This window comes from Bradyrhizobium sp. LTSP849 (assembly GCF_000938255.1).
In the GTDB taxonomy this organism is placed as follows: Bacteria; Pseudomonadota; Alphaproteobacteria; order Rhizobiales; family Xanthobacteraceae; genus Bradyrhizobium.
Window position 1 is genome coordinate 135001 of sequence record NZ_JYMR01000018.1, and the last position, 226158, is coordinate 361158.

Sequence of the window (226158 nt, forward strand, 5' to 3'; positions counted from 1 at the left end):
TCCAGCAAGCCGCGGCCGCCGTGGCGAGAGTCCCGTAGGGTGGGCAAAGCGACTTATCCGCCGTAGCTCGAAGAGCGAAGGCGGAAGCGTGCCCACCACTTCTGTCCCAGCCAACGAGATGGTGGGCACGGCGCTTCTCGCGCCTCTGCCCACCCTACGATAGCCGCGCTTGCCTTTCGTATCCGCATCACAAACAAAAATCCCCGGAGACACCTCCGGGGCTTTCGTCGTCTCCCGTCTTGCGAGCCGTTCACCGCCTCACGTCTTGGTCCGCATCCGCGCCATGAAGCCGTCGAAGCTCAGCTCGGCCACCTGGGTCCAGGGCAGCGAGTCATTGCGATACGCCATCATGCTCGCATGCATCTTGCCGAAATGCGGGTTGGTCTTGGAGAGATCGGCGTAGATCTCGTTGGCCGTGGCGTAGCAGGCTTCCAGCACTTCCTGCGGAAAGCCCCTGAGAATCGCACCGTTGACGATCAACCGCTTGAGTGCCGGAGCGTTCACCGCATCGTATTTTCCGGTGATCCAGGTGAAGGTGTCACGTGACGCCGCATCGACCGCCGCCTGATAATGCTTGGGCAGCGCGTTCCACTTCTCGATGTTGATGATGTTATGGCCCTGGCTCGTGCCTTCCCACCAGCCGGGATAGTAATAGTACTTCGCGACCTTGGCGAAGCCGAGCTTCTCGTCGTCATAGGGGCCGACCCACTCGGCCGCATCGATGGTGCCTTTTTCCAGCGCCGGATAGATGTCGCCCCCGGCCAGTTGCTGCGGGACACAACCGAGCTTGGCGAGGATCGTGCCGGCAAAACCGCCGATGCGCATTTTCAGGCCCTTGAGATCATCGACGGACTTGATCTCCTTCCTGAACCAGCCGCCCATCTGTGCGCCGGTCGATCCGGTCGGGATGCCGTAGACGTTGTGCTCCTTCAACAGGTCGTTGACGAGATCCTGGCCGCCGCCCCACAGCAGCCATGAAATCTGCTGGCGCGTGTTCAGTCCGAATGGCAGCGCGGTCGCGAACGTAAAGGCGGGGTTCTTGCCCCAATAGTAATAAAGCGCGGTGTTGCCGATCTCGACGGTGCCGTTCGACACGGCGTCGAGAACCTGAAGGCCAGGAACGATCTCGCCCGCTGCGAAGGGCTGGATCTGGAATTTGTTGTCGGTGATATCGGCGACCTTCTTGCAGAAATATTCGCAGCCGCCGTAGAGCGTATCGAGCGCCTTGGGCCAGCTCGTGGCGTACCGCCATCTGACCTCGGGCGCCGACTGCGCGATCGCAGGCGCTGCGACGGCGGTGCTTGCAGCCAGGCTGCCGCCTGTCACTTTCAGGAAATCACGACGTTTCATGCGTACCCTCCGTGATGCCGATGTCTCGACCAGGGAACGATCTTGGTGTCGTCTTTCGTCGTCGATGATCGACGTTGTTGTCTGAGACTTGTGAGCGTTTCCGAAAAGGCCCTGATGGGCTCTTGTTGTTGGAATTCCGATCATTGCGGTTCCGAGAGCGAGGATGACCGGGCGTTGTGCGATAATCAAGCCTGCTGCCGTCCTCGCAGGTGCGAACGCTGGACAGACGCAAGTCGGACAACCCGCGATTTGCTATTCGATTGGGCAACAACAAGGGAGGCAACAAATGGCCGCCAGGAAAATCGTGGTCGCCGGCGCAACAGGTCTCGTCGGCAATGCCGCCTTGCGACACTTCGGCGCAGTGGGCGGTTGCGATGTTATCGCCCTGTCGCGGCGGAAGCCGCGCGATCTCTATGGCGCCCGCTACGTTCCGATCGACCTGACGAATGAAGCGGATTGCCGCCGCGCCGCGGCGGAGCTGCGGGACGCAACGCATCTGGTCTACGCCGCGCTTTACGAAGCGCCGCAGTTGGTCGATGGCTGGCGCGACCCGCAGCAGATCAGGACCAACGATCTGATGCTGCGCAACCTGATGGGCGCGCTCGAGCCCATGGCGCCCGACCTCAAGCATGTGGCGCTGCTGCAGGGCACCAAGGCTTATGGCGTTCACGTTCGCCCCTTGACGGTGCCGGCACGCGAGGGGCGCTCGGAAATGTACGAGCAGCCCAACTTCTATTGGGCGCAGGAGAACTTCCTGCGCGAGCTGCAGAGAGGCAAGGGCTGGCATTGGAGCATCCTGCGGCCCGTGCTGATCGTAGGTCTCGCCATGGGCGGCGCCATGGATTTGATCCCGCCGCTCGGCGTCTACGCCGCGATGCTGCGCGAGCAGGGCAGGCCGCTCGACTTTCCCGGTGGCGCCGCGCGGGTATCGCAGGCCGTCGATGTCGACCTGCTGGCTCGCGCGATCGCGTGGTCCGGCGAGGCCAGGACGGCACAGAACGAGGCGTTCAACGTCACCAATGGCGACGTCTTCACCTGGGAGAACATCTGGCCCGCGGTGGCGGACGCGCTCGAGATGAAGCCCGGCAAGCCGGTGCCGCTGTCGCTTGCCACGGAGTTTCCCAACTGGGTCGGTCCCTGGGATGCGTTGCGCCGTAAGCATGGACTCGTGTCGCCGGGCTTGGCCGAATTCGTCGGGCTGTCGTTCCAATACGCCGATTACAGCATGCGCTACGGCCAGACCGATTCCGGTCCGCCCTCGATCGTTTCCACGGTGAAGATCAACCGCGCTGGCTTCACCGAGATGATGGACACCGAGGACATGTTCCGGAAGTGGTTCAGGCAGGCCAAGGCAGAGCGGCTGCTTCCCTAAGGCAGACCCAGGTCGGGCATGTCCGGGACCGTTGGCTAGGTCAGCTTGTGCCCCCAAAGCGGAAGCTGCTCCAAGCCGCGTATGGGGGCATTCGCTTCGCTGTCACTCAACGGGAAAATTGAGCAGAGAGGAAACTCTGCGTCTCCTCGACTGCCTTCCTGGCCGCTTCCGCATCGTACTTGAGCCAGTGCCCGTACATTTCCCTGCCGTCGGCGAAAGCCGGAACGCTAAAGGCGTGATAGGCACCGGGATAGACGACCAGCTTAACAGGTGCGCCCCTGTCGGCCCGCCTCTTCATCCAAAGTTCGCAGTCCTTCGCAGGCAACCAGTCGTCGAGTTCGCCGATCAGGATTAATGTGGGAACGATGAGTTCCTCGGAAGCAACGCCGCACCCCGGAAAATAGGCCACCGCGGCCTTGAACTTCAGATCCCGAGGAGCGTCGAATGTTTCCACGTGGTGGGTCGACGCTAATTGCAGCGCAACCGTTGCACCCATCGATCCTCCAAGGACAGCGATACGTTGAGGATCGACAAAAGGAAGTTTGGAAAGATAGGATAGAGCGCCTAAGGCATCACCTTGGCGGGCAAGCATCAGGGCAGGCATCGGTTTGGTGCAGGCGTCCTTGATGCCACGGGTCGCAAAGCTATCGACTGCAAGTGACACATACCCCAAACCGGTCACGGATTGAGCGATGGACTTTCGGTCATCTTTCGAAAGTCCATCGCATCCATGGAGAGACACAATGGCTGCGAATGGGCCGTCGCCCTCAGGTTTCGCGAGGTAGCCCTCGATCGTATCCGCCGCCTTCGGGGCTTCGCCACGCTCGCGCGCCAAGCGCTGTTGGAGCTGGCCAAGGCGGACTGGAGCACTGTCGAACCTGACCAACTCTTGTGCCATGGTGACGGCGTTGGTGCAAACGCACGTAATCAATACTGCTAAACGAAGACATGCTCCGGCTCGTGTGCCCATTTTACCTCGCCCCGTCTTCGTAACAGGGTCAACGTAACAGAGTTATGTCAGTCCATCCAAAGCGTAAATTCAGGACTGCAGACATGCGTCGCTTGAGCCATTGTTAAGCTTGGTACCGCGAAGTCCGTTTTGGCCCTTAGCTGACCTGAGGCGATGTCCGGCTTAAGTCGGCAACGCATCGGATAGCGGACATCGCTCAAGCCGCGCAAATGAATCTCGACTTGCGCGCATGCGGCCTAGCTTTCCTTCGCGAACGCCGCCTCCATCGCTTTTCTTGTCCTGATCGTCTCGTTGTTGGCGTCGAATTCGACGTCGCTCCAGCGCACGATCTCGCCATGGGCGACGTCGTGCTTCAACTTGAGCCGATGCGCCAGCCCGATCGGCAGCGCGTGGGCCTTGAGGCTTGCAGCTGCCGGCACCAGCTTGCCCCACACAGTGTAGCCGCCTTCGCCGTCGAGCATTTCGCCGGCGCGCAGATTGCGCTTTGCCACGGCGGCGACGTCGCCGCGGAAGCCGTAGGGTTGCCCGGTCGGCTCGCCGCGCAGCGCCGCTGACAGCACTGAGATGTTCAGCTCGAGCCCAATCAGATGATAGGGCTTGTACATCGCAGCGAAGCGTCCGCTCGCGTCAGTCTTCAGCCCGTATTGCCGGAAGCAGTCGGCGGCGTAGTCGTTCGGCGCCTCCAGCACGACATAGACGCCCCAGCGCAGATCGCGAAACACCGGCCTTCCGTCGCGCTCGAGGGAGGATACGACTTCCACGACGCCCGATCGCTCCAGCACGCCGCCCTTGTCGCTGGGACGCATGATGTGCGGCAGATCGTCGACGCCGCAGGGTGGAAACAACAATCCGCCTGCGGGCACGTCGAGGCCGCAGGCGTTCGCAATCGCAGCCATCTCGATCGCCGATTTGGTGCCGTCGAGGAAGGAGTTGAACATCTGCGGGTTCATGCCGGCCGACTGCGCTTCGCCGGCGGTGAGGCCGTAATGTTGCCAGACGCCATCCGGCGTCACGTCGTGATAGGCCGGCAGATATTTTGTGCCCTTGCCGGCAGCGACGACGCGAAAGCCGGTGGCGCGGGCCCAGTCGACCATCTCCGCTGTCAACGCCGGCTGGTCGCCATAGGCGAGCGAGTAGACGACGCCAGCCTTGCGCGCTTCTTCGGCGAGCAGGGGGCCGGCCAGCACGTCGGCCTCGACATTGACCATCACGATGTGCTTGCCCGCCGCGATCGCGGCACGCGCATGCCTGATGCCGACGGCCGGATTGCCGGTCGCCTCCACCACCACATCCATCGCGCCGCCGGCAATGGCGCGCGCGCCGTCGTCGGTGAAGACGGTCGCCGCGATCCGTTCGGCGCTCCAGCCGACCGTGCGGCAGGCTTCGCGCGCGCGGTCGCGGTCGATGTCGACGATGATGGGTACCTCCAGCCCCGGCGTGTGCGGCACTTGCGCCAGAAACATCGAGCCGAATTTGCCGGCGCCGATCAGCGCGACGCGGACGGTTTTTCCGGTGGCGGCCCGGGTTTGGAGGAGGCGGAAGAGGTTCATGGGGATGTGTCCGGTGATGATCGTGTCCCGGACGCGGTGCGGCGTGCAACGTTGCTCCGCAGAGCCGGGACCCAGAAAGAAAAACTATCCGTGTGGCGTGGGCCCCGGCTCAGCAGCGCACCGTCGAAGCGACGCTGCGCTGCGTCCGGGGCACGAGAGCATTTTACTCCGCCGCCTGCCGCGGCGCGCGTGCGAGCCGCACCAACGCGTCGTCGTCCACCGTCTTGATCGGCGCAAAATCACGATGCGCGATGTACTCCGGCCGCGTCGGTGTGCGGATGTAGTTCGAGACCGCGTTCAGCGTCAGGTACACGATCTTGCGCGGGTAGGGCGTGATGTTGCCGCTGGAGCCGTGCACGAGATTGCCGTGGAACATCAGCATGCCGCCGGGCTTGCCGGTCGGCGCCACGATGCCGCCCTGCTTGACGAGGCGCGTCACCGTCTCCTCGTCCAGCGTCCACAGCGGATAGGACGTGGTGGCCAGATCATGCGAGGCTTTGAGGTCGCCGGCGTTCTGGCTCTGCGGTACCAGCATCAGGGGGCCGTTGATCGGCATCACCTCGTCGAGGAAGATCGCAATGTTCATCGCGCGCGGCTCCGGCATGCCGTCGTCGCGTTTCCAGGTGCCGTAATCCTGGTGCCACTGCCAGACGTCGCCGGTGAAGGCCGATTTCGCATTGATCTTGAACTGGTGCATGTAGACCTGTTCGCCGAACAGCTGCTCGACCGGATCGATCATGCGCGGATGCGCGCCCAGAATGCCGAACGCCTCGTTGTAGAGATGCGCGGCAAACGCCGTGCGCGGCGCGCCGCTCTTCTCGCGCCAGACTTCCGGCCGATTGGCGTCATAGATGCCGACCGCCTCGCGCGCGAGGAAAGCGACCTCTTCGGGGCTGAACAGCTCGGGCAAAAACAGCCAGCCCTCGCGGTGGAAGAACTCCAATTGTGCCTCGGACAGTTTCATGGTCGTCCTCCTGTTGTTTTGTTTTTGTCATTCCGGGGCGGCGCCTGTGGTTACGCCGCCACCTCGTCCGTCGCCCTCAATCTCTCCTCAGTCATCTGTCCCGCCGTCTGCGCATGCGCGAGCGCCGCGCGTTCTGCGGCCTTCGCATCGCCCGCGAGAATGTGTCCGGCAATATCAGCGTGTTCGGCCCAGGCGCTGCCGCGATAGTCCAGCTCCGACAGCACGGTCGCCATCGAGCGGCGCATATGCGGCCATTGCGGCGTGATGGTTTCCTCGATCACGGGATTGCCGGCGAGCTGATAGATCGCGCGGTGGAAATCGACGTCGAGCGTGATGAGTTCGGTGAGCGTCGTCTTGCGGTCGATGCGGCGGCCGGCACTGAGCGCCGCCTCGAGCCGCGCGCGTCCCGCTGCATCGCTTGCGGCACGCATCGCTGCGAGCCGTGCGGCCAGCGCATCGATCGCGCCGCGCACCTCGTAGAGCTGACGAATGCGGGAAGGATCGAGCTGGGTGACTTCGAAACCGCGCCGGCCGCTCTCGGCCACGAGTCCCTGCCGGTGCAGCAGATGCAGCGCATGCGACACCGGCTGGCGCGACACGCCGAGCTTGTCGGCGAGCTCGTTCTGCCGGATGCGCTGGCCGGGCTGCAACGTGCGATCGGTGATCGCCTCCAGGATCCGTGCATAGACCTGGTCGATCAGGTTCGGGAGCGGGTCGAGAGGGATCACGCCGGCAGCTCCAACAGACCTCGGAAAGGGAATACGGAATTCCGTATTCGAAGCTACGGCGTGAGAGTAGGAGCGTCAAGAACTACCTGAATACCGTGCATGTTGCCGTTTGAGGATCGGCTAAGCTATTGATATTACTTGGGCCGTCTACTGTGCATGGGGTTGTTTTCGAGAAAATGCGTCTCGCCTAGTCCGCCAGAAACGCGCTCACCGCCTCGCCATATTCCAGCGGCGCCTGTTCGAATATCCAGTGCCCGGCATTCGTAATCACCGCCGTCTTGGCGCCGACAACGTGCTCGGCCAGCACGCGCCACATCACCGACAGGCTGCCGGTGGTTGCGCCGCCGCCGATCAGCAGCGTCGGCGTCCTGATCGCCTGCGCGTCAGCGAGCGTGTAGGGCTTTCGCTGCTCGTTGATCTGGCCGAGGAAGGTGATGGCGTTGTCGCGCAACTGCTGCTTTGCGGCGGCCGGCACGCGCCGCCACGAGCCATCGCCCTCAATGCCTTCGTAGAAATTTTGCAGCGCGCCCTCGATGTCGCCGGCGCGGATCATCTCGACCGAGCGCGCGGTGCGCGCGGCCAAGGGTGGATGCGCGGGTGTGCCTGCGGGGATCGGCAGGCTGGCATCGAGATCGCCGCCGGGTTCGGCCAGCACCAGCTTGCGCAACAGATCCGGCCGCGCTTGGGCCACGCGAAACGCGATGTGTCCGCCGCGCGAATGCCCCATCAGGTCGACCGGCCCGGGCCTGACCTGTTCGATGAAGGCGATCACGTCAGCGACGTGTTGCGCCATCTTGTAATCGTCGCCGACGGCGTCCCATTGCTCGGGAAAGAAGTGTCGCAGGCTGACCGAGATCACCCGATGCGCCTTCGACAGCGGGCCGAGCACGGAGTACCAGGTGCGGAAATCGCCGAGCGTGCCGTGCACGCAGACCAGCGGCGGCCCGTCTCCGACTTCGAGATAGGCCATATCGTAACCATTGACGCGAAATGTCTGCATGCTCAGCCCGCCAGAAAATCCAGGACCACTTCAGAGTATTTTTGCGGCGCCTGCTCGAACATCGGATGCGTCGCGTTCGGGATGATCGCCGTCTTGGAATAGGGCACGTGCGCAGCGAGCGCGTGCAACACTTTCGGCAGCAGACCCTTGGTCCGCGCGCCCAGGATGAACAGCGTCGGCATCAGAATCGATTCCGCATCCGCCTTGGAGAAGGGCAGGCGATTGTCGCGGACCTGCCCGATCAGCGTGAAGGCGTTGTCGCGCAAATTCTGCTTCACCATCGCCGGCAGCCGCGGCCAGGTGCCGGGTCCCTCCAGTGTGTCGACGAAGACAGCGAGGCCGCCATCGACATCGCCGGCTGCGATCTTCTCGGCGGACGCCGTGAAGCGCGCCAGCAGCGGCGAGGGGCCGCCAGCATAGTCGGGATCGAGGCTCGCATCGAGCTCGCCGCCGGGCTCGGCCAGGACCAGCCGCCGCAACAGTTCCGGCCGCCGCTGCGCCACACGGAAGCAGATATGCCCACCGCGGGAATGGCCCATCAAATCGACCGGGCCGAGGTCGAGTGTCTCGATGAAGGCGATGACGTCGTCGACGTGCTGCGCAATCGAATAGGTGTCCCCGATGCCGTCCCAGCGCTCCGGGAAGAAGTGGCGCAGGCTGACGCTGATGATCCGATGCCGCTGTGTCAGCGGTCCGAGCACGCAGCCCCAGACGCGGAAGTCGTTGAGCGAGCCGTGCACACAGACCAGCGGCGGGCCGCCCTTGTCCTCGCCCACGTCGAGATAGGGCATGTCGTAACCGTTGACGTGGAGGCTTTGCATTCTGGGCTCGCGAGAAGGGGAGGCGGAACTCCTGTGCAAGATTCCCGGAAACCGGGTGGATCGCAACTATTTCCAAGTCTACATTTGGCCCGAGATCACATTGGGGGCATGCGACGGGGACGCAAAGCCAGGAACCGAGCCATGACCGACCAGCATTTTACCCTGTTCGAGACCAAGATCGGCCTATGCGCCATCGCCTGGGGCCCGCGCGGCATCAACGGCGTGCAGCTGCCGATGGGTGGCGAGCAGAAGATCCGCACCCGCATCACCCAGCGCCATGCCGAGGCCAGCGAGGCGGAGCCCACGGCCGAGGTGCGAGAGGCGATCAACCGCATCGTGAAGATGCTTGCGGGCGAGCCGGATGACCTCATCGACATCCCGCTCGATCTCGATGGAGTGCCCGACTTCAACCGCGGCGTCTACGAGATCGCCCGTACCATCCCGCCCGGCAAGACCATGACCTATGGCGACATCGCCAAACGCCTCGGCGGTGTCCAGCTGTCGCGCGATGTCGGCCAGGCGCTCGGGCACAACCCGTGCCCGATCGTGGTGCCCTGCCACCGCGTGCTGGCGGCGGGCAACAAGCCCGGCGGGTTCTCGGCGAATGGCGGCGTGGTGACGAAGCTGAAGATGCTCGAGATCGAGGGCGCGTTGGTGAACCACACGCCAAGTTTGTTTGATTGAGTCTTGAGCGCTAAATCTTCGCCGCCGTCTTCGGCCAATATTTGTCGCGCAGATGCCGCTTCACCAGCTTGCCGGTCGGCGTGCGCGGCAACTCGGCTTCGAAATCGACCGAACGCGGGCACTTGATGCCGGAGAGGCGGCTCTTGCAGAAGGCGATCAAATCGGCTTCGAGCGCCTTGCCGGCGCGCTTCGGGTCGTGCGGCTGGACCACCGCCTTCACCTCTTCGCCCATTTCCTCGTTCGGCACGCCGAACACGGCGACGTCGGCCACTTCTGGATGGGTGATGAGAACGTCCTCGGTCTCCTGCGGGTAGATGTTCACCCCGCCCGAGATGATCATGTAGGACTTGCGGTCGGTGAGGAAGAGGAAGCCATCCTTGTCGAGATAGCCGACGTCGCCGAGCGTCGACCATCCCTTTGCGTTGTATGCCTTCTTCGTCTTCTCGGGATCGTTGTGATAGGTGAACGCCGGCGCGTCGGCGAAGTACACCGTGCCGATTTCACCTAGCGGCTGTTCCTCGTCGCTCTCGTCCAGAATCTTGATCTTGCCGACCACGGCCCGGCCGACGCTGCCGCGGTGCTCCAGCCATTGCTGTGAGTTGCAGACGGTGACGCCGTTACCCTCTGAGCCCGCGTAATACTCGATCAGGATCGGTCCCCACCATTCGATCATCTTTGCCTTGACGTCGACCGGGCAGGGCGCGGCGGCGTGGATCGCGCCTTTCAGCGTCGAGACGTTGTACTTCGTGCGGACCTCGTCCGGCAGCTTCAGTATGCGCACGAACATCGTCGGTACCAGCTGCGACTGCGTGATCTTATACGTCTCGACCAGCTTCAAGAACTCCTCGGCGTCAAAATGCTCCATGATGATGGAGGTGCCGCCGAGCACGATCGCCATCATATTGAAGCGCAAGGGAGCCGCGTGATAGAGCGGCGCGGGCGAGAGATATGTGCTCTCCGAATTCATGCCGCACATGTCGGCGCAGAGCACGCGGAGGAAGGCGTTTGGCACGTCGATCTTGTTGCCCTCGAACGCCTTCTTGATTCCTTTCGGGCGCCCGGTGGTGCCCGACGAATACAGCATGTCATAGCCGGCGACCTCGTCCGCGACCGGTGTGGTCGGTTGCGCCGCTGCTTCCTTGTCGTAGGAGCGGAAGCCGGGCAGAGGATCGTCGACCATGTAGAAGATCGGTTCGTTCGGCGTGCCTTTGATCAGGCCCTTGATCTGGTCGGCGCATTTCGGCGTGGTGATCACGACCTTGGCGCCGCAATCGGCGATGATGTAGTCGATCTCGTCCTGCTTCAGGTAGCGGCTGATCGCAGTATAATAGAGCCCGCTGCGCTGCGCGGCCCAGCAGATTTCCATGAAAGCGAGGCGGTTCTCCATCAACAGCGCGATGTGGTCGCCGGCCTTCAGGCCGAGCGAGCGGAACAGGTTTGCGCCCTGGTTCGAGAGCTCGTCGAGTTCGCGATAGGTGATGGCCTTGCCGGTGGAGGCCATCTGGTAGGCGATCTTGTCGGGCGTGGTTTTTGCGTAGACGGAGGGGTGAGTCATGGCGGAGCTCTCGTAACAGAACAGGTGTCATCCCGGCGAAGGCCGGGATCCATAACCACAGGCCGTCGTTTGGCGGGAGATCGCGGTTCGGTACTGCGACCGACCACAATCGATGGACCTCGCGGTATGGGTCCCGGCCTTCGCCGGGACGACACCTTTAACGAGGCAACAGCTTACAGCCGCTCGACGATCGTCACGTTCGCCATGCCGCCGCCTTCGCACATGGTCTGAAGGCCATAGCGCTTGCCGCGCTGCTGGAGTGCGTGCACCAGCGTCGTCATCAGCTTGGTGCCGGAGCCGCCAAGGGGATGGCCGAGCGCGATGGCGCCGCCGTTGACATTGAGGCGCTCTGGATCGGCACCGGTGGTCTTGAGCCACGCGGTCGGCACCGAGGCGAAGGCTTCGTTGACCTCGAACAGGTCGATATCGTCGATCGTCATGCCGGCCTTCTCCAGTGCGCGCTTGGTGGCGTGCAGCGGTGCGTCGAGCATGATCACGGGATCGCCGCCCATCATGGTCATGTGATGAATGCGCGCCAAGGGCTTCACGCCGAGCTGCTTCAACCCGCGCTCGTTCACCACCATGACGCCGGAGGCGCCGTCGCAGATCTGGCTGGCGCTGGCCGCGGAGAGCTTGCCGTTCTCCGCGATCAGCTTGACACCCTTGATGCCGTCGAGCGTGGCGTCGAAGCGGATGCCTTCGTCGATGTGGTGGGTGTCCTTGGAGCCGTCAGCGCGGGTGATTCCGAGCGGCACGATCTCCTTCTTGAAGTGACCGGCTTGCGTCGCCGCGATCGCGCGCTGGTGGCTGTTGTAGGAGTATACGTCGAGCTCGTTCTTGGAGAGGCCGTACTTCTCGGCCATCATCTCCGCGCCGGTGAACTGGCTGAACACGATGTTCGGATAGCGGTGCTCGATGCCCGCGCTCTTGTAATTGCCAAAGCCGTTCTTGGCTGGGAGCTGCGATGACAGGCCCATCGGCACGCGCGTCATCGATTCCACGCCGGCGGCAATCACCACGTCCATCGCGCCCGACATCACGGCTTGAGCTGCGAAGTGCAGCGCCTGCTGCGAGGAGCCGCACTGACGATCGATCGACGTGCCCGGCACGCTCTCCGGCAGTTTCGAGGCCATGATCGCGTTGCGCGCGACGTTGTTGGACTGCTCGCCGACCTGCATGACGCAGCCCATGATCACGTCCTCGACCAGGGCAGGATCGACCTTGGTGCGGTCGACCAGCTCGTCCAGCACTTTTGCGGCGAGATCGGCCGGATGCCAGCCGGCGAGGCGGCCCCCCTTGCGCCCGCCGGCGGTACGCGCAGCGGCGACGATGTAAGCCTCGGCCATTTCGGTCTCTCCCTGGATTGTTCTGTATCGAATTGGGTTGTCGGCACGGATTTAAGAGGTGGCCGATCGTTTAGTCAATCGATCAATTAACTCTTGTGGGGAGGCACTGCTTGGGCTTATCTGCGCGCCTCTTGAGGCGCACATCAGGGATCTCCGTGACTACCAGCGTACCGAACAGGCTCCCCAGCGGAAAGAATTCCACGGCAGAGAAATTGCTCGTGGCCGCGAGTGAGCTGATGATCGAACGCTCCTCGATCGAGATCTCGCTGAGCGATATCGCGCAAAAATCCGGCGCCAACGCCGCGCTGGTCAAATATCATTTCGGCAACAAGGACGGCCTGCTGTTGGCGCTGCTCGAGCGCGACGCGGGGACGGAGCTGTCCAATCTCGAATATCTGCTGGCGCAGCCGATCACACCGACCGCGAAGCTGAAGCTGCATATCGGCGGCATCATCCGCGCCTATCACCGGTTTCCCTACATGAACCGGCTGATCCATTATCTCCTGCACGAAAGCGTTGCTGGCTCTGCCGACGAAGTCTCGAAATTCTTCGTGGCGCCGCTCTTGGATTTCCACCGCCGCCTGCTCGCCGAAGGCGTCAGCCGCGGCGAGTTTCGCGCGACAGATCCGGTGCTGTTCTACACCAGCCTGATCGGCGCTTGCGATCACCTCTTCTTCGGCCGGCACGCGATGTCTCGCGCGACCGGCGTCGGCCCGGTCACCGACGAAGTCTGCCGGCAATATATCAAGCATATGGAAACGCTCATCTGCGGCGGCATCCTCACGCAAGTCGAGGAAGCCGCCGCGGCCGGATAATCCGGCCGACGCTCTCAAGTCTAGAGAAGAAACGCCCAAGGAAAGGTAGCTTACGATGCAGTTGAAAGACGTTGCCGTTCTCATCACCGGCGGTGGCTCGGGCCTCGGTGCCGCGACCGCCCGCGCCATGGCCGCCAAGGGCGCCAAGATCGGCGTGATCGACCAGAGCAAGGAAAACGCCGAGAAAGTCGCGGCCGAAGTGAAGGGCGTTGCCCTCCATGCCGACGTCACCGATGAGGACGGCATCAAGGCTGCGATTGCGAAAGCGGAAGCCGCGCACGGCGTCGCACGTGTGCTGATGAACTGCGCCGGCATCGGCGGCTCGCAGCGCATCGTCGGCAAGGACGGTGTCTATCCGCTGGCCAAGTTCGCGCGCATCATCAATGTCAATCTGATCGGCACCTTCAATTGCCTGCGGCTGTTCGCGGAGCGTCTCGTCACGATCGAGCCGATCGGTGAAGAGCGCGGTGTCATCATCAACACGGCGTCGGTCGCTGCCTATGAAGGCCAGATCGGCCAGATCGCCTATGCGGCGTCGAAGGGCGGTGTCGTCGGCCTCACGCTGCCGGCCGCGCGCGATCTCTCCAGCCAGAAAATCCGCGTCAACACCATCGCGCCGGGCCTGTTCCTGACGCCGCTGCTGATGGGCTTGAACGAAGAGGCCCGCAAGAGCCTCGGTGCCCAGGTGCCGCATCCGGCGCGCCTCGGCGACGCCAATGAATATGGTTCGCTCGCGGTGCACATCGTCGAGAATGCGATGCTGAATGGCGAGACCATCCGTCTCGACGGCGCGATCCGTATGGCGCCGCGGTAGGCTCTTCCTTCTCCCCCTGTGGGAGAAGGTGGCGCGCAAAGCGCGCCGGATGAGGGGTTTGCATCCGCGGAGACAGACCCCTCACCCAAGCGGGTATGTAGCTAGCGATGTACATGCCCTCTCCCACAAGGGGAGAGGGCGCAGCAATCGGCGCCGCGACCGCGGCTAGCACGAGGCTCCCATGTCCCAACCGCTGCTGATCGAGCACCACGACGGCGTCGACACCGTGACGCTCAATCGCCCCGAGAGCCTCAACGCGCTTGATCCGGCGCTGATCGATGCGCTGAACGTTTACTTCCAGGGCCTCCAGCGCAACCGCGACACGCGTGTCGTCGTGCTGAAGGGCGCCGGCAAGAATTTCTGCGCAGGGCTCGATCTCAAAGCCGCGATGGCGCGGCGCGCCGGGCAGCAGGAGCCGCCCGGTGTCACCGAGTCCCTGGACTCGCAGCGGCGCATCGCCGACATCGTGATGCTGATGCGGCGCTGTCCGCAGCCGATCCTGGCGCTGGTGCAGGGTGCTGCGGCCGGTGGCGGCTTTGCGCTGGCGCTGGCCTCCGACATCCGCATCGCAACGAAGTCGGCGCGGATGAACTGCGCCTTCATCAAGCTTGGGCTTGGCGGCTGCGACATCGGCACCAGCTATTTTCTGCCACGGCTCGTCGGAGTGTCGGTGGCCTCCGAGCTGATCTTGACGGGACGTTTCATCGGCGCCGAGCGCGCGCTCGCTGTCGGTCTCGTCTCGGAAGTCGTCGATGAGGACAAGCTCGATGCGGCCGCCGAGCCCTATGTCGATGCGATGATCACGGCGTCACCCGTGGGCCTGCGTCTGTCAAAAGAATGTCTCAACATGAGCGTCGATGCCGGATCGCTGGAGGCTGTCATCGCGATGGAAGACCGCAATCAGGTCCTGTGCAGCCGCTCTGAGGAATTCTCAGAAGGCATCAGGGCCTTCCTTGAGAAGCGAAAGCCTGTCTATATCAAGCGCTGAACGACGAAGATCCGCAAAGGACAAGAAATTCCGGGAGACGCAAAATGAGTGGGAACGCGGCGGCGGTGATGACAAAGCCCGCCTTTCGCAAGGTCGAGTGGTTGGCGCGCGACATCGACGTCGAGCGCCGCGCCGACGGCACGGTGGTGCTGAAGTCGCGCATTCCCTTGCAGGCTTACGAGAAGCATCTTCCGGCTTCGCTGGCGAAATGGGCGAAGGAGGCACCCGAGCGCATCTGGCTCGCGCAGCGCGGCGGTCCGAACCGCGAATGGCGCAAGGTCTCCTACGGCGACGCCAAGCGCACCGTCGATGCACTGACGCAGGCGCTGCTGAATCTCAAGCTCGACGGCCGCCCGGTCGCGATCCTCTCCGGCAACTCCATCGAGCATGCGCTGATGACGCAGGCGGCGATGCAGGCGCGTTCGCCGGCCGCCCCCGTGTCGCCGGCCTACTCCTTGATGAGCCACGACCACGTCAAGCTGAGGTACCTGTTCGACCTGATCAAGCCGGCCGTATTGATGGTGCAGGACGGCCCGACCTTCGAGAAAGCATTGAAGGCCCTCGATCTCACCGGCGTCACCGTCGCTCACGTCGTGCGCCCCTGCGACGGCATCACGAGCGTCAGCTTCGGCGAGCTCGCGGCAACGCCGGTGACCGCCGATGTCGAAGCCTCGATCGCGAAGATCACCCCCGATACCGTCGGCAAGCTGCTCTTTACCTCCGGTTCGACCGGCATGCCCAAGGCTGTCATCAACACGCAGGAGATGATGTGCGCCAACGCGGCGCAGATGATGCAGGTGCGGCCGCGCACCGCGGGCGGACCGCTGGCCACCGTGCTCGACTGGATGCCGTGGAATCACACCATGGGCGGCAATGCCGCGTTCCATCCGGTGCTGGTCGATGGCGGCACGCTCTATATCGACGACGGCCGGCCGATGCCGGGCCAGCTCGAAGAGACCATCAAGAACCTTCGCGAGATCTCGCCGACCTATTACGCCAATGTGCCGGCCGGCTATGCCGCGCTTGCGGCGGCGATGGAGAAGGACGATGCGCTGTGCCGCTCCTTCTTCAAGAACCTCTCGATCATGGCCTATGGCGGCGCACGGCTGCCGGACGATCTCTACGACCGCATGCAGGCGCTGGCCGTCAAGACCACCGGTGAACGCATCGTGTTCTACACCGGCTGGGGTTCGACCGAGACCGCGCCGACCTCGACAGGCACCTATTGGGACACCGAGCGTGTCGGCCTGATCGGTCTGCCGTTCCCCGGCGTCGAGTTGAAGATGGTACCGTGCGGTTCGAAATACGAGCTGCGCCTGCGCGGCGTCAACGTCACGCCCGGCTATTTCGGCCAGCCTGACCTGACCAAGAAGATGTTCGACGAGGAAGGTTATTACTGCATCGGCGATGCCGGCATTTTCGTCGACGATGCCGATCCGGTGAAGGGCATCATCTTTGCGGGGCGTGTCGTCGAGGATTTCAAGCTCACCACCGGCACCTTCGTGCATGTCGGCTCGCTGCGCACCGACGCGATCGCGGCTGCGACACCCGTCGTGCATGATGCGCTGGTCGCGGGACAGGATCTTCCCTTTATCGGTCTGCTTGCTTGGCCGAACCTGCATGCCTGCCGCCAGCTCGTCGGTAATCCCGATCTGAGTTTTGAGGATGCGGTGAAGCACCCCGAGGTGATCGTGTGTTTCAAACGCGGGCTGGAAGCTCATAACAAAGCATGCGAAGGCGCCAGCAGCCGCATCATTGTGCGCGCCATGCTGATGGCCGAGCCGCCCTCGATCGACGGCAACGAGCTCACCGACAAGGGCTACATCAATCAGCGCGCCGGCCTCGAACGCCGCGCCGCGCTGGTGGAGCGGCTCTATGCCGATAAGCCGGACCAGGACGTCATCATTCTCAATTAATCGACATCATCAAAACGGACACGCGCCATGAACTTCGATTTCTCCGACGACCAGAAACAGCTCCGTGACCAGGCGCGCAAATTCCTCACCGAAAAATGTTCGCCCAAGGCGGTGCGCGTCGTCCTCGACGGCAAGGCGCTCTATGACAAGGAGTTGTGGAAGGGCCTCGCTGAGATGGGTTTTCTCGGCGTCGCGATCCCCGAGGAGTTCGGCGGCGCTGGCGCCGGTCATCTCGAGCTTTGCGTGATCGCGGAGGAGATGGGCCGGGCGAACGCGCCGGTGCCGTTCTCCTCGACCGTCTATCTTGCCGCCGAAGCACTGCTGCTCGCCGGCAGCGACGCGCAGAAGAAGAAATGGCTGCCGGCGATTGCGTCGGGTGAGGCGATCGGCACGCTGGCGCTGTTCGAGGGCAAGGGCAATCCATCGCCGAAGAACGTCAAGCTTGCGGCGGCTGGCGGTGTACTTAACGGCGTCAAGAAGCCGGTCGCGGATGGCGCGATTGCCAATTTCGCGGTCGTTGCCGCGCGCACTGGATCGGGCGGCCGTGACAGCGACATCTCGCTGTTCCTGGTCGATCTCAGGGCTGGTGGGGTAGAGGTCAAAAACCTCACCAATCTCGATCCGACCCGTGGCCAGGCCGAGATCACGTTCAAGGATTGCAAGGCGGAGCCACTGGGTGCTGCCGGTGAAGGCTGGAGCATCCTGACTCAAGTGCTCGACCGCGCCGCGGTGCTGTGCGCCTTCGAGCAGGTCGGCGGCTCCGATCGCGCCCTGGAGATAGGCCGCGACTACGCGCTCGATCGCATCGCCTTCGGCCGCCAGATCGGCTCGTTCCAGGCGGTGAAGCACATGCTCGCGGACATGTACGTGTCGGCGACGCTGGCGCGCTCCAACAGCTATTACGGCGCCTGGGCGCTCTCGACCAACGCGTCCGAGTTGCCGGAAGCGGCAGCCGCCGCGCGCATCAGCGCGACGCAGGCGTTCCAGCACTGCGCCAAGAACAACATCCAGGTTCACGGCGGCATGGGTTTCACCTGGGAGTTCGACTGCCACATGTACTATCGCCGCGCCAACGCCATGGCGCTCGGGCTCGGCAGCCTGTCCTATTGGGAAGACCAGTTGATCGACCGCATGCGCAAGAAGAACGCGGCGTAAGCGAAGGATCACGTCATGAACTTTGACGACACCCCGCAGGAAGCCGAATTCCGCAGCGTCGCCCGCGCCTGGATTGCGGCGAACGCGCCGAAACAATATGAGGAGGAGCTGCGCAAATCCTCGCTCGGCCGCACCCAGCTCAAGAACGCCAATATCCTCGACGTGGCAAAGGCCTGGCAGAAGAAGAAGGCTGACGCCGGGTGGGCCTGCCTGCATTGGCCCAAGGATTACGGCGGCCGCGGCTCATCGCCGATCGAGCGTGTGATCTGGCAGCAGGAAGAGGGGCCGTTCGGCCAACTGTCGCGCATGTTCATCATCGGCCACGGCATGTGCGGGCCGACCATGATGGCGTTCGCGCGCGAAGAGCATAAGCGGACCTACCTGCCGCCGCTCGCATCAGGCGAAAAGGTCTGGTGCCAGCTGTTCTCCGAGCCGGCCGGCGGCTCCGACGTTGCGGGCCTGCGCACGCGCGCGGAAAAGGACGGCGACGACTGGGTGATCAACGGCCAGAAGATCTGGACGTCGGGTGCGCATTATTCCGACTATGGCATCCTTCTGACCCGCACCGATCCCACCGTGCCCAAGCACAAGGGCCTCACCATGTTCTTCCTGGACATGAAGAGCTCGGGCGTCGAGGTGCGGCCGATCAAGCAGGCGAGCGGCGCCTCCGACTTCAACGAGGTCTATTTCACCAATGTTCGCATCCCCGACCACCAGCGTCTCGGCGAGGTCGGTGACGGCTGGAACGTCTCGCTGACCACGCTGATGAACGAGCGCAGCGCGATCGGCGCTGCCGTCTCGACCGGCTTCCCTGAGCTGTTCGAGTATTGCTCGAGCCTGATGCTCGATGATGGCCCGGCGATCGAAGACCGTGCAGTCCGCTCGAAGCTGGCAAACTGGGCGGTGAAGGCGAGCGGGCTCAAATACACCAGCATGCGCGCGATCTCGTCACTGTCGAAGGGCGAGCGGCCGGGTCCGGAAAACTCCATCGGCAAGCTTGTCGCGGGCTCGATGATCCAGGACGTCGCGACCTACGCGCTGGATTTGCAGGGCGCCGCCGGCGTGATTAGCGGCGAGGATGCCGAGCTCGCCGGCCGTTTCCAGGCGATGCTGCTGCGTGCGCCGGGCACCCGCGTCGAGGGCGGCACCGACGAGATCATGCGCAACATCATTGCCGAGCGAGTCTTGGGCCTGCCCGGCGATATCCGTGTCGACAAGGACGTGCCGTTCAACAAGATCCCGACGAAGGGAAGAGGGTAGAGGTCCGCCATGAATTTCGACGATACGCCGCAGGAAGCCGCATTCCGCGAGACCGCGCGCAAATGGGTTGCCTCCAACGCGCCGAAGGAATTCGAGCAAGAGCTGTCAAAATCTTCGCTGGGTCGGATCCGGCTCGCCAAGCACGACATCGTCGACGTCGGCAAGGCCTGGCAGAAGAAGAAGGCGGAAGGCGGCTGGGCCTGCCTGCACTGGCCGAAGGAATATGGCGGCCGTGGCGCCACGCCAATCGAGCGCGTGATCTGGCAGCAGGAGGAGGGCGTCTACGGCAAGCTGACGCAGCCGTTCCAGATCGGCGAGGGCATGTGCGGCCCGACCGTGATGGCCTGGGGCAGCGAAGACGCCAAGCGTCGTCATTTGCCGAAGCTTGCTTCGGGTGAAGAGATCTGGTGCCAGCTCTTCTCCGAACCGTCCGCCGGCTCTGACGTCGCAGGGCTCCGAACGCGCGCGGAGAAGAAGGGCGACAGCTGGGTCGTCAACGGCCAGAAGATCTGGACCTCGGGCGCGCATTATTCCGACTTCGGCCTCCTGATCGCGCGCACCGATCCGAATGTGCCCAAGCACAAGGGCCTCACCATGTTCTTCCTGGACATGAAGAGTCCGGGCGTCGAGGTGCGGCCGATCAAACAGGCCAACGGCATGCAGGAGTTCAACGAGGTCTATTTCACCGACGTCGTGATCCCCGACAGCCAGCGTCTCGGCGCCGTCGGCGAGGGCTGGAGCGTCTCGCTGACGACGCTGATGAACGAGCGCATGTCGATCGGCTCGCGGCTCGCGACCGGTGTCCCTGAAATGTTCGAGTTCTGCTCCAATTTGATGCTGGAGGACGGGCTCGCGATCGACGATCCGGCCGTGCGCTCGAAGCTTGCGAGCTGGGCGGTGAAGTCGAGCGGGCTGAAATACACCAGCTACCGCGCGATCTCGTCGCTATCCAAGGGCGAGCGGCCGGGTCCGGAAAACTCGATCGGCAAGCTGGTGTCGGGCATGATGCTCCAGGACATCGCGACCTACGCCATGGACCTCCAGGGCGCGGCCGGTGTTCTCACCGGCACGGACGAGGAGACGGCGCAGGGCCAGTTCCAGCAGATGCTGTTGTCCTCGCCCTCGATGCGCATCGCCGGCGGCACCGATGAGATCTTGCGCAACATCATCGCCGAACGCGTGCTGGGTCTGCCCGGCGATATTCGTGTCGACAAGGATGTGCCGTATAACAAGATTCCGACGAAGGGGCGGTGATGCCGCGCCTCGCTGCAGCTTGTAGGGTGGGCAAAGCGAAGCGTGCCCACCACATGCAGATGCTCCGGGGCACGTTTATTGGTGGGCACGGCGCTATGCGCCTTTGCCCACCCTACGAAGAGCGAGCTAGTTCATGGACGCATCAGTGAGTCAGAATAACCGCATCGGCGTGCTCGAAGAACTCCTCAACGAGCGCTACTCCGTACGCGCCTTCCTGCCGCAGCAGGTCGATCGCGCGACCATCGAGCATGTACTGACCACCGCGCAGCGCACAGCGTCATGGTGCAACAGCCAGCCCTGGCAAATCGTCATCGCCAGCGGCGAGGCCAAGGAGCGCTTCCGCAAGCTGATCTACAAGGAGGCCTCTAGCGGGCTCGGCGACGATTATGATTTCACCCCGCCGCGCGAATATCTCGGCGCCTATCTCGAGCGCCGTCGCGAGAGCGGCTTTCAGCTCTACAACACGCTCGGCATCGCTCGCGGCGACAGAAGCGCCTACGCAAAACAGGCGCTGGAGAACTACAATTTCTTCGGCGCCCCGCACGTGGCGATCATTCACACCAACGAGCCGCTCGGCATCTACGGTGCGATCGATTGCGGCGCCTATGTCTCGAATTTCATGCTGGCCGCGCAGGCGCTCGGGCTCGGCACCATTCCGCAGGCAGCACTCGCGCGTCACTCCGGCCTGATCCGCCGCCACTTCAATCTGCCCGACGATCGCCGCGTCGTCTGCGGCATCTCGTTCGGCTATGCCGACAACGCCCACAAGGTCAACAGCTACCGCACCTCGCGCGCGAGCGTCGCCGACACGGTGACGTTCGTCGAGGAGTGAGGTCGGCAAAACGTGCGAAGACGGCCGCGTAAACGGCCGCCTTCACAGCTGTCGTCTGGGTCCGATGACGGCCTGTCGCTATCCGCCGCTGCCGCCGATCACGGCGCGCACGGTCTCGTCGGGCCCGAAATCCTCGGCGCCGTCGACATAGAGCAGCGCGGCGAGCTTGGAGCGGGCGCGATTGACGCGGCTCTTGATGGTGCCGACCGCACAGCCGCAGATCGAGGCCGCGTCCTCATAGGAGAAGCCGGAGGCGCCAACCAGGATCAAGGCTTCGCGCTGGTCCTGCGGAAGCTTCTCGAGCGCGACGCGAAACTCTTCGAACTCGAGATGGGCGTTCTGCGAGGGCTGCGTCTTCAGCGTCTTGGCGTAGTTGCCCTCGGCATCCTCGACCTCGCGCCGCCGCTTGCGATAGTCGGAGCGGAACAGGTTGCGCAGGATCGTGAACAGCCACGCCGGCAGGTTGGAGCCGGGCTGGAACGAGTCGATGTTGGCGAGCGCGCGCAGCAGCGTCTCCTGCACCAGATCGTCGGCACGGTCGGCATTGCCGCTCAGTGAGATGGCGAACGCGCGCAGACTCGGCACGGACGCCAGGATGTCGTCACGCAAGGAGTTCGTGAGAGGCATTAATCCCTCCCATTGTTGTCGTTGGAGCCCCCAGCCCCATTCTCGCTCTGAGATCCGCCTCCCGGCGCATCCAGCTTCTTGATAAGTTCCGCGAACCGGTCTGGAACCCCCTGCCGCACGACATCGTCGTACATGGCGCGGAGCTGATGGCCGATCCGGGATTGGATCTCCGGAGTTAGCCCTCCCTTGCCGGGGGTCGTGCTTTTGCTGGCTTGAGACTTGAGATCTTTCATGACCTGTTCCACGTTTTCCCGAGTTAAGTGACTGCAAAATCGAGAAGTTTTCTCAACCGGGAGCCGTTCCCTGGATGAGTTCAATTCCAGGTTCGACAAAAAGTTCCCGGGTCGGGGGAACTTTTCTTATCCTGACGCGTATTCAGCTCCAGTAGGGGAACCCGGGCCTCCCCTCGCAGTTCCTGATTTTTAAAGTTTGGCCCGAAATGAATGGAGTGGGGATGTCCCGTTCGCAGCTTGTTGCTGAGCACTTGCCGTTGTTGCGCCGGTATGCGCGCGCCCTGACGGGCAACCAGGCCTCCGGTGACGCCTATGTCGCAGCCATGTTGGAAGCGATGCTTGGAGATCCCTCCGTGCTCGATGAGAGCCATGGACCGCGGGCCGGCCTGTTTCGATTGTTCACCCAGATCTGGAATTCGGTCTCCGTCAACGACGATGCCGAAGTGGCGACCTTGCCGATGCCGCCCGAGCGGCGGTTGTCGAACATCACGCCGCTGCCGCGGCAGGCGTTCCTGCTGCTTTCGCTCGAGGGATTTTCGGAAGAGGAAGTCGGCTACATCCTCGGCACCGACGTCGCCGAGACGCGTCGGTTTGCAGACACGGCCGGCCGCGAGATGGCGGCCGAGATCGCCACCGACGTGTTGATCATCGAGGACGAGACCTTCATCGCCATGGACCTCGAAAGCCTGGTGAAGAATCTCGGCCACAACGTCGTCGGCGTCGCGCGCACCCACGCCGATGCGGTGGCGCTCGCCAAGAACAGGCGGCCCGGCCTGATCCTCGCCGACATCCAGCTCGCCGACGGCTCGTCGGGCCTGGACGCCGTCAACGAGCTGCTGCGCACCTTCGAGGTGCCGGTGGTGTTCATCACCGCCTATCCGGAGCGCTTCCTCACCGGCGAACGCCCGGAGCCGGCCTTCCTGATCTCAAAGCCGTTCCAGCCCGCAATGGTGTCGGCGGTGGCGAGCCAGGCGCTGTTCTTCCAGCGTAACTCGCGCAACCGCACCCCCAAAGCACCCGCGGCGTAGCATTTGACTGATGGTGATTTGATCCGGCGTGCTGCAAGGCACGCCGGATTTTTCTTGGCCATTGCCAAGCTTGACGGCCATCGAATTCGCCGCTCATACCTCGTGCATCGCCTCAATTGGAGACATGCCCATGGACCAGCAACTCCTCGACCGTCTCGCCATCCGCGACCTCGTCGAGAACTGGGTGGTCTGGCGCGATGCCGGCGACTGGGAGCGGTTTGCGACCGTCTGGCACGAGGAAGGCTGGATGTCTGCCACCTGGTTTCAGGGGCCGGCGCGGGATTTCATCCGCGTCAGCCAGGAGGGCTTTGCCAAGGGCGTGCGCATCCTGCATTTCCTCGGTGGCACCAGCATCGATCTTTCCGGCGATCGCGCCATCGCCCAGACCAAGATGACCATCTCGCAGCGCGCGCCTGTGCAGGACGTGCTCTGCGACGTCGTCTGCACCGGACGCTTCTACGATTTTCTGGAGAAGCGGCTAGGCGCGTGGGGCATCGTCCGCCGCCAGCCGATCTACGAGAAGGACCGGATCGATCCCGTCGATCCCGCCGCGACACTCCGCCTCGATCAGAAAGCGCTGGCCGCGTTGCCCGAGGGCTACCGGCACCTCGCCTACATCCAGGAATTGATCGGCTACAAGGTCAAGCGCGACATGCCGGGCCTGACCGGGCCTGAGGTCGAGAAGCTCTATGGCGAGGGGCGGGAGTGGCTGGCGAAGTGAACCCCAGACAAAAGTAAGGCGCGACTGGCATCACCACAGTCGCGCCCTACGTCGCCGGCTTATGGGGCAGGGGGGAATAGCCGGCTGTCGGAATGACTCCTGGACGCGGGAGTCGTTCCCGGTGGTTGCAAATTTTTTGCGGGGCATGCGATCTTTTTCGCACACGGTTAAGTGATCTTAACTCTTGAGAACTCCCGGTCCTCTGCATGCGTTGTTCCCGCAATCGCCAATGGGGCGAGGGGTCGACAGTCATGTCACAGATTCACAAAGCATTTTTGGGTGCCGTCGCGGTTGCCGCAACGCTTGGCGCAGTGCAGCTGGCCTTTGGCCATGATCTTTCCGACCGCTGGCAGGCGGTTCCCGACAAGCCTGGCCATGTCGTCAATCGTTCCGGCAAGGCCGATCGGCTCGCCGACTTCAAGCAGGCGGCGGTTCCGACCCGGACCGTGTCGATGCGGCTGAACGATCTCGCCGCGACGTCAGTGCTGCTGCGGGTCCCCGCGGTCATCGAAACTGGCAACGCCAAGCCCCCGATCGCCCTTCAGAACCAGCAGAAGCAGGGTCGCAACAAGCCGACGATTGCCTGCGAGCCGATGGTCAGCTCCCTGACCGAGGTCGCAAAGCTGCTCCAGCCCGGCCGTTGCGTGACCTGATCCGCATTTCGGAGCCAAGTCGGAGCCAAGTGAGACCGCTTCTCCCGCAAGCGGGGAGCAGACGGTGCTTCACATCCTCTTGATCCCCCATCCCATCGCGTTATATCCCGGGTTCCTCCCTTTCGTTTTGACCGGGTAAACGCATGACGACGTCAGATACGGCTGCCCATACGCAGCCCTTCCAGGCCGAAGTTTCCGAACTGCTGCACCTGATGGTGCACTCCGTCTATTCGGAGACCGACATCTTCCTGCGCGAGCTTATCTCCAACGCCTCGGACGCCTGCGACAAATTGCGCTACGAGGCGATCGCCAATCCGGCCCTGCTGGGCGAGGGCGACGCGCTCAAGATCCGCATCATCCCGAACAAGACGGCCACGACGCTCACGATCGCCGACAACGGCATCGGCATGGAGCGGCAGGAGCTGATCGACCATCTCGGCACCATCGCCCGCTCCGGCACCAAGGCGTTTGTGTCGAAGCTGAAGGAGGCCAAGGACGGCCTCGGCCTGATCGGCCAGTTCGGCGTCGGCTTCTATTCCGCCTTCATGGTCGCCGAGAAGATCGTCGTGGTCAGCCGTCGCGCTGGCGAGAGCGACGTCTGGACCTGGAGCTCCCAAGGCGGCTCCGGCTTCGAGATCGCGCGCGCGAGCGATGAGGAAGCGGCGCGCGTGGCCCGCGGCACCGAGATTGTCCTGCACCTGAAGGACGACGCCAAGAAATATCTGGAGACCTACGAGATCGAGCGCGTCGTCGGCGCCTATTCCGACAACATCCTCTTTCCCATCGAGCTCGTGCCGGAAGAGGGCGAGCCGCGCCAGATCAATTCGGCGAGTGCGCTGTGGCAGCGCTCGAAATCCGACCTCACGGCGGAGGACTACAAGAAGGCCTATCAGCAGATTGCGTCCGCCTTCGACGATCCCGCGATGACGCTGCACTACCGTGCCGAGGGCCGCTACTCCTACGCCGTGCTGCTGTTCGCGCCGTCGACAAAACCGTTCGACCTGTTCGAGCCCTCGCGCAAGGGCCGCGTCAAGCTCTATGTCCGGCGCGTCTTCATCACCGATGATGCCGATCTGTTGCCGGGCTATCTGCGCTTCATCCGCGGCGTGGTCGACAGCGAGGATCTCCCGCTCAACATCTCGCGCGAGATGCTCCAGAACAATCCGCAGCTCGCGCAGATCCGCAAAGCCGTGGCAACCCGCGTCGTCAACGAGCTCGAAAGCCTCGCCGAGAAGGACGCGGAGAATTTTGCCAAGATCTGGGATGCCTTCGGCGCAGTGCTGAAGGAAGGTATCTACGAGGATTTCGAGCGCCGCGAAAAGCTGCTCGCTTTGTCGCGCTTCACCACCACGACGGGCGAGAAGCGGTCACTCAAGGACGTCATCGCCGATTTCAAGCCGAACCAGACCGAGATCTATTATCTCGTCGGCGACAGCATCGAGCGGCTGAAGTCCAGTCCGCGGCTGGAGGCCGCCACTGCGCGCGGCATCGAAGTGCTGCTGCTGTCCGATCCCGTCGACGCGTTCTGGACCTCGATGCCGACGGATTTCGAAGGCAAGCCGCTGAAGTCGCTGAGCCAGGGCGATCTCAATCTCGACCTGATCCCGCGCGTCGACGAGACCGACGGCGCGAAGAAGGACGAGCCGGAGGCGGACGAGGCCGCGACGATTGCCGTGATCAAGGCCGCGCTCGGCGAGCGCGTCAGCGACGTCAAGGCGTCGACCCGCCTCACCAGCTCCGCTTCCTGCCTCGTCGCCGACAGCCAGGGCCCGAGCCGCGAGCTCGAGCGCATCCTGGCGCAGCAGAACCGCGGCATGCGCACCAAGCCGATCTTGGAGATCAATTTGCGCCACCCGCTGGTCACCGCGATCACCAAGGCGCAGGCCGGCTCGAAGACGGTCGACGACCTCAGCCTGCTCCTGCTCGAACAGGCGCAGATTCTGGATGGCGAGTTGCCGGAAGATCCGGCTGCCTTTGCGTCAAGGCTGAACCGGCTGGTGCTGGCGGGGCTCGGCGGCTAGCGCCGCGGTGCAATGCACTCACCTTGCCGTCATCCGTCTCCAGGAACAGTCGCCTCCGCCCTGGTGTTATGCCAAAGGAAGCCGTCGGCATCAGAGCCGCCGGCGCCACCGATTCGAGGATGTCTCCATGCGTTTGCCGATCCTGACCCTCACCGCGATTGCCACGCTATTCGTTGCCGCGCCGGCCGGTGCCCAAACCTATGATCCGCGCTATCCGGTGTGCATGCATATCTTCGGGCCCGGCGGCTTCGGCGGTGGCGGCGACTATTTCGATTGCTCCTTCACCTCGCTGCCGCAGTGCCAGGCCTCGGCATCGGGCCGCTCTGCAAGCTGCGACGTTAATCCCTACTACGCCTTCAACGAACCGCCGCCGCCGCGCCGGCACCACAAGAAGGTGCACTAGCGATCCGTGATGTCGCGCGCAGGGATATTTTCATGCGCCACTCATTCGGCCTGATCGTGACCGTCGGTGCATTGCTCGCGGCGGCGCCGTCACATGCGCAGACTTTCGATCCCCGTTATCCCGTCTGCATGCACGTCTATTCCGGCGCGAGCGGCGGCGGTGGCGAGTGGTATGACTGCTCCTTCACATCGCTGCCGCAGTGTCACGCCACGGCCGCAGGCCGCGCCGCGAGCTGCGATCTCAATCCCTATTATCCCGTGAATGCACCGCCGCCGCGCTGGCATCACAAGAGAAGCGGTTAGCCAAGGCCATTTGTGGCCGCGGCGCCAGCAGCGCGCGCGGCGAGGTAGCCCTGCATATGTTGCAAGGACAGCTCCGGCCCGAGATGTGAGAGCTCAGTCGCGACCGCCTCGGCGGCGTGGGTGGCAGGACCCGTCACGCGCACGAACATGTCGCGCTCGTAGCTGCTGACCCCCACGCGCCAGTCGTCGTGCTCGATGAGAAGCCGGCCGAGCTCTGCGCCATCGAGCATCGCCATGTTGACGCCGTCACCACCGAAGGGCGACATGACATGCGCGGCGTCGCCGAGCAGCGTCAGCCCGGTCCGATTTGGCCAATGATGGCCGACCGGCAGCGCATGGATCGAGCGCGCGGCCAGCGAGTCGTTGCTGGCGCGAATGATGTCGAGCAGGTCCGGCGCCCATCCCTCAAACTCGGCGATGAGCCGCGTGCGGACCGCATATGGTGACGTGAAATCGAATGTTCTCGCAGCCCAGTCTGCTGGGACGCGGAATATGGCGTAGCCGCGGAGATGGGCGTTGGCATTCCGCTGCACGATCATGCCGCGCCCGTCGCCCTCCGCTCCGAGCTTGCCGCGCCCGACCAGCGCGGCGAGCGCGGGGTGGTTCGTGTCCGCATCATCGATGCCAAATTCGATGAAAGTGATGCCCGTGTATTGCGGTTCGTAAGCCGACACCAGCGAACGCACGCGCGACCAGGTGCCATCGGCTCCGACCACGAGGTCGAATGGCCCCTCAGTCGTGGTCTCGAACTGGAGTGTGAACGTGCCGTCGCTTGCAGGACGTACCTCGCGCAGAGCGTGACCCCAGCGGACAGCACCGCCCGGCAGGGATGCGAGCAAAATCTCCCTGAGCGCGGTGCGATCGACCTCGGGCCGGTCGGAATCGGTCGCGTCGTCGTCGGCGAACAGCAGCGTGCCATGCTTGTCATAGAGCCGGCTGCCTTGATCCTCGTAGCGGGCGATGCGGCGAAATTCCGCCTCGAGACCGGCGCGCTTCAGCGCGAGCTGGCCATCTTCAGCGTGCAGGTCGAGCGTACCGCCCTGCGGCCGCTCCAGCGCATGCGCCTCCTTTTCGAAGACGGAGGCGGCAATGCCGGCGCAATGGAGGATGCGGGCGAGCGTCAGGCCGCCGGGACCTGCGCCGATGATGGCGATACGGGGACGCGGGACCATGGACGGACTCCTCAGAATCAATTACATAGGTCCCTATATATTAAATATAGGTGCCTATGCAATGGTGGATTTGAAGAAGGGGGCCGCGGCCGCAGTGGCGGCTGACGAGCCGGGCGCCGTACCTGACCATGAATGGGAATTGTTCAACACGCCGGCGCCGCTCATCAACATGGCGTCGCGTGGACTGATGCGCCTCGCCGAGCGCCGCCTGAAGCCATTCGGTGCCAGCGCCGGCCAGCTTCCGGTCTTCTATTTGCTGCGCGACGGCGGTGCGATGTCGCAGCGGGACCTGGCCCGGCTGGCGCGGATCGAGCAGCCCTCGATGGCGCAGACGCTTGCGCGCATGGAGCGCGATGGCCTGATCCGCCGCGTGCCTGATCCCAAGGACGGCCGCAGCAGCCTGATCTCGCTGACAAAGAAAGCGCTGACGAAGGCGCCGGCGTTGCGCGAGGCGCTGCATGCCGGCCGTGCCGAACTGGTCGAGGGTTTCAGCGAAGCGGAAATCGCGACGCTGTGCGATCTCTTGCGGCGTCTTAACCGCAATCTGGACCGCGGGGTTATCAGGGAGATTGCCGAATAGCAGCTGCCATGGCGATGCCCGCCGCTACTCCTTCTTGATCCCCGACAGCTCCACCACCTTGCGCCAGCGATCTGTTTCCGCAGTCAGCATGCCGCCGAATTCGTTGGCATTGCCGTGCAGCGGGATCGCGCCGAGCTCCGCGATGCGGGCCCTGATCTCGGTGTCGGAGAGCCCCGTGTCGATCTCGCGATTGAGCAGGTCGACGATCTCGCGCGGTGTGTCGCGCGGGGCGCCGACGCCGTAGAATGATGAAGTCTCGTAGCCGGTGAGCGTCTCTGCGATCGGCGGTACGTCAGGCAAGATCTCCGACCGCTCGCGCGTGGTGACGCCGAGCGCGCGCAGCTTGCCGGCGCGTACCAGCTCGAAGGACGAGGTGACGTTGTCGAACATGCCCTGGATCTGGCCGCTCATCACATCGGTCAATCCCGGCGCCGAGCCGCGATAGGGTACGTGGGTGAACTGCACGCCGGCCATCGACTTGAACAGCTCGCCGGAGAGATGCAGCGAGGTGCCGATGCCCGAGGAGGCGATCGACATCTTGCCGGGATTGGCCTTGGCGTAGGCGATGAAATCGGCGACGCTCTTCACCGGTAGGTCGTTGTTGACGACCAGCACCAACGGGATGCGCGCGACGCCGGCGACCGGTGCGATGCCCTTGGCGAAATCATAAGGCAGCGCCGGATCGAACGAGGCATTGATGGCATTCGCGGTCGATGTCAGCAGCAGCGTGTAGCCGTCGGGTGCCGATGTGATCACAGCCTGCGTGCCGATATTGCTGCCGGCGCCCGGCTTGTTCTCGACAATGAAGGTCTGGCCGAGCCGGTCGGACAGGCGCTGGCAGATCAGTCGCGACAGCACGTCGGTGGCGCCGCCCGGCGCATAGGGCACCACCCACTTCACGCTGCGCGACGGATAGGACGGGTTGCTCACCGCAAAGGCACGCGGCGCGCCGAGCGCGGCTGCGGCGCAGGCTGTGGTCTGAAGGAAACGTCGCTTGGTGATCATTGTGGCCTCCAGTTCATCTCTCGCGGGGAGAGGGACACGTGAAGCGCGCCCGAATGACTGGATTTGCTATCGCAAGAATCGCGCCAAGCCGCATGCTGTTCCCGTCGGCTTGGTAAAGGATGATCGCAGTTAATCGAGAGCTAACCGAGTTTTACCTTGTCTCTTAACATCTGGGCAGGGCGCGGGGGCTAAGCTTGCGGGAACCAGCAGATACCGCCCGAAAGAATGAACGGCATGACCACCGGCGTCATCGAGCAACCCAGAGCCGCGCGCGCGCCATCGGCTTCAAAGATTTGGCTGAAGGCGATCGAGCTCACGGCGCGGATCGAGACGCTGCCGGGCCGGTTGTTTGCCGACGTCGTCGACGATTGGGCGCGGCGCCAGCCCGACCGCGTCGCGCTGGTCATGGACGACGCAAGTCTCGACTATGACGGTCTGTCGAAGCGCATCAACCGCTATGCGCGCTGGGCGCGCTCGGTCGGCGTTGCCAAGGGCGACACCGTCGGCCTGGTCATGCCGAACGGCATCGATTATGTCGCGGCATGGCTCGGCATCAGCCGCGTCGGCGGCGTGGTCGCGCTGATCAATACGAAACTCGTGGGGCAATCGCTCGCCCATTGTATCGATGTCGCAAAGCCTTCGCATATCATTGTCGCGCATGAGCTGACGGAGATGCTCGAGAGCGCAACGCCGCATCTCGCGACGGAAGCAAAGGTCTGGACCCACGGCGATGCCCGCAGCGAGCGCGCGATTGATGTCGCACTCGCCGCGCTCGACGATGGTCCGCTCTCGCCGGACGAGCATGGCGATGTCACGATCGATGACCGCGCGCTGCTGATCTATACGTCCGGCACCACAGGCCTGCCGAAGGCCGCCAGCATCAGCCACCGCCGCATCCTCAATTGGGGTTTTTGGTTCGCCGGCCTCACCGGCGCTTCGCCGCAGGACCGGCTCTATGACTGCCTGCCGCTGTTCCATTCGGTTGGCGGCATCGTCGCGCCATGCAGCATGCTCGCGGCCGGTGGTTCGGTGGTGATCGCCGAAAAATTCTCGACCTCGAATTTCTGGTCTGACATCGTGCGGCACGACTGCACCCTGTTCCAGTATATCGGCGAGCTCTGCCGCTATTTATTGAAGGCACCGCCGTCGGAATACGAGAACCGCCACCGCCTGCGGCTCGCCTGCGGCAACGGCCTGCGCGGCGACATCTGGGAAGATTTCCAGGGGCGCTTTGCCATTCCCCGCATCCTCGAATTCTATGCCGCGACCGAAGGCAATTTCTCGCTGTTCAATGTCGAGGGCCAGCCGGGTGCGATCGGCCGCATTCCGCCGCTGCTCGCGCATCGCTTCCCTGCAAGTCTCGTGAGCCTCGATCCCGACAGCGGTGCGCCGCTGCGCAATGCGGAAGGCTTTTGCATCGCCTGTGCGCGTGGCGAGGCGGGCGAAGCCATCGGCCGTATCGGCACCGCCGACCAGGGCGGTGGCCGTTTCGAGGGCTACACCGATGCCGGTGAAACCGAGAAGAAAGTCCTGCGCGACGTCTTCGCCAAGGGCGATGCCTGGTTCCGCACCGGCGATCTGATGCGGCTCGACGACAAGGGCTTTTTCCATTTCGTCGATCGCATCGGTGATACTTTTCGCTGGAAGGGCGAGAATGTCGCGACCTCCGAGGTCAACGATGCTGTGCGCGACTTCACCGGCGTGATCGACGCCACCAACTACGGCGTCAGCATCCCCGGCACCGACGGCCGCGCCGGCATGAGCGCGATCGTGGTGAACGAGGGTTTTGATATCGCAGCACTGCCCGCGCATCTGGCACAGCGCCTGCCGGCCTATGCTCGCCCGGTCTTCATCCGTATCTCCCGCGAGCTCGATGCCACCGAGACCTTCAAGCAGAAGAAGGGGGAACTCGCGCGCGAGGGGTTTGATCCGGCCGCGACAAGCGATCCGCTGTTCATGGCTGAGCCGAAGTCCGGCGCCTATGTTGCGCTCGATTCAGAGGCGTATCTGGAGATTATTGACGGCACGATCCGGCTGTAACCGCGGCAAAATCCGGAGATAGGTCCAATTTTATCTGAATTGTCCAAGAAGCCATTTACTTCTGTCCGGTAAACAAGCGGCCATGGGAGGCGGTCATCAAGAGCCGCCGTAACACGAACGATCGATAACAGAAGCGAGCCAGCCATGTCGGTAAGGTCTAAGGTTATTGAAGCGATCCAGCAGATCGCCAAAGAGCAGCACGTCACGCTTCCCGCACTCTCGGACGATCTGTCGCTGCACGAGACGGGCTTCGACTCGCTCGCCTTCGCGATCCTGGTTGCGCGCCTCGAGGACGAGACCGGCGTCGACCCCTTCACCATTTCCGAGGACGCAGCGTTCCCCGCCACCGTGGGCGATTTCGTGCGGGCCTACGAAAATGTCCCCGCGTGAAATCTTTGCGCTTCGTGACCATCTCGGCGCGGAGCTGACGGGCCGCACCCTGTCGGATGCGCACGATGTCATGTCGCTGACCGACATCCTGGCGCAGACGGTCCTGGGTGGCCGCCTGCGCGAGCTGTCCGGCCGCGCCGTATTGCTGAAGCTGTCGGACCAGCTCCGGTCGGGCCTTGCCATGATCGAGCTCGACGGTATTGCCCGCCGCATGCTGCTATGTCCGCCGGATCTCAATCCCGCGCATCTGGACGCGCTGATCGCGGACGCCGGGATCGATGCTGTCGTCACCGACGAGCCCGATCGCTGGGCCGAGACCGGCGTGTCGCTGGTCGTCACCGCACAATTGCCACTGGTCTCAACCGCTCCCGTGCAGACCGAGCGTGCCACCGAATGGCTGATGCTGACCTCGGGCACCTCGGGCGTGCCGAAAATTGCCGGCCATACGCTGGAAGCGCTGACCGGCGCGATCGTCGCCGAAGGCCCCGCGCGCGGGCCCGCGCCGGTATGGGCGACGTTCTATGACATCCGCCGCTATGGCGGCCTCCAGATATTCCTCCGTGCCATTCTCTCGGGCGGTTCGATGGTGCTGTCGGACCCGCATGAAGTGCTCGCCGATCATGTCGCACGGCTGAACGCGCGCGGTGTCTCGCACATCTCCGGCACGCCCTCGCACTGGCGCAAGCTCCTGATGAGCGGTTCGGCGGCGAAATTCGCGCCGGGTTACGTCCGTCTCTCCGGCGAGATCGCTGACCAGGCCGTGCTCGATGGTCTGAAGGCTGCGTTTCCGAACGCCTCCGTCGGTCATGCCTATGCCTCGACCGAGGCGGGCGTCGGATTCGCCGTCAATGACGGGCTGGAAGGCTTTCCGGAAAACTATCTCGGCAATCGCAACGGCGTGGAGATGAAGGTCGTCGACGGTTCGCTCCGCATCCGCTCCAACCGTACCGCGCATGCCTATATCGGCCGCGACGCGACTGCGCTCACCGACGGTGACGGCTTCGTCGACAGCGGCGACATGGTCGAGCTGCGCGGCGACCGCTATCATTTCGTCGGCCGCCGCGGCGGCATCATCAATATCGGCGGGCTGAAGGTTCATCCCGAGGAGATCGAGGCCGCGATCAACCGTCATCCCGACGTGCGGATGTCGCGGGCCAAATCGCGGAAGAGCCCGATCACCGGTGGCATCGTCGTCGCCGACGTGATCCTCGCCGACGGTACCGACCCAGCGCGAGCCAAGGAGATCCGCGATCAGATCCTGGATCAGTGCCGCGCGCAGCTCGCCTCCCACAAGGTGCCGGCGGTGATCCGCTTCGTCGAGGCGCTCGACGTCACCCCGGCCGGAAAACTGGCGCGCACCGATGCATAATGTTCTCGTCACCGGCGGCAGCCGCGGCATTGGGCTCGCGATCGGCAAGCGCCTGGTTGGCGCCGGCTACAACGTGATCGCCGCCGCGCGCCGCGAGAGCGAAGAGCTCCGCGCTGCGATCGGTGAGTCCGAAGGCCGCCTGCATTTCCGCGCCTGCGACCTCGCCGTGATCGACGCGATCCCAGCCTACGCAAAACTCGTGCGCGACGAATTCGGTGCGATCTACGGCCTCGTTAATAATGCCGGCCTCGGCACCGAAGGCCTGCTCGCCACCATGCACAATTCCGAGATCGAGGCGCTGGTGCAGCTCAACGTGCTGTCGCCGATCATTCTCACCAAATATGTCGCGCGTCAGATGATGGCGGATGGTGCCGGTCGCATCATCAACATCTCCTCGATCATCGCGACGACGGGCTATAACGGCCTGTCCGTCTACGGCGCGACCAAGGCCGCCGCCACCGGCTTCACGCGCTCGCTCGCGCGCGAGGTCGGCAAGCTCGGCATCACCGTGAATGCGATCGCGCCTGGTTTCATCGACACCGAGCTCACGCACAATCTGTCCGACGAGGCTCGCAAGCGCATCGCCGGCCGCAGCGCGTTGCGCCGACTGCCGGAGACCGACGACGTCGCGCGCATGGTGGAATATCTGCTCGGCGAGGGCGGGCGCAATGTGACCGGCACGGTGTTCACGATCGACGCGGGCAACACGGCGTAAGGCGGAACCCCTCCGCCACAATTGAGTTGATCCGGCTCAATGACATCGCGCCCGATTTGGTCGTAAGATACGCCGCAATCGATTGTGTTACGTCAATCGATCTGCCCTAATAGAGAGGGAGCAGTCCATGGCCGCGTCGAACATGACCGCTTCGAGCCAAGGCCGGGCATCTACCGAGCAATCCCGCGCGAAGCCGGCCGACGTCCGCTGTCCGCCGATGTCGCATCAGAATTCCGGCGACCACGGCCACGAAATGTATCCGCAGCAATTTGTGCGACTGGTGGGCTGTCACAACGTGCCCGCGGACACATCGCGCAAGCGCGAGGACGAGAAGCTGCACTAGCGCACGCTCCCGGACATTGCTGGCGAAAAATGCTGGGTCGGCTGGCCCTCGCCGGCATCTTGTTGTCATCCCCCATTTCGGCCAATGATACGCCGTTGTTCGGGTGAGCCGGCAGGCGAACCCAGATCGATCCCGCCCCGTATCTGATCTCGTGCAAGAGCTGACCGGATCCTGCGATGACAGCCGCATCCTTTTATGGCGCCATCCCCGTCTTCCGCGGCTTTACCAGCCTGATGGAGCCCGCGCTTTACTCGCCGCTGCCGGACGACTGGAGCATCGGTGTCGCCGACATCGTCGATTCCACCAAGGCGATCGCGGCGCAGCGCTACAAGGCGGTCAACATGGCGGGTGCGGCCGTGATCGCGGCGGTCACCAATGCGCTGGACGGGCGGGAATTCCCCTTCGTGTTCGGCGGTGACGGCGCGAGTTTTGCGGTCGCGCCTGATGATCTCGAACGCGCCCGCGAAGCGTTGGCTGCGACCGCGACCTGGGTGCGCGAGGATCTCGATCTGAGGATGCGCGTCGCGCTGGTGCCGGTGAGCGCCATCCGCGCGCAGGGTTTTGACGTACGCGTTGCGCGCTTCGGTCCGTCGGCGAACCTGTCCTATGCGATGTTCTCCGGCGGTGGGCTGAACTGGGCCGACGCCGCGATGAAGCGCGGCGAGTTCGCCATCACTGAAGCGCCCGCCGGCACGCAGCCGGATCTCTCGGGCCTGTCCTGCCGGTTCGAGGTGATCCCGGCCTCGCGCGGACTGATCCTGTCGGTGTTGGTGATGCCGGCGCGCGGCACTGATCCGCCGGCGTTCCGAAAGGTGATCGAGGACATTATCCAACTGGTCGAGCGCAGCCCGGACGGCGGCCGCCCGGTGCCGCCGCAGGGGCCGCCGCTGAAATGGCCGCCGCAGGGACTGGATTACGAGGCGCGGGCAACGCGCGGAGGATCATTGTTCAAGCGTCGCGCCGGCGTGCTCGCCTACACGTTTTTTGCTTATCTCCTCATGCGCTTCGACATCAAGGTCGGAGGCTTCGTGCCGAAGGTCTACAAGCGGCAGGTGGTGGAGAATTCCGACTTCCGCAAATATGACGACGGCCTGCGGATGATCCTCGACTGTACGCCGGAGCTCGCGCGTGACCTGAGCGATCGTCTGGCGGCTGCCGCACGCGACGGCATCGTGCGCTACGGCCTCTACCAGCAGGATGCGGCGATGATGACCTGCTTCACGCCTTCGGCGCTGCGCAGCGATCACGTGCACTTCATCGACGGTGCGCGGGGCGGCTATGCCTCGGCGGCGACGGCGCTGAAGGCGATGCCGGCTGACGCGAATTAGCGTCCGGCCCGCGTCCAGGTCTCGCCGCCGCAGAGCGCGCCGACGCAGCCTTCGACCCGCAACGTTTCCGCGCCGGTGACCGTGACGCTGCTCGCATAATTGCTGCCGTCATCCGCATTGTAGATCTGGCCCGACCATTTGTTGGGTGCTGCGGGCTGCATGCCGCTGAACAGCGGCAAGCCGATCATCGCGCGCTTGGCGAGCGCGGGATTGGGATTCTTGCTGTCGGTTGCGGGCTGGCCGGTCGCGGTGTCGTAGGGCTCCCGCAGCCAGACGATGACGCCGCAGATGCCGCCGCCGCATTTGCTGATCTTGACGCGCGCATCGCCCGCCTGGGTCAGCCATGTCCCACTTGCATCGGCGCTTTGCGCATGCGCGGCAGTCGCGCCAAGCAGCGCAGCCAGGAGCACGGTGAGAGTGGCAAGTCTGAATGTCATGGGAAGAGCCTTGGAATGGAGGCGCCTCCATAGCAGCAAATCAGGATAGTTCAACGCCTGATGGAATCACATTCCTGCGCTCATTTGCCTCAGCGGAAATGATGGGCCTCACCAGGGCAGGCCGCATAGGTCGATGGTGCCGAGCGTCGGCGCGCGGACGATGTCGAACACGTAGGGCGCCATATGGGTGAAGTGCACGCGGCCCTCCGGCTGCTCGCAATAGACCTCGCCGGTGAAGGCGCGCCATTTGCGGGCCTCGTAGAACGCGACATTGTGCGGCTCGCAGAACAGGAGCGCAAAGCGAACCGCCTCGTTGGCGCGCATCGTATGCACCGCCGCGTCGATCGCCATGGTCGCATAGCCGCGATTGCGGCGATCCTCGCGCGTGCAAACGCCGCCGATGCCGCCGGCATGGACCTTCTGTCCATTCCAGGTGATGGTGCGGAAGTAGATGCCGACGTGGCAGACCAGGCCGTCCTCGGGCGTCTCGATCAGCACGCGGAGATCGGCATTGGCCCATTTGACGTGCCCCCAGGGCAGCTTCTCGACGATCTGCGGTCCCCAGACCGCCTGATGCAGCGGCGCGGCGATCGGCCACGAGGCGTCGCCGTTCAAAATGTCGATTTCGATGCTCATGGCTTTCGCAGCTCTGCTCCGTAACGCATTCGTTCTGCCATAAGCGCTTCAAAGGCAATGATATTTTTCGAGGACTTGAAAGTTGTGCAATCAGGCATGCCGCCGCATCAGGCCTTTTCGCAAATTGGCGGTATTTAACGGCGACGGAACCTTCTATAAGGGGTGACCGTTAGAACGTTCCCCATCAGTTGCGGACAACAACCCATGACATTCACGCTGCCCCCACTTCCTTACGCCTATGACGCCCTCGGGCAATTCATGTCGAAGGAAACGCTGGAATTCCACCACGACAAGCACCATCAGGCCTATGTCACCAACGGCAACAACGCGCTCAAGGGGACCGAATGGGAAGGTAAATCCCTTGAGGAGATCGTCACGGGCTCGTTCGGCAAGAACCCCGCGGTGTTCAACAATGCCGGCCAGCATTACAACCACATCCACTTCTGGAGCTGGATGAAGCCCAATGGCGGCGGCACCAAGCTGCCGGGCAAGCTCGAGAAGAAGATCAACGAAGACCTCGGCGGCTTCGAGAAGTTCAAGACCGATTTCCAGGCGGCTGGCGTCGGTCAGTTCGGCGCCGGCTGGGCCTGGCTCCAGGTCAAGAACGGCAAGCTCGAGATCGCCAAGACCCCGAACGGCGAGAATCCGCTGGTGCACGGCGCCACTCCGATCCTCGGCGTGGACGTCTGGGAGCACTCCTACTACATCGACTATCGCAACCGCCGCCCCGACTATCTGAAGGCGTTCGTCGAGAACCTCGTGAACTGGGAATACGTCGAGTCCCTGTTCGACAAGGTCTGATTACCTCGTCATTCCGGGTTCGGTCTTCGAGCTGCCCCGGAATGACAGACAAGGGCGGTCGCATTCGCGGCCGCCTTTTTGCTGTGCGAACCAGCCCTGCGCCGTGCGCGCACCGGCCTGTGATCGTTCCGTTTGCATCGCCTGGGCGGCGCCCTTAATCAGGATGGGCATCCCACCCGGTCGATCCACACCCATTGTCAGAACTTTCCCCGAAAAATCCGGCGCCTGCCGAGGACGCGGAGTCCGAGCCGCGGCCGGGGCGTGTGCGCAAGCCGATCGGTTGGTCGACCATCATGATCGCGGTGCTGGTGGCGGTGAGCGCAGCGCTGGTCTGGCGGCGTGACGGCACCGGCGGCGTTCTCGACATTCTCACCCACGACCTCTCGCTGTTCGGCGGCATCCTGCCGCGCGTGCTCGCCGGCTGCCTGCTCGGCGCCTTCATTTCGGAAATCCTGCCGCACGAAAGGGTCTCGCGCTCGCTCGGGCCGAAATCCGGGCTGAAGGGCCTTTTGATCGGCACGGCCTTCGGGGCGATCCTGCCGGGCGGTCCCTTCACCGCCTATCCGGTAGCGAGCGCGCTGCTCGCAGTCGGCGCCGATTTCGGCGCCACCATCGCCATGGTCGTGAGCTGGACCCTGATCGGCTATGGCCGGGCGGTGGCCTGGGAACTCCCGATCATGGGCACCGACTTCACGCTATGGCGGATCGTGATCTCGCTGCCGCAGCCGGTGCTGGCCGGCGCGCTCGGCCGCTTCGTCTATGTCCGGATCTATCCGAAGCCGGCCACGAAGGACGACGAGAATTGAGCGCCGCGCTTCTCATCGACATTTTGCTGTGGGGCTCGGTGTTCGGCGTCGGCCTGATCGCCTTCCGCCGCGGCCCTCCGGTGTTCAAGGCCTCGCTGCGCGAGGGCTCGATGGACTTCATCAACATCGTGCCGCGGATTGCGCTCGGCGTGATCGGCTCCGGCTATATCGCCGCCATCATCCCGCAGGAGGTGATCACCGGCTGGCTCGGCCCGGACAGCGGCTGGCTTGGGGTGGCGACAGCGGTGGTCGCCGGCGCCGCAACGCCTGGCGGGCCCGTGATCGGCTTTTCCATCGGCACGGTGGCGCTGAAGTCGGGCGGGGGCGTGCCGCAGGTGGTCGCCTATGTCGTCGCCTGGGCCCTGTTTGCCTTCCAGCGGGTGATCTTGTGGGAAATCCCGTTCATGCCGGCCCGTTTCGTCTGGTTCCGCTGCGCCGTCTCAGTGCCGTTCCCGTTCGTGGCCGCCGCCATCGCAATGGTGATCGGCAAGCCCTGAGCGGGTCGTGGACAGGCGTAATGTTATAATATAACATTCCGAGATGGTTCCCGCCGCGTCCCAAGCTCATCATCACGACCATGACCAATCCCATGTTCATGCCCACGGGCATTCGCATGGGCATGACCACAGCCACGCCCATGTCCATGATGCGAGGTCGCCGCATCCGGCCCAGGCGGCGCCCTGGTCGATCCTGCGCATGACCGTGGCCTCGCGCCTCTCGGCCGCTGTGGCCGTCTGTGCCGTGCTCTGGGCGGTGGTGTGGCTGGCGATGAGGTGATCATGGCGGCCGTGCACTTCCACAACGTCACACTCGGCTACGACCGCCACCCGGCCGTGCACCATCTCAACGGCGAGGTCGCCTCCGGTGCGCTGGTCGCCGTGATCGGCCCGAACGGCGCCGGCAAGTCGACGCTGCTGCGCGGCATCGTCGGCATCCTCAAGCCGCTCGACGGCAGCATCCATCTCGGCGGGCTCGACTCTCGCGACATCGCCTATCTGCCGCAGAGCGCCGAGATCGACCGCAGCTTCCCGATCTCGGTGTTCGATTTCGTCGCGACCGGGCTGTGGCGCGCCACCGGCCTGTTCGGCGGCATTGGTAAGCCGGCGCGCGAAAAAATCCTGCATACGATCGCGGCCGTGGGCCTCAACGGCTTCGAGAACCGTCCGATCGGCACGCTCTCGGGCGGCCAGATGCAGCGCGTGCTGTTCGCGCGTGTGCTGCTCCAGGACGCGAGGCTCATCGTGCTGGACGAGCCCTTCAATGCCATCGACAGCAAGACCACGGCCGATCTACTTGCGCTAGTGAAACACTGGCACGGTGAGGGCCGCACCGTGCTGGCCGCGCTGCATGACATGGAGATGGTGCGCAATCACTTTGCCGAGACCTTGGTCCTGGCGCGTGGCCCCGTGGCCTGGGGGCCAACGGCGGAGGTGCTCACGCCGGAAAACCTGCTGGTCGCGATGCGGATGTGCGAGGCGTTCGACGATAGCGCAGCCGCCTGCGCGGCCGATGATGCCCGCTCGCGGGCGGCGTGACATCCAATGATTTATGATGCGCTGATCGGTCCGTTCACCGAATTCGAGTTCATGCGGCGTGCGCTTGCCGCCGTGATCGCGCTGGCGCTCGCCGGTGCGCCGATCGGCGTCTTCCTGATGCTGCGGCGGATGAGCCTCGTCGGCGATGCCATGGCACACGCGATCCTGCCCGGCGCGGCCGTCGGCTTCCTGCTCTCCGGCCTCAATCTGTTCGCGATGACCGCCGGCGGCCTGATCGCCGGCTTTGCGGTCGCGATCCTCGCCGGCGTGGTCGCACGCTCGACCGGGCTGAAGGAGGATGCCTCGCTTGCGACCTTCTATCTGGCCTCGCTGGCGCTCGGCGTCACCATCGTCTCGATCAAAGGCACCAATATCGACCTGCTGCACGTGCTGTTCGGCAACATCCTCGCGATGGACGACCAGACGCTGCTGGTGGTCGCCTTCAACGCCACGGTGACGCTGCTGGTGCTCGCTGTGATCTACCGCCCGCTGGTGATCGAGAGCGTCGATCCATTGTTTCTACGAACCGTTAGCCGCGCCGGAGGGCCCGCGCATCTCGCCTTCCTCGCGCTGGTCGTCATCAATCTCGTCAACGGCTTTCAGGCGCTTGGTACCTTGCTGGCGGTGGGCCTGATGATCCTGCCAGCTGGTATTGCGCGGTTCTGGTCGCGCGACCTCACCGTGATGATCTGCATCGCCGTGGTCGCCGCCGCCGTCTCCGGATATGCCGGCCTCGTGTTGTCGTTCCAGACCCGCGTGCCGTCGGGGCCTGCGATCATCCTCGTGGCGAGCGTGCTCTACATCGTCTCCGTCCTGTTCGGCCGGGTCGGCGGCATCGTCCGGCAGCTGTTTCCCGGCCGGCATCTGGAAGCGTGACGATGCGGCGTATCCTGCTCTGTGCGCTCCTGCTGATCGCCTCGCCGCTGCACGCCGCGGAGCGGCTCAATGTGGTCGCGAGCTTCTCGATCCTCGGCGATTTCGTCCGCACCATTGGCGGCGACCGGGTCGATGTGACGACACTGGTCGGCGCCGACAGCGACGTCCATGTCTACACGCCCGCGCCAAGCGACGCGAAGCGGATTGCCGATGCGAAACTCGTCGTGGTCAACGGGCTCGGCCTCGAGGGCTGGCTGCCGCGGCTCGTGCAGTCCTCCGGCAGCAAAGCGCAGGTGATCACCGCGAGCGCTGGCATCGTACCGCTGAAACTCGGCTCGGCCGCTGATCCGCATGCCTGGCAGTCCGTCCCCAACGCCAGAGTCTATGTGACCGACATCGCCAACGCGCTGGCCGTGGCCGATCCCGACGATGCGGAGTTCTTCCGCGCCCAGGCTAGGGCCTATCTGGAAAAGCTCGAAACCCTCGACCGCGAGGTGCGTGAAGCCGTCGCAAAAATCCCGCCGGAGCGGCGCAAGGTCATCTCGACCCACGATGCCTTCGGCTATTTCGCCGCTGAATATGGCGTCCAGTTCATCGCCCCCTTGGGCGTCTCCACCGAAACCGAGCCCAGCGCGCGGGACATCGCCGGGATCATCGGCCAGATCAAGGCCCAGAAGATCCCGGCCGTCTTCCTGGAGAATATCAGCGACGACCGCCTGATCCGGCGGATCGCGGCCGAGACCGGGGCAAAAGTCGGCGGGACGCTGATTTCCGACGGTTTGACCGGCGAAAAGGGGCTTGCCCCCACTTACATTGATATGGTCAGGCACAATATAAAGGCCCTGACCAGCGCGCTTGACCACTAGGGCAGGGGGCCACCCCGCCTCGCGTCGCGCGGAAAAGCCCGATGTCGGAGTTGTTATGTCTGAAGCGTCCCAGAAAATTCCCGTGACCGTCCTGACCGGCTATCTCGGCGCCGGCAAGACCACGCTGTTGAACCGAATCCTGTCGGAAAACCACGGCAAAAAATACGCCGTCATCGTCAATGAGTTCGGCGAGATCGGCATCGACAACGACCTCATCATCGGCGCCGATGAGGAAGTGTTCGAGATGAACAACGGCTGCATTTGCTGCACGGTGCGCGGCGACCTCGTGCGCATCATGGAAGGCTTGATGAAGCGCAAGGGCAAGTTCGACGCCATCATCGTCGAGACCACCGGCCTTGCCGATCCGGCGCCGGTCGCCCAGACCTTCTTCGTCGACGAGGACGTGCAGAAGAATGCCCGGCTCGATGCCGTCGTGACGGTCGCCGACGCCAAATGGCTGTCCGACCGGCTCAAGGACGCGCCCGAAGCCAAGAACCAGATCGCCTTTGCCGACGTCATCGTGCTGAACAAGACCGATCTCGTCACCAAGGCGGAGCTTGCCGAGGTCGAAGCGCGCATCCGCGCCATCAACCCCTATGCGAAACTCCATCGCACTGAGCGCTGCTCGGTAGCCTTGGCCGATGTGCTTGATCGCGGCGCCTTCGATCTCGACCGCATCCTCGATATCGAGCCGGATTTTCTGGAGGTCGACGATCATGACCACGATCACGATCATCACGGCCACGACCATCATCACCACCATGATCACGGCCACGGCCTGAAGCATTATCACGACGAGGACATGCAGTCGCTGTCGCTCAAGACCGACAAGCCGCTCGACCCGAACGTGTTCATGCCCTGGCTCCAGAATCTGGTGCAGGTGGAGGGCGGCAAGATCCTGCGCTCCAAGGGCATCCTTGCCTTCCAGGACGATGACGACCGCTATGTCTTCCAGGGCGTTCACATGATGCTGGAAGGCGACCATCAGCGGAAATGGAAGGACGGCGAGCCGCGCCAGAGCCGCCTCGTCTTCATCGGCCGCGAATTGCCCGAAGAGCTCATTCGCACGGGCTTCGAGAGCTGCATCGTCTCGTGATGAAAGAGTTTACGCCGGCCCCCGATTCCGCCTCGATCGTCTCCGTCACCGACCGCGTCAAGCCGGTTGCGCTCGGCATGGGCGTGACCTCGGTGCATTTCCTTGGGCCCCGTGCCGCCTTCATCGGCGCCGAGGAGAACGTCGCATTCGTCGATGCCAAGGGTGAGATCACCACGGTCGCCGTGCACAGCGGCGGCATTCTCTCGACGGCCTCCGACGGCAAGCGTCTCGTCATGGGCGGCGACGACGGCAAGGTCGTCTCGCTCGACGCCAAGGGCGAGGTGACGCTGCTCGCGACCGATCCGAAGCGGCGCTGGATCGATGCGGTCGCGCTGCATCCCGACGGCGCCTTCGCCTGGTCGGCAGGCAAGACGGCAACCGTCAAGAGCGGCAAGACCGAGGAGAAATCGCTCGAGGTGCCCTCGACCGTCGGCGGGCTCGCGTTCGCCCCGAAGGGGCTGCGGGTCGCGATCGCGCATTACAACGGCGCGACGCTATGGTTTCCCAACATGGAAGGATCAGCCGAATTCCTGCCCTGGGCCGGTTCGCATCTCGGCGTCACCTTCAGCCCGGACAACAAATTCCTGGTCACCACCATGCACGAGGCGGCGCTGCACGGCTGGCGGCTCGCCGACAACCGGCACATGCGCATGACCGGCTATCCCGGCCGCGTCCGCTCGATGTCCTGGAGCGCCGGCGGCAAGGCGCTGGCGACCTCCGGCGCCGACACCGTGATCCTGTGGCCGTTTGCCAGCAAGGACGGCCCGATGGGCAAGGAGCCCGCGATGCTCGCGCCGCTCCAGGCGCGCGTGTCGGTGGTCGCTTGCCATCCGAAGAACGACATCTTCGCCGCCGGCTACAGCGACGGCACCGTGCTGATGGTGCGGATGGAAGACGGCGCGGAGATTCTGGTCCGCCGCAACGGCACTGCGCCGGTGGCCGCGCTCGCCTGGAATGCCAAGGGGACCACGCTTGCTTTTGCCGATGAAACGGGCGAGGCAGGGCTTCTCGACCTCTGAATAGCGTTCAAACCGTAGCGTGGGACCATGCGGTTTCTGACGACCTTCCAGCTCGCTGATTTCGCCGACACGCTGGTCAGCCTGTTCACGGCCTTCGTGCTGGGCACGCTGATCGGCGCCGAGCGGCAATACCGCCAGCGCACCGCCGGCCTGCGCACCAATGTGCTGGTTGCGGTCGGCGCCGCCGCCTTCGTCGATCTCGCCATGCACCTGACGGGCGCCGATGGGGCAGTCCGGGTGATCTCCTATGTCGTCTCCGGCATCGGCTTCCTCGGCGCCGGCGTCATCATGAAGCAGGGCATGGATGTGCGCGGGCTCAACACCGCAGCGACGCTGTGGGCCTCAGCCGCCGTCGGCTCCTGCGCCGGCGCCGACATGGTCGCGCAGGCAGCGGCGCTCACCGTGTTCGTCATCGCCGGCAATACGATGCTGCGCCCGCTGGTCAACGCCATCAACCGCATCCCGCTGAATGAGAAGACCTCGGAGGCGACCTACTACGTCAAGCTCGCGGTCGCGACCGACGCCTTGCCCGACATGCGTGACCGCCTCATCGACAAGCTCGAGGTCGCGAAATATCAGGTGGCCGATGTCGACGTCGTCGAGATCGGCGAGGACGTTCTGGAGATCGTCGCAAAGCTGGTTGCAACAGCGGTCGACCCGAACGAGCTCAACGCCGTGGCGACCGATCTTCAGCACCTGCCGGGCGTGCGCCACGCCACCTGGGAAGTCAGCACCACTGACTGAACGTGCCGTTTGGCACGCTGACACCAGTTCCCGGCTTGCCGGGCATGGAACCGCAGTCGGGGAACTTCGTTAATCCCTTGGACAAAGGCGGTGATCGATATGCCCGGCCAAAATGACAAGCGCAGACTGAAGCTCGATCTGACGATCGCGGGCTCGCTGTTCGCAGCAGGCATCGCGGTGTCAGTCATGTCGCTCGCACAAATCCGGGCCGAAAGCCGGACGGAGCTGGCGCAGGCGACACAGCCGCTCCAGGGCACGCCGTCCAATGATCAGGACAAGGTGCCGGCGGAAGCCAAGCCCGGCGGCGACCGGCCAACCACGCCGGCCCCCGAGCCGGCGCGCCCCGATCCGCAGACGCAAGGCGCGGCGACCAAGCCGGCACTCCCGGCGGCGCCGGCCGAGAAGATCGCGCCGGCGATCAGGGAGAAGTAGCAAGGTAGGCCCATGCTCGCGGCCACACCCTCGATGTCATCGTCCGCGTAAGCGGACGATCCAGTATCCACCAGCGCCTCAGTTCAATCACGACCGCCGGGCGTACTGGATGCCCCGCCTTCGCGGGGCATGACGGTGGTGTGTGGGATGAGGCGCGCCGCCCCGGGATGACGGGCGGAGAGAGCCGGACTCCCCCTCACCGCACCAGAACATTCCGGAACTGCCAGGGATCGCTCGTATCGATATCTTCCGGAAACAGTCCCGGACGATCCGTCAGTGGCGTCCAGTCGGTGTAGAAACCCTTCACCGGGCCGAGATACGGCAGCTGGATTTCCAGCAGACGATCGAAATCCATCTCGTCGGCTTCGACGATGCCTTCCTTCGGGTTTTCCAGCGCCCACACCATGCCGCCGAGCACGGCGGAGGTCACTTGCAGGCCGGTGGCGTTCTGATAGGGCGCGAGTTTGCGGGTCTCTTCGATCGAGAGCTGCGAGCCGTACCAATAGGCATTGTTGTCATGGCCGAACAGCAGCACGCCGAGTTCGTCGATGCCGTCGACGATTTCGTTCTCATCGAGGATGTGGTGCTTTTCCTGCATCTTCGCGGCGCGGCCGAACATTTCATGCAGCGACAGCACGGCATCGTCGGCCGGATGATAGGCATAGTGGCAGGTCGGCCGATAGACCGCCTTGCCCGATGCGTCATGCACCGTGAAATAGTCGGCGATCGAGATCGACTCGTTGTGGGTGACGAGGAAGCCGTACTGCGCACCGCGGGTCGGGCACCAGGTGCGCACGCGCGTATTGGCGCCGGGTTGCATCAGATAGATGGCGGCGCCGCAGCCGGCTTCGTGGGTATGCGCATTCTCAGGCATCCATTTTTCATGGGTGCCCCAACCGAGTTCGGACGGCTGCACGCCTTCCGACAGGAAGCCTTCCACCGACCAGGTGTTGACGAAGACGTCCGGCTCTTTCGGCGACTTGGAGCGCTGGGTGTCGCGCTCGGCGATGTGGATGCCCTTGATGCCGGCTTGCCGCATGAGATCCGCCCATTCGGCCTTGGTCTTCGGCTTGGGAGCATTGAGCTTCAGATCGGCGGCGACATTGAGCAGCGCCTGCTTGACGAAAAACGAGACCATGCCGGGATTGGCGCCACAGCAGGAAACGGCCGTGGTCGAGCCCGCGGGGCGCGCCTTTTTGGCGGCCAGCGTCACTTCGCGAAGAGCGTAGTTGGAGCGCGCTTCCGGGCCCTTCGACGAATCGAAATAGAAGCCGAGCCAGGGCTCGTTGACGGTGTCGATATAGAGAGCGCCGAGTTCGTTACAGAGCTCCATGATGTCGGTGGAGCCGGTATCGACCGAGAGATTGACGCAAAAACCCTGGCCGCCGCCTTCAGTGAGCAGCGGGGTCAGCAATTCGCGGTAATTGTCCTTGGTCACGCCCTTCTGGATGAAGCGTACATTGTGCTTCTCGCAATGCGCCTTGCGGCCCTCGTCCTTGGGATCGATCACGGTGACGCGCGACTTGTCGTAGTCGAGATGCCGCTCGATCATCGGCAACGTGCCTTTGCCGATAGAGCCGAAGCCGACCATGACGACGGGACCGGTGATCTTCGCGTAGATCTGCGAGGCGGGGCTCATGGGATGGATTCTCCGGAACGTGCTGGCGGACAAAGGGTGAGGGGTGGATCAGGCGCTGCGGCGCTTGGCGGTCGCTTCGATCTCGACCTTCATCTCGGGCTTGTAGAGCGCTGAGACGACGAGAAGCGTTGAGGCAGGGCGGATCTTGCCGAGGACCTCGCCGCAAACGGCGAAGTGCGCGTCTGCATCCTTGATGTCGGTGAGGTAGTAGGTCACGCGCACGATGTCGGCCATCTCGAATCCGCCCTCCTTCAGGGCGGCTTCGATGGTCTTGAAGCAGTTGCGTGACTGGCTGGTGACATCGGTCGGCATCGTCATCGTGGTGTAGTCATAGCCGGTGGTTCCCGCGACGAAGGCGAACTCGCCATCGATCACCGCGCGGCTGTAGCCGGCGGTCTTCTCGAACGGGGAGCCGGTGGAAATCAGGCGACGGGACATGGTCGAGGGCCTCCACTGAAGGGGGTGTTTGGCGGGTTAAAGGGCGTTTCTCAGGCCCGCGCAACCCTAAAGGAACGGGCACGCGCGAGCATCGCCGCGGAACGCGGCTTCGGTCGTCGCCATCATGGCTATCCCTTAGGCCGCGTGCGCTTGGAGGGTGCGAACTACCCTCCGTTTGGACAGGGCCGCACCGGTCGGGACGATCATCCCCTCGGCGCCATCCAGCGCACCGGCCTGAAACTCGACCGCCAGCAGACGGTCGCTCTCGAACGGGCCGGGCAGCAAGAGTTCGCCGGTTTTCTCGGCCGAGAAGCCGAAGCGGGCGTAGTAGGGGGCGTCGCCGAGCAGGATCACGGCGGCATGCCCGCGCGCCCGGGCGGCGGCCAGCGCTTGTTGCATCAGCGCGGCGCCGATCCCGAGCTCGCGGCAGGCAGGGTCCACCGCCAGCGGTCCGAGGACCAAAGCGGGCCTGCCTCCGGCACTGACGTGCCACAGCCGCACGGTTCCCACGAGTGTCCCCTCGCGCACTGCCGACAGAGCAAGGCCTGCGGCAGGTGCACGTCCGTCGCGCAGGCGCTGGCAGGTGCGGTCGTGGCGGTTCTCGCCAAAGCTTGCATCCAGCAGCGCTTCACGGTCGGCGACGTCGACAGCACGTTCCGCGCGGATCGCGAACGGAGCGGCATTCGAGTTGAGGGCGACTTGTGTCTTCCGAAGAGTAGTCATGGCGCGTCAGTCCCCGCTTGAGACCTGCGTGCGCGAAGCACGCCGGTCCAAGGCGTCGTCAGAAATCGAAATGTCAGGGAGGAGCCGGCAAGCCGGCTCCCGGGTTCGTCAGGCCTCCGAAGAGAGGCTGTTTAGATGTGGTACGTCTTCAGCGGTGGGATGCCGTTGAACGCCACCGCCGAGTAGGTCGACGTATAGGCCCCGGTGCCTTCAATCAGCAGCTTGTCGCCGATCTCGAGTGTCACCGGAAGCGGATACGGGTTCTTCTCGTACAGCACGTCGGCGCTATCGCAGGTGGGCCCAGCGAGCACGCACGGCGTCATGTCCGCCCCGTCATGCGGGGTACGGATGGCGTAACGGATCGACTCGTCCATGGTCTCGGCGAGACCGCCGAACTTGCCGATGTCCAGATAGACCCAGCGCACCTCGTCCTCGTCGCTCTTCTTCGAGATGAGCACGACTTCGGATTCGATGATGCCGGCGTTGCCCACCATGCCGCGACCCGGCTCGATGATGGTCTCCGGAATCTGGTTGCCGAAGTGCTTGCGCAGTGCGCGGAAGATCGAACGGCCGTAGGTGACGACCGGCGGCACGTCCTTGAGGTACTTGGTCGGGAAGCCGCCGCCCATGTTGACCATGGTCAGGTTGATGCCGCGCTCGGCGCAGTCGCGGAACACCTGCGAGGCCATCGCCAGCGCACGGTCCCACGCCTTCACCTTGCGCTGCTGCGAGCCGACATGGAAGGAGATGCCGCACGGCTCCAGGCCCAGGCGCTTGGCGACGTCGAGCACCTCGACGGCCATTTCCGGGTCGCAGCCGAACTTGCGCGACAGCGGCCACTCGGCGCCGGCGCAGTCATAGAGGATGCGGCAGAACACCTTCGCGCCGGGAGCGGCACGGGCGACCTTCTCGACCTCGGCGGCGCAATCGACCGCGAACAGCCGAATGCCGAGCGCGAAGGCGCGCGCGATGTCGCGCTCCTTCTTGATCGTGTTGCCGAAGGAGATGCGGTCGGGCGTCGCACCCGCGGCCAGCGCCATCTCGATCTCGGCGACGGTTGCGGTGTCGAAGCAGGAGCCCATGGACGCCAGCAGCGCCAGCACTTCCGGCGCCGGGTTCGCCTTGACGGCATAGAACACGCGGCTGTCGGGCAGCGCCTTGGCAAAGGTCTGGTAATTGTCGCGCACGACCTCGAGGTCGACGACGAGGCACGGCTCGGTGTCGAGGCCCTCGCTGCGGCGGTTGCGCAGGAATTCCTGAATACGTTCGGTCATAGCACTCTCCCAAACGGCCCAGCGACGGGGATCCGTTCAAAAAATGACGTCGGATAAGAGCGCTCCGGCCAGATCGCGCGATGGAGGCGCGACGAGCCAAAGACTCACATCAGACTGTGCTGCCGTGGATTGGTTGGGAATTTCCCGCCCGCACACCTGGCAATGAAGGACAAGCCTTTTCAGTAGCCCGCGCCGGCGTTGGACTGCCGGTAGAGACCAAAAAAGCCCGATCCGTCGTTGCTTTAAGTCGCGTCCCCCGTTGAGAGCGGGGTGCGCCGGTTCGCCTCCGGCTGCCAGTCACGGTTGCAAAGAGTGAAGTCACCTTCGACAAGGCATCTCTTGAGAGAGATGCTGGACGCTCCGGGTTTGCTTAGGTCTTGCGACTTCCGCACTTCCGAAGAGCCCCTCGGCTTCTTCACCCCTTGGCGGCTGTCCGGCCTCTTGTCCGGATACCTACCGACTGACACACGACCACAGGCACGTGCGAAATTGGGCAAGAGCGCACATAAGGCTTTTGACTCCGCTTCGCAAGATTTTTTTTAGGCTGAGAACAGAATTGCCTAACATCTGCTTGCGCAGTGTTGCGCGAGCGACGCGGAAGATGAACGCGCGTTAAGTTTTCTGGGTCGTGCGCGCGTCTCTCGCGCGCGAGGACGCGTCAACCGCGCTTCGTGAAGGGCTCGACGCGCTGAGCCGCGCGGATGAAGGCGGTCATCACCAGCACGCCGAGTGCGAACAGCACGGCCTGGAGGATGTGCGCGCCCTGGTCACCAAGCCCGAACAGAATCGCGAGCGCCCAGCCGCCGGCAAATGCTGCGCCGAACACCTCGGCGCCGATCAGAATAGCGGCGCTGATGACGGTGATGACGCTCGGCCAGACGATCTGACGGGAAGACGAGGAGGGCGCGTTCATGGGCTTAAGGGGTCCGTGGCTTCGAGGGCCGCAATCTCCCCGAAAAGGCGGGCGGGAGCAAGGCCAAATGGCCCAAAAAAGCCCCATCACGTGCTATAGCTGGCTGCAACAAACCAGCTCAAAAATCGGGACTTGTGATGTCAGAACCCCGCCAAACTACGGACTCCGAGGCCAACCCGCTGCTGAAGGCCTGGGTGACGCCGTTTGCGACCCCGCCCTTCGACGAGATCATGCCGGAGCACTTCCTGCCGGCCTTCGAGCAGGCCTTCGCCGACCATTCCGGTGAGATCGCGGCCATCACCAATGATCCGGCCGCGCCCGACTTCGCCAACACCATCACGGCGCTCGAGCGCTCCGGCAAGCTGCTGAACAAGGTCGCGTCTGTCTTCTACGACCTAGTCTCGGCGCATTCCAACCCGGCCATCCTGGAGATCGACAAGGACGTTTCCTTGCGGATGGCGCGGCACTGGAATCCGATCACGATGAACGCCGTGCTGTTTGGCCGCATCGCCCAGCTGCACGAGAATCGCGCCAATCTCGGCCTCGACCCCGAGCAGCTCCGCCTGCTGGAGCGCACCTACACCCGCTTCCACCGCTCCGGCGCCGGCCTGTCCGAACAGGCCAAGGCGCGCATGGCCGAGATCAACGAGAAGCTCGCCCAGCTCGGCACCGGCTTCAGCCATCATCTGCTCGGCGACGAGCAGGACTGGTTCATGGAGCTCGGCGAGGCCGACCGTCAGGGCCTGCCCGAGAGTTTCGTCGCTGCCGCCAAGGCCGCGGCAGAAGAGCGCGGCATGGCCGGCAAGGCCATCGTGACGCTGTCGCGCTCCTCGACCGAGCCGTTCCTGAAGAGCTCGGCGCGGCGCGACCTGCGCGAGAAGGTCTACAAGGCTTTTACGGCGCGCGGCGACAACGGCAATGGCAACGACAACAACGCGACCATCGTCGAGATCCTGAAGCTGCGGGAGGAGAGCGCCCAGCTGCTGGGCTATCCGACCTTCGCCGCCTACCGGCTCGAGGATTCCATGGCCAAGACCCCGGATGCCGTGCGCGGCCTCTTGGAGCGGGTCTGGAAGCCGGCCCGCGCCCGGGCGCTGTCCGATCGCGACGAGATGCAGATGCTGATCACGGCGGAGGGCGGCAATTTCAAGCTGGCACCCTGGGACTGGCGCTTCTACGCCGAAAAGCTCCGGCTTCAGCGCGCCAATTTCGACGATTCCGCGATCAAGCCGTACTTGACGCTCGACCACATGATCGCCGCCGCCTTCGACTGCGCCACGCGGCTGTTCGGCATCACCTTCGCGGAGCGCAAGGATGTTCCGGCCTGGCACCCCGACGTCCGTGTTTGGGAAGTGAAAGGTCCGGACGGCAAGCACAAGGCGCTGTTCTACGGCGACTACTATGCCCGGTCGTCAAAGCGCTCCGGCGCCTGGATGACCTCGCTGCGCGACCAGCAGAAGCTCGACGGCGAGGTCGCGCCCTTGATCATCAATGTCTGCAACTTCGCCAAGGGCGCCGACGGTGAGCCCTCGCTGCTGTCACCCGACGATGCCCGCACGTTGTTCCACGAATTCGGCCACGGCCTGCATGGCATGCTCTCCAACGTGACCTATCCGTCGCTGTCGGGCACCTCCGTGTTCACCGACTTCGTCGAGCTGCCCTCCCAGCTCTTCGAGCATTGGCAGGAGCGGCCCGAGGTGCTCCAGCAGTTCGCCCGCCATTACCAGACCGGCGAGCCCTTGCCCGATGACCTCTTGCAACGCTTCCTCGCCGCGCGAAAATTCAACCAGGGTTTTGCCACCGTCGAGTTCGTTTCCTCGGCGCTGATCGACCTCGAATTCCACACCCAGCCGGCATCAAGCGCGCGGGATGTGCGCGCCTTCGAGAAGAGGGAGCTGGAGAAGATCGGCATGCCCGAGGAGATCGCGCTGCGCCACCGGCCCACGCAATTTGGCCACATCTTCTCCGGCGACCATTATGCCGCCGGCTATTACAGCTACATGTGGTCGGAGGTGATGGACGCCGACGCCTTCGGCGCGTTCGAGGAGGCCGGCAACATCTTCGATCCGGCGGTCGCCAAGCGCCTGCACGACGACATCTATTCCAGCGGCGGATCGGTCGATCCGGAAGCCGCCTACGAGGCGTTCCGCGGCCGACCGCCGGAGCCCGACGCGCTGCTCCGCCGCCGCGGCCTGCTCGACGCCGCCAAGGCGGCCTGATGAGCATGCGTGCCCTTTTCGGGCTGCTGTTGGCCGCCGTGCTGATGCTCGCAGCCGGTGCGGCGAGCGCGCATCCGCATGTCTGGATCACCGCGACCAGCGAGTTGCTTTACGACGCGGACGGCTCGATCACCGGCGTCCGCCACGCCTGGACCTTCGACGACATGTTCTCGGCCTATGCCGTGCAGGGGCTCGAGGCCAAGAAGAAGGGGGCCTATACGCGCGAGGAGCTGGGGCCGCTGGCGCAGACCAATGTCGAGTCGCTGAAGGAATATGCCTACTTCACCTTTGCGCGAGCCGACGGCAAGAAGGAGCGCTTTAACGAGCCGGTCGACTATTATCTCGACTACAAGGATGCGGTGCTGACCCTGCACTTCACCTTGCCGCTGAAGACCCCGCTCAAGCCGAAGCAACTGATGCTGGAAGTATTCGACCGCTCCTTCTTCATCGACTTCCAGATGGCCAAGGACAATCCGGTCAAGCTGGTCGGCGCGCCCGCCGGCTGCCAGATGAAGCTGGAGCGCCCGAACGACGGCACCGCGACGGCGCAGAAGCTCAACGAGCAGACCTTCATGGATGGCCCGAACGCCAATTTCGGCATGATGTTCGCCAACAAGATCACGGTGGATTGCCCTTGAAGCCGCAACTCTCCCCATTCGCGCGCGGGTTGTTCGCCTGCGCTGCCGTTGTTCTCGTCGTGGGCGTGGCCGATGCCGCGTTTCACGATCTCCTGGCGCAAAATCCGTTCGGCGCGCCGCGGCCGGCGCAGGCTGCCGAGCCCGAGGCCAGCGGCATCATCGGCTGGCTCTTGGCGAAGCAGTCGGAATTCTATCGCCAGATGTCCGCGACCATCCGCGCGGCGAAGACCGACGGCTCGGCGGTGTGGACGCTGCTCTTCATTTCCTTTGCCTACGGTATCTTCCATGCCGCCGGCCCCGGCCACGGCAAGGCGGTGATTGCCTCCTATCTCGTCGCCAACCGCGAGACCGCACGGCGCGGCATCGCGCTGTCGTTTGCCTCGGCGCTGATGCAGTCGCTGGTCGCGATCCTCATCGTCGGCATCTCGGCCTGGGTGCTGAACGCGACCGCGAAGACCATGTGCAAGGCGGAAGGCGCGATCGAGATCGCGAGCTATGGCCTGATCGCGCTGTTTGGCCTGCGGCTGGTCTGGGTCAAGGGCGGCGCCTTCATCCGCGCGCTCCAGGCCGCCCAGCCGATGCCGGCGATCGCGGGCGTGCCGCACGACCATCACGATCATGGCCATCACCATCATCATGATGCGCATGATCATCATGACCACGATCACGGCCATGATCACAGTCACGCCCACGCCCACCACGCGCATGACCACGTCCATGATGAGCATTGCGGCCATTCCCACGGGCCCATGCCGAGCGAGCTTGCCGGCCCCGGCGGCTGGCGGCGCGGATTTGCCGCGATCCTCACCGTTGGCATCCGCCCCTGTTCGGGCGCGATCCTGGTGCTGGTGTTCGCGCTCGCGCAGGGCCTGTTCTGGGCCGGCGTTGCCGCGACCTTCCTGATGGGGCTCGGCACCGCGATTACGGTTGCGGCCATCGCCGTCATCGCAGTCTCCGCCAAGGACATCGCTGGCCGCCTGAGCGGAGCTCGCGACGGCGGCGGCGCGCTGTTCATGCGCGGCATCGAATTCGGCGCCGCTGGCCTGGTGCTGCTGTTCGGCGCGGGCCTGCTGCTCGGCTATATCGCGGCCGAGCGGACGACGTGTTTTTGAGGTGAGCCCTAGTAGCCCGGATGGAGCGCAGCGTAATCCGGGGCCGCTGCGTCCGCGGATGAGACGGTCCCCGGATTACGCTTCGCTCCATCCGGGCTACAACTCACCGAGCCTCACACCGGCAGAAACCGCTTCAACAGCGGCATGAAGAAAATCCCGAGATTGAGCGCAAAGCCGATGCTCCAGAGGATGGAGCGCAGCGTCGGGCGATTGCCGAGATAGGTCAGCACATAGGCGATCCGCACGATCAGGAACAGCACGGCGAGCTCGTCGATCAGCCGCTGCGGTGAATCCCTGAATTCGGCAAGCAGCACCGCGAAGGCGAAGAACGGAAAGGTCTCGATGCCGTTCTGGTGCGCGCCGAGCGCGCGCTGCGCGATGGCTTCCTCATAGAAGGCGGGGTCGCGCGGCCGGGAATTGTCGAAGCCACGAAACCTGATCCATTTGATCGAGGCAATCGTCAAGAGATAGAGCAGCAGCGCCCCGAATACGCACCATTCCGCCAGCGTCATGGTTCCTCCCCCTCCGCGCCGACCCTAGCGAAACCGGCCCAATCTTGACAAGTTCGGAGCAACGCGCGACGCAACGAGCCATGACGACGACTGTCCCCATCCAGACCGCGAAACCGGCCGCCCAATCCGGCCAGCCGCGCGTCGGCGTACTGCTGGTCAATCTCGGCACGCCCGATACCGCCGACGCCCCGGGCGTGCGGGTTTACCTGAAGGAATTCCTGTCGGACCCCCGCGTCATCGAGGACCAGGGCCTGATCTGGCAGCTGGTGCTGAACGGCATCATCCTGCGCAGCCGTCCCCGCACCAAGGCGCTCGACTATCAAAAGATCTGGAACACCGAGAAGAACGAGTCGCCGCTGAAAACCATCACGCGGTCGCAAGCCGCAAAGCTCGCCGCCGCGCTGTCGGACCGCGACCATGTGGTGGTGGATTGGGCGATGCGCTACGGCAATCCTTCGATCAAGTCGGGCATCGACGCGCTGATCGCCGGGGGATGCGAACGCATCCTCGCCGTGCCGCTTTATCCGCAATATTCCGCTCCGACTTCGGCCACCGTCTGTGACGAAGTGTTTCGCGTGCTCGCCCGCCTGCGCAACCAGCCGACGTTGCGGGTGACGCCGCCTTATTATGAGGACGAGGCCTATATCGAGGCGCTCGCCGTCTCGATCGAGACGCATCTCGCGACGCTGCCGTTCACACCGGAGCTGATCGTCGCCTCCTTCCACGGCATGCCGAAATCCTATGTCGACCAGGGCGATCCTTATCAGGGCCACTGTGTCGCCACCACCGAGGCGCTGCGCCGTCGGCTCGGAATGGATGCGACAAAGCTGTTGCTGACGTTCCAGTCGCGCTTCGGCAATGACGAGTGGCTCCAGCCCTACACCGACAAGACGATGGAGCGCCTGGCCAAGGAAGGCGTGCGCCGCATCGCGGTGGTGACGCCGGGCTTTTCCGCCGATTGCCTGGAGACGCTGGAGGAGATCGCGCAGGAGAACGCCGAGATCTTCAAGCATAATGGCGGAGAGCAGTTTTCCGCGATCCCCTGCCTTAATGACAGCGAGCCGGGCATGGACGTGATCCGCACCCTGGTGCTGCGCGAGCTTCAGGGCTGGATCTGATGGGTGCCCGATGAATCGCCGCGAACTCCTGGCGCTTCTTGGGACGATCACGGCGCTGCCGCACTCGGCCCTCGCGCAGCAGTCGAACGCGACGCGCCGGCTCGGCGTGCTCTCGGTCACCGCCGATGAGGTGATCTCGCAGACCCGCCTGGCCGAGGCGCTCGCCGCCCATGGCTGGAAAGAGCGAGACAATCTGAAGGTCGACTGGCGCAGCAGCGCCGGCGACCGCGCGCCCCTCGCCCGGCTTGCCGACGAGCTGATCGCGCTCAAGCCAGACATTTTGCTCGCGATCGGCACGCCGTCGGTCGACGAATTGTGCCAGCGCACCGCGACGATTCCGATCGTGTTCGCCGTCATCACCGATCCCGTCAGCCAGGGTTTTGTCAAAAACCTTGCGCATCCCGGCGGCAACATCACCGGCTTCACTGATTATGACGGCCCGCTCGCCGGCAAATGGCTGGAGATGCTGACGCAGATCACGCCGCCCGTCCGCCGCGTCTTCGTCGTCTACAATCCTGCCACCGCGCCGTTCGCCCCCCTCATGCTGCGCACGATCGAGGACGCCGCGCGGACGCTTGGCGTGACGGTCGAGCCCGCGCCGGTGCACGATGCCGCCTCGATCGCGGCGCTGGCCTCGCGAAAAGATGGCAGCCTGCTGGTGCTGCCAGACTTTTTCACCATGGCCAATCGCGCGCATCTGCTGGCGGTCATCCATGAGGCGCGCCTGCCGGCGATGTTCTGGAGCCGCACCTTCGTCGACGAGGGCGGCCTGATGTCCTACAGCACCGACACCGCCGAGCAGCTGCGCCGCGCCGCGTCCTATATCGATCGCATCCTGAGGGGCGCGCAGGCAGCCGACCTCCCGGTCCAGAACCCGACCAAGTTCGAGCTCGCGATCAACCTGAAGACGGCCAAAGCGATTGGCGTCACGATTCCCGCAAGCCTGCTCGCAACCGCGAACGACGTCATCGAATAGGGCCGTCCGTATCGGGCGGCATGACTGGATGTGTTAATTTTTGCCGGTAGGTTTGCGCCGGCATGCTTTCAAGAGCCGTTCGCAAATACATAATCGTGACCGTTCCTTGCCGTAGCTCTTGTGCGGAATCGAGCAAATGCCGACGTTACGCGCGACCGCTGAACCGGTAGGGTCGCGATCCCGACCAATGACAGCGCGGGAAGGGTCTTTTCCCGCCTTGGAGGACATATGAGCGGTTTCGATATTTTCGCGATTGTGCTGGTGCTGCTCGTCATCATCACGCTGTTCGCCGGCGTGAAGACGGTGCCGCAGGGGTTTGACTGGACCATCGAGCGGTTCGGAAAATACACCCGCACGCTGGCGCCAGGACTGAACCTGATCGTTCCCTATTTCGATCGGGTCGGGCGCAAGATGAACATGATGGAGCAGGTGATCAACATTCCCGAGCAGGAGGTGATCACCAAGGACAACGCGACCGTGACAGTCGACGGCGTCGCCTTCTTTCAGGTGTTCGACGCCGCCAAGGCGAGCTACGAGGTCTCCAATCTCACCCAGGCGATCATCGTGCTGACCATGACCAACATCCGTTCGGTGATGGGCTCCATGGACCTCGACCAGGTGCTGTCGCATCGCGACGAGATCAACGAGCGCCTGCTGCGCGTGGTCGATGCCGCGGTCTCGCCCTGGGGCTTGAAGGTCAACCGCATCGAGATCAAGGACATCGTGCCGCCCGCCGACCTGGTCGAGGCGATGGGTCGGCAGATGAAGGCGGAGCGCGTCAAGCGCGCCGACATTCTCCAGGCCGAAGGCCAGCGCCAGTCGGAAATCCTGCGTGCCGAGGGCGCCAAGCAGGGCCAGATCCTTCAGGCCGAAGGCCGCAAGGAAGCTGCCTTCCGCGACGCCGAGGCCCGCGAACGTTCCGCGGAGGCCGAGGCCAAGGCAACCCAGATGGTCAGCGAGGCCATCGCCAAGGGCGATGTGGCCGCGCTGAACTACTTCATCGCCGACAAATACATCAAGGCGTTCGGCCAGTTCGCGGACTCGCCGAACCAGAAGATCATCATGCTGCCGATCGAGGCCGTGAGCTTGCTGGGCTCGCTCGCCGGCATCGGCGAGATCGCCAAGGCGACGTTCGGTGAAAGTGCTGCGTCCGCGGTTGCCGCGGCGCGCCGCGGCTCGGTGCCGCCGGTCGGCGGCGCGCCACCGTCGGTGCCGCCGCAGTGAGGTTCTTCAAAGAGGTCGTGTCATGACCGACATGTTCGTATCGCTCGGCACCTGGAACTGGCTGATCTTCGGCTTCATCCTGATGGCGCTGGAGGTGCTGGCGCCGGGCGTGTTCCTGTTCTGGCTCGGGCTGGCAGCCCTGCTGGTCGGCCTGATCTCGTTCGCTATTGTCATATCGTGGCAGATCCAGCTCGTGATGTTCGCGGTGTTCGCCGCGGCAGCCGTCCCGGTGTGGCGCCGGCTGGCGCGGGGCCGGACGGACTCAAGCACGAGCCCGTTTCTCAACAAACGCACCGAGGCTCTGCTCGGCCGCGAGTTCACGCTGGAGAAACCGATCATCGACGGCAACGGCACCGTGCGCATCGGCGACACCGTGTGGCGCGTCGCGGGGCCGGATACGCCGGCGGGGACGCGGGTGAAGGTGGTGCAAGTGGACGGCGCGAATCTGACGGTGGCTGCGGCGTAGTCTTTTCCTTCACCCTCCCTGGAGGGGGAGGGTAAGAGGGGCCGCTTACTTCTTCCACCTCTCCGCAAACCGGTGCAGCGGCATGAACGTTTCGCACAGCTCTCGCCCCAACGGCGTCAGCCCGTAGCCTCCACCTTCACCCAGCTCCACAAACCCCGCCTCGCGCAACTCCGTCAGCCGCGCTTGCAGCACCGTCGGTGAGGCCTCGTCGCAGGCCGTGCGTAGCGCGCGGGAAGTGAGGGGCGTGTCGCGTAACTCCCACAGGATGCGCAGAGTCCAGCGTTGGCCGAGCAGGTCGAGCAACGCCATGATCGGCCGTCCCGTGCGCGAGCCGCGGACGCTGCGGTTTTTGGAGCCGGCCCGTTTTGCCATCGAAACCTCTTGCACGTTGCTACAGAAAATGTAGCATATAGCTACGATAATTGTAGCAACGGAGGCAGCCCGTGTCCCAGCCCGCGTCGCGCATCGCGCCGCTCAAGCCGCCTTATCCCCCGGAGATCCAGGCGCAGTTCGACCGCATCATGCGCGGCGCGCCGCCGCTGGTGCTGTTCCGGGTGATGGCGGGTCACACCCGCGCCTGGGAGAAATTCCGCGCCGGGGGCCTGCTCGATCCCGGGCCGCTGTCGTTGCGCGCGCGCGAGCTCGTCATCGATCGCACCTGCGCGCTGAACAAATGCGAGTATGAATGGGGCGTGCATGTCGCGATTTTTGGCGGGCCGGCGAAACTCACAGAGGAGGAGGTTCGGGCGACCGTGCTAGGCGAAGCGATGTCACAGTGTTGGTCGCCGGCCGAGCAGGCGCTGATCGCAGCCGTCGACGCGTTGCATCACCGCGCGACGTTCACCGACGCGGAGTTTTCAGCGCTCGCGGCACATTATGACGAGGCGCAGATGTTGGAGATCATGCTGCTGTGCGGGTTCTATCGCACGGTGTCGTATCTGGCGAATGGGCTGAGATTGCCGCTCGAGGAAAAGGCGGCGCGGTTTCCGCAATGACGTGGGGCGTGCCTTACGCTACGCCCGCCCGCAGCAAATCGTGCAGATGCACGATACCGACGACCTTGTCCGCCTCGGTCACGACCAGCGTCGTGATTTTCCGAGTGTTCAGCACCTCGATCATCTCGGTCGCGAGCATCGAGGGCGGCACCGTCTTCGGCTGCTTGGTCATGATGTCATCAACCGACGCCGTCAGAAGATCAGGCCGCATGTGGCGGCGCAGATCGCCGTCGGTGATGATGCCGACGGCCTCGTTCGCCTCGTTGACGATGCAGACGCAGCCAAGCCCCTTGGCCGACATCTCCATCACCGCGTCCGACATCTTGGTGCCGAGCGGCTTGACCGGAATCTCCGCGCCGGTGCGCATGTAGTCGCGCACGAATTTCAGCATGGCGCCGAGCTTGCCGCCGGGGTGGAAATGCGCGAATTCCAGCGCCGTGAAGCCGCGGCCTTCCAGAAGCGCAATCGCGATGGCGTCGCCGATCGCCGCCTGCATCAGGGTCGAGGTGGTCGGCGCCAGATTGTGCGGGCAGGCTTCGCGCGCCTTGGGCAGCTCGATCACGATGTCGGCGGCTTGCCCGAGCGAGGACGCCGCGTTCGATGTGACCGCGATCATCGGGATCGCGAACCGCGCCGAATAGTTCACCAGGGTCTTCATCTCCGGCTGCTCGCCGGACCAGGACAGCGCCATGATGACGTCGTCGGTCGTGATCATGCCGAGATCGCCATGGGCGGCTTCAGCGGTGTGAACGAAGAAGGCCGGCGTGCCGGTCGAGGCCAAGGTCGCCGCGATCTTGCGCGCCATGTGGCCGGACTTGCCGAGTCCGGTGACAATGACGCGGCCCTTGGCTTGCCGGATCAGGTCGACCGCCTTGGCAAACGCCTCGCCCAGCGGACCGCGCAAGGCGGCTGCGAGCGCATTGATGCCACCGCTCTCCGTCTCCAGCGTGCGGAGCGCGGATTCGACGCTGGTAGGGGTGGGGCCGGATGATTGGGTCATCAGCGGTTTCGAACTCGGCATGCATCTATCCAGGGAGGTGGGCAATCGCCCGATTAGGCCTCCTTAGCACGCCGAGGCCGATGAGGCGACGCGGGCCCCAGAACCCTCAACGGGTCATTAACCATAATTGTTTTAACTCCATTAACGATGGTTCCCGCCTGTTCGCGGGAGCTCATCGACGAAGTGTCTGATTTCGTTGGAGTTGTTCCATCGTGGGGTCGCCTCCAGGCAGGGGCCGGAGCAGTCGCGCGTACGCCTTTCGCGCCGCTTTGCCATGCCTGCTGCTGATGGCCCTGGAAAGTGGCCCAGCGGCCGCCCAGAGCCTCACGCCCGACCTGTTCAATCCCAACCGCGGCGGCTTTGCCGCGCCGGACACGCTGCCGACGCGCCGCACGGCCGGCGTGCCACAGGCGCCGTCGGATGCGATCCCGACGCCGCCGGATCCCAACGTCGATCCGCGCAAGAGCCGCGAGACGCCGGCGCCGTCGCGCATCGGCCAGGTCCCGACCTACGGCCTGCCTGCTGCGAACGGCGCGAGCAGCTCCGGTTACGACTCGCTCAATCGCAAGCGCCAGCAGCCAAAGCTCTATCCCGGCCAGGCAAAGCCGAAGCGACCCGTCGGGCCCGGTTCACCGGTGCCGGCTGCGACGCCGGACACGAGCCTCGGCCCGCCACGCATCGCGCCGCCGCCGTCGGAGACCGCGCACAAGACACCGGTGCCGCCGGCGATGGCCGGCACCGTGCCCGGCCAGCCCTTGCGACGCCGCCTCAAGGCCGACGACGATGCGTTCGGCGCGGTCGGCGACTATGCCGGCAGCTTCCTGATCAAGGGCGGGCTCGAGCTCTCCACTGGCTACGACACCAATCCGGCGCGTCTCCAGAAGCCGATCGGCTCGCCCGTCTACGTGGTCGCACCCGACCTTCTCGTGGTGTCCGACTGGGAACGCCACGCGTTGGTCGCCGATCTGCGCGGCTCGTTCTCGGGCTACACCAACAACATGCCGGCGACGATCGACGGCTTTGCTTCGCCATCGCCGGTCGAGATCGACCGCCCCGATTTCACCGGCCATGTCGACGGCCGCTTCGACGTCGATCGCGATCTCAAATTGACCTCCCAGTTCCGGCTGCGGCTCGCGACCGACAATCCCGGCAGCCCGAACGTGCAGGCGGGTCTGCAAAAATATCCGATCTACGCCACCTATGGCGGCACCTTCGGTTTCGACCAGACTTTTAATCGCTTCCAGGTCGCGGCCGGCGCCACCATCGATCGCACGGCCTATACGGACTCCAAGCTCACCGACGGCTCGACCTTCAGCAATGACGATCGCGACTTCAACCAGTATGGCGGCGTCGGGCGCTTCTCCTACGAGCTCAAGCCGGGCCTGAAGCCGTTCGTCGAGATCGAGGGCGACAACCGCGTCCACGACCAGGCCGCCGACCGCAACGGCTATCTGCGCGATTCATCCGGCGGCTACGCCAAGGTCGGTACGTCCTTTGAATTCTCGCGCATCCTCACCGGCGAAATCTCGGTCGGCTATTCCGCGCGCAATTATGTCGACCCGCGGCTGAGCCAGCTCGCGGGCTTCCTCACCTCGGGCTCGCTGATCTGGAATGCCAGCGGTCTCACCACGGTAAAATTCTCCACCGACACGCAGATCGCCGAGACCACGATCCCCGGCTCCTCCGGCGTGCTGGTGCACACCTACGCCGCCGAGGTCGATCACGACTTCCGCCGCTGGCTCACCGCCATCGGCAAGTTCACCTACGGCACCTACGACTATCAAGACCAGAACCGCAACGACAAGACCTACTCGATTGAAGGCAACCTGATCTACAAGCTCAACCGCAACGTCTGGATCAAGGGCACGCTGCGCCACGACATCCTGGATTCGAACCAGCCGGGCTCAAGCTCGCAGGGGACGGTGGTGATGGTCGGGGTGAGGTTGCAGAATTAATTCCGCTGTCATGCCCCGCGAAGGCGGGGCATCCAGTACGCCGCGGCCTATCCGTATACGTTTGACGTCTCTGGAATACTGGATCGCCCGCCTTCGCGGGCGATGACAGTTTCCGTAAATCTGGCGGCAGCGCGAGCGACTACCGCGGCAGATCCGTCTTCCCCATCAAGAACGTATCAATCGACCGCGCGCACAGCCGCCCCTCGCGGATCGCCCACACCACCAGCGATTGTCCCCGCCGCATGTCGCCGGCCGCAAACACGTTCGGGCGCGAGGTCTGGTAGTCGAGCAGGTTGGCCTTGACGTTGCCGCGCGGGTCGAGGTCGACCGAGAGCAGCTTCAACATGCCCTCGTGCACGGGGTGCACAAAACCCATCGCGAGCAGGATCAGCTCGGCATCGAGCTCGAACTCGGTGCCGGCAATGGGCTTGAACTTGTCGTCGACGCGGACGCAGTGCAGCTTCTTGACCTTGCCGTTCTCGCCGGAAAACTTCTGCGTCAGCACCGCGTATTCGCGGACCGCGCCTTCGGCCTGGCTCGACGAGGTGCGCATCTTCAGCGGCCAGTTCGGCCAGGTCAGGCCCTTGTTCTCGTGCTCGGGCGGAGCGGGCATGATCTCGAGCTGGGTCACCGACAGCGCGCCCTGGCGCAGCGAGGTGCCGATGCAGTCGCTTCCAGTGTCGCCGCCGCCGATGACGACGACATGCTTGCCGCCGGCCAGAATCTCGGTGACGCCGTTCAGCGGCTCCTCTGAGACGCGGCGGTTCTGCTGCGGCAGGAAGTCCATCGCATAGTGGATGCCGTCGAGGTCGCGGCCGGGGATCGGCAGGTCGCGCGGGGCTTCCGCGCCGCCGGTCAGCGCCACGGAATCGTATTCGTTGAGCAGCTCGCGCGGGTCGACATTGCCGTCAGCGCCGACATGGCTGTTGTAGTGGAAGGTGACGCCTTCGCCTTCCATCTGTGTGATGCGGCGGTCGATGACGCCCTTTTCCATCTTGAAGTCGGGAATACCGTAACGCAGCAGGCCGCCGGCCTTGGCGTACTTCTCGAACAGATGCACATCGTGGCCAGCGCGCGCGAGCTGCTGCGCACAGGCCATGCCGGCTGGCCCTGCGCCGATCACCGCGACCTTCTTGCCAGTCTTGACGGAAGCGACTTCAGGCTTGAGCCAGCCATTGTCCCAGGCGCGGTCGACGATCGCGCATTCGATGGTCTTGATGGTGACCGGGTTGTCGTCGATGTTGAGCGTGCAGGAGGCCTCGCACGGCGCCGGACAAATGCGCCCGGTGAACTCCGGGAAATTGTTGGTCGAGTGCAGATTGCGCGACGCCTCTTCCCAATTGCCCTGATAGACGAGGTCGTTGAAATCGGGGATCTGGTTGTTGACCGGGCAGCCGGGCGTGCCGGGCGCGACCGAGCCGGTGCCGTGGCAATAGGGAATGCCGCAGTTCATGCAGCGCGCGGCCTGGTCGCGCGTTTCCTTCTCGGTCAAGGGAACGACGAACTCGTTGTAATGCTTCACGCGCTCGGCGACCGGGGTGTACTTGCGGTCGTGCCGTTCGATTTCGAGAAAACCCGTGATCTTGCCCATTAAACCCGAAGTCCCTGCCGCTTAAATCCGTTCTGTTTCTTCCTTGTCGTCATTGCGAGGAGCGTGAGCTTCGAAGCAATCCAGTGTATCCGAGGAGAAAGTCTGGATTGCTTCGCTTCGCTCGCAATGACGGGGTGTGATGTCTACGCCCCGATCGCGATTTTCGGCTCGGCGTCCGCGTTGGCTGCCATTTCGCGCAGCGCGTGCCGGTATTCGACCGGCATCACCTTGCGGAATTTGGGCAGCCAGTCCTTCCAGTTGGCAAGGATGTCGGCGGCGCGCTTGGAGCCGGTCGCCTTGGCATGGCGCGAGATCAGGACGTGCAAGCGCTCGACGTCGGAATCGAGCAGGTTCTTGAACACGTCGACCCGGCCGTGCGCCTCGAGGTCACCGCTGTGATGATAGGTGCCGGCGTTGATGAGCTCTTCCGACAGCACCGGCTCGAGATCGACCATCGCCATGTTGCAGAGCTTGTCGAAGTCGCCGCTCTCGTCGAGCACATAGGCGATGCCGCCGGACATGCCGGCCGCGAAGTTGCGCCCGGTCTTGCCGAGCACGACCACGATGCCGCCGGTCATGTATTCGCAGCAATGATCGCCCGCGCCCTCGACCACGGCGACCGCGCCGGAGTTGCGCACGGCAAAGCGTTCGCCGGCGACACCGCGGAAGTAGCACTCGCCATCGGTCGCGCCGTACATCACGGTGTTGCCGACGATGATGCTCTCTTCCGGCACGATGGCGCTGTTCCTGGGCGGCTTGACGATGATCTTGCCGCCCGAGAGGCCCTTGCCGACATAGTCGTTGGCTTCGCCTTCGAGCTCGAAGGTGACGCCATGTGCGAGCCATGCGCCGAAAGCCTGGCCGGCGGTGCCCTTGAGGCTGACCTGGATGGTGTCATGCGGCAGGCCGGCATTGCCGTAGATCTTGGCGATTGCGCCCGACAGCATCGCGCCGGCGGAACGGTTGGTGCTGTTGATTCCGGCCTCGATCTTCACCGGCGCGCCGCGGTCGAGCGCGGGCGTTGCCTTCTCGATCAGGGTGCGATCGAGCACGGCTTCCAGATGATGATTCTGGCGCTCCGAGTGATAGATCTTCTGGCCCTTCTCTTCCTTCTGCTTGACGAACAGTTTTGAGAAGTCGAGCCCCTTGGCCTTCCAATGCGCGACCAGCCTGGTCTGGTCGAGCAGTTGGACCTGGCCAATCATCTCGTTGAAGGTGCGGTAGCCGAGCGAAGCCATGATCTCGCGCACTTCTTCGGCGACGAAGAAGAAGTAGTTGATCACGTGCTCGGGCTGGCCGGTGAAGCGCTTGCGCAGGACCGGATCCTGCGTCGCGACGCCGACCGGGCAGGTGTTGAGATGGCACTTGCGCATCATGATGCACCCGGCCGCGATCAGCGGCGCGGTGGCGAAGCCGAATTCGTCGGCCCCGAGCAGCGCGCCGATCACGACGTCACGTCCGGTGCGGAAGCCGCCGTCGACCTGGACCACGATGCGGCTGCGCAGCCGCTCGCGCACCAGCGTCTGGTGGGTTTCGGCGAGGCCGATCTCCCAAGGGCTGCCGGCATGCTTGATCGAGGTCAGCGGCGAAGCGCCGGTGCCGCCCTCGAAGCCCGCGATCGTAACGTGGTCGGCGCGCGCCTTGGCAACGCCCGCGGCCACCGTGCCGACGCCGATTTCGGAGACGAGCTTGACCGAGACGTCGCCCGCCGGGTTGACGTTCTTGAGGTCGTAGATGAGCTGCGCCAGATCCTCGATCGAGTAGATGTCGTGGTGCGGCGGCGGCGAGATCAGGCCGACGCCCGGCGTCGAGTGCCGGACCTTGGCGATGATCGCGTCGACCTTGTGGCCGGGCAACTGGCCGCCTTCGCCGGGCTTGGCGCCCTGCGCCATCTTGATCTGCATCATGTCGGAGTTGACGAGATACTCCGTGGTGACGCCGAAGCGGCCCGAGGCGACCTGCTTGATCGCCGAGCGCATGCTGTCGCCGTTCGGCAGCGGCTTGAAGCGGTCGGATTCCTCGCCGCCTTCACCGGTGTTCGACTTGCCGCCGATCCGGTTCATCGCGATCGCGAGCGTGGTGTGCGCCTCGCGCGAGATCGAGCCGAAGCTCATGGCGCCGGTGGCGAAACGCTTGACGATGTCCTTGGCCGGCTCGACCTGGTCGAGCGGCACCGGCTTGCGCTTGTCTTCCTCCGCGGTCTTGACCCGGAACAGGCCGCGCAGCGTCAAGAGCCGCTCCGACTGCTCGTTGAGGATCTTTGCGAAGGCGCGGTAGCGCTCGAGCGAATTGCCGCGCGCGGCGTGCTGAAGCAGGCCCACCGACTCCGCGGTCCAGGCATGATCCTCGCCGCGGCTGCGATAGGCATATTCGCCGCCGACATCGAGCGAGGTCTTGTAGACCAGCGCCTCGCCGAACGCGTCGGCATGGCGGCGCACCGCCTCTTCCGCGATCTCGGCCAGGCCCACGCCCTCGACGCGGGTATGCGTGCCGGCAAAGAACTTTCCGACGAATTCCGCCTTGAGGCCGATGGCGTCAAAGATCTGCGCGCCGCAATAGGATTGGTAGGTCGAGATGCCCATCTTGGACATCACCTTGAGCAGGCCCTTGCCGATCGACTTGATGTAGCGCTTGACGATCTCGTAATCGTCGAGCGAGCCGGGCAGGCGGTCCTTCATCGCGATGATGGTCTCGAACGCGAGATAGGGATTGATCGCTTCGGCGCCGTAGCCCGCGAGGCAGGCGAAGTGATGAACTTCGCGCGGCTCGCCGGATTCGACAACGAGGCCGACCGAGGTGCGAAGACCCGTGCGGATCAGATGATGATGCACGGCGGCGCAGGCGAGCAGCGACGGGATCGGCACGCGATCGGTGCCGACCATGCGGTCGGACAGGATGATGATATTGACGCCTTCGCGCACGGCGCTCTCAGCGCGCGCGCAGAGCTCGTCGAGCACCTGGTCCATGCCAGCCGCGCCGAGGCCGGCGTGGAAGGTTGTGTCCAGCGTGCGCGACTTGAAGTGCGACTCGGCCACTTCCGAGATCGAGCGGATCTTTTCGAGGTCCGCATCGGTCAGGATCGGCTGACGCGCTTCGAGGCGCTTGGTGGTGGCGAGGCCTTGCAGGTCGAACAGGTTCGGCCGCGGTCCGATGATCGAGACCAGGCTCATCACCAGCTCCTCGCGGATCGGGTCGATCGGCGGGTTGGTGACCTGCGCAAAGTTCTGCTTGAAGTAGGTGAACAGCGGCTTGGCCTTGTCCGACAGCGCCGAGATCGGCGTGTCGTTGCCCATCGAGCCGGCTGCCTCCTCGCCGATGGCGGCCATCGGCGTCATCAGGATCGCGATGTCTTCCTGGCTGTAGCCGAACGCCTGCTGGCGATCGAGCAGCGACAAATTGGAGCGCACGCCGGTGGTCGGAACCTTCGGCAGCTCTTCCAGCACGATCTGGGTCCGCTCCAGCCACTCCTTGTAGGGATGGCTCTTGGCGAGGTCAGCCTTGATCTCGTCGTCGGGGATCAGGCGGCCCTGTTCGAGGTCGACCAGCAGCATCTTGCCGGGCTGGAGCCGCCACTTGGTGATGATCTGGTCCTCGGGGATCGTCAGCACGCCCATCTCGGACGCCATCACGATGCGGTCGTCCTTGGTCACGAGATAGCGCGCGGGCCGCAGGCCGTTGCGGTCGAGCGTGGCGCCGATCTTGCGACCGTCGGTGAACGCGATCGCGGCGGGGCCGTCCCACGGCTCCATCAGCGCGGCGTGATATTCGTAGAAGGCGCGGCGCGTCTCATCCATCAAGGGATTGCCGGCCCACGCCTCCGGAATCATCATCATGACGGCGTGCGGCAGCGAATATCCGCCCTGCACCAGGAATTCGAGCGCGTTGTCGAAGCAGGCGGTGTCCGACTGGCCTTCGTACGAGATCGGCCAGAGCCGGTTGATGTCCTTACCGTAGAGCTCGGAGCTGACCGAGGCCTGGCGTGCCGCCATCCAGTTGGTGTTGCCGCGCAGCGTGTTGATCTCGCCGTTATGCGCGATCATCCGGTAGGGATGCGCCAGCGACCACGCCGGGAAGGTGTTGGTCGAGAAGCGCTGATGCACCAGCGCCAGCGCGCTCTCGAAGTCCTTCTCGTGCAAATCGGGATAGTACTTGCCGAGCTGGTCGGCGAGGAACATGCCCTTGTAGATCACGGTGCGGCAGGACATCGAGCAGGGATAATAGCCCGCAAGCCCGCGGTCGCGGCGCTGGTATATCGCCTGCGAGATCGACTTGCGCAGGATGTAGAGCCGGCGCTCGAAATCGTCCTCGGTCTTGGCGGTGCCGTTGCGGCCGATGAACACCTGCATGCAGGCGGGCTCGGTCGGCTTCACGGTGACGCCGAGCGAGGAATTGTCGGTCGGCACGTCGCGCCAGCCGAGCAGGGTCAGACCCTCTTCCTTGATCTGGTCGGCGATGATGCTCTTGATGACGTTACGCCAGGCGGTGTCGCGCGGCATGAACAGCGCGCCGATTGCATATTCGCCGGGCTGGGGCAGCGCGAAGCCAAGCTCCTTGGCCTTGCGGCTGAAGAAGGCGTGCGGGATCTGCACCAGGATGCCGGCGCCGTCGCCGGCGCGCGGGTCGGCGCCGACAGCGCCGCGATGCTCGAGGTTGCAGAGGATGCTGAGCGCGTCCGAGACGATCTCGTGCGACTTCTTGCCCTTGATGTTGGCGATGAAGCCGACGCCGCAGGAATCCTTTTCCAGGCTCGGATCGTAGAGGCCAACGGCGGGCGGGCGCGAATTGTGTTCCTGAATCGGATCGGTCGTTTTCGAGGCGACCGTCGCCGACAGCTCTTCTGCCACGATGTTTGCGCGCTCGAATTGCGACCCGTTCATGTCCTCGTCCTCTCCATGCGGCAAGCTGCCTCACCGCTATCTTCGGCGCACCTTGGGCGTTCCGCGGCACCCGCTTTTGGGCCACCGCTCGTCCGCTGCGAGCCGCATTTTCTTAAATTCAGGCCAAGGCGCTCTACGTCCCCGAGAACGGCTCTACCTGTTGCCTTCTTGGCGCTCGAAAGCACCGACTTCGTTGCAATCCCTATGCCGGAACCGCAAGCAAAATTGAGACAGTCTTCCTGTCCTAACAATCACCTTGCCAAATTTTTGTCTATCACACAAGCGCGCGCAAGTCCCGATTCCCAACGAGTCAATCAGCGCTTTCCGCATGGCGAGCGGCCGCGGTTTTGAAGCAAACGCGCCCTGATCCGGCCCCGCCGACGCCGGAATCCCCAATGAAGCTTCACCTCAGCCCTTCGAAAGGAGCGCCACGCCGCAAGAAGCGAAAGAGCGCAAGCAATTCGGGGCCTGACAGGAGCGTTTCGACCATGAAGTTTTTCACAGGATGTGTGGCCGCCGCCGCGCTGGCGCTGGTGGCAAATGCTGCTGAGGCGCAAGTGCTGGCGAACGGAGCGGCGCGAGGGGCCCAAGGGCCCTATGTCGCGGTCTCGGATTTCGATGGGCCATACGGGCCGTCCGAAGCCGCCCCGCCACCATCGCCGCGTTATGGCTATGGCTATGATGAGCGCGGCCCGGGACCGGCGCTGCTGCCGGCAACCGAGGTCTACGCCGTGTTGCGCGACAACGGCTTCTCTCCGCTTGGCATCCCGCGCTTGCGCGGCGCCGTCTACACCATCGCGGTGATCGACCGCCGCGGCGATGACGGGCGGCTGGTGATCGACGCCCGCGACGGACGGATTTTGCGGTTCATGCCGACCGCTGATGCCTATGGCATGGCGCCGGCCTATGAGGAGCGCGCCGTTGCGCCTTACGGCCCGCAAAGCGCGCTGCCGCCGCCGACCGCCATCCGCGGCGGGCCGCCGCGCCCGCCCGCCTCGATCCCGCATGTCGCCAGCCGCGCTGCGCCACTGCCCAAGGCCGCCCCGCCGCGCGGCGAGGCGCCGGTGGTGGCCATCAAGCCGGCAGCGCCCGAGACGGCGCCGCAGGCTCAACCCGTGCAGCAGACTGCCGCCGCGCAGCCCAAGCCCGCCGAGGCGGTGCCACAAGCTCCAGCATCGACGATAGGCCAGGCCAAGCCCGCGGCGACGATCCTGCCCACGCAGGACATGCCGGCCGCGCAGGGGTTGGATTAGGCGCGCGCTTACGCGCGGTGTCTGTTCGATCGCAAGCTGCGTACTGCAATCACGGTGTCGTCCCGGCGAAGGCCGGGACCCATACCGCGAGGTGTATCGATAGTGGGCGGTGGGAGTACCGAACGACGGGTCTTCGCCAAACTCCTCCCTGGGGATATGGGTCCCGGCCTTCGCCGGGACGACGTTCGGGAGAGAGCCGGGCAAAACAACAAAACAAAAGGCGCCCGAAAATTCCGGGCGCCTTTTGCGTCAAGGCAATCGCTACTTAGCTGTGCCCGTACCCCGCCGCCTCCAGGATCAAATTCGCGACTTCCTTCGGATGCGAGACCAGCGAGAGGTGGCCGGCATCGAGCTCGATCGTGGTGGCGTTCATACGCTTGGCGAGGAAGCGCTCGAAGTCCGGGTTGATCGTGCCGTCGTTCTTCGACACTGCGTACCAGCTCGGCTTCGAATGCCAGGCGGCCTCAGTGGTGCGGCCGGCGAAGATCGACGCTGCGGTCGGCCATTGCACGGCATAGAGCTCCTTGGCCTGCTCGGGCTTCACACCATTGGCGAAATACTTCAGGAACGCGTCTTCCGAGAGCTTGGTGTAACCGTCGCGCTCGACGATGCCGGCGCGCACCGGGCCGGTCGGGAATTGCTTCGACAGCGCGACAAAATCCTCGTTCGCATCGGGGGCGCGGGCGGCGATGTAGACGAGCCCGGAGACCTTCGGATCGGTGCCGACCTGGCTGATCACGGTACCGCCCCAGGAATGCGCGACCAGCACGGTCGGGCCGTCCTGCTCGGCCAGCGCGCGCTTGGTCGCCTCGACGGACTCCGCAAGCGACGACAGCGGGTTCTGCACGGCGGTGACGTGCAATCCGGCGGCCTGGAGGATCAGGATGACTTCCGACCAGCTCGAGCCGTCAGCCCAGGCGCCGTGCACCAGCACGACGTTCTTGGCCTTCACGGTCTGCGGGGTCTGGGCGTGAGCGAGGCTGATGGGAGCCGCCAGCAGGCTCGCGGCGACGAAAAGGCTGCGCCAAAGTTTCATGATCGTTCTCCGTCTTGTTTTGGGTTCGATACCTAAAGGACGGAACGTGGGGCGGCGTCGTTACGCCACTTCACCTCTCTGTGATGCGGTGCAAAAGAAAAAACGCCCCGGGGCACCGGGGCGTTTTCGCAACCTGGAAGTGGCGTGCGCGGTTTAGGCGGCGGCCGAGTTCTCGATCACCTGCGCGCCTTGCGCGCCGGTGTTGATCGCGATCTGGCGCGGCTTCTTGGCTTCGGGAATCTCGCGCACGAGATCGACGTGAAGCAGGCCGTTCTCGAGCGAGGCGTTCTTTACCAGCACGAAATCGGCAAGCTGGAAGGCGCGCTCGAAGGCACGCGCGGCGATGCCGCGGTAGAGCACTTCGGCTTTGCTGTTCTCGTTGGCGACTTTCTCGCCCTTGATCGTCAGCGTGTTTTCCTTCGCGACGATGGAGAGCTCATCTTTGGCGAAGCCGGAGACCGCAACCGTGATGCGGTAGGCGTTCTCGCCGGTACGCTCGATGTTGTAGGGGGGATAACCGGGGCTGCCGTCCGAGCTCGTCTGGTCGAGCAGGTTGAAGAGACGGTCGAAGCCGACGGTGGAACGATAGAAGGGCGTCAGATCGTAGGTACGCATGGTCAAGTCCTCCATTGAGCGACTGTTGGATAACCCGCCCGCCAATCGGGCCGGGCTTTCGTCTGTGTGCAGCCTGATGTTCCGGTTCCGAAACACTGGTAGCGGCCTGCACCAAGGTGATATGGGTTTTGGGAAACTGCGTTCAAGAGGGCCGTATTGGCGCCTTTTCGGCGCTCCCCCGCCCCTTGATTTTAGCATTTCCCACCCATGACGCTGGTCTCGATTCCGTCCAATCCCGTTCCCGAAGACGTCGTCAGCGGCACCATCAAGACGCCTGATGGCGCCGAGCTTCGCTTTGCGCGCTGGGCGCCGCCGGCGGGCCGCAAGGGGACGGTCTGCGTCTTTACCGGACGCAGCGAATCGATCGAGAAATATTTCGAGACCGTGCGCGACCTGCGCGACCGCGGTTTTGCGGTGGCGATGATCGACTGGCGTGGGCAGGGGCATTCCTCGCGGCGGCTGCGCGATCCGCGCAAGGGCTATGTGCGCGACTTCGCCGACTTCGAGATCGACGTCGAGACCTTCGTGCAGCAGGTGGTGCTGCCAGATTGCCCGCCGCCCTTCTTCGCGCTCGCCCATTCCATGGGCGGCGCGGTGATGCTGCGGGTGGCGCATGCGGGCAAGCGCTGGTTCGATCGCATGGTGCTGTCGGCGCCGATGATCGATCTGCCCGGCCGCGCCACCTCGTTTCCGGTACGGGCGCTGCTCAAGACGATGCGCCTGACGGGGCAGGGCGGCAGCTACGTCCCCGGCGGCAGCGATCGCCTCACCGGGCTCGATCCCTTCATCAACAATCACCTCACCAGCGACCCCGTGCGCTACGCGCGCAATGCCGCGATCCTGGAGGAGGATCCGACGCTCGGGCTGGCGTCACCGACGGTCGCCTGGGCCGATACGGCGTTCAGGGCGATGAAGACCTTCAAGGGCATGAGCTATCCGTCCGAAATCCGCCAGCCGATCCTGATGCTGGCGGCGTCCAACGACACCGTAGTCTCGACCGCGGCAATCGAGGAGTTCGCTTATCATCTGCGGGCCGGCTCCCACCTCGTCATCGCCGGCTCGAAGCACGAGATCCTCCAGGAGCAGGACCGCTACCGCTCGCAATTCTGGGCCGCCTTCGACGCGTTCGTGCCGGGCACGCCGCTGTTCGGGTGAGGCGCGACGGTGCGCTCCCTCACCCCGATTGAGGGGCAAGGGAAGAAGGCGCGCTACAACGTCTTCAGATATTCGATCAGGTCGTAGCGCTCTTGCTCTTTGAGCACGCGGCCGATGGTGCCGTCCTTGCCGGGGCCCGGCGTGCCATCGAACGAGTGGCCGGCATTGCTGTTGCCGAACATCTCGGTGCCGTCCGACGCTCGCGTCGAGAAGCGCGACTGCCCGGTCTTGCAGCTCTCGCCGTCGACGACCGTGAAGCCGACCTGCTTCGGATCGTAGTCGCGACCACCGCCCATGCAGAACGATTTGGGGCGCTCGGCCGCGGGGCTCAGCATCCAGTACAGCGAGGGCACCGATCCGTTGTGCAGGTAAGGCGCGGTGGCCCAGACGCCGTTGAGCGGGCGAGCGCGATACCAGGGCCGCGGCTCTTTCTCGGGCTCGGGCGGCTGAGGACCGGGATTGGGGCAGTTCTGGCGCTCACCCCACCAGATCTTCTGAACCTTCGGATCGATCTTCGCATCGTCCATCGCTTTGCGGCTGACGATGTCGACGAGCACCATCAGGCCGAGCGAGTACGGCATGTCGGTCGAAGAGATCTCCGGCAGATTGCAGCTCCACCAGGCATTGAGGTTCTGCGTGGGATCGAGCTTGAGAAAGCCCGGCACCTGAACCGTCCGTTTCGCCAGCACATTGGCCTGAGCGGGATCGGTCCCCATGCCTTTGACGCTTTTCTGGACCTCGTTCAGAAATTTCTTGTCGCCGATGGGTTCCCAGCGCGACGAGGACCAGATGCTCTTGTCCGGAAATTCCGTGTCGAACACGGGATCGTTGACCGGCCCGAGATGGCATTCGACGCAGATCTCCGCATAGAGCTTGCGGCCGTTCTTGACGCGGTCGCCGTCGATTTTCCAGGCACCATCGCCGAAGATGTCCGATGGCCATTTCGGCGACGTCAGTCCACTGAGCTGCTTTTTCGGATGGGGCGGGGACCCTGCCAGCAACTCCTCGATCCAGTTCAGATTCTTGATGTCCATCGACGAGCGGAACAGCGTGTCCTTGGGGGTATTGTCGGACAAATTGAGCAGCGCGGTCACGCCCAGCGCTTCGCCGGCATTGCGGATCAGCGGTTGTTCGATGGACGCGTCATATTGCGCGAATTTGAGCCAGGGCACGGTCCAGATCGGCGGGAAGCTGACCGGCGCGTCCTTGGCATGCAGATTCTTTTCGAAGCCGCTGAGGCCGCTGAGCGTCATGTCCTGGGCGAAGACCTGATTGCCGATGCGGTTGAGCGCGTCGAGACGGCCGTATCCTTCTTCCGTGTCCTCCTGCGGCTCGTCCCGCTTCGTCTTCTCGTTGAACCTCGTCTTGCCGTCGATGGTTTTCGCGTAGGTTTCCTCCCAGTCTTTCAGGAACGTGCCGATCGTTTGCAGCTTCTGCTTCAGCGCATCGCGATCCGCATCGCTGGCGGAGGGGCCGAGCACACGGTCGGCGAAGCGCGTGAAGCGACCCGGCACAAGGAGCGTGTAGGCGATCGACAGACCGGTCGTGACCTCGAGCTTCCTGAGGTCGGTCATCGCCGGGCCGCCGTCGAAGCGAATGTCGATGCCTTTGTAGTGGATCTGGCCGGTATGGCAGGCGGCGCAGGTCAGGCCGATCCGGTCCTCGCCGAGCTGGCCGGTCGCAGGATCGGGCACGCCGGTCATGCGCGCAAAGCCGACGGGCAGGCCGCCGACGTTTTCAGCCTGGGTGCCCCAGTTGACCGGCGGATCCCAAAGCCGAGCCGGCACCGGCTTCGTCTTGTCGTAGACGTTGGCATAGCCGAACCGACGCAGCGTGGCGTCGTCGGTGTTGATCGTCTGCGGGCTGGGGATGAAGCCGAAGCGCTGCAGATGGTCGCTGTCATGCAGCATCCCGGGCTTTGCAAAGAAGTGAAGCCGCGGCTGCTCGAGCGCCATGAACCAGCTATAGGGCACCGGGAAGGTCGCGGTGCCCTGGCTGGCATGATGAAACCAGTGCCGGTCCTCCAGCGCCCAGTTTTGCTCAAGCCAGTACGCGGCCCGGGGTTCGACAAGTTTCGGCAATGGCGGGGCGACGAACTGGCCGATGACGCTGGGCAGCATCGGCTGGAATTGATCGGGAAAGCGCAGCGCCACGATGCCAAAGACGAGGAGCGCGGCGACCAATCCGCCGGCGGCGCGCAATATGAGCGAGGGCGGTTTGACCGGCTGGCTGACCATCCGCTGGGTGATCCTGTCAGGGAATTTGCGTTCGTTGAACAATGTCCTCACCTCGGCCACGCTGAGATAGCGGTCATCACCCTGGCCCTTGCCCATGATCTTGAGCAGGACCGGCCATTCGAACTTCATCAGGATTGGGTAGTACCAGCGAGCTTGATTGCCGGCGCGCTTGAGATTGTCGTCCATGAAGGTCTGGATTTGCGAGGCGTTGAGCCCGGTCTCGGTGCCGCCATCGGGATCGGCATAGGTGCTGCCGAAACCGGTGAGCCGCGCGATCTCGTCCTCGTTGACGCGCCCGTCGACGCCGAGGATGCGCGAGCCGGCACCGAGCTTGTCGAGCGGGCCGCCGCGCAGCCTATCGAGCTGCGTGCCCCAGAAAATGCTTTGCAGGATGTGACAGGCGCCATTGGCGATGAGCGCAACGCCGCGGACCTGGATGCGGGCGAGCGTCTTTTTCGCTCCAGTCTCGCCGCTTGCATTTGCGATGGTCTGCGACACCGTCCGGAGCGGGACGGTGCCGCCGTCGACAAAACCTTCGCCGACGAGGCCGCGCAGGAACGGGCAGGGATTGTTCGGCGAGACCTGGATTGAGGGGTCGAAGGGTTTCTTGCGGGAGTCATCCATCGGTCAAAATCCTGAAAGAAACGAATCGCGAAAAGCGGTCACGCCGATCAAGCGCGGAAAGTTTAACAAACAGACAGCGCCGACGCCGAAAGACAATACTACTTCAGCGTGTGACGAAGTGTGGCTGAATTCACTGTGGTGTCAATAAAGGTGGACGTGAGCGCGCGGCTTGTCCTCAGAACTTGCCCTCAGGATTCGGCAGCGCGTTTGACGTCGCTCTGAACCAAAGTGAGCTTGCTGACCGGCACGCCCGCCTTCAGCAGCCCTTCGCGATAATGCGCGAGGTCCTCGGGCCTCTTCCAGTGAAAATTCCGCAGATGCCGGTCGACGTTCAGGGTCGGGTAATTGCCCATCAGCACGGAGGTCGCCTCGATTGCCTCGCCGGTCCGTCCCGATTGCGCCAGCGCTGCGGCGCGGATCGCCAAGGCCTGCAAGTGGTTCGGATTGACGTAGAGCTGCTCGCGCGCCCACGACAGGGTGGCGTCATATTGGCCGACGAGATAATGGCTGAAGGCGTTCAGCGCCGCCCATTGATAGCGCGGGTCGCTGTTGTCGCGTTGCGCGGCCATCGAGAACAGCTCGATCGCCTGCCGGTGCTCGCCGATGACGAAGTGGCAGATGCCGAGCACGCCGCGCGCGCCCATGTCGTAGGGGTTGAGCGCGACCGCGCGCTTGGCGGCGTCCATCGCCGCCTCGTAATGCCCCTCCATGGCGTGGGCCCAGGACAGAACTGAGAACGCGAAGGACGAGCGCGGGTCGAGCCGGACGCTGTTTTCGGCGAGGTTCATCGCCTCGGCCCACAATTCGCGCGTTCCCTTGATCCAGCCGAACTGGATGCTCTGGATCTGGATCGTGGCGAGGTAGGCGTGCGCAATCGACAGTTTCGGATCGAGTGCGATCGCCTCCTTGAACAGGTCAATGGCGGCGTCCAGATCCTCCTTGGTCTGCCGATAGTAATGCGAAAGCCCCTTGAGGAAGCGGTCCCAGGCTGTCACGTCGGTGGTGAGGCGCGCGGGCGCGGAGGCTTCGGCGCGGACAATCTCGGTGGCGATGGCGGCGGACAGGCTGGTCGTGATCTCGTCCTGCATCGCGAAGAAGTCGCCGATGTCGCGGTCATAGCGGCCGGTCCAGAGTTGCTCGCCCGTCTCCGGCGCGATCAGCTCGGCGGTGACGCGGATCTTGGCTCCGGCACGCCGCACCGAACCCTGGATCAAATAGGTGGCGTCGATCTCGCGCGCGATCAGGCGGGTGCTCGCGTTCTTGCCCTTGAATGCGAAGGTCGAGTTGCGGCTCAGCACACGGTAGAAGGATTGCAGCGACAGCGCGTGGATCAAATCCTCGGTCAGTCCGTCGGAGAAATATTCGTCCTGGGCGTCGCTGAGATTGGCAAAGGGCAGCACGCCGACGATCGCGGTCCGCGACAGGGCCTCCTTCGCCTCGGGCACGCGCGTAGTCGCGCCCTCGGGCGTCCAGGTCCATATCCCGACCGGATCCTTGATGTTCTTGAAGCGGTGATTGCCGCCATCGACCAGCGGCACAGTGAGATGCTTGCTCGCTTCCTTGTAAGCCTTGGCCGAAATCGCGAACCCGCCCGGGCTCGCCACGGATTCGAGGCGGACGGCAATGTTGACGTCGTCGCCGAACACCTCGTCCTCGTCGGCGATGACGTCACCCATATGGATGCCGAGCCGGAACTGCATGGCGCGGTCGGCGGGCAGGTGGTCGTTGCGCTCCGCCATCAGCGTCTGCATCGCGATCGCGGCTTCAGTGGCGCCGACGATAGAGGGGAATTCCAGCAGGAAGCCGTCGCCGGTGTTCTTCACGACGCGGCCGCCATGATTGAGGATGATGGGGTGGATCGCGCTGCGATGGGCCTTGAAGGCGGCATGGGTGCCGGCCTCGTCACTGCCCATCATCCGCGAATACCCGGCGACATCGGCGCAGACGATGGCGGCCAGACGTCTTTCCATATCCTCGGAGCTCCAAAGGAGCGGAGACCTGCCACCGCGTGGCAGCGGCCCGCGAATCCCGCATTTCAAGAACCCGGCCTTTATAGAGCAGATGAGGCCGAGCGAAAGTATGAACCGCATTGCAAATTCGATGCAAATCCTACGCAATTCCGGCGGTGGACGATTGGGTGCGAACCGATTAAGCCGAATCCCTTCAGACCGCCCGGCCGGGGCGGCGGGGGCATTCACATGCTGGGCATTCACGAGATCTGGCTGTTCATCCTGTCGGGCGTGCTGCTCAACATCACGCCGGGACCTGATACGGTCTATGTCATCGGCCGCAGCATGCAGATGGGCTGGCGCGGCGGGGCTGCAGCAGCATTCGGCATCAGTTGCGGCTGCTTTTTCCACGTCGCGGGAGCGGCCATCGGTCTTTCGGCCCTCCTGATGGCCTCATCCACCGCGTTCTCGATCCTGAAGCTGGTCGGCGCGGCCTATCTGGTCCTCACCGGCCTTCAGATGCTGTGGTCGCGGCCGGCGCTTGTGGCGGTCAAGGACGAGGCGGAGCGGAACTCGCTGCGGCGGGTTTTCCTCCAGGGCGTCTTCACCAACGCGCTCAATCCCAAGGTCGCGCTGTTCTTCCTGGCCTTCCTGCCGCAATTCGTCGCGGCCGATGCGCCCCACAAGCCGCTCGCCTTCCTGACGCTCGGCCTGATCTTCATCTGCACGGGAACGCTGTGGTGCCTGGTGCTGGCGGCGTTCGCCGCGAAAGCCGCCAACCGGTTGCGGCAGTCCGAGGGCGTGATCGCCTGGGTCAACCGGACCTTGGGCTGCCTCTTCATCTATCTTGGCATCCGCGTCGCCATGCTGGAGACGCGGTAACTTTTCCTTACGCGAATTCCTTCAGCAGCGCGCTGCCGGCCAGATAGACGCCGAGCAGGACCATCGCGATCAGGAACCAGCGGCGAAACGCTTCCGCCGGCATCCGCACCCGCACCGACTGGCCGATGAACATGCCGGCAAAGGCCGTGGCCATGGCGACCGCGCCAGGCACGGCATTGGCTGGCGTCAGCAGGCCACCCGCGGTCAAGTTGAAGGCGAGCGCCAGCGTCGCCGTCGTGAAGAACACGCCGAGTGCCTGCACCAGTTCGTCCTTCTCCATGCCGATCGCCTGCATGAACGGCATCGAGGGGATCACCTGCACGCCGGTCGAGGCCGAGATCACGCCGGTGATGACACCGACCACACCACCGACCCATTTCTCGTTGTTCGGCGCGACGTGGAACTGGAACTTGTTCAGCCCGATCACGGCATAGATGACGAGCAGCACACCCAGCACGACCGTGCCATAGCGCGCATAGGGACCCGTCAGCGCGCCGGCATTGAGCCAGCATCCGATCACGGTGCCGATCATCAGCGGCCATAGCCGCTTCAGGATGTCGCGCAAATGAGGGCCGACAAAGGTCTGCCAGATGTTGGTGACGATGGCGGGCACGATCACGATGGCGATCGCGCGGCTGGGGGCCATGTTCACTGCGAGCAGGCCCATGGAGACGGTCGGCAGGCCGAGCCCGACCACGCCCTTGACGAATCCGGCGATCAGGAAGACGGCGGCGATAAGAATGAGAAGCGGGTCGATCATCCCTGCACATTGACCGAAGCCGCGCGTCGGCACAATCTGGAGGTTACGGAGACAGCCTTCGTGCTAGCCGAAGGCTGAGGAGACCTGCCAAGGAGATCTGCCATGCGTTTCGACCTCGTCGATCTCCAGCTTTTCATTGCGGTCGCCGACCAGCGCAGCATCACCCGCGGCGCGGAGCGGTCGCATCTGGCACTGGCGTCCGCCAGCGCGCGGATCAAGGGGCTCGAGGACGCCTTCGGCGTCGCGCTCTTGAAGCGCGGCCGCCGCGGCGTCGAGCTGACCGCGGCCGGCGAGAGCCTGCTCGACCACGCGCGGGTCGTGATCCACCAGGTCGACGCCATGCGCGGCGATCTTGCGGGCTTTGCCAGCGGCGTGCGGGCGAGCGTGCATTTCCTCGCCAACACCTCGGGCCTGTCCGAGCATCTGCCGAAGGCGCTCGCCGGCTTCCTACGCGAGCATCGCGACGTCGCCATCGACATCGAGGAGCGCGAGAGCACCGACATTGCGGCTGCAATTACCGCCGGTGCTGCCGATCTCGGTTTCGCCGCCGAGCACGCGCTGCCGGACCATATCGAACGCTTCGTCTTCAGCGAGGATCGCTTGACGCTGGTGACGTCGCGCCGCGGCCCGTTCGCCGGCCGCCGCCAGATCGATTTCCAGGAGGCGGGGCTTGCGAGTTCGTCGGGTTGACCAGCGCCACCGCGCTTCAGGTCCATATTTCGAAGCACGCCGCGCGGCTCGGCATGCGCCCGCATTTTCGCGCGCGGCTGCGCGACTTCGACGCGATCTGCCAGATGGTCGCCGCCGATGTCGGCGTTGCCTTGGTGCCCGAAGCCGCCGCCCGCCGCTGCGCAAAACTGATGCCGCTCGCCATGGTCCGCCTGCGCGACAGCTGGGCCAACCGCAAGCTCGTGATCTGCGCGCGCAGTTTCAAGGCGTTGCCCAGGCCGGCGAAGATGCTGGTGGAGCATTTGCGCGCGGCGGCGATGTGAGGGGGGCGCGCGCCAATGTGAGCTGATGCTGCGGCCGCGAGCACAGCTGCGCTCCCTCCCCCCTTGCGGGCCCTTGCGGGGGAGGGTGGGGGAGAGGGGTACCCAGCAAAAGGTGTGTCTGTTGCGAAGAAGAGAGATCGATGGAGTCCCCGTGTGGACCCCTCTCCCTAGCCCTCCCCCGCAAGGGGGGAGGGAACGCACCTGCCTCGTGGCGGCGCTGAGCTCAAACGGTTGATTACTTCGCCGTCTCGACGCCGGCGTCCTTGATCACCTTCGCCCATTTCGCGGTCTCATCCGCGATGAAGCTGCGAAAATGCTCCGGCTCATCGCCGATCAGCGTTGCGCCTTGCGCGGCGAGCTTTTCCTTGACCGCCGGATACGCCATCGCCTTCGTCGCCAGATCATGCAGCGCCGCGACGATCTCCTTCGGCGTGCCCTTCGGCGCCACCATGCCGTACCAGTTCTCGATGCGGAGATCCGGAAAGCCCGCCTCCGTCATGGTCGGCACATCCGGCGCAGTCGGGGCGCGCTCGGGTGAGCCGACTGCGATCGGCCGCAGGCTGCCTGCCTTGACCTGTGGCAACAGCACGGGGAGATCGAGGAACGTCATCTGCACCTGCTGGCCCAGCAGATCGTTCACCGCGGGCGCGGCGCCGCGATAGGGCACATGCACGATGTCGATCTTGGCCGTCAGCTTGAACAATTCGCCGGCGAGATGCGGCAGGCTGCCGGGGCCGGAGGAGGCGAAGTTCAGCTTGCCGGGCTGCGCCTTGGCCAGCGCAATCAATTCGCCGATGTCCTTGGCCGGCAAATTGGTCGCCACCACCAGCATTTCCGGCACGGTCGCGACCAGCGTCACCGGTGTCAGGTCGGCGAGCGTATCGTAGGCGACCTTCTCCATGCTCGGGCTGATCGCGAGCGCGCCGGCAGAGGAGATCGCGATGGTGTAGCCGTCGGGCGCGCTCTTGGCGACCGCATCGGTGCCGAGCACGCCGCCCTGGCCGCCGCGATTGTCGATCAGCACCGGCTGGCCCGACAGTTCCGACATGCGCTGGCCGATCACGCGCGCGATGATGTCGTTGGGCCCTCCGGCCGGGAACGGCACGATCAGCTTGATCGGCTTGGCCGGAAAATTCTGGGCGGAGGCGAGGGTGGGAAACAGCAGCAGGATTGCGAGGAGGAGCTTACGCCGGTTTTTCATGCAAACTCCCAGGCCGCCTAGCCGTTGAGCAGTTTCAGTGCTTCTTCGTGAACCCTGGCGTCGCCGGCGGCGATGATGCGGCCGCCGCCCTGGGCCGGCTTGCCTTCCCAGGTGGTGACGACGCCGCCGGCGCCGGTCACGATCGGGATCAGCGCTGCGATGTCGTAAGGCTTCAGCTCGGTTTCGACCACGAGATCGACGTGGCCGGCCGCCAGCATGCAATAGGAGTAGCAGTCACCGCCATAGCGCGACAGCCGCGCGCCCTTCTCGATACGGCCGAAAATGGCGCGGTCGCGCTCGTTCATCAGCAGCGGGCTGGTGGTGTAGGTCGTTGCCTCCGCCAGCGAGGCGCAGCGGCGAACCTGGAGCCGGCGCTCGCCGGACGGGCCTTTATAAGTGGCCGAGCCGTTGTCGCCGGAGAAGCGCTCGCCGATGAAGGGCTGGTGCATCATGCCGTACACCGGCGCGCCCTTGTGCAACAGCGCGATCAGCGTGCCCCAGATCGGAAAGCCGCCGATGAAGGATTTTGTGCCGTCGATGGGGTCGAGCACCCAGACATAGTCCGAGCCCTCACGCTCATTGCCGAATTCCTCGCCGACGATGCCGTGCTGGGGGAAGTTGGCCTTGATCAGCCGTCGCATCACCGCCTCTGCGGCGCGGTCGGCTTCCGTGACCGGATCGAAATCCTTGGTCTTGCTCTTGTCGTCGATCGACAGCGAGGTGCGGAAGAACGGCAGAATGGTTTCGCCGGAGGCAGTGGCGAGCCGTCCGATGAAGGCTGAGAAGTCGATCACCGTCACGGTGCATCCTCAAAACGAAAGTCGGGTGAAGCTCGCTTCTGCCTAGCTCAAATCGTCTGAGACGGGCAGCGCTGTGTTGGCTTGCACCCCGGTATTTTGAATGCGGATGCCGGTTGCCTCATCTGAGCCATATGCTGGCCAAATATCGATCATTGAGTTGAATACTTAGTTCCGAACATGCCTCGTTCGTATGCAAACGACTATCAACCCATTGAATTTCCTTATCAAAGAAACTGAATCCGGGTTTCTTTGTAAGCAATTGAGCTATGTGTTTTTGCATGGGAAACCGCTCAAAAGCCCTTGCACTTTGTGCGTCGCGGCCGCATATTGTTGCGGTGCGGTAGCGCTCTGCGTTACCGCTGCCCTCCTTGGGCGTTTCCTCCCTAGACTTGGGCCGCTTCTTCATCAGAAGCGGCCCTTTTTTCTTCGAGCTTTTCTTTCAGCCTCCGTCTTCACTTCAAGCGCGTGAAAACGCGAAGCGAAGATTCGGCGCTCGATACGCTTGCGCTCGCAGCTGTGTCTTAATCGTTTCGTTGATCCCTGATGCGATCACGCTGACGGCGCGCTTATTCCGCGGCGGCCTGGAACGGGCCGAGATCGCTGAACGGGATCGTTGTGGCCAGCACGTCAGCGAGCACCGCGAAGTCGGAAGCGATCTGGCCGAAGCGCGGGCCGCGCTCGCGCCGCCGCTCGTCCATGTAGATCGCGCGGTTGAGCTCGAGCTGCACCGCGTGCAGGCCGCTCGCCGGATTGCCGTAATGCTCGGTGATGAAGCCGCCGGCATAGGGCTTGTTGCGGCCGATCGAATAGCCGAGCCCGGTCATGGTCTCCTCGATCCGGTCGGGCAAGAGCGGTGTGCAACTCGTGCCGTAGCGGTCGCCGATCACGAGTTCGGGCCGGCGCGGCTCGTCGCGGGACACGCCGACCGACGGCATCGAGTGGCAGTCGACCAGCACCACGGTGCCGAACATCTGGTGCACCTTGTTGATCAGCCGGCGCAGCGCGCGATGATAGGGCTTGTACAGCGTCTCGATCCGCGCCAACGCGTCGTCGACCAGGATGCGCTCGCGATAGATCTCCTGGCCGTCGCCGACCACGCGCGGAATGGTGCCGAGGCCGCCGGCGACCCGCATCGAGCGGGTGTTGGCAAAGCTCGGCAGGCGGCCGGTGAACATCCGGGGGTCGAGCTCATAGGGTTCGCGATTGACGTCGACATAGGAGCGGGGAAAGTTGACCCGCACGGTCGGAAAGCCGCGCTCGCTGAGATGGCCGATCAGCTCGTCCATGAAGGAATCTTCGGAGCGCCGCAGCGTCGGCACGTCGATCCGCGACGCGCTCAGGAATTCGTCCGGATAGGTCGAGCCGGAATGGGGCGAGTTGAAGATGATCGGCGCGCGCCATTCGGCGGGCTCCACGATCTCGAACGCTGGCGACTTGTCGCCGTCAAACCGGGTCATCTTCTCAGGCTTCGTCCCTTCGTGCCGCACGATCCGGCAAGGTCCCGGATCGAGGTGATTCGGCCGGTCGAGCGGCTCTTATGTGTCGTCATTGTCCGGAATCGCAACCATTCTGCCAAGCGAAAAAGCGTGATCGGCGCTGGAACATGTCTTAACCGTGTGGGCATCGAGGCGGGGACGGGCCGGCGCTGGTCGATTGATTCGTGCTGCATTCGGGTTCACAAGGGTCGCGCCGGTCGAGCCAGGGTAAAGATTTTCACCCGAAATTTACCCTCTGTCGGGCTTAGTGACCTCTGCTGCTGATGCCGCCTTGTAATTGTCTTGGGGATTCAACGTTCCTGTCATGCCAAAAATCCTGCTCGCCGAAGACGACAACGACATGCGCCGTTTCCTGGTCAAGGCACTGGAAAACGCCGGTTTTCAGGTCTCGTCCCACGACAACGGCATGGCCGCCTATCAGCGGCTCCGGGAAGAGCCGTTCGAGATGCTGCTCACCGACATCGTGATGCCGGAGATGGACGGCATCGAGCTCGCCCGCCGGGCCTCGGAACTCGATCCCGACATCAAGATCATGTTCATCACCGGCTTCGCCGCGGTCGCCCTGAACTCGGATTCGGACGCCCCCAAGAACGCCAAGGTGCTGTCCAAACCCGTGCATTTGCGCGAATTGGTCAGCGAAGTGAACAAGATGCTGGCGGCCTGAATCGGCCCCCTTCCGTCCTTGCACCGGCTCCCTTGAGCCGTTATAGGGACCCGACCCGATCTAGACGACATCTAGGGCGCGTAGCTCAGCGGGAGAGCACTACCTTGACATGGTAGGGGTCACAGGTTCGATCCCTGTCGCGCCCACCATCCTTCGCTCGCGATAGCCGAGAGAAGGATGCCGCGCCGAAGCCCAAAGGGCGCAGGCGGGCTTTTCGCCGCGAGCTACGGCTAGGCAAGCCACGACCTTCGCTCGCGATAGCCGAGAGAAGGATGCCACGCCGAAGCCCAAAGGGCGCAGGCGGGTTGCCGCCGCGAACTTCGGCCAGGCAGGCCATCCCCAGCAATCGGTCAACACGAAGCGTGTGCCACCAGCCCATCGCTAGGCGAGCAGGGTCATCACCTGGTCGATGACGGCTTGAACCTGCTTCGCATCGGAACCCTGGTGCGCGAGCGTCATCAATCCCGTGTGCACCACCATGATCGTGTGCGCGGTGAGATCGGGATCAAAGCCCTTCTTGAACTGAGCCCGGTCGGCACGCAGACGCGCGCGCAGCAGCTCCTCGAGGCGCCTGTTATAGCGCTCGATGTTGTTGCGGACCTTGGTCTGGTCGAGTGAGCCGTCGGTCGCGGAGTTGATCGACAGGCAGCCCCGCAATCCTTTCGCGCCCGAGCAATACGGCACGAAGCCCGTGAGCCATTGCCGGATGACCTCGCGGGCCGGACCGGGCTGGGCCAGCACGCGCTCCGCCCAGCCGAGGATGCCGTCGTGATAGCGATCGAGCACGCGCAGGAACAGCGTGCTCTTGTCGCCGAACGCCGCATAGAGGCTCGGCTTGGCGATGCCGCTCGCCGCCGTGATCTCGTCGAGCGATGCGGCCTGGTAGCCCTTGCGCCAAAACACTTCGCGCGCGACTTCGAGCACGTCGTCGGGATCGAAACTGCGTGGTCTTGCCATGCGACCTGTTTATGCACTCTCGCCGCGGATGTTAAGCCCTCAAGGAGACGTGACCGGACCAATATGCCGTCTTTGTTGACGGTCGTTTCATTTAATACTATCCAGTACAGAATGAAACAAGGGAGACGGCGGATGAAGGCGGTTCAAGTCGTGGCGTTTGGAAAGCCTGCTGATGCAGTGAAGCTGAACGACGTGCCCGACGTCAGCGCGCCGGGCCCGGATGAAGTCGTGGTCGCTGTCGAGGCCGCCCCGATCAATGCCACCGACCTCATGATCATGGCGGGACGATACGGATTTCTGCCGCCGCTGCCGGGCACGCTCGGGATCGAGGGTGTCGGCCGCGTGGTCGCGACCGGTGCCAACGTGAAGACCCTGAAGGAAGGCGATCGAACCCTGATACCGATCCTGAATCCGACCTGGACCGAGCGGGTGAAGTTCACCGCGACGTGGCAGCGCCCCTTGTCGCCGCAAGCGGATATCCAGCAACTCGCGATGGTTGGGGTCAATCCGGCGACGGCGTATCTGTTGTTGACCGATATCGTGAAGATCCCGAGCGGCGGCTGGGTGATCCAGAATGGCGCCAATTCGGCAACGGGGCGCGCGGTCATCGCCGTTGCGAAATCACTGGGAATCAAGCTGGTCAATGTCGTTCGTCGCGAGGACGTCGTGCCGGAACTGCACGCGCTCGGAGCGGATGTGGTGCTCGTCGATGGTCCCGACCTGCAAAAGCGCGTGGCCAAGGAGACGGGTGGAGCGCCGATCCATCTGGCGCTCGATATGGTCGGCGGCAATTCGACCCTGAACCTGATGAACTGCGTTGCTCCGAAGGGTGTGGTTGTTCTCTACAGCGCAATGAGCGGACAGCCCTTCGCCGGATCGAGCCTCAGCGCGATTTTTGCCGAAGTGTCCGTGCGCGGCTTCTGGCTCGTGCATTGGCACAAGACCGCCAAGGACGAGACCATGGGTGAAATGTACGATCATTTGACCGCGTTGGTGACGTCGGGCGCGCTCACGGCTCCGGTCGTTGCGGCCTATGGTCTGGAGCAATTCTCCGAGGCGATCGCCCAGGCAGCAAGCTTCAAAGGCAAGGTGATCTTTATGCCGAACCGGGCCTGATCGGAGATCGAAAATTCCCATACGCCCTGCGTTTCGAAATCAATTTCTATACCGCATAGTATAGAAATCTGGAACAACATCATCATCGCGATCCCATCACCGGAGAACTAGTTCATGCCGTCTCTCTTCGACCCGCTTTCCATTGGTGACCTGACGCTTCCGAACCGCGTGATCATGGCGCCACTGACGCGGCTGCGCGCCGATGAAAACAAGGTACCGACCGCGATCATGGCCGACTATTACGCGCAGCGCGCGTCCGCTGGGCTGATCATCTCCGAGGGCGTCCCGGTTTCGCAGCAGGGCGTCGGCTATCGTGGCGTCGCCGGAATCTGGGCGGACGAGCACGTGAACGGTTGGCGAAGCGTGACCAGGGCCGTGAAGGCTGCCGGGGGGCGGATCTTCATGCAGATCTGGCACGTGGGCAGGATTTCCGATCCGGAGTTTCACAATGGACAGGCGCCGGTCGCGCCGAGCCCGCTGGCGGCCAAGGGCAATGTCAGCCTGCTGCGTCCCGAGCGTCCCTTTGTCGTGCCGAGGCCACTGCCAACGGCGGACGTCGCGGCCGTGGTCGGAGATTTCCGCCGGGCCGCGCAGTTTGCCGAAGCGGCCGGGTTCGACGGCGTCGAACTCCACGGTGCCAATGGTTACCTGCTTGATCAGTTTCTCCAGGATGGATCGAACCAGCGCACGGATCAGCATGGCGGCGCCATCGAGAACAGGGCGCGTCTCATGCTCGAATCCGTCGATGCGGCGATTGATGTCTGGGGACCATCTCGCGTCGCCATGCATCTGGCGCCAAGGGCGGACGTGCACTCGATGGGCGATTCCGACCGGGCGAGCACCTTCGGCTACGTCGCGCGCGAGCTCGGGCGGCGCAGGATCGCATTTCTCTGCGTCCGCGAGCATGTCGCGGCCGACAGCCTCGGTCCCCAGCTCAAGGCGGAGTTCGGCGGCATCTACATCGCCAATGAAGGTTTTACCGCAACGACGGCGCAGGACGCCCTTGATGCCGGATGGGCCGATGCCGTCGCGTTCGGCAAGGCCTTTATCGCCAATCCCGATCTTCCCGATCGGTTGCGCAGCGGTGCCCCGCTCAATGCCCCGCAACCGGCGACATTCTATGCGCCCGGGCCCGAGGGCTACACCGATTATCCCGCCCTGCAATTGCAGGGCGTCGGCTAAGGCGCCGACCCGCATCTTCTGGCGAGATGCGGGCCGTCTGCACCGCTGCTATTTCAGCTCCGTGTTCGCGACCGGCATGATGGACGCGACGTGCCAGCCGTTGGCGTCCTGAACGTAGGTCTGGCTGATCAGGAACGTATTTTGCTGCGGCGGCTTGCCCGGAAGGCCGCGCGTGAAAACGATCGGCACGAGAACCTGCATGACATCGTTCGAGATCACGGCGACCCGGAATTTCGACATGTCGGGTTCGAGGTGCCAAATACCTTCGTAATATTCCTTGAACCGGGCAGCGACCGCATCACGGCCTCGCGTATCGACGTTTCTCGCGAACAGCAGCGTGCTGGGTGAATCCAGCAGCATGGCCTTCACCGCATCGGCGTCGTGGGCATTCTGCGCGGCGATGAATTTTTCAAAGATGGTTTTGGCCTCAGCGTCATTTGCGGCGGCCTGCGCCGGTCCGCCCGCGCCGATCGTCGCGACCAGGACGAACAGCATTGCAATGGCCGAAAGACTGCGGAGCCGTGCCAATGGCCGTGGTTTGACCAGGGCTGCCGACGTCATCGAATAGATCATGCTCACCTCGTTGTTTCGGCACCAGGTCTGCCCGGTGCGCCACTTAATCATTATGATCATCATCATTATATTCATGATAGATATCATGTAAAATGACGGCTCATCACGAGGTGCACAAATGAAAGTGAGCAAAGAACAGGTGGCGGAGCATCGCACGCGGATCATGGTCGCGGCCGCGCGCCTGTTCCGGCAACACGGCTTCGACGACGTCACGGTCGCCGACGTGATGAAGGAAGCCGGTCTGACCCACGGCGCCTTTTATGGGCACTTCCCGTCGAAGGAAGCCCTGATCGCGGAAGCGGTCGGGCACGTGTTGCCGTCGGCCGCCAACAGTCCGGACCCGCGCCGATCGGCGGCGGATTTCGCCGACGGCTATCTCAGCGTCCGGCATCGCAACAACCGCGCCACAGCCTGCCTGTTCTCGAGTCTCGGAACCGAGGCGGCGCGGGGCTCAGCCGATCTTCGACACCGGATGACGCAGGCCATTCGCTACAGGATCGATCACCTGACGGTGGACGCCGATGGCGACACGCCTCACACCAAACGACGCGCAGCGATCGCCGCATGGGCGTCGATGGTCGGCGCGATGGTGCTCGCCCGCATCGTCGACGACGAGGAATTGTCGCGAGAGATTCTGTCGGAAACGCGCGCGTCCCTGCCGCTACGTTAGCGGCAGCAGATGCTCCGGGATCTGCACGGGCGCGGCCGGCACGAGCGAGGCGACCGAGACGTGCGGCCAGGTCAGGCCGTTGAAATCCAGCATCACCTTCTGCGAATACTGGATCTGCGTCGTCGCCACCCGGACGCGGCCGCCGGCAAACCCCTTGTTGGGCACGAACGGAAGCGTGGCGACGAAGCTCGGAACCAGCGGCACCGTGCCCTTCTGCAATGGCTGGAGAATGATCGGCGGCTCCCCGGACGGGATGCGCGGCACGTCGATGTCGTAGATCACCGTCTCGATCCAGAACACGGCATCCATCTGGAAGGCGTTGGCGTTGGCGCCGTTGCCGCCCGGCGGCGGAGCGGGCACGCCCTGGAGGAACGCGATGTTCGAGGTGCCACCGGCGAAGTTCGGCGCCTGTGGATGCGGTCCCGGTGAAGGCACGGCCGGCAACGGGCCGCCGGACAGCGGCGAGCCGGGCTTGGTCGAGGTCTCGATGATGATGGTATGGCTGATGGTCTGATGCGCGATCTGGTTGCGCAGCACGGTGTTCGGGTCGGTGATCATGGCCTGGGTGAGCTTGCCGGAGGCGATCAGCGCCGTGAGATCCTGGGGCAGCCTGCGCGTGGTCTTGTTGGCGGCGGTTTGATTCTGGAACGTGAACTTGTTGTTCGGGTTGCCGCCGAAGAATGGCGTGATGTCGACCGCCGCGATCGTCGGCTTGCCGGCGACGGGCGGCAGCGCGGTGCCTTGCGCGGTGATCGTCGTGCCGTGCGGGATCGAGGCCATGCGCGCGACGGTGAACGGCTCGTGCGGGTTGGTGCTGGCGGGCACCGCGAGCCAGATGCCGGGCTCGAAATGAATGCCGACCGGCGTTCCCGTCGTCACGTCGTTGATGGTCTGGAGATACGGCACGCCGTTCAGGAAGGCGTCGGCTTGCGGCCCGGAGCCGCGATTGGGGATCGAGCCGAGATTGTTCGAGAACGATAGTGTCTCGTCGGTGAGGTTCAGCTCCAGCACGTTGTCGGCGGGGTCGGTGGTGTTGATCGGACCCGGCATCTGTGTCGGCGTCGTCGTGCTGTCGGGCCGGAAGATCGTGTTGAATCCCTGTCCCGTGAACGTGCCCGCGAAGGCGGACAACGGCCCGAGCGTGGGCGGCAGGGTGAAAGGCACCGCGGCGGGAGCGGCGGCCTGCGCGGCAGCCCTGAACACGGTGTCGACCTGGTGGATCGAGAAATTCGCAGTCTTGGAGAATGCGCTGGTGAGCGGCTTGGGTTCGTCCATGGGGCGGTCCTTTCGATGGCTGCAGGCTCGACTGTCGATGCCGGCGCGCACGCGCGAGGCGGCGTTCGCGTCGCTGGGGTCAGCGAGACGTCGGACGGAATTTTTCGAAGCTAATCGCGATCTCTCAGGTCGTCGTCCGCCTCACCCCGAGCGAGAGGACGCATTGCCTAATCCAACTCTGTGTTCGACAATGAATGATCGAAAAATTGGTGCGGGGTCGTCTGCCCCGTTCTCCTGGTTACATCTTGAATATGATACAACCTTAGCGATGCTCCAAATGTGTTCCATTTCACAGGGCACACTGAAAGCGCAGCATCCGGGGACGAGAAGGCCGCCCATGAGCATATCCGTCATCGAACAGGCCAGGATCCAGGCGCAGGTCCTGGTGCCGCTGGTCAAAGCGCTCCAGGCCGAGCTCGGCGAGGCCCGCGCGAATGCGCTGGTGCGCAACACGCTCGGCGATCTCTATCGCCGCTTCGGCGAGGAGTTCTGGAAAGCGAAGAAGGAGGCCAGTCTCGGCCAGGCTGTCGCCTCCGCCTTCAAGACCTACGCCCGCGACGACGCGCTCGCTTACGACGTGATCGAGCAGACTGAGGATGCCTTCGCGTTCGACGTGAAGCGATGCGCCTACGCCGAATTCTACCAGGCGCTGGGCGAGCCGGAGCTCGGCTTTCTCCTGGTCTGCACCGCCGATTTTGCAACTGCGGAAGGGTTCGGCCCCGACATCAAGCTCACGCGCACGCAGACCATCATGCAAGGCGCCAATCATTGCGACTTCCGCTACCGGCGCAATAAAGGGGAATCACAGTGAAGGGAATACGGACATGCGAGCGAGCTGTCTTGCCGTGATGGCGTTGTTGCTGATCGCGTCGCGCGCAGACGCTGCGATCATCGACTGGCAGGCCGAGCTGCAGCGCTGCCGTACGCTGCGCGAGAACATCGCGCCGTTGCTCCAGGCCGGCGAGGGGATATCCTCCGTCGGCCGCTCCAACAGATCCGTGCGTCGCTGTATCTGGATCCAGCGTCTGGCGGTGCGCAAGAAAATCCCCGGCGCGGAGGTGTGGTAGGCATCTCAATCACCGTCACCCCCGCGCAACCGCTTAGCTGTTGCGCGGGGATGACGGGGCTGAGGCCATCTTGGATCACCCGACCAGATATGTCTTCACCGCCGCCTCATCCCATTCAATACCGTTGCCGGGCTCCTCGCCCGGCAGCGCAAAACCGTCCTTGATGGTGAGGCGGCTCGCCAGCACCGCGTCGGCCCAGTCGACATATTCCAGCCAATGCGCGGTCGGCGTCACGCAGAGCAGATGCGCGCTCACCTCCGAGAACAGATGCGTCGACATCTCGATGCCGGCGGCATGCGCCAGTGACGCCGCGCGCATCCAGCCGGTGACGCCGCCGATGCGCTGCACGTCCGGCATCACGAAGTCGCAGGCCTCGGCGGCCAATGCCGATTGCATCGCAAAAGCGCTGTCAAAGTTCTCGCCGATCTGGACCGGCGTGCCCAGCGCATCCGCAATGCGGGCGCAGCCGTCATAATCGTCGTGGCGGATCGGTTCCTCGATCCAGGTCAGCCCCTCGTCGTCGAGCATCTCGCCGCGGCGTATGGCTTCGGTCACCGTCAGCGCCTGATTGTAGTCGCACATCAGCGTCACCTGATCGCCGACGGCTTTGCGCACGGCGCGCACCACGGCGAGATCCTCCCGCGCATCGGGCCGGCCGACGCGGATCTTGGCGGCCTGAAAGCCCTCGGCCAGCAGCTTGTGCGCTTCGTCCACCGCGGCACCCGCCGGCATGATGCCGAGCCCCTTCGAATTGTAGGCCTTGACCGGCTTCGGTGCGCCGCCGAGCAGGCGGGCCAGCGGCAGGCCTTTGCTGCGCGCCAATGCATCCCACGCCGCCATGTCGATGCCGGATTGCGCCAGCCGTTGCAGGCCGGCGAGCCCGAGCAATGTGAAGCGCTGGGTCAGCTTGCGCTCGATCTCGAACGGCAGCAGCTCGTCGCCCGCAAGCAGCTCTGACATCTCCGCGACCATCGCCGTCAGCGGTTTCAGGGCCGAAGGCGTGATCGAGAACAGATAGGCGTGCCCCACGGCGCCCTGATCGGTCTCGCAGTCGATCAGCACCAGCGGTGCCTTCGCAACCGTGCCGGTGGAGGTTTTGAGCGGCAAATTCATCGGCACGATCACGGGGCGCGCGACGAAGCGTTTGATGCGGATGGTCTCGGTCATGGGATCTCCCGGCGGAGCGGATGCAGGTCGGCGCCGATCTTAGACATTCGTCATGAAACGAAAAGGCGTCTGCTGCAACCACCATAGCCTGGCGTTGCGTGGCTCACCGCGCCGCGCCTTCCGTGAATGCGGTCTCGATCACCGCGCCGAAGGGTTGCCAGGACCGACCGTCGAACTGGACAAGCCGCATCTGCTTGATCGGCAGATAGCTGTCTGGCGAGGTATTCATCCTGATGTTGGGTAGCGCAACGGTGGGGTGATAGTCTCTGAGCGAAGCTGCCTGGCGCATGATGTTCTCGCGCGACAGGTCGTCGCCGCATTGCTTCAGCACCTGCGTCAGCGCCTCGGCCGCGGCGTAGCCATAGAGCGCGGCACTGTTGTTCGTGCTTTCGACTTGATGGTATTTGTCCATGAAGGCGAACCAGTCCTTCATGGCGGGATCGTCTTTCCATGCGGGATCGCTCGGATCCTTCAGAAAGGCCGCCGAGATCACGCCGGCCGAATTCTCCAATCCTGCGGGCGCCATCGCATTGGCGATTGAGGCGGAGGCGTCGTTCACGATGAAGACCGGGTGCCAATTGAGCGACGCCGCCAGCTTGATCACCTGGGCCGCCGTCGACGGCACGCCGAGAAAGACGAAGATGTCGGCGCCCGCGCGCTTGAGGATCGAGACGTGGCCTTCGAGATGCTCATCGGCAATGTCGAAGGCGATGTCGACGAGGACAAGACGGTTCAGATCGCCAAGACCTTCCTCGATACCCCTAAGGAGCGCGCGTCCGAACTGGTCGTTCTGCCAGAGCACCACGATCTTGCGATGCGGATAATAGGCCTGGATGTAGTTGGCGTAGATGCGCCCCTCCGACCGGAACGCCGGCTGCCAGCCCATGGTCCAGGGAAACGCCTTGGCCTGGCTCAGCTCCTCGTCGCCGGAGGCGACGAAAAGCTGCGGGACCTTCTTCTCGTTCAGATACCAGCGCGTGGCGAGATTGCCGGGCGTGCCGAACGACCCGAACATCAGCTGCACGTCGTCCTTCTCGACCAGACTGCGCGTGAGCTCCAGCGCGGCCATGGGATCGGAATTGTCGTCGCGCGTGATGAAGCGGACCTTGCGGCCGTTGATGCCACCGCGATCGTTGACCATGTTGAAATAGGCGGCTTCCGCCTTGCCGATCGCGCCGAATTCCGAGAGCGGTCCCGAATAGGGCACGATATTGCCGATGCGGATTTCATTGTCGGCGGTGGATTGCTCTGGCTGCTGTTGCGACATCGCCCCGAGCGAGGCCAGAGCGGCGATCAAAACGAACAGCAGTCTGCCGGTGACGCGCATGCTCGACACCTTGTCGTTGGCCCCTCACAGAGGTCGGCTCGATCTGCACCAGGGCGAGTTGATCTACGTCAAGCGTTTGGCAATCCTGTGGCTGAGTAACCGGCCCGACGAAGCGGCAGGCGTGCTGACGCGCCGCACTTCTGATTGAGAAAGTCCCCGTGTGGCACCCCTCTCCCTAATCCTCCCCCGCAAGGGGGGAGGGAACGCACCTGGGGTGCGGCTGGCTAAGTGGCTAACAATTCGCGTTGAGTCTTCGCTCTGAGCTTTTGAACTCAGCTCTCGCCGCACGGCACACTGCGCTCCCTCCCCCCTTGCGGGGGAGGGCGGGGGAGAGGGGTGGCTCGGAAAATGGTGCGAATAGTTGTCGTGTCGCCCCTTACGGCAGCCCGCGCGCCTCGAGCTGATGCACCAGCAGCAGCGTCGGTTCGGCGAGGCTGTCGCCGGAGCCGTCGAGGCCGAACGCGGCGGCGATGCCGTCGCGGCTGCGCAGGAGTGTGAGGCGCGGGCAGTGGCCGGCGCCGCACAGCGTCTTCTTCAGGGTCTCGCCCTGTGTCACGATTCTCGCGGGATCGTCCGCGGCCCAGGCCAGCACGATGGGCTCGTCGAAATTGAGAATGCCGGGGAAGACCGACCGCTTGTCATATTGGGCGGCATCCAGGCCGAGATAGGCCTTCTCGCTGTCGCCGGCGTCCTTGCCGGCGCGATAGATGCCGGACACCAGCACCACGGCAGCGACATCGGCGCGGTCGGCCTGGAGCTCGGGATGCGCCAGCAGGGTGGCGACATGGAAGGCGCCGGCGCCATAGCCGACCGCGACGATCTCGCGGGCATCGCCGTTGAACAGGTCGATATTGCCATGGATCCAGGACAGCGCGGCGGCGACATCGGTCGCACCCATCGGCCAGGTCGCTGCGGGCGCCAGCCGATAGCTCACGCGCACCCCGATCATGTCGTTGCGCGCGGCAAAGCACATCGCCTGGTCCTGGATTTCGCGGGACAGGTCGGGCGCCGCGCGGTCGCCGGTGAAGGTGTCGCCGGCCACGAACAGCAGCACCGGCCGCGGCGTATCCGCCTTGGTCGAGCTGGTGGCGACATCGAGCACATTGGCCTCGCTGTCGCCATAGCGCAGGCCGCGCGAGAAGGTGACCTGCTCGCACAGCCGCGCGGTGCCGCCGGCCGTCGTGTCGGAGTCGGTCAGGCCGACGCGCACGAGATCGGACGACGCTGTCAGCCGCACGGGCAACGGGCCGTGCGCGGAGGCGGTTGTCACGGTCAGAACAAGGAAAAAAGTGAGATAATTCTTCATCATGTGGGTGCCGGCCTTGTGCGCTTGATATGGACGCGCGGGTTTGGCCTGTCTTTTCAATTCGCCTTATTAGTTCGTCTTGTTGGTTCAACTTGCGGCGATTTCACGGCACCCTAGGTTCGGCCTTCAGGCTCATCTCAATTTCCCGGCTGGAACGTGCAATCCGCCCCGCTGCCGTCCTTTTGCCGGATGGCGTTGGGGTCGATCGTGCAGCTCAGTTTGCTCAGGCTCTCGAAATTCGATCCCGCCGCACCATCCGGCGGAACACCGGCCAGCGCCTCGATGGCAAAGATCTCGTTGGCGGTGGAGCCGGCCACGGTCTTCACCTTCTTGCCGAAGGTGACCTCGCAGTTGCGTACCGTGATGTCGACATTGCCGGTGCGGCAGACGATCCTGTCCGCAGTCACCACGATTGCCTTCTTGTAGGGAATGTCGCTGTTGGCGGCGAACAGCATCGCCATCGCCTTCTTCTCCGCGCCCGACAGGAGCGGCGACAGCGGCGCGATCACGCCGGCGAGCGCCAGCGCAACCGAGCCTGAGACCTTTGCCGGCGTGCCGCCAGACGCGCCCGCGACATTGGAGGCGGCGGCGACAGCGAGCGCAGCGGCGGTGCAAGCCGTCACGATGAACTTCATTTTCATGTCTCCTGGCCGATCAGGGCTTCGATGTCGCAAGCGGTGTCAACCTACGACAGAACCACCGGCTTTGGCAGCCTGAAGCGCGACCGGGCGTGGCGCGACGGCAGGACAGATGTTCGACGCTTCAGCTGGCCTTCTTCCGCTTGGCGGCTTTCTTCGTCTTCTTCTTGACGGTCTTCTTGGCCGCCTTCCTCTTCGCCGCCTTCTGGCCGGTCAGATACGCCTCGACCTTCTTTGCGGAATGGCCGGCGGCGGCGACGGCGGCCTTCAGCTTGGCCGGCGTGATCTTGAATTTCTTCGACCAGTAGCGGACTTCATAGGCCTCGCTCAGCGCGATCCGGCTCTTGTCGGCGGCGCGGTGTTTCTGGAGCTTGATGTATTCCTCTACCTTCCGTGCGGAATGGCCGACCTTCTTGACGGCGTATTTCAGCTTGGCCGGGGTCACCTTGAATTTCTTCGACCAGTAGGCGACTTCGTATCTCTCGGTGAGCGCGATCAGCGCGCGATCGGCGCCGCCCCGCTTTGCCTTGTCGTCAGCCATGCTTCCCTCCTGCCGCAAATGCGTGCATCCAGTCTAGCATGCAATCGGATTTGGAAGGCAAGGTGCGAGCCGCGCAGCGGTTTGCGCGGCGCCGCTGTTTTGCCGCGCCGTGTCAAATGGTTGTCGCGCGTCAGATGCCCCATGCGGGAAGGGTCCCGTCTACTGTGCATGGGGTTGTTTTCGACTTTTTTGCCATTCGCGTGTCCGTGATGGAACCTTATGCCGGCTGATGCGACTTACCTATACGCGGGGAGAAACGTGCGAGGCTGTCATGTCAGAGCAGTGGAAGCATACCGCCGATCCGGCCGAGATCATGCGGGCGACCGGTCACCCTGAACTGGAATATGCCGCGGGCTGGACCATCGCCGGCCTGGTCACCATCGGCACCATCGTCGCAGCCTGGGTGTTTGCGATCTAGGCGATAGGAAACTGAAGCTCGAAGGCCGCGCCCTCGTCGGTCGGCTTGAGCCTGATCGAGCCGCCATGGCTCGCCATCACCGCGCGTGCAATCGCGAGCCCCATCCCGGTGCCGCCCTGGTCGCGGCGGGTCGTGAAGAAAGCGTCAAAGATCCTGTCGCGGTTCGGCGCTGAGATCGGCTCGCCGTCGTTGCTGACCGTCAGCAGCAAGGTCGTACGCTCGTCGACCGCCTCCAGCCTGATTGACCTTGCCTTGTGCCGCATCGCGTTGTCGGCGAGATGCGACAGCACGATCAGCGCCTTCTCGCCGGACATGCTGATCGCCCGGTCGAGGCTGCCGCTGGCGAGAATCGCGCTTTCCGGAAACCGGCTCTTGAGATCGGCGATGACGGGCGCGAGTTCGGTGCGCTCGTTCTGCGGCAGGCTTTCGGCGCGGGCGAGCTCGCGCAGCCGCTGCGCCATCGCCTCCAGCCGCTTGGTGTCGGAGAGGATGTTGGCGATGAACGTCTTCTGCTCGGCCGGCGTCAGGCCCTCGGGCCTGCCGTGATACGAATCCTGCAACAGCTCGGCCGCGCCCTTGATCGAGGTCAGCGGCGATTTCAGCTCGTGGGTGAGATGGGCCGAGAACGTCGCGATGTAGTCCGAGCGCCGCGCCAGCTGCTCGGCCATGCCGAGGAAGCTGTGCGAAAGCTGCGCGAACTCGCGCGTGCCGTAATGGCTGAGCGGCTGGAAGGCTTCGCGGTCGCCGCGGCCGATCCGCGCCGCGCGATCGATCAGCTCGCGCATCGGCCGGGTGATGGTTCGGGAGAACACCAGCCCGATCGCGATGGTGCCGAGGATCACGGCGAGCCCTGCCAGCACGAACTTGGCCCGCTCCTGGTAGAGATGGTCGAAGATGTTGCTCGGCGTCCGCGTGGTGTAGATCACCCCCGCAACGCGGTTGTTGACGATGACCGGCATCGCCGAGAACACGTGGACGCCGAGGCCGCGGCTGAAGGAATAGATTGGCGGCGGCGGCTTGTCCGGCACGCGGTTGCGCAAGGTGGCGCGGTATTGCCCGTGCAGCGCGTCCGCGACCTCCTCGATATGGGCGAGCGATTGCCCGACCTCCTGCCGCCCGGCGATCACCACGCCCTGCGGGTCGAGGATCCGAAATCCCGCCAGCGTCACCTTCTGGGTCTCGCGGATGATCGGCGTCAGTTTTGCGCCGATCTCGACATAAGCTGGCTGCGCTGGCCGGGGCGCGGCCTGCGCATCCGGCCGCCGTCGCAACAGGTCGTTGGCGGTGAGATCGAGCGCGGCACGGATCGGCGTGAACTGGTCGCCGGGGTCGGGCAGCACGTTCGGCGCGACCTCGGCGCCGAGCGTCAGGCTGCTGTCGAGCCGCGCCGTGACCTCCTGCGCATAGATCGTCGCGAGCACGCGGCTCTGCGCGATCAGCTCGGCCTGGGTCTGGCGAATCAGCTGATTGTCGTAGAGGCGGAAGAAGAACAGGCCCACCAGCGGCAGCACGGCGACGGTCGCCAGCACCGCGAAGATCACGAGCCCGAGCGACGGCCGCCATTTGTCGGGCGCAGCACTCATGCCTCTTTCTCGCAGCGGCCGAGCTTGAAGCCGACGCCGTGGATTGTTTCGATCACATTCTCGCAGTCCTGCGCCGCGAGCTTGGCGCGGATGTTGCGGATGTGGCTGTCGATGGTGCGATCCGAGACCTGGATGTTGAGCTGGTAGGCCGCCCGCATCAGCTGCTCACGATTGAACACGGACGTCGGCCGGGTCAGGAACGCGCGCAGGATGCCGAACTCGATGGCGGTGAGCTTCAGCGGGATTCCGGCGAAGGACGCGACATGCTGCTCGGGATCGATCTTGAGGCCGCCTTGCGACAGCGCGCCAGGGCCGGCCTTGGCGTCGCCATTGCGGGGGCTGAGGCGGCGCAGGATGACGTTGACCCGCGCCACCAATTCGCGCGGGCTGAACGGCTTGGTCACATAATCGTCGCCGCCGATCTCGAGGCCAAGGATGCGGTCGATCTCCTCGTCACGTGCCGACAGGAACAGGATCGGCACGTCGGAGTTTTTGCGCACCTCACGGCAGACGTCGAGGCCGTCGAACTCCGGCATGCCGACGTCGAGCACGATCAGGTCAGGCATGTCGGCGGCAAAGCGGCTCAGCGCCTCCTTGCCGTCGCGCGCCTCGATCACGTCCATGCCGGCTTTCTTCAAGGCGACGCGGATGACCTCGCGGATGTGGCCCTCGTCGTCGACGATGAGAATGCGATGCGCCAAGACTATCTCCGCTCAACCCGCCAGCTGACTGTTGGACTGGCTCTTGGCTTGGGCGTCAAGCCTGCGCTGTAGCCGCCAGCTTCGAAAGCCCCAGGCCCGCCAGGCCAGGTCCTGCCGTTGACTTTCTACAAGCCGATCTCGGCGTCTCGCAAGACAGTAGTCGCCCCCGCGAAGCGAGATGACTTTGTCAATTGCAGGCAGCGCCTGCGGGCCCAATGTGAGGAGGTAGTCGGCATCGATCTTCACGCCCTGGCCCCACATTTCGCTGCTGTGCTTCAGATTATAGTCGGCAATGAACGCATCGAAGTTCACCAGCGAGGCACCGTAGAGCACGATCGTTAACGCGATCAGATTGGCACTGACAAGCCACCGGTTGGACCGATCGAGCGCGATGCGGGCCACGATCAGGACGAGCCCGAGCGCCACCAGCCCCATCCAGATGAAGGCCGCGATGCGCCAGTAGGTCAGCATGTAGATGTCTACGTAGAGGTCGAGGCGCAGGATGGAGGAGGCGACCAGCAGGACATTCTGCCCGACCCAGAGATAGACCAGCGGCCGGATCACCGTCGATTTCGCGGCCGGTCCACCCGGACGCATCGCCACCAGCACGAAGGCGGCGGCGAGCAGCGCGGTCGCGATCAGCGGATAGGCGCCGCGATGGGCGTAGGCCGCGTAGGTCATGCTGGCAGGCAGCGCCAGATGGCCCCAGAGATAGATGCCGTCGAGGAGCGACTGCGCCGCGAACAGCAGATTGAACAGGATCAGCGAGCGCAGGATGGCGGACGGTCCCAGGAACTCGGCCGGGATGATGGGTGCGAGAGGCTCCGGCTCGGCGGTATCGGCGATGGCCTCGGTAACCACTTTCCTGCGCCGCCAGCGGATATGGATGAATGGCCAGACCAGCGCCAGCATCGCCGTCCAGAACAGCACGCGCGGGATGCTGACATAGTCGAGGATGAGCTTTGGATTGAGCAGCGACACCCACTGCTCGATCAGGGGATTGGCCGCGGCGAACAGCGCGACAAAGACGGTGCCCAGCACGATCGGCAACAGCCAAAGGGCGAGGCCGCGGGTGAACGCCGACATGTTGAAGATTTGGAGCGCCTCGGGGAAGAATCTGAAGGGACCGAACAGGACGAAATTGCGCAGCGCGCGGGCGCGGTCGGCGAACCCTTTCGTCTCCGGATTGGTCGCGAGCAGCAGCGCAATGACCAGCGCAGCGACGAGGATCAGAAATGACAGCGTATTGAGCTCCTCGACCGCCGGCACGAGACCGAGGGGGACGATCGCGCCGCCGATCGCCGCGCGCCGAAAATCCAGTGCCGCATGATTGAAGAGCACCGACACGCAGGCGATCGCGATTGCAAAGAGCGTGAGCGACAGCCCGATCCGCTCGCCATAGAACAGCCAGTCGGCAAGCGCGGCCAGCGCCAGTGCGAGGCCGACCTTGGCCGGAACCGAGGAGTGCCTGATCGGCTGAATGTCCGCTGCGATCGTCGAAGCCAGGCTCGTCATGTTCAAAAGACCTTTCGTGGAGGGTGACGCCACGAAGTCTGGACGCGCCTTGTGCAGAAGCCGGGATCATCGTCTGCACAAGTTCAGGAGTCTTTTGCAGATTTCGTGCAGTCGCGCTTTTGCCTCTCGCACGGCGTGAATCGCTTTGATAGGTGCGAAGCATTCGCCACCTCGCACATGTTGCATCCCATGCAATTCCTCCGTCGAATCGGTCTCATCCTGCTCTGGCTGGCCGCGCCCGTTGTTGCCTTCGGGGCTGCCAACAAGAACGATCCCTATCTGCTCGTGCTGCGTAGCGTCGGAAACATCGCGCTCGTCGTCATAAGCATCATGATCGTCATCGTCCTGATCCGCAGAGGGCGGTGGCGAAGCATGGCCGGCAAGCTCCTCATCATCCTCTGGTGCTTGCCGCCGCTCCTGATGTCGGCGGCGCATCTCAAGTTCGAGCTGCGCAAGCACGAGGTTCTTGCCGCCGGCACTGCCGAGGCGCGGCAGCTCGGGCCTCACTTCATGGTCGGCTATTCGTCATTTCCCAAGGTGGCGCGCCTTGCCGAACAGGGATTGATCGGCGGTGTCTACGTCACCCGCCACAATATCCGGGGCCGGACGGCCGACGCGCTACGTGCCGAGATCGCCGCGCTCCAGGACAAGCGGCGCGCAGCTAGCCTGCCGCCGCTGATCGTCGCCGCGGATCAGGAGGGCGGCATTGTCGGGCATCTCTCGCCGCCGCTGACAAAAGTGCCGGCGCTGGCGACGCTCGCGGGGCTTGCCCCTGACGATCAGCAGGTCAAAGCGGAGGAGTTCGGCCGCATCCATGGGCGCGAGCTTGCCGGGCTCGGCATCAACCTCAATCTCGCGCCGGTGCTCGACCTCAAGCCGCCGGTCCGGCGCAACCGCCTCGATTTCCATACCCTGATCGGCCAGCGCGCGATCGCGACCGACCCTGTCGTCGTCGGCGCGATCGCGAGCGCCTATGTGCGGGGGCTGGAGGCCTCCGGCGTCGGCGCCACGCTCAAGCACTTCCCGGGCATCGGCCGCGTCCGCACCGACACGCACCATTTCAGTGCCAATCTCGATACACCGGTCAGGGAGTTGGAGGCGACCGATTGGCTCCCGTTCCGCGAGGTGCTGTCTCAATCGCACAGCGCGCTCATGGTCGGCCATGTCACGCTCACCGCGGTCGATCCCGATCGCGCAGCATCGCATTCGAAGGCCGTCGTCGAGGGGATCATCCGCGACAAGTGGAAGTACCAGGGCGTGGTGATGACCGACGATCTCGTGATGGGTGCGATCTACCAGCACGATGTCTGCAAGGCCGTGGTCGAAGCCATCAACGCGGGCGTCGACCTCTTGCTGGTCGCCTATGACGGCGCGCAATTCTACCGGATCTTTGCTTGCGCCCTGGACGGATCACGGCAAGGCAAGCTCGATACAGTAATGTTGCGCGCGAGCGCAGCACGACTGGAAAGAGGCTCTCCGAAAGATCAGGCGCGAGCCGCCTCAGGCGTCGTCGGCCTCGCCCGTTAGCCTTTCGCGAACTGACGGTAGTCCGGCTCGCGGTGAAACCAGAACTCGTAGCCGGATACGCCTTTCTGCATGGCGACGTCGTGGATCGGCTGGTTGAGCGGGATGACGGGAACATCGCTCATGCAGAGTGTGATAAAATCCTTCACGGCCTTGTCGTACTCGGTCACGTCGGTAGTGAACCGCGCCTTGTCGATCAGCGTGTCCATCGCCTTGTTCTGGTACGAGGAGATGTTGAAGATCGAGTTGTTGCCGTGGAAATTCCAGTAGAAATAATACTCGGGATAATCGAGCCAGCCGCTGAAACGATTCAGCGCGAGCGGCAGCTCCTTCTTGTTCAGCGTCGTGCGCCAGTTCGCGCCCGGTATCTTCTCGATCGACGCCTTGATCCCGATCTTAGCGAGGCTCTCCTGGATCAAGATGGCCGTGGGCTCGCCGACGGTCGCAGTCCCCGTGTCGAGCGACAAGGTTGTTTCCAGGCCGGACTCGAAGCCCGCCTCCTTCATCAGCGCCTTGGCCTTGTCGAGATCGGTGACATAGGGAGATGGTTGCGGCCACACCGGCTTTGAAACCTCCGCTGCCCCGCCATACATTGGAACGGCGCGCCCGAAGAAGGCGCTGCTGTGGATCTGCTCATACGGCATCGCCCAGGCGATGGCCTGCCGAAGCTTTACATTGTCGAACGGCGGCTTCGCCGCATTCAACGCCACGTACCAGAGCGCGTTGGGGATCGGCACGCCCGAAACCTTGACCTTGCCCTCCTTGATGATTTGCTCGAAATCGCGCGGTGCAAAACCGCTGGAGAGGTCGGCATCGCCCCGCTCCAGCATCGCGCGGCGCGTGCCGGCGGAAGGAACGTCGCGCGCGATCACGCGCCTGATTTTCGGCAGCGGCCCGCTGGTCCAGTCGTCGAAGCGCGACAGCACAGTTTCGCTGCCAGGCTTCCAGCTGTCGATCTTGTAGGCGCCGCCGCCGGCCTCGTTGTTCTTGAGCCACACCAGCGCCCAGGGGTCTTCGAGTGTTGCGTTCTTCTTCGCGAGTTCGGAGTTGATGATGAAGGGCACGACCACCGCGACGTTGAAGAGCAGCATCTTGTCCTTGCGCACATAGTCGATGCGGAAGGTGTGGTCGTCGACGACCACGAACTGCTCGGGCTTCTCCAGCGATCCCGCCGACATCTGAAAGGTCGGAAAGCCGCCGACTTTCACCGCGCGGTCGAACGACCATTTGACGTCCTTGGCCGTGACCGGCGTGCCGTCGTGGAATTTCGCGTTCTGCCGGAGCTTGAAGGTGCAGGACATGCCGTCGGCAGCAACCTCCCAGCTCTCCGCGAGCTCAGGGGCGAGCGTCGCGCGATCATAGGACAGTGTGCCGTCCGGAAGCGTCTTCGACGCATAGGTCAGCAGGCGATCGTAGCAGTTCCAGGACAGGCCGTTCACGGTCTGATTGGAGCCGACGCCCTGCATGTCGAGCGAGTTCGGCCCGAGCTCCTGCACCACCAGCAGCGTTTCCGCGCGCCCCTGCGCCCAGGCGAAGCGCGGCGCGACGGCCGTCATTCCGGCGATGCCGAGGCCACCGAGGACGACGTTACGACGGCCTATATGAAAAGACGAATCGCTCATGGCTGCCTCTGTGCGAGAGTTGTCCGGGATCGAGAGGCAAGGCGTATGCCACCAGTGCGCTTCAAGGTGTCGCACTTGTCTGGGTTATCGGAGCTCCTCCGCCAGAAAGTCGACCAGCGCCCGCACCTTGGTCGAGGGACGCCGGCCGCCTGGGAAGACAGCATGCACGTCGACGGGCGAGAGCTTGTAGCTCTTCAGCAGCGGCACCAGCGCGCCGACCTTGATCTCGGGCCCAGCCATGATGGGCGATGTCACGGCGATGCCGAGCCCCGCCAGCACGCATGCAAACACACCGGGACCCGAATCGGCACAGATGCGACCGCGGACATCGACGGACATCTCCGTGCCGTTGCGGCTGAACGACCATGTGGTGCGGCCGAATAGGCCGGGGCCGAAGATACAATCATGCGACGCGAGATCCGCCGGCGTCTTCGGCGTGCCGCGCCCGGCAAGATAGGACGGCGCCGCCACGAGCAGCCGCGGGAGCGTTGCCAGTTTTCGTGCACCAAAGCCGGAGTCGTTGAGCGGGCCGAGGCGAATGGCGACGTCGGTCCCCTCGGCAACGAGATCCTGCCGCTCGTCGACCACGGATAGCTCAACGCGCAGCAGGGGATGTGCGGCAAGGAACTTTGGCAGGCGCGGGATGATATTTCGCGTGCCGTAGACGATAGGCATCGTGACGCGCAACGTCCCGCGCAAGGAGTCGACGCCGCGCGCGGCGTCCTCGGCATCCTCGATGTCGGCGAGGACTTCGCGCGCACGGGTGAGGAACAGCGCGCCGGCATCCGTCACGGTGATGCGTCGCGTGGTCCGGAGCAGCAGCTTGACGCCGAGCCGCGCCTCCAATTCGCCGATGATGCGCGACACCGAGGGCTGCGACAGGCCGAGTTCGCGCGCGGCCTTCGAAAAGCTGCCGCTCTCCGCCGCCCGGGCGAAGACAGCCAATTCCTGCAATCGGTCACTCATTTGAAGTCCAGATAAATGTTCTCCGTAATCGCCATATACCCCTTCATTTCCAAATGATCCAGATAGAGCGGGCCAACAGCAACCGATGGAGCTTCCCATGGCCCTGCAAGACAGACTTCAAGACAAACTTGATGCCCTCAAAGCCGACTTCGAAGGCGGACGCTTTCCGCTCAAGCCCACCAAGGAGGCGCTCGACACCATGCATCGCGCCACCGCCGAACTGATCGCGAGCGGCCAGGCGCAGCGCGCGAAGAAGGCCGGCGACGTCGCGCCGGAGTTCATCCTGAATGATCCAGACGGCAAGCCGATGTCCTCACGCGACCTGCTCGCGAAGGGGCCGCTAGTCGTGTCGTTCTATCGCGGCGTCTGGTGCCCGTACTGTAACCTCGAGCTTCAAGCGCTTCAGGAGACTTTGCCGGAGATCGCCGCGCGCGGCGCCAGCCTGGTTGCGATCTCGCCGCAGACAGCGCCGAACAGCCGCAAGTCGCAGCGCGACAACAAGCTGGCCTTCCCGATCCTGAGCGACGTCAAGAGCGAAGTTGCCGACGCCTTCGGTATCCGCTTCGCGCTGCCGGATGATCTCGTCGCACTCTACAAGTCATTCAAGAACGATTTGCCGACGTTCAACGACGATCCATCCTGGGTGCTTCCGATGCCCGCGCGCTACGTCATCGGCCGCGACGGCATCATCGCCTATGCGGAAGTGAACCCGGACTACACGCACCGTCCGGATCCGTCTGAGCTCTTGCCGGTACTTGACCGGTTGCGGGCGGGCAAGGCGGCCTGAGCCCTAAGGCGTCACCGCTCCGCGGCTTACGGCCCGCGGGGCGGTCAGCTCTTTCCAGGTCGAGTTGGCGACATGCACCGGCGAGAAGGCGGGACGCTCGACGTAGTGGCCATCGCCGGCTTCGGCACGCAGATCGCCATCCTTCCAGACGATGCGGCCGCGCGACAGCGTCGCGGCCGGTCCGCCGGTGCAGGAAAAGCCCTCGAACACGTTGTAATCGATCCGGCTCATCTGCCGCTTGGCGCTGATGGTTTTGCTCGCCTTCGGATCCCACACCACGATATCGGCATCCGAGCCCACGGCGACGGCGCCCTTGCGCGGATAGATGTTGAGGATGCGGGCGATATTCGCCGAGGTCACCGCGACGAACTCTTCCTTCGTCAGTCGTCCCGTGGCGACGCCCGCGGTCCACAGCAGCGCCAGGCGATCTTCGAGGCCGCCGGTGCCGTTCGGGATCTTCCGGAAGTCGCCGAGCCCGAACCGCTTCTGCTCCGTCGTGAAGGCGCAGTGGTCGGTCGCGACCACCTGGAGCGAGCCGGATTGCAGCCCCGCCCACAGGCTGTCCTGGTGCGATCTGTCGCGGAACGGCGGCGACATCACGCGCTGTGCGGAATGATCCCAGTTCTTGTTCTGATACTCACTCTCATCGAGTAGCAAGTGCTGGATCAATGGTTCGCCATAGACGCGTTTTCCCGCAGCCCGTGCCCGGGCAATCGCCTCGTGCGCCTCCCGGCAACTCGTGTGCACGATATAGACCGGCGTGCTCGTCATGTCCGCGATCATGATGGCGCGGTTGGTGGCTTCGCCCTCGACCTCCGGCGGCCGTGAATAAGCATGGCCCTCGGGGCCGGTGACGCCGCGCGCGATCAGCGCCTCCTGCATCAAGGCGACGACGTCGCCGTTCTCCGCATGCACCACCGGCATGGCGCCGAGATGGGCGCAGCGCGCGAACGAGTTGTAGAGTTCGTCGTCGTTCACCATCAGCGCGCCCTTGTAGGCCATGAAGTGCTTGAAGGTGTTGATGCCGTAGGTTTTGACCACGGTTTCCATCTCGTCATAGATCTGCTTCGACCATGACGTCACCGCCATGTGGAAGCCGTAGTCGGTCGCCGCCTTCTCGGATTTGTGCCGCCATTCCTGATAGGCCGCGAGCATCGACTGGCCGGGATCGGGCAGGCAGAAATCCACCACCATGGTGGTGCCGCCGGTCAGCGCCGCCTTCGTGCCCGATTCGAAATCGTCGGCGGTGACGGTGCCCATGAACGGCATTTCGAGATGGGTATGCGGATCGATTCCGCCCGGGATGATGTAGGCGCCGCCGGCGTCGACGATCTCGGCACCCGTCGGCGCCGCGATCGATGTGCCGACCGCGACGATGGTGTCGCCGTCGATCAGCACGTCCGCGCGGCGCGAATGATCATGATTGACGACGGTGCCGCCGCGGATGAGGAGGGACATGGGAACTCCAGTGGAAGTGAGTGCTGCGTTGAAGCTAAGCGGGCCAGTCGGCGTACAACAGGCGAAATTTTAGTCATTCTCTGGAGCGTGCTTGAGCGCGCCGATTGGCGACGGAATACGTGTTGCATGTGCGAAGACGCACCCGAGGCATGTCTTCTCGGGCTGCCTCGCGCCCTTGCGCATCATGCCTTGCCGGAGCACTCTAGCGATGCGGCGCGGAGAACGCCGCCAATAAGGACGTACGTACAAGATCTTGGCGAGGAAGCATCCATGGCGGTGACGCGGATCGACTGCGACATCCACCCGGCGGTTGGTGGCACGCGCACGACGCTGTTGCCCTATCTCAGCGATCACTGGAAAGAGCAGGTCGTGAGCCGCGCCATCGACGGGCTCGACCTCACCTCCTATCCGCCGAGCATGCCGCTTTCGGGCCGCGCCGACTGGCGGCCGTCCAACGGCGCCAAGCCCGGCTCGGATCTCGCGATGGTGCAGAAGGGCGCCTTCGAGCAGTTGGGTGCCAGCCACGCCATCCTCAACGTGCTCTATGGCGCACAGGCCGTGTTCGACGCCTATATGGCGGCCGACTTCTGCAAGGCCATCAACGACTGGATCGCCGCGGAATGGCTTTCGCGCGACCCGCGCCTGCGTGCGTCGATTGTGGTGCCGATGCAGGCGCCTGATCTCGCGATCGAGGAGATCGAGCGCCGCGCTGGCGACAACCGCTTCGTCTCCATCCTGGTGCTGGCGCAGGGCGAGACGCTGCTGGGCCGGCGGCATTTCTGGCCGGTCTATCAGCTCGCAGAAAAATACAAGCTGCCGCTCGCGATCCACGCCGGCACGCAATATCGGCAGGCACCGAGCTCGGCGGGCTGGCCGTCGCACCGCTACGAATATTACTTCGTCGAGGCGCAGGCGTTTCAGGCGCAGATTCTGAGCCTGATCTACGAGGGCGTGTTCGGCAAATATCCCGATCTCAAGGTCGTGCTGATGGAATCCGGCGTGAGCTGGCTGCCGGCCTTCATGTGGCGCGCCAACAAGACCTGGCGCGGAGTACGTGTCGAGGTGCCCTGGGTCGAGCGCGAGCCGGCCGCGATCATCCGCGACAATTTTCGTGTCACCATGCAGCCGTTCGATGCGCCGGGCGATGCCAAAAGCGTTGAGGAGATCATCGACCAGATCGGCTCCGACAAGATGTTCCTGTTTGCGTCCGACTATCCGCACTGGCAGTTCGACGGCGACGATCCGATCCCGCCGAACCTGCCGAAGAGCATTATCTCAAAGATGTGCGCCGACAATCCGCTGGAGACGTTTCCGCGGCTGTCGGTCAACTAATTTTGGAGGTTCGCATGAGTGAAGTCATCGACCGTCCGCTGCGCGAAGACGAGAAGCCCGCCACAAGCCGGCTGCGCATCGTCGATTGCGACGTGCATCCAAGTCTGCACTCGTTCGACGATCTCAACGAGTTCCTGCCGAAGCGCTGGCAGCAGCATCTGAAGGAATATGGCAGCCACCTCCGCACGCCCTATCTCTTCACCACGCCCTATCCGCGCTCCTCGCCGCTGATCGCGCGGCGCGATGCCTGGCCGCCGACCGGCGGGCCGCCCGGCTCCGATCTCGCCTTCATGCAGAAGCAGCATCTCGATCCGCTCGACGTCGAGTTCGGGATTCTCCAGGTCCTCGATCTCTTCATCTTCTCGCAGCAGAATCTCGAATTCGGCGCCGCGATCCAGCGCGCCATCAACGACTGGCAGTTGGCGTTCTGGTCGCATCGCGATCCCCGCCTGAGGGCCTCGATCCTGGTTGGGCAGGACGGAACGGACCTGGCGATTGCCGAAATCGAGCGCTGCGCCAAGATCGGCGAGTACATCCAGATCAACGTCTCGCCGCGCGCCAACGAGCCGCTCGGCAGACGCCGCTATTGGCCGATCTACGAGCGGGCCGAGGCACTCGACCTGCCGCTCGGCATTCACGTCGGTGGCTATGGCGGTCATGCGCCGACCGGCGGCGGCTGGCCGTCCTATTATGTCGAGGAGCACCAGTCGAATGCGCACACCATCGCGGCGCAGCTTGCTAGCCTCGTCATCGAGGGCGTGCTCGAGCGGTTTCCAAAACTGAAGATCGTTTTCATCGAGGGCGGCTTCGGGTGGGTCCCGTCGGCCGTGTGGCGGATGGACCAGCACTTCGAGCGCTTCCGCAGCGAGGTGCCGCATCTCAAGCGAAAGCCGTCGGAATATGTCCGCGAGCACTTCTGGTTCACGACGCAGCCGATCGACGAGCCTGATGAGGCGCGGCATCTGCGGTCGCTGATCGAATGGGTCGGCATCGACCGACTGCTGTTCTCGTCGGATTATCCGCACTGGGATTTCGACGATCCGCGCTTCGCCTTCAAGACGCCGCTGACCGAGGCCGAGCGGAAGAAGATCTTCAGCACCAATGCCCGCGCGGTCTACAAGTTCTGAGAAGGTCCTGAAGGGATTATGGCCCGTCACATCGTTGCCCGCACCACCGAGATCCCGCCCGGCGGCAACAAGGTTGTCGATATCGCGGGCCGCGACATTGTCGTATTCCATGTCAACGGCGAGTTCTTCGCGCTGTTGAACCGCTGCCCACACGAAGGCGCCCCGCTTGAAAAAGCGGCCTGCGTAGCGCGGCTGACCTCGCCCGAGCCCGGCATTTACGAGCGCTCGCGTGTCGGCGAAATGCTCCGCTGCCCCTGGCACGGTTGGGAATTTGACATGCGCAATGGCCAGTCGTGGTTCGACCCGAACCGGGTCAAGATCCGGTCCTATCCAGTCGCGGTGGAACGCGGCGAGGAACTGCAGAAAGGGCCGTATGTCGCCGAGACCTTTCCGGTGCATGTCGAAGACAGTTATGTGATTGTCGAGGTCTGAGCAGCCGTTTCGGATTGTGATTTCGTCGCAGGTGCGATAAGCCTCGCCCGCATTCATGGCGGAGACGAGCTTTGTCGAAACAATCCCTGCGTGAGGAGGCCGAGCGCCTGATCCGCGAATCGATGGAAAAGAAGGCCATCGTCGTGAAGCAGGGCTCGACCCGCATCGAGGCAGTCTGCGGCAAGTGCGGCGCGCCGAACCGGGTCCAGGCGGAAAAAGGCCAAAGCCGCGTCAAGTTCGCCTGCAAGCAGTGCGGGCACCAGCAAGAGACGCTATAGGCCGCGGCGTCTAGCCCCCCTTCACGAACTTCGCGAACGGCTCCGCATAGTTGGGATGCCAGCGCGACAGCGGCGGGCGGTTTTCCACGATATCGCCGGCGGCCCACAGCATGCGCTTCTCGTCGAGCGCGCGCGGCACGTCATTGTCCGGGCACAGGATGTAGAAATCGCCGGCCTCCAGCCGCGCGAGCATGAAGTCGACGGTCTGCTCCGCCGTCCAGGCGCCGGCTGGTTTCTCGGTGCGGCCCTTCGCGGTCAACCCGGTGAAGACGAAGCCGGGGATGAGCAGATGCGCGGTGATGTGGCAGTCTTTGGTATTGCGCAGCTCGTGCTGGAGCGCCTCGGTGAACGCTTTCACGCCGGCCTTGGAGACGTTGTAGGCGGGGTCGCCCGGCGGCGTGGTGATGCCCTGCTTCGAGCCGGTGTTGATGATCAGGCCGGCCTTGCCGCGCGCAATCATGCCGGGTGCGAAGACGCGCGAGCCGTTGATGATGCCCCACATGTTGACGCCGATGATGCGCTGCCAATTGTCGGGCTCAGCGAATAGCGTGCTGCCGGGCTGGATGCCGGCGTTGTTCATGAGAATGTCGGTGCCGCCGAAACGCGCGCCGACGGCACGTTCGAGTTCCGTCACGCTCTCGGCTCGGCTGACATCGACCACTGATGTCATCACATCTGTGGCAGCCGTAACGGATGACAGTTTTGTTGCGGCCTCCGCCAGCCGGGCCTCGTCGACATCGACGATGCACACCTTCATCCCGGCGCGCGCAAGGGCCATGGCGGCGGCGAGGCCGATGCCGGACGCGCCCCCGGTGATCACGGCGACATTGCCTTTGGCGATGACAGGATGCGGCATGGCTATTCTCCGGGACAGGTGTTCGATCGAGCTATAACATGGCGCTCGCGCGACCCTGCACAAGTCGGCATGGGAGGTCTTCGTTCCGCGCCGACTTTACGCCCTTCCTCCATCGCTGTATTCTGTTTCACCTAACGATCCCGCCCAGATCGAACCAATCAATCATCCTACCTAGGGAGTGCAGCCATGGCTGTGTCGCAGGCTATTCCGATCACGCGCCATCCGTTCGCCAACGGGTCCTACAAGCAGATGCTGATCGACGGGAAGTGGGTCGACGCCGCGTCCGGCAAGCGCTTCGAGACCCACAATCCAGCGACCGGCGAACTGCTCGCGACCGTCGCTGAGGGCGACAAGGAAGACATCGACCGCGCTGTCGCGGCCGCCCGTCGCGCCTTCGAAGGGCCCTGGAGCAAGGTCAAGCCGTTCGAGCGCCAGAACCTGCTGCTCAAGCTCGCCGACCTCGTCGAGAAGAATTTCGACGAATTGTCGCAGCTCGATACCCTCGACATGGGTGCGCCGCTCAGCCGCACCCGGGCCTACCGCCTGCGCGCGATCGGCATGCTGCGCTACTATGCCGGCCAGACCACTGCGATCCACGGCGAGACCGTCGAGAACTCGCTGCCCGGCGAGATTTTCTCCTACACGCTGAAGGAGCCGGTTGGCGTCGTCGGCGCCATCATTCCCTGGAACGGGCCGCTGACCGCGACGCTTTGGAAGATCGGTCCCGCGATCGCGACCGGCTGCACCGTGGTGCTGAAGCCCGCCGAAGAGGCGCCGCTGACCTCGCTGCGCATTGCCGAGCTGGCGATGGAGGCGGGCATTCCGGCCGGCGTCGTCAACGTCGTGCCCGGTTATGGCGAGACCGCAGGCGCGGCGCTCGCCTCGCATCACGATGTCGACAAGGTCGCCTTCACCGGCTCGCATATCACGGGCCAGTCGATCATCCGTGCATCGGCCGGTAACCTCAAGCGCGTCTCGCTCGAGCTCGGCGGCAAGTCGCCGGACATCGTGTTTGCCGATGCCGATCTCGATGCCGCCGTCCCAGGTGCGGCGATGGCGGTGTTTGCCAATTCGGGGCAGATCTGTAGCGCCGGCACGCGGCTGTTCGTCGAGCAGTCGATCTACGAGGAGTTCGTCGGCCGCGTCGCCGAGTTCGGCAAGAAGCTGCAAGTCGGCAACGGCCTCGATCCCAACACCCAGATCGGCCCGCTGGTCTCCGCGCAGCAGCTCGAGCGCGTCACCAGCTATCTCGATATCGGCCAGAAGGAAGGCGCCACGGCGCTCGCCGGCGGCGGCCGTGTCACTGAAGGCGCGCTGTCGAAGGGCTTCTTCGTCTCGCCGACCGTGTTCGCGGGCGTCCAGGATAATATGCGGATCGCGCAGGAGGAGATCTTTGGTCCGGTCATCTCTGCGATTGCCTTCAAGGACATGGACGAACTGATCAAGCGCGCCAATGCCACGACCTTCGGCCTCGGCTCCGGCCTGTGGACGCGCGACGTCAGCAAGGCGCATGCGGTCGCGAAAAGCTTGCGCGCCGGCTCGGTGTGGGTGAACTGCTACCAAGCCATGGACCCGGCCATGCCGTTCGGCGGCTACAAGATGAGCGGCTATGGCCGCGAGTCCGGCAAGCAGCACGTCGAGGAGTATCTCAACGTGAAGGCTGTCTGGATCAAGACGGCGTAACACCTATTCTCTCCCGCGTTCCGCGGAGGGAATATCTACTTTTGCAGGGGCGGCGCCTTTTCCGGTGGCCGCCCCTCGCTATATGATCTGCATCCTTCCATAGCCAATTGGGGCGAGCATGAAATTCCCGGCGTTGTTTCAACCCTTGCAGGTCGGTCCGTACAAGCTCGCGCATCGCGTGGCGATGGCGCCGCTCACCCGGATGCGGGCCGAGCGTGAGAGCTTTTCCCCGCGTCCGCTCAATGCCGAATATTACGGCCAGCGCGCGACGCCGGGCGGCCTGATCATCGCGGAAGCCTCGCCGGTGCTCTCCCATGGTCGCGGCAATCCGGCAACGCCCGGCATCTATTCAGAGGCGCAAGTTTCCGGCTGGCGCAAGGTCGTCGATGCCGTGCACGCCAAGGGTGGCATCATCTTCCTCCAGCTCTGGCATGTCGGTCGCGTCTCGCATTCCTCCTTCCATGCTGGTGAACTGCCGGTGTCGGCCTCGGCGATTGCGATCAAGGCCGAAGGCATGAAGGCGATGACCGCCGACGGCAAGATCGGCGACTATGAGACGCCGCGTGCGCTCGAGACCGAGGAGGTCAAGGGCATCGTCGAAGCCTTCCGGCAGGGTGCCAAGAACGCGCTCGCCGCCGGCTTCGACGGCGTCGAAATCCACGGCGCCAACGGCTATCTGCTCGAACAGTTCTTGCAGTCGCGCAGCAACCAGCGCACCGATCAATATGGCGGCTCGATCGAGAACCGCGCGCGGCTGTTGCTGGAGGTCACGCAGGCCGCGATCGACGTCTGGGGCGCCAATCGCGTTGGCGTGCGGCTGTCGCCGCACGGCATTGCCAATGATTCCGGCGAGGCCGATCCGATGCCGCTCTATACGCATGTGGTGAAGGCGCTCGACAGGCTCGGGCTTGCGTATTTGCATTTCATCGAGCCGCGTTCCAGCGGCGCGGGCCGTGCCGACGTCAACTGGCAGAACGTGCCCTCCGCGATGGTGCTGTTCCGCCCCGTCTGGAGCGGCGTGCTGATCACCGCCGGCGGTTTTGTCGGCGAGACCGCGAATGCGGCGATCGCGGACGGGCATGCCGACATCATCGCGTTCGGCCGCATCTTCATCTCCAATCCGGATTTGCCACGGCGCCTGGAGCACGACTATCCGATCACGCCGTACAACCGCGCGACGTTCTATGGCGGTGAGGAGAAGGGGTATACGGATTACCCGGGGCACGACGAGCTCGCGACGGCGTAAACCACTTCCGTAGCCCGGATTGCGCTTCGCTCTATCCGGGCTACGGGGCTATTATGTCCCTCCGACGGAGAGAGACGTACCATGGCCAAAGCCGCAGCCGCCGCAGGAACTGCCACTGGCCAATGCCTCTGCGGCAAGGTGACCTTCGAGATCGACATTCCTGCGCGCTGGGCCTGGCACGATCACTCGGCCAGTAGCCGCCGCGCGCACGGCGCGGCCTATGCGACCTATGTCGGAAGCTGGAAGAAGCGCTTCCGCATCATTTCAGGCAAGACCGCGCTCACCCGCTACGAGGACAAGGCGACCAAGACCGCGCGCAGCTTCTGCGCGCATTGCGGCACGCCGATCGCCTATGAGCGGCCCCGCGGTCCGCACATGGTCAACATCCCCCGCGCTCTTTTCAAGGAGCGCACCGGCCGCCAGCCGCTCTATCACATCGCGATCGAAGAGCTCCAGGAATGGGCCTATACCGGCGAGCCGCTGGTGCCGCTGAAGGGCTTTCCCGGCGTGGTCTGGCAGCGCTCGAAAAAGAAGAAGCGCGCGAGCGGCGAGGATTTGTTCGAGTTGGGCCGCGAGGAGATGTGACGCGCGCCCACGCAACGCAGCCATGAGCGCGCTTCCTTGCGCGCATCCTCCGACTTCGGCCATCATGCGGCTCACCTCGCGGCAACGCCCGCGAGGCCTGGAGGAAATATGAAGAACAAGATCACCGGCCGCTCCGCTTTTCTTGCGCTGCTCAAGGACGAGGGCATCACGCATCTGTTCGGCAATCCCGGCACCACCGAACTGCCGATCATGCATGCGCTGAAGGACCATCCCGACCTCACCTATGTGATGGCGATGCAGGAGAGCCTGGTGGTCGCGATCGCCGATGGCTACAGCCGCGCTTCCGGAAAGCTCGTCGCCTGCAACGTCCATGTCGCGCCTGGCCTCGGCAACGCGATGGGCTCGCTCTACAACGCTCAGTTCACGGGCACGCCGATGATTTTGACCGCAGGCCAGCAGGAGCAGGGCCACGGTCTGATGGAGCCGGTGCTCTATGGCCCGCTGGTGCGCATGGCCGAGCCGTTGGTGAAATGGGCGGTCGAGGTGACGCGGCTGGAGGACCTGCCGCGCATCGTGCGTCGCGCCGCCAAGGTCGCGATGACGCCGCCGACCGGGCCGGTGTTCATTTCGCTGCCCGGCGATATCCTCAACAGCGAGGCCGGCATCGATCTCGGCCGCTCTACCCGGATCGATGCGCGCACGAAACCATCCGACGAGGCACTGAAGGCATTTGCCGCGCGGCTGCTGAAGGCCGAGCGTCCTGTGATCGTCACCATGGACGAGGTGGTCAAGAGCGACGCGTTGAAGGAGGCGGCTGAGCTTGCGGAGCTGCTGGGCGCAGCCGCCTATCAGTCCTCCACCCCTTATGGCTCGCACTTCCTCTCGGAGAGCCCGAGCTTCGTCGGCTCGCTGGCGCGGGTGCAGAAGATCGCGCGCGATACGCTCGCACCCTACGATCTCCTGATCGCGCTCGGCGGCGATCCGCTGCGGATGTCGGTTTATAGTGAGGTCGATGCGCTGCCAGATGGCCTCGGCATCGTGCAGGTCGGCCTGGTCGATTGGGAGATCGCGAAGAATTATGGTGCTGAGATCGCGCTGAAGGCGGATGTGAAGGAGACGCTGCGCGCGCTGATCCCGGTGCTGAAGGAAATGGGCGGTGCTGCATTGGCGCAACGCGCCAAACAACGTCTCGCCGAACTCGCGCCGAAGAACTGGACCGCGCGGCGCGCCGCGCTGGTCGAGCAGATCGGCAAGAGCGCCGGTCGCTCGCCGATCGATCCGGACTTCCTCGTGCTGCAAATGGTCGAGGCCATGCCCGACAACGCCATCCTCGTCGATGAAGGCCTCACCTCCAGCCGCCAGATCACCGCACTGCGCGCCCATCGCGACCGCTACGGCTATCACGGCCTTGCGTCCGGCGGCATCGGCTGGGGCCTGCCGGCCTCCGTCGGCGCCAGCATCGCCAATCCGGATCGCCCCGTCGTGTGCTTCTCCGGCGACGGCAGCGCGATGTATTCGATCCAGTCGCTGTGGACGGCGGCGCATCACAAGCTGCCGCTCAATGTCGTCATCGCCAACAACGGCGGCTACCGCATCATCAAGCAGCGCCTGCTCGCCTTCCATGGTGACGACAATTATGTCGGCATGGATTTTGTCGATCCGCCGGTGGACTTTGCGGGAGTCGCGAAGGCGCTGGGGTGTGAGGCGATCAAGGTCAGCGATCCCCGCGAGCTGAAGGCGACGCTGTCGTCGGCGTTCAACCGGCCGGGGACCAAGCTGATCGAGGTAATGGTGGACGGGAAGGTGTAGCCACAAAGCTTCCCCATCGTCGTCCCGGCGAAGGCCGGGACCCATACCGCGTGATCTATCGATCGTGGGTGGTGCTAGTCCCGAACGACCAGTCTTCGCCAAATTACTCCCTGGGGTTATGGGTCCCGGCCTTCGCCGGGACGACACCGAAGGTGGGGTGCGACCTCCCGCAAAAATTAAGGCCGCTCTACCCCTTCGCCCCCACCCGATACCCCGCCGCCGGATGCGGCCCATCGAGCCTTGCCCGGCCTGCGCCGAACAACTTCTCCCGCAGGGTGCCTTTGGCATATTCCGGCTTGTACCGGCCACGCCGCGTCAGCTCCGGCACCAGCATGTCGGCGATGTCCTCGAAATCGCCGGGCGAGATCGCAAACGCGATATTGAGGCCGTCGACATCGGTTGCCTCGAACCAGTCCTCGATCTTGTCAGCGACGCTTTCCGGCGTGCCGACCACGACCGGCCCTGCGCCGCCGACGCCGACATGCTCGATGACGTCGCGCACGGTCCAGACGCGGTCGGGATCGGCGCGGGTGACGTTGTCCATGGCACTGCGTCCGGCGTCGTTCTGGACGTGACGCACCTGCTGGTCGAGGTCGTAGCCGGAGAAGTCGACGCCGGTCCATCCCGACATCAGTGCCAGCGCGCCCTCGGGACTGATGTGGCGGCGATAGTCGGCGTATTTCTCTTTCGCCTCGGCTTCCGTTCGTCCGAGGATGATCGTCATCATCGAGAACATCAGAATTTCGGCGGGGTTGCGGCCGAGCGCAGCGGCCTCCTGGCGGATCGCGGAGACGCGCGGCGCGATCACCTTGGCCGACGGTCCCGACATGAACACGCATTCGGCATGCTTGGCCGCGAACTGCCGTCCGCGCGGGGAGGTGCCGGCCTGATACAGCACGGGTGTCCGCTGCGGCGACGGCTCGCTCAAATGAATGGTGTTGTTGATGCGGTAGTTCGCGCCCTCATGATTGACGCGATGAACTTTTGTGGGATCGGTGAAGATGCCGCTCTTGCGGTCACGCACCACCGCGCCGTCCTCCCAGCTCCCTTCCCAGAGCTTGTAGACCACCTCCATATATTCGTCCGCGACGTCGTAGCGGTCGTCATGCCCGGTCTGCTTCTCCTTGCCGGCGCCGCGTGCGGCACTGTCGAGATAGCCGGTGACGACGTTCCAGCCGATCCGGCCCTCGGTGAGATGATCCAGCGTCGACATCCGCCGCGCGAACGGATAGGGCGGCTCGAACGAGAGATTGCTGGTGACGCCGAAGCCGAGATTTTGCGTCACCGCCGCCATGGCGGAGAGCAGCAGCAGCGGCTCGTTCGACGGCGTCTGTGCTGCATTGCGCAAGGCTGCGTCAGGGCTGTTGCCATAGACGTCGTAGACCCCAAGCACGTCGGCGAGGAACAGCCCGTCGAAACGGCCGCGCTCCAGCGTCTTGGCGAGATCGATCCAGTAGGGCAGGCGGTTATATTCGGCGGTGCGGTCGCGCGGATGGGTCCACAGCCCCGGTGACTGGTGCGCGACGCAATTCATCGCAAACGCGTTGAGCCTGATCTGCTTAGCCATGCTGGTCCCCCGGCGCCCTGTACTGAGCGCTCTTCGAATGATAGATGTGCGCCCGAACTTGGCGAAGTTCTTGCATATAGCGCGACATTGGCAAGGCCAAAATCAGTGGGCTCTGGCCCTTGGCAAGCCAATCTCAAGAGAGCAAGAACGAAATCCCAAGAACGATCTAAAGAACCATCCAAGTCCCCGCCACTTTCGATGGCCAGTGTAGCCCGCTACGCTCCCCGCCTCGAGACCTTGAAAACGAAAACAATGACCAGAGCCGACGCCATCGCCCGCGCCCGGGACGACTTCAAATCCGGTGCGTTCCTCGCTGAACTCGACCGCCGCGTCGCCTACCGGACCGAGAGCCAGAATCCGTCGCGCGGCGCCGAGCTGCGAGGGTATCTGGAACAGGAGATGGTGCCGGCCTTCGCCGCGCTCGATTTTGCCAGCCGCCTGGTCGAATCCCCGAGTGGCAAGGCGCCGTTCCTGTTCGCCGAGCATCACGAAAGTGAGACGGCGCCGACCGTGCTGATCTACGGTCATGGCGACGTCGTCGATGGCATGGAAGGCGAATGGCGCGACGGCCGCGATCCCTGGCGCACGACGGCGTCAGGCAATCGCCTCTACGGCCGCGGCACCGCCGACAACAAGGGCCAGCACAGCATCAACATGGCGGCGCTTCGCGCGGTGCGCGAGGCCCGTGGCGGTAAGCTCGGCTTCAACGCCAAATTCATCGTCGAGATGGGCGAGGAGATCGGTTCGCCAGATCTCGGCAAGGTCTGCGATCTCAATCGCGACGCGCTCAAGGCCGATCTGTTCATGGCCTCTGATGGACCGCGTCTGTCCGCGGATCGTCCCACGCTGTTCCTCGGCTGCCGTGGCGGCATCCGCATCCATCTCGATGTGAATTTGCGCGACGGCGGGCACCATTCCGGCAATTGGGGCGGCGTGCTCGCCAATCCCGCGACCATTCTGGTCAACGCCATCTCTACGTTGGTCGATGGCCACGGTCGCCTCCGGCTCGACGCGCTGAAGCCGCCGCGGCTCACCAATCAGATCAAGAGCTATCTCGCCGATGTGCAGGTGGTGCCGACTGAGGACGAGCCCGCGCTCGCGGAGAACTGGGGCGAGGACGGTCTGTCGGCTGCCGAGCGGCTCTATGCCTGGAACACGCTGGAAGTGCTGGCGATGTCGTCAGGCAATATCGAGAAGCCGGCCAACGCCATTCCCGGCCACGCCAATGCCGTGCTGCAATTGCGTTTCGTGGTCGGCACCAAGGTCGAGGGCCTGATCGAAGCCGTCCGCGCGCATCTGGTGCAAAAGGGATTTCCGATGGTCGAGGTGCGGGCGGCGCAGAGCTTTGCCGCCTCGCGTACCGATTTCGACAGCCCCTGGATCAAATGGGCGGCGGGTTCGGTGCAGGAAACCACGGGCAAGGCGCCGGCCGTGCTTCCGAACTTCGGCGGCTCACTGCCCAATGACGTGTTTTCCGAGATCCTGGGCCTGCCGACGATCTGGGTCCCGCACTCCTATCCCGGTTGCTCCCAGCATGCGCCCAATGAGCACATCCTGCTGCCTTTGACAGAAGAGGCCTTGACGGTGATGGCCGGCCTGTTCTGGGATCTCGGCGAATTGCCAGGACCGCTGAAAAGACCGCTGGCCTGAGCCCATCAACCTGAGACGCGATCCAGCCAAAAGTCACATTCTAATCCGGTCTGATTTGTGCTTGCATCCGGCCGCATCATCCTGAAAGGGGAGAAAACGTGAAACATTTCCGTCACATCGGCCTCGCGCTCGTCGCGACCTTTGCCGTGAGCCAGGCTGGGGCCGAAGAGCTCACCGGCACGCTGAAGAACATCAAGGACACCGGTGCCATCACGCTGGGCTTCCGCGATTCCTCCATCCCGTTCTCCTATCTCGACGACAATCAGAAGCCGGTCGGGTTCGCGATGGACATCTGCTACAAGATCGTCGACGCCGTGAAGAAGGAGCTCAAGCTCGACAAGCTCGAGGTGAAGCTCAACCCGGTGACCTCGGCGACCCGCATCCCGCTGATGGCGAACGGCACGATCGACCTCGAATGCGGCTCGACCACCAACAATGTCGAGCGTCAGAAGCAGGTCGCCTTCACCAACACCCACTACCTGACCGCGAGCCGCTACGTCTTCAAGAAGTCGAGCGGCATCAAGTCGATCGACGACCTCAAGGGCAAGACGGTGGTCTCCACCGCCGGCACCACCAACATCAAGCAGCTCACCGAAGCCAACGTCGCGAAAAGCCTCGGCGCCAACATCATCCCGGCCAAGGACCACGCCGAAGCCTTCCTGATGGTCGAGACCGACCGCGCGGTGGCCTTCGTGATGGATGACGTTTTGCTGGCCAGCCTCGTCGCCGGCTCGAAGTCGCCGGATGACTACGTCATCTCCAAGGATGCGTTCTCCAAGCCCGAGCCCTACGGCATCATGCTGCGCAGGGACGACGCGCCGTTCAAGAAGGTGGTCGATGCGGCGACCGCTGCGGTCTACACCTCCGGCGAGGCCCAGAAGATCTACGACAAGTGGTTCACCGCCAAGATCCCGCCGAAGGGCCTCAACCTCAACACGCCGATTTCGGCCGAGCTGAAGAACGAGTTCGCAAAGCCCTCGGACTCGCCGAATCCGGACGACTATAAGTAAGCCGAGTTGATCGCCTCTCCCCGCTTGCGGGGAGAGGCGGCACATTCCGGCCATTCTGGAGGGAGAGTGGCCGGACATTTGCATAGGCGCCCAAGACCTCTTTCGAGGCATCTGTGATTGGCGCGTTCGCGCGGGGGACACGTGAACTACCACTGGAACTGGGGAATTTTCTTCGAGCCGAACCCAATGGGGACCGGCACCTATCTCGACATGCTGTTGTCGGGACTGGCGCTGACCCTGAAGACGGCAGTGCTCGCCTGGATTATCGCGCTGATCTTCGGCTCGCTTATCGGCGTCATGCGCACGCTGCCCTCCAGGGGCGCCTACTGGTTCGGCTTCTGCTGGGTCGAGTTCTTTCGCAACATGCCGCTGCTGGTGCAGCTGTTCCTGTGGTTCTTCGTGCTGCCGGAATTGCTGCCGAAATCGGCCGGCACCTGGCTGAAGCAACTGCCGAACGCGCCGTACTGGACGGCTGCGATCGGCATTGGCTTTTTCATGTCCGCGCGTGTCGCGGTGCAATTGCAGGCCGGCATCGGCTCGCTGCCGCGTGGGCAGAAGATGGCCGCGACCGCGCTCGGGCTGACCACCGTGCAGGGCTATCGCTACGTGCTGCTGCCGATGGCGTTCCGTATCATCCTGCCGCCGCTGACCTCCGAGTTCCTCAACACCATCAAGAACACGGCGGTCGCTATCACCATCGGCCTGCTCGAACTGACCGGACAGGCGCGCTCAATGCAGGAATTCTCGTTCCAGGTGTTCGAGGCCTTCTCGGCTGCGACCCTCATTTATCTCCTCGTCAACGCCGTCGTCGTGACCTCAATGCGCTTCCTCGAGCGCTATGTCGCGATCCCCGGCTACATCACGGGGAGATAGCGCCATGTTCAGCAATTTCGATTTCGGGGTTATCATCCGTGCGTTGCCCTATCTGTTCTACGAGGGCATGAGCTTTACGCTGATGCTGACGGGGCTTGCCGCACTCGGCGGCCTCATCTTCGGCACGGCGATCGCGCTGATGCGGCTTTCCGGCTACAAGGTGCTCGGACGCATTGCCGGCTTCTATGTCGACTTCATGCGCTCGTTGCCGCTGGTGCTGGTGATCTTCTGGTTCTATTTCCTGGTGCCCTATATCGGGCAATGGGTGACCGGCGCGTCGCGGCCGATCAGCGTCGGGGCGTTCGCATCCTCGCTCATCACCTTCATCATGTTCGAGGCGGCGTATTTCTCCGAGATCATGCGCGCCGGCATCCAGTCGATCTCGCGCGGCCAGCCGGCCGCGGCCAACGCACTCGGCCTGACCTACGCCCAGACCATGCGCTACGTCGTACTGCCGCAGGCGTTCCGCAACATGCTGCCGGTGCTGATCACGCAAACCATCGTGCTGTTCCAGGATACTTCGCTGGTCTACGTACTGTCGATCACGGATTTTCTCGGTGCGGCCAGCAAGATCGCGCAGCGTGATGGCCGTCTGGTCGAGATGTATCTGTTTGCTGCCATCGTCTACTTCACCATCTCCTGTATCGCGTCCTTTGGCGTCCGCCGTCTCCAGGCGCGCATCGCCATCATCCGCTAGAGCAAATCGGTCATGATCGAAATCAGCCACGTCGACAAATGGTACAGCCCGACATTCCAGGTGCTGACCGACTGCACCACCAGCGTCACCAAGGGCGAGGTCGTCGTGGTCTGCGGACCCTCAGGCTCGGGCAAGTCGACGCTGATCAAATGCGTCAACGCGCTGGAGCCGTTCCAGAAAGGCGACATCAGCGTCGACGGCACCAAGGTCAACGACCCCAAAACCAATCTGCCGAAACTGCGCTCGCGCGTCGGCATGGTGTTTCAGCACTTCGAGCTGTTTCCGCATCTCAAGATCATCGACAATCTCTGCCTCGCCCAGCAGAAGGTGCTGGGCCGGTCGTCTGACAAGGCGGTGGCGAAGGCCATGCAACTCCTGGATCGCGTCGGCCTGAAGGAGCAGGCGCAGAAGTTTCCCGCGCAGCTCTCCGGTGGCCAGCAGCAGCGCGTGGCGATCGCGCGCGCGCTCGCCATGGACCCGATCGTCATGCTGTTCGACGAGCCGACCTCGGCGCTCGACCCCGAGATGGTGAGCGAGGTGCTCGACGTCATGGTCGACCTCGCCCACGAGGGCATGACCATGATGGTCGTCACCCACGAGATGGGCTTTGCCCGCAAGGTCGCCAACCGCGTGATCTTCATGGACCGCGGCGAGATCGTCGAGGACGCGCCGAAGGAGGACTTCTTCGGCAAGCCGCGCAGCGACCGCGCGCAGAAGTTCTTGTCGAAGATTCTGTCGCATTAGCCACCGCCGTCATCCCGGGGCGCGCGATAGCGCGAGCCCGGGATCCATCGGGCGGCAGGACGCGAGGTGAAATGGATTCCGGGCTCGTCGCTTCGCGCCGCCCCGGAATGACGGGTTGAGGGTTTCGTGAGCCAAACAAATCCCGTATACGGACAGGCAATTCCCCATTCCCGCCAGGAGACCTGCCTTGGATTCGATCGCCTACGTCAACGGCTCATTCGTCCCGCTCTCGGACGCTAAAATCTCGGTTCTCGATCGCGGCTTCCTGTTCGCCGACGGTATCTACGAGGTTTCGGCCGTGCTCGACGGCAAGCTGGTCGATAATGCCTCGCATCTGGCGCGGCTGGAGCGTTCGGTCGGCGAGATCAGCTTGAGGCTGCCGGAGACGGTCGAGCGCATCACCGAGATCCAAAAGGAGCTGATCGCGCGCAACAAGGTCGAGAGCGGCCTGGTCTATCTCCAGGTGACGCGCGGTGCCGACAAGGGCCGCGACTTCCCCTTCCCCAAGGGCGACGTCAAGTCGAGTCTGGTGATGTTCACGTCCGAGAAGGACATCATCAATGCCGCCTCGGCCAAGACCGGCATCAACGTCATCACGGTGCCTGACATCCGCTGGGAACGGCGCGACATCAAGAGCGTGGCGCTGCTGGCGCAGGTGCTGGCGAAGCAGGCTGCTGCCGAAGCCGGTGCGAGCGAGGCCTGGATGCTGGAAGACGGTTACGTCACCGAGGGTGGCTCGTCGTCGGCGTTCATCCTGACCAAGGACGACGTCATCGTGACGCGGAAAAACTCCAATGCGATTCTGCCGGGCTGCACCCGCAAGGCGGTGATCGCGCTCGCCGAAGAGCGCCAGCTCCGCGTTGAGGAGCGGTCCTTCACGGTCGCCGAGGCGTTGGCCGCGAAGGAAGCTTTCATCACTTCGGCGTCTTCGTTCGTGCAGCCGGTGGTCGCGCTCGATGGCAAGACCATCGGCGACGGCAAGCCGGGCCCGATGGCGACGCGGCTGCGCGAGATCTATGTGGAGTTCGCCAAGGCGACGGCGGTCTGAGCCATACTCTCAGCTATCGTAGGGTGGGCAAAGGCGCGCTTGCGCCGTGCCCACGTCTTCTCTCGCGTTTGCTGAAGAAGTGGTGGGCACGCTTCGCTTTGCCCACCCTACGAGACTTGGCTGCAAGGGACGCGCTACCCCTCAAGCCACCGATGCCTTCACCTTCACCGGATGCACCGCGCGGAACGCGATCGCGAGCCTGTTCCAGGCGTTGATTGTCCCGATCAGCACGGTCAGATTCACCGTCTCTTCTTCCGAGAATTGCGCGCGCACCTGCGCGTAGACGTCATCGGGCGCGTGCGTCTCGGAGATCAGCGTTACCGATTCGGTCCAGGCCAGCGCGGCGCGCTCGCGGTCGGTGTAGAGCGGCGATTCGCGCCAGGCGTTGAGCAGATAAATGCGCTGCTCGGTCTCGCCGCGCTTGCGAGCGTCCTCGGTGTGCATGTTGATGCAGAAGGCGCAGCCGTTGATCTGCGACGCCCGGATCTTGACGAGCTCGATCAGCGATTTCTCGAGGCCCGTTGACTGGATGTGGGTCTCGAGCGCGGTCAACGCCTTTATCGTGTCGGGTGCGGCCTGGTAGAAATTCATGCGGGTTTTCATGGTCGTTCTCCTTGCTTGAGTTGATGCCTTAAGTTGATTCTTGGGGTTGAGGTCAGTGGGCTCCGCCGGCCGAGGCTTGGCCGGCCTTCTTCAGGAACAGGACGGCGATCAGGGCTACGATCAGCGCCATGCCGAGCAGGTAGAAAGTGTCGCTGAAGGCGAGGATATAGGCCTGCTTCTGCACGACATGGCCGATCGCGACATAGGCACGATGCGCGGCGTCGACCCGGTCGAGGACGCCGTGATTGATGAAATACTGCGTAAGTTGCTCGAGCCGCGTGCGGGTGGCCTGTTCGAACACCGAGACCGACTGCATCAGCACGTTGGAGTGATACTGCTCGCGCTTGGTCAGCACGGTCTGAAGCAACGCGATGCCGACGGCGCCGCCGAGATTGCGCATCATGTTGAACAGGCCGGAGGCCGAGCCCGCATTCTCCGGCTCGATGCCGGCGGTTGCGACCGCCGACAGCGGCGCCAGCACCAGTGCTTGCCCGATCGCACGGACGATGTTGGGCCAGAGCAACTGGTCGGACCCATAGTCGTTGGTCATGTAGATGTTCATGAAGTTGGACCCTGCGAACAGAACAAAGCCGGCGCCGATGATGATCCGTGCATCGAACTTCTGCATCAGGCGCGGAACCAGCGGGATCAACAGCAGCTGCGGCAGTCCGGTCCAGGCCAGCACCATGCCGATTTGCTCGGAGTTGTAGCCCTGAATGCGCGACAGATATTGCGGCAGGATGAACACCGAGCCGTACAGTGCGACGCCGAGCAGGAAGTTCGCGAGCATGCCGAAGCCGAAATTGCGGCGCACGAGCAGGCGAAGGTTCAACAGCGGCTTCTTGACCGTGAGCTCGATGATCAGGAAGGCGACCAGCGCGACGGCCGCGATGACGGACAGCTTGACGATGAAGGGCGAGCCGAACCAGTCGTCCTTGTTGCCTTCTTCCAGCACGGTCTGAAGCGCGGACAGTCCGATCGCCATCGTGATGATGCCGGCCCAGTCACCTTCGCGCAGCAGCGACAGCTTCATCGGCTTGGCGTCGAGCGCGTACCAGAGCATGCCGACCATGATCGCGCCGGGCACGACGTTGACGTAGAAGATGTACTGCCAGCCAAAATTCTCGGTGAGATAGCCGCCGATGGTCGGGCCGATCGCGGGCGCAAACGTTGCCGACAGCGCGAACAGCGCTAGGCCGACCGGCTGTTTTGCACGCGGCAGCAGCGTGATGATCAGCGTGAAGGCCATCGGGATCAGAACGCCGCCGGTGAAGCCCTGCACGGCGCGCAGCACGATCATCTGCGGAAGGTCCTGTGCCAGCGCGCAGGCTGCGGAGAGCAACAGGAACAGGATCGCGTTGGTGAGCAGATAGATCCGGATCGAGAACACCTGCGCGAGCCAGCCGGACAGCGGGATCACCACGATCTCGGCGATCAGATAGGAGGTCGAGATCCAGCCGCCATCATCAATGCCGGCACCGATCGCGCCCTGGACGTCGGCGAGCGAGGCGTTGACGATCTGGATGTTCAGCACCGCCATGAACGCGCCGAGCGTGGCGCCGATCACGGCGATCCAGGTTTTGGCCGAGACGGTCGGGGCCGCGACCGGAGCGGGAGTGCTGGCGGCGAAAGCGGCGTTGAGGGTCGGTTGGAGCGTGGTCATGGAAGCCTCGTCTCGGTTACGGAGACAGGATGCATTAGGCGGATGGTTTCGATAATCGAGGAAGTCTGGGAAGGATCATCCGGCAGAACTTGATAATCCTGCCGGAATCCTTTCGGCATCAGCTGCCGTTCGGTCGCGTGGCGTTGTCGGCAACGCGCTTGGCGGTCTCGCGCTCGGCGACCACGGTCGTCTTGGTGTCGACGGTCGGCACCGCCGACATGCCGGGCCGCAACAGGCCGGTCAGGCTGTGGTCGTCGAGCACGATCTTCACCGGCACGCGCTGCACGATCTTGGTGAAATTGCCGGTGGCGTTGTCCGGCGGCAGCAGCGCGAATTCGAGCCCGCTCGCCGGCGACAGGCTGTCGACATGGCCGTGCAGATTGTGCTCGCGGAAACTGTCGACGCGCAACTCGACCGGCTGGCCGGCGCGCACATGGGTGAGCTGGGTTTCCTTGAAATTCGCGACTACGTAGACCGCATCGAGCGGAACCACCGCCATCAATTGCGTGCCGGCCTGCACGTATTGGCCGACGCGGAGCGAGCGGGCGCCGACCGTGCCATCGACCGGCGCGGTGATCTCGGTATAGGACAGGTTCAGCTCCGCCTGGTCTGCGACTGCGCGAGCGTGCTCGAGCTGGGCTGTCGCCTGGGCGCGCTGGGTGGTGAGCACGTCGACCTTGCGCTGTGCGGCCACCAGGCCCGATTTGGCGTGCTGCAATTGCGCGTTGCTGGCGCGAAGTGCCGCGTCAGTCTGCTGCGCGCGCTGGATCGTGCCGGAGCCCGACTTCATGAGGTCGTCGTAGCGTGCGCGCTCCTCCTGCGCGAATTGCAGATTGGCATCCGCTGCGGTGACGTCGGCCGTGCTTTGCTCGATGATCGGCTGTTGCAGTTCGAGCTGGGCATCGAGGTTGCGGACCGAGGCTTCGGCCGCGGCGACGTCGGCGCGGGCCTGACCGAGCGCCGCCTTGAAGTCGCGGTCGTCGATCCTGGCCAGCACGTGGCCGGCCCTGACCTTTTCATTATCGCCGACCAGCACCTGGGCGATGTAGCCCGAAACCTTCGGCGCAATGATCGTGGAATCGGCCTTCACATAGGCGTCATCGGTGGTCTCGAGGTAGCGGCCGTTGGTCCAATAGTCGTGGCCGTAATAGGCAGCCGTTGCCGTGCCTGCGAGGAGCGCGAGCACCAATGCCGCGCGCCGGGCCATATTCCGCGCGGGGACGCGCGACGGCTCTTTTTGGTAATCATGAGTAATTTCAGTGGCTTGCTGGAATTGCTCGGTGCGGGGCATCTCGGACATCGCAGTCTCCTATCGGCTGGCTGAGACTATCGTTCTTTCTGGGGCGAGTGATAATTGACGAAATTCGGGAAGGATTATCCATCAGAGGTGGATAGTCGAAGGCATTGCCTTGGCTTGAGAGGGTCTACCGAATCAGGCCTGTGACTGCCCCAGAGCGATTGCCGGGTCTGTCGAGCGATTGCTGCTAACGCATGCGTCCCACACGAAGCTGCTAGCGGGATGAGACCACATGTATGATCTGATAGATAATCAGGATGAATTCTCTGCAATTATCGATCAACAGCGGATAATCAGGCAGCCATGGATCGATTGACCAGCCTCGAAGTGTTCAGCCGGGTGGTCGAGACCGGCGGCTTCTCCGCAGCGGCCCGCAAGCTCAACATGTCGACCACCATGGTGAGCAACCATGTTCAGGCGCTCGAAGAGCGGCTCGGGGTAAGGCTGCTTCAGCGCACCACGCGCAAGGTCAACCTGACTGAGATAGGCAAGGCCTATTACGACCGCTGTATCCAGATCCTTGCCGATATCGAGCAGGCCGATGACATCGCGGGCGAGTTGCAGTCGGCGCCTCGGGGCACGCTGCGGATCCACGCCGCCACCCACATGGTGCCGATGGTCGCCTCTGTCGTGGCCAAACTCCTGTCCACATATCCCGAGGTCAAGGTTGACCTGCGCATGGGCGAGGCCGATGTCGATCTGATCGAGGAGGGATACGACATTGCCTTGCGCATGATTGCGCCGCCGGATTCGAGCTTGATCGTCCGCCGCCTCGCCACGTGGCGGCATGTGCTGTGCTGCTCGCATGATTATCTCGAAAAACACGATCGCGTGCAGCGGCTCGATGAACTCACCCAGCACAATTGCGGCCGCCACCTGAACTACCCCTTTGGCGACGAGTGGCGCTTTCTCGATCGCAAGGGTGCACCGGCATCGGTGCGCATCTCCGGCAATCTCGTCACCAACAGCGGAGAAGCGTTGCGGAGCATGGTGCTGGACGGCGCCGGCATCTGCCTGATGGCTGGCTTCCTGGTGCAGGACGACCTTGAAGCCGGCCGGCTGGTGCGCCTCTTGCCCGAATATCGTCCGGTCGAGATGTCGATGAACGCGGTCTATCCACATCGCCATCATCTGTCCGCGAAGGTGCGGACCTTCATCGACATGCTGGTGGCGCACAGCGCCGAGCAACAGAAGCTGATCAACCCGTATTCGTAAAGCCGGCACGTTAGACCGTAGGGTGGGCAAAGGCGCTTTTGCGCCGTGCCCACCATCTCTCCCCGAATCTAGAAGAGGTGGGCACGCTTCGCTTTGTCCACCCTACGATTTCGTCAACGTGGCGGCGGCAGCCGCCCGAACACCGCGTCAAGCGCGATGCCAATTGCGAGCAGCCGGCGATCGCTGCCCGCTGGGCCATCCAGCTCAAGTCCAATCGGCAATCGGCTGGTGGCGCCGAGCGCGATCGGAATCTGGATGCCGGGAATGCCGGCATTGCTGCCGGGATCCGTGTTCTGGATGAAGAGTCCAAAATTTTCGAGGCTGCTGGAGTCTGGATTGGAGGCGATGGCGACGCGCGGCGTGGTCGGAAAGGCGATGGCGTCGAGCCTGTTGTCCGCAAAAGTGTTGCTGTAGAGCGCCTGAAGCGCCGGCCGCGCGGTCTTGATTGCGGCGTCATAAATCGGCTTGGCATCGACCAGCGTGTTGTCGGGGGCGGGCAATTTGCGTGGGATCACCAGGCCCTCATAGGTGCCCTGCACGTCGGGGCTCGCGATTTCCTTTGCCATCGCCTCGATGGTGAGGCCGGTGCCGGTGTGCTTGAGATACGTGACCATGTCGTCATAGGCTTCATAGAGCGCAATGGGAAAGCCGACCTGGCCGTTGAGCTCGGCCAGCTGCGGCATCTCGATCTCGACAACCGTGACGCCCTGCGCATTCACTTTTGCGATCGCCGCGTGGAAAGCGGCTTCGGTGTCGGCATCGAGATTGGTCAGCATCGTCTTCGCAATGCCGATGCGGACCTGCTTCAGGTCAGCCGGCGCAATCTCGTCTCCACCCGCGATGACGCGGTCGAGCAACGCGACATCGGTCATGGTCGCGGCCATCGGACCTGCGGTGTCGCGGGTATGCGAGATCGGCGCGATGCCCGCTTGCGGATAGCGACCGGCGGTCGGACGCAGCGAGGCGCATCCGTTCAGCGCAGCCGGCACCCGGACCGATCCGCCCGTGTCGGTGCCGAGCCCGCCCGCGACGATCCGCGCGCCGATCGCGGCACCCGTTCCGGACGAGGAGCCGCCAGCGATCAGGGCGCGGTCATAGGCATTGCGTACGCCGAACTCTGCGCCGGTCTTGAATGCGGTGTTGTAGCCAGAGATGCCGAAGGCGAGCTCGTGCATGCTGGTCTTGCCGATGATGACCGCGCCGGCGGCCCGCAGCTTTGCCACGACAGGCGCGTCGGCCCTCGGAACGTAATCCTTCAGCGCGGGTGTACCGGCACTACAGGGCAGCCCTGCGACTTCGATATTATCCTTGATCACGATGGGAACGCCGCCGAGCGGCCTGCCCGCGGTGCCTGCACCCTGCGTATCGAATGCGACGGCGGCCTTCAGGGCGCCCTCTTCATCCAGGGTGACGAAGGCGTTCAGGTCGGCATTGGCCTTGGCGCGGGCGAGCGCCTCGGAGGTGAGCGCATGGCTCGTGATTTTTCCGGCGGCAAGCTCGGCCGCTGCCTGGGTCAAGGTCAGCTGATCGAAATCCATGATGCATCACCCGATTGCCGGGCTCCATGAGGAAGCCCTCTTTTCAATCCGGGAGGCTGAAGCCTCGCGGGCGCGGCGTCAACCGTAAGCGCACATCTTTGCCGGCGACGAGGCCACGAGATCGGCGAGCATTCGGTCGACCTCGGGCTTCACCTTCGCAATCGCGATGTCCTTCACCGGCCCATAACCGCGGATCTCCATCGGAGCTTTGGCGATGGCGACGAGACCGGGCAGATGCACGGCGTCGAGCCGGTCGAGTATCTGTGCGATCACCCCCTCATACCAGGTGATCAACTCCCGCTCCGCGCGCCGCTCGGCCGTGTAGCCGAACGGATCGAACGGCGTCCCGCGCAATCCCCTCAACCGTGCCAGCATGGCGAGCGGCATCTGAATCCACTGACCAAAAGCGCGCTTGCGCGGACGGCCGCGCGCGTCGCGCTCGGATGGCAGGAACGGTGGTGCGAGGTGGTACTGGACGCTGAAGTCGCCCTCGAATTCGCGCTTCAGCTCGTCGAGGAAGCCGCTTTGCATGTGCAGGCGTGCCACCTCGTATTCGTCCTTGTAGGCCATCAGCTTGAACAGGGCGCGCGCAACCGCTTCGGTCAAGGCCTCGCTGTTGAGCGCGGATTCGGCGTCGCGGATTTTTGCGACGGTCGCCCGGTAGCGTGCCGCATAGGCGGTGTCCTGATAGGCGGTGAGGAATTCCGCGCGGCGATCGATGAGCTGGTCGAGTGTCCCGGCTTTGGGCGCTTCGTCCGTCTTCGGAAGAAAGTCCGGATCGGCGGCGGCGATCCGGCCCCAGGCCAAGGCGTGCTTGTTGCGCTCGACAGCAACGCCGTTGAGCTCGATCGCGCGCAGCAGCGCCGATAGCGAGATCGGCACCAGTCCGCGCTGCCAGGCAAGGCCGAGCATGATGATGTTGGCATAGACGGCATCGCCGAGCAGGCGCTCAGCCAGCGCATTCGCGTTGATGGTGTCGAGATTGTCATTGCCAATGACCTGCCGGATCGCGCGCAGGCGCGCGGGCGAGGCGAGATCGGCGTCGCGGAAGCGGACGACGTCGCCGGTCGGCATTTCCGCCGTGTTGATCGCCGCGCGCGTGCCGCGATGATAGGTACCGGACGCCTTTGGCGAGGAGCTCACCACGAGATCGCAGCCGATCAGCGCATCGGCCGCGCCCTGGTCGATGCGCACCTGATGCAGCGCCTCGGGACTTGACGCCAGGCGGAGGTAGCTCAGCACGGGCCCAAACTTCTGCGCAAAGCCGGTAAAATCCAGCACCGAAACGCCGCGGCGTTCCAGATGCGCGGCCATACCAATCAGCGCGCCAACCGTGATCACGCCGGTGCCGCCGACGCCGGTCACGAGCAGGTCGTAGGGACGGTCGAGCGTGGCAGGGGCGGGCAGGGGAAGCGTGGCGGCGCGACCGACGGCGTCCATCTCGCTTGCGGTCTTTTTCCGGCGTGTCGCACCTTCGACGGTGACAAAGCTCGGGCAAAAGCCGTTGAGACAGGAAAAGTCCTTGTTGCAGGACGAGAGGTTGATCTGGCGCTTGCGGCCGAACGGCGTCTCCTTCGGCTCGACGCTGAGGCAATTGGATTCGACCGAACAGTCGCCGCAGCCTTCGCAGACGAGATCGTTGATATAGGCAAAGCGCTTGGGATCGGCCATCTGCCCGCGCTTGCGCCGCCGCCGCTTTTCGGTGGCGCAGGTCTGCTGATAGATCAGGACCGAGACGCCGGAGACGTCACGCAGCTCGCGCTGTACCGCATCCATCTCCTCACGGGGATGAATGCTAACGCCGGCGGGCAAATCAGCCGGCGAAAATTGCGCGGGATTGTCCGACACCAGGGCGATGCGCGCCACGCCTTCGGCGCGGACGCTGTGCGCGATCGCATGCACGCTCACGGGGCCGTCGACCGGCTGGCCGCCGGTCATCGCCACGGCGTCATTGAACAGGATCTTGTAGGTGATATTGGCATTGGCGGCGATCGCCTGGCGGATCGCCATCGAGCCGGAATGATAGTAGGTGCCTTCGCCCAGATTCTGGAAGATGTGCTTGTGGCCGGTAAATCTCGACGATGCCGCCCAGTTCACGCCTTCGCCGCCCATCTGGATCAGCGATGAGGTGTCGCGGTCCATCCAGCTTGCCATGAAATGGCAGCCGATGCCGGCAAGGGCCTTGGAGCCTTCCGGCACTTTCGTCGATGTGTTGTGCGGGCAGCCCGAGCAGAAATAGGGCGTGCGCGTCGCGCCAGCGACGTTGATCGTGCGCTCGGCTTCCGGCAACAGGGCGGCCGCCCGCGCGGCAAGATTGAGGCCCGGAAACATCGGATCGAGCCGGCGCGCCAGCACCGAGGCCAGCGCGCGCGGCGACAGTTCACCGATCCATGAGATCAGGCGCGCGCCGGTCTCGTCGTGCTTGCCGACCATGCGCTCGGGCTTCGCGCCCGGATAGTCGTAGAAATATTCCTTGAACTGGCTCTCGATGATGCCGCGCTTCTCCTCGACCACCAGAATTTCGCGCTTGCCCTTCACAAAGTCCATGGCGTCGTGCAGCGCCAGCGGCCAGACCATGCCGACTTTGTAGATGTCGATGCCGATGGCGCGGCAGGCGGCTTCATCGAGGCCCATCAGCCGCAGCGCTTCCATCAGGTCGAGATGCGCCTTGCCTGTCGTGACGATGCCGTAGGTCGCGCCCCGAATGTCGTAGATGTGGCGATCGATCGGATTGGCTTTTGCGAAGGCGTAAACCGCGTGCTTCTTCGCCTCCAGCCGCTCCTCGATCTGCGGCCCCGGCAGATCCGGCCAGCGATAGTGCAGGCCGCCCGGCGGCGGCGTGAAGTCGGGCGTCTCGAAGACGCGTGGCGGGCGCAACGTGACGGAGGCACCCGATTCCACGATCTCCGAGATCGCCTTGAAGCCGATCCACATGCCGGAGAAGCGGCTCAGCGCGTAGCCATATTCGCCGAATGCCAGATATTCGTCGACGCTTGCGGGATGCAGCGTCGGCATGAACCAGCTCATGAAGGCGACGTCGGACTGGTGCGGCATCGAGGACGAGACGCAGCCATGGTCGTCGCCGGCGACCACCAGCACGCCGCCATGCGGCGAGGAGCCATAGGCGTTGCCGTGCTTCAGCGCATCGCCGGAACGGTCGACGCCCGGCCCCTTGCCGTACCAGAGCCCGAACACGCCATCGACCTCGCGATCGGCTTGGGTCTCGACTTGCTGTGAACCGAGCACCGCGGTCGCGGCGAGGTCTTCGTTCACGGCCGGCAGGAACTCGATTGCGTCGCGCTTCAGTCGTTCCTGGATGCGCCACAGTTCGAGATCGACGCCGCCGAGCGGCGAGCCGCGATAGCCGGAGATGAAGCCTGCGGTGTTGAGGCCCGCAGCCCGGTCGCGCCGCGCCTGGTCGAGCGCGATGCGGACGATGGCTTGGGTGCCGGTGAGGAAGACGCGGCCTTCCGCGCGGTCGTAGCGGTCGGAGAGCTCGTAGGTGTCGAGTGACGGAATGGCGTCCATGCGGACCTCGCGCGGCATCCTGCCGAATAGGCGAAGGTTAGGCCGCGGGCGCTGGTAGGTCTTACCTATTCATCCCGACATAAGCGAAATTTCGGTAGAATTTTGCGTATATGTTCGTTATGCGGTACATTCTATCGGATTGAGGGGATTTCATGATTGAAGACCAGGACGCGCGGATTCTCGCTTATCTCCAGAAGGACGGCCGCGCCACCAACCAGCAGCTTGCCGACGAGGTCGGCATGTCCACCTCCGCCTGTTGGCGCCGGGTGCGCGCGCTCGAGGAGACTGGCGTCATCCGGGGCTATGCCGCGGTGGTTGCGCGCGAGCAGGCGGGCTTTACGATGTCGGCTATCCTCCATGTCTCGCTGGAGCGGCATGACGCCAAATTCGTCGACGAGTTTGTGTCCCGGGTCACCAAACGCCGCGAGGTGCTGGAGTGTTTTGCGACGACAGGTGATGCGGATTATCACTTGCGCGTCGTCGTGCAGGACATGGCGGCCTACAACAGGTTTTTGGACGAGTTCATGTTCCGCATTCCCGGCATCCGCTATGTCCGCAGCAACGTGGTGCTGAAGGAGATCAAGACCAGTGTGGCGCTGCCGTTTTAAGACACGGGAAGTGCTGTAGGGTGGGCAAAGGCGCGTAGCGCCGTGCCCATCATCTTGCCTCGATTTGCGAAAGCGGTGGGCACGCTTCGCTTTGCCCACCCTACGGCAGCGACAACTACTGCCTCTCCCGCACAAACCTGTTCCGCAGCGTGCCGACACCTGTGATGTCAATCTCCACGACATCGCCATGACTGATGTCCGGCGAGGCGCCGTCGGTGCCCATCCAGATCACGTCGCCCGGCCATAGCGTGAAATACTTGGTCAGCTCGACCAGGAACGGTACCACCCCAAAGATCATGTCGTTGGTGTGGAAGCGGTTGGTTTCCTTGCCGTTGACCCGGACGACGGTCTCCATCTTCGCAAGATCAGCCTCGGTCTCGATCCATGGTCCCATCGGCTTGAACGTGTCGGCATTCTTCGAGCGCCACAGGCTGCGATCGGCCTTCTGCCAGCTGCGCTCGCTGACATCGTTGCCGATGGTGTAGCCGAACACGCAATCCATCGCGTTGGCTTCTGTGAGATGCTTCACCTTCTTGCCGACGACGACGGCAAGCTCGCCCTCATAGTGGACCTTCTCGGTCGCGAAGGACGGGATCACGACGTCCTCGTCATGCGCGATCAGCGCGTTCTGGGCGCGATAGCCGATCTCGGGCCTGTCGGGCACGGCCGGCACTTCGCCGCGCTTGTCGGCGGCCTCCTTCAGGTGCTTCAGGTAGTTCAAGCCGACGCAGTAGAAGGTGCGCGGGATCAACGGTAGCTCGATCTTCACCTGTGACAGCGGATGTGTGCGCGAGCTGCGTCGCCATTCGCCAAATGGGTCGCCGTCGACCGCGATCACCTGGTCGCCCTCGACGATGCCCCAGGAGGTCTTGCTCGAAGTGGTGAATTTCAGCCAGCGCATGTCGTGTCCTCGTCGTTATTCCGCGGCATCACGCGGCTGCACTTTCCACGCGCCTGCGCTCGGCCGTTTCAGGCCAATATTTTCGCGCAGCGTCTTGCCGCGATAGTCCTTCTGGAACAAGCCGCGGCGCTGCAATTCCGGCACGACGTGTTGCACGAAGTCGGCGTAGGAGCCGGGCACATAGGTCGCGGCGATGACAAAACCGTCGCAGCCGCGCTCGACGAACATCTCTTCGAGCTTGTCCGCGATCTCCTTGGGGCCGCCGACCATCGCGTCCTGCACCTGGCCGCGGCCGGAGAAGGTGACGAAGTCGCGCGCGCTCGGATTGCTCTTGCCTGAATTCTTCAGTACGCCGTCGCGGATGCCCAAAATGCCCTGCATGCTCTTAAGTTCTTCCGTCGTCAGCGGCTCGTCGAGGTCCTTGGAGGCAAAATCATAGTTGAGCGCTTCGGCGAGCAGCGACAGCGCGTCAATCTGGAGCGGCAGCTTGTTGATCAGCGCCATCTTATCCTCGGCTTCCGCCTTGGTCGCGCCGCAGACCGGCGTCGTCAAATTGCAAAGGCGCATTTGATCGGGATCGCGGCCGGCTTTGGCGGCCTCGTTGCGCACGGCGGAATAGCCTTCTTTCGCCGCCGCGAGGTTGCGCGCGGCGGTAAAAATCACTTCGCCCCAGCGCCCGGCGAAGCGCTGGCCGCGGCCCGACGCGCCGGCCTGGATGATCACGGGATGGCCCTGATCAGAGCGGGGCACGGTGAAGGGTCCACGCGACTTGAAGGCCGGGCCCTTGTGATCGAGCCGCTTCACCTTGGCCGGATCGGCAAAGCGGCCGCTCTTTTTGTCCATGATGAGCGCGCCATCTTCCCAGGTGTCCCAATGGCCGAGCACGACCTCCATGAATTCGTCGGCCTTGTCGTAGCGGGAATCATGTTCGGGATGCGAATCCCGTCCCATGTTCAGCGCTTCGCCGTCGTTCAGCGAGGTGACGACGTTCCAGCCTGCGCGCCCGCCCGACATCAGATCGAGCGTGGCAAAGCGGCGGGCGACGTCGAACGGCTCGTAATAGGTGGTCGAGCAGGTTGCCCCTAACCCGAGCTTGTCGGTAACCAGGCCCATCGTGGTGAGCACGATCAGCGGATCCATCTTCACGCAGCGGATGCCGTATTCGACGGTGTGGGCGTGGTCGTTGCCGTAGCGGTCGGGCATCGCCAGGCGGTCGTCGAAGAAGGCCATGTGAAACTTGCCGGCTTCGAGGATTTTCGCGATCTCCTGATAATAGTCCGCCGACATCGAATCGTCGCGCGAGTCAGGATGCCGCCAGGAGCTCGGCAGATTGGTGCAGTTTTGCGCCTGAAGGAAGCCGACCAGTACCATCTGCCGCGTCATGCTGTTCTCCAAATTCCATCAGGCCAGATCGAGGATTGTTTCGAGCCTGTACTCACGCGCCAGCGAGCGCAACTTCTCCCAGGTCGCATCCTCGATCTCGATGCCGTCGCGCAGACGTTGCTGCTCGCGCACGCCCTCGATCTCGCCGGGATAGTAGACGCCCTTGCTGCCCTCGGACGGCGGCGTTGATTTCAGATAATGCGCGAATTCGGTGACCTCGCGCTTGAATTCCTTCAGCGGGCAGAACGCCGCGACGTTGAACACCGCCATGAAGCAGCCGTCATTGTGCCGGCCGGTCGGCTCGACCCCGAAGCCGAGCCCGGTGAGCAGGCCGCAGAGCACCTCGACCATCGCGGCCAGGCCGCTGCCCTTGTAGCCTTCGGTGCCGCCAAGCGGCAGCAGCGCGCCGCCCTTGCGGTATTGGGTCGGGTCGGTGGTGTGCCGTCCCTCGGCATCGATGATCCATCCGGTGGGAATCTCCTCGCCGCGGGCGACCGCGAGCTGGATCTTGCCGGCCGCAACCGCCGATGTCGCCATGTCCAGATAGAACGGCGATTCGAGATCGGACGGCACCGCGATCGAGATCGGGTTGGTGCCGAGCCGGGCCTCCTTGCCGCCGAACGGCGCCACGTGCTTCGGCGAACGGCCGGAGTCCGCCGTCGCGATCCCGATCATGCCTTCGCGCATCGCCATCAGTGGATAGGCGGCGAGGCGGCCCACATGGCTTTGCCGGAACACGGTGCAGGCGGCGACGTTCGCCGTCTTCGCCTTCTCGATCGTCAGCGCCATCGCCTTGGCGTTGACATGGAAGCCGAACCCCCAATGGCCGTCGATGACGGTCGTGGTCGGCGATTCCTGGACGATGGACCATTTGGCGCCGGGAACGATGTGTCCGGCCTTGATACGGTCGATATAGGTGGAAACCGCGATCACGCCGTGGGAGTCGTGGCCTGCGAGATTGGCGTTGACGCAACCGACGGCGACCGCGTCGGCTTCTTCCTCGGAAGCTCCGGCTGCGCGGAGCAGTGCAGCGCTGACGCGCGTGAGGCGGTCGGCCTTGACGATCGGCATGGCGTTCCCTCAGGTCATCGCCCTTGATGGACGTTGTTGGGAGCCATCGTCTCAAAGCCCCGCGCCGATATCAATCTCCCGTAAACCAATACAGGGCTGCAAATTCGTAAACAGAACGCGCCTTTCGTCGGACGACCATGCGTCCTGGCATGCCGCGCGGCGGGATTCCCGACAGTTTTTGGTCTGTCGTTCGCAGCTCGTTCACTGTGATCGGCGGTTTCCACCACGCAATAACGACCACTTAGGCGATCACCGTTCATAACGCGACCCGGGATAAAACGGCAGAAATGCCCGGGAGTTGAGATCGTGCAGACGACCCTCGCGCGCACCTTTGCAGCGTTGAGTGCCATCAACGAAGCGATCCTCTACGCGAAATCGCCGGACGAGCTGTACCAAAAGGTCTGCGACGCCGGGTTTGCGAGCGGGGACTTCATGGCGGTTGCCGTGTTCCTGGTGGAGCCGGACGGCCGTCGGCTGCGCTTTGCCGCCGGTTGCGGCGAGGACGTGGCGCGGCTGAGCGCGATCGAGATCACCGTTGAAGCCGGCACGCCGGAAGGCGCGGGCGTCGGCGGCGAGGCGTTTCGCAGCCAGACGCTTTGCATCAGCAATGACTATTTGAACGACCTGCGCTCGCTGGCGTGGCGCGAGGGCGCGGCGAAGGCTCATATCGGCGCGGCGGCGGCGCTGCCGCTGCTCTGCAATGGCGAGAGCGTCGGCGTGCTGTTCGTGACCCGCAGTGAGGCCGGCTCGTTGAACGAGCAGATGGTGTCGCTGTTCGAGCGTATGTCGGCGAACATCTCCTACGCGCTGGACAATTTCACGCGCGAAACGGCGCGCCAGGTCGGTGAACGCGCGACGCGGCGGCTGAACCGCATGTTCGGCGCCATCAGCGCGACCAACGAGGCCATTCTGCACGCCAAGACCGAACTGGAATTGTGCCAGCGCGTCTGCGATGCCGCGGTCTACTGCGCCAAGTCGCTTGCCACTTTCGTTCTGCTGCTCGAACCGGACTCGCACTGGCTGAGGCCGGTCGCCGCGACCGGACAGAACCTCGACCTGATCAGACAAGCGCGCTATTCGATCGACCCGGAGAATCCCCACGGCACAGGTATTGTCGGCGAGGTCTTCCGGACGCAGAGACTGATCGTCGAGGACGACCTCGTCAATCGAATCAAGGGAACGGCGTGGGAGCAGGCGAACGTCGATGCCGGTGCGGTGGCTTGCATGGTCGCGCCGCTGGTCAAACGCGGGACCAGCGTCGGTGTGCTGTTCTCATTCGTCAGCAAGTCATGGGCGAACGACGAGGAGGTCGTCGCGCTGCTGCTTCGCATGACGGAGAACGTCTCCTTCGCGCTCGAGAACTTTGACCGCGAAACGGAAAAGGCCAGGATCGCCGAGGAGGAGGATCGCCTCGCGCGCATGTATGCGGCGCTCAGCGCCACCAACGAAGCCATCCTGCGGGCGCGCTCGCGCAGCGAACTGTTCGACTTGGTGTGCGAGGCGACGGTCGAGGGCGCCAAGTTCGCATCGACGTCGATTGCGCTGGTCGATCACGATGCCGAGCTGCTCCACGTGGTTGCCTGCTATGGTCCGAACAAGGAGCAGGTGCTTCGCTTCAAGCTTGCGACGACCGACAAGGTTCCGGAAGGACGGGGATTGACCGGCACCGCATTCCGCACGCGGCAGCCCTGCGTCAGCAACGATTTGTGGGCCGACAAGCGCATGAAGCCGTGGCGCGAAGGCGCGCGTCGGGACGGCATCGCATCGGCGGCGGCCTTGCCGCTCTTCAACGGCGACCGGATCGAGGGCGCCTTCCTGTTCCACTCGTTCCAGCGCGATACTTTCACCCCCGAATTCGTCGAGCTCCTGCAGCGATTGCAGGCGAACGTGGCCTTTGCGCTGGCGAATTTCGACCGCGCGGTGGAGAAGGCCAGAGCCGACAAGCAGCGAAGCCGGCTGAGCGGCATGTTCGAGGCGCTGAGCGCGACCAATGAAGCCATCATGCGTGCCAAGACGCGGGATGAGCTGTTCGAGGCCGCATGCGAGGCCTCCGTGCTGGGCGACATGTTCGCCTCGGCGACCATCGCAATTATGGACCCGGACGGCGAGATCGTCCGCGTCGTCGCGGCAAAGGGGCGCATGCATGATCGCATGGTCGGACGGACCTGCGTCATTTCCGCCGACCATCCCGAAGGGCAGGGAATCATCGGAACGTCGCTGCGTTCCCGGCAGCCCTGCGTCATGAACGACTATCTCAGCGACCCGAGATCCGAGCATTGGCGCACCAAGGCGACGGAAGACGGTACGCATGCGGCTGCGAGCTTTCCGCTCATGCGCTCCCACGGCGAGCCCCGCGGCGTCCTGTTGTTCCTGGCTCCCGAGGAGCACACATTCACGCCTGATCTCGTGGAGCTGCTCGGACGCCTCGCGGAAAACGTGTCGTTTGCGCTCGACAACTTCGAGCGGGCCGAGGAAAAGGCCCGCACCGAAGCGCAGAAGGAACGCCTGACGCGCATGTTCGCGGCGCTCAGCGCTACCAACGAAGCGATCGTCCGGGCCAAGTCGCGCACCGAATTGTTCGACCTCGTGTGCCAGGCCGCGTCCACCGGCGGCAAGTTCACTTCGACGACCATTGCGCTCGCCAGGGATGATAGCGATCAGCTCGAGATCGTCGCGGCGGCCGGGCCGTCCGCCGAGACCACAAGGAACGTGCGTCTCTCCATTGACGCTGATCGGCCCGAGGGCCGCGGCATGAGCGGCACGGCCTTCCGCACCCGCCAGCCCTGCATCAGCAACGATTATGTCAACGACCGCCGCGTCAGCGCCTTCCATTCCGTCCTTCAAAGCGACGGCGCGCGCTCCGGTGCGGCGTTCCCGCTGGTCACACATGATGAGTCCGTCGGCGTGATGATCTACATGTCGACCGAGCAGGACACTTTTACGGACGAGTTCGTCGAGCTGTTGCAGCGTCTTGCCGGCAACGTCTCCTTCGCGATGGAGAATTTCGATCGGGCCGACGAGAAGAAAAAGGCCGACGAGCGCATCGAATATCTCGCCTCGCACGACAGCCTGACCAATTTGCCGAACCGCGAGACCTTCAGCAGTCTCTTGCGCGAGGCGATCGACATCGCAGAGCGCCATGACCACCGCTTTGCGGTGCTGTTCATCGATCTCGACCGCTTCAAGGTCATCAACGATTCGCTCGGCCATGAGGCCGGCGATCTGCTCCTGCTCGAAGTGGCGAACAGGTTGCGTAGCGCGCTGCGGGCGAGCGATGTGGTGGCGCGGCTGGGCGGTGACGAGTTCGTGGTGATCCTCGACCAGTGCGGCGAGATCGACGACGTCCAGCGCATCTCGACCGAACTGCTCGCGGCGCTCGGCAAGCCCATGGAACTGGCCGGCCACGAGTGCCACAGTACGGCTTCGATCGGCATCGCGATGTATCCCGCCAACGGCGCCGACGCGCAGACGCTGACCAAGAACGCCGACATGGCGATGTATCTCGCCAAGGAAGATGGCAAGAACGGCTATCGTTTCTTCTCCAAGGAAGTGACGACGCAGTCGATCGAGCGGCTGTCGCTCGAGAGCGCACTGCGCCGGGCGCTCGAGCGCGAGCAGTTCTCGCTGAACTATCAGCCCAAGGTGGACATGGCGACCGGCCAGATCACCGGCGTGGAAGCGCTATTGCGCTGGACGCATCCCGATCTCGGCAGCATCTCGCCGGCGCAGTTCATCCCGCTCGCCGAGGAAACCGGCCTGATTGTGCCGATCGGCCGCTGGGTGGTGAAGGAGGCCTGCGCGCAGGCCATGGCCTGGCAGCGACGTGGCCTGTTGCCGGTGTCGATGGCGGTCAACCTGTCGCCGCGGCAGTTTGTCGACGAGCATTTGTTGCAAGACGTCGACGAGGCGCTGGCGGCCTCCGGCATGTCGCCGGTGCTGCTCCAGCTCGAAGTCACCGAGAGCATGATGATGCGCAATGTCGGACGTGCGCTCAAGGTACTCGACGCCATTCAGAGCCGCGGCATTCGCTTGGCCATCGACGATTTCGGCACCGGCTATTCGTCGATGTCGCTGATGAAGCATTTCCCGATCGACACGATCAAGATCGACCGCTCCTTCGTGCGCGACCTGCCGCAGGATTCGGAGGATCAGGCGATCGCGCAGGCGATCATCAGCATGGGCAAGGCGCTCGGCATGACCGTGGTCGCCGAGGGCGTCGAGAACGCCGAGCAGGAGGCGTTCCTGCGCACCCATGGCTGCGACGAGATGCAGGGCTTCCTGATCTCCAAGCCGGTGCCGGCGCGGCAGATGGCCGAGCTGCTGCGGCCGATGGTGCTGCCGGTCGCTCCGCCGCTCCAGCCGGAGACGGATCCGGCCGTCAACGAAGCCGTGGCGCTACGGCTGAAACGCGCTGTCGTCTGACGGTTGCGGGAGCAACTCACGAACGTCGTCTTCCTTGATCTCCGCCTTGCGCGGAAAATCATCCGGCCAGGTCGGCGAGGTTTGCTCGGCGAATAGCGTGAGAAGGGCATGCGTACCTTCGGCAAAGCTCGAGCCGTCGCCCAGGCCCAGCTCACAACACCATGCGTGTCGCATCGGCTCTTGCGCGTCGCACACGGCCATCGCGGGTCCCCACCACCAGGCCGGCGCCGGCGAGCGTTCGTCCTCGGGCACGGCATGCCAGAGGACGAGCTCGTCCATCACGCGCTCGAATTGCAGGCTTGCGGCCTGATGCATTCGCTCCGTGCTCCTTGGGCCGCGCCTGAAAGCAGGCCGCGCGCGGATTAGATCGTGGCCTTCGCTGTGAAGAATCGGCTCGCGCTATTGGCTGAGCTACACGTGCCGCTTCCATCGGCGGCCGTAAGAGCAACATGCGGCGCTCGGGACATTCGCCGGCGCCGACTGTGACAACCTCTTTAGCCCCTCAGGGGCCTGACCGGCAAGTCGTAATACGGGTGCCTAGCGCGACCTCAGCGGATGCGCCTTCTGGTGCCAGGCCCAGGCGGTGCGGATCACGGTCGGCAGGTCGGAATGGCGCGGCACGAAGTTCAGTACTTTTCGCGCGGCGGAGGCGTCGGCGACGAGATAAGTGGGATCGCCGGCGCGGCGCGGCTTGATGGTGTGCGGCACCTCACGCCCGGTCTCCTGCCTGATCGCGGTCAGGATCTCGCGCACCGAAAAGCCGGAGCCGGTGCCGAGATTGAAGCTGCCGCCGGCGTGTCCCTGTTCCAGCAGCTTCAGTGCCGCGACATGCGCCGCGGCGAGATCGGTGACATGGATGTAGTCGCGGATCGCGGTGCCGTCGGGGGTGTCGTAATCGTCGCCGAACACGGCGAAGTCGACATGGCCCTGCAACGCCATCATCGCGCGGGGAATGAGATGCGTCTCGTTGTCACGCAGCTCGCCGATGCCGCCGGCCGGATCGGCGCCGCTGGCATTGAAATAGCGCAGGCAGAACGCGCCGAAACCATAGGCCGCGCGGTAATCGGTGAGCATACGCTCGATCATCCATTTCGACGCACCATAGGGATTGATCGGCGCGCAGGGAAAATCCTCCGGCAGTTCTTTGGAATCGGCGTTGCCGTAGACCGCGCCGGTCGAGGAGAACACGATGCGCCGGCAGCCTGCGTTGCGCATCGCCTGCAACAGCGACAACGTGCCCTGCACGTTGTTGATGTAGTATTTCTGCGGATCGGTCATGGACTCGCCGACGAGGCTCGCGGCCGCGAAGTGCATCACCGCCGTAACCTTGTGGTCGGCAAAGGCGCGCGCCAGCGTCGCGCCGTCGAGCAGGTCGCCGGTCACCATCTCCCCGGCAACGAAGCTGCGATGGCCTGTCGAGAGATTGTCATAAACGACGGGCTGGTAACCGGCTGCGGCCAGGGCGCGGCAGGCGTGCGATCCAATATAGCCTGCACCCCCTGTGACGAGGACAGTCGGTCGGTCAGTCATGTCGTGTTCTACTCTTCTCAGCGATTGAAGGGCCGGTTGCGGCTGAAGAGAAGATAGATCGCGCGGGGGTTAGTGGTCAAATAGCGCCAGAACAAGCGCCGCGGCTCCAGCCAGGTGCGCCAGGCCCATTCCAGCCCGAGCTTCTGCATCCATTGCGGCGCGCGAGAGCGGCTTCCCGATAAAAAATTGAACAGGCCGCCGGACGTCTTGATGACGCCAACATTGGTCAGCAGCGGCGTGTATTCCTCGACGAAGGCCTGCTCGGAGGGAACGCCGAGTGCAACCCAGAGATAGTCAGGCGCCAACGCATTGATCTCCTCGACCTTGGCGCGCAACGCGTCGCCACGGAGATAGCCATGGCTGTATCCGACGATCTTGAGCTTCGGATACAGGTTCTGGACTTTCTTGACAGCCGTGGCGTTCTCCTCCTCGCTGGCGCCGAGCATGTAGAAGGAGCGGCCGGCAGCTTCCGCCTTGCGCGCGACGATATGGAACAGGTCCGTGGTCGCGACGCGTTCCGGCAGCGGAAACCAGGATTGCAGTTTTGAGGCCGCCACAAGCGGCTGGCCGTCGGCGTTGATCAAATCGGCGGCGCGGAACAGGCGCTCGGTCTGCGGCTCGGTCGAGCAGCGTGCCAGCACCTCGCCGTTGGCCGAGGTCAGGTACAGCGGGCGGCCGATGCGATGACGCGGGTCGGTGGCCTCGATCATGAAATCGGCAGTGGCTTCCAGGTCGAGCGCGGCCATGCGAAGGCCGCCGACGGTGATCCGTGGCACCTCGGCGGTTGCGGCCCGCCCTTCAGGATTGACGCGGCGCTCAAGCATATTGTTTGCCTCGCTGGCGCATTTGGGCTGCGGGAGTGAGCTCGTCGAGCATCACGCCGACGAGCTTGCGCTCGGCGCCGCCCAGCGCGGTCAAGATTTCTTCCATGCTGTCGTTGATGTCGAGGCTGGTCGGCAGCACCGCCACCAGCGCATCGGCACTGTCGAGCAGCTTGCGGCCGGCGGCCGAGAACGGCATCGCCGGGCCGTCGAGAATGACGAGATCATAGCCGCCGGCAGAGCGCGCCTGTGCGATTGCCTTGCGGATGGCGTCCGTTGCCTTGCCCGCATCGCTCTCGGCCGCCGGCAGCACGGAGATGCCGTTGACGGTCTTGATCTCGCGCGCGGCGTTGCTGCCGATCGAGAGCCAGCCGAGCTTGCCCGGCTCGCTCTTGCCGGGGCGATTGACCTTGTTCGAGATCGTGTGCGCCTGATGGTCGGCGTCGATCATCAGCACGCGGCTGCCGTCGCGCGCCGCCGCAAGCGCAAAGTTCAGCGCGGTCACGCTGCGCCCGACGGTCTCGCCGGCGCCGACCAAGGCGATCACCGGCATCGCCTTGCCGCCGGCGCGCCGTGCCACCGCGGCGCGCATGTCGCGCAAGGCGTTGAGCAGCGTCGTCAGCGGAAATCCGGGGCGCAGTGTCGGCCAGCCCAGTCGGGTGAGGTCGACACCGCCGCCGGTGGCGAGAATGGCGCCGAGCGTGCGGATGACGTCGGCCTCCTGGAGGCGGGCGATCAGCGGCTTTTCGACCAGAGAAAGCGGCGGAGGAGGTGCGGCGGTTTCCGGTCGCGTCCTCGATACTTCCGGCTCCGGCGTGCGCTCGCGGCGGCTCGGTTCGGGGGCGGTCGCGCCGACGAACAGATGCTCGGCCGCGACAAACCAGCAGGCGGCCGCGAGCCCACCGAAGACGAAGCCGATCATGGCGAACAAGCTCATCGCCGGCGGGAACGAGCGCCGCTGCGGCACGGTGGCTTCGCCGATGACGCGGGTCGCCGAGGTGTTGAGCGTCTCCTGCTCCTCGGTCTCGCGCGAGCGCTTGAAGAAGGACTGGTAGACGTCGCGGCTGGCATCGACCTCGCGCTCGAGCTCGCGCAGGCGCACGGCGGCCTGGCTGAGCTGGACGCTTTGCCGCTTCTGCGCCTCCAGCGCCCGGTTGAGCGAGGCTTCAAAGTCGCGGGCGCGCGTCAGGTCGTTCTTGGCCGACTGGGCGAAGCGATCGACCTCCTCGCTGATGACGCGTTTGATATCCTCGACCTGCTTCTCGGTCTGACGCAGCGCCGGGTGCCGCGGCCCAAGCTCGGCGGTCTGCTCCGCATATTTCTTGCGGGCATCGGCATATTGCGCGCGCAGGTTTGCAATCGTCGGTGATTGCAGAACCTCGGCATTCGCACCGGCATCCGCCGCCGTGCGCCGGCTCGCCTCGATCTGGTCGAGCCGCGCCTGCGCATCCATCGTCGCCGCGCGGGCCGCGGAAAGCCGCTGGTTACTGGAGGAGAGCTGCTGGTCGCTGATCAGCGCGTCCTGGGTGCCGACGAAATTGTTCTGGGCCTTATAGGTGGCAAGCACGGTCTCGGCGTTGCGCAGCCGTTCGCGCAGCTCCTTCAGCCGGCCGGACAATTCGCTGGTGGCGCGCCGGGCGGCCAGAGCCTGCGAGTTGCGGGACTCGGTGAGGTAGGCGTTGGTCAGCGTGTTGGCGAGCATCGCCGCTCTTGCCGGATCGGTCGACCAGACCTCGATGTCGACGATAAAGCTCTTCTCGGTCTTGCGGATGGTGATGTGCCTGTTCAGCGCGTCGAGCGCCGCAAGCTGCACGTCCTTGACGTCCGCGGCGGAGGGCGCGCGGGGTTGGAGGCCGATCAGGCCGAGCAGCGAGGACATCGCGCTCTTGCCGTCACCGCCGCCGAATTCGGGATCCTTGTCGAGATTGGCCTGCTCGATGACCCGCAGCAGCACGCTGTTGGAGGTGATCAGGCGTGCCTGGCTCTCCACCATCATGGACATGCCGGAGAGGTCCTGCGCGCGCGGCGTGAGCTCGCGATCGACGAGCTGGAGCTCGCGCGGATCGACATAGAGCTGGGCGGTCGCGGTGTAGCGGGGCGTCAGGCTCTTGCCGATGGTGACGGCAAGGCACGCGCCGATCAGGGCCGCGGCGGCAATCGCGATCTTGCGCCGCCACAGCAGGCTGACGAGCTCCAGCACGTTGAAGCTGGCCTCGGACCTCCGCTGCTGCGGGGCCTCCGACCTGCTCCGGTCTATCGGCTGGCTATAGTCAAGCATGATCCCCAGCTTCCATTCCAACTACCGCGGGCTGAGGGGCTACTCTTCGCTCTACGCCACGCACCCGGGATATAGGTGCCCAATCAACGCAACAGGGAAAATTAACCATACTCACTGAGGGACTATTCACCGAAATGGCAAACAAAGCGTTTAAGTGCACGCTGCGGTTGGCCGCGTCGTTGTGACGCTTTCGATGCGCCGATCCCTCGATGATTAACGAATCGTTACCGTGCATGCCGCCCGGCATGCGCGCGTCCGGCCTCGTAGCGTGACGGCCGGGCTGCACGCGCAGGGCCATTAGCGCTTCCGCAGGATGACGTGATAGTCGCCGCGGCGGACGTCGGTGCCGCGCGGGAGCACGGCGTTCAGCACCGCGGCGCCGGTGTCGACGAGGGCGGCGACCAACCGCTTGCGCTGGCGCATCTCGGGATAGCGCGGGCTCTCGACCTCGCGGCGATAGATCGTTTCCAGGCCGTTGGCGGCGGCAAACGCCTCGAGTTTCGACAGTGTCACCAACGGATGGAAGACGGTCGGGAACGGCGCCTCTCCGGGCAGGCCGGCGGTCTTGATGCCGCGGATGTTCCGGTAGAACCAGACATGGAACCAGTGCGGCGAGTATTTGGTGACGACGCCGGACAGTGAGCGCGGATTGGGGGCACCGATCAGGATCATCCCGCCGCGCTTGAGCGCATCGCGGAAGTTCAGAAGCGCCACCGCGACGTCGGGCAGATGCTCGATCACGTTGTAGCAGATCACGATGTCGAAGGTGTCCGGGCCGAAGCGATAGGTCTGCACGTCGCCGAGGATCGCTTCCTGCGCGTAAGCGTTGTTGCGGATCTGGTCTTCGTCGATGTCGACGACAGTGACATGGCTGCGGCCGAGCACGTCCATGGGCAGGAAGCTCGACGAGCCGCCGCCGGCCTCGTAGATCGCGAGGGGACCTTGCGGCAGCTCGCGGCGCAAGGCCTCGTGGATGGCAAGCAGGCTGTCACGGGCTTCGCCGGCGACCAGGTCACGCAGCGCCTGGGTCTGTACCGGAGCCTGAGTCCGGGCTGTCGCGAAATCGATCGTGGCTGGCTTGCTCATGTTTTTCGACCGCACATGTTCGACTCAAATTTACAGGAATAATCCCGCATCTCCGAGGAGCAAATCTGATGCCGCTGGGTGTCACCGGTCACGGTGCTTACGGCTGGGTTAATGCGTCCATGCGTTAACTAAAGCATCGCTACATCGTGCCGTCGCTGGCGCGTTGGACCACGAATTGCAGTATCACACGTGAAGAAATTCGACGGGAAAACACGCAAAAGCGGTTAAGCGCATGATGGGACGTCTGCATTGTCGGAACACTGGCGCATGGCGCGGCTTTGCCGCCGAAGCCGGCCGCCCATTTCGGGACATTTGCGTCGCAGCACTGTGCCGTTGCGAGACGGCGCCGATCCATGCAACCGGCGCAAAGCCTTTTTCGGCGAAAGGCCTTTTCAACATATCTCAGGCATCTAGATCGTCATGACGCTGATCCCGACAGACCTCACCGCCAGCCGGATCTCGGATGCCGTGTGCGATCCCAACCGTGAGATCGCCGCGAGCTCGCGCGTCATCGACCTGTCGGTCGGCATCGTCGTCTGCATTCCCTGCTTCCGCCGCCCGCAGCATCTGCGGCTGACGTTGGACTCGCTCGCCAGCCAGCGCACCCCGCGCTCCTTCGCGGTGGTCATGGTCGAAAACGACGCAGCCGGGCGTGAGAGCGCACCAGTTGCAGCGGAGTTTCTCGTCACCGGCAAGCTCCAGGGCGTCTGCCTGGTCGAGAAGCAGCAGGGCAATTGCCACGCAATCAACGCCGCGTTCGAGACGGCGCAGGCGCTGTTTCCCGCCGCGACCCGCTTCCTGATGATCGATGACGACGAGATCGCCTCGCCCGACTGGCTGGAGCTGATGGTTCGCACCGCGGAGGCAACTGGTGCCGACGTGGTCGGTGGACCGGTGCTGCCGGTGTTCGACGATGGCAGCCAGCCCTGGCTTTCGCGTCATCCTGCCTTCTGTCCGGCCTACGACTACACCGGCGCGGTGCCGCAGATCTATGGCTGCGGCAACTGTCTGATCACGCGCGCTGCATTCGATCGGCTGGGCAAGCCCGCCTTCGATCTCCGCTTCAATTTCCTCGGCGGCGGCGACTGCGACTTCTTCACGCGCTGCCGCAATGCCGGCATGACATTCCACTGGACGGCGGAGGCCGTCATCACCGAGACCGTGCCGCAAAACCGCACCAGCTTCAGTTGGATCGCAAAGCGTGGCCTGCGCATCGGTGCGATCAATTATCGCGTGCAGTCCAAGGCCGCGCAAAGTGCGGCGGCGCGGGCGCGGGTGTTTGCCCAGATGATCGGACGGCTGCCGCTGTCGCTGGTTCGTTCGGCTCGCCTGCTGACATCGTCGAAAGCCGTTATCGCGATGCATCCCATGATGGTCGCGCTTGGTGCTGCGTTCGCGGCATTCGGCGTCGAGCCAAAGCCCTATGAAGCCTCGAAGATCGTCTCCTGACGCGCTAACGTCGGGCGGCTAGATTCCGAAATAGGACAGGGCGATCTTGATCGCGGACCGCGGTGTCGCTTTGAGCGATCGCCGCGCGACCATGCCGAGATAGGCGAGGGCGTCGCGATACCTGCCGAAGCGGACCGCCTGTGTCGCCGAATAGGTCACGAGATGAATTTCGGCCGCCTGCCGCAGCCGGGGCACGGCGTCGGCGGGCAGCTTGGTCAGGATCAAGTCATCGCTGAAGATGCGCGTGACCGCCGGGAAGAAATCCTGCGGCGTCCGCACCGCTGCATTCATGGTGTTGGCCGTGTGCAGGCGATAGTCGAGCAGAAGTTTCGGCACGAATGCGAACTCGCCGAGCGCGGCGAGGCGGCACCAGCAATGCCAGTCCTCGCAATATTGAAGCGAGACGTCGAAGCCGCCGGTTGCCCGGAACGCATCAGTGCGCACCAGCATGATGCCGCCATTGACGATGAAGTTGCCGCTGGCGAGCCGCTCGAGCACGTTGCCTGACGGCTTGCGGCGTCCCTTCAGGAGACCGCGCCGGCCGATCGGCCGGCCCGCACTGTCGATCGTGTTGTAGTCACCATAGACGAGGATCGCGTGCGGCGCGGCCTCGGCTGCCGCCAGCAGCGTCGTCACTGCGTCCGGCCGCAGGCGGTCGTCGGCATCGAGGAAGATCAGCCAGTCGCCGCGCGCGCTTCGTGCGCCGAGGTTTCGTGCGGCCGAGACGCCAGCGGCATCATTCATCATCAGGCGCAGCCGCGGATCGCGGATGGCCTGCACGAGTGCGATGGTGTCGTCGCTCGAGCCGTCGTCCACGACGATAATTTCGTCGACGCCATTCTGCGTCAGCGCGCTGTCGATGGCTTCGCCGATATAGGCCGCCGCATTCTTGGCCGGGATGACGACGGAAACCACAGGCGGCGTCGCGCGCGCGTCCGTCGCCGTGAGCGCGGCGGTCGGTGCTTCGAGCATGGCATCGGCTACGGTCAAACGGTGGCTCGTCTTTAATGATCTGTTAACCAGGCTGCTTGTCGAAGCCGGCAATCCGCAGTCCTGGCTGACGCGGATGATACCCGCATAACCGTCAAATCGTTGCTGCGAAGGCCGGAGCGACCGCGGTTTCGTAGATTAGCGTTAAGCCTGTGACGTTAAGTCTGTCGCAGCTTTGAAGAGGTGCGACAGCCGGTCTCATGCGAGAATGTAGACCTGATTGCCGCGGATGGACCCAGTGCCCGCAAAGACATTCGACTACGATCCCGACGCCATGGTTCTGAACCTCTTCTACGAGGACAAGGACGATCGCTGGTTTCCCGGCGACCGGCATCTGCGGCGCATGGCGCGACGCATGCTGTTCGGCGAGCCGCGCATGAGCGGACAACTTCGCGTGTTCCTCAATCTCTGTGCAGGGCTCGACCGGCTCGGCATTCGCTACCGCGTCAACGACTACAGCTACATCGCGCGGCATCCCGAGGAAGTCGCCTGCATCATCGGCCGCATCTTCCTGCTCGACAAGTTCGCATGGAAGAACCCGATCCTGCTCGGGGTCGCCGCCCATAATCATCCGCTCGACGATCCCGACCTGTTCAAGCGGCTTCCGGTGAAGAAGGTCGTGGTGCCGGGCCCGTGGTACGCCGACATGTACCGGCCGTATTGGCCCGACACCGAGGTCTGGCCGACCGGCATCGATACCGATCTCTGGGCGCCGTCGCGTCCGTCGCAAAAGACCGTCGACGTCCTCATCTACGACAAGGTCAGTTGGGATCGCGATCGCTATGTGCCGGAGCTGATCGAGCCAATCCGCGCACGGCTCATCGAGGAGGGCCGCTCGTTCACCGAGCTGCGCTACGGCAGCTACAAGGAGGAAGACTATCAGGTGGCGCTGGCGCGTTCGCACGCGATGATCTTCCTGTGCCAGAACGAGAGCCAGGGCATTGCCTATCAGCAGGCCCTGTCCTGCGGCGTGCCGGTGTTCGCCTGGGATCCCGGCGGCCCCTGGCGGGATCCCGACTACTATCCACATCGCGTCCAGTTCGCGCCGGTGTCCTCGGTGCCCTATTGGGACGACCGCTGCGGCATCAAGTTCGCCGACTGCACCGGCTTCGAAGCGCGCTGGGGGGATTTCTGGGCCGGATGTGCCGCAGGCAAATTCGATCCGCGTGGCTATGTGCTGGACAATCTCACGCTGGAACGGCGCGCGCTGCAATATTACGAAATCGCGCGCAGCGTGGCGCGGCAGCAGAAGGTGCCTGCCGCCTCCGGCATGGTGGTTGACGGATGGTTAACGGGGATGGGTTAGACCCGGGACGTCCCTACCGTCCCATATCGGCCTTGAGGCATGGATCGCAGCGCCGCAGACATGACTGACGTCGAGGCCCGATCGTTCGGACACGCAATCCGTCACGAGCTTGCGACGCTGAACGTTATGCAGATGGCGCGCTGCCTGGTCGCGATGGTGGCCCTGCTGCTGGTGCTGGTGACGCTCAATCCCTTCCCAGATCTGCGCAGCGAGGACGTCGCCATCGTCGGCAGCGGACGCATGGCGCTGGACTACATCACCTTCGGCCTGTTGGCCGCAGTCGCGGTGCTGTTCGCTCTCGCCACCGATGCACCCTCGCTGAAGACCCTCGTCACCCCGCTGCATCTCTGCTTCGTCGGCTGGATGCTGATCAATGTCGTCTTCTCCGAGAGCCGCGAGGTCTCGATCCAGCGATTCGTGCTCGCCGCCAGCGTGACCTCGCTCGCGGTGCTCCTGCCGCTGCTGCCGCCGACGCAGCGGAGCTTCAATTTGTGCCTCGGCGGCGCCGCGCTCGTGCTGCTGGTGCTGTGCTATCTCGGCGTGGTCCTCGCCCCGCAATATGCGATCCACACCGCGCTCGATATCGCCGAGCCGATGCTTGCCGGCGACTGGCGAGGCACTTTTGGCCACAAGAACGGCGCTTCGCCGGTGATGACCATTTTGGTCTATGTCGGCATTTACCTCAGCGCCGTCGGCTCCTTCGTGATGGGACCTGCGATCGCGGTCCTTGCCGGCATCTTCCTCATCTTCACCGGCGGCAAGACATCGTCGGTGCTGTGTCTCGCCATCTACGCCCTGGCGTCGCTGGTCTACGTCACGCGGAGCCTGTGGCTGAAGCGGATCATCTGCTTTGCGCCCCTGATCGTGATGAACCTGTTGACGGTCGGCAGCGTCGCAAGCCCCGCGCTGTCGTCCATCACGCGGGTGCTGCCGGTCGATCCGACCTTTACCGGCCGCTCCGACATCTGGGAGTTTGCGCTCTCGGCCGTGGCGGAAAAGCCGATCATCGGCCACGGCTATGCGGCGTTCTGGGACGACGTCAGCGAGCGGCAGACCGCCAAGGGCGCCGAATGGGCGGTCTCCGCGGCGCACAGCCACAACAGCTATCTCGATCTCGCCATCACCATCGGCCTGCCGGGCCTGCTGCTCGTCATCCTGATCTTCGTTCTTGCGCCACTCCGCAATTTCCAGGCGACCCAGGCGCACAACCGCAGCAATGCGCTGGGCAAGCTGTTCCTGACCATCTGGCTGTTCGGCCTGTATTTCGGGACGACCGAGACCTTCCTGCTCGAACGGCAGAATCCGGTCTGGTTCATGTTCGCGCTTGCTGTCGCGGGACTGCATTTCCTAGCCAGGTTCCAATGCATCGCGCAGATGGAACCCGATCGCTGACAGCTTGTCGCAGTCGCGCGTTCCAAATCGGGACATGAGAGACATTGTGCGCGCAGTGACGGTATCGGTAACGATAAGCAGCGACGTAACTTGTGGTCTGCGACAAAACATAATCTATCTGGAAATGTTCAGTAACTGTATGCCCCGCGAATGGCGTTTGTCAGCCTCGAGCAACTAAACGATCGGGTGTCCTCCAGCACGTCGGGAATCTCAGTCGATTTCATGCGTGACTGGCGACGGGCCGCGTTGCGCCTGAACGCGGGCCATCGCACCGCTTTCCAGCATGGTTACTGGCTCGACGCCTGGTACGAGGCGTTTCACGGCGTCCCGCCGTTGATCGCCGTGATCTCCGATGCCACGACCGGCAAGGACATCGCGGTAGTGCCGATGATCAGCCACACCAGGCGCGGCATCCGCGTCGTCGAGTTTGCCGATCTCGGGGTCTCCGACAACAACGCGCCGATCCTGGCCTGTGACGCCACGTCCGACACGGCCGGTGCGGAGGCGATCAGCGCTGCGCTGGTCGATGGCTTGCGCGCTCTGCCCGATCGCTTCGACGTGCTGCGCCTGAAGAAGATGCCGGCCCATGTCGGCGGCAAGCCGAACCCGCTGCTGGCGCTTGGCCGTCCCGGATCCTGCTCGCTCAACGGCAACCTCGTGCTGACGGGCGACGACTATGCGGACTACCAGGCGTCGATCAAGCGGATGCAGATGCCGCGCTGCTGGCGCGTGTTCGGCCGCCATGCCGGCGCGCGGTTCGAGATCGCCACGGATGCCGCCCGCGCGCACGAGCTTCTCGACGTGATGGATGTCCAGCAGCAGGAGCGCATGCAGAAGCTCGGCTCGCGGTTTGTCCTCAACGACGATGCGCACGCCAGCTTCTACCGCGACGTGGTGCGGCAGGGGGTCGCGGAAGGTTATGCGATCGTCTCGGCGCTCGTCTGCGACGACGGCATCGTCGCCACCACGCTCGGCGTCAGATACGGCGCGACCTATTTTCTGTTGCGCATCGGTCATGCCGGCAAGCCGTGGGCGAGTTGCTCGCCGGGGCTGCTCGTGACCGAGCGCACCATGGCGGCGCTGCATGAACAGGGCGTGCGGCGCTTCGATCTCAGCATCGGCAACCACGACTACAAGCGCCGCTTCGGCGCCGAGCCGGTCCCGCTGACCGATGTCAGTGTCGCGCTGTCCTGGCGCGGGCTGCCTTACGTGCTGCGCGACCATGCCGCGCAGGGCCTGCGCCGCCATCCGAAGCTCGCGGCCTTTGCCGCACGCGCGATGGGCAAGGGCGCGCGTTAAAGCGCGCGGCGCCCTGGTTGCAGCGGTTACTCGCATGTCGCAATCGTTGTGCTATCGTTGCCTCCGCAGCCCGGAGGCGACATGGACGATCGTTCGGACAAATATCGCGCGTTCTATGCGCAGTTGATCTGCGCCGCGGCCAAGACTACCGATCCCCGTATCGAGCAGGCGTTTCGCAACGTGAGGCGCGAGACCTTCGCGGGCCCCGGGCCGTGGTCGATTTCGTTCGGAGGGCATCCCTATGTCGTGACGCCCGACGATGATCCCGCCTTTCTCTATCAGAACGCGCTGCTGGCTCTGGATCCGGAGCGCGGCGTCAACATCGGCATGCCCAGCGCGCACGCTTATTGGCTCAGCGGCTGTGGCGTGAAGGAAGGTGAGACCGTGCTCCAGATCGGCGCGGGCACCGGCTACTACACCGCCATTCTCGCCGCGCTCGTCGGTCCCGGTGGCGGGGTCTATGCCTATGAAATCGACGAACGCCTGGCGGCGCTCGCGCGCGAGAATTTGAAAGACATCGCTGAGGTCGAGTTGCGCGAGCGCTCGGGCATCGCGTCTGATCTTCCCAGCGTCGACGTGATTTATGTCTGTGCCGGCGCGGCGCAGCCGGCCATGGAATGGCTCGCGGCGTTGCGACCCGGCGGCCGGCTGATATTTCCGTTGGCGCCGGAGGGTGTGCTCGGCGGCATGCTGATGATTACGCGCCCAAACGAGGGTACGGCCTGGCCGGCCAAATTCTTGGGGCGGGCCCAGTTCATCGGCTGCGCAGGACTTCAGGATGCGGATGCCGGCCGGCGGTTGGCCGAGGCGTTCGCCAAAGGCTGGGAACGTGTGCCGTCGCTGCGGAGAGGGGACGTGCCCGACGAGACCTGCTGGTTTGCCGGCGACGGCTGGTGGCTTTCAACTGCACCCGCCTCGGCGCCGGCGGTCGACATGCCACCGCACGCGGATCTCACACAGGCCTAAAGCATGATCCGGAAAAGTGCGCCGCGGTTTTCCGAAAAGATCATGCTCAAAAAATAACGCCTCACGATCCCGTGCATCCGGCGCAGTGAAACCGGCCGCGGGAGGCGCGGAATAGGCTGCGGCAATACCAGCGGCGCGTCAGCGCCTGGACCGGCCTGCGGATCATCTGCGCCATCAAGAGAATTTCGAAAGCCATACGCGTCGCTCCTGCAACGATAGATAGGGCGGCATTCCCGAACGAGAATGCCGCCCAAATCGCATCAGCCATGCAGAGGATCGCGAAGCTTAATGGTGAACCTTAGCCATGAAGCTTAGCCATGAAGCTTCTTGGCCGTCTCCGCGATTGCGCGCCCCTGATAGCGCGCGCCCGCGAGCTCGTTGGCGCTCGGCTGGCGGCTGCCGTCGCCGCCGGTGATCGTGGTGGCGCCATAGGGTGCACCGCCGGTGACTTCGTCGAGCTTCATCTGGCCGGCAAAGCCGTAGTTCAGGCCGACGATGGTCATGCCGAAGTGCAGCAGGTTGGTGATGATCGAGAACAGTGTGGTCTCCTGGCCGCCATGCTGGGTCGCGGTCGCGGTGAAGGCGCCGCCGACCTTGCCGTGCAGCGCGCCCTTCATCCAGAGGCCGCCAGCCTGGTCGAGGAAGTTCGCCATCTGCGAGGACATCCGGCCGAAGCGGGTGCCGGTGCCGACGATGATCGCGTCGTAATTGGCGAGATCCTCGATCTTGGCGACGGGCGCGGCCTGGTCGACCTTGTAGTACGAGGCCTTGGCGACCTCGGCTGGCACCAGCTCGGGCACGCGCTTGATGTCGACGGTCGCGCCGGCTTCGCGCGCGCCTTCAGCGACGGCATTGGCCATCGCTTCGATGTGGCCATAGGCGGAATAATAGAGGACGAGAACTTTGGTCATGGGTGGTCTCCGTTGGGATTGAGCGAGATGATGGGTTGCTTGGATCGTTACGCCGCGTCGACGAGCACGAGCTCGGAATCCTCCAGAGCCGTGATCTTCAGCCTGGCCTCGCCGCGGATTGCGGCGCCGTCGCGGGCGTTGACGCGCACGCCGTTGATCTCGACGGCACCTGCGGCCGGCACCAGATAGAGGTTCCGTGACCTCTCGGGCTCGTACTCCGCGCTCTCGCCGGCCTTCAGCGTGGTGGCGAGCACCCGCGCATCGGCGCGGATCGGCAGAGCGTCCTTGTCGTTCGCGTCGCCACTGGCGATGGTGACGAGCTTGCCCGAGCGGTCCGCCTTCGGGAACGGCTTTGAACCCCAGGTCGGCTGGCCGCCGCGCGCAGTCGGTTCGATCCAGATCTGGAAGATCCGGGTCTTGGTCGGCTCGAGATTGTATTCGGAGTGGCGGATACCGCTGCCGGCGCTCATCACCTGCACGTCGCCCGCTTCGGTGCGCCCTTCGTTGCCGAGGCTGTCCTGATGGGTGATCGCGCCTTCGCGCACATAAGTGATGATTTCCATGTTGGCGTGGGGATGAGCCGGGAAGCCGCTGTTCGGCGCGATCTCGTCGTCGTTCCACACCCGCAAGGCGCCGTGACCCATGTTGCTCGGGTCATAGTGGTCCGCGAAGGAGAAATGATGCTTGGCCTTGAGCCAGCCGTGGTCGGCGCCGCCGAGCTTGTTGAAAGGTCTGAGTTCGATCATTTGCGTAATCCTGAATGTCTGATGACCCTTGGATAAGCCTCCGCCTGTGGTATAGAAATAGAAACTGTTGAAACACATTGTTTCCTTAAACATCCTAATTGGTCGGCTCCCATGGCAAAACTCCCGGATTTCGAGGCGCTCGCGATTTTCGCAAAAGTCGTGGAATTACGGTCGTTTGCGGCGGCCGCGAGCGAGCTTGTGATGTCGAAAGCGACGGTGTCCAAGGCGGTGACGCGGCTGGAGGAGCGGCTCGGCGCCCGGCTGTTCAATCGCACCTCGCGCCGCCTCGCGCTGACCGATGCCGGGCACAAGCTCGCCGAACGCGCGACGCGCCTGCTCTCGGACGGCGAGGCGGCGGAGAACGAGGCGCTGGCGCAATCGGTGGCGCCGCGCGGGCTGGTGCGGCTCGCCGTGCCCATGACGTTCGGCATCAAGGCGGTGGCGCCGCTGTTGCCGGAGTTTTTCGAGACCTATCCGGAAGTCTCGGTCGATCTGCATTTGAGCGATGCGACCATCGACCTGATCGGCGAGGGCTTTGACATGGCGGTGCGGATTGCGCGGCTGCCGGACTCGTCGTTGATCGCGCGACGTCTCTTCACCATGCCGCGCTTCACGGTGGCCGCGCCGTCCTATCTCAAGCGCCACGGCCGGCCGACGCATCCGATGCATCTGGCCGAGCACAAATGCTTCAGCTACGCCTACCTCACCACGCCCAACATCTGGCACTACACCAATGCGGCCGGCGAGCAGGCCAGCGTGCGGCCGGGCGGCCAGCTCCGCGTCAACAATGGCGAAGCGGTGATGCCGACGCTGATCGCCGGCCTCGGCATCGCCGAGCTTCCGGAATTCATCGTCGGTGACGCCATCGCCTCCGGCGAGGTCGAAGTGATCCTGAAGGACTGGAAGCAGGCCGAAGGCGCCGTGCATCTGGTGACCCCGCCCGGCGGCCCGCGCCCCGCGCGCGTCGAAGCCCTCGGTGATTTTCTCGCGGCGAAGCTGCCGGGCACGTGCAAGCGGCAGCCGAAGAAGGGCGGGAAGGCGGGGTAGATCCTTTGGTGGGCACGGCGCTTCGCGCCTTTGCCCATCCCACAAAATCTCGCTAGTCTATCGTCCGCGCAAGCTGCCGTAGGGTGGGCAAGGCGAAGCGTGCCCACGACTTTGTCTGAGGGAATCGCAAGTGTCTCGATATCGGCGGGCACAGGGAAGGATGTTCTTCTTCACCGTCGTGCTCGCAGATCGATCGAGCACGTTGCTCGTCGATCAAGCTGATCGCTTGAGACGAATCTACCGAGCCGTCTTTGAGCGCCAGCCATTCGAGACCGTCGCAATCTGTATCTTACCAGACCACCTCCATGCGATTTGGACGTTGCCGGAGGGCGACGTCGACTTTTCATCGCGTTGGAATCAGATCAAAGGCGGATTTTCGCGTGGCTTGCAGGCCGGGCCACCCTCAATGAGTAAATTGAAGAAGCGCGAGAAAGGCATCTGGCAGCGCCGTTATTGGGAGCACGCGATCCGCGACGACACGGATTTGGAGCGTCACGTCGACTATATACATTTCAATCCCGTGAAGCATCGCCTCGTCGCGCGCGTGAGCGATTGGTCTCTCAGCAGCTTTCATCGCTACGTCGATCAGGGCATTCTCCCAGCGGATTGGGGAGGGGATATGCGAGACATTGCGGAGCACTTCGGCGAGTGATGGTGGGCACGGCGCTTTGCGCCTTTGCCCACCCTACGGCATCTCGCCCTGTAGTACGACTACGACACCTTCACGCCGTCGCTTGCCACAATGCGCAAGTCTGGCTTCAGGGTCTCCTCCAACTGCGACTTCAATTCATGAACACGCGGGTCGGTCGAGCGCGCCGCGCAAACCGCGTATTGATGGACGGATTGCGCCAGGGCATGCCGCGCTTCCGGCGTTCGTGTCACTTCGGGCTTTGAAAGCCGCAGGACGATCGCGGCGAGATTCACCAGCATCTCGTCCAGGGCGACGTCGATGGTTGCTAGTTTTCCCATAACGCACTCCCATGGCACACTCCCTTGGGAGGGCAACAATGGCTCTGGGGATGCGTTCCAGACCGGGGCGAACATGGTTAACGCATCTTTAACGGCTTGTTCTTGCCGATCGCGACGCTAGGCTGGGAGCGAAACAAGAAAAATCGGGGGGAGAGACCTGCCATGGATCGACGCGATGTCCTGCGCGCCGTTGCCGCACTGCCGTTGTTGCCCGCGTTGCCGCGCGCAGCATTCGCCCAAACCTATCCCATTCGCAACATCACCATGATCGTGCCGTTTCCTGCCGGCGGCCAGGCCGATCTCGCGGCGCGCCCGGTGGCGCAGGCGCTGGAGCGAATCCTGGGCAAGGCCGTCATCGTCGACAACCGCGCCGGCGGGGCCGGCGGATCGGTCGGCAATGCTGCGGCGGCGCGCGCCGAACCCGACGGCTACACGCTGCTGATGACGCTGTCCTCGCTCGCGGTGCTCCCCGAGGCCGACCGGCTGTTCGACCGTCCGGTTGCCTATGAAGTCTCGCAGTTCATGCCGATTGCGCGCGTGCTCGCCGATCCCACGCTGCTCGCGGTGCCGGCCTCGGCGCCTTGGAAGACGGCGCAGGATTTTGTCGAGGACGCGAAGAAGCGTCCGGGCCAGATCACCTATGGCTCGTCAGGGCCCTACGGCACGCTGCACGTAGCGATGGAGATGTTTGCGAACAGCGCCGGTATCAAGCTGCTGCATGTGCCGTTTCGCGGCGCGGGTCCCGCGCTGACCGCATTGCTCAGCGGCACCGTGCAGGCAATTGCGGCAGCACCGGGCACGCTGAAGCCGCAGGTCGACGACGGCAAGCTGCGCGTGCTTGGCAATTGCGGCGCGCAGCGTATCGCGAGCTTTCCTGATACCCCGACCTTCCAGGAGCTCGGCTACAAGGATGTCGAGATGTACATCTGGGCCGGACTCTTTGCACAGAGTTCTCTTCCTGCGCCGATCGCGAGCCGCCTGCGCGAGGCGATGGGCCAGGTGATGACGAGCCCGGATGTGCTCAAGACCTTCGATGCCTCGGGCAGCCTCGTCGCCTATCAGGACGCGCCGGCATTCTCCGACTTCGTGGCGACCGACAGCGCGCGGCTGATCGCGGCGGTCAAGAAGATCGGCAGGGTCGAATAGATTTCGGTCGCATCTTCACATTTTTTTGTTTGGCCAGAACCTGACCGCGTCTCATTGATTGAAGACAATTCAAGAGAATCGAGAAGGATCGGGACATGCGAACAGAGCGAATTGCGCTGGGGCTGGCGCTTGCGGTTGGCGGGATGGTCGCGCAAGGCGCGGCCTTCGCGCAGGAAAATCGCGGCACCGTCGAGCAGCAGATGGCCTGCACGCCGGATGTCTGGCGTTTGTGCAGCGATCAGATTCCGGATGTGAACCGCATCACGGCTTGTTTGCAACAGAACACGCCGCAACTCTCCTCCGCCTGTCGGGCGGTGTTCCAGTCCAACAATCAGATGCCGCCGCCGCAGCCCGTCCCGCGCGGCCGGGCTGTGCCGCCGCCGCGCTATAACGCGGCGCCACCGCCGCCGCGACCTGACGATGACGACGACTGAAGCATGATCCGGACCCGAAGGGCCGCGTTAGCGCAAAGTGCGCAGCGGTAAGCGCGAAGATGCGCTCGCACCACCTCGTTCAGCGCTCCCCCTTGCTGTCCGACTCAGGTCGATGCCGGAGCGCTGTCCGCAACAGGGCACCGAAGAGTATTGCTGCGACTGGCCAGTGGAACCAGATCTTGTGCATGCCGGTGAAAACGTTGATCAGAATCAGAAAGGTCGACACGGTGAGGGCCGCTGCAACCGGGCGGGGCAGCTTGGCCAGCCAATCCGAGACGGCACCCATCCACGAGGATGGCTCGTGCCCGTCGCGGTGTACGGCGCCAGTCTCTGAACCCGCAACTGCGCCCTGAGTCTGGCGTTCGCCAGGCGGAAAGCTCCTTGCTTGAGCCGTTTGGCCGCTCATGGTCACACGATAGCTGGTCATGGGAGCAATGTTTTTCATTGGACGCTGGCCGAGACAGTCGAAGCCAACAGATAATTTGTTGTGCACTTGATCATAGGCGGAGCTGGAGATGACGATGCCACCGGGTTCGGCAAGTTCTTGCAGACGCGCCGCGATATTGACCCCGTCTCCATAAAGATCGGAACCATCCACCATCACGTCGCCGAGATTAACACCGATGCGAAAACGCATCGGTGGAGGTGGGTCCGAATCCTGGTTGGAAAGCTCCTGCTGAATCTCGACCGCGCATTGCACGGCCTCGACGACGCTGGCGAACTCGGCGATCACGGCATCGCCCCAGGTATTCACGATGCGGCCGTCATGACGCTGGACCAATCCCGCAATGGCCGTGCGGTAGCGGCGGAGCGTCTCCAACGTTCCCGTCTCGTCTGCCTCCATGAGGCGAGAATAGCCGTGCACATCAGCGCACAGCACGGTGGTCAGTCGTCGTTTCACCTTGTCGTCGGTCATGGTTCGTATCGTAGCCTTCCTGACAGGCAAATGCATCAGGCATCCGGCAGCCGCCTTAAGGTCTGACCTCGCAGACATCGACCCATTCGGCCGCGGTCAGCTCGGCCATCCGCTCGGGCGTGATGCGCACGGCGCTGTGGGTCGAGCCTGCGGCCGGCACCACGACGTCGAACGCCTTCAGCGAGACGTCGCAATAGACCGGCAGCGGCGACTTCAGCCCGAACGGGCAGACGCCGCCGACCTCGTGGCCGGTGATCTCGGCGACCTCTTCCAGCCCCAGCATCTTCGGCTTGCCGCCGAACTGTGCCTTCACCTTTTTGTTGTCCATGCGCGACGTGCCGGCGGCGACGATCAGGATCACGCGCTCGCCGACGCGCAAGGACAGCGTCTTGGCGATCATGCCGGGCTCGACGCCATAGGCTTCGGCGGCAAGCGGCACTGTGGCCGAGCTGATCGGCGATTCCATCACGGTGATGTCGGGGGCTTTCTCGGCGAAGAAGGCGCGAACGGATTCCAGGCTCATTCCAGTCAGCTCATGCAAGTCTCACGGGCGGGCGACGATCCCCGGGTCATCCCTAGAGATGATCCCGGGTAGCTCGGACAGCGCGCGGACGCGATGATCCGGCGCAAATCCGAGCTCATCCATCTGGGTGCGGATCGCCTTGAACATGGTGAGCGGTGCCACGAGTTCGTTCTCGACGCAAGCCAGCGCCATCGCCTCGGGCGTCACCCGTTCGATCCAGGCGACGTTCAATCCGAACGACTTTGCGCCCGCGACGTCCCACGGATTTGAGGAGACGAACAGAACCTCGTTCGGCGCGGTGCCCAGCACTTCGCCGATCAGTTCATAGGCCTCGGGGCTCGGCTTGAAGATCTTCTTCGCATCGACGCTGATGGTGGCATCGAGCAGGCGATCGAGACCGCTGTTGCGCACGAGCACATCGAGCATGTCCGGGCTGCCGTTGGAGAGGATGGCAAGCTTGTGCGGCTTCAGCCCGGTGAGCGCGCCTGTCGCGTCCGGATAGAGATCGAGATGCAGATATTTCTCGATGACGCGCTCGAATGCGTCGCCCTCATAGGTAAGCCCGAGGATGCGCAGCGTATAGGCGAGCGAGTCGCGCGTGACGGCAGAAAAATCCTGGTAGCGCCGCATCAGCGAGCGCAACCAGGTGTATTCGAGCTGCTTGATACGCCAGACCTGCGTGATGATTTCGCCATAGCCCGGAAACGCATCCTCGGTGATCTCCGCGACCGACTGGATGTCGTAGAGCGTCCCGTAGGCGTCGAAGACGACGGCTTTGAGGCTCATTGGCTCGCTCCTTTGGGATCTTTGCGGGGGCGCACGGACAATACCGAAACGGCCCGGTGCGCGACAAGGTCGGAACCTTCTTCAAAAAATCGTCACCCCGTCGACCTCGCGCAGCAGATTGACACTGCCGCCGGCAGGCGTTTAATTCGGGGCACGGGGATTTGCGATCTCCCCGCGAGGCGACATGCCCAAGTATCGCGTCCTGATCACCAAGGACGCTGCATGTCTTCTTTCATCTCGATCTCATCAGAGAAATTGTCCCGTCAATTGGTGCCGCCAGCGCGCCGACCCTCGTCGATGTCCGTATCGACGAGGGCCGCGCGGTCTATTTGCGCACGCGACAAGACGGCGAGCACCAAGAGCTAGCGAACACACGGGGCACGTTGGGGACGACAATCAAGTGGAGGACTCCATGACCACGAATACCGACCGCCGAGACTTCATTAGGGGCGTGGGGGCCGCCGCGGCATCGACCGCAATACTCGCGGGGACGCAAGCCCTTGCGCAAGCCAATCAGCCAACAGGAGCCAAGCCAATGACATACCAGGCCAAGCCGATGCCGTTCGATCCGAAATCCATTGCCGGCATCTCGGAGAAGGTGCTCGTCAGCCACTACGAGAACAACTATGTCGGCGCCGTAAAGCGACTCAACGCGATCGGAACGCAACTCGCCGAGCTTGACTTCGCGAAAGCTCCGAACTTCGTCATCAACGGCCTGAAGCGCGAGGAACTCGTCGCGTCAAACTCGATGATCCTCCATGAAATCTATTTCGACGGGCTCGGCGGTGCCGGCAAGCCGAGTACACCACTTGCCGACGCGATCGCGCGCGATTTCGGCAGCATGGAGCGGTGGCGCGCGGAGTTCTCCGCCATGGGCAAGGCCGAAGGCGGCGGCTCCGGCTGGGTGATTCTTTCCTACTCGCCGCGCGACAAGCGGCTGGTCAATCAGTGGGCCGCGGACCACACGACGACGCTGGCCGGCGGACGTCCCGTGCTGGTGCTCGACATGTATGAGCACGCCTATCACATGGATTATGGCGCCGCGGCCGCGAAATATGTCGACATCTACATGGAAGCGATCAAATGGGACAACGCTGCAACACTGTACGATCAATACAGGCGGGAAGCTTAGACGTTGTGCAAAAAATGAGCGTGGCGTTCTTGGGGGCGGCGTTGTTCCCATTGTTGGTGGAAGGAAATGCGATGGCAGAAGCTGTAAATTTTGACAACGCAGCAACCGGCGCAGCGCCCGAAGGCTGGACTCTGACGATGACGGGTCGTGGCCAGCCCAAATGGACGGTCGAGGTGGAGTCGACGGCGCCAAGCAAGCCGAACGTCCTGAAACAATCCGGTCAGGCGACGTTTCCAGTGGCGCTCAGGAACGGCACCAGCATCCTAGACGGGTTCGTCGAGGTCAAGTTCAAGGCGATTGCAGGTTCCGAGGATCGTGCGGCTGGTATTGTCTGGCGCGCAAAGGATGCCGACAATTACTATGTCGTGCGGGCCAACGCGCTTGAAGACAATGTTGTGCTCTACAAGACGATCAAGGGTGTTCGCAGCGCGCTCAATATCGTCGGCCGGAAAGGCGGCTATGGCGTCAAGGTATCGGTGCCACCAGGTCAATGGCATTCCCTACGTTGCGAATTCGCGGGAAAGCTATTCAAGGTGACGTATGACGGCAGGCCGATGTTCGAGGTCGAGGACGAATCGATCAGGGACGCCGGCATGATCGGCTTGTGGACCAAGGCCGACAGTGTCACCGTATTCGACGACCTGACATACGGTGCGCTGAATTAGGCTAACGTCGGCGTAGGCGTCGAAGGCGACGGCTTTGATCGTCACGCTGACCTCTTCGTTAGATCCCCAGCAGCTTGCGCGCGTTGGCCTTCAGCACCTTCGGCCGGATTTCGTCACGGATGTCGATCTTGGCAAAGTCCGACAGCCAGCGGTCCGGCGTGATCACCGGCCAGTCCGAGCCGAACAGCATCTTATCCTGGAGGATCGAGTTGATATAGCGCACCAGGATCGGCGGGAAATATTTCGGCGACCATCCGGAGAGGTCGATATAGACGTTCGGCTTGTGGGTCGCGACCGACAGCGCTTCTTCCTGCCAGGGGAAGGAGGGATGGGCGAGGATGATCTTGAGGTCGGGGAAATCCGCGGCCACATCGTCCATGTACATCGGGTTGGAAAATTTCAGCCGCATCCCCATGCCGCCCGGCATGCCCGAGCCGACGCCGGTCTGGCCGGTGTGGAACAGCGCGATCGCGCCGCCATTGTTGATCTCTTCGTAGAGCGGATAGGCCATGCGGTCATTGGCGTAGAAGCCCTGCATGGTCGGATGGAATTTGAAGCCGCGGACGCCGTATTCCTCGATCAGCTTGCGTGCCTCGCGCACCCCGAGCTTGCCCTTGTGCGGATCGATCGAGACGAAGGGGATGAGGACGTCGAGATGGTCGGAGGCGATCTCCAGCATCTCCTCATTTTTGTAGCGGCGGAAGCCGGTCTCGCGTTCGGCATCGACCGGAAAGATTACGGCCGCGATGTTCTTCGAGCGGTAATACGCCGCGGTCTCCGGCACGGTCGGCGGATGCTTGTGCGGCGACTTGAAATAGTCCGCCATCTGGGCCTGGAAGTCGTCATAGCCGTCGTCGGGATGGGTGCCGCAGGGCTCCTCGGCATGGGTGTGGATGTCGATGGCGACGACGTCGTCGATATTGGGCAGCTTCAGCTTCGGCATTGGTTTCCTCCCGACCGGTTGCCAAATTGATTATATCATATAACGAATTTAGCAAGGCGTCGTCGCGAGCTGGGAAAATGGCCGATCCGGCCGTTTTCTACTTTGCATGGGGTTGTTTTCCAGAATTTAGTCGGCTGGGGGCGGGGCAGTTAACATTGACATCCGGTGCTCGCATGCCTTAAGAACCGCCCCGTCCCGGGCGGTCGGTCCGCCAGCGGGAAAAATCTCATTTTGCCACATTCGCGCGTGCCGAAACGGTAGTGCCGAACACGGCCTTTCGAACGTTCAGGATTCTGCCATGAAGGTCCGTAACTCGCTGAAATCGCTGCGCGGTCGCCATCGCGCCAACCGCCTGGTCCGCCGCAAGGGCCGGGTCTATGTGATCAACAAGGTGCAGCGCCGCTTCAAGGCTCGCCAGGGCTGATTGCCCTCGCGGACGCCTTACGCGCTCCCCGCAAGACCACGGTCTCACACGAGTTTGACGCCGCCCTGCTTTGCAAGGGCGGCTTTGCGCGTTTAGACTTCGGCCATGGCAGTGAGATTCCTTTTCGCGCGCACCCTCTCCATGGTTCTCGGTCTGGCCCTCGCTCTGGGAGCCGCCGGCGTCGCGCCGGCCTTGGCGCAGGACGCTCCGGCCCCGCCGGCGAAGCAGCAGAAGAAGCTGCCCGAGGCGCCTGCCAAGTTGCCCAAGGTCGACCGCACCAAGAATCTCGATTTCCTGTTCGGCGCGCTGAAGGCCGCCCCTGACGAGGACAGCGCCAAGCATGTCGAGGCGCGGATCTGGGCGATCTGGATCCAGACCCCGAGCGACACTGCGGCGCTGTTGATGGCGCGGGCCAAGGCCGCGGTCGACGCGCAGAAGATCGACATCGCGATCAAGCTGCTGGATGCCGTCATCAAGCTCAGGCCCGATTACATCGAGGCCTGGAACCGGCGCGCCACGCTCTACTACATGCAGAACGACTATGGCCGTTCGCTTGCCGACATCCAGCAAGTGCTGATCCGGGAGCCCCGCCATTTCGGCGCGCTCGCAGGCCTCGGCATGATCATGCAGGAAGTCGGCGACGAGAAGCGTGCGCTCGAGGCCTATCGCAAGGCGCTCGCCGTCAATCCGCATCTCGACAAGATCCCCGACCAAGTCAAGTCGCTGACCGAAAAGGTCGAAGGCCGCGACATCTAGAGCACGATCCGGAAAAGTGTGTAGCGGTTTTCCGAGAAGATCGTGCTCAAACAATAAGTGACAACTCGATCATTTTTCGAGCGGTTGCGGCGCGCGGGGATTAACCACGATCACATGGATCACGCTGCGAGGGGTATTGTCGGCGCGCCAGCAGGCCTACCTGCATGGCAGGAGCACATGCCATGCCGCGTTTGATCTTTGCTTGTAGCTTGCTGTTGGCGTCGGGGACGATGAGCCTGGCCGACGGAATGTTCTGGGTGGTCGGCAATCGCGCCACCGGCAAATGCAACATCGTGACCAGCAATCCGGTCATCGACGGCAACATCTGGTTCGGCGACGGTCCCTACAAGTCCAAGGACGATGCCAAGCTCGCCCGCTCGACCATCCGTGCCTGTCCCGCGCCCACCGCCGACGAGCAAAAGGCCGAGGACGGCACGAACTAGTGCAGGGCGCTGCCGCCGCGCTCAGTGAGGCCGTGATCGGCCGCTGCGGCATAAGCCTTTGCAAGCTCCGTCTCGAGATGCTCGTTGATCAGGAGCAGCGCCCGCACGGCACCGCGCAAGTCGCCGTTGCAGCTCGCGACGATCTCGTCGATTGCAGTCTCGTTCGATCTGAAGCTCATCGAAAATCCTCCGGTTCAAACCAGGACAAATCCTGCCGGTCTTTCCCGCGTCCCTGGGGTTGCGAGGAGGATCGGCGCCCATCCGCGTCTAGATGGCGGAACCGACCGTGGCGATTATAAGGAAGGTGCGATGACGGCCGCATGAAGCTGGTCCGAGGCTTGCGTGCCGACAAGGGGTGTCGTTGATTTCATTGCGTTTTTACGGATCTAGATTATGCACATATCCACAGCCCCGGCGTTTACAGTGGCCCGCGGACCGAAACTGCTGCCCGCCAGACCGTAGCTGCCATGTGCCCTGGATTGCCCGGACTCTCTCGATGATCGTGATGTCAGTCGTGACGGCGCTGGCTTTGCTGGCGCTGGTCACGCAGGCCGGTGTCGTTGCCGTGCAGCGCGCCTTTCCGCCGCAGGGCCGGATGATCGAGGTCGAGGGCGCGACGCTTCACGTCGTCGATATCGGCCCGCGCGATGCGGGCCTGCCGATCGTGATGCTGCATGGCGCGAGCTCCAATCTCGAAGTGATGCGGCATCCCCTCGGCGAACTTCTCGCCAGGGAGCATCGCGTCATCCTGATCGACCGTCCCGGCCATGGCTGGAGCACGCGCGCGAGACGGCAGGATTCGACGCCGGAGATCCAGGCGCGGATGATCAATGATGCGCTCGGCAAGCTTGGCATCGATCGCGCGATCTTCGTCGTGCATTCCTGGAGCGGTGCGCTCGGCGCGCGGCTCGCGCTCGATCATCCCCGCCGCGTCGCCGGCCTCGTGATGCTGGCGCCTGTCACCCATCCCTGGCACGGCGGCGTCGGCCGCTACAACGAGATCATCGCAACGCCATTGATCGGTCTGCTGCTCGCCTACACCGTCACGCTGCCGCTGGGGTATTTCATCGCCGAGGCCGGTGCGCGCAATGTCTTCCTGCCGCAAATCATGCCGGACGGCTTTGTGAAGGACTCCGCGACGCCGCTGCTGCTGCGTCCGCGCGAGTTCATCGCCAATGCCTACGATCTGGTGACGCTGAAGGCGTCGGTGGCCGGGCAAGTCGCGCGCTACGGCGAGATCAAGGCGCCGGTCACGATCATCGCCGGCGAGCCCGACAAGACGGTGAAGACCGACATTCACGCGCGCCCGTTCGCTGCGATGGTGCCGAATGCCAAGCTGATCGTGCTGCCCGATCTCGGCCACATGGTGCAGAACGCCGTGCCGGATCTCGTGAAGACCGAAATCGAGACGATGATCGGTCAGATCGTTCCCCTGAAGGCGGTGAGCGGCTAGGCGGCCTTCTTTGCGATCGGCTTGGCGCGCTCGATCCGTTTGCGTTCGCGCGGCGAGTTCATGGCATCCCAAAGATCGGTGCGGCGCTGGACGTTCAGCCAGAAATCCGGGCTATTGCCAAAGACGCGGGCGAGAATGAGAGCCGTTGCAGCGGTCACGTTCCGGCGATCGTTGCAAAGCTCATTGACGTGCTTGCGCTGCACACCCATGGCCTCGGCCAGGGCTCCCTGGGTCAGGCCAAGGGGCTCCATGAATTCTTCCGTTAGAATCTGCCCGACCGTTACAGGCTTGCGCTTGGTCATCAGCATGCGGTTCGCCTATCTATAGCTATGATTGTCCAAGTAGACGTTTTCCGCCTTACCCTGTCCGCTGGACCATCGAAAGACCAGCCGCCACTGCTTGTTCACGCGGATCGAGTGTTGTCCCGCCAGATTGCCGCGCAGCTTCTCGAAATGATTGCTTGGGGGCACCCGCAGGTCCTGATCCGACGTCGCGTCGTCGAGCATCTGAAGCTTGCGAAAAAGTCTGTCCTGGAGATCAGCGGGAATCTGCCTTGATCTGACGTCGTCGATGAAGAAGGCGCGCAGCCATTCGTCACGGAAACCCGAGATCATCAGCAAGCCCCGCCGGTTGAAGCATTGTACCATATGGTGGTACATGCGGGCAATATCTCAAAACCGGCGGGAACTCATCTCGAAATGAGCCCGAGTGGGCTGTCAGCCCTTATCCGCTACTGCTTGATTTTCCCGTCCTTGTCGAACTGCGAGACATAGGTCCAGAGATTGTTGATCTCGGTCTCGTTCTTGATGCCGGCGAACGCCATCTTGGTGCCGGGGATCTTGGCCTTGGGGTCCTTGATGTATTCCTTGAACTGCGCCTCGCCCCACGTGATGCCGGAATTCTTGTTCGCGTCCGAATAATTGTAGTCCGGTGCGGTGCCGGACTTGCGGCCGTCGAGGCCGTTGAGCTCGGGGCCGACCTTGTTCTTGGCGCCTTCGCCGATCGCATGGCAGGCCAGGCATTTGTTGAAGGACGATTTGCCGGCCGCGGCATCCTGCGCCATCGCGGTGGAGGCCGTGGCAGTGACGGTGAGGATCATCAGCGCGCCAATAGTCAGTTTTTTCATAGGGTGCTCTTCGTCTCTTTCCCGGTGGGCTGTTATCTGGTCGGCAATCGTCGGACCTTGCCGGTTTTGGCACGGCCCGCTCGGCTTGGACAAGCCACGAAACCATGACAGGTTTCATGATTTCCTACTTGTCCCAGAGCGAACTCGCGCAAGATCGCGGCTCGACTCGGGGATGGCCTACCCAAACCACCGCGGACGTGGTTGATTTGTCGCAACAAATCGATCACACGGCGGAAGCCGGAAGGACAAGCCATGAAGGGTATATTATGGCCATCATGATGCCTGCGAGCGACCAGGCGGTGCTCGCGCGCCGCGCTGAGATCGTGGCTGCATTGCGCGCGATTGTGCCCGGCGAAGGCGTGATCGACAGCGCCGCCGAGATGCGGGCCTATGAATCCGACGGGCTGACCGCCTATCGGCAGCCGCCGATGGTCGTGGTCTTGCCGGATACGACCGAACAGGTCTCGCTGGTCCTGAAATATTGCGCAGGGCAGGGCATCAAGGTGGTGCCGCGCGGCTCCGGGACGTCGCTGTCCGGCGGCGCGCTGCCGCTGGAAGACGGCGTGCTGCTCGGCCTCGGCAAATTCAAGCGCATCCGCGAGATCGATTTCGACAATCGCGCCGTGGTCACCGAGCCCGGCGTCACCAATCTCGCGATCAGCCAGGCGGTCGCGCACGCCGGCTTTTATTACGCGCCCGATCCGTCCTCGCAGATCGCCTGCTCGATCGGTGGCAATGTCGCGGAGAATTCCGGCGGCGTGCACTGCCTGAAATACGGCATGACCACCAACAACGTGCTCGGTTGCGAGATCGTGCTGATGAGCGGCGAGATTTTGCGCATCGGCGGCAAGTCGGCGGAAAACTCCGGCTACGATCTGATGGGCGTCATCACCGGCTCCGAAGGCCTGCTCGGCGTCATCACCGAGATCACGGTGCGCATCCTGCAAAAGCCGGAGACGGCGCGCGCGCTGATGGTCGGGTTCGCGCAGGTCGAGGCGGCCGGCGAATGCGTGGCCCGCATCATCGGCGCCGGCATCATTCCCGGCGGCATGGAGATGATGGACAAGCCCGCGATCCATGCCGCGGAGGCCTTCGTCCATGCCGGCTATCCGCTCGATGTCGAGGCGCTCCTCATCATCGAGCTCGACGGTCCCTCCGTCGAGGTCGACGAGCTGATCACGCGTGTCGAGACGATCGCAAACGGCTGCGGTTCGACCACCTGCCAGATTTCGACCTCGGAAGCCGAGCGCAATTTGTTCTGGGCCGGCCGCAAAGCGGCGTTCCCCGCCGTGGGCCGCATCTCGCCCGACTATCTCTGCATGGACGGCACGATTCCCCGCGGCGCGCTGCCGAAGGCGCTGGCGCGCATCCGCGAGCTCTCGGAAAAATACCAGCTCGGCTGTGCCAACGTGTTTCACGCCGGCGACGGCAATCTGCACCCCCTGATCCTCTACGACGCCAACAAGCCCGGCGAGATCGAACGCGCCGAAGCGTTCGGCGCCGACATCCTGCGCGCCTGCGTCGAGTTCGGCGGCGTGCTCACCGGCGAGCACGGCGTCGGCATCGAGAAGCGCGACCTGATGCCGGAGATGTTCAGCGAGATCGACCTCAACCAGCAGCAGCGGCTGAAATGCGCCTTCGATGCGCAGGGCCTGCTCAACCCCGGAAAAGTGTTTCCGACCTTGCACCGCTGCGCCGAGCTCGGCCGCGTCCATGTGCACGCCGGCAAGCTGGCATTTCCGGACATTCCGCGGTTCTGAGGGCCGGAATGTCCGGCATGGTGGATATTGCGATAGGTGCCACGGACGAAGCGCCAACCAGGTCGCGAACGAAATCGCGGCTCCTGTTCATCGACAACATCCGCTGGTCGATGATCATTCTCGTGCTGAGCATGCACGCCTGCGACACCTATAGCCCGTTCGGCAATTGGTACTATGTGGACCGGCAGGCGATCGGCTTTGGCGCGGCGCTGGCCTTTGGCATTTACCAGAGCTTCCTCCAGGCCTTCTTCATGGCGGCGCTGTTCTTCATCGCCGGCTATTTCGCCGCCGGCGCCTTCGATCGGAAGGGATTTTCGCGATTTGCGCGTGACCGGCTGGTCAGGCTGGGCTTGCCGACCTTGCTCTACATGTTCGTGATCGGTCCGCTCACGCAGTATTTTCTCTCATGGACCTGGGGCAATGGCGGCTTCGGCCATCAATGGCTGACCCATCTCAGGGACGGCGAGTGGCTCTCTGAAACCGGGCCGATGTGGTTCTGCGCGGTGCTGCTGCTGTTCTCGCTTCTCTATGGCCTGATCCGCCAGGCCGGATGGCGGGAGCCGCAGGTTGGACTGCGCGGTCCGGCGATCGTTCTATTTGTTGCAGCCATGGCGACGGCCACCTTTGCCGTTCGCGTCGCGATCCATGCCGATGCCTCCGTGCTCAACGTTCACCCCGGCGACATCCCGCAATACGCCCTCATGTTCGCAGCCGGCGCCTTCGGCTATCGCGGCAATTGGATGCTTGGTGTCGCCGAGCGGTCCTGCATCCGGTGGGGATCGCTTGCGCTGTCGCTCTCCGTGTCGCTGTTCGCGGCGCTGGTCGCGTTCGGCGGCGGCTTGAGCGGCGATACGACGCTCTATGCCGGCGGCTTCAATCTCGTCAGCGCCGGAAAGTGCCTGTGGGAAGCGCTGGTCTGCGTCGGCATGGGTCTGTTGATGCTGGCTGTCTACCGCCGCTACTTCGATGCGCAGGGACGGGTCGCCAAATGGCTCTCCGACAATGCGTTCAGGGTCTATCTGATCCATCCGCCGATCCTGATCGGCTTCGCCCTGCTTCTGCACGCGGCGCCGATGGGCGCGATCGCAAAGGTGTCGCTGTTGACGTTGCTTGCGGCCGCCGGCAGCTTCGCAGTGTCGGCCTGGATTTTGCGCAGATCGCCGCTGCGCGCGATCATCTAGCACTGGGCACCGCGGCTCGAGCCGCGGTGCCTGGGCCGACAAAGCTTACATCACAAGGCTTACATCAATGCGTATTGCGTGCGCTCGCGCCGTGCCAGCAATGGCAAGGCCTGACCGGCGATGTAGGTCTTGAAATGTGCGCTCTCCTGATGCGCCTTGAAGGCGGCTTCGTCGCGGAACAGCTCGTAGAACAGGAACTGGGCCGGATTGTCCTGGGCACGGCTGATCAGGAACAGTTTCACGCCCGGTTCGCCTTGTGCTTCCGGCAGGAAGCCGCGCAGGATCTCGGCGACCCTGTCGGCCTCCTCCAGCTTGGCCTCCCATTGCGCCACGACCAGAAGGCCGCCGCCGCTGATCGCTTCATCGATCGTTCGCTGGTTCTGTTGGGTCAATGGAACTCCTTTTGCGCATCGCCCCGCGGTCGCAACGGGCGTGGGGACAATTCGATCAATAGCGAAATTTGAAACAGAATGGTTCGATGGAGACCGAATGAGAATGTCGCGGTGCTCTCTGACCCTCATGCTGAGGAGCCAGGGCCGTCGACGTGTCGCTGCGAGGCGTCGGGAAATTTGATTTCCGCCTCGAATTTCGCTACCGGCTGATGGGTGGATACGCTCAAGGTACGAGACGCCAAAGACGTCGAAGAGGTGGTGCGCGCGGCGATTGCCAACGAGCAGCCGCTCGAGATCATCGGCCATGGCAGCAAGCGCAGCATTGGGCACACCATGGCGACCAACGCCGTGCTCGATCTCTCCGCGCTGAGCGCGGTGACCTCCTACGAGCCCAATGAGCTGATCGTCACGCTTCAGGCTGGCGCGCCGGTCGCCGACGTACTTTCGCTGATCGATTCCAAGAACCAGCAATTCGCCTTCGAGCCGATGAACACCGCGCCGCTGCTTGGCACGCCGGCGCTCGGGACCATCGGCGGCATGATCTCGGCTGGCCTCGCCGGCCCGCGACGGATCAAGGCGGGTGGGGCGCGCGACCATCTGCTGGGAGCGCATGCCGTCTCCGGCTTTGGCGACAGCTTCAAGACCGGCGGCAAGGTGGTGAAGAACGTCACCGGTTACGACCTCTGCAAGCTGCTGGCGGGGTCCTGGGGCACCCTGTCTGTCATGACCGAGGTTACGTTGAAGGTGATGCCCAAGCCGGAAGCCGAGCGGACGCTGCTGCTCCCCGGGCTCGACGATGCCGCCGCCAACAAGGCGATGACCGCGGCGCTCGGCTCGCCCTTCGACGTCTCCGCTGCCGCCCACCTGCCGAAATCGGCATTCCGGTCCAGGACCGACGGACTTACCGACGGACTTACCGATGGACTTGGCGATATCGCAGGCCAGGGCGAGGCGCTGACCTTGCTGCGGCTCGAAGGCATCACGGCCTCCGCCGCCCACCGCGCCGGCTCGCTGCGCGAATTGCTGGCGCCCTTTGGAACCGCAACCCTGATCGAGGACGCGGCGTCGTCAGCGCTGTGGGCCACCATCCGCGATGTCCTGCCGTTCGCGGCCGGCGGCGCGCTGGGCGCCTGGCCGGTGTGGCGGATCGTCTGTCCCCCGGCGTCAGGTGCGGCACTCGGCGCGCAATTGGCGCACGAGACCGGCGGCGACGTCATCTACGATTGGGGCGGCGGCCTGATCTGGGCAGCGCTGCCACCGAAGGGCGATGCGCATGCGCCAAGCGTGCGCCTGCGCACCAACGCCGTTGGCGGGCATGCCACCCTGATCAGGGCGGCCGAGGACGTCAGGCGCAGTGTCGATGTGTTCCATCCACAAGCTCCGGGCGTCACCGCCCTCAGCGAGCGGGTCCGCGCCGGCTTCGATCCAAAAACCATTCTGAACCGGGGACGGCTGACGCGGGGCACTGCGACATGAAGACCGAATTCTCACTCGCGCAGCTCGCCGATCCCGACATCGCGGAAGCCGACAAAATCCTCCGCGCCTGCGTCCATTGCGGCTTCTGCACCGCAACCTGCCCGACCTACGTGCTGCTCGGCGACGAGCTCGATAGCCCGCGCGGTCGCATCTACCTGATCAAGGAGATGCTGGAGAAGGACCAGGCGCCGACCGCCGAGGTGGTCAAGCATGTCGACCGCTGCCTGTCCTGCCTTGCCTGCATGACGACCTGCCCGTCCGGGGTGAACTACATGCACCTCGTCGACCAGGCCCGGGTCAGGATCGAGCAGCGTTATCAGCGGCCGCTGACCGAGCGGTTGTTGCGCCAGGTGCTGGCCTTTGTCCTGCCCGACCCGCAGCGGTTTCGCATCAGCATGCAGCTCGCGCGGCTGGCCCGGCCCTTGGCTGTCTTCCTGCCCACCCCGCGGCCGTCGGCCACGCCCGGCCTGATCCAGCGGATCAAGGCGATGCTGGCGCTGGCTCCGAACCGGCTGCCGCCGCCAGGCCCCGCCGCCGGCAGCGTGTTCGCGGCGCTCGGCAAGAAGCGTGGTCGGGTCGCGTTGCTCCAGGGCTGCGCCCAGCAGGTGCTGGCGCCACGCATCAACCAGGCCGCCATCAGCCTTCTCACCCGCCACGGCATCGAGGTCGTGCTGGTCAAGGACGAGCAATGCTGCGGCGCGCTCACCCATCACCTCGGCCACGACCATGATGCGCTGGCGCGGGCCCGCGCCAATGTCGCGGCATGGCAGAAAGAGGCGGCAGGCGAGGGGCTCGACGCCATCCTGGTGACGGCTTCCGGCTGCGGCACGGTGATCAAGGACTACGGCTATCTCCTGCGCGAGGATCGCGCGCTTGCCACTGACGCCGCGCGGGTCTCCGCACTCACAAAGGACATCACCGAATATGTCGCCGCTCTCGGACTCGCACCGACGACGCGACAAGACAACATCGTCGTCGCCTATCACTCCGCATGTTCGTTGCAGCACGGGCAGAAAATCACGGGCCTTCCGAAAGAATTGCTTTCCAAGAATGGATTCGTGGTGAAAGATGTGCCCGAGAGCCATTTGTGTTGCGGTTCGGCGGGGACCTACAACATTCTCCAGCCCGACCTTGCGGGCAGGTTGCGCGATCGCAAGGTCGCCAACATCGCGAGCGTCAAGCCGGACATGATTGCCGCGGGCAATATCGGCTGCATGGTGCAGATTGCCAGTGGCACGTCAGTTCCGGTCGTGCACACGATTGAGCTTCTCGATTGGGCTACGGGCGGGTCGCGGCCGGCATTGAATTCGTCGAGCTGAGCTTTCGTCCCGGGGTGACGGCCGAAGACGCCCGATCGACCATTGTTCGGCGGCAACAGGAGGACCACGATGGCGAAAGCGAAGAAGAAAAAAAGCAAGAAGGCCAAAAAGGCCAAGAAGGTTGTAGCGGCGAAGAAGGCGACGAAGAAGAAGGCTGGCAAGAAGTCCGCCAAGAAGGCGGCGAAGAAGTCGGCAAAGAAATCTGCCAAGAAGGCCGCACCGAAGAAGGCTGCCAAGAAGACGGCGAAGAAGGCTGCGGTGAAGAAGGCGGCGCCGAAGAAGACCGCGAAGAAAGCGGCACCGAAGAAGGCGAAGGCAGCTCCCGCGCCGAAGCCGGTAGCTCCGGTGGCGGCGCCGGCTCCCGAGCCGGCAGCCGAGACAAGCTGGGCGATGCCTTCGTCTTCTGCGGAACCGACGCCGGCCGAGGGCCAGAGCTAGGTCAAGATCAGGCCAAGGCCTGGCTGGGTCCAGTCCCAACCACGATTTGACGGTTACGAAGGCCGCAGCGGTGACGCTGCGGCCTTTTTGCATCGCCGTTACGGCTTGCCGGCGGCTGCCGCTTTTTGAGTCATCCTGATTCGTAGCGCGCACGCCACGGGCCAGCAGGCCACGTAGAATCCCGGCCCCTCTGCGCACTTTGGAGTGAAAATAATGTGATCGAGAAGCAACACCGTCTGACAACCTTTCGTGGAATCGTCAGAACGCCCAAAAAGTCGGCAGATGCCCGTGTTTTTTGCTTCACGGTTCACATCCCTCAATACAAATTGCAGCAGTAACGAAATTTGCAATCAGGTCGGGTGGCCCGGGGGGCTTCCGGAACTCGACTGGGATCTAAGAACTGGTGATGGGGATTGAAATGAAAAAAGTGGCTTTGTTGGCAACGGCGCTGGCAATGGTGGCGACGGGTTCGGCTTTCGCGGCAGATCTGCATGTGAAGGCCCTGAAGGCTCCGCCGCCGCCCGCGTTTGATCCTTGGGATATCGCCTTCGGCGGCGCGATCATGAACGACTACATCTTCCGCGGCGTGACCCAGTCGAACCACAAGCCGTCGGTCGCCGCCTATTTCGAGCCCCGCTACAACGTCACCAAGGATCTCCAGCTGTACGCCGGCGTGTCCGCGGAGAGCATCTCCTTCGCCAACCGCGCTGCGGCAGAGGTCGACATCTACGGCGGTATCCGCCCGACCTTCGGTGCCTTCGCCTTCGATATCGGCATTTGGGGCTATCTGTATCCGGGCGGGAGCTGCGCCGACAACACCCTCACCGGCGGCATTCCGGGCGGCAACGTCTGCGGAATCAGCACGACCACGATCTTCCTCGCCGACGGCAACGTCATGAAGAAGGACGTCAGCTTCTTCGAAGTCTACGGCAAGCTGAACTACACCATCAACGACAACTGGGCGGTCGGCGCGACCGAGTACTACTCGCCGAACTTCCTGAACTCGGGCGCTTGGGGCAACTACGCCTCGGTGACCGCCAAGTATACGGCACCGAGCACGATTTTCGGCTCCTCGGGCGTCGGCCTGTACGCGTCGGGTGAATTCGGTCGGCAGTGGTTCGGCACCTCGGACGCCTTCTACGGCACCGGTGTCGGCACCGTTTTCGCCAACGGTATCCCCTACAAGGACTACTACACCTGGAACATCGGCGTCGGCTTCACCTACAAGGTGTTCACGCTGGACCTGCGTTACTCCGACACCAACCTGAACAAGGGTGATTGTAACGCCTTCACCAGCGCCTTCAACGCGACCGGCACGACCAGCGTCACCCCGATCAACCCTGGCGGTGCTGGCTCGAACTGGTGCGGTGCGGCTGGTGTTGCCAAGCTGTCCTTCGACCTGACGGCGATGAGCAACCTGAAGTAAGTTTCTTCCCGAAGCGACTTGACGAGGGCGGCAGAGCAATCTGCCGCCCTTTTGCTTTGTCCGCGAGACCTGTGGACTTTGCTTCAAGCGGTCCTGTTGGCAGGGCTATCGCAAACGCCGCGAGTTGGGCGTCTTCGGTGTCGTAGGTCTCTCCACAAACTCGTCATGCCCGGGCTTGTCCCGGGCATCCACGTTCTTGGGCACCGTGTGCGCGGGTTGCGCGTCGGTGGCCGGGACAAGCCCGGCCATGACAATGTGGGACCGCTGTGCCCAAAGCCCGCCTCTCAGCGCACCGCGCTCGGCTCGGGCTGGGCCGGCTTGCCGGCATCGCCGAGGACGTGGATATCGCCGTCCGCCACCATCGTCACCTTGCGGGTGTGGAAGGCGTCGAGCGTCGAACGGTGGCCGATCGAGACGATGGTGGCCCGCGGCAGCTTCTCCTCCAGCAGCCGATAGAGCCGGGCCTCGGAGGGCTCGTCGAGCGAGGCGGTGGCCTCGTCCAGGAACAGATAGTCCGGCGCATGCAGCAGCGCGCGGGCAAGCCCCAGGCGCTGCTGCTCACCGAGCGACAGCATCCGGTTCCAGTGGCCATCCTCGTTGAGCCGCTCGGCGAGGTTAGGCAGGCCGACCGCCAGCAGCGCGTCCTTGATCTGCTCGGGCGCGAAACTACCGCGCTCGGCAGGATAGACCACGGCATCGCCGAGCGGGCCGATCGGGAAATAGGGGCGTTGTGGCAGCATCATGAGCTTGGCCTTCCCGGGGACGGCGATGTTGCCCGTGCCGAACGGCCAGATGCCCGCGACGGCGCGGAACAGCGTCGATTTGCCGGAGCCGGACGGCCCTGTGACCAGCACCCGCTCGGAGGGGCGGATGGCGAAAGCGTCGACCGAGACCAGCGGCTTGCCGTTGGGCAGTTTCACCAGCAACTGCTCGAGCGCGATTGCCGCGCCGCCGGCGGACGGCGCGAGGCCGATGGTCGGCTCGTGCTCGGCGAGATGAGCGGCGGAGCTGACCGACATCTCGAAGCCGTCGAGACGGGCGACCACCGAGCGCCACTCTGCGATCGTGCGGTAAGCTGTCACGAAGAACGACAGCGCATCCTGTACGGTGCCGAATGCCGAGCCGGTCTGCATCATGTCGCCGAGCTGGATGCTCTTGGCGAAATAGGCCGGAGCCACCACCACATAGGGAAAGATCACCGCGGCCTGCCCATAGCTCGCAGTGAAGGTGGTGAGGCGCTTGGTCCGGCTCATGATCGCGTACCAGTTCTCGATCACGGATGCGAAGCGGCGCAAGAGTCCCTCGCGTTCGGCGCTCTCTCCCTTGAGCAGAGCGATCTGTTCGGAATTCTCGCGCACCCGCATCAGGTTGAAACGGAAGTCTGCTTCATAGCGCTGCTGCTCGAAATAGAGGTTGATGAGCGGTGCGCCCACCCAGTGCGTCAATGCCGTACCCAGGATCGCGTAAGCCAGCGCACACCAGACCAGGAAGCCGGGAATGACGAGATCGGTGCCGAAAATATGCAAGGGCGCCTTGTTGGACAGTCCCCACAGGATCACCATGAACGACGCCAGCGTAACGATCGACGAGAGCAGACCCAAACCAATGCTGAGTGTCTGCTCGACGAAATTCTTGACGTCATCAGTGATGCGCTGGTCGGGGTTATCGGCCGCATCGCCCTTGAGCTGCATCCGATAATGCGTGGCGTCTTTGAGCCATTCACCGAGATAGCGTCGCGTCAGCCATTGCCGCCAGCGGATCTGAAGCCACTGGTTGAGGTAGAGCTTGTAGACCTGGAGCGCGATATAGATGGAAGCGAGGATGAGGAAGATCCAAATCTCCCTGACGAAATTATCGAGCTCATACCCCTGAATCGCGTTGAAAAACCGGTTCTGCCACTGGCTGAGCAGGACATTGACCGCGACCAGCACCAACTCCATCGCGATCACCGCGGCCAAGAGGCCACGGCCAGCCCATTTATCCTCCGATCGGAAATAAGGACCGGCGATTCGCCAGACGGTCGCGAGCGTGGCGCTGATGTTCTTCACAGAGCTTTGTCTCCTGCGGGGATGTGCGCAAATGCCTGGAGCCAAATGGCTGAGGCAATGGCGGGAATAAGCGCGCTTAGACTAAAGTCGCAAGTTGTGCAATTTGCGTTGGCTTGTCGCGGCTTGCAACCCTAGCATGGGCTTTAACGGCGCGGGGTGGGGGCCTCCGGGACTTCGCGAGCTTGTGAGCGGGCGGGAACAGCCGCATTCGCAAGTCGTTCGCTTCAGGTTCAAAGGCACACTTCACCACCACGCCAGGCAGGCTCCGCCGTCCACGCTGGCCGGCCTGCCACATAAACGCGTGGGGGAGGAAGACCATGTGGAATCAAGTCTATGATCCGCTGAACAGCCCTGTGCTGTCGACGATCGCGGCGGCGGTGCCCGTGATCACGTTGCTGGTCCTGATCGCGAGCGGACGCGTTCAGGCTCACATTGCTGCCGTCATTGCGGTGATCGTGACCAATTTGATCACCATTCAGGTGTTTGGCATGCCCACGGGCATGTCGATCCGCGCCTCGATCCTCGGCATCGTGACCGGCTTCTTTCCGATCGGCTGGATCGTCCTCAATGTCATCTTCCTCTACCAGGTGACGGTGGCGACCGGCCGCTTCGAGCTCTTGAAGCGTGCGGTCGGCGGCGTCACCGAGGACCGGCGGCTGCAACTTCTGCTGATCGCCTTCTCCTTCGGCGCCTTCTTCGAGGGCGCTTCGGGCTTCGGCACGCCGGTGGCGATCACCGGTGCCGTGCTGATCGGCCTCGGCTTCTCGCCGCTCGCGGCCTCCGGCCTGTCGCTGATCGCCAACACCGCGCCGGTCGCTTTTGGTGCGCTCGGCACGCCGATCCAGGGCCTCGCCTCGGTCACCGGGCTCGATCCCTACATCCTCGGCGCGATGGTCGGGCGGCAACTGCCGATCTTTTCGCTGATCGTGCCGTTCTGGGTGGTGTGGGCGTTCGCGGGCTGGAAGGGCATGAAGGACGTCTGGCCGGCGATCCTCGTCACCGGCGTGTCGTTCGCGGTCCCGCAATTCGTGATCTCCAATTTCGTCAATCCCTGGATCGTCGACATCGGCGCGTCGCTGATCTCGATGGGCGCGCTGATCCTGTTCTTGAAAGTATGGCAGCCCCGGCAGCTCTGGCTGTCGCCGGCGCTGCGCGGCCGCGACGAATCGACCGCCACCATGGCCGCGACCAAGCCGCTCGACAAAACCCCGCTGACGCAGGGCGAGCTGTTCAGCGCACTGTTGCCGTGGATCATCGTCTGCATCGTGATGCTGATCTGGGGCAATGGCGGCTTCAAGACCTGGGCGAACGGCATCTTCACCTGGAACTATCCCGTTCCCGAGCTGCATCAGATGATCAACAAGGTGCCGCCGGTTGCGCCAGGACCGACGAAGGAGAGCGCCGTGTTCGGCTTCACCTATTTGTCGTTCACCGGCACGGGCCTGCTGATCGCAGCGATCATCTCGGGCTTCCTGATGGGCGTCGGGCCCGGCAGGTTGCTGGTCGAATATGGCCGCACCATTCGGCTCTGCGCGATCTCGCTGATCACGATCTCGGCGATGCTTGCGATCGGCACGCTCACGCGTCTGTCCGGCGTCGACGCGACGCTCGGCTTGGCGTTCGCCGCAACCGGGGTGCTCTATCCCTTCTTCGGCACACTGCTCGGCTGGCTTGGTGTGGCGCTGACCGGGTCGGACACGTCGTCGAATATCCTGTTCGGCAACCTCCAGAAGATCACCTCCGAACAGCTCGGCCTGTCGCCGATCCTGATGGCGGCGGCGAACTCCTCCGGCGGCGTGATGGGCAAGATGATCGACGCGCAATCGATCGTGGTCGCGTCTACCGCGACCAACTGGTACGGCCACGAGGGCACGATCCTGCGTTTCGTGTTCTGGCACTCGATCGTGCTGGCCTCGCTGGTCGGCGTGTTCGTGACGTTGCAGGCCTATGTCTGGCCGTTCACGGCGATGGTCCTGAAGTAGCGGGCGACGCCCAGTTTCGACGCAAATCCCCGCGGGGTTGCTCGCTCCCGCGGGGATTTTTGCGACTTGAATCGACGAACCTTCTCAAAGGCTTCGCCGTCTTATAGAAGACCCGGAAAATCGGGTTGGTCGAGAGGTCTCATGGTTTCGTTCAAGCGGATGGTATGTGCGGCGGCCGCGGTGCTTGCGATGTCCACTGTCGCGCGTGCGGAAGAGGGCTTTCCCTTCGGCACCGAGATGACATTGGAGGCGGTGCCGCAGCCCGGCTCGAAACGGATCCCGAATATCGAGATCGGCGACAATGGCGAGGTCGTGCTGGAGCTCTGGTGCAAGGGCGGCAAGGGCCAGTTTTCCGTTGCCGGCAACACTGTGATCTTCGTCCCCGGCCAGATCCAGGACCGTTCCTGCCCACAGGCAAAGGCCCAGGCCGACGACGACCTCGTCGCGGCGCTCGCAGCCGTCGAGACCTGGAAGCGTCAGGGCGACGTGCTCACGCTGATCGGCCCAAAGCCGCTGCGCTTTCGCGCCAACGGGAATTAGCTCTCTCGCTGTCATTCCCCGCGCAGGCGGGGAATCCAGTACGCCGCGGCCTCTCTATTCAATCACAACTGTCTCAGAGTACTGGATCGCCCGGTCAAGCCGGGCGATGACTGAGAGGGGGTGTCTGCGCCTACTTCCACACCGACTTGTCGGCGTCCCAGCGCTGGCCCTTCAGCTCCTTGGCCAGCGCCTCGACCGAGCCGTTGTCGTCAGCCTGGTCGCTTTCCTCGTCGGCTGCCGCTTCGTCGGACAAATTGAGCTTTGCGCCGGTACTCTCATCGGTGGTCGTGGTTGAGGGGTTGCCGATCCAGAGCATCAACTTGTCGGTCGTCCCCGGCTTGTCGGCGGAGGCGAGGGCTGCGACCTCGATCGTGTCGGTGAGTTCGAGCGCCGGGAAATCCTGGTTCGGCCGCTTGAAGACGAGCTTGAGCTTGCCGGTGGCGGGGCTGAAGTTTTGCGAGACCGGCTTGGCTGCGAGCGTCCTGCTCAGCACGCCCGCGACCGCGGTCGCGAGCTTGTCACGGTTGATCTTGTCGCCGTCGCGCCAGTCGGCTGCGGCGATGCGGATGGAGCGATCCATCTCGGTCATCCCGGAGGTCCAGCCTGCGGCGGTGACGCCCGGCGTCGCCTTGAATTTCGCGAGCAGCGCGGCTGCGCGCTCCGGATCGACCGACATGTTGATGGTCTGCTCGCCGGCGCGCAGCGCGTCGCAGCCGACGGTCAGGCTCGCCAGCGTCACCTCGATGTCCTGACCCCTAAGGCTCTTCAGGAAGTCGGTCGCCGCATCCAGCTTGACCTTGACCGCGATTGCTTCCGGCGAGACTTCGGTAAAATCCTTCGGCTGCGGCGTGATGCCGTCATCGGTGGTCTGGTTGTCCAGAAATTCCTTCTCGCTGAGATCGGAATTGTCGGGCGAGGCGACCTCGGTCATGACCTGGCCGATGCCGATCTGGCCGCGGAATTCGAAGGTGTCGCCGGTCGGCTTGCGCGCGAGCTTGACGGTGACCGGTGCCTTCTCGCCAAGGCTCTGCGTCGTGCCGGTCAGCGTCTGGCCCGCGACCTGGAGATTGACGACGAAGCGGTCCTTGCGGTCGGAATTCTTTGCGACGGGGTAGCAGACGTCGAGCACGGCCGCCGTGACGATCTTGCCGGACCGCGTCTCCTTCAGGATCACGTCGGCATTGCCGTCCATCAGCCCGTCGATCGAGGTGAAATAGCGCGTCTCCATCCCACCGGGCGCCGTCGCCTTCGGCGACAGCTTCATCTGGGCGGAGGCGACTTCGGGCGAGACGGCAAGCAGAGCCGCCAAAAGGGCTGTTGAGCAAACCAGAAGCGCGCGCATCGACGAATTCCTCGAGCAATGGAGCATGATTCGGACCCGGAGGACCGCGTTAGCGCAAAGTGTGAAGCGGTTTTCCGAAAGGATCATGCTCAAACAATAGAATCGGCGCCACCGTAGTGGGTTTTGGCCGTCGGTTGAATCGGAAAGCTTGGGCCCAGATCTGTAAAAAACATAGTCGGCAAAAAAGAAGGCCGCCCGGAGGCGGCCTTCGCAACATTGCATTGGAACGAATGGCTTAGAAGCCGCCCATGCCGCCGCCGCCCGGGGCGGGCGCGGCTTCCTTCTTCGGCGATTCGGCGACCATCGCCTCGGTGGTGACCAGCAGGCCTGCGATCGAGGCGGCGTCCTGGAGCGCGGTGCGCACCACCTTGGCGGGGTCGATGATGCCCTTCTCGACCATGTCGACATAGTCCTCGTTCTGGGCGTCGAAGCCGAAGGTCTCGGACTTGTTCTCCAGGATCTTGCCGACCACGATCGAGCCCTCGACGCCGGCATTCTCCGAGATCTGGCGGATCGGAGCTTCCAGCGCCTTCAGCACGATGTTGATGCCGGCCTGGACGTCGGCATTGGCGTTGGTGAGACGACCGACCGCCTTCTTGGCGCGCAGCAGGGCGACGCCGCCGCCGGGGACGATGCCTTCCTGCACCGCGGCGCGGGTGGCGTTGAGCGCGTCCTCGACGCGGTCCTTTTTCTCCTTGACCTCGATCTCGGTCGCGCCGCCGACGCGGATCACCGCGACGCCGCCTGCGAGCTTGGCAAGACGCTCCTGGAGCTTCTCGCGGTCGTAGTCCGAGGTGGTCTCCTCGATCTGCGCCTTGATCTGGCCGACGCGCGCCTCGATGTCAGGCTTCTTGCCGCCGCCCTTGACGATCGTGGTGTTCTCCTTGTCGATCACGACCTTGCCCGCGCGTCCCAGCATCTTCACCGTGACGTTCTCGAGCTTGATACCGAGCTCTTCCGAGATCAGCTGGCCGCCGGTCAGGATCGCGAGATCCTCCAGCATGGCCTTGCGGCGATCGCCGAAGCCCGGCGCCTTGACGGCCGCGACCTTGAGGCCGCCACGGAGGCGGTTGACGACCAGGGTGGCCAGCGCCTCGCCCTCGACGTCCTCGGCGATGATGACGAGCGGCTTGCCCGACTGCACCACGGCTTCCAGCACCGGCAGCATGGCCTGAAGGCCGGACAGCTTCTTCTCGTGCAGGAGGATGTAGGCGTCCTCGAGTTCGGCGGTCATCTTCTCGGCGTTGGTGACGAAGTAGGGCGACAGATAGCCGCGGTCGAACTTCATGCCCTCGACGATGTCGACTTCGGTGACGAGCGACTTGTTCTCTTCGACGGTGATGACACCCTCGTTGCCGACCTTCTGCATCGCCTGCGCGATCATCTTGCCGATGGCGGTATCGCCGTTGGCCGAGATGGTGCCGACCTGGGCGACCTCGGAGGAGGCCGCGACCGGCTTGGCGCGCTTCTCGATGTCCTTGATGACGGCCGCAACCGCGATGTCGATGCCGCGCTTGAGATCCATCGGGTTCATGCCGGCGGCAACCGACTTGGCGCCTTCGCGCACGATGGCCTGGGCCAGCACGGTCGCGGTGGTGGTGCCGTCGCCGGCGAGGTCGTTGGTCTTGGAGGCGACCTCACGCACCATCTGTGCGCCCATGTTCTCGAACTTGTCCTCGAGCTCGATCTCCTTGGCGACGGTGACGCCGTCCTTGGTGATGCGGGGCGCGCCGAACGACTTCTCGATGAGGACGTTGCGGCCCTTCGGGCCGAGCGTCACCTTGACGGCGTTGGCGAGAATGTCGACGCCGCGCAGCATGCGATCGCGCGCGTCTCCGGAAAACTTGACGTCCTTGGCAGCCATGTTCTGCAGTCCCTGTTATTCGCGATGGATCTTGTTTCGTGATGTGTCTTGTGTGTTCGTCGCATCAATTCCGGGACCCGCTAGGGCGAGCCCGGCGGAATGATGGATGCCCGGACCTGATGATCCGGGCATGGCATTCAGCGGCCGTTCAGGCGTCTGGCCTTAGGCCATCACGCCCATGATGTCCGACTCTTTCATGATCAGAAGATCTTCGTTGTCGATCTTGACCTCGGTGCCCGACCATTTGCCGAACAGCACGCGGTCGCCGACCTTGAGGTCGATCGGGATCAGCTTGCCCGCCTCGTCGCGGCCGCCGGGGCCAACGGCGACGATTTCGCCCTGGGACGGCTTTTCCTTGGCGGTGTCGGGAATGATGATGCCGCCCTTGGTCTTTGCTTCGGCATCGATACGTTTGACCACGACACGGTCATGCAGCGGACGAAATTTGGACTTAGCCATGACGTTTCCCTTTGGAGGCTCGGTTTTCCGAAAGCAGCGGAGGTGGGTGAGGGCAGCGCTGCCATCCATCCTCTTGCCGAGGATCGAACAGCGCGCTTAGCAATCGGTCTTCCCGAGTGCTAATAGTGCGCCCGGGAATATGGCTTGGCTGCGATCCTGTCAAGCAAAGGTGGTTAAGCGATTGGTGAGGCGGATATAGGATGATGGCATTGGAAACTCGTTCGGGGCGCAGGCGTATATTAGGACGTCATTGCTCCGCCAGCGGTTTTGCGCTTGGCTGCGGGAGGGGTGCGGCCGTGGTCTTGCTCGGGGGAATGCTATGATCAGTTCAGCTCACGCACGGACGGTTGCCAATCTGGCGGCGGCCTCTTGCCTGGCGCTGCTGCTTGGCGCCTGCGGCGGCGGCTTGAGCCTGCCGTCTTTTTCGTCATCCTCGCCGCCGCCCGCGGCCGAGCCCGGCGTCGGGCCGGAAATGCCGGCGTCGATCCGCGCCGACGAGATCGTCGGCCGCTGGGGGCTCGCCTCTTTCCAGAACCCGGCCGACCGTGCCCGTACCGAGGCGGCGGCCCGGGCCCAGTGCAAGAATCCTTACGTGATCGGCGCCGGGACCTCCGGCGGCGTGGTCATGCATCTGGCCGACCAGGCAACACCGCAGGAATTGCGGCTGAAGGGCTCGCCCGGCGGCAAGAACTATATCGGCCCGTCCGGCCCGACGCCCGGCGAGCAGGACCGCGAGATCGTCTCCTTCGACGGCCGCGTCATGATCACCCGCTTCGTCGACAAGGACGCCGCCACCCGCTACGGCAACATGGTCTACGTCCGCTGCGCGCCAAGGGCGTGATCGGGGTACCCGTCTAACCACTCGTCATTGCGAGGAGCGAAGCGACGAAGCAATGACGAACAACAAAAAACGCCGGCTCTCGCCGGCGTTTTGCTTTTTCGTTTGTCGCGTCCGGTCAGTCGAACAGCGCGTCGATGTCGTCCTGCGAGGCGTGGCCGACGTCGCCGGCGAGCTTCGGGCCGTTGAGAAGCTTGTCGTCGTCGCTGCGGGTGTCGACCTGCGCCGGCACGTGCGACTTGATCGCGTCGACGCCGCCCCAGATGTCCATCATCGCATTGATGTGCTGCTCGATGAATTTCATCGTGCCCATGACCTTGCTGATGCGCTGGCCGGTCAGGTCCTGGAAGTTGCAGGCCTCGAAGATCGAGATGACGCGTTCCTGGATGTCGTCGGCCAGGCGCTTCTGCTGATCGGCCGACTGGACCTTGGACATCGCACTGGCCGCCTGGTCGATCGATTCAGCAGCTTCGAGGATCTGCTGGGTCGCCTGCTCGGTGCCGCCGACCACGGCGCCGAGCTCGCCATTGACCTTGGCCATTTCGCCGCCGTCAAAGCTCTTGCCGTGCAGCGTCGCGATCTCGCGCTTGGTACGATCGATGGCGTCATGGATGAGGTCGAGCTCGACCTTCAGCTTCTCGCACTGCTCGATCTGAGCCCGGTAGGTCTCAAGCATGGTGCGCGCGTCGGTAAGCTCCTGGGCCGTGGAGGCGTCGATCGCCGCCATGGCCGCGCTGCCGGACAAGGGCGCAGGCGTAATGCCCTTCGCCATCTGTGCGCGGATCGCACGCAGCTCCGCCATGATCTCGCTATGCATCGGCGCTGCCTCCTCAATCATTTCGGGGCTGGGCATCTCGCCGACAATAGCCTCCTCGACACGAAAACGTTTGCGGTGAATAGCCATTAGGAACTCCCCCCACCTCACTCACGCGTCTTTTTAGGCAGAAGCGATTTAACACGGAGTTCACGGCCGGAACTGTTGTGCGGCCGCGCGCGACGCGGTCAAAACCGGCGGTTAACCATGCAATTGCGGTGTTCACCGAAAATAAACGCTGATCGCCAAATTGCCCCTCGCTTGGCGAAATGGTGAATCGAAACGCCGCCTCCGTTTACCAAACAAAACGCCTTTTGCTCTTTATTGACCACGTCGCGAGCGCTGATCAGCAAGCCGCGTTCGACGGCGAATGTAACTAGACGAAACAGTACAGAGTACGTCGATGTTCAAGAAAATGTCTGTCGCGCTGCTTGGCAGCGCTTGCACCTTCATTGCCGGCGCAACCAGCGCCAGCGCCTTCGATAATACGGTGCCGAACGATCCGCCCGCGGTGCTCTATCAGCCGCAGGTGCCGCCGGCGCCGGTGCGTGTCGCCTCCAATGCGAACATGGGCGGCGGCTTCATCGAGTTCCTGTTCGGCGATGGGCCCGGCCGCGGCCCGGCCTATGCTCCGCAGCAGCCGATGTACCAGCAGCAGCCGGGTTATAATGATCCGCGCCGCCTGCCGCCGATGGGCGAGCCGCAGATGCAGGGTGCCGGCCTTCAGCAGGAGGCCGTCGACCCGCGGCAGCGCCAGTTCGATCCGAAATTCGAGAAACAACTTGTTGACTATAGCGGCAAGGAAAGTGCCGGCACGATCGTGGTCGATTCCTCGAACAAGTTTCTCTATCTCGTCGAGGGTAGCGGCCGGGCGATGCGTTATGGCATCGGCGTCGGACGCGAGGGCTTCACCTGGTCCGGCGTGAAGTCGATCACGGCCAAGCGCGAATGGCCGGATTGGACGCCGCCGGCGGAAATGATCGCACGCCGTCCCGACCTGCCGCGGCACATGGAAGGCGGCCCGGAAAATCCGCTCGGCGCGCGCGCGATGTATCTGGGCTCCACGCTCTACCGCATCCACGGCTCCAACGAGCCCTGGACCATCGGCACCAACGTCTCCTCCGGCTGCATCCGCATGCGCAACGAGGACGTCATCGACCTCTACGGCCGCGTCAATGTCGGCACCAAGGTCGTGGTGATGTGAGCGGCTGATGCTCGAAATGAAAACGGCCGCCTCAAGGGCGGCCGTTTTTGTTTGATGGAGCAGCCTTACACGGAATCGCTGCCGCCGTCGTCATTGCCGAAATCGCTGTTGTCGGCCATGTCCACGTTGTCGTCGTAGTTCTGGTGATCGTCGTTCTGATCGTTGTTGTCCCGATCGTTCGACGCCTGATCGGTGAAGCCCTGACGCTGATCACTGCTGCGGTTTGAGCCGATGTCGTTGAGACCGGCGTCGCGCGCGAGGGAGCCGCCGGACTGGTCGCTACCGCTCCACGGGCTGCGGTCGCCCGAGGCGTTGGTATCGCCAAAGGCCTGCTGGTGCGATCCGCCCATCATGCCGCGAATGCTCGACAGCAGCAGCGAGCCGCCGACGACGCCGGCTGCCGCCGCCGCTGCCGTGCCGAGGAACGAGCCGCCGCTACCGCCGATCGGCGGGGCGCCGTAACCTTGCCCTGGTCCTTGTCCAGGTCCTTGGCCGTAAGCCTGTCCGTAAGGCGGCTGGCCGTAACCCGGCTGCGCCTGCTGCATCGCCTGGCCGCTGTTCCAGACCGGCCGCGAGTCACGCGGCGGCACGTTCGGAACCGAGCCGCGCGACGGGCTTCCGCCGAACAGCGTGTCGCGCATGGTGTCCAGGAAACCGCCGGACTGGGCCTGCTCGGGCGCGTGGGCTGCTTCCAGCTCCTGGATGCGGGCATGGGCGCGCTTCAGCGCTTCGTCCTGCAACAGCACGGTTTGCGTCAGCGCATAGACCGCGCCGGGCGCCTTGCGCAGGCCGTCCGAGATCGCGGCGATCGCGTCGGGATCGCGCGGTGCATTCTCGAGTTTCGAAAGCCGGTCGAAAAGCTCGTCAACGAGTTGGCGTTCCTGCGGCGTCATGATCTGTCTCCCTCGCGCGAAACAAGCGCGAGGCAGATGTAGGGTTCCATTGTGGCCCCAACAGTGCCAGCCGGATTAAATTTCGGTATGCGACAAGCTGCCTCGATGGGCCAGCTTTCGCCGGTTTCATCCCAGTGTCACGTTGCTGGCCGCGAGCAGGTCAGCGAATGCGTCGCTCTTGAGATAGGCATGCTCGCGTTCGCGCACGTCCGTCATCGGGTCGAGGCCGGTAAGGACGTCGTCGACGAAGCCGGGATGGCACATCACGAGGCCGCCCTCGGGGAGGCTTTGCAGGAACTGCCGCATCAGTTCGCCGAAATCGGCGGCCCGGGTGAAGTCATAGGCGCCGGCAAAACCGGGATTGAAGCTGAGGCCCGCATCACCGGCGCGACGGCGGAATTGGCTGCTCAGGATGTCGAGCACCAGCGCCTTCGGCGAGGCCAGCCGCTGCGCCAGCGGCAGGTCGCGGCCGCCCTGGCGCACCCAGGCATTTGGCGCGGCTTCGCTGACCGCATCGACAAAGCCGTCGCGCACCTGCGGAAACAGCTGCACATGCTGGTGACCGTCGACGAAGTCGGGCGCGCGGCCGAAGGCTTCCGCGAAGGCCGCCAATTGCGCCTTCACTTCATTGCGAAAGAACTCGCGGTCGAGACGCAGCGCAAGGCCCGCGCGCAGGAGCTTTGGGAAGGCGAAGAACATGTCGCCGTCGAGCGGACGGAAATGCATGGTGAGCGGCCGGAATGGCGCCGACAGCGTCACATGCAATCCGATCGCGCAACGCGGGCTCATCTTCGCGGCGGCCTGGAGCGCGTCGACCTCGCCGCGCTCGATCGCGGGGCCCACCATCATCACCGAGGTGGCGTTGAGGCGGCCGCGCTCGATCAGGTCGCGGATGGCGCGGTTGACGCCGGGGCTGATGCCGTAATCGTCGGCGCAGAGCCAGATCCGCCGCGGCGTCGCCGCCGCGCTCATTCGGCCGCCGTCCGGCTCGACGCGTCGTCAGCTTTGCCGGCCTCGAAATGCTTTTCGCTGTGCTCGGCGACAAAGTAGATCGGGCGCGCTTTCAGCTCGGAGAGGATCTTGCCGATATATTCGCCGACGATGCCGATCATGATGAGCTGCACGCCGCCGATCGTCATCAGGCCGATCACGAGCGAAGGATAGCCGGGCACCTGCTTGCCGGTGGTCCAGACTTCCCACAGGATCGAGAGGCCGAACAGGAAGGCGCCGCCGGCGAGGATCACGCCGAGCAGGCTGGCAAAGCGCAGTGGCGCCACCGAGAACGAGGTCAGGCCCTCGATCGACAGGCCGAGCAGACGCGCGGCGCTGAAGGTCGTCACGCCATGGAGGCGCGCCGCGGGCTCGTAGTCGACGCGGATCTGGCGGAAGCCGATCCAGCTCGCCAGGCCCTTGAAGAAACGGTTGCGCTCCGGCAGCTGCTTGAGTGCTGCGGCCGCGCGCGGCGACAGCAGACGGAAGTCGCCGGCGTCTTCCGGGATCTTCTGGCGCGCGCCCCAATTGATCAGTGCGTAGAAGCCGTGCACCGCGAGCCGCCGCAGGAAGGGCTCGTTGTCGCGATGCGCCTTGGCGGTATAGACGACGTCATAACCGTCCTCGATCCAGTGCCGCACCAGCTGCTCGATGAGATCAGGCGGATGCTGGCCGTCGCCGTCCATGAACATCACGGCGCCGAGGCGGGCATGGTCGAGGCCGGCCATCAGCGCCGCCTCCTTGCCGAAATTGCGCGAGAGCGAGACGACCTGGATGTCGACCGTATCGGCCGGCAGGCTGCGTGCGATCGACAGCGTCGCGTCCGCACTGCCGTCGTCGACATAGACGACCTCGCAAGGCAAGCGGTAGCGTTGCCGCAAGGTCTTTGCGAGATCGCAGATGCGCTGGTGCAGGGAGACCAGGCCGGCCGCCTCGTTGTAGACGGGGACGACAATCGACAGTCCCTTCGCCGCGGCGCCGGCCGCGGTGGTGGTCAGGCCGGAAACGTCAGAGCCCAGCGTCATCGATCGAGGTTCCAGAGAGGCGTTCACGTCTTCTCGCAAGTCGTCTCAACAGCATATGGTAGCTGCCGCTTGCTGTCGCCATGCTGAACGAACCTGAGGCTCACTGCCGCAGGAACGCTTCGAGCTTGGCGAACAGCGGGTTCTCCCGGTCGAACACGTAGTCGAGCGAGACCACCGAGACGCTCTCGGCGCCATGCTCGCGCAGGAAGCTCGCGAGCGCATAGAGCTGCCCCGGTGGGCAATGCAGCGTGAGCATGCCTGACGAGGTCGGCCCGCCAAACGGGGTCTCGACGCCGAAGCGGCTGTGGGCCTCAGTGAGCAGGGCCGCGTCGCACTGCCGGAAGCGGGTGCGGACCTCGCGGTATTTGTTGGCCCGCGCCCGTGCCGCGATGTGATCGAGGATGACGCGCGCGGTCTCGCGCGCCTCCGGTGTCCAGTCGGCGTCTCTCGAAGCAACGAGATTGGCCTGGCTGCGCAGGATCACGCCGTCGTCGAGCACCCGCAAGCCATTGGCGGCGAGCGTTGTGCCGGTCGTGGTGATGTCGACGATCATCTCGGCGGCGCCAGCCGCGGGCGCGCCTTCGGTCGCGCCGGTGCTTTCGACGATGCGGTAGTCGACGATGCCGTGGCTCTGGAAGAAGGCCCGGGTGAGGTTGATGAACTTGGTCGCGACGCGCATCCGCATGTGATGCTGCTCGCGAAAACCGGTGGTGACGTCGTCAAGGTCGGCCATGGTGCGGACGTCGATCCAGGCCTGCGGCACCGCGACGACGACGTCTGCGTTGCCGAAGCCGAGTTCCTCGATCAGGGACACACGCTTGTCGGCGTCCGCGATGTTCTCGCGCACCAGGTCCTCCCCGGTGACGCCGAGATGCGCGAAGCCGCGGGCCAATTGAGAAGCGATCTCGCTCGCCGAGAGATAGGCGACCTCGACATTGTCGAGACCCGCGATCGTGCCGCGATAGTCGCGGGCGCCGCCGGCCTTCGACAGCTTGAGCCCCGCACGGGCGAAGAAGGCCTCGGCGTTTTCCTGAAGGCGGCCCTTGGAGGGAACGGCCAGAACGAATGGCGCGCTCATGCTGAAGCTCCCACCTTGCGGCCGATCCTGGTCAGCGCGTCGACCCAGACCGAGAACCCGACGGCAGCAATCGGCTCCGCCGATCCGAGCTGGGTCATCAGCCCGTCATAGCGGCCGCCGGCGACCAGCGGCTCGGTGCCGTTGCCCCTGTGATGCAGTTCGAATTCGAAGCCGGTGTAGTAGTCGAGCCCGCGCCCGAACGCGGTCGAAAAGCGCGTCCCCTTCACGTCGATGCCGCGCGCGGCCATGAAGCCGACCCGGCTTTCGAACTGATCGATCGCAGCCGCGAGGTCGAGCTTTGCATCGGCCGTGAGCGCGCGCAGCTCGGCGATCGCATCGTCCGGATTGCCCGATATCGAGAGGAAGCGCTTGAGCACGGCGATCGCCTCGCGCGGCAGCGCACCGCCCTTCAGCGTCGACTGTTCGAGGAAGCGGTCGGCGATCTCGGCCGTGGTGCGGCCGCCGACATTGGTGGTGCCGGCGATCGACATCAAATCGGTGACGAAGGCCAGCGCCGCCTTGCGGTCGGAGCCGGCGAGCGCCGCCAGCACGCCCTCATATTCGCTGCGCGTGGTGACCGTCGCCTGCGCAAGCCGCTCGAGATCCTGCTCCAGGCTGATCTTGCGGTTGAAATCCTTGACCAGGCGGCGGCGCCAGACCGGATAGAGGTCGAGCGCATCGAGCAGCGCATTGAACAGCGCCACATCGCCGGTCCGGATCTCGACGTCGCGGACGCCGAAGGCGGCGGTCGCTTCCAGCGCCAGCGCCAGCATCTCGGCATCCGCGGCGGCGCGGTCCTGGCGGCCGAACGACTCGATGCCGGCCTGCAAGAACTCGCTGGCCTGGCCGCTGCGGTATCGGAACACCGGGCCGAGATAGCTGAACCCTGCCGGCTGGCCGGCGCGGCCGGAGGCGAGATAATCGCGCGCCACGGGGATCGTCAGGTCCGGGCGCAGGCAGAGCTCCTCGCCGGACAGGTCCGTCGTCAAATACAGGCTCTTGCGGATGTCCTCGCCGGAGAGGTCCAGGAATGGCTCGGCCGGTTGCAGGATGGCGGGCTCGGCCCTGACATAACCGGCCTGCGCGAACGACAGCAGCAGCGTATCCGCCCAGGCGGCGGAGCCGGCAGCATTTGAGGTGGCAGTCGCGGTCATCTCGGGATCCATCGTCCCGGTGGAACCGGGCAGGGCAAGGGAAGGCAATTGGCGCAGCCCTTAGCATGGCCGGAAACCGGTTTCGACCTCCAAAGGATCAATCGCTTAATGGGCAGCTGCCCTGCCTTGGCCCCGACTTGAACGATGGATTGCGGTGTGGCTACGCCGATCGGCTCTGGAGAGATTGGGAATCGTACCAAGCCGGCGGCTGCAGGAGGCAGCAAAAAGCGCAGATGCGTTGGGAAGGCAATTAGCGGCTGATCTCGTCCTGAGCCGTCAGGAAAGCAGCAGTATCACCCAACTGATCGGCGCTCAGTTCACCGAATACCTTGTGAAAATCCTCAAAGCCCAAGATTTTCTCGCCGACCGAGGAGACGTCGGACAGGAGCCGATTAAGCTCTTCGAGGTATCGCGCGCGGGAGATGCGGCGCTCCGTCAGCATGCCACCGAGTTCGCCAACCCGGCCTTGCAGAAGAGCTTGCATGTCAGCCAAGGCCGTCAATGTTGCGTCATCGACGGTGTGACCAAGACCCGCCTGGACCAGCGCAGACAACTCCAGGCGCATATCGGAAGAATCATCGTTCGAAAGGGGCTGGCTCATGGAGCGACTGATCCCGTTTGAAAGCCCCGAACTAGAACTCGCGGACTCCGAACTCGCTCCAACCACGGCCGTCTGGCAAAGCAGTCTCCGGTCCGGCCATCGCCTCGACGTTGGAACCCACTGATAATTGCGCCCAAACTTGCCGTAGACAAGGTGAGACGCCCTGACCTGCGTGTGAGCTGTGATGGGTATTTCAATACCTGCGGCTGATAAGATCCGGTTTGCGATCTGATGGCAGACGCCGGTGCGCATGTAGTAGATACCGGCGTCATCACCGCCCTCGATGCACCGAGCGAACGCTGCGCTGCCAGCGGCATTGCACACCATTGACCCGCCGATTGGCCACCCATGGCACCCCCAAGCGTCGCCAGCCGAGCTGAGGACGTAGGTGTGGAAAATCTGCGTCGTGACCCGAAAGACCCCGTATCCCTCAAGAATATCGCTCGCGGTGGATGCCACTGGACTATTCCGAAGCAAACATTACGCCACGCGGGGCTAAGAATTGATTGAAAAACAATCTTCGGTGGAACCGTGGCTGATTTGCCCCGTGAGCACAATAGAGCCACCGGGATTTTAGACCGAACCATGATCTCGCAGGCTGAAATGCAGCAATCTAACCGCCGCCCCAATCGCCCAGCACCGCCTGCACCAGCGCCAGCGCCGCGACCGCGGCCGTGTCGGCCCGCAGGATCCGAGGGCCCAGCGCCAGCCGCAGGATTTTGGGCTGTCGCAGCAGCAGCGCCCGTTCCTCTTCGGCAAAGCCGCCTTCGGGGCCGATCAAGACGTCGATGCCAACTCTGCCTTGGTCAAGCCCAGCGTCGCGTACGTTTTGCAGGCTCTGAATGGGGTTTTCGACCTCCGCCGCCTCGTCGCAGAAAATGAGTAGTCGGTCGGTGGCGCGTTGGCTGAGGAAGCGCTCGAGCGGCACCGGCTCGGCGACTGCAGCCAGGCTCAGGATGCCGCATTGTTCAGCCGCCTCGATCACATTGGCGCGCATGCGCTCGGTGTTGACGCGGGACGCCTGCGTGAAGCGAGTCTGGACCGGTTGCAGGATGGCGGCGCCCATCTCGACTGCCTTCTGCACCGTGTAGTCGAGCCGGGCATGCTTGAGCGGGGCGAAGACGTAAGCTAGGTCGGGCAGCCGGTCCTGGGGGCGGGCCTGCTGGAGGATGATCAGATTGTCGGGTCGCTTGCGGCCTTCGATCGCGGCCTGCCATTCGCCGTCGCGGCCGTTGAAGGCCAGGATCGGGGCGCCGGCGGAAAGCCGGAGCACATTGCCGAGATAATTGCTCTGGTCGCGGTCGAGCGGGACCCTGGCGTCCTGGGCGAGGGGGGCATCGACAAACAGGCGGGGAGCGCGAAAATCGTGGGAGGGCATCGATCAAAAGTCCGTTTTGCCGCAGTTCTTAACCGAAATCAGCCATTTCGGGGGTAAATATTGCCGAATTGGTGCGTCGGCGCGCCGCGCTCTTGCCCTATTCGACGGGTTGTTAAGCGCCGACGGGAATCGTAAAATCGCGAGCGCGCCGGTTGCGCTTCAATTGGGAAGACGCCGAACCCCGTAAGCTCCCGCCGGAGAGACTATCTTGATGATCCGTCGTTTGATGGTTCCGATCACTGCCGCCATGGTCACCATGAGCGCTGCGGGAGCCTATGCCCAAGGGTTCCCCGCGCCGCTGCCGGGCCAGGCCGCACCCGATTCCGCGTTTCCGCCCGTGAACGGCTCGGCGCCGGTCGCCTCCGTTGGCGGCGCGCCGCAAGCCTCGTTCCCGGTCAACGGCGCCGCACCCGTCGGTGGCGCGCCCGTTGGGGGCGGCTTCAGCGCGGCACCGCCGACGCAGGGCGGTCCGGGCGAGGACTGCATGAAGGCATTCGTTCCGCTCCGCGAGGAAGCCGAGAAGCGCGGCAAGCTGATCAAGGCCGCGAGTGATCGCCATGCTCCGCCGGACGAGGCCTGCAAGCTGATCGGCAATTTCAGCCAGGCTGAATCCAAGATGATCAAGTACGTCGAATCCCACGCCGCCAAATGCGGGATTCCGCCGCAGATCGGCGATCAAATGAAGAACGGCCACAAGAACACCGAGGCCATGCAGAAGAAGGTCTGCATGGTCGCGCAGCAGATGCAGAACCAGCCGCGCGGTCCGGCCGGGCCGTCGCTAAGCGAGGTGCTGGGTTCGGGCTCGGCGCCGGAAGCCAATGCCGGCAAGAAGGGCGGCAGCACCTTCGACACGCTCAACGGCAACATCCTGACCCGATGAGCGATACATCCGCCCGCGTTGCCGATTCCACCGGCAACTGGGTCGATACGCTCGCGCCGCAATGGGCGCGGCCTTATCTACGATTGTCCCGCTTCGATCGTCCGATCGGTTCCTGGCTTCTGCTGATGCCGTGCTGGTGGTCGGCGGCGCTCGCTGCCGCCACGGCGCATGATGTCAGCCGGCTGCCGCTCACCATCATCCTGTTCTTCATCGGCGCCTTCGTGATGCGCGGGGCGGGCTGCGCCTGGAACGACATCACCGACCGCGACCTCGACGCCAAGGTCGAGCGCACGCGCTCGCGGCCGCTGCCGTCGGGGCAGCTCAGCACAAAGCAGGCGCTGGCCTTCATGATCGCGCAGGCGCTGATCGGGCTCGTAGCGCTCCTGCAATTCAACCGCTTCGCGATTGCGACCGGCATCGCCTCGCTTCTGATCGTCGCGATCTATCCCTTCATGAAGCGCGTCACCTGGTGGCCGCAGGTCTTCCTGGGCCTTGCCTTCTCCTGGGGCGCGCTGATGGGATTTGCCGTCACCTTCGGCCGCATCGATGTCACGGCGCTGGTGCTTTATGCCGGCGCGATCTCCTGGGTGATCGGCTATGACACGATCTACGCGCATCAGGACACCGAGGACGACGCGCTGATCGGCGTCAAATCCACCGCGCGCCTGTTCGGCGCGCATACGCATCGGGCGCTGATCCTGTTCTATGGGCTCGCGGTGATGCTGATCGGCGTCGCGCTCGCGTCGGGTGATGCACGCTGGCCGGCATGGTTCGGGCTTGCGGCCTTCGCCGTGCATCTGGCTTGGCAGATCAAGCGGCTCAGGATCGACGATCCCGCGCTATGCCTGCGCGTGTTCAAGTCGAACCGGGATGCGGGCTTGCTTCTGTTTGCAGGATTGTTGGCGGACGCGGTGATGCGGGCGGCTTGAGGCAAACTTGTAGGGTGGGCAAAGGCGCCCTTGCGCCGTGCCCACCATTTATCCACGATTGCGAGAGAAGAGGTGGGCACGCTTTCGCTTTGCCCACCCTACGGCATCGTGATTGCCGCTCAATTCCGCGCGATGATCTCGCGTTCTTCGCGGTGAACCGGCAGCTCACGCGCCATGGCGGTGCGACGGCGCATCAGGAATTTCGGACGGCGGGTGCGGATCGCGTTGCTGCGGCGACGGCGGGCTGCGGGCTTGCGGGCGCCTTCGTCCAGTTGCGGCAGCGCAAAGATCTCGCTCCAGATCGCCCAGGCTTCCGTGAGCTCATCGCCTTCGGTGCTGACGAGCAGCGGAACCGAGAGCGAGGGATCGCGATGGACCAGGACGAGGGTCTGCGCTTCGTCATTGCCGCGCAGCGCGACGCCGGTGAAGTCGCTGACGCGGACATTGATCGCCATCCGCATGCCGCGGACGGCACGGCGCAGCACGACGCGTTCGCGATGAAGCTCGATCTGCCTTGTGTATCCGTCGGCGCGCGGATCATGCGCATCGAAGCGGACCGGAAGGGAAAGGGGGTCGAGCCGCAGACTGCGGCTCGACCCGGTGGGGTTGGCCCCACATGTTGCTGTTTGACGCCTCACGGCTTTAGTTCTCCCCGCCAGGATTATGTTCCCGGTCGATGCGAGGACCTTAGCGCGCCGGTTTCGGAAACCGCTTAAAAAGGCTGGTTAATCCAACCTCACCGCCACTCATGATTGACAAGACCTTGGCGCGCATGATTGACGAGACGTTGCGCAAGCTTCGCGAATCTGAGCTTTTTGCAGACCGAAAACGCTTGAAGTCCGTGCCAATTGGGCACATCTGGTGTTGAGGGCCGGTCTCGCCCCGAAACCTCCCGCCGCAACAGGATTTCGTTTGTGAACCCTTCACCAAGCTCGACGCTTTCGCCTAAAGCCAATCGCGACCTGTTCGATCAGTCCGCGCTGTCCGATCTCGCACAGCGCCTGGTGGAGGCGGCGAAGCGCGCCGGTGCGGATGCGGCCGATGCGGTCGCGGTGCGCGGCATCTCGCAGGGCGTCGAGGTGCGCGACGGCCGCGTCGAGGAATCCGAGCGGTCCGAGGGCGACGATGTCGGCCTGCGCGTGCTGGTTGGCCGCCGCCAGGCGGTGGTCTCGACCAATGACGCCAGCGGCGATGCCGTGACCAAGCTTGCCGAGCGTGCGGTGGCGATGGCGCGCGTTGCGCCAGACGATAAATATGTTGGCCTCGCAGATCCCGCGCTGCTCGCGCGCGATTTTCCCGATCTCGATCTGCTCGATCCCGACGTGCCCGCGACCTCCGAGCTCGAGCGCCGCGCGCTCGAAGCCGAAGCCGCAGCGCTTGCCGTGAAGGGCGTGACCAAATCTGGTGGCGCGTCGGCCTCCGCCGGCATGGGCGGCATGGTGCTGGTGACCAGCACCGGCTTCCACGGATCTTACTTGCGCTCGAGCCAGGGCATCTCGGCGACCGCGATCGTCGGCGAGGGCACCGGCATGGAGCGCGACTACGATTTCACCTCCGCCCCGCATGGCGCCGATCTGTTGTCGCCGGAGATCGTCGGCCGCTCCGCCGGCGAGCGCACCGTGGCGCGCTTCAATCCGCGCAAGGTCGAGACCTGCAAGGTGCCGGTCGTGTTCGATCCGCGCGTAGCGGGCTCGCTGGTCGGCCATGTCGTCGGCGCCATCAACGGTGCCTCGATTGCGCGCAAGACCAGCTTCCTCAAGGACAAGCTCGGCCAGCAGCTGTTCGCCAAGAACATCCGCATCATCGACGATCCCCTGCGCAAGCGTGGCCTGCGCTCGCAGACCTTTGACGCCGAAGGCGTTGCGGTGAAGAAGATCGCGCTGATCGACGAGGGCGTGCTGACGACCTGGTTGCTCGATTGCGCGACCGCCCGCGAGCTCGGCCTCACCACCACCGGCCACGCCCATCGCGGCGTGTCGTCCTCGCCCTCGCCCGGGCCGTACAATCTGCATCTCGAACCCGGCACGCCGACGCCGACCGAGCTGATCGCCGACATCAAGCAGGGATTTTACATCACCGATCTGATCGGCTCCGGCGTCAACGGCGTCACCGGCGATTACAGCCGCGGCGCCTCCGGCTTCTGGATCGAGAACGGCGAGCTCACCTATCCCGTCAGCGAGGTCACGATCGCCGGCCATCTGTTCGAGATCTTCAAATCGATGCAGCCGGCCAACAATCTCGAATTCCGCTACGGCATCAATGCGCCGACGGTGCGCATCGAGGGTTTGACGCTTGGCGGACGCTGACGCGAACGAAACCATCCTGACGCGTGACGCAACGCTGCTGCAGGACACGGTGCGGGACGCAGGTGCGCTTGCGCTGTCGATGTTCCGCACCGAGCTGAAGAAATGGACCAAAGGCGGGTCCTCGCCGGTCTCGGAAGCCGACATCGCCGTCAACGACCTGCTCGAAGCGCGCCTGCGCGGCGCCACGCCGGACTATGGCTGGCTGTCGGAGGAGAGCGCCGACGATTCCACGCGGCTGTCGCGGCGGCTGACATGGATCGTCGATCCCATCGACGGCACCCGCAATTATCTGGGCGGCCATGACGAATGGTGCGTGAGCGTGGCGCTGGTCGAGGATGCCTCGCCGGTGCTGGCCGCGGTGTTCGCGCCGACCAGCGACGAGTTCTTCTTCGCGGCCCGCGGCCAGGGCACGATGCTCAACGGCAAACAGGTCACGGCGACGACCGGCTCAGCGCTCGATTTCTCCCGGATCGCCGGCCCGAAGCCGATGGTCGAGCGGCTCAACACCTTAGGCGGCGACATCAAGCTGCATCCGCGAATCGGTTCGCTTGCGCTGCGGCTCTGCCGGGTCGCCCATGGCGGGCTGGATGCGGCTTTTGCGGGCGGCAACAGTCATGATTGGGACCTTGCGGCGGCCGATTTGATCGTGCAGGAAGCGGATGGTAGGATGAGCGACCTCTCCGGAGACCCCATCCTCTACAATCGCCGGGAAGTCACGCACGGGGTGCTGGTGGCAGCGGGGCGCGATCGTCATGCGAGCATTGTCGCGCATTTTCGAAATCGTCCCTTGCCCTGAGCGCGTCCGCTGTGCTTGTCGATCACTGCTATGCCGGGCAGCCCGTAAGGAAGAGAACCCATGCCAGATAGTGCCCCGCAACAACTGCTCCATCTCGTCATCGGTGGTGAGCTGCTCGATCTCGAGCACAACACCTTCAAGAACCTGGACGATGTCGAGGTCGTCGGCCTGTATCCGAACTATGCGACGGCCCACGCCGCCTGGCGGGCCAAGGCGCAGAGCACGGTCGACAACGCGCAGATGCGCTATTTCATCGTCCATCTCCACCGGCTGCTCGACCCGAATCAAGAATCGAAGGCGCGTTGAAAAAACTGCTTCGCAATACGCTGCGAAGCAGCTGGTTTCAGCGTGCCGTCGGGGTCCTGGCGGCCGAATATCTGCGTCTGGTCTGGCGGACCAACAGGTTCACGTTCGATCCGCCCGAGGTCTATGACATTGTCGAGCCGCAGATCCCGGCGATCTTCGCCTTCTGGCACGGCCAGCATTTCCTCACCCCCTTCATCAAGAACAAGGACTCCTACCGGGCCAAGGTCCTGATCTCGCGGCATCGCGACGGCGAGTTCAATGCCATCGCGGTGGAACGGCTCGGCATCGGCCTTATCCGCGGTTCCGGCGACCATGGCAGCGCCTTCCACCGTAAAGGTGGGGTCGGCGCCTTCAAGGAGATGGTGCGAACGCTCCAGGACGGCTGTAATGTCGCGCTGACCGCCGATGTCCCGAAGCGCGCGCGCGTGGCCGGGCTCGGCATTATCATGCTGGCACGGGAATCGGGGCGGCCGATCATGCCTTTCGCAATGGCGACCAGCCGCTTCATCCGGCTCAAGAACTGGGACCGCACCACCATCAATTTGCCATTCGGGCGAGGCGCATTGGTCGGTATCAAGGAAATCAGCGTGCCTCCGGATGCCGACGCCGCCACCATGGAAGCGCTGCGGCAAGAGCTGGAAGACACGCTGAATGAGGCGACCCGCCGCGCCTATGCGCAGCTCGGCCGCCCGGGACCCGCAGATGGCTAATGCGCTGCCAATGACGCTGCGGATGTATCAGCGCCTGGCCTCAGGCCTGGTGCCGCTCGCGCCTGCGCTGATCAAGCGGCGGCTGAAGCAGGGCAAGGAAGATCCCGCACGCGTCGGCGAACGGCGCGGCCTCAGCCAGGACGTGCGGCCGCATGGGCCGCTGGTCTGGATCCACGGCGCCAGCGTCGGCGAGGTGCTGGCCGCGGCCGCGCTGATCGAGCGCTTGCGCGATCTGAATCTGCGCATCCTGCTCACCTCGGGCACCGTCACCTCGGCCGCCGTCGTCGCAAAACGTTTTCCGCCCGACGTCATCCATCAATACGTGCCGTATGATTCCCCACGCTATGTCGCGCGCTTCCTCGATCACTGGAAGCCGTCGCTGGCGCTGTTCATCGAATCCGATTTGTGGCCGAACCTGATCCTGGCCGGTGCTGCGCGCCGCGTGCCGATGGTGCTGATCAACGGACGGATGTCGCCGCGCTCCTTCCCGCGCTGGCGGCGGATGTACGGCACCATCTCGGCGCTGCTGTCGCGGTTCGACATTTGCCTCGCGCAGTCGAAGACCGATGCCGAACGCTTCTCGGCGCTCGGCGGCCGCGACGTCGTCACCACAGGCAATCTCAAGCTCGACGTGCCGGCGCCGCCCGCCGATCCCGCCAGGCTCGAACGGCTGATGGCGATGACGCGGGGCCGGCCCATCATCGTCGCGGCCTCGACCCATCCTGGCGAGGACGAGATGCTGGTCGCGGCGCATCGCAGCCTCGTCGGCTTCTTCCCCCAGCTTCTCACGGTGATCGTGCCGCGGCATCCGGATCGCGGCTCGTCGATCGCAGGCCTGATCACGGCCTCGGGCCTGAAGCCGGCCTTGCGCTCGCGCGACGAGCAGCTCTCGGCCGCGACCGACGTCTATGTCGCCGACACCATGGGCGAGCTCGGCCTGTTCTATCGCCTCTCGCCGATCGTGTTCATGGGCGGATCGCTGATCCGCCATGGCGGGCAGAATCCGATCGAGGCGATCAAGCTCGGTGCTGCCATCATCCATGGTCCGAACGTCTTCAACTTCGCCGATGTCTATGCCGCGCTCGATCACAGCGGCGGCGCGCGCCAGGCCGAGACGCAGGAGATCCTGGTCAAGCAGCTCGGCCAGCTGCTCGCCGATCCCGCCGTGCGCGACAAGATGCAGCGGGCAGGCCACGGCGTGGTCGAGCAGCTCGGCGGCGCGCTGGAGCGCACCATGACTGCGCTCGAGCCGTATCTGATGCAGTTGCGGATCGAGATGGGAGCCGCCAATGCGTGAGCCGGCCTTCTGGTACCGGCCACGTTCCTTCAAGTCGCACGCATTACGGCCGCTGGGCGCGTTGTATGGCGCGATCGCCGCACAGCGCCTGCTGCGCCAGGGCGTCGATGCCGGCATCCCCGTGCTCTGCGTCGGCAACTACCACGTCGGCGGTGCCGGCAAGACGCCGACCGTGCTCGCGCTGACCAAGCTGTTGCGTGAGCTCGGCGAGACCCCGGTGGTGCTCAGCCGCGGCTATGGCGGGCGCTTGCAGGGCCCGGTGATGGTCGATCGCGAGCGCCACACCGCAGCCGATGTCGGCGACGAGCCGCTGATGATGGCGCGCGACGTGCCGGTTGCGGTCGCGCGCGATCGGCTCGAAGGTGTGGCGCTGGCCAAGTCGCAAGGCGCGACATTGATCCTGATGGATGACGGCTTCCAGAACCCGCGCATCATGAAGGACGCCTCGCTGATCGTGATCGACAGCGCGCGGGGCCTCGGCAACGGCAAGGTGTTCCCGGCCGGCCCCCTGCGCGCGCCGCTGAAGGCACAGCTCGCGCGCACCGATGCGCTGGTGCTGATCGGCGACGGCCATGCCGCCGACGATGTCGCGGCAGCGATTTCCGCGCGCGACAAGCCGGTGCTGCGCGCGCGCTTGAGGCCGGATGCCGCCGCGGTCGCGCAGTTGTTCGGCAAGCCGGTGCTCGCGTTTGCCGGCATCGGCGATCCCAAGCGCTTCTTCCGCACGTTGCGCGCCAGCGGCATCGAGGTCGCGCACACGCGCCCCTTTGCCGATCATCACATGTTCTCGCAGGCCGAGATCGCCGCACTTGTCGCGGACGCACAGCGCGAGCAACTGACGCTGGTGACGACGGAAAAGGATCTCGCGCGCCTGCGCGGCAGCAAGGGCGTGCCTGACGACATCGTGCCGTTCGCGGTCCAGCTCGAATTCGACGACCCCGCGACGCTCCGCCGCCTGATCAGCGATCACCTCTACAAGGCGCGCGAGAAACGCTTCAGCACGCGATAATCTCGTAGGGTGGGCAAAGCGAAGCGTGCCCACCATCAATGCTGCCCGAATCGAAAGTTGAAATGGTGGGCACGCTGCGCTTTGCCCACCCTACGCATCCTTCATTCACGCGGCATTCATCGCAAGACGCCTATCGATCTCAAACGATCAGGAGAATTCGATGAAACTGCCGTCTGCGGCCGTTGCCGCCAGCCTTGTGTGTCTGATCATTGCGCCGGTGTTTGCACAAACGTCGCCTCCAGCCGCGCCCGCAAATCCAACGGGCACGGTACCGGTTCCCGCCACCAAGCGCGTCACGTGCCTGGCGACGACGGCAAGCCTTAAGGGGCAGGACAAGCGCGACCAGATGCAGCTCTGCATGGCGCAGGGCCGGCTCGATTGCTTGAGGCAGGCGATTGATCAGAAGGTCGTCGGCGAGCCCAGGAAGACTCTCATCAAGAGCTGTGTGGGCGGGGATGAACCCGAGCAACAATAGGCGCGCGGCCTTACGACTGCGGCTTCGGCGCGCCGGGGAAATGCCGCTGCAGCACGGCGGTGGGCGTGGCGTAGGCCTCTTGCAGGTCCACGCTCCAGTATTTCAGCTCGTCGAGCGGGATCCGCGTGTCTGATATCGCGCAGCGCACGAAGGTCCCCGGTGAGATCACGCGGAAATCGCCGTCGAGATATTGCACCTGCGCTTCGCCGTTGCCCGAGGGCCCGAACTTGTTCAGCACGGTCGATCGTCTCCGTGGAAAGCCTCTCCGTGGAAAACCCTGGAGGGCATGATGTGGTGAATTCGATCTACCATAAATAGGATGCCTTGTCCGCCCGTCAAACCCACCGATTTGTGATGTTTTACCGCTGTTTTCGCATGATAGTGCTGCGGCGAAGGATCGTCCGATGCGCCTTCGACTGACCGCTTTGTTCCTGACGCTCCTGATGTCGGCCGCGCGCGCGGCCTCGGTGCCTGCGCCGCAGCAGGTCGACATTCCCCTGGCGGCCGGAATCCTGCATGCGCAGCTCTACAAGCCGGAAGGCGAAGGACCGTTTCCGACTGTGGTTGCGCTGCATGGTTGCGGTGGGCTCGGCGGCCATGCCGATCCGGTGCTGTCGCGCTATAGCGACTGGGCCGAAGATCTGCTGAAGGCGGGCAACGCTGTGCTGCTGCCCGACAGCTACGGCTCGCGCGAGCTCGGCTCGCAATGCCGCGTCAAGGAAGGGCATGTCAAGGCGCGACGCGAGCGTGTCGCCGACGTCGTGGCAGCGCGCGCCTGGCTGATGAAGCAGTCCTGGGTCGCGCGCGACCGCGTCAGCCTGATGGGCTGGGCCAATGGTGCAAGCGCGCTGCTCTGGGCGGTGCGCCCGCAGAATGCCGCGCGCGATGGAGCTCCGGATTTTCGCGCGGCCATTGCCTTCTATCCGGACTGCCGCATTTCCGCCGGCCTCGGCTGGAGCGCGCGGGTGCCGACGCTGGTGCTGATCGGCGGCAAGGACGACGTCTCGTCGCCGCCGGCTTGCCGCCAGATGGTGGACGGCGCGCTCGGCCGCAGCGCGCTCACGCGCATCGTGGTCTATCCCGGCGCCTATCATGATTTCGACCGTGCCAACACGCCGCTGCACGCCGCTGCCGGCAGCAGCGATGCCGCCGCACCCGAGCACGGCCATCTCGGCACCGATGCGGACGCGCGCGCGGATTCGCAGAAGCAGGTCGCGGAGTGGTTGGCGCGGTAGTTGTCGTCTCGTAGCCCGGATGGAGCGAAGCGCAATCCGGGGTCGTGCCGCGTGTTGCGACGTCCCGGATTACGCTGCGCTCCATCCGGGCTACGGATTCCAAAGCGGGGCCGCCCGAGGAACAATGTGAGGCGGACAGCCCCGCATCGACCACCGCCCTGCACGGACAATGATGGCCGACCGGGAATCTACGGATCGCGCCTCAACCGGGTTTCAGCAAGCGTCGGCGCCATAGTTCGACCATGATGTCGATTAAACGCATCTGACATGCGCAATCGCTTCGCCCTCTTCTCCGCCGCACTGATCGTCTTCACCGTCACGATCTTCCTGTTCGAAGCCCAAGCCGGCGCGCCACAGCCCGCGCCGGACCATTGCGGCTTCTGGACCACGATGGATGCGGGCTTGTCCTGCCAGTAACAGTCTTGTAGCCCGGATGAGCGAAGCGATATCCGGGACAACTGTTCCCGCATATCGCTGCGCTCATGCGGGCTACGCGCGGAAAGCGCAACTGCGTGCATCCACATAACCGGTGTCATCGCCCGGCTTGACCGGGCGATCCAGTACGCCGAGACATCCGTGGTTCCACCGAGAAGCCGCGGCGTACTGGATTCCCCGCCTGCGCGGGGAATGACAGCGAGGGTGGCGCAACGCGTCGGCCTCTAAAATAAACTGCCCTGATCCACCGGCTTGGCCACGCGCTTCGGTGCGGGCTTGCTATCCTGCGCGGCTGACTTTGGTTGCGACGGCGCGCGCTTGGCGGTCGGCTCGGGCCGATCCGCATCCGCCGTTGCGCCGATGCGGCCGTCGGCGAACTCGATCGCGATCCGCGCGTTCGGCCCAACGCTGTCCGCCGAATGCAGGGGGTGGCCGGCCTCGTCGCGCACCAGCGCAAAACCACGCGCAAGCACGCCGCGATAGGACAGAGCTGAAAGCAGCTTGCCGCTGGCCTCGACGCGGGCGTCAAGCCGTTGCATCAGCGTCGCCAGCGCGCGTTGCGCGCGGTCGGCAAGACGATGCGTGCGCTCGCGCTGGCGGGCAATCGCGTTGCGCTGCGCTTGTGCATTGGAGAGTTTTGAGGCCCGTAAGCGAACTTCGAGTCCGGCAAAACGGTCGCGCCGCTGCCGCAACAGCGAGCGCGCGGACAGGCCGAGCCGCTCACCGCACACAGTGAGCCGGTGATCAGCCTGCGAAATCTGCCCGTGCAGCACGCGCAGCGTCAGCTTGGCGCCGGCGGCCGTAAACCTGCGGAAATGCGCATGCGTGTTGGCCTTGAGGCCGCGGGGCAGGGACGCGCCGGCCGTATCCAGCCGCTGTCGCGGGATCGCCAGGAGATCGCCTGCGGCCGGCAGCGCGCGCGCGGCGGCGCGCAGCTCGTTGCGACGGCTTTCGTGGGCACGCTGCCAATAGGCGCGGTTGCGGCGGCCGAGATCGGCGACCTCGACAAACAGATCGCTGCGCACCGGCACCGCCATCTCGGCCGCCGCCGTCGGCGTCGGCGCGCGCTTGTCGGCGACGAAATCGATCAGCGTGATATCGGTCTCGTGCCCCACCGCCGAGATCAGCGGGATCATGCTCTCGGCCGCGGCGCGGACCACGATCTCCTCGTTGAACGACCAGAGATCCTCCAGCGAGCCGCCGCCACGCGCCACGATCAGCACGTCGGGGCGCGGAATCTTGCCACCCTCGGGCAGCGCGTTGAAGCCGCGGATCGCGGCTGCGACCTGCTCGGCCGAGCCTTCGCCCTGCACCTTGACCGGCCACACCAGCACGTGGCGGGGAAAGCGGTCCTCCAGCCGATGCAGGATGTCGCGGATCACGGCGCCGGTTGGCGAGGTCACCACGCCGATCACCTCGGGCAGCCAGGGCAGCAGCTGCTTGCGCGCCTCGTCGAACAGGCCCTCGGCGGCGAACTTTTTCTTGCGCTCCTCCATCAGCGCCATCAGGGCGCCGATGCCGGCCGGCTCCAGCGCCTCGATCACGATCTGGTACTTCGAGGAGCCCGGATACGTCGTGAGCTTGCCGGTGGCGATGACCTCGAGCCCTTCCTGCGGCTTGAAGCGCATCCGCCCGTGCACGCCCTTCCAGATCACCGCCTCAATCTTGGCGCTCTCGTCCTTGAGCGCGAAATAGCAGTGACCGGAGGAATGGGCGCCGCGGAACCCGGAAATCTCGCCGCGGACCCGGACGTGGCCATAGGTGTCCTCCACGGTCCGCTTCAGGGACTGCGAGAGCTCGGAAACGGTGAATTCGGGCGTATTGGGCAGAGGTTCCGCAGGCGGCATCGGCACACGATTCGGCATTTTGGGGTCGGCCCCAACGTTAAGGATTTTCGCCGCGCGGCGCCAATCCGGGGATTGATCCAGAGAGTACTCTGTATTATAGAGTTCTCTATTGATCCTGGGTTTGATGGAGTTGGGCCATGGCGATGCAGTTGCTGCGAGGTGCTCTGAGCTTGCTGAAATGGGGTCTGTGCGCGGTCGGCGCTGTGGCGCTGCTGCTGACTGCCCTGGTCGCGACGCCGCTGGAGCGGCCCGCAGAGCTGCGTTCGGTCTCGGACTCCGCCAAGGGTATCGACTGGTCGACTATGCCGGCGCTGGAACGCTTTCAGGCCCGCGATGGCACCTGGCTCGGCTTCCGGCACTACGCGCCGAAGGGGGCGGACACTGGTCGCGGTGCGATCTTCATTCATGGCTCTTCCGGCTCCTCAGGCACGGTCAATCACGCGCTGACTGCGGCCCTCGCTGCGCACGGCGTCGAGACCTGGGCGCTCGACACGCGTGGCCACGGTGCCTCGGGCACGCGCGGCGATATCGGCTATGTTGGTCAGCTCGAGGACGATTTGGTCGACTTCGTCGCCCATGTCCGCAAGAGCGCGCCGGATCTGCCGCTCACCTTGATCGGCCATTCCGCCGGAGCCGGCTTCTCGCTGCGCGTCGCCGCCACGCCGATCATGCAGGATCTGTTCGTGCGCACCGTGCTGGTCGCGCCCTATCTCGGCTATGACGCGCCGACCAACAAGCCGCATTCCGGCGGCTGGGCCAATGCCGACATTCCGCGCTTCCTTGGTCTCGCCGCACTCCGCAAGCTCGGCATCGACTGCTGCGCGCAGCTTCCGGTGCTGGCCTTCGCGGTGCCGCCGAACTCGGAACGGATTCTGGTGCCGACCTATTCCGACCGCCTGATGCGTAACTTCGCCACGCGCGGCTATCGCCTCGATCTCGCCTCGGTGACGCATCCGCTCACGATCTTCGGCGGTGCCGAGGACGAGATGATGATCTCGGACAAATATGCCGAGACCGTGCAGGCGATCAAACCCTCCGTCGACGTCAAGGTCATCGACGGCGTCAACCACATGGGCATGGTCACCAACCCGAAGGCGGTCAATGCGATCGCCGAGGACGTGGCAACGCGTGGAAGCGGGCAGTCATGATCGACAGCAAGGAGGCGTCCGCGGCGCTGGCCGATATCGACGACATCGTCCAGCGCGTGCGGCAGTCGCGCATCTACGATCTCGCCAGCCAGATGATGATCATGTGGGGCGTGCTGGTGTTCGCCGCCAACATCGCGACCTGGCTCTGGCCCCGTGAAGCCTATTACTACTGGCTCGCGGTCTACGTCCTTGGCATCGCCGGCTCGTTCGCGATCAGCTCGGCGAACCAGGCCTCGACCGGCGTTCGCAGCTTCGACATGCGGATGCTGTTCGCCTTCCTGATGTTCGTCGCCTTCGGCTTCCTCTGCGCGCACGTCCTCGGCCATTTTACGCCGCGCCAGCAGGGCGCGTTCTGGACCATCTATTTCATGCTGTTCTATGCGCTGGCAGGTCTGTGGTTCGGCACTGCCTTCGTCGTCATCTCGCTTGCGATCACCGCGCTGACGCTGATCGGCTATTTCTTCGTCACCGGCGACACCTTCCTGCCCTGGATGGCGGTCGTCAACGGCGGCGGACTGATCGTCGGCGGCCTCTGGATGCGGCGGAGCTAGAAATGGCCGAGCTCGACGACATCATCCACCAGCCGCTGCGGCTGAAGATCATGGCGGCGCTGAACGCGCTGCCGGGGGCCGCTGGTCTGGATTTTTCCAGGCTGAAGAAGCTGACCGGCGCGACCGACGGCAATCTCGGCGCGCATATCGAGACGCTGGCCAAGGCGGGCTATGTCTCAGTGGACAAGGCCTTCGTCGGCAAGAAGCCGCAGACCACGGTCACCGCCACGGCTGCCGGCCGCGGCGCGTTTGCGCGGCATGTGGCGACGTTGCAGGAGATCATCGCGGGGAAACAGGTTTAGGCCATCGGCAAGACCGGTATAGTTACGTAGGTCCCACGAACCAATGACATTGGCATTGAAGAGATTAGCGAGTTTGTGTTCGCGTTAGGCTCTTTGTAGCAGGAGTTTTTATTTTGCCACACGTCTCACGGCAGCGCCATGCGAATGATGCGCTGTAAGGCATCCTGCGATTCGAGAACTTAGCCTAATGCACGCTATTGCCGTCGAACCGTGCATGTGGCTGAGCCTTCACCGGGAAGGAAGAGAATGAGTGACGACGTATCAGACGACGCGTTGCTGTTGCTGGTGGTCAAAGCGGATGAAAGCCTATTCGCCGCGGGAGAAGATATAAGGCAGCGTCAATTCAACGTGCCGAGGGTTGTGATGCAACAACTCGGATACGTGAGCTACGGCTTATTTGGAGCCTATACACCGCCGATACTGAACCGCATCAGGGCGCAATTCGCACGGCTCTACGATGCACATGATCTAGTCGTGGGCGGCCATATTGGCGTGTTCATGTTCCGGGACATTTTCGCGCGCGTGGGAATTCCGCATATCTACGGGCAGACAGCAATAACGCCTATGGAGCATGTCGAGCTTACTGACATTCAGAAACGTATTTTGGTCAGCGAGCCGGACTCCTTCGACGCGTATCACGACCAATTTTCTGACCTGTTCGATTTAGAGTACGGCGTTCGCGAACTCCGCGCGCCATACGCGCAGATGGAGTTAGTGGAGAGGTTTCTCAACCTGTCCCGCTTGCATCTCCATGGCGCTGCCGCAATTCTCACAGGCGGATACGATTTCAGAGGAGCCGTACAAAGCGGACTACTTGCCACAGAACTCGCGTTGAAGGCTTTGGCCGCCGCCAATGGGTTGGGAGAAGAAGATATCAGGGATAAATATGGACACCACATGGACCGCCTCATCAACGACCTGGAACCAAAGTGGCCGACGTTCGATGCTGCACGAGCGCGGAGAGTTACGGAGGCGCAACCACGCTATGTTCGTAACCGCTATGCCAAGGATCAGCCCAAGCGCGTGGAAGTTGGTCATACGGTCATGGGAGCACAATACCTGGCCGGAGAAGTCACGCGTCAATTATCTGATCGAGATTTCAAGCGGGGCGCAGGACAGCCGTGGCCACGAAAATATCCTGAATAGCGCGATGAAGTTTCGCGGCACTTGACGGCTAGATTGTGTGCGAACGTTTCAATGCTGCGCTTCGTGAGATCGGTAGAGGCAGCAGAATTTGAAGTAGAACGCGCGCAAGCTGCAAGCAGCTAGGCTGCGAGCAACGGTACGGTCGCAGCCTAGAAGCGGCAAGCGGCTGCGTGTTTCTCTTCTCTAGGCGCTCGTGCGCTCTTTAATGAGGCCGTTTAACAGATCGTCTGGCGCATATTTTTTGAGCCCCTCGATCACGGCCGACTCTGAAACAAGGAGGTAACGGCCTCTGACCATCAGCCCATTGTATGCGGCCTCGAGATCAAGAATTTCACCTCCGCACATGGGAGCGATCTTGGAAGCTTCACCCTTCGTCATGTATTGCTTGCGAAGTACCTGATCCCTCGCTTCGTTCAAGGTGCAAAGGACGACCTTCTCAAGGGCGAGTCGCTCCTCACATGCTTTCGTGATGCGCTTTATCCATTGTCGCATCTCGATCAATTTCTGTCGTGTCGTTCCCCACTCTTCGGCCAGCTCAACGAGCTCCTGCCCCTGTGGACTGAGCTTGTGGTCGTATTTTGCCACGTGGTTATAGTCATCAAAGATTATGTGCGCGCCGTCCTGCACGCGGCGCTCGGTAATATCGGCAAGATAGCTCACTAGGCTCATGTCCGATCCTCCTAAGGAGCGTCAGGCATTCTAGCGCTAGAGGTACGGTGAATTTTCAGCAATTCAATGGCGAGTAGCTTTCCTATGACGACATTTGGCTTAGCGCGAGCCACCTACCGCGTGCCGCGTCTATTGACATAGAGCCAAACGCCAAGCCCAACAACGACGGCCGCAAAGGCCCAGCCATTGTTGACGGCTGCCAGCAAGGGAAGAAACTCAGTCGGTTTCATATATGCCTCCAGTGTTTGGCGTGAGGCTCCCCTGGTAATCACACCAGGGACCGCCGCAATCGCACCGCGCGGCCGGATTGGCGGCCTCGGACGCGTCAACCGCTCCCCGAAATTGAAAAGCGCAGCAACGCACCGTTGCAGTGGCAGCAAAGTGGCGCGGTCGGCTGGCTATGTCGGCCAGAAATGGGCGAGAACGGTCGAAAACCGGGTTTCCAACCGATTGAGCGCCGGAGTCGACACTAGATCTCGGGCTTTGCGAAAACGGCGTGCCAGAGCTTGCTGGCTCGAGGTTTGAGGGTGCTCGCGGCATCGCTATGGCCGTGATCGCTGCACCATTGCTGCATCGCTTTTTGAATGTCAGCCTGCCGTTTCGGGATCAATTCGCCCACAAACACCTGCCGGCACATCTCTACCCAGAGATCGTCCCAGAACTCCGCCGATGGGCGGCCGCCTTTTTGGATTTGTGCCGAACTGGCGCCGGCTTGGATCGGCGCCGCCGGCACCAGGGTTTCAATGTCGTCACGGTGGAACATGACCCCAAAGGCCCCCAAACGGACCTCGTGATCCAACCAGGTTTCAAAGTCCCCTGTCACCCAATTGCTTTTGAGAGCAGCCTCGCCCTCTGCCCACCAAAAGCCCTTTGGGATCACCGCATCTGTCCGCCATGGCTTGTCCGATATCGTAAACTGCTTACAGCGCGCGCGGATCAATCCGGCGTGAAGCCGTTTACACAGGGTTGTTGGCAGCGAGAAACCGAGTGATGGGCGAAGCAACGATGAGACGGTGCTTGCCGAGAGCCATTGTTCCGGGGCATCATTAAGCTTCGGCAACTCGGACGAGAGCTTGTCGGCTTCTTCAATTGTGCTGCTGAAGTGCGAGCCTTGCCGACCACCCCTGCTCAAAGCCATTCGTCACACCTTGCAAAGCCAAACGTGAGAATTCTGCAACTTGATATTGAGGTTGCACGGGGGCAACCGCTCCCTTCTGTTGCTGTCGAAAGTTCACCGTAAGTCTGTTGCTCAGAACGGAATGTCATCATCATCGTCAGCCGGCTTCTTTAAAGGCGCTACCCTCTTCTTATCTTTCGTTGGTTGAGGTCGAGGTTTTGTGCGTTCCACTAATGAACTTAGCTCATCGAGAATAATGGTGCGGCTTCTGCTCTCGCCTAGCTTATGAGCGTGGGCCTCGATTTCTCGCAGCTTGGTATGTAAAAAATCTCGAGTAATGAAGCCGCCATCATCTTCCTCAACGATCTCTTTCAAGGCTGTCATTATCGTCGCAGTAATTGTTCGTTCATAAGGGTGCGGTGGAGTCGAGGGCGGAGCCTTATCTTTTTCAGATGCTCTGATCAAAAGCAGAATTTCTTCGATCAACTCTCGGTCTGATCGAATTTTCTTCGTGTCTTTCTTTGCCGTGTGACCCTCAAGAATGTTTCTTATGGAAGATTCTAAGTCAGGCCACCACTTCTCGAATACAGTGTCCGCAACAGCATCGTCGAGTTTGTTCTCGGCAGCCAGCAAGTTGATTGTGTTAAACAGCTTCCGGATGTCCGCCTTTACAAATCGCGTGACTTGAAATTGCGCCAGTGGACCTTGAAGGTCAGTTGGCTCAATATTGAATATGATCGGGCAGACGCGGCTATTTTCGATGGTCGAGGAGATCGCACCCGCCTCAAACATGATCCAACTGCTGCTAAGATTTTCGCGGGTCAGAACGATTACGCACACCGCTGATGCGGAAAGTTCTTTAAAAATTTCGGAGGCCCATTTTGCACCTTTGTCTATGTCGTTGGGCGTGAAATACGGTTTGACATGCTGAAGCGTGCTCGGAAGCCAACCTCTAATAGCTTCGCCGAGTTGTCGGCTTAGTTCTCCTGACCAGCTAATAAATACTCGCATGCCGCCTACCTCGGATTAACCGTCGCGAATCACGAACCCAGATGATTGCACAATGCAGAGTAGCAATACGAGGGTGGGATCCGTGTGCCGGTTATTCACAGGGCCACAACTGAGGCCCCTGCTAAAGGATGCCGGATGCACCCGATTTCTCGGCCGTCTTAATAGATGCGGAAGTCATCCGGGCCTGTCAGGCGAGGATGTGCATCCTTCATTCTAGACGGACCAGACGGCCGGCGCAGCTTCGCTTGTAGGCTGGTCCAAAGTCGCCGCAGCTGGACAGAGGTCCGCGTACCGGGAATGACAGGGGAGTTCGGGCTATCCCCCTTGAGACCCGCGCCGATTCGTGCGACCTCCGCCCCAATCAAACCCCTCATTTCGAGCCCTCGATGCACATTCTCCTCCTCGGTTCCGGCGGCCGCGAACATGCCCTCGCGTGGAAAATCGCAGCCTCTCCCCTGGTGACGAAATTGTGGTGCGCGCCGGGCAATGTTGGCATCGCGCGAGAGGCCGAATGCGTGGCGCTCGATGTCGCCGACCATGCCGCGGTGATCGCCTTCTGCAAGACCAACGCGGTCGAGCTGGTCGTGGTCGGCCCGGAGACGCCGCTGGCGGCCGGTATCGTTGATGATCTCACCGCCGCGGGCATCAAGGCGTTCGGGCCGAACAAGATCCCCGCCCAGCTCGAAAGCTCCAAGGGTTTTACCAAGGCGCTGTGCACTGAATTCGGCATTCCGACCGGCGCCTACAAGCGCTTCACCAACGCCAATGACGCACGGGCTTACGTCCAGAGCCAGGGCGCGCCGATCGTCGTGAAGGCCGACGGCCTCGCCGCCGGCAAGGGCGTCGTCGTCGCCAAGACCGTGCGCGAGGCCGAGGATGCCATCGCCATGATGTTCGAGGGCGCCTTTGGCGAGGCCGGCACTGAAGTCGTCATCGAGGAATTTCTGCCGGGCCGCGAGATCAGTTTCTTCGCGCTGTGCGACGGCGAGACCGCTATACCGCTCGCCTCCGCGCAGGACCACAAGCGCGTGTTCGACCATGACGTCGGCCCGAACACCGGCGGCATGGGCGCCTATTCGCCGACGCCTTTGGTGACGCCGGCGATCCACGACGCGATCATGGCGAAGATCATCCAGCCGACGGTGGCCGGCATGAAGCAGCGCGGCACGCCGTTCCGCGGCATCCTCTACGCCGGCATCATGCTGACCACGCAGGGCCCGAAGCTGTTCGAGTTCAACGTCCGCTTCGGCGATCCCGAGTGCCAGGTGCTGATGCTGCGCATGATGTCGGACATCGTGCCGGCGTTCCTCGCCTCCTGCGACGGGCAATTGAAGAACTTCGATCTGCGCTGGTATCCGGAATCCGCACTCACGGTGGTGATGGCGGCGAAGGGCTATCCCGGCGACTACCAGAAGGGCACGCGCATCGAGGGGCTCGATGACGCCGCTGGGGTCGAGACCGTCGAGGTCTTCCACGCCGGCACGATAGCGAAGGATGGCGCGATCCTCGCCAATGGCGGCCGCGTGCTCAATGTCTGCGCGCTGGGGGCGACCGTGACCGAGGCGCAGGCGCGCGCCTACCAGGCCGTCGACCGCATCAACTGGCCGGACGGCTTCTGCCGTCGCGACATCGGCTGGCAGGCGGTGGAAGCCGAGAAGGCCAAGAGCTGACAGCGGTTTTTGCGCTGCGCGCGCAATGCCGTCGCGCGTCATCGCTCCGCCACACCGACATTCCAAAATTGCGCAATCGGCCGTTGGGGTTAGCGCCCCTTGCCGGGACCGCCGTGCTACTGTGCATGGGGTTGTTTTCGACGTTTTTGTTCGGAGCTGATGGAACCCAATGTCCGATCTCGCCGACCTCTATCCCGGCTTCGCCTCCGAATGGATCAACACCTCGTTCGGCCGCATCTTCGCGCGTGTCGGCGGCAAGGGGCCGCCGTTGCTGCTGCTGCACGGCTTCTCCGAGACGCATGTGATGTGGCATCGCGTGGCGCCGCAGCTCGCCGACAAGTTCACGCTGATCATCGCCGACCTGCCGGGCTATGGCTGGTCCGACATGCCCGACAGCGACGCGCTGCATATCCCCTACAGCAAGCGCGCGATGGCGAAGGCCATGGTGGAAGCGATGGAGCAACTCGGTCACGTGCACTTCGCGCTCGCCGGCCACGACCGCGGCGGCCGCGTCTCCTATCGGCTCGCGCTCGATCATCCCGGCCGGCTGTCGCGGCTCGCCGTGCTCGATATCCTGCCGACCTATAATTACTGGGAGCGGATGAACCGCGCTTACGCGCTGAAGATCTATCATTGGACTTTTCTCGCCCAACCCGCGCCACTGCCGGAGACGCTGATCTCGGGCCAAGGCGAATTCTTCCTGCGCTTCAAGATGGCGAGCCAGACCAAGTCGAAGACGCTGGACGCCATCGACAAGCGCGCGCTCGAGCACTACATCGCCCCGTTCCGCGATCCCGCCCGCGTGCATGCGATGTGCGAAGACTACCGCGCCGGCGCCTATTTCGATTACGACCTCGACAAGGCCGATTTCGAGGCCGGCAAGAAGATCACCATTCCGATGCTGGCGCTGTGGGGTGGCGTCGGCATTGCCCAGGCCGCCGCGACGCCGCTCGACATCTGGAAGCAATGGGCCACGAATGTCGAGGGACAGCCGGTCGATTCCGGCCACTTCCTCACCGAGGAGAATCCGGACGTTACCGCGAAGGCGCTGCGCGCGTTCTTCTCGGAAGGTTAACGCCGCTCCCGAAAGAAGTCCTTGAGCAGCCGTGCCGCCTCGCTTTCGCCGACGCCGGAATAGACGTCCGGGACGTGATGGCAGGTCGGCGAGGTGAAGAACCGCACGCCGGACTCCACGGCGCCGCCCTTGGGGTCGGCGGCGCCGTAATAGAGCCGCCTGACCCTTGCAAAGGAGATCGCGCCCGCACACATGGTGCAGGGCTCCAGCGTCACGTAGAGGTCGCAGTCGACCAAGCGCTCGCTGCCGATTTTCCTGGCCGCCTCGCGCAGCGCAATGATCTCGGCATGGGCCGTGGGGTCGTAATCGGTCAGCGTCCGGTTGGCGGCGGTGGCGATCACTTCGTAATTGCGGACCACCACGCATCCGATCGGAACTTCGCCCGCCTTTCCGGCATTTTCGGCCGTTTTGAGCGCCAAATCCATGAAAGAGGGGGCTTTCAAGCCTCGTATCATCGCCAGAAACCTGCTAGTAGCTGCGCCTTCAGCAGAAGTGCTTACCGAATTTGCCTGAGCATGCGGCTCGAAACGAGCGCGCACAATGCTTTCTGGCCACCCCCTGAGTGAGATTATTCATGCCTCGCGATAGCGACAAAGACAACGATTCCCGCGGCCGGCGAGGCCCGACCAAAGGACGCCCGGCCGGAGGCCCGCCGAAGGGCCGATCCGGCAAGGCGCGCGGCCCCGAGAAGAAGTTCGCCAAGCGCGGCCCCGACAGCAAGGGCGACGCCCGCCCGCCCCGTGGCGACCGCGACAGCCGTCCGTTCCGCCCTCGCGCAGAGGGCGATGCCCCGCGCCGCGACTTCAGCGACCGTCCGAAATTCAAGCGCGACGACCGTGGTGGCGAGGAGCGCGGCGAGCGCAGCGTCAAGCCGCGCGGCGACCGCCCGTCTTCCGATCGTTCGTCCCGTGATGGCGAGAAGCGCCCGTTCAAGCCGCGTGGCGACCGTCCGTCCTATGCGCGTGACGACCGCCCGCCGCCGCGCTGGGATCGCGACGACTCCCGTCCGGCTGGTCGCTTCGGCGACAAGAAGTTTGGCGACAAGCGGCCCTACGCGCCGCGTGGCGACCGCCCGGAACGCAAGTTTGACGGCGAACGGAAATTCTCGCGCGGCGCACCGGACCGCAACGACCGTCCGCGCGATCGTAGCGAGCGTAGCGATTCCAAGCCGTGGCAGAAGCGCGACGCAGGTCCACGTGGCGATCGTCCGCCGCGCAAGGATTTCAGCAAGGGCCCGCGCAAGGATTTCGGCGGCCCGGATCGCAGCGGAGACAAGCCCTGGCAGAAGCGCGAGGGCGGCAGCGGCGATGACCGTCCGCGTTTCTCGCGTTCGCGCGACGATCGTCCGTCGGGCGATCGTCCGTTCCGCGAGCGCCCCAAATTCGATCGGCCCAAGTTCGACCGTCCGCGCGAGGATCGTCCCAAATTCGACCGCCCCCGTCGTGACGGCGATGGCGAGCGTGGTGGGCGCGGTGGCGACCGCCCGAAATTCGACCGTCCGCGCGAGCGCCCCGAAGGCCGCTCCGACTGGCACGAGCATCCGCGCAACGAAGGGCGTTTCGGTGATCGCCCGCGCCGTGAAAACGAGGATGAGAGCAGGATCTTCGAGAAGCGTCCGGCCTTTGGTGGCCGCGGCGCCTATCGCGAGCGCGATCGTGATTTCGACCGCCGGCCGCGGCGTGAAGAGGAGCCGAAGCCGAAGAAGGCCGGCGAGCGCATCGCCAAGGTGTTGGCGCGGGTGGGGCTTGCCTCGCGCAGGGATGCCGAGGAGATGGTCACGCAGGGCCGCGTCAGCGTTAACGGCCGCGTCATTAATTCGCCGGCGCTCGACATCACCAAGAACGATGTCGTCACTGTCGACGGCAAGCCGTTGCCGGAGCGCGAGCGCACGCGGCTGTTCCTCTACCACAAGCAGCGCGGGTTGATGACGACGCATGACGACCCCGAGGGCCGTCCGACCGTGTTCGACAATCTGCCCGAAGGCCTGCCGCGGCTGATCTCGATCGGCCGGCTCGACTTCAACACCGAAGGCCTGTTGCTGCTCACCAATGATGGCGGGCTCGCGCGTACGCTTGAGCTGCCCGATACCGGCTGGCTGCGCCGCTACCGCGTCCGCGCCCATGGCGAGGTCACGCAGGCCCAGCTCGACCAGCTCAAGAACGGCATCGAGGTCGAGGGCGTCAAATACGGCCCGATCGATGCGACGCTGGAGCGCGACCAGGGTGCCAATGTCTGGCTGGTGTTCGCGATCCGCGAAGGCAAGAACCGCGAGGTGCGCAACGTCTGCGCCCATCTCGGGCTCGAGGTGAATCGGCTGATCCGCGTGTCCTACGGCCCGTTCCAGCTCGGCGAGGTCCCCGAAGGCCAGGTCGAGGAGATCAAGTCGCGCGTGCTGCGCGATCAGCTCGGCGACAAGATCATCGAGAAGTCGGGCGCGCAGTTCGACGTGCCGCAGAAATCATCGTCAGGCGACGACGATAGCGCACCGCGCGAGAAGAAGCCTGCCACCAAGCGCGACGTGATCAACGATCGCAAGGGTCGCCGCGTGCTGGTGCAGCGCACCGGCAGCGATGAAGCCCGCGAGCGCAACGAGGCCGAGGTCAACGGCTACGGGCCGCCGCGGCGTCCCAAGCGCGGCTATCACGGCAAGCGCGATTTGACGCCGAAGGAGGACTAGGGTTGCGCGTCGTCGGCGGTCGTTTGAAGGGGCGTAATCTCGCCTCACCGTCCTCGCGTGACATCCGCCCCACCGCGGATCGCCTGCGCGAGTCCGTGTTCAACATCCTCGTGCACGCCTATGACGATCCGATTCAGGACGCGCGCGTGCTCGATCTCTTCGCCGGCACCGGCGCGCTCGGCATCGAGGCGGCCTCGCGCGGTGCGAAGTTCACGCTGTTCGTCGACAATGGCGCCGAGGCGCGTGCGCTGTTGCGCAACAATGTCGAGGCGCTGGGCTTGGGCGGCACGACCAAGGTCTACCGCCGCGACGCGACCGATCTTGGACCTGCCCATCCGGTCGAGCCGTTCTCGCTGGTGTTTCTCGATCCGCCCTACAGCAACGGTTTTGCGGAGAAGGCGCTCGCGAGCCTGCGTGATGGCGGCTGGCTCACATCGGGCGCGCTGCTCGTGGTGGAGGAGGCGAAGGCTGCGCAATTCGTTGCGCCGGAGGGCTTCGAGGAATTGGAGCGGCGCGCCTATGACGACACGGAGTTCGTGTTTTTGAAGAGGCCGTAGCCTCGCTGCCGTAGGGTGGGCAAAGCGAAGCGTGCCCACCACTTCTGTCGCAATCATGGAAAGATGGTGGGCACGTCGCTTCGCGCCTTTGTCCACCCTACGGCATCCAGCTTATCGTCTTCCGAACAGCTTCTCCACATCCGCGAGCTTCAGCTCGACATAGGTCGGCCGGCCGTGATTGCACTGGCCGGAGTTCGGTGTCTCTTCCATCTCGCGCAGCAGCGCGTTCATCTCTTCCGGCCTCAGCCTGCGGCCGGCCCGCACCGACCCGTGGCAGGCCATGGTGGCGGCAACGTGCATCAGGCGGCGCTCCAGCGGCAGTGCCTCGTCCCACTCGGCCATGTGCTCGGAGAGATCGCGCAAGAGCCCGCCCGCATTGGTCTTGCCGAGCAGCGACGGCGTTTCGCGCACCGCGACCGCGCCGGGGCCGAAGGATTCGATTGCGAGCCCGAACGATGCGAGCTCGTCGCTGCGGTCGAGCAGGCGCTCCACCGTGGCTTCGTCCATCTCGACGATCTCGGGGATCAGCAGGATCTGCCGCTGGACGCCGTTTTCGGCGAGCGAGGCCTTCAGCCGCTCATAGACGATGCGTTCATGGGCGGCGTGTTGGTCGACGATGATGAGGCCGTCGCGAGTCTGCGAGACGATGTAGGTCTCGTGGAGCTGCGTGCGCGCCGCACCAAGCGGGCGATCGACCAGATCGGCTACGGGCTGCGTCTCGAACCGCACGTCAGCGCTCGGCGCGCCAACGTCGAAGGCGGCTTGTGCGCGCTCGGCGAAAGCGGGCGCTGCGGACCCTTCGAACGACGGCAGGGGCCCGGCCGGAGCAGACGGCGACTGCCGCCAATCCCAGCTCGCCGGGCGGGGCGTGAAAGCTGGCCGGAACGCGGACAATGCGCTCTCGCCGCTATTGGCGGCCGTGCGCCGACCCTCGCGCGCCAGCGCTTCCTTCAACCCATGCACAATCAATGCGCGCACGAGACCCGCATTGCGGAAGCGCACCTCGGTCTTGGCCGGATGCACGTTGGCATCGACCTCGCGCGGGTCGAGCGTGACGAACAGCGCCAGCACCGGATGGCGATCGCGCGGCAGATAGTCGGCATAGGCCCCGCGCACCGCACCCAGGATCAGCTTGTCGCGCACCGGGCGGCCGTTCACGAAGAGATATTGTCCGAGCGCGTTGGCCTTGGTCAGCGCCGGCGCAGCCGCATAGCCCGCAACGACAACGCCCTCGCGTTCGGCATGGACCTCGATGGCGTGGCTGCGGAACTCCGCGCCCAGGATGTCGCCGAGCCGCGTCAGGCGTCCGGCGGTGCCAGGCAGGGCGGCCGCCCAGGTCACCGGCGCGCGCTCCTCGCCCGCCAGCGTGAAGGCGATATCGGGGCGCGCCATCGCGAGCCGTCTGACCACCTCGCGAATGGCTTCGGCCTCGGTGCGGTCGGTCTTGAGAAATTTCAGCCGTGCCGGTGTCGCGTAGAAGAGATCGTTGACCTCGACGCGCGTGCCATGGGCCAGCGCCGCCGGCATGATCTCGGACTTCTCGCCGCCCTCGACATTGAGCGCCCAGGCATGCGGCTCGCTCGCGTGCCGCGTCGTGATCGACAGCCGCGCCACCGAACCGATCGAGGGCAGCGCCTCGCCACGGAACCCGAGCGTGCGAATTTGCAGGAGATCTTCGTCGTCGAGCTTGGAGGTGGCGTGGCGCTCGACCGCGAGCGACAGATCTTTCGCGGTCATACCGCCGCCATCGTCGGTGATGCCGATCCGGCGACGCCCGCCGCCATCGGTGAAGACATCGATCCGGCTCGCGCCGGCATCGATCGCGTTCTCGACCAGTTCCTTGACCACGCTTGCGGGACGTTCGACCACTTCGCCGGCGGCGATGCGGTTGACGACCTGCTCTGGCAATTGGCGGACGGGCATGAACTCGATCTTGGGCTCGGTCTGAGATTCGCAGACGCGCTATTCTATGCCGTGTTGCGTCAAAAGCATGTGTTGGGCAACAGGAACGTGGCGGGCTGGGGAAGAGGGGTGTCTATCACATTGAAGACGCTGGACGTTCGATAAAATCGCATGCCGGCGACTGCTCGATCTTCGGCCTCGCTCCTGATTGTGAGGTGCCGGGCACGGGTGTAGCATCGTGAAAAAACGGCAACAGGACGGGAGGACGCCATGTGCCATTTGTTCGCGCACCAACCCCAACGCGACTACGAATCCCAGACCCGCTCGTTGCGGATCGGTGGTCACTGCACCTCGATCCGGCTGGAAATGGCGTTCTGGGACACGCTAGAGCAGATCGCGGCCAGGGAGAGCATGAGCCTCGGCAAGTTCCTGACCACGCTCTACAACGAGGTGCTCGACCATCACGGCGAGGTCAACAATTTCGCCTCGCTGCTGCGTTGCTCCTGCCTGATTGACCGCTCGCGGAACGTGGTGCCCGCGCAGAGTTTCAAGGCAACCGTCGCCCCCATTCTCGACGCGGCCGAATAGCTCCACCCTCAATTGTCGTCCTGGCTTTCGCCAGGACGACAATTGAGGTTGAGAGATCAAATCTCCTTCTTCTGCATCGCACCCGCAATGTAGTCGGCCTGCCGGATCGCCAGCGCGACGATGGTCAGGGTCGGGTTGCAGGCCGCGCCGCTGGTGAACTGGCTGCCGTCGGAGACGAACAAGTTCTTGACGTCGTGGCTCTGTCCGAACTTGTTGACCACGCCGTCCCGTGGCTTCTCGCTCATCCGGTTGGTGCCGAGATTATGCGTGCTCGGATAAGGCGGCGTCGGATAGCTCACGGTGGCGCCGACGGCGTCGTAGACCGCCGCACCCTGCTTGTAGGCGTGGGCGCGCATCGCGACGTCGTTCGGATGATCGTCGAAGTGTACGCTGGCGACCGGCTGGCCGAACTTGTCCTTCACGCTAGGGTCGAGCGTGATGCGGTTGGTCTCCTGCGGCATGTCCTCACCGACCAGCCACATGCCGGCCATCCGCGGATAGCCGTCGAGCGCTGCGGTGAACGGACGGCCCCAGGCGCCGGGGTTGAGGAATGCCGCCATGAAGGGCAAGCCGATCGACAGCGTCTCCATCTCATAGCCACCGACGAAGCCGCGCTTCGGATTGTTGGCGGCCTCGTCGCGGATGATGCCCGCCATCGTGGTGCCGCGATACATATGCACCGACTTCTCGAACACGGCGTAGACGCTGCCGGTCATGTGACGCATGTAGTTGCGGCCAACCTGGCCCGATGAATTGGCGAGACCATCGGGGAACATGGTAGAGGCACTGTTCAACAGCAGCCGCGGGCTCTCGATCGAATTGCCGGCCACTGCAACGATCCGCGCCTTCTGGCGCTGCATCGCCCCGCTCTCGTCGGCATAGACGACGCCGGTGACCTTGCCGCTCGAATCATGCTCGATCTTGACCGCCATGCTGCTCGGCCGGACCTCGAGATTGCCGGTGGCCTCGCCCTTGGGAATCTCGGTGTAGAGCGTCGACCATTTCGCACCGGATTTGCAGCCCTGGAAACAGAAACCGATCTGCTGGCACGAGCCGCGTCCGTCGCGAGGCTGGCTGTTGATCGCCATGTTGCCGGTGTGGACGGTCTTGTAGCCGAGCTTCTTGGCGCCGGCCTCCAGCACCCGGAAATTGTTGTTGCCGGGAAGTCCGGGAATGCCGTTGGTGCGGGTCACGCCCATCTTGTTCTCGGCCTTGGCGTACCACGGCTCCATCTCGGTGAGCGTGACCGGCCAGTCCAGCAAATTGGCGCCGGGAATGGTGCCGTAGGTGCTCTTGACCCGATACTCGTGCTCGTCGAAGCGCAGCGACGCGCCGGCCCAATGGATGGTCGAGCCGCCGACCGCCTTTACGATCCAGGCGGGGAGACCCGAGAAGTCCTTGGCGACGCGCCACGTTCCTGATGTGGTGCGCGCGTCCGTCCAGGCGAGTTGGGAAAAACTATCCCACTCGTCGTTGATGAAATCCTGGTTCTCGATGCGTGGGCCGGCTTCGAGGATGACGACCTTGACGCCCTTCTGCGCCAGTTCGTTGCCCAGTGTGCCGCCGCCGGCGCCGGAGCCGACGATCACCACAACGCCGCTGTCGTTCAGATCGAATTTTGCCATTTGCGTTCTCCTGAACCGTTGGGGTGCGCCTTAAGCCTTCGGCAGCCAGTCGATGTCGGCAAAGCCGCGGTTGATGTACCCGCCATGCTCGGCGGACGAGCCCTCGTAACCGAACCGTGGCCAGACCTCTTTCTGGTTGTAGAGCGAGACGATGAGGTCGCCGCGCACCTTTTGGAAGAAGTCGCTCTGCTCGATCTCCTTCAGCAGCACCACGCGATCGGATTCCCAGGGCACCTCGGCGTAAGCCACCTTATGGCGGTCGCGCGCGTTCTGATCGAGCCTGGTGATGCCGTCGCTGATGAGGGACTTGACGGAGGCATCCTTGGCCGCCTTGCCGTCCCACGGCTTGATCGCGGTGATGTAGTAGCTGTCGCCGAGGACATCGTGCGGATAGATATCGCGCGCGACCTTCACTAGCGTCTTCATTGTCGCAGGCGAAAGCGCGGTCGCATCATCGGCCCATGCGCCCTCGATGCTGACGGCGACGCTGGTCGCAACGGCTGCGACCGGCACGGCGGTCGCCGCGCCCTTGAGAAAGACGCGGCGGCTGTGCTTGCTTCGACGATCGACTTCTCTCATGGGTTTCCTCCGTTGATTTTGTGATTTGGATTTTTTGATTGGGTTAGTTGAAACGTCCGCCTCGCTGGATCACTTCGATCTTGTAGCCATCGGGATCGCTGACGAAGAAGAAGCGCGCCAACGTCTTGCCATCATGCTTGAAGTCGCGCAGCGGCCCCGGTGCGAGCTCCTCACGCGCGAAGCGCGCATGCTCGGCATCGAGATCCTCGACCACCACGGCGAGATGGCCGTAGCCGTCGCCGAGCGCGTAGGGTTCCCTACGATCGAAATTGACCGTCAGCTCCACCTCGAAAGGGGAGGACGGGTGACGCAGATAGATCAGGGCAAAGTCCGCGAATTTCAGGTGGTCCGCGACTTCGAGGCCGAAGGCGCGCTTGTAGAAGTCGAGCGCGCGGGATTCGTCGAGTACGCGGATCATGGAATGGACAGGCTTGGCCATTCAGTTCAGCTCCTTGAGAAAAGTGATGATGGCGGCGCGCGTCTCCGGTTTGGCCTGGCGATATGCCATGACGACGCCGGGAATGACGGCCTGCGGATTGGTCAGCCACGCATCGAGCCTGGTCTCGTCCCAAGCAAAGTCTGCTTTCGCGAGGCCGTCGGAGTAATGAAACCCTTCGACCTTGCCGGCCGGCCGTCCGACGATCTTGACCAGCGGCGGACCTTGCCGCATCGGTTCCGACAGGTTGGTGGTGTGACACACCGCGCATTGTTGCTTGAACAGCGTCACGCCATCCGGTGGTTTCGCTGCCGGCAACGGCATCTGCGCGTCGGCGACCCGCGACACCAGCACCACTGCGGTGCACAATCCCAACACGGCTGCGCGCATCGCGAAAGCTCGCTCATCCACAAATCGACGTCGACGCGCAAACTCTAGGCGGCGCCAAACATGCGGTGGTAGTAGCGGGCTGTTTCGCTGCAAGCGGAGATGCTCTTGATGTGCGTTGTTCCGCGTTGCCGCATATGCGGAGCACAATTCCGCGAAACCGCCTCGAAATCCCTAAACGATGACCACACGAGGCGGATTGCATCGCGACCGCGCCGTTCGAACTCTCGACGCGATGAACTGGTCCGGTGCAGGCGGGCGGCGCAGAACGCAACCGACCTGTTCATTGCGAAAAATCCAGGAGAAATGGATGAAGTTAGTGAAGACCTCTGCAACCGCATGCGCTCT

Annotated in this window: 219 protein-coding genes, 1 tRNA gene and 1 pseudogene (1 of these 221 only partly in view); 121 read left to right on the forward strand and 100 right to left on the reverse strand. The window is 64.0% G+C overall.

Annotated elements, in window-relative coordinates:
* Positions 1-258 precede the first annotated feature (258 nt).
* Positions 259-1350, reverse strand: a complete 1092-nt coding sequence (locus UB31_RS14125) for a TRAP transporter substrate-binding protein (protein WP_045004128.1) — start codon at positions 1348-1350, stop codon at positions 259-261.
* Positions 1351-1636: 286 nt separating this feature from the next.
* Between UB31_RS14125 and UB31_RS14130 the strand changes: the two genes are divergently transcribed.
* Positions 1637-2722, forward strand: coding sequence for an SDR family oxidoreductase (locus tag UB31_RS14130; protein ID WP_045011243.1), 1086 nt, complete (start codon positions 1637-1639; stop codon positions 2720-2722).
* Between the two features lie 106 nt (positions 2723-2828).
* Here UB31_RS14130 and UB31_RS14135 read toward each other — a convergent pair whose 3' ends face one another.
* From UB31_RS14135 to UB31_RS14160, 6 genes are all read right to left on the reverse strand, one after another.
* Positions 2829-3620: a dienelactone hydrolase family protein gene (locus UB31_RS14135; protein WP_245305990.1), complete on the reverse strand. Its 792-nt coding sequence runs from the start codon at positions 3618-3620 to the stop codon at positions 2829-2831.
* Positions 3621-3928: 308 nt separating this feature from the next.
* The gene (locus UB31_RS14140) at positions 3929-5242 is read right to left on the reverse strand and encodes an NAD(P)H-dependent oxidoreductase (RefSeq protein WP_045011245.1); all 1314 of its coding nucleotides are present in this window, start codon (positions 5240-5242) and stop codon (positions 3929-3931) included.
* A gap of 163 nt (positions 5243-5405) precedes the next feature.
* Positions 5406-6206: a phytanoyl-CoA dioxygenase family protein gene (locus UB31_RS14145; RefSeq protein WP_045011246.1), complete on the reverse strand. Its 801-nt coding sequence runs from the start codon at positions 6204-6206 to the stop codon at positions 5406-5408.
* A gap of 50 nt (positions 6207-6256) precedes the next feature.
* Entirely contained in the window at positions 6257-6934 is a 678-nt protein-coding gene (locus tag UB31_RS14150; RefSeq protein WP_045011247.1) for a GntR family transcriptional regulator, read from the reverse strand.
* Between the two features lie 187 nt (positions 6935-7121).
* Positions 7122-7934, reverse strand: a complete 813-nt coding sequence (locus UB31_RS14155; protein ID WP_045011248.1) for an alpha/beta fold hydrolase — start codon at positions 7932-7934, stop codon at positions 7122-7124.
* Positions 7935-7936: 2 nt separating this feature from the next.
* Positions 7937-8755: an alpha/beta fold hydrolase gene (locus UB31_RS14160; protein ID WP_045011249.1), complete on the reverse strand. Its 819-nt coding sequence runs from the start codon at positions 8753-8755 to the stop codon at positions 7937-7939.
* 141 nt (positions 8756-8896) lie between these two features.
* Between UB31_RS14160 and UB31_RS14165 the strand changes: the two genes are divergently transcribed.
* Positions 8897-9439, forward strand: coding sequence for a methylated-DNA--[protein]-cysteine S-methyltransferase (locus tag UB31_RS14165; RefSeq protein ID WP_045011250.1), 543 nt, complete (start codon positions 8897-8899; stop codon positions 9437-9439).
* 10 nt (positions 9440-9449) lie between these two features.
* On the opposite strand, the gene UB31_RS14170 is transcribed toward UB31_RS14165, so the two are convergent.
* Together UB31_RS14170 and UB31_RS14175 are read right to left on the reverse strand one after the other, a co-directional pair.
* Positions 9450-10994 (reverse strand): acyl-CoA synthetase, encoded by a 1545-nt coding sequence (locus tag UB31_RS14170; protein ID WP_045011251.1) that lies wholly within the window; start codon positions 10992-10994, stop codon positions 9450-9452.
* Positions 10995-11167: 173 nt separating this feature from the next.
* A complete protein-coding gene (locus UB31_RS14175; protein ID WP_045011252.1) occupies positions 11168-12340 on the reverse strand; it encodes an acetyl-CoA C-acetyltransferase in 1173 nt (390 codons plus the stop codon).
* Positions 12341-12576: 236 nt separating this feature from the next.
* Here UB31_RS14175 and UB31_RS14180 point away from each other — a divergent pair, with 236 nt between their 5' ends.
* From UB31_RS14180 to UB31_RS14215, 8 genes are all read left to right on the forward strand, one after another.
* Positions 12577-13155, forward strand: a complete 579-nt coding sequence (locus tag UB31_RS14180; RefSeq protein WP_245305494.1) for a TetR family transcriptional regulator — start codon at positions 12577-12579, stop codon at positions 13153-13155.
* A gap of 55 nt (positions 13156-13210) precedes the next feature.
* Positions 13211-13969, forward strand: a complete 759-nt coding sequence (locus UB31_RS14185) for an SDR family NAD(P)-dependent oxidoreductase (protein WP_045011253.1) — start codon at positions 13211-13213, stop codon at positions 13967-13969.
* Positions 13970-14150: 181 nt separating this feature from the next.
* The gene (locus tag UB31_RS14190; protein ID WP_045011254.1) at positions 14151-14957 is read left to right on the forward strand and encodes an enoyl-CoA hydratase/isomerase family protein; all 807 of its coding nucleotides are present in this window, start codon (positions 14151-14153) and stop codon (positions 14955-14957) included.
* A 44-nt stretch (positions 14958-15001) separates the two neighbouring features.
* Positions 15002-16873 (forward strand): AMP-binding protein, encoded by a 1872-nt coding sequence (locus tag UB31_RS14195; protein ID WP_045011255.1) that lies wholly within the window; start codon positions 15002-15004, stop codon positions 16871-16873.
* Between the two features lie 27 nt (positions 16874-16900).
* Positions 16901-18028: an acyl-CoA dehydrogenase family protein gene (locus UB31_RS14200; RefSeq protein ID WP_045011256.1), complete on the forward strand. Its 1128-nt coding sequence runs from the start codon at positions 16901-16903 to the stop codon at positions 18026-18028.
* Between the two features lie 15 nt (positions 18029-18043).
* A complete protein-coding gene (locus UB31_RS14205) occupies positions 18044-19288 on the forward strand; it encodes an acyl-CoA dehydrogenase (protein ID WP_045011257.1) in 1245 nt (414 codons plus the stop codon).
* A gap of 9 nt (positions 19289-19297) precedes the next feature.
* Positions 19298-20542: an acyl-CoA dehydrogenase gene (locus UB31_RS14210; protein WP_045011258.1), complete on the forward strand. Its 1245-nt coding sequence runs from the start codon at positions 19298-19300 to the stop codon at positions 20540-20542.
* 133 nt (positions 20543-20675) lie between these two features.
* Positions 20676-21374, forward strand: coding sequence for a nitroreductase (locus tag UB31_RS14215; protein WP_045011259.1), 699 nt, complete (start codon positions 20676-20678; stop codon positions 21372-21374).
* A 78-nt stretch (positions 21375-21452) separates the two neighbouring features.
* Here the strand turns inward: UB31_RS14215 and UB31_RS14220 are convergent, their stop codons facing one another.
* Both UB31_RS14220 and UB31_RS14225 read right to left on the reverse strand, forming a co-directional pair.
* Positions 21453-22001 (reverse strand): sigma-70 family RNA polymerase sigma factor, encoded by a 549-nt coding sequence (locus UB31_RS14220; protein ID WP_082078523.1) that lies wholly within the window; start codon positions 21999-22001, stop codon positions 21453-21455.
* The gene (locus tag UB31_RS14225; RefSeq protein ID WP_045011260.1) at positions 22001-22234 is read right to left on the reverse strand and encodes a NepR family anti-sigma factor; all 234 of its coding nucleotides are present in this window, start codon (positions 22232-22234) and stop codon (positions 22001-22003) included. The genes UB31_RS14220 and UB31_RS14225 overlap by 1 nt, the downstream gene beginning before the upstream one ends.
* A 221-nt stretch (positions 22235-22455) precedes the next feature.
* Here UB31_RS14225 and UB31_RS14230 point away from each other — a divergent pair, with 221 nt between their 5' ends.
* The 6 genes from UB31_RS14230 (at position 22456) to UB31_RS14255 (ending at position 27362) form a co-directional block, all read left to right on the forward strand.
* Entirely contained in the window at positions 22456-23262 is an 807-nt protein-coding gene (locus tag UB31_RS14230) for a response regulator (protein WP_045004092.1), read from the forward strand.
* A 130-nt stretch (positions 23263-23392) separates the two neighbouring features.
* The gene (locus UB31_RS14235; protein ID WP_045011261.1) at positions 23393-23983 is read left to right on the forward strand and encodes a nuclear transport factor 2 family protein; all 591 of its coding nucleotides are present in this window, start codon (positions 23393-23395) and stop codon (positions 23981-23983) included.
* Between the two features lie 251 nt (positions 23984-24234).
* Positions 24235-24636, forward strand: a complete 402-nt coding sequence (locus UB31_RS14240; RefSeq protein ID WP_045004088.1) for a hypothetical protein — start codon at positions 24235-24237, stop codon at positions 24634-24636.
* A gap of 143 nt (positions 24637-24779) precedes the next feature.
* Positions 24780-26657, forward strand: a complete 1878-nt coding sequence (htpG, locus tag UB31_RS14245; protein WP_045011262.1) for a molecular chaperone HtpG — start codon at positions 24780-24782, stop codon at positions 26655-26657.
* A 127-nt stretch (positions 26658-26784) separates the two neighbouring features.
* A complete protein-coding gene (locus UB31_RS14250; protein ID WP_045011263.1) occupies positions 26785-27060 on the forward strand; it encodes a DUF3551 domain-containing protein in 276 nt (91 codons plus the stop codon).
* Positions 27061-27092: 32 nt separating this feature from the next.
* The gene (locus tag UB31_RS14255) at positions 27093-27362 is read left to right on the forward strand and encodes a DUF3551 domain-containing protein (protein ID WP_045011264.1); all 270 of its coding nucleotides are present in this window, start codon (positions 27093-27095) and stop codon (positions 27360-27362) included.
* On the opposite strand, the gene UB31_RS14260 is transcribed toward UB31_RS14255, so the two are convergent.
* A complete protein-coding gene (locus UB31_RS14260) occupies positions 27359-28534 on the reverse strand; it encodes an FAD-dependent oxidoreductase (RefSeq protein ID WP_045011265.1) in 1176 nt (391 codons plus the stop codon). The two genes, UB31_RS14255 and UB31_RS14260, sit on opposite strands and share 4 nt — an antisense overlap.
* 169 nt (positions 28535-28703) lie before the next feature.
* Here UB31_RS14260 and UB31_RS14265 point away from each other — a divergent pair, with 169 nt between their 5' ends.
* Positions 28704-29114 carry a MarR family winged helix-turn-helix transcriptional regulator gene (locus tag UB31_RS14265; protein WP_045011433.1) on the forward strand — a complete coding sequence of 137 codons (411 nt, stop codon included), beginning with the start codon at positions 28704-28706 and terminating at the stop codon, positions 29112-29114.
* A gap of 24 nt (positions 29115-29138) precedes the next feature.
* Here UB31_RS14265 and UB31_RS14270 read toward each other — a convergent pair whose 3' ends face one another.
* Positions 29139-30119 (reverse strand): Bug family tripartite tricarboxylate transporter substrate binding protein, encoded by a 981-nt coding sequence (locus UB31_RS14270; protein ID WP_045011266.1) that lies wholly within the window; start codon positions 30117-30119, stop codon positions 29139-29141.
* A 225-nt stretch (positions 30120-30344) separates the two neighbouring features.
* Here UB31_RS14270 and UB31_RS14275 point away from each other — a divergent pair, with 225 nt between their 5' ends.
* The 6 genes from UB31_RS14275 (at position 30345) to UB31_RS14300 (ending at position 36304) form a co-directional block, all read left to right on the forward strand.
* Complete coding sequence (locus tag UB31_RS14275) at positions 30345-32159, forward strand: long-chain-acyl-CoA synthetase (RefSeq protein WP_045011267.1); 1815 nt, start codon at positions 30345-30347, stop codon at positions 32157-32159.
* A 144-nt stretch (positions 32160-32303) separates the two neighbouring features.
* Positions 32304-32549, forward strand: a complete 246-nt coding sequence (locus UB31_RS14280) for an acyl carrier protein (protein ID WP_015688794.1) — start codon at positions 32304-32306, stop codon at positions 32547-32549.
* Complete coding sequence (locus UB31_RS14285) at positions 32536-33918, forward strand: class I adenylate-forming enzyme family protein (RefSeq protein ID WP_045011268.1); 1383 nt, start codon at positions 32536-32538, stop codon at positions 33916-33918. The genes UB31_RS14280 and UB31_RS14285 overlap by 14 nt, the downstream gene beginning before the upstream one ends.
* A complete protein-coding gene (locus UB31_RS14290) occupies positions 33911-34633 on the forward strand; it encodes an SDR family NAD(P)-dependent oxidoreductase (RefSeq protein WP_045004080.1) in 723 nt (240 codons plus the stop codon). Before UB31_RS14285 ends, UB31_RS14290 begins: the two co-directional genes overlap by 8 nt.
* Before the next feature lie 127 nt (positions 34634-34760).
* Complete coding sequence (locus UB31_RS14295) at positions 34761-34976, forward strand: hypothetical protein (RefSeq protein ID WP_156175337.1); 216 nt, start codon at positions 34761-34763, stop codon at positions 34974-34976.
* A 176-nt stretch (positions 34977-35152) separates the two neighbouring features.
* Positions 35153-36304, forward strand: a complete 1152-nt coding sequence (locus tag UB31_RS14300) for a DUF3095 domain-containing protein (RefSeq protein WP_045011269.1) — start codon at positions 35153-35155, stop codon at positions 36302-36304.
* On the opposite strand, the gene UB31_RS14305 is transcribed toward UB31_RS14300, so the two are convergent.
* Complete coding sequence (locus tag UB31_RS14305) at positions 36301-36741, reverse strand: DUF2147 domain-containing protein (protein WP_045011270.1); 441 nt, start codon at positions 36739-36741, stop codon at positions 36301-36303. The genes UB31_RS14300 and UB31_RS14305 overlap by 4 nt on opposite strands.
* Before the next feature lie 108 nt (positions 36742-36849).
* Positions 36850-37377, reverse strand: coding sequence for a GNAT family N-acetyltransferase (locus UB31_RS14310; protein WP_045011271.1), 528 nt, complete (start codon positions 37375-37377; stop codon positions 36850-36852).
* A gap of 204 nt (positions 37378-37581) precedes the next feature.
* On the opposite strand from UB31_RS14310, the gene UB31_RS14315 reads away from it, so the two are divergent.
* From UB31_RS14315 to UB31_RS42160, 11 genes are all read left to right on the forward strand, one after another.
* The gene (locus UB31_RS14315; RefSeq protein WP_045011272.1) at positions 37582-38178 is read left to right on the forward strand and encodes a superoxide dismutase; all 597 of its coding nucleotides are present in this window, start codon (positions 37582-37584) and stop codon (positions 38176-38178) included.
* A gap of 194 nt (positions 38179-38372) precedes the next feature.
* Positions 38373-38984 (forward strand): permease, encoded by a 612-nt coding sequence (locus tag UB31_RS14325; protein WP_045011274.1) that lies wholly within the window; start codon positions 38373-38375, stop codon positions 38982-38984.
* On the forward strand, positions 38981-39481 hold the full coding sequence (locus UB31_RS14330; RefSeq protein WP_008138982.1) for a hypothetical protein: 501 nt from the start codon (positions 38981-38983) through the stop codon (positions 39479-39481). The genes UB31_RS14325 and UB31_RS14330 overlap by 4 nt, the downstream gene beginning before the upstream one ends.
* A 43-nt stretch (positions 39482-39524) precedes the next feature.
* Positions 39525-39761 carry a hypothetical protein gene (locus tag UB31_RS42560; RefSeq protein WP_045011275.1) on the forward strand — a complete coding sequence of 79 codons (237 nt, stop codon included), beginning with the start codon at positions 39525-39527 and terminating at the stop codon, positions 39759-39761.
* 2 nt (positions 39762-39763) lie between these two features.
* Complete coding sequence (locus UB31_RS14340) at positions 39764-40519, forward strand: metal ABC transporter ATP-binding protein (RefSeq protein WP_045011276.1); 756 nt, start codon at positions 39764-39766, stop codon at positions 40517-40519.
* 6 nt (positions 40520-40525) lie between these two features.
* Positions 40526-41395, forward strand: coding sequence for a metal ABC transporter permease (locus UB31_RS14345; RefSeq protein WP_045004068.1), 870 nt, complete (start codon positions 40526-40528; stop codon positions 41393-41395).
* Between the two features lie 2 nt (positions 41396-41397).
* On the forward strand, positions 41398-42261 hold the full coding sequence (locus UB31_RS14350) for a metal ABC transporter substrate-binding protein (protein ID WP_045011277.1): 864 nt from the start codon (positions 41398-41400) through the stop codon (positions 42259-42261).
* A 55-nt stretch (positions 42262-42316) separates the two neighbouring features.
* A complete protein-coding gene (locus UB31_RS14355; protein WP_045004065.1) occupies positions 42317-43357 on the forward strand; it encodes a CobW family GTP-binding protein in 1041 nt (346 codons plus the stop codon).
* Entirely contained in the window at positions 43357-44376 is a 1020-nt protein-coding gene (locus UB31_RS14360; RefSeq protein WP_045011278.1) for a WD40 repeat domain-containing protein, read from the forward strand. The genes UB31_RS14355 and UB31_RS14360 overlap by 1 nt, the downstream gene beginning before the upstream one ends.
* A 27-nt stretch (positions 44377-44403) precedes the next feature.
* Positions 44404-45120 (forward strand): MgtC/SapB family protein, encoded by a 717-nt coding sequence (locus UB31_RS14365; RefSeq protein ID WP_045011279.1) that lies wholly within the window; start codon positions 44404-44406, stop codon positions 45118-45120.
* A 99-nt stretch (positions 45121-45219) separates the two neighbouring features.
* Positions 45220-45552, forward strand: a complete 333-nt coding sequence (locus UB31_RS42160; protein ID WP_045004258.1) for a hypothetical protein — start codon at positions 45220-45222, stop codon at positions 45550-45552.
* A gap of 196 nt (positions 45553-45748) precedes the next feature.
* Here the strand turns inward: UB31_RS42160 and UB31_RS14375 are convergent, their stop codons facing one another.
* The 5 genes from UB31_RS14375 to UB31_RS14395 form a co-directional block, all read right to left on the reverse strand.
* Positions 45749-47191 carry a homospermidine synthase gene (locus UB31_RS14375; protein ID WP_045011280.1) on the reverse strand — a complete coding sequence of 481 codons (1443 nt, stop codon included), beginning with the start codon at positions 47189-47191 and terminating at the stop codon, positions 45749-45751.
* Between the two features lie 48 nt (positions 47192-47239).
* Positions 47240-47629: a RidA family protein gene (locus UB31_RS14380; protein ID WP_045011281.1), complete on the reverse strand. Its 390-nt coding sequence runs from the start codon at positions 47627-47629 to the stop codon at positions 47240-47242.
* A gap of 135 nt (positions 47630-47764) precedes the next feature.
* Positions 47765-48352 (reverse strand): GNAT family N-acetyltransferase, encoded by a 588-nt coding sequence (locus UB31_RS14385; RefSeq protein ID WP_045004056.1) that lies wholly within the window; start codon positions 48350-48352, stop codon positions 47765-47767.
* A 131-nt stretch (positions 48353-48483) separates the two neighbouring features.
* Complete coding sequence (locus tag UB31_RS14390; RefSeq protein WP_045004055.1) at positions 48484-49626, reverse strand: type III PLP-dependent enzyme; 1143 nt, start codon at positions 49624-49626, stop codon at positions 48484-48486.
* A 658-nt stretch (positions 49627-50284) separates the two neighbouring features.
* Complete coding sequence (locus tag UB31_RS14395; RefSeq protein WP_045004054.1) at positions 50285-50539, reverse strand: hypothetical protein; 255 nt, start codon at positions 50537-50539, stop codon at positions 50285-50287.
* A gap of 137 nt (positions 50540-50676) precedes the next feature.
* Between UB31_RS14395 and UB31_RS14400 the strand changes: the two genes are divergently transcribed.
* Genes UB31_RS14400 through UB31_RS14410 form a run of 3 tightly spaced genes read left to right on the forward strand, consistent with a single transcriptional unit; the run spans position 50677 to position 54508 of the window.
* Entirely contained in the window at positions 50677-52758 is a 2082-nt protein-coding gene (locus tag UB31_RS14400) for a M3 family metallopeptidase (RefSeq protein WP_045011282.1), read from the forward strand.
* Positions 52758-53396: a DUF1007 family protein gene (locus tag UB31_RS14405; protein ID WP_045011283.1), complete on the forward strand. Its 639-nt coding sequence runs from the start codon at positions 52758-52760 to the stop codon at positions 53394-53396. Before UB31_RS14400 ends, UB31_RS14405 begins: the two co-directional genes overlap by 1 nt.
* Entirely contained in the window at positions 53393-54508 is a 1116-nt protein-coding gene (locus UB31_RS14410) for a nickel/cobalt transporter (protein WP_197090816.1), read from the forward strand. The genes UB31_RS14405 and UB31_RS14410 overlap by 4 nt, the downstream gene beginning before the upstream one ends.
* 113 nt (positions 54509-54621) lie before the next feature.
* On the opposite strand, the gene UB31_RS14415 is transcribed toward UB31_RS14410, so the two are convergent.
* A complete protein-coding gene (locus tag UB31_RS14415; RefSeq protein WP_045004049.1) occupies positions 54622-55020 on the reverse strand; it encodes an MAPEG family protein in 399 nt (132 codons plus the stop codon).
* Between the two features lie 80 nt (positions 55021-55100).
* Here UB31_RS14415 and hemH point away from each other — a divergent pair, with 80 nt between their 5' ends.
* The 4 genes from hemH (at position 55101) to UB31_RS14435 (ending at position 58804) form a co-directional block, all read left to right on the forward strand.
* Entirely contained in the window at positions 55101-56138 is a 1038-nt protein-coding gene (gene hemH, locus UB31_RS14420; protein WP_045011285.1) for a ferrochelatase, read from the forward strand.
* A gap of 10 nt (positions 56139-56148) precedes the next feature.
* The gene (locus tag UB31_RS14425; RefSeq protein WP_045011286.1) at positions 56149-57114 is read left to right on the forward strand and encodes an ABC transporter substrate-binding protein; all 966 of its coding nucleotides are present in this window, start codon (positions 56149-56151) and stop codon (positions 57112-57114) included.
* A gap of 228 nt (positions 57115-57342) precedes the next feature.
* Complete coding sequence (locus UB31_RS14430; RefSeq protein ID WP_045011287.1) at positions 57343-58338, forward strand: SPFH domain-containing protein; 996 nt, start codon at positions 57343-57345, stop codon at positions 58336-58338.
* A 22-nt stretch (positions 58339-58360) separates the two neighbouring features.
* Positions 58361-58804, forward strand: coding sequence for an NfeD family protein (locus UB31_RS14435; protein WP_045011288.1), 444 nt, complete (start codon positions 58361-58363; stop codon positions 58802-58804).
* Between the two features lie 45 nt (positions 58805-58849).
* Here UB31_RS14435 and UB31_RS14440 read toward each other — a convergent pair whose 3' ends face one another.
* Positions 58850-59176 (reverse strand): winged helix-turn-helix transcriptional regulator, encoded by a 327-nt coding sequence (locus UB31_RS14440; RefSeq protein ID WP_045004041.1) that lies wholly within the window; start codon positions 59174-59176, stop codon positions 58850-58852.
* Positions 59177-59247: 71 nt separating this feature from the next.
* Here UB31_RS14440 and UB31_RS14445 point away from each other — a divergent pair, with 71 nt between their 5' ends.
* Positions 59248-59799: a carboxymuconolactone decarboxylase family protein gene (locus tag UB31_RS14445; RefSeq protein WP_045011289.1), complete on the forward strand. Its 552-nt coding sequence runs from the start codon at positions 59248-59250 to the stop codon at positions 59797-59799.
* A 13-nt stretch (positions 59800-59812) separates the two neighbouring features.
* On the opposite strand, the gene UB31_RS14450 is transcribed toward UB31_RS14445, so the two are convergent.
* Positions 59813-60820: a KpsF/GutQ family sugar-phosphate isomerase gene (locus UB31_RS14450; protein WP_045011290.1), complete on the reverse strand. Its 1008-nt coding sequence runs from the start codon at positions 60818-60820 to the stop codon at positions 59813-59815.
* A 191-nt stretch (positions 60821-61011) separates the two neighbouring features.
* Between UB31_RS14450 and UB31_RS14455 the strand changes: the two genes are divergently transcribed.
* Positions 61012-62754 carry an outer membrane beta-barrel protein gene (locus UB31_RS14455; RefSeq protein ID WP_045011291.1) on the forward strand — a complete coding sequence of 581 codons (1743 nt, stop codon included), beginning with the start codon at positions 61012-61014 and terminating at the stop codon, positions 62752-62754.
* A 139-nt stretch (positions 62755-62893) separates the two neighbouring features.
* Here UB31_RS14455 and UB31_RS14460 read toward each other — a convergent pair whose 3' ends face one another.
* Both UB31_RS14460 and gltB read right to left on the reverse strand, forming a co-directional pair.
* The gene (locus UB31_RS14460) at positions 62894-64345 is read right to left on the reverse strand and encodes a glutamate synthase subunit beta (protein WP_045011292.1); all 1452 of its coding nucleotides are present in this window, start codon (positions 64343-64345) and stop codon (positions 62894-62896) included.
* A gap of 143 nt (positions 64346-64488) precedes the next feature.
* Positions 64489-69222, reverse strand: coding sequence for a glutamate synthase large subunit (gene gltB / locus UB31_RS14465; protein WP_045011293.1), 4734 nt, complete (start codon positions 69220-69222; stop codon positions 64489-64491).
* A gap of 488 nt (positions 69223-69710) precedes the next feature.
* Between gltB and UB31_RS14470 the strand changes: the two genes are divergently transcribed.
* Positions 69711-70475, forward strand: coding sequence for a hypothetical protein (locus UB31_RS14470; RefSeq protein ID WP_045011294.1), 765 nt, complete (start codon positions 69711-69713; stop codon positions 70473-70475).
* 265 nt (positions 70476-70740) lie between these two features.
* Here the strand turns inward: UB31_RS14470 and UB31_RS14475 are convergent, their stop codons facing one another.
* Both UB31_RS14475 and UB31_RS14480 read right to left on the reverse strand, forming a co-directional pair.
* Positions 70741-71511 (reverse strand): alpha/beta fold hydrolase, encoded by a 771-nt coding sequence (locus UB31_RS14475; protein ID WP_045011295.1) that lies wholly within the window; start codon positions 71509-71511, stop codon positions 70741-70743.
* A gap of 153 nt (positions 71512-71664) precedes the next feature.
* Positions 71665-72126, reverse strand: a complete 462-nt coding sequence (locus tag UB31_RS14480) for an Hsp20 family protein (RefSeq protein ID WP_045004256.1) — start codon at positions 72124-72126, stop codon at positions 71665-71667.
* A 207-nt stretch (positions 72127-72333) separates the two neighbouring features.
* Here UB31_RS14480 and UB31_RS14485 point away from each other — a divergent pair, with 207 nt between their 5' ends.
* Positions 72334-73281, forward strand: a complete 948-nt coding sequence (locus tag UB31_RS14485) for an alpha/beta fold hydrolase (RefSeq protein WP_045011296.1) — start codon at positions 72334-72336, stop codon at positions 73279-73281.
* A gap of 53 nt (positions 73282-73334) precedes the next feature.
* Here the strand turns inward: UB31_RS14485 and UB31_RS14490 are convergent, their stop codons facing one another.
* Both UB31_RS14490 and UB31_RS14495 read right to left on the reverse strand, forming a co-directional pair.
* Entirely contained in the window at positions 73335-76142 is a 2808-nt protein-coding gene (locus tag UB31_RS14490; RefSeq protein WP_045011297.1) for a di-heme-cytochrome C peroxidase, read from the reverse strand.
* A gap of 188 nt (positions 76143-76330) precedes the next feature.
* A complete protein-coding gene (locus UB31_RS14495; RefSeq protein WP_045011298.1) occupies positions 76331-78112 on the reverse strand; it encodes an adenylate/guanylate cyclase domain-containing protein in 1782 nt (593 codons plus the stop codon).
* Positions 78113-78340: 228 nt separating this feature from the next.
* Between UB31_RS14495 and UB31_RS14500 the strand changes: the two genes are divergently transcribed.
* Positions 78341-78973 (forward strand): LysE family translocator, encoded by a 633-nt coding sequence (locus UB31_RS14500; RefSeq protein ID WP_045011299.1) that lies wholly within the window; start codon positions 78341-78343, stop codon positions 78971-78973.
* A 7-nt stretch (positions 78974-78980) separates the two neighbouring features.
* On the opposite strand, the gene UB31_RS14505 is transcribed toward UB31_RS14500, so the two are convergent.
* Complete coding sequence (locus UB31_RS14505) at positions 78981-79733, reverse strand: sulfite exporter TauE/SafE family protein (RefSeq protein WP_045004021.1); 753 nt, start codon at positions 79731-79733, stop codon at positions 78981-78983.
* 102 nt (positions 79734-79835) lie between these two features.
* Here UB31_RS14505 and UB31_RS14510 point away from each other — a divergent pair.
* Positions 79836-80725, forward strand: a pseudogene (locus tag UB31_RS14510) (LysR substrate-binding domain-containing protein).
* 235 nt (positions 80726-80960) lie between these two features.
* Here the strand turns inward: UB31_RS14510 and UB31_RS14515 are convergent.
* From UB31_RS14515 to UB31_RS14525, 3 genes are all read right to left on the reverse strand, one after another.
* A complete protein-coding gene (locus tag UB31_RS14515; protein ID WP_045011300.1) occupies positions 80961-81926 on the reverse strand; it encodes a Bug family tripartite tricarboxylate transporter substrate binding protein in 966 nt (321 codons plus the stop codon).
* 17 nt (positions 81927-81943) lie between these two features.
* Positions 81944-82726, reverse strand: a complete 783-nt coding sequence (gene hisN, locus UB31_RS14520) for a histidinol-phosphatase (protein ID WP_045011301.1) — start codon at positions 82724-82726, stop codon at positions 81944-81946.
* Positions 82727-83292: 566 nt separating this feature from the next.
* On the reverse strand, positions 83293-84183 hold the full coding sequence (locus tag UB31_RS14525; protein WP_045004013.1) for an N-formylglutamate amidohydrolase: 891 nt from the start codon (positions 84181-84183) through the stop codon (positions 83293-83295).
* A 343-nt stretch (positions 84184-84526) separates the two neighbouring features.
* On the opposite strand from UB31_RS14525, the gene cpdR reads away from it, so the two are divergent.
* Positions 84527-84886, forward strand: coding sequence for a cell cycle two-component system response regulator CpdR (gene cpdR / locus UB31_RS14530; protein WP_007597092.1), 360 nt, complete (start codon positions 84527-84529; stop codon positions 84884-84886).
* A 74-nt stretch (positions 84887-84960) separates the two neighbouring features.
* Positions 84961-85035 (forward strand) — tRNA-Val (locus tag UB31_RS14535).
* Between the two features lie 232 nt (positions 85036-85267).
* On the opposite strand, the gene UB31_RS14540 is transcribed toward UB31_RS14535, so the two are convergent.
* Positions 85268-85843, reverse strand: a complete 576-nt coding sequence (locus UB31_RS14540; protein ID WP_045011302.1) for a TetR/AcrR family transcriptional regulator — start codon at positions 85841-85843, stop codon at positions 85268-85270.
* A gap of 132 nt (positions 85844-85975) precedes the next feature.
* On the opposite strand from UB31_RS14540, the gene UB31_RS14545 reads away from it, so the two are divergent.
* Together UB31_RS14545 and UB31_RS14550 are read left to right on the forward strand one after the other, a co-directional pair.
* Entirely contained in the window at positions 85976-86959 is a 984-nt protein-coding gene (locus UB31_RS14545) for a zinc-dependent alcohol dehydrogenase family protein (RefSeq protein WP_045011303.1), read from the forward strand.
* A gap of 114 nt (positions 86960-87073) precedes the next feature.
* The gene (locus UB31_RS14550) at positions 87074-88141 is read left to right on the forward strand and encodes an alkene reductase (RefSeq protein ID WP_045011304.1); all 1068 of its coding nucleotides are present in this window, start codon (positions 87074-87076) and stop codon (positions 88139-88141) included.
* 48 nt (positions 88142-88189) lie between these two features.
* Here UB31_RS14550 and UB31_RS14555 read toward each other — a convergent pair whose 3' ends face one another.
* Positions 88190-88636, reverse strand: a complete 447-nt coding sequence (locus UB31_RS14555) for a DUF4440 domain-containing protein (RefSeq protein ID WP_245305991.1) — start codon at positions 88634-88636, stop codon at positions 88190-88192.
* Positions 88637-88832: 196 nt separating this feature from the next.
* On the opposite strand from UB31_RS14555, the gene UB31_RS14560 reads away from it, so the two are divergent.
* Positions 88833-89384 (forward strand): TetR/AcrR family transcriptional regulator, encoded by a 552-nt coding sequence (locus tag UB31_RS14560; protein ID WP_045011306.1) that lies wholly within the window; start codon positions 88833-88835, stop codon positions 89382-89384.
* On the opposite strand, the gene UB31_RS14565 is transcribed toward UB31_RS14560, so the two are convergent.
* Positions 89376-90659, reverse strand: coding sequence for a heme-binding protein (locus UB31_RS14565; RefSeq protein WP_045011307.1), 1284 nt, complete (start codon positions 90657-90659; stop codon positions 89376-89378). The two genes, UB31_RS14560 and UB31_RS14565, sit on opposite strands and share 9 nt — an antisense overlap.
* Positions 90660-90996: 337 nt before the next feature.
* Here UB31_RS14565 and UB31_RS14570 point away from each other — a divergent pair, with 337 nt between their 5' ends.
* On the forward strand, positions 90997-91470 hold the full coding sequence (locus tag UB31_RS14570) for an L-2-amino-thiazoline-4-carboxylic acid hydrolase (protein ID WP_045011308.1): 474 nt from the start codon (positions 90997-90999) through the stop codon (positions 91468-91470).
* Positions 91471-91483: 13 nt separating this feature from the next.
* The gene (locus UB31_RS14575; protein ID WP_045011309.1) at positions 91484-91726 is read left to right on the forward strand and encodes a hypothetical protein; all 243 of its coding nucleotides are present in this window, start codon (positions 91484-91486) and stop codon (positions 91724-91726) included.
* 75 nt (positions 91727-91801) lie between these two features.
* Here the strand turns inward: UB31_RS14575 and UB31_RS14580 are convergent, their stop codons facing one another.
* Both UB31_RS14580 and UB31_RS14585 read right to left on the reverse strand, forming a co-directional pair.
* On the reverse strand, positions 91802-92893 hold the full coding sequence (locus UB31_RS14580; RefSeq protein WP_045003997.1) for an enolase C-terminal domain-like protein: 1092 nt from the start codon (positions 92891-92893) through the stop codon (positions 91802-91804).
* 103 nt (positions 92894-92996) lie between these two features.
* Entirely contained in the window at positions 92997-94220 is a 1224-nt protein-coding gene (locus UB31_RS14585) for an ABC transporter substrate-binding protein (RefSeq protein ID WP_045011310.1), read from the reverse strand.
* Between UB31_RS14585 and UB31_RS41435 the strand changes: the two genes are divergently transcribed.
* Positions 94219-94368, forward strand: a complete 150-nt coding sequence (locus tag UB31_RS41435) for a hypothetical protein (RefSeq protein WP_156163013.1) — start codon at positions 94219-94221, stop codon at positions 94366-94368. The genes UB31_RS14585 and UB31_RS41435 overlap by 2 nt on opposite strands.
* Positions 94369-94596: 228 nt before the next feature.
* On the opposite strand, the gene UB31_RS14590 is transcribed toward UB31_RS41435, so the two are convergent.
* From UB31_RS14590 to UB31_RS14600, 3 genes are all read right to left on the reverse strand, one after another.
* Complete coding sequence (locus tag UB31_RS14590; RefSeq protein ID WP_045011435.1) at positions 94597-95526, reverse strand: alpha/beta hydrolase; 930 nt, start codon at positions 95524-95526, stop codon at positions 94597-94599.
* Positions 95527-95663: 137 nt separating this feature from the next.
* Complete coding sequence (locus UB31_RS14595; protein ID WP_502691256.1) at positions 95664-96161, reverse strand: hypothetical protein; 498 nt, start codon at positions 96159-96161, stop codon at positions 95664-95666.
* 127 nt (positions 96162-96288) lie between these two features.
* Positions 96289-96705: a DUF3606 domain-containing protein gene (locus UB31_RS14600; RefSeq protein WP_045011312.1), complete on the reverse strand. Its 417-nt coding sequence runs from the start codon at positions 96703-96705 to the stop codon at positions 96289-96291.
* 271 nt (positions 96706-96976) lie between these two features.
* Between UB31_RS14600 and UB31_RS42165 the strand changes: the two genes are divergently transcribed.
* The gene (locus UB31_RS42165) at positions 96977-97123 is read left to right on the forward strand and encodes a hypothetical protein (protein WP_197087279.1); all 147 of its coding nucleotides are present in this window, start codon (positions 96977-96979) and stop codon (positions 97121-97123) included.
* Here the strand turns inward: UB31_RS42165 and UB31_RS14605 are convergent.
* From UB31_RS14605 to UB31_RS14615, 3 genes are read right to left on the reverse strand one after another with little or no spacing between them, the layout of a single operon-like run.
* Positions 97120-98706: an ATP-binding protein gene (locus UB31_RS14605; RefSeq protein WP_045011313.1), complete on the reverse strand. Its 1587-nt coding sequence runs from the start codon at positions 98704-98706 to the stop codon at positions 97120-97122. The two genes, UB31_RS42165 and UB31_RS14605, sit on opposite strands and share 4 nt — an antisense overlap.
* The gene (locus UB31_RS14610) at positions 98703-99407 is read right to left on the reverse strand and encodes a response regulator (protein ID WP_045011314.1); all 705 of its coding nucleotides are present in this window, start codon (positions 99405-99407) and stop codon (positions 98703-98705) included. The genes UB31_RS14605 and UB31_RS14610 overlap by 4 nt, the downstream gene beginning before the upstream one ends.
* A 12-nt stretch (positions 99408-99419) precedes the next feature.
* Positions 99420-100922, reverse strand: coding sequence for a DUF4153 domain-containing protein (locus tag UB31_RS14615; protein ID WP_045011315.1), 1503 nt, complete (start codon positions 100920-100922; stop codon positions 99420-99422).
* 189 nt (positions 100923-101111) lie between these two features.
* On the opposite strand from UB31_RS14615, the gene UB31_RS14620 reads away from it, so the two are divergent.
* Positions 101112-102449, forward strand: coding sequence for a glycoside hydrolase family 3 N-terminal domain-containing protein (locus UB31_RS14620; RefSeq protein ID WP_045011436.1), 1338 nt, complete (start codon positions 101112-101114; stop codon positions 102447-102449).
* Here the strand turns inward: UB31_RS14620 and UB31_RS14625 are convergent.
* Complete coding sequence (locus UB31_RS14625; RefSeq protein ID WP_045011316.1) at positions 102446-104068, reverse strand: ABC transporter substrate-binding protein; 1623 nt, start codon at positions 104066-104068, stop codon at positions 102446-102448. The two genes, UB31_RS14620 and UB31_RS14625, sit on opposite strands and share 4 nt — an antisense overlap.
* Positions 104069-104152: 84 nt before the next feature.
* Positions 104153-105034, reverse strand: a complete 882-nt coding sequence (locus tag UB31_RS14630) for a LysR family transcriptional regulator (protein ID WP_045011317.1) — start codon at positions 105032-105034, stop codon at positions 104153-104155.
* 97 nt (positions 105035-105131) lie between these two features.
* On the opposite strand from UB31_RS14630, the gene UB31_RS14635 reads away from it, so the two are divergent.
* Positions 105132-105821: a peroxiredoxin-like family protein gene (locus UB31_RS14635; protein WP_045011437.1), complete on the forward strand. Its 690-nt coding sequence runs from the start codon at positions 105132-105134 to the stop codon at positions 105819-105821.
* A 3-nt stretch (positions 105822-105824) separates the two neighbouring features.
* On the opposite strand, the gene hydA is transcribed toward UB31_RS14635, so the two are convergent.
* Positions 105825-107279, reverse strand: coding sequence for a dihydropyrimidinase (gene hydA / locus UB31_RS14640; protein WP_045011318.1), 1455 nt, complete (start codon positions 107277-107279; stop codon positions 105825-105827).
* Positions 107280-107549: 270 nt separating this feature from the next.
* On the opposite strand from hydA, the gene UB31_RS14645 reads away from it, so the two are divergent.
* The 4 genes from UB31_RS14645 to UB31_RS14660 all read left to right on the forward strand — a co-directional run bounded on the left by UB31_RS14645 (position 107550) and on the right by UB31_RS14660 (position 110448).
* The gene (locus UB31_RS14645; RefSeq protein ID WP_045011319.1) at positions 107550-108611 is read left to right on the forward strand and encodes an amidohydrolase family protein; all 1062 of its coding nucleotides are present in this window, start codon (positions 107550-107552) and stop codon (positions 108609-108611) included.
* 14 nt (positions 108612-108625) lie between these two features.
* Positions 108626-109738 (forward strand): amidohydrolase family protein, encoded by a 1113-nt coding sequence (locus UB31_RS14650; protein WP_045011438.1) that lies wholly within the window; start codon positions 108626-108628, stop codon positions 109736-109738.
* A gap of 18 nt (positions 109739-109756) precedes the next feature.
* Positions 109757-110170 carry a Rieske (2Fe-2S) protein gene (locus UB31_RS14655; RefSeq protein WP_045011320.1) on the forward strand — a complete coding sequence of 138 codons (414 nt, stop codon included), beginning with the start codon at positions 109757-109759 and terminating at the stop codon, positions 110168-110170.
* Between the two features lie 71 nt (positions 110171-110241).
* Entirely contained in the window at positions 110242-110448 is a 207-nt protein-coding gene (locus UB31_RS14660) for a hypothetical protein (protein WP_045003979.1), read from the forward strand.
* 10 nt (positions 110449-110458) lie between these two features.
* On the opposite strand, the gene UB31_RS14665 is transcribed toward UB31_RS14660, so the two are convergent.
* Complete coding sequence (locus UB31_RS14665) at positions 110459-111304, reverse strand: SDR family NAD(P)-dependent oxidoreductase (protein ID WP_045011321.1); 846 nt, start codon at positions 111302-111304, stop codon at positions 110459-110461.
* Positions 111305-111490: 186 nt separating this feature from the next.
* On the opposite strand from UB31_RS14665, the gene UB31_RS14670 reads away from it, so the two are divergent.
* From UB31_RS14670 to UB31_RS14685, 4 genes are all read left to right on the forward strand, one after another.
* Positions 111491-112987, forward strand: coding sequence for an aldehyde dehydrogenase family protein (locus UB31_RS14670; RefSeq protein ID WP_045003975.1), 1497 nt, complete (start codon positions 111491-111493; stop codon positions 112985-112987).
* 118 nt (positions 112988-113105) lie between these two features.
* A complete protein-coding gene (locus tag UB31_RS14675) occupies positions 113106-114233 on the forward strand; it encodes an alkene reductase (RefSeq protein WP_045011322.1) in 1128 nt (375 codons plus the stop codon).
* A gap of 81 nt (positions 114234-114314) precedes the next feature.
* Positions 114315-114818: a GFA family protein gene (locus UB31_RS14680; protein WP_045011323.1), complete on the forward strand. Its 504-nt coding sequence runs from the start codon at positions 114315-114317 to the stop codon at positions 114816-114818.
* Positions 114819-114926: 108 nt separating this feature from the next.
* Complete coding sequence (locus UB31_RS14685; protein WP_045011324.1) at positions 114927-116588, forward strand: thiamine pyrophosphate-binding protein; 1662 nt, start codon at positions 114927-114929, stop codon at positions 116586-116588.
* 187 nt (positions 116589-116775) lie between these two features.
* Here the strand turns inward: UB31_RS14685 and UB31_RS14690 are convergent, their stop codons facing one another.
* Complete coding sequence (locus tag UB31_RS14690; protein WP_045011325.1) at positions 116776-118155, reverse strand: LLM class flavin-dependent oxidoreductase; 1380 nt, start codon at positions 118153-118155, stop codon at positions 116776-116778.
* 252 nt (positions 118156-118407) lie between these two features.
* Here UB31_RS14690 and UB31_RS14695 point away from each other — a divergent pair, with 252 nt between their 5' ends.
* From UB31_RS14695 to UB31_RS14720, 6 genes are all read left to right on the forward strand, one after another.
* Positions 118408-119805 carry a M20 family metallopeptidase gene (locus tag UB31_RS14695; protein WP_045011326.1) on the forward strand — a complete coding sequence of 466 codons (1398 nt, stop codon included), beginning with the start codon at positions 118408-118410 and terminating at the stop codon, positions 119803-119805.
* Between the two features lie 98 nt (positions 119806-119903).
* On the forward strand, positions 119904-120815 hold the full coding sequence (locus UB31_RS14700) for an amino acid ABC transporter substrate-binding protein (protein WP_045003963.1): 912 nt from the start codon (positions 119904-119906) through the stop codon (positions 120813-120815).
* A 141-nt stretch (positions 120816-120956) separates the two neighbouring features.
* Entirely contained in the window at positions 120957-121688 is a 732-nt protein-coding gene (locus UB31_RS14705; RefSeq protein ID WP_045003961.1) for an amino acid ABC transporter permease, read from the forward strand.
* A 4-nt stretch (positions 121689-121692) separates the two neighbouring features.
* Positions 121693-122385 (forward strand): amino acid ABC transporter permease, encoded by a 693-nt coding sequence (locus UB31_RS14710; RefSeq protein WP_045003959.1) that lies wholly within the window; start codon positions 121693-121695, stop codon positions 122383-122385.
* A gap of 12 nt (positions 122386-122397) precedes the next feature.
* Positions 122398-123129 (forward strand): amino acid ABC transporter ATP-binding protein, encoded by a 732-nt coding sequence (locus UB31_RS14715; protein ID WP_045003957.1) that lies wholly within the window; start codon positions 122398-122400, stop codon positions 123127-123129.
* Between the two features lie 187 nt (positions 123130-123316).
* Positions 123317-124177, forward strand: coding sequence for a D-amino-acid transaminase (locus UB31_RS14720; protein ID WP_045011327.1), 861 nt, complete (start codon positions 123317-123319; stop codon positions 124175-124177).
* A 141-nt stretch (positions 124178-124318) separates the two neighbouring features.
* Here the strand turns inward: UB31_RS14720 and UB31_RS14725 are convergent, their stop codons facing one another.
* The 3 genes from UB31_RS14725 to UB31_RS14735 all read right to left on the reverse strand — a co-directional run bounded on the left by UB31_RS14725 (position 124319) and on the right by UB31_RS14735 (position 127743).
* On the reverse strand, positions 124319-124780 hold the full coding sequence (locus tag UB31_RS14725; protein ID WP_045011328.1) for a carboxymuconolactone decarboxylase family protein: 462 nt from the start codon (positions 124778-124780) through the stop codon (positions 124319-124321).
* Positions 124781-124832: 52 nt separating this feature from the next.
* A complete protein-coding gene (locus UB31_RS14730) occupies positions 124833-126443 on the reverse strand; it encodes an MDR family MFS transporter (protein WP_045011329.1) in 1611 nt (536 codons plus the stop codon).
* Positions 126444-126561: 118 nt separating this feature from the next.
* Positions 126562-127743 (reverse strand): HlyD family secretion protein, encoded by a 1182-nt coding sequence (locus UB31_RS14735; protein ID WP_045011330.1) that lies wholly within the window; start codon positions 127741-127743, stop codon positions 126562-126564.
* A gap of 300 nt (positions 127744-128043) precedes the next feature.
* On the opposite strand from UB31_RS14735, the gene UB31_RS14740 reads away from it, so the two are divergent.
* Positions 128044-128955 carry a LysR family transcriptional regulator gene (locus UB31_RS14740; protein ID WP_045011331.1) on the forward strand — a complete coding sequence of 304 codons (912 nt, stop codon included), beginning with the start codon at positions 128044-128046 and terminating at the stop codon, positions 128953-128955.
* Between the two features lie 113 nt (positions 128956-129068).
* Here UB31_RS14740 and iaaH read toward each other — a convergent pair whose 3' ends face one another.
* Together iaaH and UB31_RS14750 are read right to left on the reverse strand one after the other, a co-directional pair.
* Positions 129069-130493 carry an indoleacetamide hydrolase gene (gene iaaH / locus UB31_RS14745; protein WP_045011332.1) on the reverse strand — a complete coding sequence of 475 codons (1425 nt, stop codon included), beginning with the start codon at positions 130491-130493 and terminating at the stop codon, positions 129069-129071.
* A gap of 78 nt (positions 130494-130571) precedes the next feature.
* Positions 130572-134021 (reverse strand): indolepyruvate ferredoxin oxidoreductase family protein, encoded by a 3450-nt coding sequence (locus UB31_RS14750; protein WP_045011333.1) that lies wholly within the window; start codon positions 134019-134021, stop codon positions 130572-130574.
* Between the two features lie 152 nt (positions 134022-134173).
* On the opposite strand from UB31_RS14750, the gene UB31_RS14755 reads away from it, so the two are divergent.
* The gene (locus tag UB31_RS14755; protein ID WP_045011334.1) at positions 134174-134629 is read left to right on the forward strand and encodes an Lrp/AsnC family transcriptional regulator; all 456 of its coding nucleotides are present in this window, start codon (positions 134174-134176) and stop codon (positions 134627-134629) included.
* A 115-nt stretch (positions 134630-134744) separates the two neighbouring features.
* On the opposite strand, the gene UB31_RS14760 is transcribed toward UB31_RS14755, so the two are convergent.
* Genes UB31_RS14760 through UB31_RS14770 form a run of 3 tightly spaced genes read right to left on the reverse strand, consistent with a single transcriptional unit; the run spans position 134745 to position 137984 of the window.
* Entirely contained in the window at positions 134745-135530 is a 786-nt protein-coding gene (locus tag UB31_RS14760; protein WP_045011335.1) for a fumarylacetoacetate hydrolase family protein, read from the reverse strand.
* Between the two features lie 15 nt (positions 135531-135545).
* A complete protein-coding gene (locus UB31_RS14765; RefSeq protein WP_045011336.1) occupies positions 135546-136913 on the reverse strand; it encodes an LLM class flavin-dependent oxidoreductase in 1368 nt (455 codons plus the stop codon).
* A gap of 18 nt (positions 136914-136931) precedes the next feature.
* A complete protein-coding gene (locus UB31_RS14770) occupies positions 136932-137984 on the reverse strand; it encodes an Ldh family oxidoreductase (protein WP_045011337.1) in 1053 nt (350 codons plus the stop codon).
* A 306-nt stretch (positions 137985-138290) separates the two neighbouring features.
* Here UB31_RS14770 and UB31_RS14775 point away from each other — a divergent pair, with 306 nt between their 5' ends.
* A complete protein-coding gene (locus UB31_RS14775) occupies positions 138291-142406 on the forward strand; it encodes a bifunctional diguanylate cyclase/phosphodiesterase (protein ID WP_045011338.1) in 4116 nt (1371 codons plus the stop codon).
* Here the strand turns inward: UB31_RS14775 and UB31_RS14780 are convergent.
* The 5 genes from UB31_RS14780 to UB31_RS14800 all read right to left on the reverse strand — a co-directional run bounded on the left by UB31_RS14780 (position 142380) and on the right by UB31_RS14800 (position 148121).
* Complete coding sequence (locus tag UB31_RS14780; RefSeq protein ID WP_045011339.1) at positions 142380-142721, reverse strand: hypothetical protein; 342 nt, start codon at positions 142719-142721, stop codon at positions 142380-142382. The two genes, UB31_RS14775 and UB31_RS14780, sit on opposite strands and share 27 nt — an antisense overlap.
* Before the next feature lie 222 nt (positions 142722-142943).
* A complete protein-coding gene (galE, locus tag UB31_RS14785; RefSeq protein WP_045011340.1) occupies positions 142944-143936 on the reverse strand; it encodes a UDP-glucose 4-epimerase GalE in 993 nt (330 codons plus the stop codon).
* A gap of 17 nt (positions 143937-143953) precedes the next feature.
* Positions 143954-144760 (reverse strand): WecB/TagA/CpsF family glycosyltransferase, encoded by an 807-nt coding sequence (locus UB31_RS14790; RefSeq protein WP_045003939.1) that lies wholly within the window; start codon positions 144758-144760, stop codon positions 143954-143956.
* Positions 144753-147035, reverse strand: coding sequence for a GumC family protein (locus tag UB31_RS14795; protein WP_045011439.1), 2283 nt, complete (start codon positions 147033-147035; stop codon positions 144753-144755). The genes UB31_RS14790 and UB31_RS14795 overlap by 8 nt, the downstream gene beginning before the upstream one ends.
* A gap of 297 nt (positions 147036-147332) precedes the next feature.
* A complete protein-coding gene (locus tag UB31_RS14800; protein ID WP_045011341.1) occupies positions 147333-148121 on the reverse strand; it encodes a class I SAM-dependent methyltransferase in 789 nt (262 codons plus the stop codon).
* A 420-nt stretch (positions 148122-148541) separates the two neighbouring features.
* Here UB31_RS14800 and UB31_RS14805 point away from each other — a divergent pair, with 420 nt between their 5' ends.
* Positions 148542-149570: a glycosyltransferase family 2 protein gene (locus UB31_RS14805; protein ID WP_045011342.1), complete on the forward strand. Its 1029-nt coding sequence runs from the start codon at positions 148542-148544 to the stop codon at positions 149568-149570.
* Positions 149571-149588: 18 nt separating this feature from the next.
* Here the strand turns inward: UB31_RS14805 and UB31_RS14810 are convergent, their stop codons facing one another.
* A complete protein-coding gene (locus tag UB31_RS14810) occupies positions 149589-150560 on the reverse strand; it encodes a glycosyltransferase (RefSeq protein WP_502691257.1) in 972 nt (323 codons plus the stop codon).
* 238 nt (positions 150561-150798) lie between these two features.
* Here UB31_RS14810 and UB31_RS14815 point away from each other — a divergent pair, with 238 nt between their 5' ends.
* The 4 genes from UB31_RS14815 (at position 150799) to UB31_RS14830 (ending at position 155523) form a co-directional block, all read left to right on the forward strand.
* The gene (locus UB31_RS14815; protein ID WP_045011440.1) at positions 150799-151866 is read left to right on the forward strand and encodes a glycosyltransferase; all 1068 of its coding nucleotides are present in this window, start codon (positions 150799-150801) and stop codon (positions 151864-151866) included.
* 39 nt (positions 151867-151905) lie between these two features.
* A complete protein-coding gene (locus UB31_RS14820) occupies positions 151906-153258 on the forward strand; it encodes an O-antigen ligase family protein (RefSeq protein WP_045011344.1) in 1353 nt (450 codons plus the stop codon).
* 150 nt (positions 153259-153408) lie between these two features.
* Entirely contained in the window at positions 153409-154557 is a 1149-nt protein-coding gene (locus tag UB31_RS42170; protein WP_045011345.1) for a GNAT family N-acetyltransferase, read from the forward strand.
* An 81-nt stretch (positions 154558-154638) separates the two neighbouring features.
* Positions 154639-155523 carry a protein-L-isoaspartate O-methyltransferase family protein gene (locus tag UB31_RS14830; protein ID WP_045011346.1) on the forward strand — a complete coding sequence of 295 codons (885 nt, stop codon included), beginning with the start codon at positions 154639-154641 and terminating at the stop codon, positions 155521-155523.
* 61 nt (positions 155524-155584) lie between these two features.
* Here the strand turns inward: UB31_RS14830 and UB31_RS42825 are convergent, their stop codons facing one another.
* From UB31_RS42825 to UB31_RS14840, 3 genes are all read right to left on the reverse strand, one after another.
* The gene (locus UB31_RS42825; protein WP_283806033.1) at positions 155585-155719 is read right to left on the reverse strand and encodes a hypothetical protein; all 135 of its coding nucleotides are present in this window, start codon (positions 155717-155719) and stop codon (positions 155585-155587) included.
* Between the two features lie 115 nt (positions 155720-155834).
* Positions 155835-156434, reverse strand: a complete 600-nt coding sequence (gene wrbA, locus UB31_RS14835; RefSeq protein WP_045011347.1) for an NAD(P)H:quinone oxidoreductase — start codon at positions 156432-156434, stop codon at positions 155835-155837.
* A gap of 47 nt (positions 156435-156481) precedes the next feature.
* Positions 156482-157180 carry a pirin family protein gene (locus UB31_RS14840; protein ID WP_045011348.1) on the reverse strand — a complete coding sequence of 233 codons (699 nt, stop codon included), beginning with the start codon at positions 157178-157180 and terminating at the stop codon, positions 156482-156484.
* A gap of 111 nt (positions 157181-157291) precedes the next feature.
* Between UB31_RS14840 and UB31_RS14845 the strand changes: the two genes are divergently transcribed.
* Both UB31_RS14845 and UB31_RS14850 read left to right on the forward strand, forming a co-directional pair.
* Positions 157292-158227, forward strand: a complete 936-nt coding sequence (locus UB31_RS14845; protein ID WP_045003930.1) for a LysR family transcriptional regulator — start codon at positions 157292-157294, stop codon at positions 158225-158227.
* A 130-nt stretch (positions 158228-158357) separates the two neighbouring features.
* On the forward strand, positions 158358-158879 hold the full coding sequence (locus UB31_RS14850; RefSeq protein ID WP_197090817.1) for an REP-associated tyrosine transposase: 522 nt from the start codon (positions 158358-158360) through the stop codon (positions 158877-158879).
* A gap of 59 nt (positions 158880-158938) precedes the next feature.
* Here the strand turns inward: UB31_RS14850 and UB31_RS14855 are convergent, their stop codons facing one another.
* On the reverse strand, positions 158939-159196 hold the full coding sequence (locus UB31_RS14855; protein ID WP_045011350.1) for a hypothetical protein: 258 nt from the start codon (positions 159194-159196) through the stop codon (positions 158939-158941).
* Positions 159197-159358: 162 nt separating this feature from the next.
* On the opposite strand from UB31_RS14855, the gene UB31_RS14860 reads away from it, so the two are divergent.
* Both UB31_RS14860 and UB31_RS14865 read left to right on the forward strand, forming a co-directional pair.
* Positions 159359-160342 carry a tripartite tricarboxylate transporter substrate binding protein gene (locus tag UB31_RS14860; RefSeq protein WP_045011351.1) on the forward strand — a complete coding sequence of 328 codons (984 nt, stop codon included), beginning with the start codon at positions 159359-159361 and terminating at the stop codon, positions 160340-160342.
* Positions 160343-160437: 95 nt separating this feature from the next.
* Positions 160438-160776: a hypothetical protein gene (locus UB31_RS14865; protein ID WP_045003927.1), complete on the forward strand. Its 339-nt coding sequence runs from the start codon at positions 160438-160440 to the stop codon at positions 160774-160776.
* Positions 160777-160855: 79 nt separating this feature from the next.
* On the opposite strand, the gene UB31_RS14870 is transcribed toward UB31_RS14865, so the two are convergent.
* The 3 genes from UB31_RS14870 to UB31_RS14880 are packed head-to-tail and all read right to left on the reverse strand — an operon-like array spanning position 160856 to position 163001.
* Positions 160856-161692, reverse strand: coding sequence for an adenylate/guanylate cyclase domain-containing protein (locus UB31_RS14870; protein ID WP_045003926.1), 837 nt, complete (start codon positions 161690-161692; stop codon positions 160856-160858).
* A gap of 55 nt (positions 161693-161747) precedes the next feature.
* Complete coding sequence (locus UB31_RS14875; protein WP_045011352.1) at positions 161748-162215, reverse strand: YbaK/EbsC family protein; 468 nt, start codon at positions 162213-162215, stop codon at positions 161748-161750.
* A gap of 21 nt (positions 162216-162236) precedes the next feature.
* Positions 162237-163001 (reverse strand): haloacid dehalogenase type II, encoded by a 765-nt coding sequence (locus tag UB31_RS14880; protein ID WP_045003922.1) that lies wholly within the window; start codon positions 162999-163001, stop codon positions 162237-162239.
* 535 nt (positions 163002-163536) lie between these two features.
* Between UB31_RS14880 and UB31_RS14885 the strand changes: the two genes are divergently transcribed.
* Both UB31_RS14885 and UB31_RS14890 read left to right on the forward strand, forming a co-directional pair.
* Entirely contained in the window at positions 163537-164133 is a 597-nt protein-coding gene (locus UB31_RS14885) for a superoxide dismutase (RefSeq protein ID WP_045011353.1), read from the forward strand.
* A 14-nt stretch (positions 164134-164147) separates the two neighbouring features.
* Positions 164148-164798: a hypothetical protein gene (locus tag UB31_RS14890; protein WP_045011354.1), complete on the forward strand. Its 651-nt coding sequence runs from the start codon at positions 164148-164150 to the stop codon at positions 164796-164798.
* A gap of 58 nt (positions 164799-164856) precedes the next feature.
* Here the strand turns inward: UB31_RS14890 and UB31_RS14895 are convergent, their stop codons facing one another.
* Positions 164857-165741, reverse strand: coding sequence for an amidohydrolase family protein (locus tag UB31_RS14895; protein ID WP_045003916.1), 885 nt, complete (start codon positions 165739-165741; stop codon positions 164857-164859).
* A 298-nt stretch (positions 165742-166039) separates the two neighbouring features.
* On the opposite strand from UB31_RS14895, the gene ykgO reads away from it, so the two are divergent.
* The 3 genes from ykgO to UB31_RS14910 all read left to right on the forward strand — a co-directional run bounded on the left by ykgO (position 166040) and on the right by UB31_RS14910 (position 167364).
* Positions 166040-166165, forward strand: coding sequence for a type B 50S ribosomal protein L36 (gene ykgO, locus UB31_RS14900; RefSeq protein ID WP_006611362.1), 126 nt, complete (start codon positions 166040-166042; stop codon positions 166163-166165).
* A 105-nt stretch (positions 166166-166270) separates the two neighbouring features.
* Positions 166271-166921, forward strand: a complete 651-nt coding sequence (locus UB31_RS14905) for a tetratricopeptide repeat protein (protein ID WP_045011355.1) — start codon at positions 166271-166273, stop codon at positions 166919-166921.
* A gap of 182 nt (positions 166922-167103) precedes the next feature.
* Complete coding sequence (locus UB31_RS14910; protein WP_045011356.1) at positions 167104-167364, forward strand: hypothetical protein; 261 nt, start codon at positions 167104-167106, stop codon at positions 167362-167364.
* Here UB31_RS14910 and UB31_RS14915 read toward each other — a convergent pair.
* A complete protein-coding gene (locus UB31_RS14915; protein ID WP_045003906.1) occupies positions 167361-167543 on the reverse strand; it encodes a hypothetical protein in 183 nt (60 codons plus the stop codon). The genes UB31_RS14910 and UB31_RS14915 overlap by 4 nt on opposite strands.
* Before the next feature lie 317 nt (positions 167544-167860).
* On the opposite strand from UB31_RS14915, the gene UB31_RS14920 reads away from it, so the two are divergent.
* A complete protein-coding gene (locus UB31_RS14920; protein ID WP_045011357.1) occupies positions 167861-168817 on the forward strand; it encodes an alpha/beta fold hydrolase in 957 nt (318 codons plus the stop codon).
* Here UB31_RS14920 and UB31_RS14925 read toward each other — a convergent pair.
* The 3 genes from UB31_RS14925 to cycA all read right to left on the reverse strand — a co-directional run bounded on the left by UB31_RS14925 (position 168814) and on the right by cycA (position 169943).
* The gene (locus UB31_RS14925) at positions 168814-169125 is read right to left on the reverse strand and encodes a HigA family addiction module antitoxin (protein ID WP_045011358.1); all 312 of its coding nucleotides are present in this window, start codon (positions 169123-169125) and stop codon (positions 168814-168816) included. The genes UB31_RS14920 and UB31_RS14925 overlap by 4 nt on opposite strands.
* Before the next feature lie 9 nt (positions 169126-169134).
* Positions 169135-169431 carry a type II toxin-antitoxin system RelE/ParE family toxin gene (locus tag UB31_RS14930; protein WP_045011441.1) on the reverse strand — a complete coding sequence of 99 codons (297 nt, stop codon included), beginning with the start codon at positions 169429-169431 and terminating at the stop codon, positions 169135-169137.
* A gap of 116 nt (positions 169432-169547) precedes the next feature.
* Positions 169548-169943, reverse strand: a complete 396-nt coding sequence (cycA, locus tag UB31_RS14935; RefSeq protein WP_045011359.1) for a cytochrome c-550 CycA — start codon at positions 169941-169943, stop codon at positions 169548-169550.
* Between the two features lie 266 nt (positions 169944-170209).
* Between cycA and UB31_RS14940 the strand changes: the two genes are divergently transcribed.
* Positions 170210-171703 carry an FAD-linked oxidase C-terminal domain-containing protein gene (locus tag UB31_RS14940; protein ID WP_045011360.1) on the forward strand — a complete coding sequence of 498 codons (1494 nt, stop codon included), beginning with the start codon at positions 170210-170212 and terminating at the stop codon, positions 171701-171703.
* 8 nt (positions 171704-171711) lie between these two features.
* Positions 171712-172884, forward strand: coding sequence for an acyltransferase family protein (locus UB31_RS14945; protein ID WP_045011361.1), 1173 nt, complete (start codon positions 171712-171714; stop codon positions 172882-172884).
* A 59-nt stretch (positions 172885-172943) separates the two neighbouring features.
* On the opposite strand, the gene UB31_RS14950 is transcribed toward UB31_RS14945, so the two are convergent.
* The gene (locus UB31_RS14950) at positions 172944-173276 is read right to left on the reverse strand and encodes a putative quinol monooxygenase (RefSeq protein ID WP_045011362.1); all 333 of its coding nucleotides are present in this window, start codon (positions 173274-173276) and stop codon (positions 172944-172946) included.
* Between the two features lie 213 nt (positions 173277-173489).
* On the opposite strand from UB31_RS14950, the gene UB31_RS14955 reads away from it, so the two are divergent.
* From UB31_RS14955 to UB31_RS14970, 4 genes are all read left to right on the forward strand, one after another.
* The gene (locus UB31_RS14955; RefSeq protein ID WP_045011363.1) at positions 173490-174752 is read left to right on the forward strand and encodes an FAD-binding protein; all 1263 of its coding nucleotides are present in this window, start codon (positions 173490-173492) and stop codon (positions 174750-174752) included.
* Positions 174749-176071, forward strand: coding sequence for a glycolate oxidase subunit GlcF (gene glcF, locus UB31_RS14960; protein WP_045011364.1), 1323 nt, complete (start codon positions 174749-174751; stop codon positions 176069-176071). The genes UB31_RS14955 and glcF overlap by 4 nt, the downstream gene beginning before the upstream one ends.
* Positions 176072-176140: 69 nt before the next feature.
* The gene (locus UB31_RS14965) at positions 176141-176509 is read left to right on the forward strand and encodes a hypothetical protein (RefSeq protein ID WP_045011365.1); all 369 of its coding nucleotides are present in this window, start codon (positions 176141-176143) and stop codon (positions 176507-176509) included.
* Between the two features lie 418 nt (positions 176510-176927).
* Positions 176928-177935: a TorF family putative porin gene (locus UB31_RS14970; RefSeq protein ID WP_045004240.1), complete on the forward strand. Its 1008-nt coding sequence runs from the start codon at positions 176928-176930 to the stop codon at positions 177933-177935.
* Between the two features lie 284 nt (positions 177936-178219).
* Here the strand turns inward: UB31_RS14970 and UB31_RS14975 are convergent, their stop codons facing one another.
* A complete protein-coding gene (locus UB31_RS14975; protein ID WP_045011366.1) occupies positions 178220-179983 on the reverse strand; it encodes an ABC transporter ATP-binding protein/permease in 1764 nt (587 codons plus the stop codon).
* Between the two features lie 317 nt (positions 179984-180300).
* Here UB31_RS14975 and UB31_RS14980 point away from each other — a divergent pair, with 317 nt between their 5' ends.
* Together UB31_RS14980 and UB31_RS14985 are read left to right on the forward strand one after the other, a co-directional pair.
* Complete coding sequence (locus tag UB31_RS14980; RefSeq protein ID WP_045011367.1) at positions 180301-181965, forward strand: L-lactate permease; 1665 nt, start codon at positions 180301-180303, stop codon at positions 181963-181965.
* 141 nt (positions 181966-182106) lie between these two features.
* On the forward strand, positions 182107-182505 hold the full coding sequence (locus tag UB31_RS14985; RefSeq protein ID WP_045011368.1) for an META domain-containing protein: 399 nt from the start codon (positions 182107-182109) through the stop codon (positions 182503-182505).
* 130 nt (positions 182506-182635) lie between these two features.
* Here the strand turns inward: UB31_RS14985 and UB31_RS14990 are convergent, their stop codons facing one another.
* From UB31_RS14990 to UB31_RS15000, 3 genes are all read right to left on the reverse strand, one after another.
* A complete protein-coding gene (locus UB31_RS14990) occupies positions 182636-183847 on the reverse strand; it encodes a hypothetical protein (protein WP_045011369.1) in 1212 nt (403 codons plus the stop codon).
* A gap of 235 nt (positions 183848-184082) precedes the next feature.
* Positions 184083-185711 carry a chaperonin GroEL gene (groL, locus tag UB31_RS14995; RefSeq protein ID WP_045011370.1) on the reverse strand — a complete coding sequence of 543 codons (1629 nt, stop codon included), beginning with the start codon at positions 185709-185711 and terminating at the stop codon, positions 184083-184085.
* A gap of 162 nt (positions 185712-185873) precedes the next feature.
* Positions 185874-186170, reverse strand: a complete 297-nt coding sequence (locus UB31_RS15000) for a co-chaperone GroES (RefSeq protein ID WP_045003881.1) — start codon at positions 186168-186170, stop codon at positions 185874-185876.
* 319 nt (positions 186171-186489) lie between these two features.
* Between UB31_RS15000 and UB31_RS15005 the strand changes: the two genes are divergently transcribed.
* Positions 186490-187011, forward strand: coding sequence for a hypothetical protein (locus UB31_RS15005; protein ID WP_045003879.1), 522 nt, complete (start codon positions 186490-186492; stop codon positions 187009-187011).
* A gap of 115 nt (positions 187012-187126) precedes the next feature.
* Here the strand turns inward: UB31_RS15005 and UB31_RS15010 are convergent, their stop codons facing one another.
* Entirely contained in the window at positions 187127-187912 is a 786-nt protein-coding gene (locus tag UB31_RS15010; protein ID WP_045003878.1) for a protein phosphatase CheZ, read from the reverse strand.
* A gap of 313 nt (positions 187913-188225) precedes the next feature.
* Here UB31_RS15010 and UB31_RS15015 point away from each other — a divergent pair, with 313 nt between their 5' ends.
* Positions 188226-189026, forward strand: a complete 801-nt coding sequence (locus UB31_RS15015) for a L,D-transpeptidase (protein WP_045003877.1) — start codon at positions 188226-188228, stop codon at positions 189024-189026.
* 65 nt (positions 189027-189091) lie between these two features.
* On the opposite strand, the gene UB31_RS15020 is transcribed toward UB31_RS15015, so the two are convergent.
* The 7 genes from UB31_RS15020 to UB31_RS15050 form a co-directional block, all read right to left on the reverse strand.
* Entirely contained in the window at positions 189092-189919 is an 828-nt protein-coding gene (locus tag UB31_RS15020; RefSeq protein WP_045011371.1) for a DUF2076 domain-containing protein, read from the reverse strand.
* A 126-nt stretch (positions 189920-190045) separates the two neighbouring features.
* The gene (locus UB31_RS15025; RefSeq protein ID WP_045011372.1) at positions 190046-190891 is read right to left on the reverse strand and encodes a ChbG/HpnK family deacetylase; all 846 of its coding nucleotides are present in this window, start codon (positions 190889-190891) and stop codon (positions 190046-190048) included.
* The gene (locus UB31_RS15030) at positions 190888-191934 is read right to left on the reverse strand and encodes a glycosyltransferase family 2 protein (RefSeq protein ID WP_045011373.1); all 1047 of its coding nucleotides are present in this window, start codon (positions 191932-191934) and stop codon (positions 190888-190890) included. Before UB31_RS15030 ends, UB31_RS15025 begins: the two co-directional genes overlap by 4 nt.
* A gap of 100 nt (positions 191935-192034) precedes the next feature.
* A complete protein-coding gene (gene hisG / locus UB31_RS15035; RefSeq protein ID WP_045011374.1) occupies positions 192035-193012 on the reverse strand; it encodes an ATP phosphoribosyltransferase in 978 nt (325 codons plus the stop codon).
* On the reverse strand, positions 193009-194166 hold the full coding sequence (locus UB31_RS15040; RefSeq protein WP_045011442.1) for an ATP phosphoribosyltransferase regulatory subunit: 1158 nt from the start codon (positions 194164-194166) through the stop codon (positions 193009-193011). Before UB31_RS15040 ends, hisG begins: the two co-directional genes overlap by 4 nt.
* 250 nt (positions 194167-194416) lie before the next feature.
* Positions 194417-194767: a hypothetical protein gene (locus UB31_RS41450; RefSeq protein WP_156175346.1), complete on the reverse strand. Its 351-nt coding sequence runs from the start codon at positions 194765-194767 to the stop codon at positions 194417-194419.
* 613 nt (positions 194768-195380) lie between these two features.
* Entirely contained in the window at positions 195381-196145 is a 765-nt protein-coding gene (locus tag UB31_RS15050; RefSeq protein ID WP_045011376.1) for a 16S rRNA (uracil(1498)-N(3))-methyltransferase, read from the reverse strand.
* Positions 196146-196356: 211 nt separating this feature from the next.
* On the opposite strand from UB31_RS15050, the gene UB31_RS15055 reads away from it, so the two are divergent.
* Both UB31_RS15055 and ubiA read left to right on the forward strand, forming a co-directional pair.
* The gene (locus UB31_RS15055) at positions 196357-197025 is read left to right on the forward strand and encodes a hypothetical protein (protein WP_045011377.1); all 669 of its coding nucleotides are present in this window, start codon (positions 196357-196359) and stop codon (positions 197023-197025) included.
* The gene (gene ubiA, locus UB31_RS15060; protein ID WP_045011378.1) at positions 197022-197954 is read left to right on the forward strand and encodes a 4-hydroxybenzoate octaprenyltransferase; all 933 of its coding nucleotides are present in this window, start codon (positions 197022-197024) and stop codon (positions 197952-197954) included. Before UB31_RS15055 ends, ubiA begins: the two co-directional genes overlap by 4 nt.
* 119 nt (positions 197955-198073) lie before the next feature.
* Here ubiA and UB31_RS15065 read toward each other — a convergent pair whose 3' ends face one another.
* Positions 198074-198592 carry a DUF6101 family protein gene (locus tag UB31_RS15065; protein ID WP_045011379.1) on the reverse strand — a complete coding sequence of 173 codons (519 nt, stop codon included), beginning with the start codon at positions 198590-198592 and terminating at the stop codon, positions 198074-198076.
* A 276-nt stretch (positions 198593-198868) separates the two neighbouring features.
* Here UB31_RS15065 and UB31_RS15070 point away from each other — a divergent pair, with 276 nt between their 5' ends.
* The 7 genes from UB31_RS15070 to UB31_RS15100 all read left to right on the forward strand — a co-directional run bounded on the left by UB31_RS15070 (position 198869) and on the right by UB31_RS15100 (position 204853).
* On the forward strand, positions 198869-200260 hold the full coding sequence (locus tag UB31_RS15070) for a TldD/PmbA family protein (protein ID WP_045003863.1): 1392 nt from the start codon (positions 198869-198871) through the stop codon (positions 200258-200260).
* On the forward strand, positions 200247-201056 hold the full coding sequence (locus UB31_RS15075; protein WP_045011380.1) for an inositol monophosphatase family protein: 810 nt from the start codon (positions 200247-200249) through the stop codon (positions 201054-201056). Before UB31_RS15070 ends, UB31_RS15075 begins: the two co-directional genes overlap by 14 nt.
* 60 nt (positions 201057-201116) lie before the next feature.
* A complete protein-coding gene (locus tag UB31_RS15080; RefSeq protein ID WP_045011381.1) occupies positions 201117-201362 on the forward strand; it encodes a DUF4170 domain-containing protein in 246 nt (81 codons plus the stop codon).
* Positions 201359-202072 carry a lysophospholipid acyltransferase family protein gene (locus UB31_RS15085; RefSeq protein WP_045003857.1) on the forward strand — a complete coding sequence of 238 codons (714 nt, stop codon included), beginning with the start codon at positions 201359-201361 and terminating at the stop codon, positions 202070-202072. The genes UB31_RS15080 and UB31_RS15085 overlap by 4 nt, the downstream gene beginning before the upstream one ends.
* Entirely contained in the window at positions 202035-203369 is a 1335-nt protein-coding gene (locus UB31_RS15090; RefSeq protein WP_045011382.1) for a 3-deoxy-D-manno-octulosonic acid transferase, read from the forward strand. The genes UB31_RS15085 and UB31_RS15090 overlap by 38 nt, the downstream gene beginning before the upstream one ends.
* Entirely contained in the window at positions 203362-204378 is a 1017-nt protein-coding gene (gene lpxK, locus UB31_RS15095) for a tetraacyldisaccharide 4'-kinase (RefSeq protein WP_045011383.1), read from the forward strand. Before UB31_RS15090 ends, lpxK begins: the two co-directional genes overlap by 8 nt.
* Before the next feature lie 160 nt (positions 204379-204538).
* Positions 204539-204853, forward strand: a complete 315-nt coding sequence (locus UB31_RS15100; protein ID WP_045011384.1) for a hypothetical protein — start codon at positions 204539-204541, stop codon at positions 204851-204853.
* Between the two features lie 10 nt (positions 204854-204863).
* Here the strand turns inward: UB31_RS15100 and UB31_RS15105 are convergent, their stop codons facing one another.
* The gene (locus UB31_RS15105) at positions 204864-205091 is read right to left on the reverse strand and encodes a DUF2093 domain-containing protein (RefSeq protein WP_045011385.1); all 228 of its coding nucleotides are present in this window, start codon (positions 205089-205091) and stop codon (positions 204864-204866) included.
* A 166-nt stretch (positions 205092-205257) separates the two neighbouring features.
* Here UB31_RS15105 and UB31_RS15110 point away from each other — a divergent pair, with 166 nt between their 5' ends.
* Together UB31_RS15110 and UB31_RS42175 are read left to right on the forward strand one after the other, a co-directional pair.
* A complete protein-coding gene (locus UB31_RS15110) occupies positions 205258-206088 on the forward strand; it encodes a dienelactone hydrolase family protein (RefSeq protein ID WP_045011386.1) in 831 nt (276 codons plus the stop codon).
* Positions 206089-206355: 267 nt separating this feature from the next.
* On the forward strand, positions 206356-206505 hold the full coding sequence (locus UB31_RS42175) for a hypothetical protein (RefSeq protein WP_197087274.1): 150 nt from the start codon (positions 206356-206358) through the stop codon (positions 206503-206505).
* Between the two features lie 242 nt (positions 206506-206747).
* Here UB31_RS42175 and xseA read toward each other — a convergent pair whose 3' ends face one another.
* Positions 206748-208370, reverse strand: coding sequence for an exodeoxyribonuclease VII large subunit (gene xseA / locus UB31_RS15115; RefSeq protein ID WP_045011443.1), 1623 nt, complete (start codon positions 208368-208370; stop codon positions 206748-206750).
* A gap of 137 nt (positions 208371-208507) precedes the next feature.
* Here xseA and UB31_RS15120 point away from each other — a divergent pair, with 137 nt between their 5' ends.
* The 4 genes from UB31_RS15120 to UB31_RS15135 all read left to right on the forward strand — a co-directional run bounded on the left by UB31_RS15120 (position 208508) and on the right by UB31_RS15135 (position 211517).
* The gene (locus UB31_RS15120) at positions 208508-209518 is read left to right on the forward strand and encodes an alpha/beta hydrolase (RefSeq protein ID WP_045011387.1); all 1011 of its coding nucleotides are present in this window, start codon (positions 208508-208510) and stop codon (positions 209516-209518) included.
* Entirely contained in the window at positions 209515-210069 is a 555-nt protein-coding gene (locus tag UB31_RS15125; protein ID WP_045011388.1) for a hypothetical protein, read from the forward strand. Before UB31_RS15120 ends, UB31_RS15125 begins: the two co-directional genes overlap by 4 nt.
* Before the next feature lie 2 nt (positions 210070-210071).
* Positions 210072-210371, forward strand: a complete 300-nt coding sequence (locus UB31_RS15130) for a winged helix-turn-helix domain-containing protein (RefSeq protein ID WP_045011389.1) — start codon at positions 210072-210074, stop codon at positions 210369-210371.
* A gap of 246 nt (positions 210372-210617) precedes the next feature.
* Positions 210618-211517 (forward strand): hypothetical protein, encoded by a 900-nt coding sequence (locus tag UB31_RS15135; RefSeq protein WP_045011390.1) that lies wholly within the window; start codon positions 210618-210620, stop codon positions 211515-211517.
* 183 nt (positions 211518-211700) lie between these two features.
* Here the strand turns inward: UB31_RS15135 and UB31_RS15140 are convergent, their stop codons facing one another.
* The 3 genes from UB31_RS15140 to UB31_RS39895 all read right to left on the reverse strand — a co-directional run bounded on the left by UB31_RS15140 (position 211701) and on the right by UB31_RS39895 (position 214314).
* Positions 211701-212186: a hypothetical protein gene (locus UB31_RS15140; RefSeq protein ID WP_045011391.1), complete on the reverse strand. Its 486-nt coding sequence runs from the start codon at positions 212184-212186 to the stop codon at positions 211701-211703.
* A gap of 469 nt (positions 212187-212655) precedes the next feature.
* Positions 212656-213324 (reverse strand): hypothetical protein, encoded by a 669-nt coding sequence (locus tag UB31_RS15145; protein ID WP_045011392.1) that lies wholly within the window; start codon positions 213322-213324, stop codon positions 212656-212658.
* Positions 213325-213435: 111 nt separating this feature from the next.
* Entirely contained in the window at positions 213436-214314 is an 879-nt protein-coding gene (locus tag UB31_RS39895) for a TIR domain-containing protein (RefSeq protein WP_082078527.1), read from the reverse strand.
* Positions 214315-214700: 386 nt separating this feature from the next.
* On the opposite strand from UB31_RS39895, the gene purD reads away from it, so the two are divergent.
* Positions 214701-215984 (forward strand): phosphoribosylamine--glycine ligase, encoded by a 1284-nt coding sequence (gene purD / locus UB31_RS15155; RefSeq protein WP_045011393.1) that lies wholly within the window; start codon positions 214701-214703, stop codon positions 215982-215984.
* A 169-nt stretch (positions 215985-216153) separates the two neighbouring features.
* Complete coding sequence (locus tag UB31_RS15160) at positions 216154-217059, forward strand: alpha/beta fold hydrolase (RefSeq protein ID WP_045011394.1); 906 nt, start codon at positions 216154-216156, stop codon at positions 217057-217059.
* Here the strand turns inward: UB31_RS15160 and UB31_RS15165 are convergent.
* Positions 217056-217514, reverse strand: coding sequence for a nucleoside deaminase (locus UB31_RS15165; protein ID WP_045003837.1), 459 nt, complete (start codon positions 217512-217514; stop codon positions 217056-217058). The two genes, UB31_RS15160 and UB31_RS15165, sit on opposite strands and share 4 nt — an antisense overlap.
* 119 nt (positions 217515-217633) lie before the next feature.
* Here UB31_RS15165 and UB31_RS15170 point away from each other — a divergent pair, with 119 nt between their 5' ends.
* Entirely contained in the window at positions 217634-219736 is a 2103-nt protein-coding gene (locus UB31_RS15170) for a pseudouridine synthase (protein WP_045011395.1), read from the forward strand.
* Between the two features lie 2 nt (positions 219737-219738).
* A complete protein-coding gene (gene rsmD / locus UB31_RS15175; RefSeq protein WP_045003835.1) occupies positions 219739-220293 on the forward strand; it encodes a 16S rRNA (guanine(966)-N(2))-methyltransferase RsmD in 555 nt (184 codons plus the stop codon).
* Between the two features lie 111 nt (positions 220294-220404).
* On the opposite strand, the gene mutL is transcribed toward rsmD, so the two are convergent.
* On the reverse strand, positions 220405-222216 hold the full coding sequence (mutL, locus tag UB31_RS15180; protein ID WP_045011396.1) for a DNA mismatch repair endonuclease MutL: 1812 nt from the start codon (positions 222214-222216) through the stop codon (positions 220405-220407).
* A gap of 249 nt (positions 222217-222465) precedes the next feature.
* Between mutL and UB31_RS15185 the strand changes: the two genes are divergently transcribed.
* The gene (locus UB31_RS15185) at positions 222466-222783 is read left to right on the forward strand and encodes a ribbon-helix-helix domain-containing protein (protein WP_045011397.1); all 318 of its coding nucleotides are present in this window, start codon (positions 222466-222468) and stop codon (positions 222781-222783) included.
* A 56-nt stretch (positions 222784-222839) separates the two neighbouring features.
* Here the strand turns inward: UB31_RS15185 and UB31_RS15190 are convergent, their stop codons facing one another.
* The 4 genes from UB31_RS15190 to UB31_RS15205 are packed head-to-tail and all read right to left on the reverse strand — an operon-like array spanning position 222840 to position 225813.
* Complete coding sequence (locus UB31_RS15190) at positions 222840-224408, reverse strand: GMC family oxidoreductase (RefSeq protein ID WP_045011398.1); 1569 nt, start codon at positions 224406-224408, stop codon at positions 222840-222842.
* A gap of 30 nt (positions 224409-224438) precedes the next feature.
* The gene (locus UB31_RS15195; protein WP_045003831.1) at positions 224439-224987 is read right to left on the reverse strand and encodes a twin-arginine translocation pathway signal; all 549 of its coding nucleotides are present in this window, start codon (positions 224985-224987) and stop codon (positions 224439-224441) included.
* A gap of 43 nt (positions 224988-225030) precedes the next feature.
* Entirely contained in the window at positions 225031-225426 is a 396-nt protein-coding gene (locus UB31_RS15200; protein ID WP_045011399.1) for a VOC family protein, read from the reverse strand.
* Positions 225427-225813: a c-type cytochrome gene (locus tag UB31_RS15205; protein WP_082078528.1), complete on the reverse strand. Its 387-nt coding sequence runs from the start codon at positions 225811-225813 to the stop codon at positions 225427-225429.
* A 307-nt stretch (positions 225814-226120) separates the two neighbouring features.
* Here UB31_RS15205 and UB31_RS15210 point away from each other — a divergent pair, with 307 nt between their 5' ends.
* A protein-coding gene (locus tag UB31_RS15210) for a hypothetical protein (protein ID WP_045011400.1) crosses the window boundary here: on the forward strand, positions 226121-226158 show its start. 268 nt of this gene lie beyond the right edge of the window; only the first 38 of its 306 coding nucleotides appear in the window; the start codon lies at positions 226121-226123; its stop codon lies beyond the right edge, outside the window.

Coding starts and splice junctions, on each gene's coding strand:
- UB31_RS14125 (WP_045004128.1), bottom strand. CDS start 1,350: ATGAAACGTCGTGATTTCCTGAAAGTGACAGGCGGCAGCCTGGCTGCA.
- UB31_RS14130 (WP_045011243.1), top strand. CDS start 1,637: ATGGCCGCCAGGAAAATCGTGGTCGCCGGCGCAACAGGTCTCGTCGGC.
- UB31_RS14135 (WP_245305990.1), bottom strand. CDS start 3,620: ATGGCACAAGAGTTGGTCAGGTTCGACAGTGCTCCAGTCCGCCTTGGC.
- UB31_RS14140 (WP_045011245.1), bottom strand. CDS start 5,242: ATGAACCTCTTCCGCCTCCTCCAAACCCGGGCCGCCACCGGAAAAACC.
- UB31_RS14145 (WP_045011246.1), bottom strand. CDS start 6,206: ATGAAACTGTCCGAGGCACAATTGGAGTTCTTCCACCGCGAGGGCTGG.
- UB31_RS14155 (WP_045011248.1), bottom strand. CDS start 7,934: ATGCAGACATTTCGCGTCAATGGTTACGATATGGCCTATCTCGAAGTC.
- UB31_RS14160 (WP_045011249.1), bottom strand. CDS start 8,755: ATGCAAAGCCTCCACGTCAACGGTTACGACATGCCCTATCTCGACGTG.
- UB31_RS14165 (WP_045011250.1), top strand. CDS start 8,897: ATGACCGACCAGCATTTTACCCTGTTCGAGACCAAGATCGGCCTATGC.
- UB31_RS14170 (WP_045011251.1), bottom strand. CDS start 10,994: ATGACTCACCCCTCCGTCTACGCAAAAACCACGCCCGACAAGATCGCC.
- UB31_RS14175 (WP_045011252.1), bottom strand. CDS start 12,340: ATGGCCGAGGCTTACATCGTCGCCGCTGCGCGTACCGCCGGCGGGCGC.
- UB31_RS14180 (WP_245305494.1), top strand. CDS start 12,577: ATGATCGAACGCTCCTCGATCGAGATCTCGCTGAGCGATATCGCGCAA.
- UB31_RS14185 (WP_045011253.1), top strand. CDS start 13,211: ATGCAGTTGAAAGACGTTGCCGTTCTCATCACCGGCGGTGGCTCGGGC.
- UB31_RS14190 (WP_045011254.1), top strand. CDS start 14,151: ATGTCCCAACCGCTGCTGATCGAGCACCACGACGGCGTCGACACCGTG.
- UB31_RS14195 (WP_045011255.1), top strand. CDS start 15,002: ATGAGTGGGAACGCGGCGGCGGTGATGACAAAGCCCGCCTTTCGCAAG.
- UB31_RS14200 (WP_045011256.1), top strand. CDS start 16,901: ATGAACTTCGATTTCTCCGACGACCAGAAACAGCTCCGTGACCAGGCG.
- UB31_RS14205 (WP_045011257.1), top strand. CDS start 18,044: ATGAACTTTGACGACACCCCGCAGGAAGCCGAATTCCGCAGCGTCGCC.
- UB31_RS14210 (WP_045011258.1), top strand. CDS start 19,298: ATGAATTTCGACGATACGCCGCAGGAAGCCGCATTCCGCGAGACCGCG.
- UB31_RS14215 (WP_045011259.1), top strand. CDS start 20,676: ATGGACGCATCAGTGAGTCAGAATAACCGCATCGGCGTGCTCGAAGAA.
- UB31_RS14220 (WP_082078523.1), bottom strand. CDS start 22,001: ATGCCTCTCACGAACTCCTTGCGTGACGACATCCTGGCGTCCGTGCCG.
- UB31_RS14225 (WP_045011260.1), bottom strand. CDS start 22,234: ATGAAAGATCTCAAGTCTCAAGCCAGCAAAAGCACGACCCCCGGCAAG.
- UB31_RS14230 (WP_045004092.1), top strand. CDS start 22,456: ATGTCCCGTTCGCAGCTTGTTGCTGAGCACTTGCCGTTGTTGCGCCGG.
- UB31_RS14235 (WP_045011261.1), top strand. CDS start 23,393: ATGGACCAGCAACTCCTCGACCGTCTCGCCATCCGCGACCTCGTCGAG.
- UB31_RS14240 (WP_045004088.1), top strand. CDS start 24,235: ATGTCACAGATTCACAAAGCATTTTTGGGTGCCGTCGCGGTTGCCGCA.
- htpG (WP_045011262.1), top strand. CDS start 24,780: ATGACGACGTCAGATACGGCTGCCCATACGCAGCCCTTCCAGGCCGAA.
- UB31_RS14250 (WP_045011263.1), top strand. CDS start 26,785: ATGCGTTTGCCGATCCTGACCCTCACCGCGATTGCCACGCTATTCGTT.
- UB31_RS14255 (WP_045011264.1), top strand. CDS start 27,093: ATGCGCCACTCATTCGGCCTGATCGTGACCGTCGGTGCATTGCTCGCG.
- UB31_RS14260 (WP_045011265.1), bottom strand. CDS start 28,534: ATGGTCCCGCGTCCCCGTATCGCCATCATCGGCGCAGGTCCCGGCGGC.
- UB31_RS14265 (WP_045011433.1), top strand. CDS start 28,704: ATGGCGTCGCGTGGACTGATGCGCCTCGCCGAGCGCCGCCTGAAGCCA.
- UB31_RS14270 (WP_045011266.1), bottom strand. CDS start 30,119: ATGATCACCAAGCGACGTTTCCTTCAGACCACAGCCTGCGCCGCAGCC.
- UB31_RS14275 (WP_045011267.1), top strand. CDS start 30,345: ATGAACGGCATGACCACCGGCGTCATCGAGCAACCCAGAGCCGCGCGC.
- UB31_RS14280 (WP_015688794.1), top strand. CDS start 32,304: ATGTCGGTAAGGTCTAAGGTTATTGAAGCGATCCAGCAGATCGCCAAA.
- UB31_RS14285 (WP_045011268.1), top strand. CDS start 32,536: ATGTCCCCGCGTGAAATCTTTGCGCTTCGTGACCATCTCGGCGCGGAG.
- UB31_RS14290 (WP_045004080.1), top strand. CDS start 33,911: ATGCATAATGTTCTCGTCACCGGCGGCAGCCGCGGCATTGGGCTCGCG.
- UB31_RS14295 (WP_156175337.1), top strand. CDS start 34,761: ATGGCCGCGTCGAACATGACCGCTTCGAGCCAAGGCCGGGCATCTACC.
- UB31_RS14300 (WP_045011269.1), top strand. CDS start 35,153: ATGACAGCCGCATCCTTTTATGGCGCCATCCCCGTCTTCCGCGGCTTT.
- UB31_RS14305 (WP_045011270.1), bottom strand. CDS start 36,741: ATGACATTCAGACTTGCCACTCTCACCGTGCTCCTGGCTGCGCTGCTT.
- UB31_RS14310 (WP_045011271.1), bottom strand. CDS start 37,377: ATGAGCATCGAAATCGACATTTTGAACGGCGACGCCTCGTGGCCGATC.
- UB31_RS14315 (WP_045011272.1), top strand. CDS start 37,582: ATGACATTCACGCTGCCCCCACTTCCTTACGCCTATGACGCCCTCGGG.
- UB31_RS42560 (WP_045011275.1), top strand. CDS start 39,525: ATGGTTCCCGCCGCGTCCCAAGCTCATCATCACGACCATGACCAATCC.
- UB31_RS14340 (WP_045011276.1), top strand. CDS start 39,764: ATGGCGGCCGTGCACTTCCACAACGTCACACTCGGCTACGACCGCCAC.
- UB31_RS14345 (WP_045004068.1), top strand. CDS start 40,526: ATGATTTATGATGCGCTGATCGGTCCGTTCACCGAATTCGAGTTCATG.
- UB31_RS14350 (WP_045011277.1), top strand. CDS start 41,398: ATGCGGCGTATCCTGCTCTGTGCGCTCCTGCTGATCGCCTCGCCGCTG.
- UB31_RS14355 (WP_045004065.1), top strand. CDS start 42,317: ATGTCTGAAGCGTCCCAGAAAATTCCCGTGACCGTCCTGACCGGCTAT.
- UB31_RS14360 (WP_045011278.1), top strand. CDS start 43,357: ATGAAAGAGTTTACGCCGGCCCCCGATTCCGCCTCGATCGTCTCCGTC.
- UB31_RS14365 (WP_045011279.1), top strand. CDS start 44,404: ATGCGGTTTCTGACGACCTTCCAGCTCGCTGATTTCGCCGACACGCTG.
- UB31_RS42160 (WP_045004258.1), top strand. CDS start 45,220: ATGCCCGGCCAAAATGACAAGCGCAGACTGAAGCTCGATCTGACGATC.
- UB31_RS14375 (WP_045011280.1), bottom strand. CDS start 47,191: ATGAGCCCCGCCTCGCAGATCTACGCGAAGATCACCGGTCCCGTCGTC.
- UB31_RS14380 (WP_045011281.1), bottom strand. CDS start 47,629: ATGTCCCGTCGCCTGATTTCCACCGGCTCCCCGTTCGAGAAGACCGCC.
- UB31_RS14385 (WP_045004056.1), bottom strand. CDS start 48,352: ATGACTACTCTTCGGAAGACACAAGTCGCCCTCAACTCGAATGCCGCT.
- UB31_RS14390 (WP_045004055.1), bottom strand. CDS start 49,626: ATGACCGAACGTATTCAGGAATTCCTGCGCAACCGCCGCAGCGAGGGC.
- UB31_RS14395 (WP_045004054.1), bottom strand. CDS start 50,539: ATGAACGCGCCCTCCTCGTCTTCCCGTCAGATCGTCTGGCCGAGCGTC.
- UB31_RS14400 (WP_045011282.1), top strand. CDS start 50,677: ATGTCAGAACCCCGCCAAACTACGGACTCCGAGGCCAACCCGCTGCTG.
- UB31_RS14405 (WP_045011283.1), top strand. CDS start 52,758: ATGAGCATGCGTGCCCTTTTCGGGCTGCTGTTGGCCGCCGTGCTGATG.
- UB31_RS14415 (WP_045004049.1), bottom strand. CDS start 55,020: ATGACGCTGGCGGAATGGTGCGTATTCGGGGCGCTGCTGCTCTATCTC.
- hemH (WP_045011285.1), top strand. CDS start 55,101: ATGACGACGACTGTCCCCATCCAGACCGCGAAACCGGCCGCCCAATCC.
- UB31_RS14425 (WP_045011286.1), top strand. CDS start 56,149: ATGAATCGCCGCGAACTCCTGGCGCTTCTTGGGACGATCACGGCGCTG.
- UB31_RS14430 (WP_045011287.1), top strand. CDS start 57,343: ATGAGCGGTTTCGATATTTTCGCGATTGTGCTGGTGCTGCTCGTCATC.
- UB31_RS14435 (WP_045011288.1), top strand. CDS start 58,361: ATGACCGACATGTTCGTATCGCTCGGCACCTGGAACTGGCTGATCTTC.
- UB31_RS14440 (WP_045004041.1), bottom strand. CDS start 59,176: ATGGCAAAACGGGCCGGCTCCAAAAACCGCAGCGTCCGCGGCTCGCGC.
- UB31_RS14450 (WP_045011290.1), bottom strand. CDS start 60,820: ATGCCGAGTTCGAAACCGCTGATGACCCAATCATCCGGCCCCACCCCT.
- UB31_RS14460 (WP_045011292.1), bottom strand. CDS start 64,345: ATGGGCAAGATCACGGGTTTTCTCGAAATCGAACGGCACGACCGCAAG.
- gltB (WP_045011293.1), bottom strand. CDS start 69,222: ATGAACGGGTCGCAATTCGAGCGCGCAAACATCGTGGCAGAAGAGCTG.
- UB31_RS14470 (WP_045011294.1), top strand. CDS start 69,711: ATGAAGTTTTTCACAGGATGTGTGGCCGCCGCCGCGCTGGCGCTGGTG.
- UB31_RS14475 (WP_045011295.1), bottom strand. CDS start 71,511: ATGAAACTTTGGCGCAGCCTTTTCGTCGCCGCGAGCCTGCTGGCGGCT.
- UB31_RS14480 (WP_045004256.1), bottom strand. CDS start 72,126: ATGCGTACCTACGATCTGACGCCCTTCTATCGTTCCACCGTCGGCTTC.
- UB31_RS14485 (WP_045011296.1), top strand. CDS start 72,334: ATGACGCTGGTCTCGATTCCGTCCAATCCCGTTCCCGAAGACGTCGTC.
- UB31_RS14490 (WP_045011297.1), bottom strand. CDS start 76,142: ATGGATGACTCCCGCAAGAAACCCTTCGACCCCTCAATCCAGGTCTCG.
- UB31_RS14495 (WP_045011298.1), bottom strand. CDS start 78,112: ATGGAAAGACGTCTGGCCGCCATCGTCTGCGCCGATGTCGCCGGGTAT.
- UB31_RS14500 (WP_045011299.1), top strand. CDS start 78,341: ATGCTGGGCATTCACGAGATCTGGCTGTTCATCCTGTCGGGCGTGCTG.
- UB31_RS14505 (WP_045004021.1), bottom strand. CDS start 79,733: ATGATCGACCCGCTTCTCATTCTTATCGCCGCCGTCTTCCTGATCGCC.
- UB31_RS14515 (WP_045011300.1), bottom strand. CDS start 81,926: ATGAAAAACCGGCGTAAGCTCCTCCTCGCAATCCTGCTGCTGTTTCCC.
- UB31_RS14525 (WP_045004013.1), bottom strand. CDS start 84,183: ATGACCCGGTTTGACGGCGACAAGTCGCCAGCGTTCGAGATCGTGGAG.
- cpdR (WP_007597092.1), top strand. CDS start 84,527: ATGCCAAAAATCCTGCTCGCCGAAGACGACAACGACATGCGCCGTTTC.
- UB31_RS14540 (WP_045011302.1), bottom strand. CDS start 85,843: ATGGCAAGACCACGCAGTTTCGATCCCGACGACGTGCTCGAAGTCGCG.
- UB31_RS14545 (WP_045011303.1), top strand. CDS start 85,976: ATGAAGGCGGTTCAAGTCGTGGCGTTTGGAAAGCCTGCTGATGCAGTG.
- UB31_RS14550 (WP_045011304.1), top strand. CDS start 87,074: ATGCCGTCTCTCTTCGACCCGCTTTCCATTGGTGACCTGACGCTTCCG.
- UB31_RS14555 (WP_245305991.1), bottom strand. CDS start 88,636: ATGCTGTTCGTCCTGGTCGCGACGATCGGCGCGGGCGGACCGGCGCAG.
- UB31_RS14560 (WP_045011306.1), top strand. CDS start 88,833: ATGAAAGTGAGCAAAGAACAGGTGGCGGAGCATCGCACGCGGATCATG.
- UB31_RS14565 (WP_045011307.1), bottom strand. CDS start 90,659: ATGGACGAACCCAAGCCGCTCACCAGCGCATTCTCCAAGACTGCGAAT.
- UB31_RS14570 (WP_045011308.1), top strand. CDS start 90,997: ATGAGCATATCCGTCATCGAACAGGCCAGGATCCAGGCGCAGGTCCTG.
- UB31_RS14575 (WP_045011309.1), top strand. CDS start 91,484: ATGCGAGCGAGCTGTCTTGCCGTGATGGCGTTGTTGCTGATCGCGTCG.
- UB31_RS14580 (WP_045003997.1), bottom strand. CDS start 92,893: ATGACCGAGACCATCCGCATCAAACGCTTCGTCGCGCGCCCCGTGATC.
- UB31_RS41435 (WP_156163013.1), top strand. CDS start 94,219: ATGCTCGACACCTTGTCGTTGGCCCCTCACAGAGGTCGGCTCGATCTG.
- UB31_RS14585 (WP_045011310.1), bottom strand. CDS start 94,220: ATGCGCGTCACCGGCAGACTGCTGTTCGTTTTGATCGCCGCTCTGGCC.
- UB31_RS14590 (WP_045011435.1), bottom strand. CDS start 95,526: ATGAAGAATTATCTCACTTTTTTCCTTGTTCTGACCGTGACAACCGCC.
- UB31_RS14595 (WP_502691256.1), bottom strand. CDS start 96,161: ATGAAGTTCATCGTGACGGCTTGCACCGCCGCTGCGCTCGCTGTCGCC.
- UB31_RS14600 (WP_045011312.1), bottom strand. CDS start 96,705: ATGGCTGACGACAAGGCAAAGCGGGGCGGCGCCGATCGCGCGCTGATC.
- UB31_RS42165 (WP_197087279.1), top strand. CDS start 96,977: ATGTCAGAGCAGTGGAAGCATACCGCCGATCCGGCCGAGATCATGCGG.
- UB31_RS14605 (WP_045011313.1), bottom strand. CDS start 98,706: ATGAGTGCTGCGCCCGACAAATGGCGGCCGTCGCTCGGGCTCGTGATC.
- UB31_RS14615 (WP_045011315.1), bottom strand. CDS start 100,922: ATGACGAGCCTGGCTTCGACGATCGCAGCGGACATTCAGCCGATCAGG.
- UB31_RS14620 (WP_045011436.1), top strand. CDS start 101,112: ATGCAATTCCTCCGTCGAATCGGTCTCATCCTGCTCTGGCTGGCCGCG.
- UB31_RS14625 (WP_045011316.1), bottom strand. CDS start 104,068: ATGAGCGATTCGTCTTTTCATATAGGCCGTCGTAACGTCGTCCTCGGT.
- UB31_RS14630 (WP_045011317.1), bottom strand. CDS start 105,034: ATGAGTGACCGATTGCAGGAATTGGCTGTCTTCGCCCGGGCGGCGGAG.
- UB31_RS14635 (WP_045011437.1), top strand. CDS start 105,132: ATGGCCCTGCAAGACAGACTTCAAGACAAACTTGATGCCCTCAAAGCC.
- hydA (WP_045011318.1), bottom strand. CDS start 107,279: ATGTCCCTCCTCATCCGCGGCGGCACCGTCGTCAATCATGATCATTCG.
- UB31_RS14645 (WP_045011319.1), top strand. CDS start 107,550: ATGGCGGTGACGCGGATCGACTGCGACATCCACCCGGCGGTTGGTGGC.
- UB31_RS14650 (WP_045011438.1), top strand. CDS start 108,626: ATGAGTGAAGTCATCGACCGTCCGCTGCGCGAAGACGAGAAGCCCGCC.
- UB31_RS14655 (WP_045011320.1), top strand. CDS start 109,757: ATGGCCCGTCACATCGTTGCCCGCACCACCGAGATCCCGCCCGGCGGC.
- UB31_RS14665 (WP_045011321.1), bottom strand. CDS start 111,304: ATGCCGCATCCTGTCATCGCCAAAGGCAATGTCGCCGTGATCACCGGG.
- UB31_RS14670 (WP_045003975.1), top strand. CDS start 111,491: ATGGCTGTGTCGCAGGCTATTCCGATCACGCGCCATCCGTTCGCCAAC.
- UB31_RS14675 (WP_045011322.1), top strand. CDS start 113,106: ATGAAATTCCCGGCGTTGTTTCAACCCTTGCAGGTCGGTCCGTACAAG.
- UB31_RS14680 (WP_045011323.1), top strand. CDS start 114,315: ATGGCCAAAGCCGCAGCCGCCGCAGGAACTGCCACTGGCCAATGCCTC.
- UB31_RS14685 (WP_045011324.1), top strand. CDS start 114,927: ATGAAGAACAAGATCACCGGCCGCTCCGCTTTTCTTGCGCTGCTCAAG.
- UB31_RS14690 (WP_045011325.1), bottom strand. CDS start 118,155: ATGGCTAAGCAGATCAGGCTCAACGCGTTTGCGATGAATTGCGTCGCG.
- UB31_RS14695 (WP_045011326.1), top strand. CDS start 118,408: ATGACCAGAGCCGACGCCATCGCCCGCGCCCGGGACGACTTCAAATCC.
- UB31_RS14710 (WP_045003959.1), top strand. CDS start 121,693: ATGTTCAGCAATTTCGATTTCGGGGTTATCATCCGTGCGTTGCCCTAT.
- UB31_RS14715 (WP_045003957.1), top strand. CDS start 122,398: ATGATCGAAATCAGCCACGTCGACAAATGGTACAGCCCGACATTCCAG.
- UB31_RS14725 (WP_045011328.1), bottom strand. CDS start 124,780: ATGAAAACCCGCATGAATTTCTACCAGGCCGCACCCGACACGATAAAG.
- UB31_RS14730 (WP_045011329.1), bottom strand. CDS start 126,443: ATGACCACGCTCCAACCGACCCTCAACGCCGCTTTCGCCGCCAGCACT.
- UB31_RS14735 (WP_045011330.1), bottom strand. CDS start 127,743: ATGTCCGAGATGCCCCGCACCGAGCAATTCCAGCAAGCCACTGAAATT.
- UB31_RS14740 (WP_045011331.1), top strand. CDS start 128,044: ATGGATCGATTGACCAGCCTCGAAGTGTTCAGCCGGGTGGTCGAGACC.
- iaaH (WP_045011332.1), bottom strand. CDS start 130,493: ATGGATTTCGATCAGCTGACCTTGACCCAGGCAGCGGCCGAGCTTGCC.
- UB31_RS14750 (WP_045011333.1), bottom strand. CDS start 134,021: ATGGACGCCATTCCGTCACTCGACACCTACGAGCTCTCCGACCGCTAC.
- UB31_RS14755 (WP_045011334.1), top strand. CDS start 134,174: ATGATTGAAGACCAGGACGCGCGGATTCTCGCTTATCTCCAGAAGGAC.
- UB31_RS14760 (WP_045011335.1), bottom strand. CDS start 135,530: ATGCGCTGGCTGAAATTCACCACTTCGAGCAAGACCTCCTGGGGCATC.
- UB31_RS14765 (WP_045011336.1), bottom strand. CDS start 136,913: ATGACGCGGCAGATGGTACTGGTCGGCTTCCTTCAGGCGCAAAACTGC.
- UB31_RS14770 (WP_045011337.1), bottom strand. CDS start 137,984: ATGCCGATCGTCAAGGCCGACCGCCTCACGCGCGTCAGCGCTGCACTG.
- UB31_RS14780 (WP_045011339.1), bottom strand. CDS start 142,721: ATGCATCAGGCCGCAAGCCTGCAATTCGAGCGCGTGATGGACGAGCTC.
- galE (WP_045011340.1), bottom strand. CDS start 143,936: ATGACTGACCGACCGACTGTCCTCGTCACAGGGGGTGCAGGCTATATT.
- UB31_RS14790 (WP_045003939.1), bottom strand. CDS start 144,760: ATGCTTGAGCGCCGCGTCAATCCTGAAGGGCGGGCCGCAACCGCCGAG.
- UB31_RS14795 (WP_045011439.1), bottom strand. CDS start 147,035: ATGCTTGACTATAGCCAGCCGATAGACCGGAGCAGGTCGGAGGCCCCG.
- UB31_RS14800 (WP_045011341.1), bottom strand. CDS start 148,121: ATGAGCAAGCCAGCCACGATCGATTTCGCGACAGCCCGGACTCAGGCT.
- UB31_RS14805 (WP_045011342.1), top strand. CDS start 148,542: ATGACGCTGATCCCGACAGACCTCACCGCCAGCCGGATCTCGGATGCC.
- UB31_RS14820 (WP_045011344.1), top strand. CDS start 151,906: ATGGATCGCAGCGCCGCAGACATGACTGACGTCGAGGCCCGATCGTTC.
- UB31_RS42170 (WP_045011345.1), top strand. CDS start 153,409: ATGGCGTTTGTCAGCCTCGAGCAACTAAACGATCGGGTGTCCTCCAGC.
- UB31_RS14830 (WP_045011346.1), top strand. CDS start 154,639: ATGGACGATCGTTCGGACAAATATCGCGCGTTCTATGCGCAGTTGATC.
- UB31_RS42825 (WP_283806033.1), bottom strand. CDS start 155,719: ATGGCTTTCGAAATTCTCTTGATGGCGCAGATGATCCGCAGGCCGGTC.
- wrbA (WP_045011347.1), bottom strand. CDS start 156,434: ATGACCAAAGTTCTCGTCCTCTATTATTCCGCCTATGGCCACATCGAA.
- UB31_RS14840 (WP_045011348.1), bottom strand. CDS start 157,180: ATGATCGAACTCAGACCTTTCAACAAGCTCGGCGGCGCCGACCACGGC.
- UB31_RS14845 (WP_045003930.1), top strand. CDS start 157,292: ATGGCAAAACTCCCGGATTTCGAGGCGCTCGCGATTTTCGCAAAAGTC.
- UB31_RS14855 (WP_045011350.1), bottom strand. CDS start 159,196: ATGGGAAAACTAGCAACCATCGACGTCGCCCTGGACGAGATGCTGGTG.
- UB31_RS14860 (WP_045011351.1), top strand. CDS start 159,359: ATGGATCGACGCGATGTCCTGCGCGCCGTTGCCGCACTGCCGTTGTTG.
- UB31_RS14865 (WP_045003927.1), top strand. CDS start 160,438: ATGCGAACAGAGCGAATTGCGCTGGGGCTGGCGCTTGCGGTTGGCGGG.
- UB31_RS14870 (WP_045003926.1), bottom strand. CDS start 161,692: ATGACCGACGACAAGGTGAAACGACGACTGACCACCGTGCTGTGCGCT.
- UB31_RS14875 (WP_045011352.1), bottom strand. CDS start 162,215: ATGAGCCTGGAATCCGTTCGCGCCTTCTTCGCCGAGAAAGCCCCCGAC.
- UB31_RS14880 (WP_045003922.1), bottom strand. CDS start 163,001: ATGAGCCTCAAAGCCGTCGTCTTCGACGCCTACGGGACGCTCTACGAC.
- UB31_RS14885 (WP_045011353.1), top strand. CDS start 163,537: ATGACATACCAGGCCAAGCCGATGCCGTTCGATCCGAAATCCATTGCC.
- UB31_RS14890 (WP_045011354.1), top strand. CDS start 164,148: ATGAGCGTGGCGTTCTTGGGGGCGGCGTTGTTCCCATTGTTGGTGGAA.
- UB31_RS14895 (WP_045003916.1), bottom strand. CDS start 165,741: ATGCCGAAGCTGAAGCTGCCCAATATCGACGACGTCGTCGCCATCGAC.
- ykgO (WP_006611362.1), top strand. CDS start 166,040: ATGAAGGTCCGTAACTCGCTGAAATCGCTGCGCGGTCGCCATCGCGCC.
- UB31_RS14905 (WP_045011355.1), top strand. CDS start 166,271: ATGGCAGTGAGATTCCTTTTCGCGCGCACCCTCTCCATGGTTCTCGGT.
- UB31_RS14910 (WP_045011356.1), top strand. CDS start 167,104: ATGCCGCGTTTGATCTTTGCTTGTAGCTTGCTGTTGGCGTCGGGGACG.
- UB31_RS14915 (WP_045003906.1), bottom strand. CDS start 167,543: ATGAGCTTCAGATCGAACGAGACTGCAATCGACGAGATCGTCGCGAGC.
- UB31_RS14920 (WP_045011357.1), top strand. CDS start 167,861: ATGATCGTGATGTCAGTCGTGACGGCGCTGGCTTTGCTGGCGCTGGTC.
- UB31_RS14925 (WP_045011358.1), bottom strand. CDS start 169,125: ATGCTGATGACCAAGCGCAAGCCTGTAACGGTCGGGCAGATTCTAACG.
- UB31_RS14930 (WP_045011441.1), bottom strand. CDS start 169,431: ATGATCTCGGGTTTCCGTGACGAATGGCTGCGCGCCTTCTTCATCGAC.
- cycA (WP_045011359.1), bottom strand. CDS start 169,943: ATGAAAAAACTGACTATTGGCGCGCTGATGATCCTCACCGTCACTGCC.
- UB31_RS14940 (WP_045011360.1), top strand. CDS start 170,210: ATGGCCATCATGATGCCTGCGAGCGACCAGGCGGTGCTCGCGCGCCGC.
- UB31_RS14945 (WP_045011361.1), top strand. CDS start 171,712: ATGTCCGGCATGGTGGATATTGCGATAGGTGCCACGGACGAAGCGCCA.
- glcF (WP_045011364.1), top strand. CDS start 174,749: ATGAAGACCGAATTCTCACTCGCGCAGCTCGCCGATCCCGACATCGCG.
- UB31_RS14965 (WP_045011365.1), top strand. CDS start 176,141: ATGGCGAAAGCGAAGAAGAAAAAAAGCAAGAAGGCCAAAAAGGCCAAG.
- UB31_RS14970 (WP_045004240.1), top strand. CDS start 176,928: ATGAAAAAAGTGGCTTTGTTGGCAACGGCGCTGGCAATGGTGGCGACG.
- UB31_RS14980 (WP_045011367.1), top strand. CDS start 180,301: ATGTGGAATCAAGTCTATGATCCGCTGAACAGCCCTGTGCTGTCGACG.
- UB31_RS14985 (WP_045011368.1), top strand. CDS start 182,107: ATGGTTTCGTTCAAGCGGATGGTATGTGCGGCGGCCGCGGTGCTTGCG.
- UB31_RS14990 (WP_045011369.1), bottom strand. CDS start 183,847: ATGCGCGCGCTTCTGGTTTGCTCAACAGCCCTTTTGGCGGCTCTGCTT.
- groL (WP_045011370.1), bottom strand. CDS start 185,711: ATGGCTGCCAAGGACGTCAAGTTTTCCGGAGACGCGCGCGATCGCATG.
- UB31_RS15000 (WP_045003881.1), bottom strand. CDS start 186,170: ATGGCTAAGTCCAAATTTCGTCCGCTGCATGACCGTGTCGTGGTCAAA.
- UB31_RS15005 (WP_045003879.1), top strand. CDS start 186,490: ATGATCAGTTCAGCTCACGCACGGACGGTTGCCAATCTGGCGGCGGCC.
- UB31_RS15010 (WP_045003878.1), bottom strand. CDS start 187,912: ATGGCTATTCACCGCAAACGTTTTCGTGTCGAGGAGGCTATTGTCGGC.
- UB31_RS15015 (WP_045003877.1), top strand. CDS start 188,226: ATGTTCAAGAAAATGTCTGTCGCGCTGCTTGGCAGCGCTTGCACCTTC.
- UB31_RS15020 (WP_045011371.1), bottom strand. CDS start 189,919: ATGACGCCGCAGGAACGCCAACTCGTTGACGAGCTTTTCGACCGGCTT.
- UB31_RS15025 (WP_045011372.1), bottom strand. CDS start 190,891: ATGAGCGCGGCGGCGACGCCGCGGCGGATCTGGCTCTGCGCCGACGAT.
- UB31_RS15030 (WP_045011373.1), bottom strand. CDS start 191,934: ATGACGCTGGGCTCTGACGTTTCCGGCCTGACCACCACCGCGGCCGGC.
- hisG (WP_045011374.1), bottom strand. CDS start 193,012: ATGAGCGCGCCATTCGTTCTGGCCGTTCCCTCCAAGGGCCGCCTTCAG.
- UB31_RS15040 (WP_045011442.1), bottom strand. CDS start 194,166: ATGACCGCGACTGCCACCTCAAATGCTGCCGGCTCCGCCGCCTGGGCG.
- UB31_RS41450 (WP_156175346.1), bottom strand. CDS start 194,767: ATGAGCCAGCCCCTTTCGAACGATGATTCTTCCGATATGCGCCTGGAG.
- UB31_RS15050 (WP_045011376.1), bottom strand. CDS start 196,145: ATGCCCTCCCACGATTTTCGCGCTCCCCGCCTGTTTGTCGATGCCCCC.
- UB31_RS15055 (WP_045011377.1), top strand. CDS start 196,357: ATGATCCGTCGTTTGATGGTTCCGATCACTGCCGCCATGGTCACCATG.
- ubiA (WP_045011378.1), top strand. CDS start 197,022: ATGAGCGATACATCCGCCCGCGTTGCCGATTCCACCGGCAACTGGGTC.
- UB31_RS15080 (WP_045011381.1), top strand. CDS start 201,117: ATGCCAGATAGTGCCCCGCAACAACTGCTCCATCTCGTCATCGGTGGT.
- UB31_RS15090 (WP_045011382.1), top strand. CDS start 202,035: ATGCGCAGCTCGGCCGCCCGGGACCCGCAGATGGCTAATGCGCTGCCA.
- lpxK (WP_045011383.1), top strand. CDS start 203,362: ATGCGTGAGCCGGCCTTCTGGTACCGGCCACGTTCCTTCAAGTCGCAC.
- UB31_RS15100 (WP_045011384.1), top strand. CDS start 204,539: ATGAAACTGCCGTCTGCGGCCGTTGCCGCCAGCCTTGTGTGTCTGATC.
- UB31_RS15110 (WP_045011386.1), top strand. CDS start 205,258: ATGCGCCTTCGACTGACCGCTTTGTTCCTGACGCTCCTGATGTCGGCC.
- UB31_RS42175 (WP_197087274.1), top strand. CDS start 206,356: ATGCGCAATCGCTTCGCCCTCTTCTCCGCCGCACTGATCGTCTTCACC.
- xseA (WP_045011443.1), bottom strand. CDS start 208,370: ATGCCGCCTGCGGAACCTCTGCCCAATACGCCCGAATTCACCGTTTCC.
- UB31_RS15120 (WP_045011387.1), top strand. CDS start 208,508: ATGGCGATGCAGTTGCTGCGAGGTGCTCTGAGCTTGCTGAAATGGGGT.
- UB31_RS15125 (WP_045011388.1), top strand. CDS start 209,515: ATGATCGACAGCAAGGAGGCGTCCGCGGCGCTGGCCGATATCGACGAC.
- UB31_RS15130 (WP_045011389.1), top strand. CDS start 210,072: ATGGCCGAGCTCGACGACATCATCCACCAGCCGCTGCGGCTGAAGATC.
- UB31_RS15135 (WP_045011390.1), top strand. CDS start 210,618: ATGAGTGACGACGTATCAGACGACGCGTTGCTGTTGCTGGTGGTCAAA.
- UB31_RS15140 (WP_045011391.1), bottom strand. CDS start 212,186: ATGAGCCTAGTGAGCTATCTTGCCGATATTACCGAGCGCCGCGTGCAG.
- UB31_RS15145 (WP_045011392.1), bottom strand. CDS start 213,324: ATGGCTTTGAGCAGGGGTGGTCGGCAAGGCTCGCACTTCAGCAGCACA.
- UB31_RS39895 (WP_082078527.1), bottom strand. CDS start 214,314: ATGCGAGTATTTATTAGCTGGTCAGGAGAACTAAGCCGACAACTCGGC.
- purD (WP_045011393.1), top strand. CDS start 214,701: ATGCACATTCTCCTCCTCGGTTCCGGCGGCCGCGAACATGCCCTCGCG.
- UB31_RS15160 (WP_045011394.1), top strand. CDS start 216,154: ATGTCCGATCTCGCCGACCTCTATCCCGGCTTCGCCTCCGAATGGATC.
- UB31_RS15165 (WP_045003837.1), bottom strand. CDS start 217,514: ATGATACGAGGCTTGAAAGCCCCCTCTTTCATGGATTTGGCGCTCAAA.
- UB31_RS15170 (WP_045011395.1), top strand. CDS start 217,634: ATGCCTCGCGATAGCGACAAAGACAACGATTCCCGCGGCCGGCGAGGC.
- mutL (WP_045011396.1), bottom strand. CDS start 222,216: ATGCCCGTCCGCCAATTGCCAGAGCAGGTCGTCAACCGCATCGCCGCC.
- UB31_RS15185 (WP_045011397.1), top strand. CDS start 222,466: ATGTGCCATTTGTTCGCGCACCAACCCCAACGCGACTACGAATCCCAG.
- UB31_RS15190 (WP_045011398.1), bottom strand. CDS start 224,408: ATGGCAAAATTCGATCTGAACGACAGCGGCGTTGTGGTGATCGTCGGC.
- UB31_RS15195 (WP_045003831.1), bottom strand. CDS start 224,987: ATGAGAGAAGTCGATCGTCGAAGCAAGCACAGCCGCCGCGTCTTTCTC.
- UB31_RS15200 (WP_045011399.1), bottom strand. CDS start 225,426: ATGGCCAAGCCTGTCCATTCCATGATCCGCGTACTCGACGAATCCCGC.
- UB31_RS15205 (WP_082078528.1), bottom strand. CDS start 225,813: ATGCGCGCAGCCGTGTTGGGATTGTGCACCGCAGTGGTGCTGGTGTCG.